The sequence below is a fragment of the Geomonas propionica genome (assembly GCF_016458235.1).
Lineage (GTDB): Bacteria > Desulfobacterota > Desulfuromonadia > Geobacterales > Geobacteraceae > Geomonas > Geomonas propionica.
The window spans coordinates 1-195,283 of sequence record NZ_JAEMHK010000012.1; the positions used below are offsets into that span (position 1 = coordinate 1).

Sequence of the window (195,283 nt, forward strand, 5' to 3'; positions counted from 1 at the left end):
TTGCGGACCTGGAGGGTGCCACCGGTACTGCCCAGCTTCGTTTGTATCTGGTACGATGTTGCCGCCCAGGACCAGAGTGCCCCCGATATGATGGCCGTAGCAGCCAGAACAGCCAGTGTCTTTTTCAGCATAACCTTCCCCTGTCTCTCATCTTCTAGTGCGGCAATGGACGATTAGAGGTGCGAAATAATCCTACGGACGGTCTCTAATGAGCAACAACCATACCCGAAATTCGCTACGCCATATCGCGGAAGATTGATTTTGTCGGACAGGGGAAGCAACCGCTCTAATGAAAAGAGAAATTTTTCAAAAGGCAATACTTGGCAGGGTTTGGCAAATTTTAAGAATAAAGCACCGCGCGCACCCCCCTGCGGGGGCTGTTTGGGGATATCACGGGAAGCTTTTGGGGTAAAAGGCTGGGTTGGCAATAAAAAGGCAACAAAAAGGTAAGGCAAAACTAACCAGGAGGGGCACGCGGTTTAGGGTGGCCGCCAGGCCGAAAGCCTGGACACGGCTAACCGTAAATTGGGGAGAGCAGAGGGTGACGCCCCGGACTGGCCGGGGCGTCACCCTCTAGGGGTTACTGCAGAGGCCTTGCGTAGTTAGGAGTACCAATTCTGCCGGTGCCGGCGGAGCCGTCATGCTTGTTGCAGGCGCCGCCCCAGGTGGAGGAGGCGGTGTAGCAGGTAGGCGCCGTGGTGGTGGCCCAGTTGGCCTCGGACATGTTAAGACCGAGTTCCGCACCGTAGATGAAGCGGTAGCTCTTGGTGGCCCCGGCGGTCAGCGTGGTGATGGACCGGTTGTTACCGTGGATGCCGCCGATGGTGTTGACCCCGCCGCCCATGTGGCAGTTGAAGCAGACGATACCGTGGTCATTGTAGGTGCCCGGTCCCCACGGCACGTTGTCGAAGGTGCTGTGTTCGATACGGGATTTGCCGGTCACCGTCACGTTGCTGTAGTTGTAGACGGTGCTCAGATGGCAACGGTAGCAAACGAAGGTGGCGCTGCCATCGTTGGTGTTGGTGGCTGCCGCGTCGGCGCCGTTTTTGTCCTGCAGCATCCGGGTGGCGTTCCTCGCACCGTGGGCATTGCTCTCGTTCAGGTGACAGTCGGAGCAGTGCAGGCCGGTATCCCAGGTAACGGCAACACCATCTTTCGAGGTGCCGGTCCAGCCACCGCGGGAGGCATAGGTGGAGGCGTAGGCCGCAGTATAGCGCTTGGTGTAGATATTCAGGTTGTGATGGCTGGCGTAGGCGCTACCCACCGCGTTGCCGGAGTTGAACTGCGATTTGACGTTGAGCGGCGTGCCGCCGTCCAGCGGGTTGAACGGAGTATTCTTCCGCGCCAGGGCTGTGCCGGTGGTGATGGCGTCACCGGCGGTGTTGACGGTGATGGTGGAGGCGCCGTCGGCGTCGTGGCAGTTGACGCAGAAGCGGTCCATGTTGTCGCGGTCGGTGGAGTTGATGGTGGTGCCGCCGGCGCGTCGTCCCGGCCAGGACCAGTAGTTGGTGCCTGCGACGCCAGGGTTGCCCTGGCTGTCGACGTTCCTCAACAGTATCGGCGCGCCGCTGGTGCCATGCGCGGTTACCTGCTTCACCGAACTCTCGGTGGAAGTGGTGTCGCCCTCGGCGTGGCAGATGATGCAGTCCACGTTCTTGACCGAGGTGTTCTTGATGTGCCTGGACGGGCGGACGAAGTCGTCGCCGGTGGAGCCCAGGGTAGCACCCACGACCTGCTGGCGCACGCCGCGCGGGGAGTTGTGGCACAAGAGGCAGCTGCCGCCGGATCCCTTGAAGCCTGCGTTGTGCGAGTGGCACTGGGTGCAGTTCACGGTGCCGTTGTGGCCCGCGGTGGTGTTGTTGTACCTGTGGGCGGCGGTCTGGCTGTGGCAGACCTCGCAGATGCGGTTCGAGGTGGCGTGAACCGTATCGCTACCCTTGTCGGTCGCCGGGTTCAGGTAGGATACCGCGATGGTTGGGCTGCTGTTGGTGGCCCAGTTGCTGCCATCGCCGGTCGCTACGCTGGTGACGGCGCGCATGATGTTGGGGGTGGTCATGTTGTGGCAGGTGGCGCAGGTGAAGGCGCCGTACTTCTTGCCGGGCTCACCCCAGCCGCCGTTGGCACTCCACTTGGTGGAGCCGGTGGTGGTGGAGGTATGCAGCATAGGGCTGTTGGCCCATGCGGTGCGCACCGGGGTGTAGGGGCCGACGGCTACGCCGGTTGCCGAGTAGTTGCCGCGGGCGTCCAGCGCGAAGATCTTATAGTAGTAGACCGTGCCGTTGGTAAGCGGTGCGTCGATGAAGTTATTGAGACTCCCCACGTACGCCACGGTGCTGGAGCCAATGATGTTGTCCTGCAGGTAGTTGACACCTTCCACCGGGGTGTCGGTGACGGCGCTGCCGGCACGGCGCAGCACCACGATACCGGCGAAGTCGGTATCGGCCGGGTTGGTCCAGTACAGCGAGTTGGACGCGATGCCGGCGGCACCACCCGCTGCGGTGACGTTGGCCGGGGAAAGGTTGTCGATGGTGACGGTCGCAGAGGCGGTGTCACCGTACGATTTCGGGTTGCTGGATGCGATCGCGGTCACCGTACCGGTTACGGCATAGGTTGCACCCGGAGGTACCGGCATGGACGTCGCCGTCTTGGCATTGATAACCAAGACGTACTGCGTCGGCGTCGTCGTCACCGTGATCGGGGTGGTCAAGGTGATGGCCACGGTATTGGACCCCGGGTTGGCGGTACCGTAAATGGTGGTGCCGGTGTCGTCGGTCACGTTGATCGAGGCGATACCCGCCCAGGTCCCGTTGGCAAGAGTCACGGTGACGCCGGTGACGGTGTCGGTCCCGGCCTGAGTGGCCAGGGTGAAGGCGTCAAGGTCGATCTCGGTGCCTCCCGGAGGGATGGTGAGGCTGATCTCGCCCGTCCCCTGGCCCACGGTGGTGGTGGCCGCTGCGGTGGTGAAGCTCGTGGTGGTGCTGTATGCCGAGATGTTGCCCGCGGCGTCCTTCGTCCTCACGTGCCAATAGTAGGTGGTGCTGTTGGTGAGCGTCGGCGCGAAGGAAAGACCGGTCTGCCATGCGCTCTGCTGGACCCCGGCGGTGAAGCCGGAGTTGGTGGCGATTTCGAAGAAGTACTGCACCGCTGCCGTGGTGTTGGCGTCAGTCGCCATGCTGGTGGACAGCGACGCGGTCGTTGCCACGGCGGTGGCGAGGTTGGCCGGAGACGAGTTGGCGAAGCCGGCCGGGGCCACGGTATCGACGTAGACCGAGACGCTGGAAGGCGTCGCGTCCGGGTTGGAAGCGCTGTCCAACGCACGCGCCAGGATGGTGTGCGCGACGTAGTCCTCGGCAGGCAGGGTCCAGGAGTAGCTCCAGGAACCGGTACCGATGGCGGTGTTCCAGGAGGTACCGTTGTTCACGGAAACCTGTACCGAGCCGAGCGCGTTGGTGCCGGCGGTTGCGGTACCGCTGATCACGGCCGGCGAGGTCGAGAAGACGGTGCCGGCGGTCGGGGCGGAGAGAACGGTTTCAGGAGCGACCACGCCGGAGGTGAAGCTCCAGGTGGTGGTGTAGGCAGTGGTGTTGCCGGCGGCGTCCTTCGCCATGACGTGCCAGAAGTACTGGGTAGCCGGAGCCAGGGTCGGGGTGAAGCTTGTGCCAAGCTGCCAGCCGCTCTGCTGCACGCCGGTAGTGAAGCCGGAGTTGGTGGCGATCTCGAAGAAGTACTGCACCGCGGCCGAGGTGTTGCCGTCGGTGGCGGTGGTCGAGGCGAGCGAGGCATTAAGCGCCACGGCCGTGGCCAGGTTTGCCGGGGCGGAGTTGTTCAACCCTGCCGGGGCGACGTTATCCACCCGGACCGAGACCTGCGCCGGGGTGGCGTCGGCATAACCGAGCGTATCGACGCCCTTGGCGAGGATGGTGTGTGCCACGTAGTCCTCACTGGCAAGTGCCCAACTGAAGGACCAGGAGGTGGTGCCGGTGGCGGCAGCCCAGGTGCTGCCGTTGTTGGTGGAAACCTGGACCGAGGCCAGCGGGTTGGCGCCGGCGCTCGCGGTACCGGTGATGGAAGCCGGACCGGTGGTGATCACCGCGTTGGCGGCCGGTGCGCTCATGATGGTGTCGGGGAGCGCGATGGCCGAGGCGGAACCGGAGATGGTGGCGCCTGCGGAGAGGTTGCCTACTTCGTCCAGGGAGCAGACCCTGTAGTAGTAGGTGGTGCCGTTGGTTACCGCGTTATCGAAGTAGGAGGTGCCGTTGCCGGTGTAGAGCGCGGTGCCCGAGCAGTCGGCCGGAGCGGAGACGCTCGACTTGACCACCTTATAGGTATTAACCGGGTCGAGGCCGGCGCCGGCGTCGCTGGCCGGGGTCCAGCTGATCTTGATGTAGCCGTCGCCGGAGGAATCGCTCGCGCTGCCGTCGATGGGAGCTGTGGTGTCGACCGCGAAGTCGAGGCCGGTGGCCACGGTGAAGTCCGGGGTGCCGGTGAACGCGGTCCAGGCGCTGACAGCACCCTTGCTGTCCTTCGCCCTCACTCTCCAGTCGAAGGAGCCGTCGGCGAGACCGCCGCAGAAGGCCTGGGCGGTGGCCGGGCCGGTGACGTAGGGGCTCGCACAGTCAGCGATGCCGTCGTTGTTCAGATCAACCTCGAGGAGGACGGAATCGCCGTTGCCGCCGTCGACAGTGGTGCCGATGACCACCACGTTGGTGGAGGCGGCGGCGCCGGATGCGATGGCGGTGGTGCCGTCGGCCTGGAACTGGGCCAGGGCGGTCGGCGCGGCCGGAGCGGCGTTGGTGAGCGCAACGGTGAAATCGGGATCGCTGCCGCCGAAGTCGACCCAGGCGCTGTATGCAGTCCCGTCGGTAGTGCGGGCGCGCCATTTGTAGGAGAGTCCGTCGGTAAGGCCGGAGCAGGCGGCGGAAGCCACCGAACCGCTGGTCACCGCAGTGGAGGAGCAATTGGCGGCGCCGGCGAAGGCGTTGCCGTTGGTGATCATCTCGACCTGCAGAGTGACGTTGTCACCGTTGGGGTCGGAGACGGGAGCCTTCACGACCACGGTGGAACCGGTGGCGTTGCCCCCCTGGGCGATGGCGGTGGTGCCGTCGGCCTGGTACTGGGCAGCTACCGGTGCATCCGGGCCGCTCTGGCCGATGGTGCTGAAGCTCCAGGTGGTGGAGTAGTTGGAGATATTGCCCGCCGCGTCCTTCGCCCTAACGTGCCAGTAGTAGGAGTTGGCGCTGGCAAGCGTCGGGGCAAAGCTGGTGCCAGTCTGCCAGCTGCTCTGCTGCACTCCGGTGGTGAAGGTGTTGTCGGTTGCCAGTTCGAAGAAGTACTGCACCGCGGTGCTGGTGTTGGCGTCGGTTGCCACCGCAGACGTCAGGGAAGTGGCCAGAGCCACGTTGGTGGCTAGGTTGGCCGGGGTCGCGTTGGCGACGTTGGCCGGCGCCACGTTGTCGACGCGGACCACGACCTGTGCCGGGGTGGCGTCGGCGTAGCCCAGGCTGTCCACGCCCTTGGCGAGGATGGTGTGCGCGACGTAGTCTTCGGTGGGCGGTGCCCAGGTGAAGGACCAGGGAGCGGTGCCGGTGGCGGCGGCCCAGGTGGTGCCGTTATTGGTGGAGACCTGGACCGATGCGACCGGGTTGGCGCCGGCGCTGGAACCACCGGTGATGGATACCGGGCCGGTGCCAACTACGGTGTTGGCGGCCGGGGCGGTGATGGTGGTATCGGGCAGCGCGATGGTCGAGGGGGATCCGGAAACGGTGACGCCTGCGGAGAGGTTGGTGGCCTCGTCCAGGGCGCACACCCTATAGTAATAAGTGGTGCCGTTGGTAACGGCGCTGTCGAAGTACGAAGTGCCGTTGCCGGCGTAGAGCGCCGCGGCCGAGCAGTCGGCCGGAGTGGAGACGCTCGACTTGACCAGCTTGTAAGTATTGACGGGGTCGAGGCCGGCGCCGGAGTCGGTGGCCGCGGTCCAGCTCACCGTGATGTAGCCGTCGCCGGAGGTGGCGCTGGCGATGCCGTCGGTCGGCGGGGTGGTGTCGATGCCGAAGTCGAGGCCGGTGGAGACCAGGAAGTCGGGGGTGCCGGTGAAGGCCGTCCAGGCGCTGGAAACGGCCTTGCTGTCCTTGGCGCGCACCCTCCAGTCGTAGGAGCCGTCGGCGAGACCGTTGCAGATGGCCTGGGCGGTGGCGGGGCCGGTGACGTAGGGGCTGGCGCAGTCGGCGATGCCGTCGTTGTTCAGGTCGACCTCGAGAAGGACCGGGTCGCCGTTGCCGCCGTCAACGGTGGCGCCGATGACCACCGCGTTGCTGCTGGCGGTGCCGCCGGTGGCGATGGCGGTGGTGCCGTCCGCCTGGTACTGGGCCAGGGCGGTCGGCGCTGCCGGGGTCGTGTTCGGTACCGTGACAGTGAAGTCGGGGTTGCTGGCGCCGAAGTCGACCCAGGCGCTGCTCAGCGTGCCGTCAGTGGTACGGGCGCGCCATTTATAGGCAAGGCCGTCGGTCAGGCCTGAGCAGGTGGCGCTCGCCACCGAGCCGCTTGCCACCGAGGTGGAGGAGCAGTTCGGGGTGCCGGAGAAGGTGTTGGCGTTGGTGATCATCTCCACCTGAAGGGTCACGTTGTCGCCGTTCACGTCGGTGACGGTCGACTTGATCACTACCGAGGTGGAGGTCGCGGTGCCGGCCTGCGCGATCGCGGTGCTGCCGTCGGCCTGGTACTGGCTGGCGGACGGGACGTTAGGCGCGGTCGGAGCGATGGTGGTGAAGCTCCAGGTGGTGGTGTAGGCGCTGGTGTTGCCGGCGGCGTCCTTCGCCCTCACGTGCCAGTAGTAGGTGGTGCCGCCTACCAGGGTCGGTGCGAAGGTCTTGGTGGTCTGCCAGCCGCTCTGCTGCACGCCGGTGGTGAAACCGCTGTCGGTGGCGAGCTCGAAGAAGTACTGCACCGCCGCGCTCACGTTGGCGTCGGTGGCGGTCCCGGAGGAAAGCGACGTGGTCAGCGCCTGGTTGGTCGCCAGGTTGGCCGGAGCCGAGTTGGCAAGCCCAGCCGGGGCCACGGTATCGACGATCACGGTGACCGAGGCCGGGGAGGTGTCTTCGTTGGCTGCGTTGTCGACCGCCTTGACCAGGATGGTGTGCGAGACGTAGTCCTCGGCAGGGAGGGTCCAGGAGAAGGACCAGGCGGAGGTGCCGGTCGCCGCGCTCCAGGTGGAGCCGTTGTTGGTGGAGACCTGTACCGAGCCGAGGGCGTTGGTTCCGGCAGTGGCGCTACCGGTGATGGCAGCCGGGCTGGTGGAGAGAACTGCCGATGCCAGCGGCGCGCTGATCGCGGTGTCGGGGCGGACAATAGCCGTCGCGGTGGTGTAGCTGAACGGATAGGAGCTGGCCATCGTGTTGCCGGCGCTGTCAGTGATGCCGGTGCCGGCAGTTACGGTGTACGGGGTGTTGGCCGCCTGCCCGGTCGGGGTGAACACGGCCTGGCTGCCGGAGCAGCTGGTCTTGGCCCAGGTGACGGCCGGGGAGATGGTGACCGTGCTGGTGGTCACCGTGGCGCAGTTGACCGCCTCGCTGAAGTTAAGGGTTACGGTGCTGTCCGGGGTGATGCCGGTGGCGCCGCTGGTCGGGACGGTGCTCGTCACGCTCGGCTTAACGGTATCGACCACGACGGTGACCGGCGAGCCGTACACGAGGGAGACGTTGCCGGCCGCATCCTTGGCCCAGGGGTAGAGGGTAAAGCTGCCGTCGGTGGCCACAGTGTAACTGGTCGGCGCGGTGCCGGTCCAGCCTGCTGCGCCGGCAAGCGGGGCGGTCGAAGTGGTGGTGATCATGTAGCCGGTGACGCCGGTGTTGTCGGTCGCGGCGAAGCCGGTAACCGGGATGGTCCTGGAGAGTGACGGCGTTGTGGCCGCGAAGCCTGCAGATACCACCGGCTTGGTGGTGTCACCCCCGCCGCCGCTGGTGACGGTCACGGTGATCGCCTGCTCGACGTGCGATTTCGCGGAGTCGTGGCCGACGCCGAGCACCACGACCGTGTAGGTCCCTGCGGCGGTGCCGGCCGGAACCGTCACGATAGCGTCGGTACCCATGTTGTCGGCGATGCCGTCGAGGTCCTTGGCGGTCGCGTTGTCGTAGGCGGCGTTCCTGGTGCCAGTGTCCCACGCAGAGGTGTCGTAGTTGATGGTGTAACCCACCGGGCTCGACGGGTACTCGCCCGAGGCGCTGTAGCTGTTGGCGGTGGCCCAGCCGGCCGCCACGCCGTCGGCCGCGTCCCAGACCGCGTTCCAGCCGGGGATCGCCGGCGAGTTCACGGTACCCTTGGCGAGAGTCCAGCCGGTCGGCAGGTTGATCTCCACCCCAACACCTACGTTGCTTGCGGCGTTGGTCACGTTGGTCACCTTCCAGTCCACCTCGAAGGCCCCCCCGGCTGCGACAGTCACCGCGGTCCCCACCACGCCGTTGATGGCTGTGGTGATGGTCGCGTCCGGGTCGATCTGCACGTGGCACCCCGAGGCGCTGCAGGAGGTGTACTTGGTCGGCCACGCGTTGGCGTTGCGGGGCATGAGCATAGCGGTAACGCAGAAAATCGCGATAACCAGTGTCAGCACCAGCGAGCCTATCAGGTTCATGCGGGTACGGCCGCTCATATTGCGCAGCAGTCCCAGCCCGGATGCAGCTTCAACTGTTTCCTGAGTTGTCGACACTCTCATCGATCTCCTCAAATCCTTCATCGAGCGCTCCTATCTAGTATTGCGTCCAGCTGCCGGTCGCGCCCTTGCTGTCGGTGGCGCGCGCCTGCCATTTGAAACGCCCGTTGGGAATACTGCTGCAGGTAGCGGCCGCGGAGCTGCCGCTGGTGACCAGCGAGCTGCTGCAGGTCGGGTTCCCGGTGAAGCCGGCGCTGACGTCGGCAAGCTCGATGTCAAGCTGCACGGTGTCGCTGTCCGGGTCGGTCACCGTCCCCTTGAAGATCAGCGTGGTCAGGTTGGTGTAGAGGCCCTTGGTCAGCACCGTGGTGCCGTCGTTCTTGTACTGAACCAGCGTGGCCGGCGCGCCCGGAGCGTTGTTCGGGACCGGGGCCGAGGTGGTGTAGCTGAAGGGGTAGCTGGCGGCCAGCGTATTGCCGGCGGTATCAGCTACCGCCGCACCCACCGTTACCGTGTAGCTGGTGGAGTTGGCTTGGCCGGAAGGGGTGAACACCGCCTGGCTCCCGGAGCAGCTGGACCTGGTCCAGGTCACCGCCGGAGAGATGGTCACCGTGCTGGTGGTCACCGTGGTGCAGTTGATGTTCTCGCTGAAGTTCAGGGTCACCGCGCCGTTCAGGTTGGTCCCGGTGGCGCCGTTGACCGGCACCGTGCTGGAAACCGTCGGTTTCACAGTGTCGACCACTACCGCGACCGGCGTGCCGTACACCGCGGAGACGTTGCCGTAGGTGTCCTTGGCCCAGGGGTAGAGGGTAAAGCTGCCGTCGGAGGCGACCGTGTAATTGGTGGGGGCGGTCCCCAGCCAGCCCGCGGCACCGGCAAGCGGTGCGGTGGCACTGGTGGTGATCATGTACCCGGTAACGCCGTTGGCGTCGGTCGCTGCGAACCCGGAGACCGTTATGGTGCGGGACAGCGAGGGCGTCGTGGCGGCGAAGCCCGCGGTTACCACAGGCTTGGTCGAGTCTACGAAGACCGCGACCGGCGCGCCGTACACGAGGGAGACGTTGCCGGCGGCATCCTTGGCCCAGGGGTAAAGGGTGTAGCTGCCGTCAGTGGCAACGGTGTAGCTGGTCGGCGCGGTGCCAGTCCACCCTGCTGCGCCGGCAAGCGGTGCGGTGGAGCTGGTGGTGATAATGTACCCGGTGACCCCGGTATTGTCGGTGGCTGCGAAGCCGGAAACCGTGATGGTCTTGGAGAGTGACGGCGTGGTGGCAGCGAAGCCTGCGGAGACCACCGGCTTGGTGGTGTCGCCCCCGCCGCCGCTGGTGACGGTGACGGTGATCGCCTGTTCGACGTGCGACTTCGCGGAGTCGTGGCCGACGCCGAGCACCACGACCGTGTAGGTGCCTGCGGCAGTGCCGGCCGGGACCGTCACGATGGCGTCGGTACCCATGTTGTCGGCGATGCCGTCAAGGTCCTTGGCGGTCGCGTTGTCGTAGGCGGCGTTCCTGGTGCCGGTGTCCCACGCAGAGGTGTCGTAGTTGATGGTGTAACCCACCGGGCTCGACGGGTACTCGCCCGAGGCGCTGTAGCTGTTGGCGGTGGCCCAGCCGGCCGCCACGCCGTCGGCCGCGTCCCAGACCGCGTTCCAGCCGGGGATCGCCGGCGAGTTCACGGTACCCTTGGCGAGAGTCCAGCCGGTCGGCAGGTTGATCTCCACCCCAACACCTACGTTGCTTGCGGCGTTGGTCACGTTGGTCACCTTCCAGTCCACCTCGAAGGCCCCCCCGGCTGCGACAGTCACCGCGGTCCCCACCACGCCGTTGATGGCTGTGGTGATGGTCGCGTCTGGGTCGATCTGCACGTGACACCCCGAGGCGCTGCAGGAGGTGTACTTGGTCGGCCACGCGTTGGCGTTGGGCATGAAGTAAGAAGTGACACAGAATCCGGAGAACAGCAGGACCATCACGAGTGCCGCTACCAGGTTCATGCGCACACGACCGCTCACGTTCCCGATGATCCCATCCAGCGACTGGACAGTTGCCAGATCCGAACCTTTCTCCGGGTGGATTCCTGCTTCTACAACTGCTTTTTTCATAGTGACCTCTTCCCCATCGTTTTTTGCCGTTATGTATCGAAATTCAAAGTTTTTTAAAGGTCCCTCCCGGGCCGGAGCCCGGGAGGAGCGTGGTTACAGGTTGAGATGGCACATGGTGCAATCGCGTGCCGCGCCGAAGTCGTTGGTCCAGTGTACGGCGTTGCCGCTGTGGCAGACGATGTTGGAGCAGCTGCCGTTGGAGTAAGTGCCCACTGTCAGGTAGTTCTTCGACGTATCGTAGGAAGTAACACCCTGCTTATAGGTGCGGGTCTTGTTCCAGCCCGCAACGCCACCGGTGTAGTTGACGAACGCGGCATCGGTAACCTGCGCCTTCGACTTCATGTAGGCGTTCGGTACGAAGGCGATGTCATTCTTGCCGTTGACGTGGTTGGCAAGGTTGGTGATCCTGGCCGCGCCGATGGCGTCTGCATTGTTGCCGGTGGTGTTGCCGTGGCAGGACGCGGTGGAGCAGGAGCTGTTGTACTTGTTGCGCGGCAGGTTGACCGTCGTGTAGTGGCAGATGTTGCAGCCGATGGTGGTCGACTGGGCCGGGTCACCGTGACCGGCGTTGACGCCCACCGCACCGGAAGCCGGCAAGAGGCCGGTGGTGCCGCTGAAGATGTCGTCGTAGTGAATGCCGACCTTGTGCGCCGCGTGCGAATCGGTGCTCGGTGCGTTCTCGTGGCAGCCCGAGCAGCGGGTCGCGGCGGTGTAGGTCTGGTTCCACTGCGGCGTGGTGGTGTTCTCGTGGCAGTAGACGTTGGAGCAGGAGACCGTGCCGGTGCCGGTGCTGCCGATGAGGCCAGCCGCGCTGTTCTTCTTCCTGAGCGTGCTGGCACCGGTGACAGTGTTCAGCTCCACCTCGACGCTGCCGTTCATGTGGTTGGCCAGGGTGACCGGGTGGCAGTTGGCACAGCCGAAGCCGTAGGCTTTCCAAGTGACGCCGTCGGTGTCGGTGCCGGTGGAGACGTTAGCCGTATAGTTGTAGAACGGCAGGGTGCCCCAGGCGGTGCCGACGTGGCGGGTGTGCGCGCCGGAGAGGGTCCCGTGGCACCCTTTGCAGTCGAGCGCTGCGCCCCACACGGCGTTAGCGGCTGTGTAGCCGGTGCCGGCATGGCAGGAGACGTTGGTGCAGGTCTTGCTCCCCGGGTAACCGAAGCTTGCTGTCCCGCCGTTTTGAACGTCGGCCACCTTGTTGGTGTGGTTGCCGATGATCTGGGTGCCGGTGGCGTCCACGGTGCTGCTGTGGCACAGCACGCAAGTGGCGGCGCCGGCAGCTTTCACGTGTTTCTGGTGCGAGTTGGCGCTGGGGGACCCTTGGGACCCGCTGGTGTAGTTCGGCTCGCCGGCAACCGAGGTGAAGGCGACCCCGGCGGTGCCGAAGGTTTTCGCGCCGTGACAGCCGTTGCAGCCCAGTGTGGTACCGCCCCAGGAGGGGCTGGCCGGTTCCACGGTCGCCACCATCCCGGTCAGGCCCTTCTTGCCGGAGCTGTGGCAGTAGCTGGCGGAGCAGATACCGCCGACATAGGTGCTGCTCTTGCCGGCCTTGACGCCGGAGTAGTTGACGAAGGTGTCGGCGTGGACCAGCGTGTTGTAGATCTGGGTATCGCTGGAGACACTTTGCGCGTGGCACTCCACACACCCGTAGTTGGTCACGGCGGAGCCGGTGTTCACGTGCTGTGGATGCGAGCCGGTAGCGAGGATGTTGGTGCCCAGGGCCACCGGGCCGCCGTGGCAACCGTTGCAGTTGAGTGTGGCGCCCCACTGCGCGTCCGCCACGCCCGCCACCTTGCCGTTGCCGGAGTGGCAACTGATGTTGGAGCAGGTCTTGTTGGCGCGTTTGTAGAAGGTTTTGCCGCCACCCGAGGTGAAGTTGTTGAAGCCGTTCAGGTGCTGGCTGCCGCTGATGATGGCAGTGCCGTTGCTGGTGGTCTTGGAATGGCAGAAGACACAGGTCGCTGCCCCGCCGCTTCCCACGTGCTTCTTGTGGGAGTTGGCGCTCTCGGTCCCCGGCAGGCCGGATGTATAGTTGGGCTCGCCGACGGCGGTAGTGAATTCGACTCCCGCGGTACCCAGGCCTTGCGCGCCGTGGCAGCCGTTGCAACCCATGCCCGTGCCGCTCCAGTTGGGAGCCGCCGGTTCGATGGTGGCGACCATGCCGGATTGCCCCTTCTTACCGGAAGTGTGGCAGTAGGTCGCAGAGCAGGTGCCGCCGACTACGGTGCTCCTCTTGCCCGCCCTGACACCGGAGTAGTCCACGAAGTTGTTCATATGGTTGGCGGCGCCCAGGGTGGTGTCGCTGGTGACCGTGTTGGCATGGCACTCGACGCACGCCAGGTTGTCGCCGATCACCGTGCTCTGGTTGGTGTGCTGCGCGTGCGCCCCGGTGACGATCCTGTTGGTGGCAAGGCCAACCGGGCCGCCGTGGCAGCCGTTGCAGCCAAGGCTTACGCCCCACTGCGCGTCGGCGACCGAGGCGATCTTGCCGTTACTTGAGTGGCAGGTGATGTTGGAGCAGGTCTTGTTCACCTTCTTCCCGAAACTGAGGTCGGCGGCGGTGTAGTTGGAGAAGCCGTTCAGGTGCTGGTTACCGGCGATCAAGGTGGTGCCGTTTGCGGTGGTCTTCGCGTGGCACTTGGCGCAGGTAGTGGCGCCGGCTGCGCCGACGTGCTTTTCGTGACTGTTGGCGGCCGCAAGGCCGGAGCTCACGTAGTTAGGCTCGCCCGCCACGGAGTTGAAGGCAACCCCGGCGGTACCCATGGCTTTCGCGCCGTGGCAGCCGTTGCAGCCCATGGCCGCGCCGCCCCAGGAGGGGGCTGCCGGTTCGACCGTCGCCACCATCCCGGTCTGTCCCTTCTTGCCGGAGGTGTGGCAGTAGGTGGCGGAGCAGGTGCCGCCGCTGTAGGTGGTGCTCCTGCCGGCCTTGACGCCGGAGTAGTCGACGAAGGTGTTCAGGTGGTTGAGCGGCGTGGAGACCAGCGAGTCGCTGGACACCGTTTTCGAGTGGCACTCGACGCAGCCCAGGTTGTCGCCCAGAACGCTCGCCTGGTCCATGTGCTGCGGGTGGCTGCCGGTGTTGAGCTTTTTGGTGCCCAGGGCCGCCGGGCCGCCGTGGCAGCCGTTGCACAGCAGGGTGTCGCCCCACTGGGCGTCGGCCACGCCCACCACCTTGCCGTTGCCGCTGTGGCAGGTGATGTTGGAGCAGGTCTTGTTGGCGACCTTTCCGAAGCTGCCGTTGGCAGAGGTGTAGTTGGCCAGGCGGTCCAGGTGCTGGCTACCCACGATGATGGCCGTACCGTTGGTCGTGGTCTTCGAGTGGCAGTTGGAACAGGTGGTGGCCCCGGCTGCACCCACGTGTTTCTTATGGGAGTTGGCATTGGTGGAGCCGGCCGTGCCGCTCACGTAGTTGGGCTCGCCGGCTACCGAAGGGAAGTCGACGCCTGCGGTCCCGAAGGGCTGCGCGCCGTGGCAGCCGTTGCATCCCATGCCGGTGGCGCTCCAGTTCGGAGCCGCCGGCTCGACGGTGGCGACCATGTTGGCCTGCCCCTTCTTGCCGGAGGTGTGGCAGTAGGTCGCGGAGCAGGTGCCCGAGACCAGGGTGCTCCTCTTGCCCGCCTTGGCGCCGGAGTAGTCCACGTAGGCGTTCATGTGGTTCGCAGGCGTGCCGATGGCGGTATTGCTGGAGACGGTGTTGGAGTGGCACTCGGCGCAGACGAGGTTGTCCCCGAGTACCAGGGGTTGGTTGGTGTGCTGGGTGTGCGCACCGGTGTTGATGATGTTGCTGCCAAGAGCAGCCGGACCGCCGTGGCAGCCGTTGCAGTTCAAGGTGGCGCCCCACTGCGCGTCGGCAACCGAAACGACCTTGCCGTTGCCCGAGTGGCAGCTGATGTTGGAGCAGGTCTTGTTCACCTTCTTGCCGAAACTGAGGTCGGCGGCGGTGTAGTTGGAGAAGCCGTTCAGGTGCTGGTTACCCGCGATCAGCGTGGTGCCGTTTGCGGTGGTCTTCGCGTGGCACTTGGCGCAGGTGCTGGCGCCGGCGGCGCCGACGTGCTTTTCATGGCTGTTGGCGGCGGCGAGGCCGGAGCTTACGTAGTTAGGCTCGCCCGCGACGGAAGTGAAGGCGACCCCGGCGGTCCCGAAAGGCCTGGCGCCGTGGCAGCCGTTGCAGCCCATGGCGGGGCCGCTCCAGGAGGGGGCTGCCGGTTCGACCGTCGCCACCATGCCGGACTGCCCTTTCTTGCCGGAGGTGTGGCAGTAGCTGGCGGAGCAGGTGCCACCGCTGTAGGTGGTGCTTCTTCCCGCCCTGACGCCGGAGTAGTCAACGAAGGAGTTCAGGTGGTTGAGCGGAGTGGAAACCACAGAGTCGCTGGAGACGGTCTTGGAGTGGCACTCGACACAACCGAGGTTGTCCCCCAGGACGTTGGCCTGGTCCATGTGCGCCGCGTGCTTGCCCGAGGCCAGTTTCCTGGTACCCAGGGCCGCCGGGCCGCCGTGGCAGCCGTTGCAGCCCAGGGCGGTGCCCCACTGGGCGTCGAAGACGCCGGACACCTTGCCGTTGCCGCTGTGGCAGGTGATGTTGGAGCAGCTCTTGCTGGCGACCTTGCCGAAGCTGCCATTAGCGGAGGTGTAGTTGGCCAGGCGGTCCAGATGCTGGCTTCCGGCGATGATGGACGTGCCGTTGGTCGTGGTTTTCGAGTGGCAGTTGGAACAGGTGGTCGCGCCGGCAGCGCCGACGTGCTTTTCGTGGCTGTTGGCGGCGGTAAGGCCCGAGCTCGCGTAGTTCGGCTCACCCGCGACGGAAGTGAAGGCGACCCCGGCGGTACCCATAGCCTTGGCGCCGTGGCAGCCGTTGCAACCCATGGCCGGTCCGCTCCAGGACGGATTGGCAGGCTCGACGGTGGCGACCATGCCGGTCTGCCCCTTCTTGCCGGAGGTGTGACAGTAGGTCGCGGAGCAGGTGCCGGAGACCAGCGTGCTGCTCTTGCCAGCCCTGACGCCGGAGTAGTCCACGAAGTTGTTCATGTGGTTTGCCGGAGTGGCGATGGCGGTGTCGACCGCGACAGTCTTCGCGTGGCACTCGGCGCACACCATGTTGTCGCCGATCACCGAGGGCTGGTTCGTGTGCTGGGTGTGCGCCCCGGTATTGATGACGTTGCTTCCCAGCGCAAGCGGGCCGCCATGACAGCCGTTGCAGCCGAGGCTGGCGCCCCATTGGGCGTCCGCTACCACCGGGACCTTGCCGTTGCCGGAATGGCAGCTGATGTTGGAGCAGGTCTTGTTGGCCTTCTTGCCGAAGCTGGCGCTGCCGGAGGTGTAGTTGATGAAGCCGTCGATGTGCTGACCGCCGGCGACGATGCTGGTGCCGGTGGTCGTGGTCTTGGCGTGGCAGCTGTTGCAGGTGGAGGCGCCCGCCGCCCCGACGTGCTTCTGATGGCTGTTGGCGGCGGCAAGGCCGGAGCTCACATAGTTAGGTTCGCCCGCGACGGAGCTGAAGGCGACCCCTGCGGTCCCCATCGGCTGGACGCCGTGGCAACCGTTGCAGACCATGGCCGCGCCGCTCCAGGAGGGAGCTGCCGGCTCGACGGTCGATGCCATGCCGGTCACACCCTTCTTGCCCGAGGTGTGGCAGTAGCTGGTGGAGCAGGAGCCTCCGGAATAGGTCTTGCCGGCCTTGGCGCCGGAGTACTCGACGAAGGTGTTGACGTGGTTGGCGACGGTGCCGATGGCCGAGTCGCTCGCCGCGGTCTTGCCGTGGCAGTCGGCGCAGCCGTAGTTGTTGCCCAGGGTGCCGCTGTTGTTGATGTGGGCCTGGTGCTTGCCGGTAGCGAGGATCTTGGTCCCCAGGGACGCCGGACCGCCGTGGCAGCCGTTGCAGCCAAGGGTCGCGTTGCCCCAGTTGGGGGCGGTGGTCACCGTGAAAGGACTGGTCTTCGAGGTACCGTCACTGTGGCAGTAGATGCCCGAGCAAGTGCCAAAGGTGTTGGACTGGCTCGGGAGAAAATCGTTGGTCGGGCCGGAGTAGCTCCCGCCGTTGTTGGGGGTCGCGGTGAAGCTGACCGCAATGCCGCGATGGGTCACACTGGTCGCGTGGGCAAACGGCTTCGCCTCGGCGCTGTGGTCCACGTGACACTTGACGCAGGCGCCGGTGCCGGTGCCGTAATAGGTGCCGTGCTTGGAACCGGAAACCGGGTGGCCCGCACTCAGCGAGGAACCGTGGCAGCTATTGCAATCCGCAGGGCTGGCATAGGCCGTGCTCCCCCACTCGGGGCTGGTGCGCTCGAAGTGGCAGTTCACGCTGGAGCAGGAACCCAGCGGACTCGGGGGCACCGAGGTCTGGTTCAGGAAGGCGCGGCTGTAGCTGCCCGTCGCGGAACCGTTGATGCTCCCGGAGACCTTGATGTCAGCGGTGCGGTGGCCGTTCTGGTACACGAGTACGGCGGAGCCGTGGCACTTGACGCACGACAGGGCGTTACTGTCGGCATGGCTGCCATGATTGCCCTTGAATGCGCCGGAGACGGGAATACGCCGTCCGTTGGCCGAATCAAGAGGAGGCATGGTGTGGCAGGCGTCGCACCCGTAGTTGTACTGCGGTGCGGCCTCGGCCTTCGTGCCAGCCAAGAGTGCAACTCCCAGCGTCATCAGCAAAGCTATCACTCGTGGGTTATACCATCCGAGTCTGCGGTAGCCCCTCATTTCCACTCCTTTATCTCAAAACACCTGACCGTAGTGCTATCTAAATCCACTACCCGGCGGGGGGATCCACTCCCCCGCCGGGGTTTCAACATGCTTCTGCTACACGGGTACAGCTTTTCTTCCTACACAGGTACCCGATTAACCTATCTTTCGATACTCCACTTCGGACTCGGCTTGAAGTGGCAGCTCACGTTGAAGCAGGTGCCCGACTTGTTAGTCCCGCCGGAAACCAGCGTAGCGCTGGTGTAGGTGGCGAGGGCGTCGCCGGAGAAGCGGTACTGCGGGTCGATGTCGACGCTCACGCTTTCCACGTGGGTCCGTACCGGCAGGGCACGGGCATGGGAAGCGTCGCTCCCTTTGTGGCACGGAAGGCAGTTTGCCCAGCCTTCGCTCGGCTTGGCGTCCTTCTTGATGTGCGCCACGAGGATGTGAGCACCGCCACCGCCGGAGTAGTCTTCGAAGCGGGCCGAAGACCAGTTGCCCTGAACGCCGAAGGTGAGGGCGCTGATGGTCTTGCGCGGTGCCGGCGGGTAGCCGTGGCAGGCGTCGCAACCGCCGTTAGGCACGAACGCGAGGCCGGTGGCCGGGTTGTGCGCGTGGCAGGTGGTGCAGTCCGTGGTCGAGTCGACGTGGTTCTGGACCGGCTGGCCGGCCTTGGTGAAGTACATGGTGCTGGTATGGCAGACCTGGCAGACACCGGTCCTTGCGCCGTTGGCGAAGGTGTTGTTGCCGGTGAAGCTGACGGCGGTGCCGTTGATGGTGGTGTTAACCATCATGGTGTTGGTGGTACCGTGTGCGTTGTGGCAGTCCGAGCACTTGGCGCCCAGGCCGGTAGCCTGGTGGGCCTTCACGTTCAGGGCCGCGCCGGTCACCTTGGCGGCGTTGGTGTGGCAGTAGTCACACTCTTTGTTGGTGGCGCCGACCATGGTGGAAAGCAGACGTTTCTGGTCGCCCAGCACGCCGCTGATGTGAGCCGCGCTGCTGTCGTGGCAGGCGGAGCAGGCCTGGGCGATGCCGGCCTTGCCGTGGCCCGTGGTAGCCGCGCTGGTCTTGTCAGGAGCGGTGATGCCGCCGATGACGGAGAGCGCGCCGCCAGCGGTCGAGTGGCAGCTTTCGCAGGTGACACGACCGGTGGTCCAGTTGGTGCTCTGCTGGTGGCAGGTGGAGCAGGTGCCGATCTTGTTCATGCCGCCGGCGAGCTGCAGGTTGCCGTCGACGTGGGTACTTGCGGTGTTCGAGGTGTGGCAGTTGGAGCAGGAGGTGGCCAGGGTGGAGTTGAAGCCCGGGCCGTAGGTGGCCGTGAAGTGCTGCACGTGCGCGTTGCTGTTGATCAGCCCGCCGGTGGTGTTGGAGAGCGCGGTATGGCAGGTACCGCAGGCGCCGGATGCCGGGTCGTTCCACTTCGGGGTTCCCGCGAGGTGGCAGGAGGTGGCGCAGGTCTTGGTGGTGGTGCCGCTCCAGGTGGTCACGTTGGCGCCGGCGACCTCGACGGTGGCGTCGCCGTGGAGAGCCTTGTTGACGAAGAAGGTGTTGCCGCTGACAGTCGCAGCGTGGCAGGTGTCACAGGCGTAACCTTTGGTGCTCACGTGGGTAGGGTGGGCGTTGGTCACGAGGCTGGAGGCGTTGCCGTGGCAGCCGTTGCAGCCAAGGGAGGCACCCCATTTCACATCGGCCACGTTGGCCACGATGCCGTTGCCGCTGTGGCAGGATACTGCCGAGCAGGCCCCTGCGACCACGGTGAAGCCCTTGCCGTTGCCGGCTTTGAGGTCGCGAGTGTTGTTGGTGTGGAAGGTGCCCGCCTTGATGGTGGTGCCGTCCACGGTGGTGTCGGCGTGGCAGCTGACGCAGTCCGCAGCCGAAGCGACGTGGTTGAGGTGGCTGTTGGCGCGCAGCAGGGTGGCACCGGCGTTGGCGTAGTTCGGCTCGCCCGCTTTGGAGGTGAAGGCCGGGGCTGCGTCGGCGCCGTGGCACGACTTACAAGTCAGCGCGGTGGAACCGGTCCAGGTCACGCTCTTCATGGTGCCTTTGCCGTCGCTGTGGCAGTAGGAGGTGGCGCAGGTGCCCGATACCGGGGTGCCCACCTTGGAGCCTGCCACGTCTTTGGTGCTGTTGACGTGGTTGGTGAAGTTGGAGACGGTGCTGTTGTCGGAAACGGTGGTGTTGTGGCAGTCGACGCAGCCGTAGTTGGTGCCGAGGAAGGCGGCGTTGTTCACGTGCTTGGCGTGGTTGCCCGACAGGGTGTTGCTGGTCGCGTCGCCGTGGCAGCCGGCGCAGGTAAGGCTCCCACCCCAGGTCGGCGGGGTGTAGGTGCCGCGGCCGTTGCTGTGGCAGTAGACGTTGGAGCACTGGTTCGACGCGAAGCTGCCGCCGCCGGCGAACTTCACTTCGATGGAGCGGTGGCCGGCCGAGGTGGCGTGGCTGAACGGCTTGGCCTGTACCGAGTGGTCAGTATGGCACTTCACGCAGGAGCCGACGCCGGTACTGTAGTAGTTGGCATGCTTGCTGCCGGCGGTCGGGTGGTTGCCGGTGGAGGGAGCGACGTCGTGGCAGGATGAGCAGCCGCCCGGCACGGTAAGCGCCGCGCTACCCCAGGCCGGGGTCGCACGCAAGGTGCCCTTGCCGTTACTGTGGCAGGCCACGGTGGAGCAGGAACCCATCGGGTTCGGCGGAACCGAGGTCTGGTTCACGAAGCCGGCCGCGATCTTCCTGGAGTAGCCGACGGTGTCGGAGAGCTCAATGGTCTTGTTGCGGTGAGCCATCGGGTAGGTGCTCACCTGGCTGCCGTGGCAGGTAACGCAGGAGTTGACCGCCGAGGTGGCGTGCCCAGCGTGGTTACCCGGCACTGCGCCGGTGCTGGGATCTTTCTTGGCCGTGCCAGAGTCCATCGGTGGCATGGTATGACAGAAAGAACAGTCGTAGTTGTACTGTGAGGCGGCTTGCGCCTTACCCGCGGTCACCTGTACCAGTGTCAGCACAAGCAGTGCCAACACCAGCAAACAGTGCCCTCCATACTTTGGTAACATTTTTCTCCTCCTCTTCGTGTCAGTTAGCTGCATCGTATTGAACGCTGAATCCTTTATCGATTCAGAAAGGTACTACCTTGCTACTACAGCGCTTGCCTGCCCCTACCTTTCGGTGCTCCACCGTGCCGACGGGCTCATGTGGCAGGCGATGTTGAAGCAGGAGCCGGTCTTGTTGGCACCCGGCACGCTGGTCAGGCTCGCGCCGGTGTAGATGGTGAAGCTGTTGGCGAAGCGCAGGCTGTTGTCCACCAGCACGGTCACGTTCTCGATGTGGTCCTTCGCCGGGGTCACCATCTTATGGTACGGGGTGAGCCCGACGGCGCCGCCGTTGTGGCAGGTGGTGCAGTTGGTCCATCCCTCCTCAACCTTCGCGAACGGCGAGATGTGCGCCGCCACCAGGTGCGCTCCGCCGCCGCCCGAGTAGTCCTCGAAGCGCGCGTTGGCCCAGTTGGCGTAGCTGCCGAACGTGGTCGCCGTGTTCTTCGGCGCCGGCGGATAGCCATGGCAGGAGTCGCAGCCGCCGCCGATCGGCTTGAAGGCTCCGCCGGCACTGGTATGGGTGTGGCAGTCGAGGCAGCCCGAGGTGAAGTGGCTCGACTCCGGAAGGCCGGCACGGTAGTAGTTGGTCTTGGTGTGGCAGACCTGGCACAGGCCGCGGTTGTAGGTGGTCTCGATCAGTGTGGTGGCCCGGTCGGTGTACGAGATGTTGAAGCCCCGGATCTCGCTCCTGATCATGGAGAGGTTCCCGGTGCCGTGCGTGTCGTGGCACTCGCGGCAGGCGATATCCACGTTCTCCTTGGTGACGTGCGTGCCGAGGTTCACGATGCGGGCCGGGACCACGGCGGCGTTGTTATGGCACGAGGCGCACAGCGTGTTGTCGTTGTTCATGAGCAGGCGCTTGCTGTCGCCCAGCGTGCCGGTGATGTGGGTCGCGTTCCGGTCGTGGCACACCGTACACTGGTTGCTCACCGCGAAGCGGCCGTGCCCTTTAGTGCCGAAGTAACCCTTGTAGGGGGCCTGGGTGCCGTTGGGAAGCACCGCAGCGTCTTGCGCGTGGCAGACCGTGCATTCGATGCGGGAGGTCGTCTTCCAATCCACCAACTGGCCTGCATGGCACCCCATGCACAGGGAGCCGTCGCCGCTCTTCAGGTCCGGCGACCCGTTGTTGTGGGTGGCGGTGGTCCCGACGTGGCAGGCCTGGCAGGCGGTGTACTCGCTACCCAGGTAGTTGCCCGGACCGTAGACCGCGCTGATGTGGGTCGCGTGCTGGTTGGTAGCCATCGGGCTCGGGGTCGAGGCGGAGCCGCCGTGGCAGGTGATGCACAGGTTGCGCGCCTTGTAGGCGACGACGGAATCGGCCACCGCCTGGCTGATGGCGCCCGCGTCGCGCAGCGTCGGCACCGCCAGCGTGGTCACCGAGTCGTCGATCACGCCGTTGTCGAGGATGTCGATGGAGTCCATGGCCAACTGCTTGGAGTAGCGCGGGTTGTGGCCGAAGGAGCCCAGCTCGCGCACCAGGAAGGCATAGTTGAAGGCGGCGCCCATGACGTTCGCGCCCTGCTGCCCGGTGCCCCAGTTGCGCTGGTTGAAGTGCGGCGCCTGTCCGGTGTACACGAAGCCCTTGGCGGCCAGCTGGGCACGGAGCACTTCCAGGAGGCTCACGAAGGAATCGCGCGCCAACTGACGCTGCTCTTCCGGCATGTTGGCGCCGTGGCAGGTGGTGCACAGGGTGCTCACGCCGCTTCTGAAGGAGTGGTCGTAGGTGCTGTTTCTGTGGCAGCTGATGCACGGCCCCTTGGCGTTGGTATTGCCCAGGTTGCTGTGGGTGGCGCCCAGGTCATAGTTGCGACCCGGGAAGTGGTAACCCGCCTTGGCGTACATGGCGGCCGCGGCAGCCGCGTAGTGCGGCGGGATGAAGGCCAGGTTGGTGAAGTCGGCGTTCGCCTGTAGCTGCGCAGTGATGGTCTGGCCGGTGTTGGTGCCGCTGTGGCAGGACATGCACAGGTTGGACTCGCCCACCGCCGGGTTCACGTAGGTGGGCTCGTTGGTGAACGGCTTGGACGGCTGCACCGTACGCAGCGCACCGGTGGCGATGTCGACGTGGCAGGCGCGGCAGGTGACCATCTCCTTGGTCTTGTCCGAGGCGACGCCCCAGGCCGTGGTCACCTTGCCGGTGGAGAAGTTCACGAAGCCGGTGGTGGTGTGGCACTGCACGCAGCCGTCCATGGTCTTGAAGTCGTAGCTGGAGTACGCCGGCGCGCTCCCCTTGGCGTGGCCGGAGGTGTACCACGCCTGGCGGATCGCCTGGTTGGTCACCGTCGAGAAGTGGCAGTCGGTGCAGGCCGAACGCGAGGTGACGTAGGTGGCCGGGTAGGCGCCCGTGGTCATGTTGCCGTAGTGCAGCGTCTCCAGGTCCCCCTGCACCGCCGCGAAGCTGGAATGCGGGTTGTGGCAGGAGATGCAGAGGACGTTCCGGCCGATTTCCACCGTATGGTTGGGGACGATGCCCAGGCCGTTGTAGTGGCACCCCGCGCAGACACCCGGGTCCGCCTCGGGCGTGTGAGCCCCACCCTTATGGCAGGCGGTACAGGCGACCCCCACCTTCTTATGCATGGAGCGATCGTAGCCAGAGAAAATCGAATCGGTGTGGCAGGCGGCACAGAAGTATCCCCCCACCGGACCAGCCTGCGGATAGAGGTTCACAAAGGTGTTGGAATCCACCGTCGTCGGGTTGACCGGAGTCGGCATGGCGCCGTTGGTGTGGCAGGAAACGCAGGAAACACCCAGCGACTTATGGTTGGAGGAGGACCAGGAGATGAAAGCCTGCGGCGTCGGGTAGACGCCGGTCGCGGAATGACAGCCGTTGCAGGCGCTCTTCATGGAGCTGATCAGAGAATCTACCACGTTCACCTGCGTGGTCGCGCTGGAGACCACCACACCGTCCAGGTACTGGGTGAGCCGGAACACGTAAGTGCCAACCTGGGTCGGTACGAACTCCGGGTTGAGCGTGCTGGCAGCCTGGAGGGTGACGGCAGGGCCGCTGTCCTGCACCCAGGTGAAGGTGCCTCCCCCCTGCATGGTCCCCCGCAAGGTCACCTTAGTGATCACCATGGCGGTCTGGGCCACACCGGCGTCGACACCGACCACGGCAAAGGTCGCCGCAACGGCGCGCGGGCTGGTGACATTGCTTACCATGACGGTGACCGGGGCCATACTGGGGAAGGTGGCCGGGCTGCCGGAAACGGTAGCCGTACCACCGGCGACACCGGTCACCACAGCCCCGCTGCTGGGCGTGGCAGTGAGAACGGCGCTACCACCGTAGTTGACCTGGGTACTGGCCGGGGTGACGCTGCCGGGCCCGGAAGCGGTACCGGTCACGGTGTACTTCTGAAGGGTGAAGGCGGCAACCAGAGACTGCGGCGAGCCGTCGGCTTTGATGAAGGTGGTGGAGTAATGAGAGGTGTAGTTGCCGATGACCTGGGCCACCCCGGTCTTGGTCAGACTGGTGATCTTGTAGCCGGGGTTGGCGGTCACTTTCACCGGGACGGGGGCGGAAGTGGTGAAGTTGCTGTAGACGAGGGAACCCGCCAGGGTCTGGACTGCGTTGTTGCGGACCTGGAGGGTGCCACCGGTACTGCCCAGCTTCGTTTGTATCTGGTACGATGTTGCCGCCCAGGACCAGAGCGCCCCCGATATGATGGCCGTAGCAGCCAGAACCGCCAGTGTTTTTCTCAGCATAGACTTCCCCTGTCCCCTAAGCTCAAGTGCATGAATGGACGATGTAGAGGTGCGAAGACACCTTTCAGGGGGACGACTTCGCAAGAAATATACCTAGCAACAGCCCCCTCCCCCCGGAGCAGGGTCCTTCACCCGGCTAAAAGGAAACAAATTGGACATTTTTTCCTTAAAAATATTTTTGCATTCAGCTTTAACTGGAGAAAGTAAATCAGCCGAAATGGGACAAATTCCGCCGTTCCGCGGGGGCATAACATTAGAGAACAGCGAAAACGCTGGGTACGCTACCACTAGACTTATCCTCAATGGTAACGTTTTGGTAATACCAAAATTAATCCAGCCGACCCCGCCCAGGCCTGCATGATTGCGCCTTTGCTCTCGACAGCTGTTTGGATATGACCCGAGCTCAATGGGAAAATACAAACGTAGACGCCTATGTGAAAAAGCAGTTGCCGCGCGAGGGAATGCGCTCACAAGCCGAGGATGACTGGGGAAGTTGAAGGTTGGGAGTTTAGAATGAGATTGACTGGGGGGGGGATTTACGGTAAAAGATTAGCCTCGGTAACAGATCAGCCGGAGTAACTCAGTTGGTAGAGTAGCTGATTCGTAATCAGCAAGTCGGCGGTTCAAGTCCGCTCTTCGGCTCCATTAAATCAAGGGGTTACAGCTCGCACTGTAGCCCTTTGGTCGTTTCAGTACAGCCATGTATCCTCCCACGTATCCTGCAAACAGCTCGCTAGCTCTCCCCCAGCACCCAGCCCGCTCCGGCAGCAACCAGAAAAAACAAACAGATGGAGAGGCATAAAGGACTAAATCGGTCCCGTTAGTACAGCCGCCCGGCTCCCCTCTCGACCGCCCCCCCCGGCCAACAGCTCAGGCAGGGCAAGAGCAGCCGCCTCAGTCCGGCTTCCATATTTGACCTGTGAGCCGTCTTTAGCCGCCGCCCCTACCCGTCCCCTTCGCAACAAAAAGCCCCCGGCGCAATCGGTGTGATTGCAGCACAGGGGCAGGGCGTAACGGTGGGCACGGGAGCGCCCAAGGGAGCCGAGAGCCATGATGCAGGCTGGCTCAACCTCGGGCGTTCAACCGGGCTACTATGTGAACCGGCAAGGCCGGGTGCGCTGGCGAGTGTCGAGCGGCGCACATACTCTGCCCTCGCTCTTAAGGTCGCTAGTAGCTCCCCTTCCTTCTTCATCTCCTGATGAAGCTGTAGCGCTCATAACGGGATAGTCCTACTAGGCGCTATGACTCTCTCTTATCCTACCTGTTACCCTAGCTCGCTATCTAAAGAGCGTGTTAATTCATAAGATGCTGAATTGCCGAGTGGATTTAAGTTCAAGGCTTAAGCTAATCCACGAGCTAAAAGCGCTCCCTCCGAGGGAGGCACCCGGCACCGCCCCAGCCTTTCCACAAACACCATCAGGCGAACCCATACGGGGAGAAATGAGAACCGGTCAGGCAGGCAGAGGGCTTACACGCACTGGTCATAAAACAGGGATCATGAGTGCAGGGGCCACAGGGTGACAGGAGATACAAGGCTTTTCCCCTTGACCTTTCAATATAAGCACCCCATCATACATGTCTATTCCACCAGCTATAAAGGCCAGCTTTATGACTACAATGTCTCCTGAAGACAGACTTATTGAGGATATTGCAACCGGGAAGCGGAAGGACTTAGACGGTATCATGTCACCTTTAACTCAGCGTCTACTTTTAAAGCTGGGAGCTACTGGCGTAGATATGACTGAATACTGGATAAGGACGCCACAACACTGGACATGCCCTGCCTGTGACCGTAATAAGGAGCAACTGGTCCGAAAGAACTCACATAACCAACTCATGTGCAAACTGGTTAGCCATCACGATCATATGCAGGACTTGCTACTAGAGCGGTTCAGGTCAACATCAGCGTCATTATCAAAAGTCGTAGCTGACGAGGTGGCTGAACGTTTTGCAAGACGTGCCGTCTCGATGGTAGCCTCTTATGACAACACTTTGATATGCCAAGATTGCAATGCAGCGGATGCCAGTGCAAAGAAAGCCGCTGGCACTCATCCTAAGTTTTCATACTCTCCATCAGAGATAAAGCGTATCGTTGTATCTAAGAGCAACAGCCCACATGACATAAACGCCTCTATTGCATGTGAGATATGGGAGGGGAATAAAGACACTTTCTCGTTACGACTTAAAATTGTTGATAGAATTGCCGAGATTGCTGCGACTAATTCTCACTGGTACCAAGAGGTGTACTTTCATTATCACCCTGACACCATATACAAGAAAAGCCTATCTACCCTACAGACGTATTACAACATTTCCACCCTCCCCTATCACAGACTTGGCGGCGGCGGTAAGCCTGCTGAAGACTTTTCTAGTTGGAGGACAAAGACATTTGTCGGGGCAAAAGAGACCCCTACTGCTGGAGATTGTAGCCATGTCGCGAAGGTCACATCATCCCGTGACTGGAAGCTGGTTGATGATGATTGGATATGCCCGGTATGCAAAAGGTCTAAGGTCGAAACTGTTCGCAAGAACAATAAAAATGAATGGAGCTTTACCGTTGCAGCTAAATCATACAGAAGCGTAACCGCACTAAACAAGACAGAGAAGTTTAATATTTGCAACGATTGCGGCATGGTTGCTAATTTCATTGGGAAGGAGGCTATTAAAAGCCTTGGCTTTCAAGGTGATAGATATTCCATGTGGGTTGAACTTTCTGACATCTCATCTGTAATTAGACCGCGCCCTCACAGCCGCCACGAAATATTGCAAGACAAGGCCGTTAGTATTGTTGCTAGGGTTACTGAAACCGTTGGCAATGAGATGTGTGAATAGCCCCCCCCCTGCCCCGAGAAAGTACAAGCTGGGGAATACAAGGTGAAGACAGACAAAAGAGCCCCGCCTGCAATCCCAGCGTAACAAGGGCGGGTCATTGACCGTAACCTCAAGTACCTGAACTGAACAGACGGGGCTAAAGCGCCATGTAGGCGCACAGTGCCCGATACGGGGCACGAAGCAGAAGAGCGGCCACGTTGGCCGTTGAACCTCTGCTGCAACAAACGGGCTTTGCTCCCCGCTGAACTTCTAGGCCGCTAGCAACTGCGGCACTGCTTCACGCTCCTGTATCCACCCTTCCACTTCTGAACGCACCCAGCCCACCCGGTAATCCGTGAGCTTCCTGCGTGCAGGGAACTTACCCGCCCGCTCAAGCCGCCAGATCGTCGAGTATCCAAGCCCCACCATTGCCACCACTTCCGCCCTCTTCATAAACACCTGCGCCATTCTCTACACCTCACAATATTTGTTAGCCGGGTAGCCCGGTACGTTCAGCTATCTATACTACGTGTTAATTGTTCCAGAGCGCACCGGGAAGTTCCTTGCCAAGACAAAGGTTGACGGATTCACACAGCAAGCTTATAGTCACTCTGTTTAATACAGATTAATGGAGGTAGGCAAATGGAAGGTCTTACTGTCTTGCTGTACGTGCTAGTGTTCCCTCTCACCCTGTTTAAGAACACTATGGCTGTGCGTTGCTTTATTGGGACAAGGCCAAGCTGGTATTATGGTAGCAACCAAGCCGTGTATGAACTTATGGTGTACGGACTATCCTTAGCTAGCTTAGGTCTTATCTGGTACACCTTTGCTGCTGTCAATGCGATTGTCTGCGGGCTAGGCTTGTTTACCTTCAGCAGACTGACATTCAAGTCTTCATACAAGAAAGCGCTTCTTAGCACCTCTTCCAGATACTACAACATGATGGTGTCAGATGAGGGATACATGGGGAAAAGTCGAGAGGAAGTCCAACGGGAAGCAATCAAGCTCGCGGCTGATTCAATACGCCGTAGCGTCATGGGCCAACCCTGATACGCGGACGCACGAGATTGCCCTGTACTGGCCAAAGACGGGGCGACGCATACACAGGGCAGGACTCAACGAGGCTCAGGCCGCTAAATAGCCATCCCCTAAAACGGAAGTCGCACATGTGAGACAAGCGCGAGCATGGAGTGCTCTTAACGCTCTTATCTCTCTATACTACTTGTTCTCCTAGCTCGCTCTATCAAGAAGAGCGTGTTTATTCGGTGAGGAAAGGAGAACCAAAAGAAAACCCCAGCCGGGGAGGGCTAGGGCGCTCTGTTGCGGTTATTCAGTTTCTTCTACACCTCTACATCGTTAAGGCTCCCTGTGTAGCTTCCGAGTCACACCAGCCACAAGGGCTGCAAGGATTGCACTCAGTGCAAGTAGCACAGCCACGGCAAGCGGGGCAAGTGTGTACCCTGGTCGCCCGGTGCGCCCTTATCAATGCACGCCGTGCCCCTTTCTCCGACTTGTACACCTTCTCTTTCTTCGTGCCGTCAACCTGCGGAATTGAAGCAACGTAGCGCGTAACAGTCCTAATTTCCATTTCATTCTCCCTGTGATTGAATTGCAGTAGTTAGGGGTGAGCGGTTCCAGTGCAGGCAGGGCGCACTACTTGCCAAAGCTGCGCTATCATTTCCGGGTCAAATCCGTACATCCTTTGAAGTTGCCTGAGTGCCGCGAAATCCATGTTATGCTCTCCTTCGTTGAATTGAAATCAGCTTACCTTTTTTCACCTCACCCGTCAGAATCCTGTGAAGTTTGTTCTCTATAGCCTCCATAGCCTCTTGTTTAAAATCGTCATAATCATGCCTATTGTAAACTTCATCCAGTTTCCCAAGCGTATGATTTGCAACCTTCTCTCTGACTTCATACTGTATACCTTCGCTGCCCATCAATGTGAGTGCAGTTCGTCTAAGATCATGAGGTGTAAACATTTCAAAGCCTATTCTATTTACACCCTCAACTGATTGCTTAGTCCTGTACGGCCCCCTCTTGTAGGCTTCACCTTTTCTACGCTTAACCTTATCAGTCACAACAGACTGCCCTTTTATGTTCCTACGGATAGCATATGAAAGAGCGCCAACGGTGACACAGCCATCACCACCCCTCCATGCTGGAAATACATACTCTCTGCCCTCAAGGCTCCCGATAAGGGACAGCGCTGTATCAGTGAGGTAGACCCTATGAGACTTCCCGTTCTTCGTTCTTTCCTTGGGAAGAGTCCACCATCTACCCTCAATCTCTTTAGCATGTATTCCGATTACCTCCCCAGGGCGCTGCGCCGTTAGCAGAATCAGCTTGAGGGCAGTCTTGATCTCTGCACTCATCATGAGGCCGTCACCGTCCAGAGCTTCCCAAAGTTGTTTAACCTCGTCCGCTTTCAGCGTCCTCTCTCTTGACTCTTCTTTGACCGCACGCTTGATGTTGACATAAGGAGTAACCTTAATTGCATCCTTATCAACAGCATAAGCAAACATCCCACTTACATAGGACATACAGCGGTTAGCCATGACGGGAGCCCCACGACCCGCTATTTCATCCCTTAGCAGCTTGATGTCGCGGGTGGTGATGTCGGTGATCTTCCTCTTCCCCCACCGAGGCAGCACCTCAACCTTGAGGGCGCGCTCTACTTCCTTCCCACGCCGCAACCTCTTGGCGTGCCCCTCGATGTACTCATCAATGAAGTCAGCTACAGTAGGCGTATGTCTGCGTTCAAGCGCTGCCTGAGTTTTCTCTCCTAGTGGGTCTATGCCCTTCGCCACTTTCACCCTCGCTGCTGTGCAAAGCTCTCTAGCCTGAGCAACGGACACCTCGGGATAATTACCATCACCAAGCGGCAAGTACCGTTTGCGCCCGTCAAAGGTGTAGATGTAGTACCACGCTTTGACACCGGACGGCAGCACACGCAGGCTGAACCCTTGCCCCTCCCTCCTCCAATACTCTTTGGCTTCAGGCTTGTAGTTCTTCACCTCTTTATCCGTAAACTGTCCCGGCTTGCGCTTTTCCATTGCCCCCTCCCTTTCAAAGGATACATTTGCTCATGTATCCGCTAATGTATCCACAAATCACTGGGCTACAGTGGTGAAATGCGGTACAACTGAGTACAAGCTATAGAGCTAATCCACTGGAATGTCAAGGTAATAATCAAAGGAAGGATACACTGCGGGAAAGGGTGAAACAACTGCGAAAGAAGATATCTACTGATTCGTAATCAGCAAGTCGGCGGTTCGAGTCCGCTCTTCGGCTCCAGTATAAAGGGTCGCAGACCATGTCTGCGACCCTTTATCATTGCTGGTGCGGTAACCGCCTTCCGTGCCTTCCGTGCCTGCACCTAATTGAAAAGGCCCGCCATGATGGCGGGCCTTCTTTGTTGCGTCTGCTTGGGTACCCTTTTCAAGGGTGGTTGCCAGTGCCCGTAAGCACCGGGAGGTTACAGCTTCAGGTTGTGAGATTCCGAATCGGTGGAGTTTCTTTGATGCTGAGTACCTCCTTTTTCCGAGATCCCTCTTAGCTAGCTAGCTGAGTCAAACATATCATTGCCGGGCGAAAAGAAACAGTCTGTCCAAATAATTTTTTTCCGGATATACTGCTTGAGTTGCCCGCGCCATGAGTTTGAATCCGCTAACCTTGTCATCATCCGCCACCGTCCTGAGTATCCCCTCACTTACTGGTACAGAGCCGTCATCTGCCTGCCCGCGTTCAAAGCCCCGGGAGCCGAACTCGTCACCTGTACGCCTCCATTAGCACGTGTGGCCTCGAACCGGGTCAGCTCACTCCCTTCCCGCAGTGCCGCGACCGAGTTGCCGCTCTTTACGTTCCAGTCGATGGTGAGGGTATCCAGATAGGTATCACCATGGTAGCGGTTGAAGGTGTAGCGCAACGTGTCGCCGCTTTTTTTGGCGTGCACCTTGAAGGTGTCACCGTTTTCGCTGAACTGGAAATCCTTCTCGCCCTGGGCCACCGGGTTATGACCGCTCCAGAACTCGATGGTGTTGAACAGCAGGAAGTCGACCAGCGCCGACACCTGGTAAACCGGGACGATGATGAAGACCCAGGTCACCAGGCTGCGCAGGAACCTGTCTCCGACTTGGCCGTTCACCTGATACACCTTTTTCGTCAGCGCCATTTTGCCGTAGCAGCCTTGCAGGGAAACCATGGCGATCACCATGGCAACTAGTGCCGCAGTTATCCTTTTCATACGTATATCCTCCTGGACCTTTGAATGAAGATGGGGAAAGATGCTATCCCGATTATCCTAATATAACAGAAGACGATCCTTTTCTGCTAATCTACTTGAGCTGTGCCTGCAATACGATCCCCTATCTCAGTGACAATAAAAGAGGCCCGCACATGATGCGCAGGGCCTCTTCATTTACTCGATCCCCTCTTTACTGGGGTCATACCGGCGCTTTGGGCGTCGGTGCTGGTACAGCTGTCTGGTAATTAGAATCCTCTTCAGTGGAAGTTACCTCGATGCTGCTACCTCCTTTTTCCGAGACATTCTGTTACAGCTAGCTAGCTGATAGTAATATATCACCTGCCTGATTTTTTTACAGAGAGCCGCAACATTTTTTATCACTCATCGCCGCAGCGATAACAGCACCTATGCGCCGCCAGACTGGACTTCGAAAGGCCGGATGCTAAAATCCGTGGGTGCCTTAATCCAGATTAATCATTCAACAGCGACGGGCGCTGGATGGCCAAAGCGCCCTCTGCCGTACCTGCCGCTGGGGGAGACCCATGAAAACGACAGCTGTGGCGGTTATCCTGATCATCCTGCTTCTTCTCGGCTTCGGGGCGTACTACTTTGTCGACACCGCGGGCCCCGCCCTCGCGCTCTCCCGGCAGAGCGGCCCCATCTCCTCCAGGGTCGACGTGACACTCAGGCTGCGCGACCGGTCGGGACTGAGGTCCTTGAGCGTCAACCTGGTACAGGGGCAGAAGAGCTTTCCCGTCCTCGCCAAGGAGTATCCCACCGGCACCAAGGAAGCGGCGGAAACCTTCCGGCTCCCCGCCCAGCCCGGACTCAAGGAAGGGCCGGTCAGGCTGGAGGTCAGGGCGGCGGATAGCTCCTTCTTCGGCTTCGGCTCGGGCAACCGGACCGAGCAGGCCTTCAATTTCGAGTACCAGAACAAGCCTCCGGCGGTCGCCATCCTCAGCTCCGCACACAACATCTCCCGGGGCGGCGTGGGACTGGTGGTGTACTCGGTGAACCGGGAGTTGGTGAAAACCGGCGTCGTTTTCGCCGACCGCTTCTACCCCGCCTACCTACAGCCCGGCGGCTTCTACGCCTGCCTCTTCCCCTTCCCGAGCGATCTGCCGCAGGAGCGCTTCATCCCCAAGGTGCTCGCCGTGGACCGAGCCGGCAACGAGCGTGTCACCGGCATTTATTACCACGTGCTGGAGAAGTCCTTCCCGAGGGACCGGATCGAACTTACCGACGCCTTCCTGGAAAAGGTCTCGGGGGAATTCAAGGACCGCTTCCCGAAGGCGGCGACGCCGTTGGAGATCTTTCTCAAGGTGAACGGCGAAGGGCGCCAGGCTGACCGGAAGATCCTGTACCAGGTGGGGCTCAAGACCTCCACCACCCCGTTTTGGGAGGGCGAGTTCCTGCGCCTCCCCAACTCCGCACCCAAGGGAAGCTTCAGCCAGCTGCGCAGCTACTTCTACCACGGCAAGCAGGTCGACGAGCAGTACCACCTGGGGATCGACCTCGCCTCCCTTGCACATTCCAAGGTACCGGCGGCCAACAACGGCCGTGTGGTCTGGGCCGACGACCTCGGCATCTACGGCCAGTGCGTCATCATCGACCATGGCTTGGGGCTGCAGACCCTGTACGGGCATTTGAGCCGGATCGGGGTGAAGGAAGGGGATCAGGTGAAAAAGGGGGATATCATCGGTGACACCGGGGACACGGGCCTTGCCGGCGGCGACCACCTCCACTTCGGCGTGGTGGTCTCGGGGCAAGAGGTGAACCCGATCGAGTGGTGGGATCCCTCCTGGATCAAAAACAACGTCACCGACAAGCTGGAAGAGGCGAAGCAGTCGGGAAGCGCTAAGTAGCGCTGAGGGAAGGACTTCCGGAGGTGGGCACATGCAGCAACTGGTACTGATCCGACATGGCGAGAGCGTCTGGAACAAGGAGAACCTGTTCACCGGCTGGACCGACGTCGAGCTGTCAGCGCAGGGAGAGGAGGAGAGCAGGAACGCGGGGCGGCTCCTGAAGGAGAAGGGCTTCGTTTTCGACGTCGCCTTCACCTCGATGCTGCGCCGGGCCATAGGGACACTCTGGATCATCCTGCGCGAGATGGACCTGATGTGGATCACGGAACAAAAGGATTGGCGCCTGAACGAGAGGCACTACGGGGCGCTGCAGGGGCTGAACAAGGCGCAGACGGCGGAGAAGTACGGGGAGGAGCAGGTGAAACTGTGGCGGCGCAGCTACCATGTCCGGCCGCCGGCACTTGAGGTGGGCGACCAGCGTTACCCCGGCCGCGACCCGCGCTACGCCTTACTGCCGCAGCACCTGATCCCGCGCACCGAGTGCCTGCAGGACACAGTGGAGCGGGTGCTCCCCTGCTGGCAGCAGGTGATCGCGCCCGCCCTGCGCGAGTGCCGCCGCCCGCTCATCGTCGCCCACGGCAACAGCCTGCGCGCCCTGATCAAGTACCTGGACCGGGTCTCCGACTCGGACATCGTGCACCTGGAGATTCCGACCGGGACGCCCTTGGTGTACGAACTTGACGACGACCTGAAACCGATTCGCCACTACTACGCCACCGAAACCGGCGGCCCCGCCTAGCGCAGCACGTCCCCTTCAAGACCGGTAGCGCCGTCAGCGCCATCCTCCCCGCCGTCCTCGGCAGGTTCCTTGACCGGAGCCTCCTTCCCGGGAGCGGTGACGCCGGGCTGGGCCGGCGCGGCCGGCGTGACCGGCGTGACCGGCGGCATGGCGTCGCCGCCGTGCTTGGAGCAGTACGTGGTCGGCTCCGTTCCGGCGATGAAGTCCTCTTCCTTGGTGGTCGGGCATTCCGGGGTGGCGAGCTGGCCGGTAGTGGGGTCGATCTCGACGGTGACCACGCCTTCGGGCTTGGCGAAATCAGCCGCTGGCTTCCCGGCGCTGGCAACCCGCATGAACCGTTCCCAGATCGGCGCCGATACCGCGCCGCCGGTAAAGCCCCTCCCCCCCGGCTTCGGCTTGTCATAACCCACCCAGACCCCCGTGATCAGCTGCGGGGTGTACCCCACGAACCAGGCGTCGCGGTAGTCGTCGGTGGTCCCGGTCTTGCCGGCGGCAGGGTGCTGACGGGCAAAGTTCTTGAGCCCCTTGGCGGTGCCGTAGGTCAGCACGTCCTTCATCATCGAGGTGGTGACGAAGGCAGTGGCCGGCGAGAGTACCGGGGTCACCTGGGACGGATTCTCGTTCCAGCTCTTGCGGCTGCGGTCGAAGACGCGGATGATGGTGCGCCCCTCGCTGCGCATGCCGCCGTTGGCCAGGGGCGAATAGGCGGAGACCAGGTCGTTCAGGGTGACCTCGTCGGTGCCCAGGGCAAGCGAGAGGTCGTTGGGGGTGCGCAGGGTAAGCCCCAGGCGCCCGGCGAAGGTGACGAAGTTGTTCACCCCGAGCGATTCGAGCAGCTTCACCGTGATCACGTTGTTGGAGTGGGCGAGCGCCTGCCGAAGCGGCAGCTCCCCGAAACTCTTCTTCTCATAGTTGTGCGGCCGCCAGGCTTGGCCGTTCCCCTTGTTGTAGGAGACCGGGGCATCATCCACGAGGCTCGCCGGGGTGTACCCCTGCTCCAGCGCCGCCGCGAAGATGAGCGGCTTGATGGAGGAGCCGGGCTGGCGCTTGGCCAAGAAGGCGCGGTTGAAGCCCCCCTTGCCGTTGTCCACGCCCCCCACCGCGGCCAGCACGTCGCCGGTCTTCAGGTCCATGCAGATGAGCGCCCCCTGCAAGTTCGGGTTCACCTTTTTCACGCCCTCACGCAGCACCTGCTCCGCCTGCTTCTGCAGGTTCACGTCCATGGCCGAGATCACGTCCAGCCCGCCCTGCTCCACGATGTGCGCGCCGTAGCGCTCCACGAGTTGCTTGCGCAATAGTTCGAGATACCCCAGCGCCTGCCCCGGCTGGATCACCGTGGCAGGGTGCGCCTCGATCGCCCTTTTCTGCTGCGGCGTGATCATCTTGACCGCGACCATGCGGGAGAGCACCACGCTGCGCCGCGCGCTTACCTTGGCCAAGTCCCCCAGCGGGTTGTAGCGTCCCGGGTTCTTGGGCACTCCGGCCAGGATGGCGCATTCCGCCTCGGTGAGTTCTTCCGGGTTCTTGTCGAAATACTGCCGCGCCGCCTGGGCGATGCCCCAGGCGCCGTTGCCGAAGTAGATCTCGTTGAAATACATCTCCAAGATCTGGTCCTTGGTGTACTTCTTCTCGAAATCCATGGCGAGCTGCACTTCCTTCACCTTGCGGTCGAGCGACTTCTCGCCGGTCAGGAACTTGTTCTTGATCAGCTGCTGAGTGATGGTGGAGCCACCCTCGGCAAGCCGCCCCTTGACCACGTCCTTCACCAGGGCGCGGGCGATGCCACGCACGTCGATGCCGCCGTGTTCGTAGAAGCGGGCGTCCTCGGTGGCGACCAGCGCCTTGCGCAGGAAAAGCGGGATCCGGTCGATGGAGACCCAGTAGCGCTGGGTGGGGAGGATGCGCCCCACGTAGCGCTGCTGCCCGTCGAAGACCCGGATCGAGGTGTAGCCGGTCGGGAGTTCGGGATAGGTCGCGATGGAAGCGTGGGCGGAAACGGCGCAGGTGAGCGCCAGGAGGAGGAGAACCGGGGAGAAGAGCTTATTGAACAAGGTGCTACTCCTTTGGGAGGCCTCACGCAAAGACGCGAAGGCGCAAAGGTTAACCTAAAATGCCGCGTTAGTCGGTCCTGCTTTGCGGCTTCGCGGCTTTGCGTGACCTTTTTTTACCTGATCCCTTCGAGGTACCTGGTCACCTGCGCCGCCAGTTCGGGTGCATCCAACAGCACTGAAAGCTCCCGGTTCCGGGTCAGCGCCGCGTGGGACAGGTTGTGGCTGCCGATCATGACGTACCGATCGTCGATGACCACGGCCTTGGCGTGCGTGGTGCGCCTGCCACGCGGGAAGATCACCCGTACCCCCTGGCGCGCCAGATAACCGGCGGCGGCGCAGTTGTCGCTCCCGACCGAATCCTCCGCTTCCAGGATCACGGTGACGTCCACCCCGCGCCCCCTGGCCTGGGCCAGGTCCTGCGCGATCTGCGCCGGGAGGTTCCCCCTGCGCCCGGTGACCTTGAAAAGGTAAAAGGCGCAGATGATGCGCCTTTTCGCCCCGCGGATCCGCTCCGTGATCGCGCCGGAGTAGGCGCTGTCCGCCAGCAGCGTCGCCTGCGCGGGGGCGCTCAGGGCCGGCGCGGGACGGGCGGCCAGGAAAACAACGGCCACAAGCCCCGCCACGCACCGGGTGAGCGTCCTGATCACGTGAAAATGTCCATCACTTTGGCGAAGAAGTTCCTGCGCATCGGATTCACGTCCTCGCCGCTGATGCGCGCCAGCTCCTCCAGGAGCTCACGCTGCTGCTTGTTCAGGTTGATGGGGGTTTCCACCTTGGCGATGACCAGGTGGTCGCCGCGCCCGTATCCCTGCAGCGCCGGGACGCCCTTGCCGCGCATCCTGAATACGGCGCCGGACTGGGTTCCTTCCGGGATCTTCATGTTCACCTTGCCGTCCAGCGTGGGCACCTCGATCTCGCATCCCAGAGCCGCCTGGGTGAAGCTGATGGGGATCTCGCACACGACGTCGTTGTCTTCGCGCCGGAAGATGGAGTGTTCGCGCACGGTGAGCGCCACGTAGAGGTCGCCGTTGGCGCCCCCCTTGACTCCCTGCCCCCCTTCGCCGGAGAGCTTGAGCCGGATGCCGGTCTCCACCCCGGCGGGTACCTTCACCGAGATGGACTTCTTGTCCCGCACAGTGCCGGTGCCGCGGCAGCTCGGGCACGGATGCTCCACCACGCGCCCTTCCCCGTTGCAATGCGAGCAGGTCTTGGAAACGCTGAAGAATCCCTGCTGGAAGCGCATCTGGCCCGCACCCTGGCAGGTGGGGCAGGTCTTGGGCTGAGTGCCGGCCTTGGCGCCGGAACCGTCGCAGGTCTCGCAGCGCTTGGCGTAGGGGATGTCGATCTTCTTCTCGACCCCGAAAGCGGCCTCTTCGAAGTTGATCTCCAGGTTGTACTGTAGGTCGTCGCCCCGCTTGCCGCGCGAGGTCTTCTGGCGCCCGCCGAACACCTCCCCGAAGATATCGCCGAAGATGTCGCCGAAAGGGGAACCGCTGAAGCCGCCGAAGGGGGAGCCGTTGAAGCCGCCGCCCCCCATGCCGGCATGGCCGAACTGGTCGTAGCGGGCGCGCTTCTCGGGATCGGACAGCACCTCATAGGCCTCGGAGACCTCCTTGAATCTATCCTCGGAGCTCTTGTCGCCGGGGTTCTTGTCCGGGTGGTGCTTGATGGCCAGACGCCGGTACGCCTTCTTGATTTCGGTCTCGGAGGCGTTTTTGTTCACCTCGAGCAGTTCGTAGTAATCCTGTTTTTCACCGTTTGCCAAAGTATGCCCTCGTAACACAAAGAGCAGCGTCCCATTTCATGAGACGCTGCCCGTTGCGCGTTTTCATTTTCTAAATGCAGCGCCATCTTCTATCAAGTGGGCACCGGTTTGCAACCATTACTTACTTCTTCTCGTCCTTCACTTCTTCGAAATCTGCGTCGACGACTTTCTCGCCCTTGGCGGCTCCGCCCGCTTCCGGCTCGGCGTGCGGCTCGGCGCCTTCGGCGCCGGCTGCCTGCGCCTTGGCGTATACGGCCTCGGCCAGCTTGTGGGAGGCCTGCATCAGGGTCTCGCTCGCCTTCTTGATCTCGTCGGCGTCGCTTCCTTCCAGCGCCTTCTTGAGAGCGGCAATGCCTTCCTCGATCTTCTGCTTCTCGGCGGCGTCGATCTTGTCGCCGAACTCGTTCAAGGACTTCTCTGTGGAGTAGATCAGGTTGTCGCCCTGGTTCTTCGCCTCGATCAGCTCGCGCTTCTTCTTGTCGTCTGCGGCATGGGCCTCGGCGTCGCGCACCATCTTCTCGACTTCCTCCTTGGAGAGGCCGGAGGAGGCGGTGATGCGGATGGACTGCTCCTTGCCGGTGCCGAGGTCCTTGGCGGAGACGTGGACGATGCCGTTGGCGTCGATGTCGAAGGTGACCTCGATCTGCGGCACCCCGCGCGGAGCGGACGGGATCCCGGAGAGCTCGAAGTTGCCCAGGGTCTTGTTGTCGGACGCCATCTCGCGCTCGCCCTGCAGTACGTGGATGGAAACCGCCGGCTGGTTGTCGGCCGCGGTGGAGAACACCTGGCTCTTGCGGCACGGGATGGTGGAGTTCTTGTCGATCAGCTTGGTCATCACGCCGCCTAGGGTCTCGATGCCCAGGGAGAGCGGGGTGACGTCGAGGAGCAGCACGTCCTTCACGTCGCCGCGCAGAACGCCGCCCTGGATGGCAGCGCCGATGGCGACCACCTCGTCCGGGTTGACGCCGCGGTTGGGAACCTTGCCGAAGATGTCCTGCACCTTCTTCTGCACGATCGGCATGCGGGTCATGCCGCCCACTAGGATGACCTCGTCGATGTCGGAAGCAGAGAGCCCGGCGTCCTTCAGTGCGGTGCGGCAGGGGCCTTCCAGCTTGGCGATCAGCTCGGCGCAGATGGATTCCAGCTTGGCGCGGGTGAGCTTCATGGTCAGGTGCTTGGGACCGGACGCGTCGGCGGTGATGAAGGGGAGGTTGATGTCGGTCTCAAGCGAAGTGGAGAGCTCGCACTTCGCCTTCTCGCCCGCCTCTTTCAGCCTCTGCAGCGCCATTTTGTCGCCCCTGAGATCGATGCCCTGGTCCTTCTTGAACTCGTCGGCGATGTGATCGATGATCTTCTGGTCGAAGTCCTCGCCACCGAGGAAGGTGTCGCCGTTGGTGGACTTCACCTCGAAGACCCCTTCACCCAGTTCCAGGATGGAGACGTCGAAGGTGCCGCCGCCCAGGTCGAACACGGCGATCTTCTCGTCCTTCTTCTTGTCCAGGCCGTAGGCGAGCGCCGCCGCGGTCGGCTCGTTGATGATGCGCAGCACGTTCAGGCCCGCGATCTTGCCGGCGTCCTTGGTTGCCTGGCGCTGGGAGTCGTCGAAGTACGCCGGGACGGTGATGACCGCGTCGGTGACGGCCTCACCGAGGTAGTCCTCGGCGGTCTTTTTCATCTTCATCAACACCATGGCCGAGATCTCGGGCGGCGAGTACATCTGGCCGCGCACCTCGACCCACGCGTCGGCGTTATCGGCCTTGACGATCTTGAACGGGGAGATGGCGATGTCCTTCTTGACCGCCTCGGTATCGTACTTGCGCCCGATCAGGCGCTTGATGGCGTACAGGGTGTTCTCGGGGTTGGTGACCGCCTGGCGCTTGGCCTGCTGGCCCACCAGCCGCTCGCCGTTCTCGGCGAAAGCGATCATGGAAGGGGTGGTGCGGCTTCCCTCTGCGTTCGCTATGACAACCGGCTCCCCACCTTCCATCACTGCCACGCAGGAGTTGGTGGTCCCGAGGTCGATTCCTATTACTCTACTCATGTGATTGCCTCCTCATATGGTAACTATCGCTGTGCAAACTAGTCATGCCCCCGGCAAAAAACAAGGGGCGGGGAAAAAAAAGATAAAGACAAAGATTAAGACTAAGGAAAGCCCACGAAGTTCTTAATCTTTATCTTTGTCTCATTCTGCCGTTAAGCCGCCGGCTTAACGGCGACCGTGACCATGGCGGGACGGAGCAGCCGGTCGTTCAGCAGATACCCCTTCTGGAACACGTTCACGACGGTGTTGGGCTCCTGCTCCTCGCTCGGCACCTGGGTCATGGCCTGGTGAAAGGCAGGATCAAACGGGGTACCCGGCGGAGTTTCCACCGCGGTGACGCCGAACTTCTTCAAGGTGGAGACGAGCATGTTCAGGGTGAGTTTCACCCCCTCGACGATGGGGTCGTCCTCGCTGGCGTGCTCGATGGCGCGCTCCAGGTTGTCCAGTGACGGCAGCAGCTCGGTGATGATCTGCTCGTTGCCGTACTTCAGGATCTCTTCCTTCTCCTTCTGCACCCGCTTCCGGTAGTTCTCCAGGTCGGCCCGCTCGCGCAGGTACTTGTCCCAGTTGCCCGCCGACTCAAGCCCCTTGGCGGCCAGGGCTTCCTCGAGTTCCTTGATGCGATCCGCATCCGACAGCGGCTGGGCGAGATCCACGTTGTCCTGCGCCGCCTCCGCCTTTTTGTCATGCTGGTGCGCATCGTGTTTTTTCTTGTCCATCCCTTTGTACTCTCCTTTTCTCGCGCTACTCGGTTTCGAGCAGGCGGCTGATCAGTTTGGCGGTGTAATCGACGATCGGGATCACCCGGCCGTACCCCATCCGGGTCGGGCCGATCACTCCGAGCACCCCGACCGTGTCCTTACCGGTCAGGTAGGTCGAGGTGACCAGGCTCATCCCCTCCATCTTGAGCAGGGGGGATTCCGAGCCGATGAAGATCTGCACCCCCTCGGCCTGCATGGAGCGGTCCAGCAGGTCCAGAAGGAGGCTCTTCTTCTCGAAGGCGCGGAAGATCTCGCGCATCTTGGCGGTGTCGGCGAATTCCGGCTGGTCCAGGATGTTCGCCTGTCCCTCCAGGAAGATCTCGGCGCTGTCGGTTCTGATGGTCTGCTCGGAGAGCGCCAGCGCCTTCGCCATCATTGAGTCGTAGCGCACCTTCTCGCTCTGCATCTCGGCTATCAGCCGTTCGCGCACCTGGGCTAGGGTCAGCCCCTGCAGCATCCCGTTCAGGTAGTTGGCCATGCGGACCAGATCCTCCTGCGGGAGCTCCTCCTCGGTTTCCAGGAGCCGATTCTGCACGGTGCCGTTCTGCGAGACCAGGATGGCGAGGATGCGGTGGCTGGACAGCTTGACGAATTCCATCTGGTGGAAGACGTTGGCGGCCATCCGCGGCGCCATCACCACCCCCATGTAGCTCGAAGTGGTGGAGAGGAGCCGGCTTGCTTCCTTGAGCATCTCGGCGGGATCCCTCCCCGCCATGCGGCAGCGCCTGCGGATCTCGTCGCGCTTGCCCGCAGTGAGATTCTGTTTCGCCTCCAGGATCGAATTGACGTAGAGGCGGTATGCCTTGTCGGTGGGGATGCGACCGGCGGAGGTATGCGGCGAGGTCAAAAGCCCCATCTCCTCCAGGTCGGACATCACGTTGCGCACCGTGGCCGGCGAAAGCGCCAGCGCATGGCTGCGGGTAATGGTCCTGCTCCCTACCGGTTCGGCAGTCGTTATATAGTCCTCGATGACTGCTTCGAGGATTCTTTTACCCCTTTCGGAGAGCTGTTCTTCCATAGACGTGGTCCTCAAAAGCGTTTAGCACTCAAAAAGTTCGAGTGCTAAACGAACTTCAAGTTAGCAACGCGTCTTTGCTTTGTCAAGGGGTTCTCTGGCGAGATAAAAGCGGATTTACAGAAAGCGGGAAAAGATGCTGTTGGCGATGATTACCGAGCTGTCGGCGAGACGGATGCGCCCTCCGTCGGCGACCAGGAGACCGGCCTGCTGCAGCCGCTCCACCTCCGCCAACTGGCCTGCCAGTGCGTCCTCGCCGAAGCAAGCCTTGATGGGGGCGAGGTCCAGGCCGCTCAGGACGCGCAGCCCCAGGAAAAAGCTCTCGGCAACCGCGTCCTGTAGCGAGAGCTGCACCTCGTCCCGCTCGGGGAGAAGGCCCGCGGCGAGGGCGGTGCGGTAGTCGTCCAAGTCGGCGGCGTTGTTCCAGCGGCGCCCGAGGCCGTCGGGGTTCCAGAAGGAATGCGCGCCGGAGCCGAAACCGAGGTAGCTCTGCCGGCTCCAGTAGGATTGGTTGTGGCGGGAAAAGCGGCCGGGTCTGCCGAAGTTGGAGATCTCGTAATGGAGGTAGCCGGCGCCGGTCAAAAGCTCGGCCGTCGTCTCGAACATGCGCGCCGCCTCTTCCTCCCCCGGTAGGACCAGCTCCCCGCCCTGGTAGAGCTTCTCGAACGGGGTCCCCTCCTCGATGGAGAGCGCGTAGGCCGAAACGTGCTCGGGAGCGAGCGCGATCCCTTGGGCCAGCGCGGCGCGCCAGTCCTCAAGAGTCTGCCCCGGGAGGGAGTGCATCAGGTCGATGCTGATATTGTCGAAACCGGCCCGGCGTGCCTGGTCGAAAGCAGCCAGCGCCTGTGGCACGCTATGCGCACGGCCGAGCCTTTCCAGCAGGCGCTCCTCAAAGGACTGGATCCCCAGCGACAATCGGTTCACCCCCGCGGCCCGGTAGCCGGCCAGCCGCTCCGGGGTGAGGGTCCCCGGGTTCGCCTCCAGGGTCACCTCCGCCCCCTGCTCGAGGCCAAAGCGAAGCGCCGCCTGCTCGATCAGGCGCCCCACCAGCTCCGGCACCATGAGCGACGGCGTCCCGCCGCCGAGATACAGGGTCGGCGCCTGCACCGGCTCGGGGAGGGCCTCCTGGCGCAGCTCCATCTCGCGCAGCAAAAGCTCCACGTAGCCGTCCAGTTCGGCGCCGGACCAGGCGGTGGAATTGAAGTCGCAGTACAGGCACTTTTTCAGGCAGAAGGGGAAATGTATATAGAGACCGGCTCTCATGGCTCTCGCGCTCCTTGACACGCCAGCTAACGTTCTAGCAGATCCGCACTCTCCTTGTCACGCAAAAGCGCCGCAACTGCACGAAGATGCTTGAAATCCTCGATTAGGAAGATTACACTTCGAAACCTTCAGGCGCCTCACGCAAAGACGCAAAGGCGCAAAGGGAAAAACGGGAGGGGACATGCAGAAGAGCATCAAGGCGGCCGCGCTGCAGTTCAACATAGCGCTCGGAGACATCGACAAGAACCTCGCCTACGTCACCGATAAACTGCGCCAGCTCGCCCGCGACGGGGTGGAACTCGCGGTCCTGCCGGAGATGTGGAGCTGCGGCTTCGACTACCGCCAGTTGAACCAGCTGGCCCTGCGTACCCCGGCCCTGGTGGAGCGGATACTGGCGCTTTCGGGGGAACTGGCCATGACCATCGTGGGGAGCCTGCCGGAGCCGCACGGCGAGAAGGTCTACAACACAGCCTACGTCGCCGACCGCGGCAGGTTGGCCGGCAGCTACCGAAAGATGCACCTCTTCGGCCTCATGCAGGAGGACCGGCACCTGGACCGCGGCGACGCCGTCTGCCTGGTCGACACCAGCGTCGGCAAGATCGGCGTCATCATCTGCTACGATCTCCGCTTCCCGGAACTTACGCGCAGGCTTGCCGTGGACGGCGCCGAGATCATCGTCGTCACCGGCGAGTGGCCCAAGCCGCGCGAGGAGCACTGGCGCACCCTGATCCGCGCCCGCGCCATCGAAAACCAGCTCTTCGTGGTCGCCACCAACACCTGCGGCATGATCGGCAAGCTCGACTTCTTCGGCTCCTCGTTAATCGTCAACCCCAAAGGGGAGCTCCTGGCTGAAGGGGGCTACGAGAACTGTGAGCCGACCGCGCTCCTCGACCCCGCCGAGATCACCTCCTGGCGCGCAAGCATCAGCTGCTTTCAGGACCGGCGGCCGGAGTGCTATTAGGGTAAAGCTAAAGGCCAAACGCGAAGGCGCAAAGGCGCAAAGCCACGAAGAAAAGACTTTGACAAAAGACTGAAGGTTTTAACTGCTTAAAGTCTTGGCGCCTTCGCGGCTCCGCGTCTTTGCGTTGAAGCTTTTGGATGTGCCTTGCCCCAGCGCCGCACGGCACGTGTTTCCTGTTGACTTCCCCAATGGTTCAGCATATTTTTCCAGTTTGATTTCCATCTAACCGCGGAGGGTTGCTACGTGGGCATGCTTGCATCGACCGGCCTGGTCGTAAAACTGGTACTTTTGCTGTTGCTCTATTTCTCGGTGGTCTCCTGGGGCATCATCTTCTACAAGCTGCTGCAGGTGTACCGCGCCAACGGCGCCTCCGAGCGCTTCCTGGAATTCTTCTGGAAAGCCAAGCGCTTCGACGCCATCAACTCGCAACTGGACCGCTTCGAGCACTCCCCCCTCACCGTCTTGTTCCAGGAGGGCTACGGCGAGCTTCGGAAACTGCAGGAAAAGGTCGAGGAGAAGGCTGATCCGAACAGCGTCAGCACCGACCTCGGCGGGGTCGACAACATCGCCCGCGCCCTGCGCCGCGCCACCACGATCGAAATCACCCGGCTGGAAAAGTACCTGACCTTCCTGGCCACCACCGGCGCCACCGCACCGTTCGTCGGCCTCTTCGGCACCGTCTGGGGCATCATGACCGCCTTCGAGAAGATCGGCCAGAGTGGCTCCGCATCCCTGGCAGTCGTCGCCCCGGGCATCGCCGAGGCGCTCATCGCCACTGCCATCGGCCTGGTCGCCGCCATCCCGGCCGTCATGGGCTACAACCACTTCCAGCACAAGATCAAGGTGCTCATCTCCGAGATGGACAGCTTCTCCACCGAATTCCTCAACATCGTACAGCGCAACTTCGCGGGGAGATAAGCCATGGAGTTCGGCAACAGGGAAAACGGCGATCGCGGCACCATGTCGCAGATAAACGTCACACCTCTGGTCGACGTCATGCTGGTGCTCTTGATCATCTTCATGGTCACCGCGCCGATGATGCAGCAGGGGGTCCAGGTCAACCTCCCCAAGGCGGACACCAAGTCGCTGGCGCCCAAGGAGGACACCCTGGTGGTCTCCGTCGAGCAGTCCGGCAAGACTTTCATCAACTCGACCGAGATTCCGGCTGACCAATTGAAAGACAAACTGACCACCATGCTGGCCGGCCGCGAGAAGCGCGAGGTGTTCCTCAAGGCGGACCAGGCGGTCCCCTACGGTGACGTGGTCCGCGTCATGGCCCAGATCAAGGGAGCCGGCGTGGAGCGCCTGGGCATGGTGACGGAGTCCCCGCAACGCCGATGAAAACCGCGTTCACGCGCAACTACCCGGGACCGGGGGGGATGCTGGCCATCTCCCTCGTCTGCCACCTGGTCGTGTTCCTGGTCATCGTCAACTGGCACTTCCTCCCTGAGTTCCATCAGGACGAAACCCCGGTTACCTACGTCGACATGGTGACGCTGCCGGTAGCCTCACCGCAAAGCGGCATGCCCGCGCCGCCTGCTCCGGCCGAGACCAAGGCTCCCGCCGCGCCGGCCCCAGCCCCTCCGGCTCCTGCCAAGCCGGCCATGGCCCTGCCGACCAAGCCCGCAGCGAAGACGCCGCCCGCGAAACCCAAGGCCCAAACCGAAGCGCAGCAAAAAGAGGCCGAGGACAAGGCCTTCAACGAACGAATGGCCAAAATGCAGCAAAAGGCCGAAGAGCGGCGCCAGGCCGCGGTGCTGGATGCCCTCAAGAAAAGGGGGAGTAGCCGCACCGGGATGCCGGGAGCGACCGGAAACCAGGCGGGGAGCGACTATTCCTCCTACCTGCAGTCCCGGCTCAGGGACGCACTCAAACAGGTCATCGCCACGCAGACCAAGGCACCGCAGGTGATCGCCACCATCACGGTCTCCCCCGACGGCAGCATCGACTACCGGGTGGAAAAGGGGTCGGGGGACCCCTTCTTCGACGACGCCGTGCAACGGGCGGTCGCGCTGGCAGGCAAGACACTGGTGCCCCCGCCCAACCACACTCAGTACAAACGCGTGTTCCGCTTCATGCCTGAAGGGGTGAAATAGTGATAACAAGAATCCTTCTGCTACTGCTGATACTGCTGATGGGGCCCCAGGGCTTCGCGGCGGAGAGTTACCTCGACGTCACCGCCCCGACCTCCGGGAAGATGAAGCTGGCCATCGCGCCCACCACGGCGCTCTCCGGCACCGTTGCCGGCGACGCGCGGGAGCTCCCCGAGCTGTTCGGGTTCGACCTCGGCATCGCCGGCCCCTTCGAGATCGCACCGACCGAGGCGGGGGGCACGCTGCTTTTAAAGAGCGCCTACGGCGTGCAGGGTGACACCGCCATCCTCGAGTGCCGCCTGGTGGACCAGGTGCTGAACCGGGAGGTCATCGCCAAGCGCTACAGCGGCCGCCTCAAGGACCTGCGCCGCATGGGGCACGCCTTCTCCGACGAGGTGCTGCGCGTGCTGACCGGCGAGAAGGGCCCCTTCACCGGCAAGATCGCCTACGTATCCAAAGCCTCCGGCAACAAGGAGATCTTCATCATGGATTACGACGGGCGCAACCCGCAGCGGCTCACCAATAACGGATCGATCAACCTCTACCCCGACTTCGCCCCCTCCGGCAAGGAGATCATCTACACCTCCTACAAGAAGGGGAATCCCGACCTGTATCGCCGCGAGCTTTTCACCGGGCAGGAGGCGCGCGTCTCTGCCAGAAGCGGCCTGAACGCCATGGGTGTCTTCTCCCAGGACGGCAACAAGATCGCCCTAGTCCTTTCCAAGGACGGCAACTCGGAGATCTACCAGATGAGCCGGGACGGCAAGGAGTTGGTGCGGCTCACCAACAACCACGCCATCGACGTCTCCCCCGCCTGGTCTCCCGACGGCTCCAGAATCGCCTTCGTCTCCGACCGCTTGGGCAAGCCGCAGCTCTTCGTGATGGACGCCAACGGCGGCAACCTGAGACGCCTCACCACCAACGGTGCCTACAACGTGACCCCGCGCTGGTCCCCCAAGGGGAATCGCATCGTCTACGCGCGCAAGGAGGGGGGCTTCCAGATCTACGCGATCAATCCCGACGGCACCGGCGACACCCAGTTGACCAAGGTGGGGAGCAACGAGCACCCGCGCTACTCACCCGACGGACGTTTCATCGTCTTCAGCTCGACCCGCGACGGCGGCGAGGGGCTGTACCTGATGCGCGCCGACGGCAGCGGGCAGACCAGGATCTCCCCGGACCGGGCGCAGAACACCCACCCGACTTGGTCGGTGAACTGGTAATTGCGAAGCATTACCGTTGCCCAACCTCGAAAAGGTGGGTATACTCTCAGTCGTTTTTTACAAGGGGCATCGGCAGCAGCGATGCCCATATTCCATAGATCAAAAGGAGTGGGGAATGCGCAAGAATATCGCCGGATGCCTGGTTGTTCTTTGCATGGGAGCTTTGGTAGCGGGAGGCTGCGCCAAGAAAGACATGGTCAAGCCCGAGGAGGCAGCTCCGTCGGTCACGGCACCCGCCCCCGAAACGGCTAAACCGGCCCAGGAGGCCCCGACGCAGAAGGCCCCGGTCACCGAGCAGACCCCGGTCCGCGAGCCGGTGGTGGCGCAGGAGCCGGTGCGCGAGAGTTCCAAGGCGCCGTCGGGCGACCTGCAGGGGCAGTTGCAGAAGATCTACTTCAACTTCGATTCTTCCGACCTCTCCGAAGAGTCGCGCAACATCCTCACCAAGAATGCCGAGTACCTGAGCAGGCAGCAGTCGCTCAAGATCCGCATCGAGGGGAACTGCGACGAGCGCGGCTCCGACGACTACAACATGGCGCTGGGCGAGAGAAGGGCCAAGGCCGCCAAGGATTACCTGGTCAACCTGGGCATCTCCTCCGAGCGCATCAGCATCATCAGCTACGGCGAAGAGAAACCTGTCGACGCAGGCCACGACGAAGCGGCTTGGGCCAAGAACAGAAGGGACGAATTCGTCGTCGCGAAGTGACGCGTACCACGCAGCCCAAAGGAGCCTTCGGGCTCCTTTTTTTATCGACCGTCCTTAAAGGAGGTTTGTCATGAGGTTTACAAGGGGGGCGCTGGGAGCGCTGGTACTGCTTACGTTTTTCGGCTGTGCCAGCCAGACCGACCTGGAGTCGGTGCGCCGCGACAACGACGAGATCAAAAACCGTCTCTTCACGCTGGACCGGGGACTGAACGAGGTCCGCGGCGAGGTGAAGGAAGGGGTGGAGAAGTCCCTGGCCGGCTACCGGCAAAGCCTGGAGTCACTACAGGCTGACATGGCGGGGTACCAAAAGGAGATGGCGACCATCCGCAAGGGTGGAGCGGACCTGCAGGCGACCCTGGAGAGCGCCAGGGTGGACATGCAGCTCTTGACCGGCAAGGTCGACGACGTGCGCATCCTGGCCCAGAAGCCGGCCGACGACATCGCCCTATTGAAGGAAGACCTGAACAAGAGGCTGGCCGCGCTCGAGGCGCGCATGACCAAGCTGGAGAAGGGGGTCGAGGAGCAGCAAGCGAAGGCGGCTGCGGCGCTCAAGTCCCCGGAGCAACTCTACCAGCAGGGTCAGGATGCCCTCAAGGCCGGCCAGGGTGCCAAGGCCCGCGAGCTGTTCGCGAGCTTCCTGGTGCAGTACCCTAAGCACAACCTGGCGGCCAACGCCCAGTACTGGATCGGCGAGAGCTATTACCAGGAGAAGAACTACGAGCAGGCGGTGCTGGAGTTCCAGGAAGTCATCAAGAACTATCCGGACAAGGAAAAGGCGCCCGCCGCCATGCTGAAACAGGGCATGGCTTTCAGGGAGTTGGGAGACAACAAGAGCGCCGCCTACATCCTGAAGAAGCTGGTGGACGAGCACCCAAAATCGGAAGAGGCGAAGATCGCCAGAGACAAGTTCAAGATCAAGTAGCTCAAAACAAAGAACCGATTACCGAAAGGCCCTCCTGCCAGAGCGGGAGGGCCTTCCCGTTTGCGGCCGCGGCCGCCACGGGAAAAGGAGAGCACCATGTTCCTCGCCAGAGACAAGAACAACGACCTGTACCTTTTCGACAAACTCCCGGTGAAGGGGAACGAATGCTGGTGGGCTGAGACGGGGGTGGACGGCACCTACCTGAAGCTGGACAAGTCCCTCTACCCGGAGATCACCTGGGAGAGCGAGCCGGTCCCGGCCGAGTTGGTGCTGGCGCAAAAATAGGCTGGGGGGGGAATTCGCACGAGTTCTGCGCGGTGTAGGGGTGAATAATCATTCGCCCGCCTTTAGCTACATGGGGCGGAAATCCGGTTTGATGTTCTCCGGAGTGTAGTTCTGGGCCACGATCCATCCCTTACCCGGCACCAGTCTCGGTTCCAGGCGGCAGGCGATGTAGCCGATCAGGTTGACGGGCTCGGGCAGATCCGAGGCGATGGTGACCACGCGGAAGCCGATGAACTCCCCCTCCTCCGGATAGCCCGGCGCGCCTTTCAAGGTGCAGCTCCAGAGGTGCAACGGCCGGTCGGGGGCAGCGAGGCTTATCAGGAAGGTGCGCTCGCCGTCGCGGTTCAGACCGCCCGATTCCTCAACCAGGGCCGGAACTAGGCCGCCGATGAGCGGGGTGTAGCCGATGGAGCAGGCGTGGGCGAAAGCAGCGGCGCTGTCGGGAAACTGCAGTTCCTCTTTCTTCTTCCTGAACCAATTTAACATGGCGTCACCTGTGGCCGCCCAGCGCGGGCCCTCGGTCATGCAGCTTTCAGGTAAGAAAAAAGGCGGGATCACCCCGCCTTTTTCGCGTCCAGATTTTGGCTGATGTTAGGCCTTCTTCTCCGCTTCTGCTGCAGTCGCTGCAGTCGCGGCAGCCGGTACCGGTTCGGCGGCAGCGGTCCCCTCGACCTTCGCCTTGAGCTCCTCGGCCTCACGCACCTTCTCTTCCTCGGCCTTCTTCTTGGCCTCGGCAAGCTTCGCCAGATGCTCTTTCTCCTCTTCGGTCCTGCTGTCGGCCTCTATGGTCTGCTTGAAATCGTCGGTGGCCTTCTTAAACTCGGCCAGCCCCTTGCCCAGGGACTTCGCCAGGTCCGGCAGCTTCTGCGGGCCGATGACGATCAGTGCTATGACCAAAATGATGACCAGTTCAGGCATCCCGATTCCGAACATACTATTTACCTCGCTTGGTATGCGTCAAACACGCGTTTGTCATACAAAAAGTCCAAAAAATAATAGAGGTTTTACCGACGGGTGTCAAGCTTGCAAAGGTAGGACCTTAATTGGTTTGACATGATCCCGAACATTGTCTAAGATCGGTCCTGTTTACCATATATTTCAAATGAGAATGACAGTTTGGTGGTGACAAACATGACGCAGGATTCTTTAAAGTCTGATATTAAGGCATTGCTCAAAGAGCGTAAAGCCGTCCTCCTGGCGCACAACTACATGCGCGACGAAGTACAGGAGATCGCTGACATAACCGGAGACTCGCTGGCTCTGTCCATGGAGGCGGCCAAGACTGACGCTGACGTGATCGTCTTCTGCGGCGTCCATTTCATGGCCGAATCGGCCTCCATCCTGGCACCGGAAAAGACCGTACTGCTCCCCCGCCTGGATGCCGGCTGCCCGATGGCTGACATGGTCTCGGCCGAGGAGCTGAAAAAACTGAAGGCGCAGCTGCCCGGCGTGCCGGTGGTGACCTACGTGAACTCTTCCGCCGCGGTCAAGGCCGAGAGCGACATCTGCTGCACCTCCGCCAACGCCCTCAAGGTGGTCCAGTCCATGAGCGAGAAGGAGATCATCTTCGCGCCGGACAAGAACCTGGGGAGCTACGTGGCCCGCTTCACCGACAAGAAGTTCCACCTCTGGGAGGGGTACTGCCCGACCCACGAGAGGCTCCGCCCCGAAGTGGTCAAGGAACTGAAAGAGCAGAACCCCGGCGCGCCCTTCGTCTGCCATCCCGAGTGCAACCCCGCCGTGGTGGCGCTGGCCGACCACGTCTGTTCCACTACCGGCATGTACGACTACTGCAAGAAAAGCGACGCCAAGCGCTTCATCATCGGCACCGAGGCCGGCATCCTTTGGCGCCTCAAGCGGGAGAACCCGGACAAGGAGTTCATCCTCGCCTCCCCGGCCCTCATCTGCCCCAACATGAAGCTCACCTCGCTGGAAGACGTGCACGAGGCGCTCACCAGCATGAGCCCCGTGGTCAAGGTCCCCGAGGAGGTCCGCATCCCCGCCAAGCGCGCCTTGGACCGGATGCTGGCCATCCCGAGGGACTAACAAGGTGGGGACTAGGGACTAGGGGCTAGTAGAACCTTTCTTTCGCAAGGAGCACGTATGATTCGATCCTTCAAAGGCATGCATCCCAAGATCGCACCGTCCGCCTTCGTTGCGGAGGGGGCGGTAATCATCGGCGACGTCAGCATCGGCAAGGAAGCGAGCATCTGGTACAACTGCGTGGTGCGCGGCGACGTCAACTCGATCAGCATCGGCGACCGGACCAACATCCAGGACCTCTCCATGCTTCACGTAACGCACAAGAAACACGCCGAAGACCCGGGCGCCCCGCTGGTCATCGGCAACGACGTCACTGTCGGCCACAGCGTCACCCTGCACGGCTGCACCATCGAGGACGGCGCCTTCATCGGAATGCAGGCGATGATCATGGACAAGGCCGTGGTCGGCAAGGGGGCCCTGGTCGGCGCCCGCGCCCTGGTCACCGAGGGAACCGTCATCCCCCCCGGCACCCTCTGGGTCGGCTCCCCCGCCAAGTACAAGCGGGACCTTACCGAGAACGAGATCGCCTGGCTGGGCCGTTCGGCCGGCAACTATGTCAGGTACTCCAGGGAATACCTGGAAGATGCCGCGACCGAGGCGCAGAAGCTGAACATCGCACCGTAGGCCGCGCCACACAAAGAAACCGACTTAGGGCCGGCTGTTTTCAGCCGGCCCTTTTTAGTGCCGCCAGAAGCTAAATCCCCCCTGTCCCCCCTTCGCAAAGTGGGGAACGCGAGTGCGTCTGCAAGGCTTCGTGGCTAGTAGCTCCTGGCTTTCAACTTTTGCAGCTCCCATTCTCCCCCCCCCTCCCCCCCGTCGCCCACAACAACCTCTGGACACCGAGGCCGCAATGCTGCTACCGTAGCCGAGTCGACCGCCGGGTCACGCCTGCGGCACTTCCCCAGCTGGAGAACCTATTGGCAGCAAACGACCCGCAAACCCGCCTGCTGGAAATTTTCGGCTCCCTGTACCGGCGCTATGGCGCCCTCAACTGGTGGCCCGCAGACACCCCGTTCGAGGTCTGCGTCGGGGCCATCCTGACCCAGAACACCAACTGGATCAACGTCGAGAAGGCGATAGTCAACCTGAAGCGGGAGGGACTCATCTCGGTGCAGGCGATCCACGAGACCCCGCAGGAGCGCCTCGCAGAACTGATCCGCCCTTCCGGGTTCTTCAACGTGAAGAGCGTGCGCCTGAAGGGATTTGTCGAGTGGCTCTTGCGCCGCCACGGCAGCCTGGACGCCATGTTCGCCGGCGGTTGGCAGGACCTGCGCGACGAGCTCGTCAAGGTCCCCGGCATCGGCCCGGAAACCTGCGACTCCATCCTCCTCTACGCGGGCGGGAAGCCCTCCTTCGTCGTCGATGCCTACACCCGGCGTCTCTTTTCCCGGCTCGGCCTGGTCAGCGAAAAGGACGACTACCACCGGGTGCGCTCCCTGTTCATGGAGCACCTGCCGCCCGAGGCCCCGCTGTTCAACGAGTACCACGCCCTGATCGTGGAGCAGTGCAAACGCCATTGCCGCAAGAAACCTTCCTGCGACGGCTGCCCGCTTGGTCGGGCCTGCTGTCTCGCCACTCCTAATCCCGGGACACCATGAAAAAACTCGCCAACGTCTTTTTGATCCTGTTCTTCGCCGACGGCTTCCTTTCCGTGCTGGACGAACTCTCCTCGCTGGTGGCCCCGGTGGCGCAGCTCACCTTGTTCAGGATTCAGGTGGCCAACGCGGTGCTGCTCCTCGCCATCCCGCTCTACCTCTGCCTGGGGATCGACCGGCGCCTCCCCAAGAAGCTCTTCATCCCGCTGATCGCCTTCCTGTTCGCCTGCCCCCTGGCGGCCTGGATCTTCCCGGTGCTGGGCGCTTCCCGGCTCTACGCGGTCTCCATGGCGGTGCTGCAGCTTGTCGTGCCACCGCTCTTGATCGCCCGCTACCGGGACAACCATGACCCGGGGCTGACGCTCCCCGCGTGGCGCTTTGAGGGGCCGTTCTTCGGAACCAGGAATACCTTCGTCTTCGCCGGAATCAATCTCGTGCTCCTACCGGTGCTGCTGGCGACGATGACCCTGTTTCTGGCCGACGCCTGGGCGCTCAACAACACGGCGGGCTTCATCAGGGTGACGCCGCGCGGGGTCTACCTCACCGAGCGCGTGTACCGCCGCGGCAACCAGACGCTGCGCCTTACGGGCATGGTGCATATAGGGGAGAAAGGGTATTACCAGGACGTGGCGCGGGTCCCGGCGAGCGGCCGGGCCGTGGTGCTGGCGGAGGGGGTGACGGACAAGAAACAGACGCTGCGGCACCACTTCGATTACCGCGGTGTAGCGAGCTTCCTCGGGCTCGCCTCGCAGGAGAAGCAGCTCTTTCCGGGGCGGGTGATCGACCAGAAGAGCTTGCAGGGGCCGCCGGAGCCGACCGCGAAGGAGCCGGACATCCTGGTGGCCGACACCGACTTGAGCACCTTCCGCCCCGAGACGCTGCGTTTCCTGGACCAGGTGGGCAAAGAGCTGCAGAAAACGCCATCGTTCATGGAGGCGGCGCTCAACCTGAACCGCTGGGCGGAGCAAAACGTTACCCCGCAGATGCAGGAGGTGATCATGGGCGACATCCTGACCCGCCGCAACGAGGTGCTGCTCGGCTATCTCGACAAGGCGCTCAAGAAGTACGACACGGTGGTGGTTCCGTGGGGGGCGCTGCACATGAAAGGAATAGAGGCGGGGGCGCTGCAACGGGGCTTCGTGCTGCAAAAGGAGCAGAGGCGACTGGCCATCAACCTGGAAAGGATCCTACTGGCGAAAGCCCGCTAGAACTGCTCCGATTCCTCGCCCGCCTGCTCCACGCCCCAGAACACGTCCAGGAAGTTCTTCAGGATGCGGGCGGTCAGCCCCCAGATCTCGTCGTCCCCGTAGAGATAGAAGTACATCGGGTAGTTCTTGATCCCCTTGTGGTCCCAGTACTCGACCCGGTACACGCCCGGCTCGGAGAAATGCGCCAGCGGCACCTCGATCAGCCGCTCGATCTCGGCGTCGTTGACGGTGAGGGTGTAGTTTTCCGGGAAGATGCCGACCACGGGGGTGACCAGGTAGTTGTGGATGGAGTGGCAGTCGTCCAGCTCGCCTAAGATCTCGACGTCGGCCGGGTCGATGCCGACTTCCTCCCAGGCTTCGCGGGTGGCGGTGTCGGCGCTGTCGCGGTCGCTTTCCTCGCAGCGCCCGCCGGGGAAGGAGATCTCGCCGCTGTGGTGGGTGAGGTGGGTGGTGCGCTTGGTGAAAAGGATGTGGTACTCCCCGTCCTTCAGGAACAGGGGAAGCAGGACGGCGGCGGGAACGGGCCCCGCCTCCATAGGGACACGGCGGCGCGCGGCGAGAGAGGTCTTGAGCCTCTCCCTAATCGCGGCCGGGGACCCCGGCCGTTCCTGCCCGTGCTCCGCTATCAGAGCACCGGCTCCTTGGCACGCTGCTTCAGTTCCGCGATGGTGGCCGCGTAGTCGGGCGAGTTGAAGACGGCGCTGCCGGCCACGAAGACGTCGGCGCCGGCGTGGGCGATGCGGGCGATGTTGTCGGTTTTGACACCGCCGTCCACCTCGAGCTCCGCCTCGACCCCCCTGCGGTCCATGGTGGCGCGCAGCGTCTGGATCTTGGGAATGCAGGCCTCGATAAAGGACTGGCCGCCGAAGCCCGGGTTCACCGTCATCAAAAGGATCAGGTCCAGCTCCTCCATAACGTAGTCGAGCACGTTGAGCGGGGTCGCGGGGTTCAGGGAGACGCCCGCCTTCTTGCCGAAGGACTTGATCAACTGGACGGTGCGGTGCAGGTGGTTGGTCGCCTCCGCGTGCACCACGATGATGTCGCTCCCCGCCTTGGCGAAATCCGGGATGTAACGGTCCGGGTCCACGATCATCAGGTGCACGTCGAGCGGCAGCGTGGTCACCCGGCGTGCGGCTTCCACGATGAGCGGGCCGATGGTGATGTTGGGGACGAACTGCCCGTCCATCACGTCGATGTGCACGTAGTCGGCGCCGGCGGTCTCGATAGCTTTGATCTCCTCGCCCAGACGGGAGAAGTCGGCGGAAAGTATGGAAGGTGCGATCTTTTTCATGGGTTCTCCTACTTGATTTTATTGAGACGGGCGGCGAAAAAGCCGTCCATGCCGTCGCGGTGCGGCCAGCTCCTGAAGAAGCCGCGCTCGGTGAAGAGCGGCGCGAACTCGGGGAAGAGCGTGCGCAGGTCCTCGGCGACGAATTCGGGGTGCTCGCGCAGGAAGGTGTCGACCACGTACTCGTTCTCCTGCACGCTGGTGGAACAGGTGGCGTAAACGAGGGTGCCCTGCTTGTCCAGGTACTTGCAGAGGTTCTCCAGGATGGAAACCTGGGTACGCGCCTGCGGCAGCAGGTCGTCCGGGGACTTGCTCCACTTCCCTTCCGGGTTGCGCCGGATCACCCCCAGCCCCGAGCAGGGGGCATCGACCAGGATGCGCTGGAAGGTGACGTCCTTGATAGCGGGGGACGGCGCGTTGGCGTCCATGGTGAAGGTGCGCACCGTGGTGATGCCCAGGCGATCGCAGGTCTCCTTGATCAGTCTCAATTTCTTGTGGTTCACGTCGCAGGCGTAGATCTCGCCGGTGTCCCCCATGAGCTGGGCGATCTGCGTGGTCTTGCCCCCGGGGGCGGCGCAGGCGTCCAGCACCCGATCACCCTTTTCCGGAGAAAGGAACAGGGGCGCCAGTTGCGAGGACTCGTCCTGCACGGTGAAGAGGCCGTCGCGGAATGAAGGGAGCCGCGAGATCAGCCCGGACTGGTTCAGCCTGACGCCGTCGGGAGACCAGCGGGTCGCGCTGCAGTTGATCCCCTCCTCGGTCAGACGCGCCATGAGCGCCTCCCGGGAGGTGCGCAGGGTGTTGACCCGGATGGTGAAGGGAGGCGGCTCCGACATGGCGGCGGCGAGTTCCTCGGCACCGTCCACGCCCAACTGGTCGCACCACTGCTTGGTCAGCCAAGCGGGGTGGGAGTAGCGCACCGCCAGGTAACCCACCGGGTTCTCGGCGCGGTCCGGGTAGCTGATGTTGTCGCGGTTGCGGTCGGCGTTCCTCAGGATGGCGTTGATGAAGCCGGATGCCCGTGGCGCGAGTTCCTTGGCGAGCTTCACCGTCTCGTTGACCGCGGCCGAAACCGGGACGCGATCCAGGAAGAAGCACTGGTACAGCCCCAGGCGCAACAAGAGCAGCACGTAGAGTTCGAGCTTGTCGGTTCTCTGCGTGGAGAACTGCCCGATAATGTGGTCCAGTGTCCCCTGCCGGCGCAGCACGCCGTACACCAGTTCAGTGAGAAGGCCGCGGTCGGCCCCCTTGATCATGTCCTTGGACAGTTCGTGGTCTATCAGGATGTCGGCGAAGGACTTCTCTTTTTCGATGCGAAGCAGGATCTCAAAGGCGGCGCGGCGCGGGTTTTTGCTGGACAAAATACTTCCTTTCAGGCGTGAGTGTCTGGGCTGAGCCGGATTCATTATATGCATTTCGCCCAAAACTGCAAGCGGTTAGGGGACTTGACACAGGAAATCAAAACGCTACCCTTTAGCGTGGGTTTAATGATAACCGGGAGGAGGGTTTAACCATGATACCTTGGGAAACGGACATGGGCAAAGCGCTGGCTCGGGCGAAGGCTGAACAGAAGACCGTCTTGCTCGAATTCTTCAGCCCGCAATGCATCGGCTGCAAGCAGATGGAGGAGGTCACCTTCGTCGATGACAACGTGGTCAACTTCATCGGGGACCGCGTGGTCCCGGTCCGGATCCCGGTTTCCTCGACCACCCAGACCGGAGATTTCCGCGTCTCCTGGACACCGACCCTGATCACCCTCGACCTCTACGGCCGCGAGCACCAACGCACCGTGGGTTATCTCCCTCCGGACGAGATGGTCGGTTCGGTACTTTTGGGCATCGGGAAAGCGTGCCTGGACAACGGCCAGTTCAACGAGGCGGTGAACCAGTTCACCACCCTGCTGAACGGCTGTCCGAAAAGCGCCGCCGCCCCCGAGGCGGTCTACCTGCGCGGCGTGGCCCGCTTCAGCTCGAGCCACGATCCCACGCCTCTGAAAGAAATCTACCAGCAGCTCTCCAAAGAGTATCCGGACAGCGACTGGACCAAGCGGGCCCAGCCGTTCACGCTGCTTTGATCCCCGCACCACCCGCAGTTGCCAATTTCCACCAAGGGGGCGGCAAATGCCGCCCTTTTTTTACATGATATGACGGCTTTGCGCCGGATGCTTTGCGGACGACAGGCTCACTCCCTATGGCACACGTGCTGGACCACATCTTCACCACACTCCTGCTGGTTTCCCTGGCCTCGCTCGCCATCCTCTCCGCCGGGCACGCGCTGATCAACAAGCGCGACCCCCGCTCGGCCCTGGGGTGGATCATCACCTGCCTCGCCATCCCGTTCTTCGGCTCCATCTTCTACTGGGGCATGGGCGTGAACCGCATCTACAGCCGCGCCAAGCGCTGGCACAGGGAAGCCGGCCCCGCCCTGGTCCTTCCGCAGCCGGCACCGGACCTTCCCCCCACAAAGCTCCCCGGCGAGCTTTCCTACCTGAGGGAGTTGCGTAACCTCTCCGAGCGCGTGGTGAGCACGAGGCTGTTGCCGGGCAACCACGTGGCCCCCCTGGAGAACGGCGAAGAGGCCTATCCCGCCATGCTTGCCGCCATCGATGCGGCCCAATCCTCGGTACACCTGTCCACCTACATCTTCGACGGGGACGACACCGGCAAGCGCTTCATCAGGACCCTGACGCGCGCGGCGAACCGGGGGGTGGAGGTACGGGTCATCGTGGACAGCCTGGGGGAGAAATACTCGGTGCCCACGGCGTGGGAGCTCTTGAAGGGGTCCAAGGTGGAGTTCATGCGCTTTCTCCCCCTGCGGCCGGGGGGATACTTGAACCTGCGCAACCACCGCAAGATCATGGTGGTGGACGGGATGACCGGCTTTACCGGCGGGATGAACATCGGCAGCAGGCACATGGTGACCGGCCCGCCTCCCGTGGTCAAGGACCTGCACTTCCAGGTGACCGGCCCGGTAGTGGCGGACCTGCAGCGCACCTTCCTGGAGGACTGGCACTTCGCCAAGGGAAAGCATTTGACCGACGCGCGCTACTTTCCGACACTCGCCGAGACGGGAACGGCCCTGGTGCGGGCGGTGAGCGACGGACCCGACAAGGATTTCAGGAAATTGAACTGGATCATCCTGGGAGCGCTTTCCTGCGCCAGGCGCGCGGTCACCATCGTGACCCCTTACTTCATCCCGGACCGGCCGCTGATCTCTGCCCTGATCACCGCCGCCCTGCGCGGCGTCGAGATCACCCTGGTGCTCCCGGAGGTCAACAACCTCCCCTACCTGCAGTGGGCCAGTAACTCCTACCTGTGGGAGCTGCTGCAGCAGGGGGTGCGCATCTACGCCCAGCCCGCCCCCTTCGTGCACAGTAAGTTCATGGTGATCGACCGCAGCTGGAGCCTGATCGGCAGCGCCAATCTCGATCCCCGCAGCCTCAGGCTCAACTTCGAGTTCAACCTGGAGGTCTACGACCTGAGCTTCGCCGCCCAGTTGGAGGACCACTGCCAGGCCACCCTGGCGCTATCGCGTGAGATCACCCTTGCGGAGATGGACGCCCGATCGCTGCCCGTCAAGCTGCGGGACGCGGCCGCCAAGCTTTTCTCCCCGTACCTGTAGCTTCTCCCGTTCTCCTTTTTGCTCCCCTTCCGATTCCGCCAACGTCACCCGGTTTTTACCCATCTCCTTGCTGCGGTACATGGCCTGGTCCGCCAGCTTCACCACGCTCTTCAGGTCGTCCCCGTCGCAGGGGAAGGAGGCGATGCCCGCCGACAGGGTGCAGTCGATCAGGTCTCCCTCGTAGCTGAACGGGCAGGAGCTCATGGCGCTGACGATCCGCTCCACCGCCGGGAGGATCTGCTCCTTGTCGTGGTCGGCGTACAGGATGATGAATTCGTCCCCGCCAAAGCGCGCCGCGATGTCGCTCTCCCGGATGCTGGAGCGGATCACCCGCGCGGTCCACTTGATCAGTTCCGTCCCCGCCAGGTGACCGTAGCGGTCGTTGATCTGCTTCAGATTGTCCGCATCCAGCATGCAGATGGCGAAGGGGGTCTGGTACCGTCGCGAAATCCTCTCCTGTTGCAGGGCGAGCGTTTCGAAGCTGCGCATGTTGTTGAGCTCGGTGAGATCGTCCGTGAGCGACAGCCGCTCCACCTCGGCGTGAGCGGCCTCGGTCTCGCCGGCCAAGATGGCGCCGACATGGGCGATGAAGATGAAGGGTAAAACGCGGATTAGGTAGCTGGGGAGCTCGTTCCAGAGCGGGGGATACTCGCCCGCGGCCAAAAGCGAATAGGAGGCGACGGCCAGCGCGGCCATGAGATAGGTGATGCGCCTCCCCAAAGTGAGCGAGGTCGCCATCAGCACCAGGTAGATGGCGGAGATGAAAGGGCTGTCGGTTCTGCCGGTGAACCAGCAGACGACCACCAGGTAGAGGAGGAGCAACACCAACTCCAGCGACGCCTTGAGCTGGCCGTTCGGGAGCAAGCGCCGCGTGAGGAGCAGGGACCCCGCCAGGGCGAGGGAAGCGAGTGCAACCCACACCGTCCACGAGGGCTGCATGTGGACCAGGTAGATGTCGAGCAGCACCAGCCCGACCAGGAGCGAGGCAATTACGCCCAGTGCCCGGTTATGACCGGCGCACTTTTCCCCTGCCTTTGCAGTCACCCATCCCTTTGCCTCTATCATTCCCGTCGCCTCGTCACGTTCTGGCGGAAACTCCGCCCAGTTGTCCTTATCGGCGATGCTCCCGGAAAGTTAACCAGGCAGGGAAAAAATTGCAGCGGGACTCAGTGGTGTCGCAGCAGGGTGCGCGCGGCGAAGGAGCAGAGAAAGACTCCGAAGTTGATCAGCACGATGGTGGCGCCGGTGGGGAGGTTCATGACGAAGGAGAGGGATATTCCGCAGATGACGGTGGCGACGCCGATGCCTGCCGCCGAAATGATGGCGGCCTTGAAGCCCTTGGCGATCTGGAGGGCCGAGACGGCCGGGAGGATGAGGAGCGCCGAGATCAGCATGATGCCCACCACCTTCATGGCGAGCACCACGGTCAGGGCGGTTAACAGCACCAGCACCGTGTTGATGCGGTCCGTGTTGAGCCCGGAGCTCTTGGCCAGTTCCTCGTCGAAGGTGCTGGCGAAGAGCTCATTGTAGAACATGATGACGCCGGCGATGACGATGAAGAAAAGCACCGCCGCGATGGCAAGCTCGCTGGAGCTGATGGACAGGATGTTGCCGAAGAGGTAGCTGAAAAGGTCGATGTTGAAGCCGCCCGCGACGCTGGCGAGCATAACGCCGGTGGCGATGCCGATAGCGGAGACCATGCCGATGGCGGCGTCGCCGTAGATCCTCGCCTTCTGGGCCAGCTTCAGGATGCCCAGCGCCGAGGCGAGCACCACCGGGATGATGGAGAGGGTCATGTACACCGAGTGCAGCCTGAAAAAGAGCGCGAGCGCGACGCTGCCGAAGGTGACGTGGGCCAGGCCGTCGCCGATCAGCGAAAGCCTGCGCAGCACGAGGAACACCCCGAGCACTGAGCAGAGGATGGCGATCAGCGACCCGCCGATAAGGGCCCTCTGCATGAAACCGTAGCTGAGCATCTCGTTCAAATTCATTTCAAAACCTCGAAAGGCGGGCGAATGTTTTTCGCCCCTACAGGAAACAGTCATTTATGCACGTAGGGGCGAATAATCATTCGCCCAACGCTGCCGGCTTCAGGACGACACGGCCCTAATGCCTATGGCAAACCAGGTGCTGGCCGTGCTCGCCGAAGAAGCCGGTCATCTCGTCGGAGGCGCAGAAGTCGTCAAAGCTGCCGTAGAAGACCACCTTTTTATCCAAGTACAACAGGTGCGAGGCGTACTTGCCGATGGTGGCCGTGTCGTGGGTGACCAGGAGCACGGTGCACTGCTTCTCCCGGTTCATCTCGAAGATAAGCTTGTAGAAACTCTCCCTGGTCTCCGGGTCGAGCGCGGTGGTCGGTTCGTCCATCACCAGCAGCGCCGGGTCGTTCACCAGGGCGCGCGCCAGGAGCACCCGCTGCCTAAGCCCCCCCGACAGCTCGCCGATCATCGCCCCCCTGATGTGCGAGATCCCCATCCATTCCATGGTGCGGTCCACGGCCCAGGCGTCGTCGCGGTTGAAGCGGCGCGGGAACTTCTTCGCGGAGAGCCGCCCCAGGCGGATCACCTCGTCCACCGTGGCCGGGAAGTGCGGGTTGAAGAACTGCAGCCCCTGCGGCAGGTAGCCGATCTTGTGCCAGTCGCGGAAGGATGCCTGCGGGGTCCCCAAAAGGGACACCTCCCCCGAAGTCGGCGCCAAAAGCTGCAGGATGATCTTGATCAAGGTGCTCTTGCCCGACCCGTTGGGGCCGCAGATGCCGACGTAGTCGCCGGCGTTCACGTTGAAGCTGATGTCCTGCAGCACCTCGGTGCCGTGGTATCCGGCGCAGAGGTTGCGGACGCTGAGGGCCTTATCTTTCATTGCAGTCCCGTCTTCAGGTTGCGGAGATTGTCTTCCATGAGGGAGATGAAACTGACGCCGCGTTCCAGGTCGTCCTTGGTGACGTTGTGCCCGGCGCGCAGCATGAGCACCTTGGCGCCGGTCTCGCGGGCGATGGTTTCGGCGATCCGGGGGCTCAGGAGTTCCTCGGTATAGACGTAGTTCAGGTGCTCGCGGCGCATCACCTGCACCAGTTCGGCCAGCTTCGCCGGGGTCGGTTCGGCATCGGCGTTCACCGCCGAGGCGGAGATATATTTCAGGCCGTAGCGCCTGGCGAGGTACCCGAAGGCGTAATGCCCGCCGTGCAGCAGCACCTTCTTCGGGCACTGGGCCAGGGTATCCTTGAAACGCTGATCCAAGGCGCCCAGTTGTCCGTCGAGCTTCGCCGCGTTCTGCTCGTAGACAGCCTTGTTGGCGGGATCACGGGCGACGTAGGCGGCCAGGATATTTTTGACGATGGCGCGGGCGTTGTCGAAGTCGAGCCAGATGTGGGGGTCCACCCCCTTCCCTTCGTGGGCGTCATGCTCACCTCGATGCTGGTCCGACACCGGCCCCTGCATCAGGGCGATTCCCTTCCCTCCCTCGACCACCTGGACCTTGCCGCGGTCGAGGCCGGCGATGATGTTGGCGGCCCAAGGTTCCATGACCGCGTTGGTATAGACGAAGAGGTCGGCACGGTTGACCCGGACCACGTCCTCCGGGCGCGGCTCGAAGGAGTGCGGCTCGACGCCCGGCGGGAGCAGCAGGGTGACCTTGGCCCGGTCCCCGCCGATGATCCTCGCGAAGTCGTAGAGCGGGAACAGGGTTGTCACCACCTGGAGCTTACCGTCAGTTTGCTGCTTTTCTTTGCTGCACCCCGGCGCCACCAGGAGCAGCGCCAGCAGTAAGGCCATGAGCCATTTCATCGTTTTTCCCCGTTGTCGGCACAACCGCCGCACAGTCCATTCAACTGCAGGATGTGCGAGAGCACCTTCCCGCCGTTGCGCTTGGACACCTCCTGCTCCAACGCTTCGATGCCGCAAGCCGGGATATCCTCGACCTTGCGGCAGGAGAGACAGACGAAGTGGTGATGGTGCTCGCGGTTGCTGCAGAAATAATAGTAAAGCTGGCGATTAGGATGGATCACCTTGGAAAGGACGCCGCTTGCGGAGAGTTCCTCCAGGTTGCGGTACACCGTGGGCAGGCCCAGCCGGTCGAACCGGTCCTTCAATCTCTTCCACAGCTCCTCGGGACTCGCGTACCCCGGCTCCGCCTCGAGCATCTCGAGGATCGCCAGCCTTTTCGGCGTCGCCTTCATGCCGGCAGCCTTCAAGGCCGTTGCGTGACGCTGGTCCATACCTGCCTCTAAATAGAAATGATTTCGTTTTAGAATAGCCAGCATGGCCTTCTTGTCAAGAAAAATATTGTAATTAAAAGATGCTTTGCGTTAAGATTCCAGCGCTTCTGGTGATATGGCCGATATTTTCACTCTTTGACGGTGACGCCGGCGGCATAATTAGAAGCACTGAACACCGTTACCTCGCTAGATCAATTAGTTGTATGCCTAACCGTTGCGCGGGGCGCCCTTGGCGTTTGTATTGCATCCTCTAAACAGCTGTAGCTATGCAGTTATTTTATTTAGGTGGGCGGCGTCACATGCAAAACGGAACCTACAACTATAAGGACTACTTCCAACTCGGCCAGAAAGCGCGGGTCGAAGTGGCGTTATCGGGGGACACGGTTTTCAATGACGGCGCAGTGGTCACCGCGATAAACGATGCCGAGGTCCGCCTGCGGCTCTCCCGCGAGAAACTCCCCGACGGGGTGTTGCTGCGCCGGGAAGCGCCGCTGGTGGTCCGGGTCGGCGTAGGCGGCAACAGCTATCGCTGCAAAGGGGTGGTGCTGGATGACCATGGCGAGGAAGACCTGCGGGTGGGCTTCATCGATCGGGTAACCCCCGAGGACCAGAGGGAGTACTTCCGTCTTGGCACCGACATCCCGGTGATCCTGTTCAATGTGACCGCAGGCACCGCCGAGGAAAGCGGCACTGCCGGGCTACGGGTGGCGACACAGAGCAGCCTGCCCAGGATCGTCAACATCAGCGGCGGCGGGTTGCGCACCGAGACCGAGATGGAGATGACGCGGGACGACATCGTCTATGCCACCTTCCACCTTCCGCTGCCCGAACCGAAAGTGGTGCCGGTGGTCGCCCAGGTAATGCACTGCGAGAAGATCACCAGCGGCGACCGGATGGTCCACAGCGCTGGGCTGCGCTTCATGCACATCAACGAGAGGGATCGCGACGCCATCGTCCGTTTCGTCTGCAACGAGGAGATCAAGCGTATCAGGCTATGCCGCAAGGATTTCTACTCGCTCACCAACGCTTCGTAACGGAGGCCGGCAAGCCGCCGATAAAATTTATGTAATGCCGCAACTGACAAGGCCAACCGTACCCCCGGTTGGCCTCTTTTTTTATCGTAAGCCCTCACCCTAGCCCTCTCCCGGAAGGAGAGGGGATGGTAAACCTCTGTTGCGAGAAATATGCGCAGCTAGCTCAGTAAGCAGCTAGGTCAATAAATATAGAGCACCCGCACTGCCTGTGCCTCGAAGCGCTGCGGGCGCCCCCACGTCCTCCCCTTTGCGAAGGGGAGACAGAGGGGATTTGCCTTTTCACAAACCGCCCCGCCCCTTACCCCATCTCCGCCGCCAGGCATCTCACCAGCAGTTCATTTTCCTCCGCGAGCCGCACAGCGACCCTGAAGAACCCTGTGTCCAACCCCTGAAAATTGCCGCAGTCCCTGATCAATATCCCTTTGGCGAGCAGCGCCTCGCGCAACTGCCTCGCGCTCACCCCCTGGCGCAGTATCCGGACTAGCAGGTAATTCGCCCGCCCCGGGAATACCTGCAGCCCGGGGATTTGGGAGAGCGCATGGGCGAGTCGCGCACGCTCCTGGTCGATATAGCTCCTGGTGCGGCGGCAGTAATCCTCATCCGCCAGCGAAGCGACGCCGGCCACCTGGGCCGCGGTGTTCACGTTCCAGGGATCCTGCTGCGCGACGATCTGGGCAACCGTTTCCGCAGCAGCTATGGCGTACCCCAGACGCAACCCGGGGATGCCGAAAAACTTGGTCATGGAGCGGAGCAGGACCGCGCGGGGATTGGCGCGAATCAGATGCTTCGCCGACTCCTCCTCGCAGAAGTCGATGAAGGCCTCGTCGAGCACCAGGAAGGTACCGCTCTCCCGGCAGACATCGATGACGCTGGCAACTGCCGACAGCGGCAGCAGGTTGCCGGCCGGATTACCGGGATTGCACAGAAAGAGTATGTCGTAGCCGGTGACAAGCTTTTGCGCCAGCGCAGCGGCATCGAGGGCGAAGTCGTCGGTGGGCGAAAGGGTGAAGTAGTCGATCTGCCACCCCGCCCGCTCCAGGGCCAGGGCGTACTCCGCGAAGGCAGGCGCGACCACCAGCGCCTTCCGCCCCGGGAAGGTGCGCGGCAGCAGGTGGATCAGCTCCGTCGAGCCATTGGCTACGGCGATCTCGGCGGTCTCGACGCCATGAAACGTGGCCAAAGCCTGCTTCAGCTCGGCCGCCCCCTTGTCAGGGTAATGGAGCAGGCGGTCCACGCTTGCCGTCAGCGCCTCACGTACCCCCGGCGCCATCCCCAGCGGGTTGATGCTGGCGGAAAAGTCGATGATCCGCTCCGGCGCCAGCCCGAGGTTCCTGGCCACGGCAAAGACGTTGCCGCCATGTTCATGTGGAAGTGCCATAGGATTACCTTTTCAGCCTCAGTCGTCCACCTGTAGGGCAAATAATTATTTGCCCCGCCGCCGTGCCCCAATTGCTGCACCGGTAAGAGTGGACATTGTCGAAAATCAGGGCGAATAATTATTTGCCCCTACAGTTTAAACAGCGCGACCAGTGCGATCCAACCTGCCACCAGCAGCGCTTCGCTGCCGTACATCAACCGCACGACGCTCGCGTACGTCGCTTGTGAAAGCGGCAGCAGCGAGTCGCCGATGGTCGGTTTCTCCACGATCTTGCCGAAGTAGCGGTTCGCCCCGCCCAGCCTGACGCCGAGCGCTCCGGCTGCCGCCGCCTCGGGAAAGCCGCTGTTGGGAGAAGAATGGTTCCTGCCGTCCCTGCGCAGGATCCGCCAGGCGCCGCCACCGCTCAAACCGCACAGCGGGGCCGCGAGCACCATGAGGACCCCGGTCAGCCGCGCCGGAAGGTAGTTGGCGACATCGTCAAAGCGGGCGGAGGCCCAGCCAAAATCGAGGTAACGCTCATTCTTGTACCCCACCATCGAATCAAGCGTATTGACCGCCTTGTAGGCGATGGCAAGCGCCGGGCCACCGAGCACCAGGTAGAAAAGCGGCGCGATCACACCGTCTCCGGTATTCTCCGCCACCGTCTCCACCGCTCCCCGGATGATCTCCGGCTCGTCCAACTCCGCAGTCTCGCGCCCCACGATGTACGACAACGCCACCCTGGCCGCGGGAAGATCGCCGTCTTGCAGCGCCCGCACCACCTTGGCAGACTCCAGATGCAGCGAGCGCGCCGCCAGCGAAACCCAGGCGAGGTAGAGGGCGACGGCAAAGCCTGCTGCCGGGGCAAGCAGCGAGGCCGCATAGATGAGGGACGCGGCCAGCGCGTAACTGACGCCGACGGTGATTACCAGCAGCATAACGCCCGCGACACGCGCATTGGGGATCAGGCGGCGCAGGGGGCTTTCCAGCGACGAGATCAACTCGCCAATACCGACGACCGGGTGGGGCAAGGCGCGCGGATCGCCGAGGACCAGGTCCAGCAGCACGGCGCCGAGCACTACCGCGACAGGTGACGCAGCGAACGTCATCGACCGTCCGAGATGCCGCAGATCTGGAAAATCCGCTCCAGGTCAAGGTGCTTTTCCATGTGTGCCGCGAGTGCATCGAACGCGTCGGGGGCCAGCGCCACTTCCGTCCGCTCCGGTATCCCCTTCTGCCGCCTGATCCGGTTCAGGAAGGCGGTCCGGAAGCCGTGGTTGTCGAAGATGCCGTGCAGGTAGGTGCCGAAGACCCTGCCATCGGCGGAAACGGCGCCCTCCTCCAGGTCGGCCACGATCCCGGAGCGGCTGCTGATCCGCGCGAAGGGGCTTGCGCCGCTGCCGAGGACACTTTCGCCCATGTGGATCTCGTAGCCGGTAAGAGCCGGTCTGCATCCGGGGGCCACGCCCTGCGCCGCCGGCAGCAACTCCCCCTCGGCCTGGTGAGTCTGCTTCTCCTGGAGCATGGTGGTCACCACATCCAAGAGCCCCAGCCCCTGCGTGCTCTCCAGGGCGGATTCTACCCGGTCCGGATCGTTCACGGTGGTGCCGAGCATCTGGTAGCCGCCGCAGATGCCGACCACCGGCCCCTGGTAACGGCAAAGGGCGTCGGCGATTCCTTGTTCCCTGATGGCGACGAGGTCGGCGATGGTCGACTTGGTCCCCGGGATGATCACCAGGTCCATGGTCTCCACCAGCAACGGGGAGTGGATGTAGTACAGGTCCACATCCGGCTCCGCCTCGAGCACGGAGAAATCGGTGTAGTTGGAGATGCGCGGCAGGCGGACCACGCCGACGCGCAGTTTCTCAGCCGACGGCAGCTCTTTGGGAGCCGCCGGTTTCTTTTGCAGGGCGACGCTGTCCTCTTCCGGGAGTGCCAGCCCCTTGAACCAGGGGAGCACCCCCAGCACCGGGACGCCGGTCCTTTTCTCCACGTACTCGATCCCGGAGGTGAGCAGCGATGCATCGCCCCGGAACTTGTTGATGATGACCCCTTTCACCAACGCCTTCTCTTCCGGCGTAAGCAGCTCCAGGGTCCCCACTATCTGTGCGAAGACGCCGCCGCGGTCGATGTCCGCGACCAGGATCACCGGAGCGCCCGCCATGTCCGCCACCTTGAGGTTGGCGATATCGTGCTCGCGCAGGTTGATCTCCGCAATGCTCCCGGCCCCCTCCATGACGATGAAGGAGTAGCGCTCGCGCAGCCGCTGGAAACTCTCCCGCACCTTGAGGAAAGCCTCCGGCTTGTAGGCGTTGTACTCCTTTACGCCCATGTTGCGCACCACCTTGCCCTGCACGATCACCTGGCTGCCGGTATCGGAGTTCGGCTTCAACAGGATCGGGTTCATGTCGGTATGGGGCTGGATGCCGCAGGCGTCGGCCTGGACGCCCTGGGCGCGGCCGATCTCGCCCCCCTCGGGGGTGACCGCCGAGTTGAGCGCCATGTTCTGGGACTTGAAGGGAGCGACCGAGATGCCGTGACGTTTGAGGATGCGGCAGAAGCCGGCCGTCAGCACCGACTTGCCCACGTCGGACCCGGTGCCGCAGAACATTACGGCGTGCGGATCGGCAGGGGTATCGGTAAGATCGGCGTTTCGCTTCCTGCGGTTGGGGTTTTGGCTGTCGCCGCGGGTGGCGTAACCGCGCGGGGTCACGATCCTGCCGTCCTTGCAGAGGCGGGTCGAGGCGTTGCCGATGATGACGATGGAAAACATGTCGATGGGGTGGTTCAGCATCTCACCGAGCGTGGTGATGATGCGCTCCTCGCCGTCGCGGCAGGCGTTGCGGACGATGCCGACCGGGACCTGCGGGCCACGCGCCGCGATCAGCATGGCGGCCGCCTCCTCGATCTGGGTGGTGCGCCCCTTGCTGCGCGGGTTATACAGTGCCACCACGAAGTCCGCCTCGGCGGCAGCCCTGAGCCGCTGGCGGATCTTGTCGAGCGGGGTCAGCAAATCGGAGAGGGAGATAACAGCGAAGTCGTGCATGAGCGGCGCGCCGAGCACCGAAGCCGCGGCCTGCACCGCCGAGACGCCGGGAACCACCACGACTTCGACGCCCTCCGGCGCATCCGGCGCATCCGGCTCGTCAGCGAGTTCCAGCGCCAGGCCCGCCATGCCGTAGATCCCCGCGTCGCCGCTGGAAACCAGCGCCACGGTCTTGCCCGAGGCGGCGATGGTGAGGGCTTGCGAGCAGCGCTCCACCTCGCGCATCATACCGGACGAATAAAGGATCTTGCCGGCAAGAAGCGGCTGAATGAAGTCAAGGTAGGCCTGGTACCCGACGATGACATCAGCGTCCTCGATCGCCTGGCGCGCCTCGAAGGTCATGTGATTCAGGCCGCCGGGGCCGATGCCTACTACGTAAAGCTTGGACATTAAACTGGAACCTCTGATCAATTCGAATTGTAGGGGCGAATAATCATTCGCCCGCCTGCGCAACAGCAAGGGTGACGTTGCCGTCCTTAACCTTGTGCAGCAGCAGCTTGCCACCCGCCGCGGCCAGCACGGCGGCCGGTTCAGCAACCCCGCGCGCGCCAATGGCGGCAAAGGCATGCTCGGACGGCGGTGAGGGAACCGCCACACCATTCAGTTCCTCGCTGCTGAAGAAAACCAGCGGGATACCCTTGTTCCTGGCATAGCTCAGCAGCCCTTCTTCATCAGCCTTCGCCTCTGCGCTCGCCAAGCACTTGATGCTCCGCTCGGACAGGGAGAGTTGCGCCAGGTGCCGTGCGACCACCGACTCGACCTCATCGGCCTTAGTGCCCCGGTTGCAGCCGATGCCGAGGCAAAGATCGACCGGACGCAACACCAGGGTCCGTTCCAGTTCAACCGCTGGCGAGAGCAGCCCATTCGTCACCAGGACCACACCGCTAGCGCCACTTTGAGCCGCCTGCTCCACGCCATCCACCAACAGAAGGTTCCCCTTCCCTGCGCACGCCTCTGCCACCTTTCCGGTCGGGTCGACAACGGCGATCTGTCTTCCCTCCAGGAGCAGCGCGTTGAGCACCTTGACCCGGGACAGGTCCTCGATGTGCCAGCTGTTTTCCTGTGCCACCATGTCGAAGGAAGGGAGCTCGTTGACGTCGGTGGCGGTGGTGATCACCGCGGTAGCGCCGGCAAGGTCGGCGCACTGCGTGGCAAGGGCGTTGGCGCCCCCGAGATGGCCGGAGAGAAGGGAGATGGCGAAGCGCCCGGCATCGTCCATGACCACCACGGCCGGGTCCTGATCTTTTCCCTGCAACAGTGGTGCGATGGAGCGGACCACGATGCCGGTGGCCATGATGCAGACGAATCCGTCGCACTCCGGCCAAAGCCGCGCCATCAGCGCCGGTACCCGTTCCGAGAAAGGCACTGCGACGCCGGTCGCGTGCTTCTCAAGGACGAAGAGCGTGCTCTGCGGCAGGCCGTCTTTGAGCGTCACGCCCAGCTTGGCGCCGTTGGCGGTTATGGCGATGATGGCGACACGCATAAAGTTCTTGTTGTCCCCGTGGTGGGGACATCGTTTCCTGTAGGGGCGAATAATTATTCGCCCAGCCGCGGTCGGCGGCACCGATGCCGCTGCGCGAAGCCTCATTTCCGATGGGACCCGTGCAGGGCGAATGATTATTCGCCCCTACAGATGCGTCCGAGGGTGTGAACGTAGAACCTAGAACATAGAACGTAGAACGGTTTCTACGTCACGATCCCTTCCCGACACCCGTGGCTGAACCCCTTGTCGTAGAGCAGGGACTTCGCCTTCATCCCCTCGCTGCGCGCCCGCAGCACGTCACCGACCACGATGAGCGCCTGCTTGGCGATGCCCGCGTCCCGCACCTTGGCGGCGATGTCCGCCAGCGTACCGGTCAGCACCTGCTCGTCGGCCCAGGAAGCCTTGGCCACCACGGCGACCGGCGTGTCCTCCTGGTAAGCTCCGGAGAGGAGTTCATCCACAACCTTGTCGATCATGGAGATGGAAAGGTAGATCACCAGCGTGGCGCCGATCTGCGCGATGTTGCCCAACTGTTCCCGCTCGGGCACGGGGGTTCGCCCGGCCAGGCGCGTGATCACCACGGTCTGCGACACCTCGGGGAGGGTCAACTCCTGCTTCAACGCTGCCGCCGCGGCGAAAGCGCTGGTTACGCCCGGAACGACCTCGTAGCCGATGCCGAGCCGGTCCAGCTCCACCATCTGCTCCTGGATGGCGCCGTAGATGGAGGGATCGCCGGTGTGCAGGCGCACCACCTGCTCCCCCGCCAGTATCGCCTCTGCCAGGACCGTGGTGGTCTGCTCCAGGTCCATCCCTGCGGAATCATAGACCCGCGCATCCGGCGCATAGGTGAGCACGAGTTCGCGATCGACGAGGCTGCCGGCATAAACGACGACATCTGCCTCACCCAGGAGGCGCGCCCCCTTCACGGTGATCAGCTCAACGTCGCCGGGCCCGGCGCCGACAAAATGGACTACGTTCTCATGGGACATGAATCAACCTTTCACAGGGGGGATAACCCTTTACTACTCAAAGCATTAACGCAAAGACGCCAAGCCGCGGAGACGCAAAGAAAAACGGAAACGGGGGAAAAGCAGACAAACCCTCACGCTTTGACCTTTGCGCTCTGCGCCTTCGCGTCTTTGCGTTGAAGGTTTATATCCTTTAGCTCACGATTACAGCGGGTTCTTCCTCACGATCAGCATGGAGAGGTAATCGAGCTTTTGGCCCACCAGGGACTCCAGGTCGTGGTGCACCTCTTCCTCCGCCGAACCGACCCGGCGCACGAAGACACCGCTCTTTTCCCGCCCCAGCTCCTTGAGCGCGGCATAGACGGAATCAAAGACGCGGTTCACCTTCATGAGGACCACGGTGTCGAAATCTTCCAGGGTGCGCTTCAGCTCGTCCTTTTCGTAGGTGGCAGGGAGAATGGCGATACGCTCCGCCCCGAGGCCAAGGGGAAGGCCGGAGATGGCGGAAGAGGCGAGGATACTGGAAATGCCCGGCACCACTTCTATCTTTATCTCGGGGTACTTGGCGAGGAAGATCCTGTGGATGTAGAGGTAGGTGGAATAGAGAAACGGGTCGCCGATGGTGACGAAGGCGACGTCCTTGCCGGCGGCAATACGCTGCGCCACCTGGTCCGCGGCCTCCTCCCAGAACGGGTCCAGCCCCTGCTGGTCTTTCACCATCGGGAACAACTGGATCAGCACTTCCTGGCGGCTACGGTCGATGAACTCCTCGACGATGGAGAGGGCGTAGCTCCCCCCTTCGGCCGCACCGGTAGGGGCACAGATGACATCCACGCTCCGTAAAATCCGCTCCGCCTTCCTGGTCAACAGTTCCGGATCGCCCGGCCCGACACCTACCGCGTAGACAACCGCCACTACTCCTCCCCTTTCCAGGCGGCGATCACGTACACCGGATTGTGAGCAGCGAACATCTTGTAGTCGGTGAGGTTGCGGGTCTTGGAGATGTTGACACAGGTGACCTCGACGGTGTAGCCGTGGTCTTCCAGGAATTCCACCGACTTGGTCAGGGTGTCCAGGGTCACCGCGTTGAGCACGATGAAGCCTTCGGGCTTCAGGCGCTTGTCCACCGCCTCGATGATCTCCTCCAGCATGCCGCCGGAGCCGCCGATGAAGACGCGGTCGGGATCGGGCAGGTCCTCCAGCCCTTCGGGCGCGAAGGCCTCGGCCACGGTGACGTTGCGGGCCACGAACTTCCTCAGGTTCTCCTTGAGGTAGGTCAGGTACTGCGGGTTCTTCTCCAGGGCGAAGATGCGGCCGTTGGGCATCAGGTTCCCCGCCTCGATGGAGACGGAGCCGCTGCCGGCGCCGATGTCCCACATCACCAGGTCGTCCTGCAGTTGCAGTTTGCCCAGGGTGATGGCGCGCACCTCTTCCTTGGTGATCAGCTTCTTGGCGGTGGCGAACTCATCGTCGCGGATGCCGATCACCGGGTAGTTCTCGAGGTTCGGCTCCCAGGTCTTGATCAGGATCAGGATGTTGAGCGGCGAGCACTTGAAGTCGGCCAGGCCGCGGATGTCGGTCTTGGTGAATTTCTCAGTGGCAAGCCCCAGGTCCTCGCAGACCCATGCCTCGTACCCCTCGGCACCGCGGTGGATCAACTCCCGGGCCAGGACCGCGGGGGTATTAACGCTGTCGGTGAGGATGGCGATCTTCTCGGAGGCCACGATGCGGTCCAGGGCCGGCTTGATCCCCCTGCCGTGCACGGACACGAAGGTGGCGTCGTCCCAAGGCTCCTTGATCCGCGCGAAGGCGTACTGCACGCTGGTCACGTTGGGGTAGATCTCGATGCGCTCTTTGGGGAGGTTCCTGAGCAGGAAGCGCGCGACACCGAAGAAGTTGGGGTCACCGGAGCCGAGCACCACGGTCTTCTTCTCCGTGTTCTTCAGGTGCTCCAGCATTATGGAGAGGTCTTCAAGGAGACGTTTCTCCCCCTTGAAGTCGGGGAAGATGTCCAGCAGACGCTTGTGGCCGATCAGGACCTCGGCGTTGTCGATCACCTCGAGTGCCTGTTTGCCGAAGCCTTCCCACCCCTCGATGCCCGCGCCGACGAGGAAAATCTTTTGTTCCGCCATGCCCCCCTCCTTTCCATCACAGTGTCAAAAAACTCTTCGACTAGGTCCATCCCCCTCTCCCCCTGGGAGAGGGTCGGGGTGAGGGCGCTGCGATAGGCGATGCCCAAGGTTACGGCACCCCCCTCACCCGCCCTTCGGGCACCCTCTCCCAGAGGGAGAGGGAACCTGTTACCTGTCGAAGTAAAGCGCTTCCCCCTGGTACCCCGCCAGGAACACCCGCACTTTCAAAAACGGCGCCAGTTCGGCGCAGGCCTCGGCCACCTTGCCGCAAACCAGCTTGATCAGCACCTTGTCGAAGCCGGACTCCTCCAGCAGATGACGCGCCGTATTGGCTTCACGCGCCAGTGTTTCCAGGTGCGCCGTGGCCGGGTTCTCCTTCAGCCAGGAGGCTACCGTCATCATGTCCAGCTCGGAGGAGGTGACGTGGGTCTGCTCGTGGCCGCAGGCGACCTTCACCAGCTTGGCGAACTGACCCGCCACCACCACCTCGGGAACGCCTTTCCTGGCGCAGCTCTCTAGCGAGTAGCCGAAGTGGTCCCCCATCATGACGAACGATTCCTCGGTCAGCTTGAGCACCCGCTGCACCGCCAGCTCCGAGCTGCGTCCGGTGGAGAGGACCACGGTCCGGGAGCCGCAAGCGAGCGCCACATCTATGGAGGTGTCAACCGTGTCGGTCCAGGCCCTGGTGGATATCGGCTTGACCACCCCGGAGGTTCCCAGGATCGAGAGCCCGCCGATGATCCCCAGCCGTTCGTTCAGCGTTTTCTTGGCCAGTTCCTCGCCGTTGGGGATGCTGATGGTAAAGGTGAGGGTGGCCGGTACGCACCGGACGGCGAAGACTTCCTTCACTACCTCCAGGATCATGCTGCGCGGCACGGGGTTGATGGCCCACTCGCCTACCGGCACCGCCAGCCCCGGTTTGGTCACCTTGCCGATGCCGACGCCCCCCAGGATCACGATGCGGTTCTTGGTGAACATGTCGACTTGGGCGGTGACGTGGATCTGGGCGCCGTTGGTCACGTCCGGATCGTCACCGGCGTCCTTGACCACGTAGCAGGAAGCGGTGTTCTCGTGCAGCACGCCACCCTCGATGCGGAACCGCGCCCCCTGGCCGCAGGGGAGCGTCAGTTGCACCTCGTCGACCAGGGACTGGTCGCGCAGCATCTGGGCGGCGCCTTTAACGGCGGCGGCGGCACAGGCACCGGTGGTGAAGCCGTATCTAAGTTCTTTCCCGCTCATACTTCATCCCATGTGAAGAAGGAAATTACAAAAAATTGCATAAAAAGACCGGCCGGTAACGGGCTCCCGGCATCAAAAAGGCTAGTTTCCAGGCTCAGCGCCGACGGCCTGGATGAGTATCGCGTTCATCACCGCGGCTGCAACGTTGGAGCCCCCCTTGCGCCCGAGGTTGGTGACGAACTGCAGTTCCGGATATTCTCGTGCCAGTTCGCGCAGGGCGTCCTTGCTCTCCGCAGCGCCGACGAAGCCGACCGGCAGCGCCACGATCAGTCTGGGGCGCACCCCTTCCTCGCGGATGAGCCTGATCAATTCGAAAAGGGCCGTGGGTGCGTTGCCGATGACGAAGATGCCGTTGGCCGCGTCCCGTGCCGCTTTACGCATGGCGAGAATGGAACGGGTCACCCCCAGCTCCTTGGCCTCCTTGGCCACCTGCGGGTCCGCGACGAAACAGGAGAGCTGCGCGCCGAACCGGTTGAGCCGCTCCTTGTTAATGCCGGAGATGATCATGGTGGTGTCGGTCACGACGCCCGATCCGGCGCGGATCGCCTCGATGCCGTCGGCTACCGCCCGCTCCGTGATCACCATGCTGCGGGCGTAGTCGAAGTCGGCGCTGGTGTGGATGGCGCGGCGGACCAGGGGCCAGCTTTGCGCGTTCCAGTTGTGCGGCCCCAGTTCCTCCTCGATGATGCGGAACGACTCCGCCTCGATCTCTTCGGGGCGCAGGTGTACCGACATCAGTGCCACCTCTGCTCGGTGAGGGTTTCGGCGACGCGCTCGACCACGACCTCGGCCAGCTTGTCGTGCACGCCCAGGTGTTTGCCGAGCACCATCTCCACGCCGGGGTGGCGTTTCCTCGCCTCTTCCAGTTCCTCGGGGAGGTCCTCCAGGACGTGAGCGCCCATGTAGAGGAAGTAGGGGACCAGGAGGATGCGCTCCGCCCCCTGCGCCACGCAGGCGTCCACCCCCTGCTGGATATTGGGAAGGTGCTGTTCGCGAAAGGAGACCTCGACGATCTCGAACTGCGTCATTTTCTGCACCCGTTTAGCGATTTCGTGCACCGCGTTATTCGCGTCGGCGATCCTGCTGCCGTGAGCCATCAAGAGTAATGCTGTCTTCATGAACACCTCAAAAGCCGTTCAACGTTCTACGTTCAACGTTCAAGTTACCACTGCTGTTTTTTGTGCTACCGTACCTCGACTTGCGAGCCTGCTGTCCCCGCTCCACTGCACGTCCACACGTGCCGTCGCCGCTCTGAAGCCATGCTGGAAGCAAAACATCGAACGTTGAACGTTGAACCTTGAACGGCCCTTAGCCTTTCCATCCCTTCTGATACTCCCGCACCAGCTTCTCCACCGCGCGCTTGGCGGGCGCCTTCCAGGGGCCCACTGCGGCGAGAACCAGATTCTTCGGGGCGAACAGGGCCTGGGCCATCTGCTTCAACTCTTCCGCACCGACCGCGGCCGCCTCGATCCGATCCTCCTCGATAGTCCGGACCAGCGACATCAACTCGCCCCAGCCGTAGCGGACCTGCATCTCGTAGGTCGAATCGGCGCTGTACTCGAGATCGTAGAAATACCCTTCCTTGACCCGCGCCAACTCTGCCTCCCCGACCTCCTCAAACGCCAGACTCTTCACCTCGCGCAACACCTCGGAGACGGCCAGCACCAGGTTCTCCGGCGCTGTGGACAGTTCGATGGCGAAGGCCCCGGTCTCCTCGTAGGCCGACAGCGACGCATCCACGGAGTAGACGATGCCGAGCTTCTCCCGCAGCGACAGGTGCAGTCGCGAACTCCCGCCGCCGGAAAGGATGCGCCGCATCAGCCGCAGCCCCATGAGGCGCTTGTCCTGCCGGGCAAAACCACGGAAGGCGATCTGCAGGTTCACCTGGCTGTCCGAATCCTTGACGAAAACAGCGCGCGGCTCCTGCTGCACCTGGTTGGCCGGGAGGGGCGGAATGGCGCTGCCGCCGCTCCAACCAGCAAAGAACTTCTCGCACGCCGCGAAGAACTGCTCCGAGTTGTGCCGTCCCGCGGCTACGATGAGTGCGTTGCCGGGAACGTAATGATCAGCGAGATAGCTGCGCAGGTCCTGTTCGGTGATCCCCTTGATGCTGTCGAGATCCCCGATGGTGGGGGTGCCCAGGGGATGATCGGGCCACAAGAGCTTGCTGCAGAGGTTGCTGGTGTTGGTCTCCTCGCCGCGCTCGTTGATGTCCTCCAGCGCCTCCTCGGTGATGATTCGCTTCTCTATCTCCAACCCTTCCAGGGTCGGGGACAAAAGCATCGAGGAAAAAAGACGAATCCCCTCGCCTATCTGGCCGGGATGGACGCGGGAGAAGTAGCAGGTGGTCTCCTCGTCGGTGGCCGCGTTGACGCTGCCGCCGATGGCTTCGAAGGCGATCTCAAGTTCCAGGTTGGAAACAAATTCGCTGGAACCGCGGAAGAGCATGTGCTCCAGGAAATGGGAGATGCCGGCCTTGCCGGGGGTGTCGTTACGGCCTCCCGCCTTTATATAGATGGCAATCTCCGCGCTGTGCAGGTGTGGCATCTCGACTGAAACGAGGCGCAGCCCGTTGGGGAGAACCTTCTTGGTACAACTGAGCATCAAACCTCCGTACTTCAGAGTGCCGCCCCCTTCGCGGTCAGCCAGGCGACCGCCGCGTAGCGCGCCAGTTTGCCGGTCAGGACCAGTAGGGAAAAGCGGATGAAACCGACCTGCAGTACGCCGCCGACCAGACAGAGCGGGTCGCCGATCACCGGCAGGAAACTGAACAGAAGCGACAGCGACCCGAAGCGCTCATAGAACCGCTCCGCCTTCCTCGTCGTCGCCTCGTCCATGCGCAGCACCCGGCGCCGCAGGAAGTCGCCGCCGTAGAGGCCGATCCAGTAGGTGCTGAGCGCCCCCAAGTAGTTGCCGGCGGTGGCAACCGCGACCACGGCGACAGGATTTTGCCCCCCGATCAACAGCGCCACGACCAGCCATTCCGAGCCGAGCGGCAGCAGGGTGGCGGCCAGGAAACTCAGCAGAAACAGGGAGTAAAACCCGTAATTGACCAGCCACTCGTGCATTCCGGTCAAATTAGCGGAAAGGGTGCTGATTGTCAAACAACATTGAATTAAATCGGGACTAAGTGAGTGCGCTGCAGGAGGGGTGTCACAGGTAACAGCAGGGGCAACTTTTTTGTTGACATTAGAGCCTGCGAGTAGCATAAACACTGTCATGATCAACACCGGCTACTTTACCTTTACTAACTTTTACTTTTGGTACGGCTTTTATTTTAGGCCGTCGCCCCGGGTAGAGGTGTAATTTAGGTAGCAGGTACTAAATTCCGAACCGAAGCTGGGGTGGCAGGACTCTCCTCCCCCTTATGGTTCGCGAAGCTGATTTACCAGAACATCATACTAAGGGCCGGGGGAGCAATCCTCCGGCCTTTTCGCTTTCGGGGACCAAAAGGAGCGTGAGTATGATCGTGGTAATGAAGGCAGGAGCGGCAAAGAAGGAACGGGACGCGGTCACCAAGAGGATCAAGGAACTCGGCTACACCCCGCACATCATCCACGGCACCACCCGCGACGTGATCGGCGCGGTCGGGGACGAACGGGGCAAGAGCGTGCTGCAGACGATCGAGTCGATGCAGGGCGTGGAGAGCGTGGTCCCCATCCTGCAACCGTACAAACTGGCGTCCAAGGAAGTGAAGAAAGAGCCGAGCATCGTGCGCATCTCGGACACCCTCGCCATCGGCGGCAAGGAACTGGTGGTCATGGCCGGCCCCTGTTCGGTGGAGAACGAGGAGCAGATCATCGAATCGGCCCATGCGGTCAAGGCGGCCGGCGCCCAGATGCTCAGGGGCGGCGCCTTCAAACCCCGCACCTCCCCCTACTCCTTCCAGGGCCTTGAAGAAGAAGGCCTGAAGCTCCTCGCCAAGGCTCGCGACCTGACCGGCCTCCCCTTCGTCACCGAGGTCATCGATCCCGAATCCGTCGATTTGGTCGCATCCTACTCCGACATGCTCCAGATCGGCGCCCGCAACGCCCAGAACTTTGCCCTCTTGAAGAAAGTCGGGCAGATCAACAAGCCGATCCTGTTGAAGCGCGGCATGTCCATGACCATCCAGGAATTCCTGATGAGCGCCGAGTACATCATGAGCGAGGGGAACCAGTCCGTGATCCTGTGCGAGCGCGGCATCAGGACCTTCGAGACCGCCACCAGGAACACCCTCGACCTCTCCGCGATTCCGGTCTTGAAGAACAAGACCCACCTCCCCATCGTCATCGACCCCTCCCACGGCACCGGCAACTACCACTACATCGCGCCGATGTCCTACGCCGCGGTCGCTGCCGGCGCCGACGGCTTGATCATCGAGGTTCATCCCGATCCGGAAAAGGCCTCCTCCGACGGGCCGCAGTCGCTGAAGCCGAAGAAGTTCCAGGCATTGATGGACCGCCTGAAGCTGTTCGCGGAAGCGGCGGACAAGTCGCTGTAAAGACGGGGAATAAAGGCAGGGGCTAGGGTCTGGGGGCTAGGAGGGGAAGGTTGCAGCATTTCCCCTCCCGGCCTCCCCTCTCACGACCTCCGCCACTGCCCCTGTAGGGGCGAATAATTATTCGCCCAGCGCTGTTGCCTCACGGGTGCGGCTCGTCTACCAGGAAATGGCGGAAAGCGGGCGAATGATTATTCGCCCCTACAGTGGATGACATGACATTTTAAGGTATGCTCTCCGGGTACTTACACCGGAGGAGGTGACCTATGTCCGTGCTGCGCCCCTTGCTGATCCTGATCTTCGTCGTTGCCATGGCCGTCCCCTCCGAAGGGGCCCGGCGCGGTGCACCCGCGCATGACGCCTCATCCGCCAGCGAACAGGAAGTGCTCAAGGATTTCGAAACCATCCTCGACCTCTGGCGCGACGGTAGGTTCGACGAACTGTACCGGTACACCAACGGCGGCAAGGACGGCCGCGAGAAGTTCGCGGACCGACTGTCCTCGGCGCCGCGCAAGCCCGCTTGCTGCTGGGAGAAGATCCAAGAGCCCAGGGTCTCGCTGAAGAGCGGCAAGAGCGCGGTGGTGCAGGCACGGCTCGGCTTCGAGGTCAGCACCCCCGGCACCGAATTCGTCACCAAGACCATCCACCTGAAGAAAGAGGGGGCTACCTGGACGGTCTCCCAGTCGGATCTTTACTCGCTCGCCGATCTCTCCTCCCACAAACGCAGGTACAAGTACCTCCCCATCCAGCCCAAGAAGTAACATTAAGAGTCAGCTTGACCCATGCCACCCCTTCCGGTACTCTAGGCGAATGTCATTAAAACTAAACGGTACTGTTACCAATAAACCCGAATTGCTGTCGCCTGCCGGCTCGCTGGAAGCCTTTTTCGCCGCCATGGAGAAAGGCGCCGACGCGGTCTATGCCGGACTGCGGGACTTCTCGGCCCGCGCCAAGGCCAAGAACTTCACCCTCTCCCAGATGGAGCGCATGACCTCCTACGCCCACGCCCACAGCAGGAAGGTCTACGTTACCCTCAACACCCTCGTCAAAGAAAACGAACTGCCGCTTCTGATCGACAACCTGGCCGCCCTGGAGGCGATGCGGGTGGACGGTGTCATCCTGCAGGACATGGCCGTCGCGCGCCTAGCGCGGGAGTTCTTTCCCGGCATCCCGCTGCACGCCTCGACCCAGATGACCATCCACAACTCGCTGGGCGTGCGCCAGCTCGAGGAGCTCGGTTTCGAGCGCGTGGTGCTGGCCCGTGAGCTGCACATCGACGAGATCAAGACCATCGTGGCGGCGAGCCGCGCCGAGATCGAGTGCTTCATCCATGGCGCCCTCTGCTTCTCCATCTCCGGCCAATGCTTCTTCTCCTCCTTCCTGGGAGGACACAGCGGCAACCGCGGGCGCTGCGCGCAGCCCTGCCGCCGCCAATACAAGCACAAGGGAAAGGAAGGCTACTACCTCTCCACCAACGACTTCTCCAGCATCGAAATGATCCCGCAGCTCATCGAGGCGGGCGTCCATTCCCTCAAGATCGAGGGGAGGATGAAATCGGCGGAGTACGTGGCAAGCGTCATCGGGGCCTACCGCATGGTTCTGGACGCGGCGCCGGGGCAACACGCGGCGAAGGTGGCCGAGGCCAAGGAACTCCTAAAACTCTCCTTCGGGCGCGTGCCGACCAAGGGCTTTCTCGCTTCGCACACCCCGACCGATATCGCCACCCCTTCCATCAAGGGAGCCACCGGGCGTTACCTCGGCGACATCAGGGAGATCCGCGGCAACCGGATCAGCTTCGACACCAAGGACACGCTACACGTCGGCGACCGGATCCGGGTCCAACCCAAAAGCGACATGGCCGGCCGCGCCTTCACCATCAAGGAGCTGTACCTGGGCGGCAAGAAGGTGATGAACGCCAAAGAAAACACCCTGGTCGCGACGCCGTCCCCCTTCCCGTTCAAGCTGGGCGACTCGGTGTTCAAGGTCTCCTCCGAGACCGCCTTCACCATGAGCGAGAACGCCTGCCTGAGAAGGTTGGAAGGGGTGAAGGGGGGCAGCATCCCGTGCCGGCTCACCCTCTCCTACCAGGACCAAAAGCTGAAGATCGACGCCAAGGTGCTCGGCAGCGAACTCAGCACCGAATTTGAGCTCGGCGAACTGGAGCCCTCCCGCACCAGCGACATGGAAGGGGTGCTGCGCGCGCAGTTCTCCAAGAGCGGCGATACCGAGTTCACCTTGTCCTCGCTGTCGGCCCCCGGCTTCCCCGCGCTGATGATCCCCCCGCCCGTCCTCAAGGACATCCGGCGCCGCTTCTACGCCTGGCTCTCCGAGCAGTCACTGGGCGCGCTCAAGGACCGGAGCGCGCAGAACCGGACAAGGGCGCTGGCCAGCCTGGTCGGTAAGCGCCCCGGAGCCGCCCGCGGCAAAGAAGAACTGGCAGTAAAGCTCGAGCACGTCAAGGAGTGGCACGAGCTGCATCGCGACCTGGTCGACACGGTGGTGCTGCCTGTCTCCAAGGCGAACCTGCACCAGTTCGGCCCCTTCGCCCGCAAGCTGAAGGGAAGCGAGCACAAGGTCATCTGGCAGCTCCCCTTCATCATCTTCGAAGCGGACCTCGCGTTCTACCAGGACGCGGTGCAGGGGATCCTGCGCGCGGGCTTCAAGCGTTTCGAGCTCACCAACCTGTCCCATTTCCAGTTCTTCAAGGGAACAGACGCGGAGCTCAACACCGATTACCGGCTCTTCTCGCTGAATAGCCAGGCGCTCCTCTCCTGGCAGGAACTGGGCGTCTCGCGCGCCACCCTCTATATCGAGGACGACCGCGCCAACCTGGCCCAGCTTCTCGCCAGCAACCTGAAGATCGACCGCGGCGTGCTTCTCTTCGCGCCGATCCCGGTGATCACCTCGAAGATCGCCATCAAGGACATGAAGGGGGACGCGCCGCTCGCGTCCGACCGCGGCGACCTCTATTCGGTAAAGGTCAAGGACCACCTGACCGTGGTGAGCGCGCAGACGCCGTTCGCCCTGACTCAGTACCGCAACGACCTGCGCGGGCTCGGCTGCGCTAAGTTCCTGCTCGACCTCTCCGCGCTGCAGCAGCAGGAGCGCGAGCGGGTGCTGGAGGCGTACCGCAAGGGGGTCGCGGTACCGGGCGCCTCGGAGTTCAACTTCAGCACCGGGCTGGTGTAAGACGTGGGGATCATCGACAAGATCAAGGGGCGCATCCAGGATCGGCTCAACGATCCCGCCTTCATGGGGCTGGTGCAGGAGCAGAGCCTCAAGGACCTCCTGCTGCGCCGGGAATTCCGCATCACGCAGGAATACCTGCAGCGCGAGTTCCTGGACAAGGCGCTGGACGACGAACTGGTGGAGTTCAAGGTCGCCATCGAAAACGGGTACTGCGAGCTTTCGGGTCGGCTGAAGAAGCGGCTGGTCCCCTTCGCCATCCCTTTTTCCGCCAGCTTCACCATAGAGGGGATTGAGTTCAGCACCACCCGCAAATGCGTGTTCCTGAAGCTCGGCCCGGTGGCGCCGCTCGACCTCGACTGGCTGACCAGGAAGGTGGTGCAGAGGATTCCGTCGCTGAGCATGATGGGGGACCTGCTGGTGTGCGACCTGAACCAGGTGCCGCGCCTGGCCGAACTTTTCGCCCACCGGGTGAAAGGGATCTGCATCTGGGATTACATTACATTGAAAGAGCTCTGGCTGAAGCGGGGTGAAATAGGAGGAAGGGTGGGGGTGGTTCTATGACAGATTATCTGGTGCGCGCTATAGCCAAGTCCGGGACGGTGAGGGCCCTCACCTGCGTTACCACCGACACGGTCAGCAACGTTTGCCGGCGCCACGGCACGCTCCCCACGGCTACCGCCGCCCTGGGACGCTCCCTCACCGCGGGCGCGCTCATGGGCGCCATGCTAAAAACCGGCCAGCGGGTGGCGCTGCGCTTCGAGGGGAACGGCCCGCTCAAGAAGATCGTCATCGAAGCTGACAGCGACGGAACCGTGCGCGGCTACGTGGGCGACACTCAGGTGCACCTGCTTCGTCCCGACGGCGCCCTTGATGTCCCCAACGCCCTCGGTCGTGCCGGCTTTCTCACCGTCGCCAAGGACCTGGGACTCAAGGAACCTTACCGCGGCACCGTGCAGCTTTACACCAGCGGCATCGCCGAAGACCTCGCCCTATACCTGGTGGAATCCGAGCAGATCCCGTCCGCGGTCGGCATCGCCGAGTTCATCGAGCAGGACGGCACGGTCGGCGCGTGTGGCGGCTTCCTGATCCAGGCCGTCCCCCCGATCGACCCCCTGGTGGTCGAAGAACTGATGGACCATATCGAAAAGCTCCCCCCTTTGAGCGAGTTGCTGCGCGACGGCAAGACGCCGGAGGAGATCCTGGAGATGCTCCTGGCCGGCATGGAGTACGACGTCCTGGAGAAGCGCGCCATCGGATTCGCCTGCAGTTGCAGCAGGGAGCGCATCGAGCGGGTGCTGATCTCGATGGGAAAGAAGGAGCTTAACGGCATACTCAAGGAGCAGCACGGCGCCGAGGTCACCTGCGAATTCTGCGGTGAACGCTACCGCTTCAACGAAGCGGACCTCGAGCGGTTGATCGCAGAAATCGAGTAGAGCGAAAGACAATTAACAGGGATAAAAGGGATGAAAGGGATAACCCCGGTTAGGGGCGCGTCCCCTCACCCTTTTGTCCCTGTTTGTTTTTGCAGCCTTTCTTTGCGACTTTGCGCCTTTGCGTGAGGCCGTCTTGCGTTATACTTTGCGGGTCCTGCTTCACATTAAGCTCTTCCGGGAGGTGCCCCATGAGAATCCACGACATCAGCGTCGCTTTGTCACCCGATCTCCCCTCCTACCCGGGCGACCCTTCCGTTACCGTCGAGCCGTGGCACCGCATTGCCAAGGGCGACACAGCCAACCTGTCCCGCATCACGCTGGGCACCCACTCTGGTACCCATATTGACCCCCCCCGCCATTTCAACGACGCCGGCATCACGGTGGATGAAATTCCGCTCGATCTCCTTATCGGCCAGGCGCGGGTGGTGGAGATCCCCAACGCCAAGAAGATCGGGACGAGGGAACTCGAACCGCTTGAGTTGAAGGGCGTTGAGCGGCTATTGATCAAGACGGGCAACTCGGAGTTTTGGGGCGAGCGGGAGTTTCGCCGCGACTTCGCCGCGCTGACCGTGGAGGGCGCGCACTACCTGCACCACATGAAGGTGAAACTGGTCGCGGTCGATTACCTTTCGGTGGAACCGATGGACGGGGACGGCGAGGTGCACAGGATTCTTTTGAACGGCGGCATTCCGGTGATCGAGGGAGTGAATCTGAGCGGAGTCGCCCCAGGCGAATACCAGTTGATCTGTCTCCCCTTGAAGCTGAAGGATGGTGACGGGGCACCGGTGCGAGCCGTCCTCATCGACAATCCTGCCGCAGGGGCGCAGCAGCCTTTCGACCCGCACACAAGCAAGTGGCCGCTATCGTAAAGGTTCTTCAGATAATTCCAGGATGAGCTGCCTTGGTTCCTCTCCCCTTCATAAAGGTGAACCCGCGTCCTCCCCTTTGCGAAGGGGAGAACCATTATTCAGGTGTAGCACTTCGTGGAAACACGCCGGAGGGGAAATTGTTTTCGAAAAGCCCCCCCGAATTCCGGATCAGACATAAAGAAGGGGACTGGCCCTTGAGCCAGTCCCCTTCTTTATTCGCGCCGTCAGGGCTAAAGCCCGTGCCGAACGATTTACAGTGCCTTCTTCTTGCAGCACTCCTTCTGGACCGGCTGGTCCGCAGCTGCCTGGTCCTTCTGCAGTTTGGCGCACTTGGCGCAGCCAGCCGCGGGGGCAGCTTCCGCACCCTTCAGCTTCTGGCACTTGTCACATGCAGGCTGTGCGGCAGGGGCGGCCGCGCCCTTCGCGCATTTGTCGCACGCCGGCTTGGCAGCGGCGTCCTGCTTCGGGCAGTTGGCGCAGGGAGCGGCACCCTTTTCGGCAGCAGCCGCTTTCGGGCAGTTGGCGCACGGGGCGGCACCCTGCTCGATGGCAGCCGCCTTGGGGCAGTTCGCGCACGGCGCCTGCTGGACCTGCTGCTGCATCTTGGCGCAGTTGCCGCAGCCCGGTTTAACTGCTTGCTGCTCATCACCCCAGACCGCCAGGGCTCCCGCCACCAGCAGCACCACCGGGAACAGCGCAATCAACAATGTCTTCTTCATAAACCCTCCGTTATCTTACGTGTAGTAAAAAAACCATCTAACAGGGATAAAAGGGATTAAAGGGATACGACCTAAACCTTTTTGTTATACCGTTATCCCCTTCATCACTTTTATCCCTGTTAATATGCTGTTGCCTCTATCTGCGGCTGCTCGAACGCCCCTTGCGGCGCCACCTCCAGGAACTCCGCGTCAGGCGCCGCCACTGCCTCGATGATCTTGCCGCGCGGCCCGGTGAAACGCATGGCCCGGCAATGCAGCATCATTCTGCTGGCAGGAATCCCCCCGTAGCTCTCGTCACCGATGATGGGAAAGCCGGAATGGGCCAGGTGCACGCGGATCTGGTGGGTGCGCCCGGTAAGCGGCTTCGCCTCTATGGCGGTCACCCCACCCCCCTCGCCCAGGACGTTGAACACGGTGCGCGCCGGCTTCCCCCTGAGCGAGACGCCGTAGCGGAACTTGCTGACCCGGTCCAACGGCGCATCCACCTTCCAGCTCTGCTGATCCGGGGAACCCGACACCAACGCCCAGTAGGTTTTCTGCACCTTCCCCTCTTTGAGAAGGTTTGAGATCAGCGTCGCAGCCTGCTTGTGCTTGGGGAAGAACATGACCCCGCTGGTGCCGCGGTCCAGGCGATGCACCACCCGGGAAGGGTCGCGCAGCCCAATGCTCTTCATGTAACACTCAACCGCATACTCCACCGTCCCCTTCAACTGGTACGGCGTACGCTGGCTGTTCACGCCGGCCGCCTTGTACACGGCCAGGAAATCCTTGTCCTCGTACAAAAGCTCATGCTTTTGGTACACAAGATCAATGCAGCGCTCGCCCTCCATCAACCCGAGGGCGACCTCGTCCCCCTCCTTCACCTGGCGCGAGGCGACCCGGACCAGCACCTGGTTGATGTTGCAGCCGCCCCAGTCGATAACCCGGCGGATCTCCCCCTTGGAAAGCTGGGGGAACAGCAGCTTCGCCGCGTCATCCAGCCTGAGCCCCGCCTGCTCCGCGTCTATCCGTGCGGTCAACATCATGACAGGTGCCTCTGGGCGCGTAAAAGCGCGGCGATGGTCTTGCCGTCGGTAATGCTGCCGTCAACCGCCATCGCCAGTGCGTCGGCAAAGGGGATCTTCTGGCAGGAGATTTCCTCATAGGCCTCCGGTGCGGCCTCCCCCTGGGAAAGACCGGTGGCGAGGTAGAGGTGCACCACCTCGTCGAAAACGCCGGGCGAGGGATGGATAACGCCGAGGGAAACGATACTGTCAGCCACCAACCCGGTTTCCTCCATCAGCTCGCGGGCCGCGCACAGTTGCGGGTGCTCTTCGGGGGCGAGCCTACCGGCGGGAATCTCCAGCAGGAAGTCCTCCACCGCGGGACGCAGTTGCCGGATCAGCGTGACGCAGCCGTCGTCGTGCAGCGCGAGCACACCGGCGCCGCCGGGATGGCGCACGACCTGGTAGGTGTACCACCCCTGGTCGCCGATGAGCACGTCCATCTGCTCGATGCCAACCACGAGGCCGTTGAAAAGCGTGGTCCTGTTCTTTGTTTCCATGAATCCCCCAGAGGTAGATACATACCATTTCCGTGATGGATTTGACAAAAGATAAATTCGGCGGGCACGTAAGCAATCGGGACGGGCAGACGGGGCATTAGCTGGGACAATTAATCGGTGGATAAAAGTCGGTCCATCTGATACCCTCTGAAGCTTATATCCAAAACATGGGAGGCGAACAATATGGCACAAGCTAAAGACGGGGATCGCGTAAAGGTTCATTATACTGGGAGATTGGACGACGGCACGGTGTTCGATTCTTCCGAGTGCGGCGAAGATGATTGCGGCTGCGGGCACGGCCCGATGGAATTCGTTATCGGCTCCGGGCAGGTCATTCCGGGCTTCGACGCCGGGGTAAAAGGGCTTTCCGTTGGCGAGTCCAAAACCATCCACATCCCCGTGGACGAAGCCTACGGCGAAAGGATGGACGAAATGGTGGCGGTAGTGCCCCGCGGCGACCTTCCCCCGGAGATGAACCCGGAACTCGGGCAGCAACTGGAAGTTACCCAGGAGGACGGCCAGATCTTTAACGTGACGGTGACCGAGGTGACCAACGAAACCATCACCATCGACGCCAACCACCCGCTGGCAGGCCAGGCGCTCAACTTCGACCTGAAGCTGGTCGAGATCCTTTAGAAGCCGCCGAAGCTACATAGCAGCAATAAAAAATCCCCTCCTGAAAAAGGAGGGGATTTTTTTGTATCACGAGGCGGCCTGGACCGGCCGGACCTAGTTCTCGGTCATGAAGTGCTGCTCGTACAGGTCTTCCAGCTCCTGAAGATGGCGGGACTCGTCCGCCAGCATCTTTTTGAACAGGACCGCCATGGGCGCGCCCTCGCAGCCGCGGGACATCCGGTCGTAGAAGTCGATGGAGCCCTTCTCGAGGTGGATGGCGTAGGCCATGGCTTCACGCGCCGTGGAATCCGGGTGGAGCTCCTTTTTCGGCAGGACGTAGTCGAGGTTCATGGTCGGCACCGGCTGGTGCAGCCCCTCGCCCCCCTTCATCTCCCCTTCAACCAGCGCCTTCTCCAGCTGGTGCTTGTGCTCCAGTTCGTCAAACGCGGCTTCCTTGATGATCTGACGGGCAGCCTTATCTTTCACGATGCGGAGCGCGGCTAAATACGCGCGGAATCCTTCGTTCTCCATCTGGGCAGCCATTTCGATCGCAGCTTCAAATGTGTAACAGACATCACCTTGCTCAGCCATGGCGGGTCTCCTCTAGTCTTTGTTGTGAAAGGCTTTTTAACACAAGATACGCCGGAGCACAAGATTTTGTATACACGTTGTCCGCTAAATGGAGATTCCAGTAACACCTGCTACACTATCGGCTATTGTTATGAGTCCGAAGCTGACCTTCGGGACTCTCAGTATAGGCAATTAGATGCGGCGGAGGCGAGTATGTTGATCTTTCTGGCTGGCGGCACAGGCTTCGTGGGGGGGCATGTAAGAGAGGCGCTGCTGGCGCGCGGGCACAGGTTACGGTTGTTGGTGCACCGCAAAGGCCTGGGGAGCATCGAGCCCGATGTCGAGGAAATCCTGGGGGACGTCACCAAACCGGAAACCTTTGAGGAAGCGGTGCGCGGCTGCGATGCCACCATTAACCTCGTGGGGATCATCAGGGAGTTCTCAGGGCGCGGCGTGACCTTCCAGCGCCTGCACGTGGAAGCAACCGGGAGCATCATCGCCGCCGCGAAGAAAGGGAACGTCCGCCGCCACCTGCAGATGTCCGCCCTGGGCACCCGCCCCGACAGCACCGCCCGCTACTTCAAGAGCAAGTACCAGGCGGAAGAACTGGTGCGCCAGTCGGGACTCGACTACACCATCTTCCGTCCCTCCATCATCTTTGGCCCCAAGGATGAGTTCATCAACATGCTGGCCGGCTACATGCGCAGCTTCCCCGCCATACCCGTCATCGGCGACGGTGAATACCAGTTGCAGCCCATTTCCGCCGACGACGTGGCGCGCTGCTTCGCCGATTCTCTGGACAAGCCCGAGACTATTGGCCAGGAATACGACCTATGCGGCCCCGACCGGTACAGTTACAACGAGCTTCTCGACGTCATCGGCCGCGTCATCGGCAAGAGCCACGTCGCCAAGATAAAGAATCCGCTGTCGCTCATGCGGCTGGTCGTTCCCTTCTTCGAGGGCTTTTCCTTCTTTCCCATCACGTCCGACCAGATCGCCATGCTGGTGCAAGGCAACACCTGCGACGGGAGTTGGCGCAAGACCTTCCATTTCGAACCCGTTGACTTCGAGCCCGGCATCCGCAGTTATCTTAAATAAGTCAAAGGCCGTTTTTACGCGCAAAGCCGCAAAGGCGCAAAGAAAGGCAAACCCTCAGGGGTTGCCTTTTCCTTTGCGCCTTTGCGGCTTTGCGTGAGCTGCCCTTGCCTCTCCTCTCCGATTCACGTATAGTAAGGCACTTTTTTCAAGGAGAGTCATACATGGGCGAGACAGTCAGATTCGGCATTTCCATGGACGACCAGTTGCTGGAGAGCTTCGACCGGCTTATCGAGCAGAAGGGGTACGCCAACCGCTCCGAGGCGATCCGCGACCTTATCCGCGCCGCCCAGGTCGAACTCGACTGGGAAGAAGGTGAAAAAGAAGGCGTCGGCACGGTGACCCTGGTGTACAACCACCACGTGCGCGACCTCTCCGACAAGCTCACCGAGCACCAGCACGCCCACCACGACCAGATCATCTCCGCTCTGCACGTCCATCTCGACGCCCACAACTGCCTCGAGGTCCTGGTAGTACGCGGCAAGGCCCGCGACGTGCGCCGCATCGCCGACGAACTGATCGGCGTCAAAGGTGTCAAACACGGCAAGCTCGTCATGACCACTACCGGCGAAGGGCTGCACTAACTGCTTAAGGACGTTCTACGTTCTATGTTCCAGGTTCTACGTCAACATTTAGAGAAGAAGACCGCATGACCAAAGACGACCACTACTGGATGGGAAAAGCCATGGACCAGGCCAAAAAGGCCGAAGCCATCGGCGAGGTGCCGATCGGCGCCGTGATAGTGAAAGACGGAGTAGTGATTGCGCGGGGGCACAACCTGCGCGAAAGCAAACAGGACCCATCCGCCCATGCCGAGATGATCGCCATCCGCAAGGCCGCGAAGAAGCTCGCCAGTTGGCGCCTCACCGGTGCTACCCTCTACGTCACCCTCGAACCCTGCACCATGTGCATGGGCGCCATCATCCTGTCGCGGCTGGACCGCGTCGTCTTCGGCAGCTACGACCCCAAAGGGGGCGCCGCTGGATCCCTCTTCGACTTCTCCGACGACAAAAGGCTGAACCACAGCGTCGTTCTCACCCCCGGCGTGCGCGGCGAGGAAACCTCCAGCATGCTCTCAGCCTTTTTCGCGAAGTTGCGCGCGCAGAAGAAGCAGGAGCGGTTTTCCTCCAACAGTTGAAAAAAAGTAGAAAAAACCCCTAAACCTTTTTTGCCCCCAAGCCGAAAGTTTAAGACATCCAATCTCTTTTTCGGCTTTGCGAGGGGCCTATGCAAATAGAAGAAATAACCCCTAACTCCCTCATGGCCACACACCATGAGATAACGCGGCTGGCGACCTACACCGAGGAACTGCTGCAGGGGACCATAGCGTCGGAGGATCATTCGCGCCACAAGCTCACCGCCGTGCTCCGGGTTTTCAGCGAGCTCGGCCTCATCTGGCGCGTTCTCTCGGAGATAGACACCAGGGGCGTCCTGACCAAGACACAGCGGCAATTTCTGCAGGATTTCTACGCGGGACTTACCTACTAAGCTCAGGGTGCCACAACAGGGTTGAATTTCTCTTTGGAATAAGGTATATCTTTCTGCTCTGAGGAGTGCCGTTCCTCAAGAAGAGCATATCCGGAGAGATGTCCGAGTGGTCGATGGTGCCTGACTCGAAATCAGGTGTACCGAAAGGTACCTAGGGTTCGAATCCCTATCTCTCCGCCATTTAAAAGAAAGGCCAGTCACATTGACTGGCCTTTCTTGCGTCTTACACTTGTATCCCTAGATCCCGACACTCTGCTGCCTTCTCTTTCACATTATATGAGTCAAAGCGTCTGTTCCATCTTAGGTGGAAGGGTGCTTTTATAATAATAAAAGTTGTGCTAGTACTTATAACTGAGACAGATAGAGACAAAGTGCGAGGTTCATACCCCCCTCAGGAAAGGAGAGATCAATGAAGCGGAAAGTAGCAGCAGCTGTAGCCGTTATCCTGGCGTGCATGTGGACTCTGACTGGCTGCCACACAGTCAAAGGCTTTGGCGAAGACATTCAGAGCGGCGGAAGAGCCCTTGAAAGGGCTTCAGGGAGATAATCCCAAGGGCGGTCGATACCGTCGAACTTTTATGCCTTCATCCTCAGCTCACATTTTAGTGAACTGCCCGTACCGACTTAGCAGGAGGGTGTTTGCGCATAAGGAGTTCAAGTTTTGAGCCGGTGTTCAAATTAAAACATTCAAATCATCTTAGATACTTAACCGCCAAGTGGGCTACAGGCCTGTGCGGGAGTAGCACAATCAAAGATGAAAGCGGATTTCAAGGCACTAACACCTAAAGCTCCAAAAATTTATTATAATCAACAAATTAACATTTGTTTTCTGCTAATCCTCTGGCTTGGCACGACGGGTGAAACGATCTCGTGCAGGAGTTCAACCCACACCAAGGCACGGAGGTAAACCATGGACAACTACAGTTTCAATTCAACCGGCCCGGACACCAGCTACCTTGCCAACATCAACATCTTCTTCCCAGTCCTGTTCAGCCTGGAGATCTTCAAGAACCGCTGGCCGGAAGACAAACTCGGGTCGCAGAGCGTGCTGCAAAACGATGTGGACTTGTACCGGCAGATGTACGAGAGCGGTCGCACCGGGAACCGGCTGCACATAGCAGCCCGCAAATCCGCCCGGGAAAACCTCAGTGGGCGCATCCAGAAAATTTTGCGGTACGCATCGGTGATGGCCGAAGAAAACGATGTAAAAGCCCTGCTCAACTCCGGGGTGGTCACCTATAAGACCAGGAAGAAAGCTCGCAGAACCACAAAACCGGTTTAATCGTAAACTCAAGGAGGTTGCAGCGGTCACCTCTTCACCGCCAGCCTCTCCATCACCATTCCTGGCATTGCAAGCTCCCCCGATGGAACCACACCTTGGTCAGGTGTGTCCACATCGGGGTTTTTTATTGATGTCGTGGCGCTACGGATATGCGCCCCCCAACCTGCCTACCCCACTCCACACCATCGCAAAAAAATCACGACCTACTTTTCTTAATGTAAGGGTACATTCAATTTAAACTAGACCTGCTTTTTCTAATGTAGGGGTGCGTTTGAAATAAACAAGGGGCGCAGATGCTAAACGCGAGTCGCGTTGCACACCAATACAGGTTGTCACGCACACCATTGGCACCGTATTTAGAAATGCTGCCCTTCGTGCGAACCTTACTCACCGTGGATTTATCCCGAAGTAGGTCTTCACATGAGCCAATGCACCCGTTTTTACCCCATCAAAGGAGCTGCGCCATTAATGAGCCGCTTCGTTTAAAATAAACACGACCTGCTTTAAGTTAAATAAGACCATGTTTAACATAACTATGACTATGTTTATCTTAAACGCGGTCATAGTTAATTTAAATACGACCGTAGTTATTCTAAACGTGATCTCGCAGCGCTAAACTACGAGCCGCTTCAAATTCCCACCAGATGATCTCGCGCTTAACCGCCTCATCAAAATTTCAAATGCGCCCCCGTGCAATTTAACTGCGATGGCTTCCCAATTAGATGCGATGCCGTAAAGCTTGGCCGCGCCCCATGACTTCCTGCCTGGCAGGGTATGTTTGCGATCTTTGGGCGGCCGTGATAACATTAGCTGTCGCAAATAAAACTGAGAGGTTTTCTTGCTAACCACAGGAATGGAGGTCATTATGAAACGCAAAATTGCAACGGCAGTCATCCTTACCCTGACCTGCATCTGGACCCTAGCTGGCTGCCACACCGTTAAAGGCGTCGGCGAAGACATGCAAAGCGGCGGCAAGGCAATCGAGAACTCCTCCGGGCGCTAACTTCCTTTCGCCGCTAAAACAAAAAAGGCCAGTCGCGCGACTGGCCTTTTTTATTCCGCAGTTCTTGTCCTACTATTATTTCCGCACCACCCGCGCGACCCGCCCCCGTATGGCAAACGCGAGCCGCGCCAGGCGGCGGTGCGGGTAACTCGGATCGATGATCGGTATGCCTTCGCGGCAGGTCACCAGTCCTTCCGCCTGCGCCCTCTCGAAACAGTCATGCGCCGCGTTTCTCAGCGTGTCGAAAAAGAAGATGGCCGAAATCATAGCGTTGTAGCAGGCGATGCCGAGGATCTCGTGTGACATCAGCCCGCTGACGTAGCCTCCGAAGGCCACGATAGCGACATAAGGAGCACTCACCAGCGCCGTATAGAAGATGAGTGTCGCACGCGCCCGAATCCCTTCTTTGGTGAGCCGCACTCCTTCCCAAGGATCTTCCTCATCGTAGTGATAGTAATCGCGTTCGCGCACAAGGCCCTCCTGCCACTCCGGAAACAGGGAAGTCCGTCCCGGTAGGAGGAATTATCTCCAAAGTAAAATTGCCTGTCAATGGGCGGAGTGCCCCCACTTTGGACGAGGTTATCCCCAGAAAACCGATTGTTACAACTTCAACAAGGTCGCACCTTGCCCACCTAAAGCATCCCAATCCTTAAACCGTAACGGTCCATCTTCCACCGCTTCACAGACAGGTCCCCAAACTACGCGACGGGTTGACGCTGTCAGGCATGTTACACGCTGGTAACGAATCCACAGCGGCAACGACTTTATCAACAGGTGAAACGACCCCTCGAAAAAACAATGCTTTTTCAGTTGGATTTGACCTGACTGCAACACGACTGCAACATCGGCGCGCTAGCATGGGAGCACCAAAAAAAAGATGAAGAAAAGGAGAATAGCCATGGAACTTTTGGCGGTAGGAGACAGCTATATCTGGTACTGCGACTGGTGCGACACCAAGAACATGACACCTTGGGTCAGAACCAAGGGAAATGAAATATGCTGTGCCGCGTGTCACAAAAATTTCGCAGCCAACGGACAGGAAAGGCCGACTCGGGGGCTGTAGCACAATGCCTGTTCCGACCGGCACCGAAGGACCGGCAACCGCGTTGAGATCGTGGCGAGGCTTCGGCTAAAGCTTGGGATTGACTATACTTGAGGTCCTGCAGTGGTGACCTTGACCATTTTGGGATTCACAGATATAGTCGCGGCCGTGAAAAAAGTTGACTGCAGGAGAAGCCACATGCCGAAAAAGAAGGTTCTTTTCCTTTGCACCCACAACTCCTGCCGCTCCCAAATGGCGGAGGGGTTGGCCAACCACCTGCTTGGGAGCGGTTTCGAAGCCCACTCGGCGGGAACAGAGTCTACCCGCGTCAACCCCTTGGCCATCAAGGTCCTGGCCGAAATCGGGATCGACATCTCCATGCACCGCTCCAAGACGCTCGACGAGTTCGACGGCGAGAGCTTCGACTACGTGGTGACCTTGTGTGGGGATGCCAACGACAAATGCCCGCTGTACATCGGCGGCACGCAACGCTGCCACCATGGCTTCGACGATCCCTCGCGCCGCGTCGGCACCGAGGAGGAGGTGCTGCCGGAGTTCCGCCGCGTGCGCGATGAAATCAAATTCTGGATCCTCGAATACTTCGGAGGAGGCAAATGAGCGAACATCTTTCCCGCAAACTGTCCTTCCTGGACCGCTGGCTGACCCTCTGGATCTTCACCGCCATGGCCGTCGGCGTCGCCATCGGTTACCTGGTGCCGGGGGTGGAGTCCTTCATCAACCGCTTCCAGGTCGGCACCACCAACATCCCCATCGCCTGCGGACTGATCCTCATGATGTACCCGCCCTTCGCCAAGGTGCGCTACGAGGAGATGCCAGAGGTGTTCAGGAACAAGAAGGTGCTCGGCCTCTCCCTGGTACAGAACTGGGTGATCGGACCGGTACTCATGTTCGCGCTCGCCATCGTCTTCCTCCCGGACAAGCCGGAGTACTTGGTCGGCCTCATCATGATCGGCCTGGCGCGCTGCATCGCCATGGTGATCGTCTGGAACGAACTGGCCAAGGGGAACACGGAGTACGCGGCGGGGCTGGTGGCGTTCAACAGCATCTTCCAGGTTCTTTTTTACAGTGTCTATGCCTGGTTTTTCATTACCGTCCTCCCCCCCTATTTCGGCCTTGCCGGCAGCGCGGTGGAGGTCAGCATCAGGCAGATCGCCGAAAGCGTCTTCATCTACCTCGGTATCCCCTGCATCGCCGGTGCGGTCACCAGGCTGGTCGGTGTGAAGACGCTCGGGGTGGAGCGCTACCACAGGGTGATCGTGCCGCGCATCGGCCCGATCACCCTGATCGCCCTTCTTTTCACCATCGTGGTGATGTTCAGCCTGAAAGGAAGCCTGATCGTACAACTCCCGCTCGATGTGGTCCGGATCGCCATCCCGATGCTGATCTACTTCGTGGTCATGTTCCTGGTCTCGTTCTACCTCGGCAAGAAACTGGGCGCGGACTACTCCAAGACCACCACGCTCGCCTTCACCGCCGCCAGCAACAACTTCGAACTTGCCATCGCGGTCGCCGTGGCGGTATTCGGCCTCAACTCCGGCGCGGCCTTCGCCGCGGTGATCGGGCCGCTGGTCGAGGTGCCGGTGATGATCGCCCTGGTCAATGTCGCTTTCTGGTTCCAGCGCCGCTACTTCGCCTCATCCTCCGCCAGTGCCACAACCGGCAGCAAGGCATGACAGACTGTCATCGCCCCATCTTCTTGATCGCGTCCCCGGCCTTTCCCAACTCGGTGCCGATTTTTTCGACCGCCTTATCGACGTCCTTGCCGGCACGTTCTGCGGGTCCCTCCTTCCTGCAGCCGCAGATTCCGATTAGGCTACCAACCACTATCACGGCAATGATACCTTTACTCATTTTCATGGTGCGGCATCTCCTATAGAGCCGTCCTGAGCAGCGACAGAGTGCGCCACTTCGGCCGTGCTAAGAATTCTTGTGTCCCTTGCCGTGTCCGCCGCGATGGCCGTTGCCGGGCCCGTCGCCGCGTTCCCCGCCCCGCCCGGCGCTGGTGCCGGTGAAATAGAGGTCCCCGCTCTTGAGGGCATGAAACTCACGAGAACCCGGCTTGATGCCGAGTTCCTTGGCGATGGCCCCCCACCCCTTATTCCTGTTGGGTTGGTAAACGGCAAGCACCGACTCCGGTGGCCGATGTGACATCTGGCCGAGTTGCAGGATCATAAAGGCATCGGCGGGCTGTGCAACCGATCGAACCACCGTCTGCACCTGGGCCACCGGCACCCCGAACTGGGTGCTGAGCCCGAGCGAAAACCCGGGCATGTCTGCCCGGGCCTGGACGTTCACGTTGGAAATAAAAACCTCAAGTCCGCCGGCAAAGGCGGCAGCGGGAAGAAAAAGCGCGATCAGCACCAGGATCATGAAGCGGGTCATGGCGGTACCTCCCAATGATTTGTGAAAAAACGGGGAATTCCCCATCAGTTGAAGAAATAACGTATGCCGACGGTTCCTGAAAAACTCGACGGATCGAAATCGCCGGTGTGGAGCCCCTGGTAGGTGATGTCGGCATCAGGGGCAAGGACGAATTTGGCCTCGGCGGTAAGGGCCAGGTCCTTGGTGACGAAATAATCGACACCACCCTTTGCGTGCGCGCCCAAAGTAGTGTCGACATGGAGGGAGGCCCCATCGTTGGGGTCATAGTCGGAGATTAGGATGTCCAGCCCCGCCCCGACATAAGGGACCACCCTGCGGTTTGCGGGGACCCTGAAACGGTACTGCGCACCGAGCGATACGTCGGTAACGTTGAAATCACCGGTGTCAGAGCCGAAACTCGAGTGGGTGACGTCGGCTTCAGCCGCCCAGTTGCCGTCAATGCCGTAAATGACCCCGGCGCCGCCGACTAAGCCGGTGTCGGTTTTGTTGTTTCCCCAGCCGAACTCCGCTTCATTGTCCGCCGGGATCAGGAAACCAAGTCTGCCGGTGATGCCGGCTCTTCCGTTGATGGTTTCTGCCATAGCCGTTCCCGATGCCAGGGTAACCATCCCGGCGAGACAGGCGAGAACGATGATCTGTTTCATGTTTTTCATAGCGTTTTTCTCCTTCTTATTTTTTCTGAAAAGGCCTTGTCCAATCTCACCCTGTAGTAGAAGTTGTGAGACGACGTCGCCATGCAGTTGTCCAGCAGGAAGTTGTAATATGAATCCTCATCTTCCGCCTCGATGGTGATCCTGTATTGCTGAATCAGGCTGTACGAGGGGCTCAACCGGGCCACCCTGCAACCGACGTACTCGTCGCACAGGAGATCCAGTTCAGCACGCCCCAGGATCAGCACATCGGTGATTCTCATCGCATCACCTCCTGCCAATCCGTGCCAAGGCCATCGGCGCAATCGCCGGTCATCGGTCGGTAAAGCATTCCCGTTTTCTCCTTCAGCCCGTGCCGGGCCTATCGCTTTATTTCTTGCCGCAGCCGCCCGTGGCAAGCCGCGCCCTCATCCTCTCTGCAAACGATGCGTCGTTTTTAATCCTGAAATAGAACTTGTTTGAGGCCATCGCCATGCAGTTGTCCTGAAGAAAGTCGAAGTAGCGCTGTTCGTCCTCGTCCTTCAGGGCAACCCGATACCTCTGCATTGTCGAGTTTGCCCCGCTAAGCCTTGTCACCTCGCAGCGGGGGAAAGCTTTGGTCAAAATGGTCGGCTCCCCCAGCCCGATAATCAGCGTGTCGATAATTAGGCCCATCTCCAGCCCTCCTTGCCCCTCCTGTAGAATGTGCCGCTGCCTCAGCGCGCAGGAAGGAAATCGATCGGGTACAGGATTGTCGTTTTAGGCACCCCGTCCTTGGGACCGAAGTTGAATTTCCTGACCCTGTCCACGATCTGATCGCAGAAGGCGACAGCGTTCATGTTGGTGGAATCGACCGAGCAGGCCGAAACGACGCCGCTTGGCTCGATGGCGAGCCGCAGCACCATCTTCCCGCGCAGGGTCGGGTCCTTGCGCAGCTCGGTGTTGTAGATGCGGTACAGGGCCGCCTTGTAACGGTCGAAAAGTATCTGGATCTCCTCGTCGGTGCGGGAGGCACGTCCTCCGGAGCTGAGCGGCCTGCCCTCCTTGCCGCCTCCCGGGCCGGAGATACCGCTCTTGACTTTGGCGAAGCCCGCGTCGCCGCGTCCCAGCCGGCCGTTTCCGCCTCCGCCGACGCTGCGGCTCACCGCGGCACCGCCGATCCCGCCGCTGCCGCCGTTGCCGACGTTGCGGCTCACCGCGCCGTAGCCGCCACCGCTCGGGCCTCCGCCCTGCATGGCTACCATCGATCTGCTCGACTGGGCCTGTCCGGCCGCGTAGTTCGCGGGATTCGCCAGACGCGCCTCGGCGCCGAGGTTCGGGGTGGGGTTTTCGTCGATCAGATCCTTGAAACTCTCCTTGAAGGCCAGGACGCCGGTATTTTGGGATCTCTTGGGCGCAGCGGTCTGTTCGACCGGGGCCTCTCTGGGCCGATCCGGCGCCGGCTTGTCCTGCGCGGCGGTCTGCTTCTTCTCCTCTTTCTTCCCTGCCGCCGTCTCTTCCTTCTTGGCGTCCTTCTTCTCTTCCTTTTTCTCCTCCTTGGCTTTGCGGGGCGGCTCCGGCTTGTGGTACTCCTTCCGGACCATCATCGCCAGCCGCTCCGGGACCTCTACGATCACCGGACGGACCGGCGGCGGCAGGGTCACCGTGAGGACCACGATGACGAGGAGCAAGGCGAGCAGCATCGAGCTGCACATGGTGCGGCGGTAGCGCCGCTCGACCACCTCGTCATCGCTCCAGGGCATCACCAGGGTGCGCCCCGGGATCGGGGAAACGTCCCGCTCGACCAGGAATTCCTCGTCGCGCCGCTGGTCCCTGGCGTGGGCGTCGTGGACGTCCTCGCTCAGGACTTCCAGTTCCTCCAGGCGCTGGTTCATCTGCGCCCTGAGCCCCGTCTTTTTCTCCAGCGCTCCGCGTATTTCCTCGTCGAACCTGGCGACGGAGCTCCGTATCCGGGACAGGCGCAATTCCGGATCGTTGATCTCCGGCAGCGCACCCCAGAAAAGCTGCTTCACTTCCAGCGAGTCGAGACGCTCCAGCGCGTCGCAGGCGTCCCGCAGTGCGTCGAAACACAGCCGATCGGCGGAAAACATATCCAGCTCTGCCTCTGCCACGCGCATCTGCATCTCCAGGTCGGAGAGCGTACCCTCCACCTCTTTGATGCGCGCGTTCAGTGGCGCCAATTCCTGTTCCAGTAACGATGTATTCACAGTGCACCCGCTAGGCATGCGAAGCCTTCTGGATCACGGCCAGCGAAATCTTTCCGTATCCAGAAGCCGTGCAGCTCGTCATTATTTTTTTAAGTACCTTGAACGGAATGGCTTTGTCGGCCAACAGCGTGACTTCCCTCGTTTCGTTGGCGGCGTCCCCGTGCCCGGTCGCCTTCAGACTGTTCTCAATCTGGTCCAGCCGATCGGTGACTTCCCGGACCGTCCCGATGCGGTCGTCATAGAGGTCTGCGGTGCGCGCCACGGTCTGCCCCTGCACCACCACCGCTTCCGGGGTGACCGAGACCACCACGGTCCCCCTCGGCTTGGTCTCGACCACCGAGGTCGGCAGCGCGAGCCGCTGTTCCGGCATGTCGCCGTTGAACGAGTGGAAGAGCAGGAAGAACACCAGGACCGAAAGCACATCCAGCATGGGTATCAGGTTCAGGAATGCCTGGTGGCGGTTGTTGTTGCGCTCCAGCCGCTTCAAGCGTCTGCTTTCTCTCATGGCGCGTCTCCTATGGATATCTTGGGAAAGAGTACGACCCGGGCGACCTGGTTGCTGCCGGGGGTCCGCACCTCGGCGCCCCTCACCGTATCCATGACCTGGACCAGGTGATCGTATTCGACCTTCGGCTCCATCAGGACCGAGGCGTCTTCCTTGTCCGGGTACTGCGCTTTCAGGCGGCGCATTATCTCGGAGAGCTTCTCAAGGTCGTATTTGTCGTCTTTCTTCGGTATGGCGGCCTCTACGGATTTGCCGTTGGCGATCTCCAGTCCCGACTTGCGCACGATCACCTCGATGGCGAAGTTGGGCGGGGTTGCGGCGGATGCGCCGGCGCTGGTCGGAACGCTCAATTCCATGATGGTGATACTCGTAAAGACCGCAGTTATGAGCAAAAAGACGACCAACACGGTGAAGACATCCATCATCGGAGTCAGGTTCAGGATCTCCATGATGTCTTCGTGTTGTTGTTCTTTCTGCCTTCTTCTACGTCTGGCCATAACCGGCTCCTGTCAATTGAAGGTGAAGATCTCTCAGTACGCGCGCTTGCTGAAGGTGGAGATGGAGTTCAGTGCCTTCACCGACACCATCTCCAGGCTCCCGACGATTTGGCCCGTGGTCGAATTGAGGCGGGCGTGGATCAAAAGCAGCGGAATGGCGGACATGAGGCCGAAGGCGGTGCAGTTCATCGCTTCCGAGATACTGGCCGCAAGCAGTGCCGCCTTTTCGGCGGGGCTTGCGCTGGCGACCGCGGTGAAGGCGCTGATGAGGCCCATGATGGTGCCCAGAAGCCCGAACAGGGTGGCGATATTGGAGAGGAGCGCCAGGTACGGGGTGCGCTTCTCCAACTGGGGGATGATCTCCATGAGGCTCTCTTCCATGGCGATCTCGATATCCTCGCGACGCCTGACCGCCCCCTGGCGCGCCAGGCCCATGCTGAGCATCTGGGCGATGGCCGAGTTGTCCTGGTTGACCATCTCCCGGGCCTTGTCGAAATCACCCTCGGCCAGCACCGGATGCACCTCGTCCCACATATGGGTGTTTTCCTTCTTGACGCGGCCCAGATGGATCCAGCGTTCCACGGAAATGGCGATACCGGCGGACAGCACCAGCAGAATTGGGAACATGAAGAACCCGCCCATCTGAAAAAACCTTACGATCGTGTGCATCACTTCCTCCTCAGTGACCCTCTTGGGTCAGTTGATCCGCAGTATGCGGTTATTTACCTTCAGTTGGAGCGCGGGCCTGCCGCCGCTTGCCCCTTGTTCCCGGTGCTCACCTCGTAGAAGGCGACCTCCCGCAGGAAGACGTCCCGGTCCACCGGCACCTGCCGCTCAGTGAGAGTCCTGGCGAGGCTGGTCTCGGCACCGAGTTCGGAGGTCTTCCAAGGGACGATGAAGAGCGACATGGGCGCCTCCTTGTTGCCGAGGATCGACATACCGCCGACCAGCTTGGCCTCGGGATCAGCGGGGCCGGCGGGCTTCACCGCGGCCACGTCGACGTTCGGATCGACGGGGACGGGGCCAGCCGGACCAGTCGGTCCCTCGTCCTGCGCCACAACTATGGCGATGGGGAAAAGGATCAGGAAAATACAGAAAACCAGCTTGGGCCACATACGCTCCTCCTTGAAACGACGGTGTTTCCGACAAAATGTGATCCGTTTGTAACGGCGATGCCTCAAGGAATGTCCCCCCGACGACTTCTCATGCTCGTTTAACTCCATACCCTACCGCGCCGCCCCGCTGTTGAGGGCGACGTGGCCGGTGCGGGTCTGCAGGTCGGCGATCCACAGCTTCACCTGCTTGTCCTCGGGGGCCGCCTTGCTGTAGGCCTCGTAGTGAGCCTGGGCGCAGGAGAGGTCCTTTAAATAGAGATCGCAGAGGATGGCGAGGTTCTTCTCCAGTGGGCGGTATTCGGGGAATGCCGCCAGGCTTTTCTCGTAGGCGGCGCGAGCCTCGGCGAAGCGCCCAGCCTTGCGCAGCAGCAGGCCGTACTCGTTGCCCGCCACGGGGTGCCCGGGGATCGCTTCCAGCGCGGCCTTCAGGTGCTGCTCGGCCTGCTCGGGTTTGCTCATTTGGCTGTAAGCGCTGGCGGCGTTGATGCGGGGCGCGGTGAGGGTGGGCGCCTGCGCGATCACCTTCTCCATGAGCTCAGCGCTCTTTTGGTACTCGCCCGCTTTCAGAAGCTCGTTGGCCTTTTCGAAGTCGGCGCGCGCCTGGCCGTTCAGGTGGGAGGGTTCGCTGATGACGAAGCCTTCCTTGCCGTCGCCCGGACGCTTCACCGAGGGGCCGGATGGCTGCGGCGCGGGTTTCTCGGCCACCGGGGCCGGTACGGCCTCTTTCTTCGTCTGGCCGCCGGTCGCGCACCCGGTGAGGACCAGGAGCAAAAGGGCCAGGATCAGGAAACCGGGACGGCTGTTCGTCATTCGCTTCATTTGTTACCTCCCTTTGCGCGCCGCTTCGCCGCGGCCTTCTTCGATTTTTTCGCCTTGGCCGTTGCCGCCTTCGGCGTAACATCTTTCTTTTCCGCCGGCGCTGCGCCGGTAGCGGCTGCCCCCTCCGCGACGCCCTCCGCGACACCGTTGCCTGCCGTCTTCCCTTGCTCTCCTTGGGCCGGCTCCGCCGCCGCGCCCGCAGCGGGGTTGGCAGTGGGGACAGGCTCGGCCGGCGCCGCGGCGTCGCTCAAGACCGGGTTCATCCCCGCCTGTGCCGGTGCCGGTGGAACTACCGGTTTTTCGATCTCGTAGCTGTAGCTCTCCAGGGAGGCCATGATGCCGCTGGGGACCTCCGGCTTGTCGTAGCGCACCGGCAAGAGCTTGGCCAGTTTGCCCAGGCTCTTGTCGATCCAGCCGTTGTAGACGCCGACGGTGATGAGCTCCATGTTCTTCTCGTGGACCGTGATCGCCTTCTCCTCGAAGGGATAGGCCTGTTCCTCCAGGGCCATTTCGTATTCCTGCAGCTCCTGGGGGTTCAAGTCGCCCGGCCGCTCGGAAGCCGTGAGCGCCTTGCTGAAGTGCGCGTAGATCTCCGCGAGGTAGAAGGTCGCCGCCGCCGTCACCTCGCCCACCTCGTACTGCGGCAGCTTGTTGAAGGCCTGGGTGGTCGCCTTCATCAGTTCCTTCTTCTTGCGCAGGTTGGTCTCGAACGGCTGCACCAGGCTGACCTCGGTGAAGCGCTCGTAAGTCTGCTCGGCAAGCACCAGGGCGCCCTTGCCTGCCAGGTACCTGGTACGCGGGGTGCGCGCCGGGCCGGCCGCGGCGTCGATGGCGACCATCTCCGTCAGTTCGTCGAGGTACCCCTTGCGGTCGTCCTCCTTCAGGATCTCGCAGACCTTGTTGCGCAGCTCCAGGTTGACCTCGACCGGCTCGGGGAAGTAGCCGACGTAGCGGCGGTACACGGTGAGGGCCTGCTTCTTGTTCCCGGTCTGCTGGTGCAGCTCCGCCGCCAGCATCAGGGATTCCCTTCTGACCTCCTCGTCCTTGAACTCCGTCTCCAAGCGCTCGTACTCGCCGGCGGCCTGTGCCAGCTGCCCGTCTTCCTTGTAGACGTGGGCGAGCTTCCTGGTGACCTCCGGCTGCAGCTCATGCCCGGGGAAGAGTTCCCTGAACCCGGCGAGGACCGCGGTGGCCGCTTTCCACTCCTTGAGCTGGATCAGGGCGACCGAGGCGTCGTACTCGGCGTTCACCCGGATCTTCGAGCCGGCGGCGATGCGGCCGACGCGCAGGAAGTGGTCCGCTGCGCCCCGGTAGTCCTTGGCGACGTTGGCTTGCTCCCCTTGCTTGTAGATCGAGGCGGCCAGGTTGTCGTTGAAGCCTTCCCGGCTCTTGTCGTCGGCCGGAACCAGGGCGAGCACCTGGACGTAGGCGGCCTCGGCCTCCGGGTATTTCTTGAGTTCGTAGCAGGAGTGGCCCGCCACCACCCAAGCCGACTTGAGCACCTCCTTGTCGGCGGCCGGGAAGGTCGCGATCAGCTTGCGCCCGACCGTGAGCGCCTGCTCGTAGTCCTTGAGCTCGTAGAGGTCGTCCGCGGCCGCACCAAGCACGATCGCCGCCTTCTCGTGTGCCGGGAAGGTGTCGGCGAACTTGAGCGAACTGCGCACCGATTCGCGCTTGACCTTGTCCTTCTCCTCCGCCTGGGCGCCCTTCAGCTGTTCGCGGTAGGCGAAGACGGCCGCGTAGCCCGCGGCGGATGACTTCTCGTAGCGCGGGTAGTCGTAGGCTGTCTTCTCGTATTCCTGCGCCGCCCGGGCGAAGGAGCGGTTCTCCATGAGCAGGTCGGCCATCTGGTAGTTGACCGACGGCGACTCGGTCTCTTTGGGGAAGGAGACCAGGAACTCCTCGTACCAGTGCAGGGCCTCCTGGAAGCTCTCCTCCTTCTCTTTGACGTGCCCGGGGTCCTGGTACAGCGCGTGGTAGTGATGGGCCAGGTCGGTGAAGTTGGTCTTCAAAAATCCCAGCACCTCGGGGCGCTCGGCTGGCTGGAAATGCTTCCAGTACTCCGCCTTCAGCCCGTAATTCTTGGCGAACTCCTTCTTCGCCTCGATCACCAGGGTCGGGAAGCCGCCGGCGATGTGGATCTCGATCACGCGCATGTGGAACTGCGGCGAGACGCGGTGGAAGGGGTTGCGCGAAACGAAGGCGTTGTAGGCCGCCGCGGCGTCGCTGTAGCGGCGCTTCTCGTAGTAGAATTCGCCCAGGTTGCTGTAGACGCGATCCTCGTAGGCGCGCTTGCCGTTCTTGTCGAAGTACTCGACGGCGGAAGCGGCGCCATGCAGGTAGGAGAAGCTCTGACTGACCACCCGGAAGGTGTCGTCCACCCGCTTGCGCTCCAGGTCGTCGGTGGTCTGGGCGAAGTCGTAGCCGGTGGCGACCTTGTGGTCCAAAAGGGCTATGAAGCGCTGCAGAGCCTCCTCGTAGAGCTCCTGCTTGTAGAAGGTCCACCCCAGCTTGTACAGGGCCAGCTCGTAATACGAGGTGCCGGGACCGACATCCACCAGCCCCTTGTAGACCGCTTCCGCCTCCAAATACTGTCTGTGGGTGAAGAAGTACTCGGCGCGCCGGAACTGCACCTCGTTTATGTAGCGGGACTGCGGGAAATCACGGACCATGCGCTGCATGACCGCCATGGCCTCCTCGGTCTGCCCCAGCTCCTCGTGGGCGCGGGACATCTGGTACAGGACCTGGTCGTTCCCCTCGTAGCGCGGGTACTTGTCCAGGAGTTGCTGGTAGAGCGCGATCGCCTCCCGAGCCCCCGCCCGCTCCAGCCCTTCGCTTTCCGCCTCGCGAGCACCCTTCGTCTGCGCCCCCTGCAGCGCCCTCTTCTCGAAATCTGCATCGGACTCCCCTTGCTTCGCCTGCGGGGCATGGGACGGGGAGAGCGCGGCCGCCGGTTGGTCAGCGCGCTCAGGCGCGGAGAGGCCCGCGGCCAGCACCTGGCCGGCCGACGCCGGGCCGGAGAGATAGCCGTATTCCTTCTCGACCTTCAGGTCGGCCAGGCGACGGATCGCAGCCGGGGTAAGCGCCGATTCCGGCGTTTGCTCCAGGAAGCGCTGGTAGCCCGCCATGGCCTTGTCCAGCCCCCCTTCGATGGGCTCTTCCTTGATTTCGAGCTGCACGTTGCGCAGCTGCGCGATGGTCTCCCTGCCGCCGCCCGATTGGCACGCGGCAAGAAGCGCCGGGACTGCCAGGAGTAGGAATCCGATCCGCCTCATTCGCCCACCCTCTTTTGAGCCTGCGCCTTGTTGGCGCGGTCGTAGCTGTCCGCGATGGCAAAGCGCGCGGTGACCTGGAACTGCTCCAGCCGTGCCCGGCGCTTGGTCATTTCGTCCACGGCCATGGCTTCCAATATTTTCCCCTGGCGCGGCAAAAGGGCGGTCACCTTCTCCCGGGCCGACGCGATCCGTGTGCGCTCGCTGGCGATGGCCTCGTCATACCCCTCGTAGCTTTGCGTCGCCGCCTGGCGGGTGCGCATGAAGGAGTCGTACTGACGCTTGAGCCGGTCGGTCTCCCGGTTCAGGTGGTCCAGGTCCTCGTAGGTGTCGGTGAGGCGCTGGTGGTACTGGGTGGCGATGTTCCAGGAGATCGCCCCGCGCAGCCGGGCCAGGCGCTCCTTCACATCGTCGGGGAGCGCACCGCCGGCGGCATGCTCCAGCCGCGAGATCTCCTCCAGGGCGATCCTCTCCTGCGCGGTGGCCAGGTGGTCCGGGCGCGGCGCGGTCAGCATGGCGTGCAGCCGCTTCTCGATGCGGTCGCACTGCTCCTGGCGCAGACGTATCTGGGAGTCGAGCTGCTTGAAGGCCTCATCGATTTCGGGAAGAAGCGGCTGGTAGTAGTTCCGGCGCTGTTTGATCATCTCCTCGAAGGCGTTCAGGTCACCCTCCCAGGCGACGAGCTTGGCGCTTAACTCGTTCAGGTCCAGGTAGTTTTTGAGAGACTCCTGGAAATCATGCGAAGCCATCAAGTCGAGCAGGTAATAGGTCTCCGGTGCATCGGGCAGGCTGCGCAGCTTCACCACCCAGTCCGAGTCCTGCTTCAGCTCTTCCCGCGCCAAGGCCTTCAGGAACTTCCCGTCCTGCACCGAGGTGATGGAGGCGCCCAGCTTGTCGATCTCTTTTCCGAAGGATTCCAGCGCCTGCCCGTACAGAAGGGCCGCCTTCCCGTAGACCTTCAGCTTCCCGTAGGCAAAGGGCATGGCCAGGAGGGCCTCCTGCACCGCGGGATCGGTCACCTCGCGCTGTGCCAGGATGCTCCAGGGGACCAGCGCCCTTTCAAACTGTCCCTGGTTGGCGTCCGCCCACCCGGAACCCAGAAGCGCCCGGTTCGAGAAGGGCCCGGTCAGGCGCACCCGGTCCAGGACCAGCTTGGCGCCCGTGCCGTTGTTTTCGTCCAGGAGCTTGTATCCGAGCACCAGGTTGGACTTGTCCCTGATCGCCTGGCTGGAGGGGGCGGCGCTCGCGAGCTGCCCGGCGCGGTCGAGGTACTGCCGCCCGTCCTGCTCCTTTCCCTGCTGCATCAGTGCTATCCCCAGGTTGTAGCCGGCGAACCCTTCCAGGCTCTTCGCCCCCTGCAGGTCCTTCAGGACGCGCGAGGCGTCCTCGAAGCGGCCGTTGGCCATGAGGACCTGCGCCCGCAGGAATTCGACGTCGTCGCGGATCCGCTCCGGCACCTTGCCATGGATGCGCTCCACGGCCTGCAGGGCCTCCCGCGGTTGATCCTTCTGGAAGTAGAGCCGGGCCAGCCGGTAGCTGGCCGCGTTGCGCTGTGGCTCGTCCACCTTCCCCTCGATGACGGCGCGGATGGCGCGGCCGGCACGCAGGTGCATCCGGTAGCCGAGCTCGAAATCGCCTACGTCGAACTCAGCCTGGTTCAGGTGGGGGTAGAGCGCGTCGAGCGCGGGCTCGTCGACCCGGCGGTGCTGCCCGAGTTCAGTGTCCAGCCGGGCCACCGCTTCGAACCACTCCCCCTGATAGGCGTGGTAGAGCGCCTCCCCGAAGTAGACGTCCTTGAGGCCGCCTGCGGGACGGGAGTCCGCGCCCTTTTCCCCGGGAGTGCCGGCTGCCAGGGCGACGCTCGCGCACATCAGACAAACCAGTATGAGAATCAACCTGGACATGGCTTACCAATCCTTCACGGTGACGGTTTTGCTGCCGGCCAGGACCACCCCGACCAGTTTCGGGCCGATCCCCTTGGCGACCTTGAAGTTCTCTTCCCGTTGGAAATCCGCGCCGCTCTCGGTCTTGCCCAGCACCGTCACGCGCAGGGGGTGCTCGCCGGTCATGACGTTACCGACGTGGATGCGCTGCACGCCCCCCTTCTTCAGTGCCTCGATCTCGCTGAAGGTGTAGAGGTGATGGGCCACCTTCTTGCCGTCCAGCTCGATGGCCACGGCGTCGAGACGGAACTTCTCGCTTCCTTCCAGGGAGACGAAGATGGCGACCTGGGTGTCGGAGGGGTAGAGGAGCTTCTCTTCGAGCCGGTTCAGCTGCGTGGCGATGGAGAGGACGTCGGCCTTGATCTCCTGCACCTGCTCGTCCAGCCCCTTGGTCTGCTCCTTGGCGGCTTTCTGCTTGACCTGCTCCTTTACCGCCTCCCGTTCCACCTGGCCCTTGGCGGGCTCCCCTCCGGCGGGGCTCTCGAGAGCCTGCTGCGTGCCGGAGTCCTCCGCGCCCTCCGGGGCGACCGAGTCCTCCACACCATCCGGTGCAACCGAGTCTTCCACACCCTCCGGTGCTACCTGCTCCTGCACACTCTCCTGCCCCTGTAGCGCGGCGGCTTCCTGCGCGTGGACCGGTAAAGTCGACAACAGCATGGAGATCACGAGGACGATTACCTTCAGAACTTTGTTCATATGTGCCACCTATGGTTAGTTGTGTGCATCAATTGCTAGATCATCCCCACCACGTTCACGAAGACACCCTGGTGCCGGTAACTGTAGTCGGTCAGGTCGTCGGAGAAGTCGCTGAAGTTGTAGCCGGCGCCGACCTTGAAGTTGTTGCCCAGGTGACGGTAGATCCCCAGAAGCACCCCGCTGCGCCGGTCCTGCGCGTCCGGCAAGTCGAGCAGGCGCCCTTCGGCGAGCGCGTCCCACTTGTGCAGGAAGTGCCAGTCGACCCGCGCCACGAAGAGGTGGGCGCTGCTGTCGAAGTACTCCGGGTTGACCCGGTCCATGCTGACCTGGCCGAGCCGGTAGGCGTACTTCCCTCCGATGGTCCAGCGCGGCGTCAGGTCGTACATGGCGTCGACGGACGCGATGTGGCTGCGCTGCATGACACCCGCGCTCGTGCTGGTGCCGTTCACCTGCCCCGCCGCCGGCAGGTTGTAGAAGTAGGTGTACTTAACCAGGGCGTTCAGGCGGTCGTTGGCGACGGGGCGGTAGGCGTAGCCGACCACGGCCTCGGTGTAGCTGCCGTCGTAGAAATCACCCGCCGAGCTGGTGCTCTGGGAATAGTTGAACTTGCCGATCAGCCGCCAGTCCGGCGTCACCTGGTACTTCAGGCTGTTCTTGAAGAGCCAGGTGGTCCGCTTCACCCGGCTCAGGTCGGACTGCTCGGCATCGTCCACCCGGTATTCCACCACGCTCGAAAGCTTCACCTTCGCGAACCCGTACCCCGCGCTCACCCCCAGCGCCGTCCTCTTCAGCTCCGCGCCGGTCAGGTTGTCCTGCAGGGTGCCAAACTCCCCCTTGACCCCGAAGTTGAGGCGGTCGGTAGGGGCGAGATCGACGCCGTAGGAATGGAGCAGGCCGCTGGGGACGTCGCCGTGGGTGTAGCGTTCCTCGCCGTAGACGCTGGCGCTGTCCGAATAGCGGGTGCGAAAGCCCGAGGTCACCGCCCCTTTTCTCGCCTGCACGCCGTTGTCCGAGCGCTCGTTCTCCAGGGCGTAGTTCAGATAGAGCGTGGTGCGGTCGCTGTAGAGGTACTCGCTGCCGAAGCGTCCCGCGACACCCTGGTCCCCCCCGGAGAGTTCGCCGTTCACCTTGAAGCGGTCGGTGAAGCGGTAGGCGCCCCCCACGCCGCCCCGGCCGTTGTCCTCGCGATTGCCCGTGGTCAGGATCGACTGCTGACCGAAGAGGTAGCCGCTCCAGCGCGCCTTGGAGTCGTAGCCGACCTTCCCCACCAGGTCGGTGCGGTCCCCGGTCTCTTGGGTCAGGGGGACCACGGCGGATTTATCCTTGCGGCTGTCCAGGCGCGCACCCACACCGGCGCTCCAGTGCTCGTCCACCTGGTAGTTGGCATTCACCTCGGCCGTCGTCGTCTGAAGCCCCTGGTCCACGCTGCGCTGGTCCGCCTTCAAGTTCACCTTCAGACGCTCGTTGACCGGGACCTCGGCCGTGCCGCCGACTTGGGTGGTCTCCTTTTCCGCGACCTGGCCCGGCGCCGAGTACCCTGCCTCCAAAAGCTGGCTGTACAGGGTCACGCGCCCCCGCCAATCCTTGTTGAAATCCTGCAACCCGAGGCTCGCATCGACCCGGTAGGCGCTGGCCGCCGTCGCGACCTCTACCGGGACCTGCACGGTGCCATAGTTGAAGCCGCCATCGAGCGAGGTGGAGGTGAAGAGCCCCGCCCCCTTGCTGCGGCCGGTCTCCAGCTTGAGCCAGGTGGCGGCGGACTTGCGCAGGGTGAGGTCCGCGCCGGCGAGGCTTTCGTCGATATCCCCGTTCTTGCCGCTGGTGCCGGTGAGGCCTAACTTCACGTGATCGCCGAACCAGTAGTGGACCCGGCCGCCGATGGTCATGGTGTCCAGCTCCGCAACGCCCGGGGTGTACTCGTAGCGGGCCACCAGGTAGACCGGGTTGCCGCCCATGGTGTCGCTGTGCACCAGGAGGTTGTCCGCCGCCGTCGACTCCAGGGGGTGGGTCAGGACCAGGCGCCCCTGCAGGTAGTCGACATCGTAGTCCTGCACCGGGGTCAGATCCTTTACCGCCATGACGATTCCGGAGTCCTTGTCCCTTACCTCGATACGCACCCGCTCGGACCCCTGCAGGATGTCCTGGCGGCGCAGGTAGTAGAGCGAACCGCCGGTGCCGCGAAACTCGTCGCGCCCCGCCACCGTGCCGGGCTCGGCGGCGAAGCCGTCCACCATGAAGCGCTTTTCGCCGAAGCTGGTGACGCCGGGGATCTGGTAGTGGAGGTTCGCACCGTAGAGCCCGCGGTCCACGTGGGCCAGGTCGTTGTCGGTGTAACCGATCCTGAAATTTCCCCACAGGCCGTAGTTCTGATCCTTCTTCAGCTTGGCGTAGAACTTCCCGCTGGTCGGTGCGTCCTCGAGGACCGTGCTGTCGTCGCCGTAGGTCGGGAAGTGGTAGTCCTGGTCGATGCGCCTGAAAAGCGACTCGGGCGACTTGTCCAGGAAGTTGCTGAAGATCTCGTCCAGGGGACCTTCCCGCGTGTCGGCGCTGGCGGTGAGCCCCCAGCCGTCGCCGAATTCCCCCCTGGTGTAGAAGGCGAGGCGCCCCTCGGCGTTGAAGTCGTGGCTGTACTGCGGCTTGTCCGGGGCGAGGAGCTGGGCCGGGCCGGTGGTCTTGTCGGCCGAAAGGGTCAGGTCGGCGATCCCCACGGTGAACCAGTCGTTTTTGGTCATGGAGAGGTCGCGCAGGAAGAGCTCGCCGTTGCCGGACTTGTCCAGCACCGCCACCTCGACCGTGTGCATCCCCTTGGGAAGGATCTCCTCGACGACGAAGCGCCCCTTGGCATCCACCGGTCCCGGGTATCCGGCCAGCCAGACCCGGTGTTCGGGGGGGATGGAGCTGCCGTAGGCCTGGACGGTACCGCCAGCCACCGGGATGTTCCTCCGCGCGATGCGGCTGCCGCCGTAGCCGGCCAAGAGCTCCCTTTCCGGGTCGGACTTGGCGGCGCCGGCATCGAGCTCTTCGACCACCCAAAGCGGCTGGGGCACGGTCTCGTCGAAGTTCCCCTGGGCGTCGTAGACGCGCACCAGGTACTTGAGCTCGCGGGCCGGGGTGACCGGGTTGTCGAACTGCGCGCTCCACTGCGCCATCCCCTCGCCGTCGACGGGGACCACCGCCAGCGGGAGATCGCGCACCGAACGGGCCTCCTCGAAGATCCTCACCTCGGCGCGTTTGATGAAGCTGTGGTAGTTGGCGTAAAGGCGGAAGCGGACCAGGTTCTCCGCGAACTCCGTCCCGGGGAGGTCCTGGTAGCGGATACTGCGCGGCCAAGCGGTCACATTCAGCCGGGGCTCGCTCCTCAGGTTGTCGTACTTGAACTCGATCCTGGCGCGCTCCAGCGCCACGTCGGTGCAGCGCTGCAGGTCGGGGATGCTCTTGTTCAGGTCGTCGACCGGCTTTCCGTCCACGGAGATGCGCAAAAGGTTCAGCGCCAGGGGATCGGCCGTGTTCACCTCGCGGGTCATGCGCAGGATGTCCACCCCCTCGTAGTCGTTGATGGGGATCTGCTCGTCATAGACGACCTGCACCTCGACGCGCGACTCTCCCGTGCCGGTGAAGCCGGTGCTGACCACGTCCGCAGACTGCACGTAGCCGCGCCCCTCGAACTCCGCCTGCTTCACGGCAAGGCCCATCCTCTCGCTCGCGGCGGTCATGCTGCGGCGGGCGCGAGCCGTGGCCCAGCCGATGTCGTCGCCGTAGACGGCGGCGGTGCGCCGGTCCAGCCGCTCGTTGTTGATGTAGCCGGTAAAGCGCAGACGTACGTTGCTCCGGTCCTTGATCTCGTTCATGAGCTGTCCCAGCCGCTCGGTGTATCCCTCGGGGAAGACGGGGTTACCATCCTGGAACAGGATCGGGGGGATCGGGCCGGAGGGGGGATCGTAGACCCTGGTGACGGTCTCGGCGCCGGCGTCCTCCGGGCAAAGCTGCGGCTCGTCGGGGAGTTCCTGCATGGCGTCGTCGTGCCAGAACTCGACCGCGACGCGCCGGTTCAGCGCCCTTCCCTGGGGCGTGTCGTTGGTGGCCACCGGCTGCGTGGCGCCCTTCCCCTCGCTCTCGAAGGAGACGGCGGAGCCCTTGACGGCGTCCTGGACGGCGAGGGCCACGCGCCGGGCGACGGCCTTGGAGAGCCCCAATTGGTCGCCGTAGATTCGCTCGTCGCGCGCCTCCAGTGGGGTGGTGTCGCTGTAGGCGATGAATTTGACCGAGATGTTCTGCTTGCCGGCCAAGTTGTTCAGCGCCTGCCGGATCTGCCGCGGGAACTCCTCCGGCACGGTCACCAGGGCCGCGTCGTACTGCAGGGGGGGGGCCAGGTTCTTGACCCGGACCCGGTGGGCGAGCCCTTCCTTGTAACGCATCTTGCAGACCGTCTCGGTGCGGCAGACCTTGACCCGCTTCACCTGCGCCGGGACGATCACTTCCTTCTCCACCATCTTCTCGCCGATCTCGTCGTACCAGACCTCGACCTCCACCCGGCGGTTCAGTGCCCTCCCCTCCTCGGTGACGTTGGAGGCGACCGGTTTGGCGTCCCCCATCCCCTCATAGGAGATCGCCTCGGGCGGAAGGCCTAAGGCACGCTGGCAGTATTCGGCCGTGGTGCCGGCGCGCTCGCGGGACAGGCCGGTGTTGTCGCCGAATTTCGCCTGCAGCGGTCCGCTCAGCCTTTGCGTGTCGGCGTGCCCCACGAAATGGAGGCGGACGTTGTTGCGCCCACGCATCTTCTCCAGCACGCCGCGCAGAAGTTCCAGGTACTCCCGGGTGATCTCCGCCTCGCCGGTGCGAAAGCGGATCGGGGGGACCAGGTCGGCCAGCTTGACCGTCTTCACGTCCTTCTCGGCGACCTGGCGCTTCTCGGTGCGGTCCCCCTGGTCCTGCGCGAAGACGGACGGGTCGAGGAGCCACGGGGTGTAGGCGGCATCCTTCGGGAGGTGCCCTTCCGTCGTCTCACCGCGACCGGCTGCCTCCCGGACTTTCGGGGAGGCGGTCGCCGGTGCGCTCGCAGCCTGGGCGGCCGGTGCGGGTGTGCCCTCCGCGCGAGCGGCGGTCTCGGCTCCGGCCACGGAGGCCAGGATCATCAATGTAAGGGCGATACTTTTCACCATTGGTCCCATCCATCTACCCAAACAGGTTAGGTTCTCTTGCTGTCCCAATTTCAATGCAGGTCACCAATCTTTAGCTGTACAGGTCTCTGCGCTTTCGTCCCCCCTCCGGGGGGAGGAGCCCACGCTCCTACGTCTGCGGCCTCACGGCGGCGCGCCCCGGCGCCAGAAGATCTCGGTCTCGACAGTTAGGGGGTAGCCGTCCCCCCACGTGCCGGAGATCTCCTTCTTGAGCGCCTTGAGACGCTCTTCCACCAATCCCTTGCTCTCCACCTCGGCGAGGTAGGAGAGCCGCAGCACCGCCGGCGCCTTGCGGAGCTCCTTCAAAAGGAGGTCGACCCTCGGCTGCCACTGCCTGCGCAGCTTGGTCCCCTTGGGCTCGAAGGCGCCGTCGGCGACATCCAGGGAGACCACGTGGTGGATCGCCGCGCCGAAGTTGAAGCGCAGCATCTTGCCCCGCGTGGCCCGCTCCACCTGCGGGTTTTCGCTGGTGACGCGGTAGCCGGTGGGGAGGGTGCGCTCGTCGAGCTTGAGTATGAAGTTGCTGCCGCGGTCCTCGTCCGGGACCACCGCGCAGGTGATGTGGAAGCGGCCGAACTCGTCGGTGGTGGCGACGAGCCCCCGGGCGGTGACGGCGCGCACGCCGGCGAGTCCCTTTTCTCCCTGGTCGGGGTAGCCGTTCGCGTTGGCGTCGTCGAAGACCTTGCCGATCACGTCGGTGCAGTCGAGATCCGCATCGGGGATGACGCGGACGGTCGCGGAGGCGACACCGGAGGCGACGCTGTCGGTGATGTTGTCCAGCACCTGGGCGCGGTTCACGTATTCACCCTCGGAGACGCCGGAGCTTACGATCATCAGGAAGGTGATGCTGTGGCTGGTGCTGCTGGTGAGCTGCGCGACGCTCCAGGTCATCTGGCGTCGGTTCTGCACCGGCTCGACCTTCTGGCCGTCCAGGCGCGCCGACCCGGCCACGTATTTGAAGCCCGGGGGGAAGGTGTCCACCACGCTCAGGTTCCTGAGCGTCACCCCCAGGGTGTTGTTGAGGGTGATGGTGTAGGGGACCAGCGCGCCGCGCGACACGTTGGTGAGCGCGGCGGTCTTGCTGATGGCGATCGCCGTGTTGAGGGTCGGGTCGACGGCGATGTGGTTGTTGTAGATCTGGCTGTAGCCCGGCTGGAGGTTGTCCAGGGTGAGCCGCAGGTAGTAGGCGGTGGCGGCGCCGGGGACCACCGAGGCGCCCGGCGCCAGGTCGGAGGCCTGCGCCTCGCAGTAGCCGGCCGTCGCCGGCACCGCGTCCGCGGCGCTTCCCGGGCAGGACGGGACTGCGAAGGAGGCGGTGCTGTCGCTGGACATGGGGGGGACCAGCTTGGAGACGCCCGCCATGTACCCGGAGGAGGGGGGCGTCACCTGGATCAGGTACTCCCCGCCGGAGGGGCAGGAAGGATCGCTGAAGTTGAGATCGAATTTATAGAGGCCGCTGGCGGTGGTCACCTGCCCCTGCTGGACCGGATCGTTGAAGCAGCTGCCGGAAACGGGCGTCCTGCTCCCCGCCTGGACCATGGCCAGCGTGGCGCCCGGCACCGGGGTGCGGACGATGGAGTTGTAGACCACGCCGTTAGGGGTGAGCGGCAGGTTCAGGTCCTGCAGCAGAGAACCTCCGCCGGCCACGATATCGGAGATGCGCTGCATGCCGTTGCTGAAGGAGGAGCTGCACCAGCCAAGGAGGGCCGTGGTAGCGCCGGCGCCCGGCGCGCGGAAGCGGAGTTCGTACTTGATCGGGGTCCCGGCGTTGGGGGTCACCCCGCTGAAGCGATAGGAACCGTCGGCGGCGCTGTTCACCGTCCCCACCACGCGGCCGTCCTGGTACAGCTCCACGGCCCAGCCGGCGGAGGCGATCTCGCCGCTATCCAGCGCGTTGTCGTGGTTCGCGTCCTGCCAGACCGAGCCGGCGAGGCTCGCGCTGCCGGGCATGCCGCCCACGGTGACCGAGGTCCCGGCGCTGGCGACCTGGGTGGGGGTGTCCCAGCTCGCCTGGGCGGTGTTGGTGACCACGCTGCCGCTTGCTACGGTAGGGTTCAGTTTCACCTCGAAGCGCAGCACCACGGACGCCCCCGGCGCCAGGGCACCGTAGCTCGCGCCGTAGTTGGCGCTGATCACCGGCGCCGCGAAACTGACCCCGTTGGAGGAGCCGTTCATCACCGCTGAACCGGCGACGTAGCTTCCCTGGGGCAGGAGCGGGGTCAGGTCGTCGGTCAGCACCACGCCCGTGGCAGGCACCTGGCCTACGTTGGTGGCGCGCACGGTGTATTCGAGGACGCTTCCGGCAACGGCGGCGCCCCCGCCAAGAACCACGGCGGACTTGGTCACCGTGAGCTTTTGTGCGTTACCCACCGCGATCACCGTCGGCTGGTAGCCGTTGGTGGGGTTGCCGTCGGAGTCGGTGGCGAGAAGCGGCAGTTGCGCCGTTGCCACGCTCCCCTGGTTGCTGATCACGGTGCCCGAGGCGACGCCCGGGTTGACCTGGACACGGAAGGTTACGACACCGGTGCCGCCTGCCGCGAGGGTCCCGGCACTTGCGGGGGGCGCAGGCGGGTTGACTCCCTGGGAGACGACACCGATGCCGTTGGTTAGGGGGCAGACGCCGGGACCCGGATCGGAGATGGCGGCGCCGTTTAGCCGCACACTCTCCGCCACGTAGGTCGTGTTGGCGGGGATGGCGTCGGTCAGCAGCACGCCGGTCGCCGGAGTCGCTCCCGAGTTGGTCATGGTGATGGTGTACTGGAGCGCGTCGCCCGGATCGACCAGGCCGTTGCCGTTGGCGTCGCCGGCAAGCTGGACCGTCTTCAGCGCGTAGACGAGCGGCAGGTTCCCGACCACCACCGTGGTGGGATCGTTGGGCACCGGGGTCGCGGGGTCGTCGGAGGCCTCCTCGGGGAAGGGGCCGCTCGCGGCGCCCGTTCCGGCCAGGACCCCCTGGTTCGAGATCAGCGTTCCGGCCACCACGCTCTTGCTGATCCGGACCTCGAAGGTGATGGTGGCCGCGTTACTGGCCGTCCCGGCTGCGGCGGGCATGGTGCCCGGCACGGGGTTCGCGGGGGAGTTGACCAGCATCCCGCCTTGCAGGGGGCTCACGCCGGCACCGGCGTCCGCGACCGGCTTGCCGTTCAAGGTGGTGCTGTTCGCGACGTAGGAGGTGTTGGCCGGGATCTGGTCGCGCAGCGTGACACCGGTCGCGTTCTCGGTGCCGTCGTTTTTCACGGTGATGGTGTAGCGCAGTGTGTCACCCGCCGTGACCGTGGCGCTCCCGGAGGTGACGTCCCGCACCGTCTTCTGGAGCAGGAACCTCGGGGCCGACGCGATCACGGTCCGGGTCGGATCGGCCGTTCCCGGCAGAGAGGGATCGTCGCTCAACTGCGACGGCAACAGGGGTGAGGCGATCCGCGCCTGGTTGGCTACCAGGGAGCCGCTGTCGATCACCTGCGCGAGCGTTGCCTGGAACTCGACCACCAGCGAGTCGCCCGCCTGCCCCTGCGGCGCCACGCTCAGGTTGCCGATGCTTACCACGCCGGTCCCCTTGGTGCCGCCGTTAGCCGAGGTGGCGGCGGCGTTCGCACCCGCAGGCACGCTCAGAAGCTTCAGGGTCCCCGGCGCGAACATGGCCACCGCGTTCAGCTTGTCCAGTTCATCGGTCAGGGTGAAGTTCGCCGCACCCAGTGCGCCCACGTTGCGGATGGTGAGGGTGTACTTCAGGGTGTCGCCCGGCTTCGCGTTGGCGCCGGACTGCCCGGTGGTCACGTTTTGCACGGTCTTCGCGAAGCTCAGAAGCGGCGCCTGGGTGGTCACGGTGAAGGCGTCCTGGATGTCCAACACGCCGGGGGTGCCGTTGGTGAGCGCGCCGGTCGTGGTCTGTATGTCCGCCGCCGCGGTGACCGCCGGGTCGGCGCTCAGCCACCTGGTGGCGCCCGCGACGTTGGTGAGGGTGATGCCACCGGCCGTGTAGGGGTCGAGCGAGGCACTGTAATTTACCAGCAGGCGCTCGCCGGGGGCGATCGCGGCCGCTGCCGATTTCATGGTGACGGTCATGGTGCAGGCGGGGGCGGGCGCGAAGCTCACGGTGAAGTCGGTGCCATTCGCCAGGCTGGGCGACACGGCGGTGACCCCGTCGGCCTGGTAGATGCGCGCGGTGACGTTGGTGGGCGCGGAGCCGCACATGCTTCCCGGCGCAGGGGTGGTCACGTTGGGGAGGATGTCGGTGAGGGCCGCCTGCCACGCGGTGCTGCCGCCGGTATTCTGGACGTTCAGGGTGAAGACGCCCGGGGCGAGCGCGCTGATGGTCGCCGGCCCGCTCTTCTGCACGGTCAGCGCGGGGCCGACGATGGTGATGGCGGCGCTGGCGCCCGGCGCACCGTTGGCCTGGGTGGCGGGGGTGTTGTTCACCCCGTTGTATGTGTAGGTCGCGGTGTTCTGGAACTGCTTGCCCAGGGTGTTGGCAACCGAGTTGGTGAGCACCACCGTGACGTTCACCACGGCCTGCTGCCCGGGCGGGATGTCGATGCCGCTGCCGCTGTCCTGGATCACCAGGTTGGTGGCGGCTCCTGTGTTGACCGGCGTGAAGGCCGGGCCGGAGACCCGCTGGGCGCTGAGGAAGCGGAGGTCCACGCCGGTGAGCGAAGAGCGGAGGTCGTCCAGGATGCGCACGTCGTACATGGCCGTTGGCTGCGGCACGGCGGGAACGGTGATGGTGTAGCTGAAGGGGCGGCCAATGGCGGCCGTGGTCACCTGGGCCTGCTTCGAGAGCGCCGTGGCCGCCGCGGTGGTGAGCTGCACCGTGGCCGCGGTGGTCGGTCCGTAGAGCTGCCGGTTGGCAAGGACGCTCGCCGTCGGGACGTCCTGGCTGTCGAAGGAGTAGTAGGCGCTCACCTGCGCCTGGTTGTTCAGGGTCACCCCCGCCCCCAGCCCCGCGTCCCCCTTCACCTGGTAGGTCACCTGCAGGGTCTGGCCCGGCGCGACGGCGTAGAGACCGGCGGAACCGGCGACGTCGAAGTTCCAGGCGGCGACGCCGGTGGCCGCGCTGTAGGTCGGCGCGAGCGTGGGGAGGGTCGCGCTGGTCGCGCCGGTGCTGCTGTCGATTAAGGTGACGCCGGTGGTGGTGACGCCCCCCTGACGCAGACCTACCGGCAGCGTGTCGCTAAGGACCGGGTTGTAGGCGGGCGAGGTGCCGCTGTTGGCCATTTTGACCGTGTAGGTGATCGCCTCGCCGGCGCTGATCACGGTGCCGCCGCTTGCCGTCGCGGCACTTTTCGACACGTTCAGAAGCGGCTGCCAGACGTTGAGGGTCGCGCCGGAGTTCTTGGGCGTCGCCGCCACGCCGTTGATGGCGTAGTTGAGCGTGGCGCTGTTGACGAGCTGCTGCGCCGTCGGCGACTGCGCCAGCGCGTTCTTCACCACGTGGGCGCGGTACTGGATGGTCAGGGTGTTGTTGCCGACATTGTTGTCGGCGGCGTTGGCCACGTTGCCCAGGTTCCAGGTGAGCGTCCCGGTGGCGCCGGGCGCGGGCTGGGAGGAGACCGTGTAGCTGAAGTCCCCCCCCGAGGCCGGGGCGATGCTCACCATGCCGTCGAAGGCGAGCCCCGCCGGCAGCTGGTCGGTGAGCACCACGTTTTGCGTGGTCCCTTCCCGCAGGGTGAGGGCTAAGTTGTAGACCACGGTGTCCCCCACGCGCAGGGTCGAGTCGGTGCCGCTTCCCGGAGCGGCGCTCCAGGAGTCGGAGACCACGGTCTTGGCCAGGGCGGTCGGGTCGAACGATGAGACGGTGGCGGAGACCGGGCCGGAGCAGTAGTTGTTGGGCGCGACGGCGTTGGGGCAGCCGGCGCCGGTGCGCTCGCCGGTGACCGAACCGGAGAGCGAGGTCCAGTCCACGTAGACGTTGTTGGTGATGGGCGCGCCGCTGGTTTCCAGCACGGTCACCAGGTAGCTCAGCACCAGGGTGCCGCCCGCCGGGATGTCCAGGCTCGCGTCGCCGTTCTGGCTCCCCCAGTCCACGGCGCCGTTAGCGAGCGCTGCGGGAGTGGTGATGAAGCCGCTGACCGCCACCCCGTTGATCAGCGCCGTGGCCGAGCCCGGTACCAGCGAGACGTTCGAGGGGAGGAAGTCCATGACATCGGCGTCGTAGGCCCGGGCGGCGCCGTCGTTGGTAACGGTGATGGTGTAGCGCAGCACATCGCCCGGCGCCGCCGCGGAGGACGCGGCCTTTCCCGCGGGGGAAGCGTAGCCTACCGCCTTGGCCGCGGTCAGGTGCGGTTCGACCACCGTCATGTTGGCCGTGGTCGCCGCGCCGCCGGCCGACTGGCTCAGGCTGTCGCCGTTCAGCTTGTTAAATGTATAGGAAGCGGTGTTGTTGAAGGCGAGGCCATTGCGGTTGACGCCGTTATTCTGCAGGGCCGCCGTCACCTGGATCACCGCCTGCCCCCCGGCCGGGATGTCGATGCCGGTGGCGAGGTCCTGCAGGATGACGTTGGTCGCCGTGCCGGTGTTGGTCAGGTTCCAGTTACCGCCGGAGATGACCTCCGCGTTGACAAAGCTCATGCCGGCGGCGGAGAGACCCAGGTTGTCCAGTATCCTCACGTCGTAAAGGGGAACGTCGGCCGGGGTGGCGGGGACCTTGATCTGGTAGCTGAACTGCTGGCCGATGGTCGCCGTGGCCGGCGATGGGTTTGCCTTGGCAAGTGCTCCGGGGGCCTGGATGGTGACCCGCGTGGGATCCCCTCCCGAGCCGAGCAGCGCGGTGCCGTTCACGTAGGGGTCGTCGCTCGGGCCGGACCAGACCGTCGCCGGGGTGGTGGTACTGTCCACCCCCGTGACGTTCGCCTGGTTGGAGACCACCGTGCCGTTCACCAGGGTCGAGTCGAGCGTGGCGTCGAAGTCGATCTGGATCTGCGAGTTGGTAGCGGCGCCCCCGGGGAGGGTGAGGCCGGAAATGGTGATGGAGCCCGGGGTTCCGCCGCTTGGCTGGGTGACGCTTACCGAGCCCCCCGCCGGTGTGACGGTGACGTTGGAGATCGAGCGCAGCCCGGCCGGAAGGGTATCGGTGACGGTGACGCCGTTCAAGGGGGGCCAGGTAAAGTTCTGCAGGAGCAGGGTGTAGCGCAGCCGGTCGCCGGGGAAGGCCGCGGTGGCGGGAGTGTAGCCGGTGGTGAGGTCGCGCACGGTCTTTTGGAAATAGTAGCCGGCCAGCGCGGCGGTCACCGTATAGGCGTCCTGAAAGTCGAGGGTACCGGGGGTGCCGTCGGTGATGGTCCTGTCGTATTCGCGGCGCCCGGCATAGCTGCTTTTTGCGCTGAACCACCTGGTGGCGCCCGCGATGTTGGTGAGGGTTGCGCCGGAGGCGACGCCGGTGCTGTCGACCTGGGCCAGGTAGGTGACGATCAGGCGCTGAGTGGGGGCGATCTTCGCGGCATCGAGCAGGGTGAGGGTGAGAAGCCCCGGCGTGCCGCTGCCGCCGCTCCAGGTGACAGTGAAGTCGGTGCCGTTTACCAGCGGCGCCGAGACCGGAGTGACGCCGTCGGAGGCGAAGACCTGGGCGGTAAGGGTACCCACGGGGGAGACGGTGCTCATCCCGGCCGGGATGCGGTCGGTGATGCTGGTGTTCCAGGCGTCGCTTCCCCCGGTGTTCTGGACGTTCAGCGTGTACTTTACCTGCGAATCCATGTTCACCGTCGCGGCCGAGCCGGTCTTGGTGAGGGTCAGGTTCGGTTCGACCACCGTCATCGGCGGCGTGGTGCCGGGCCAGGCCTGGAGGTCGACCATGCTCACCGAGTTGATCGGCTTGTTGAACCACATGTTGGCGGTGTTGGAGAACTGCGCCCCCGCCTGGTTCGCGCCGGCCGGGTTGTTGTCGAGGACGACGGTGACCTCGATCTCCAGATTTTTACCCGCCGGGAGCGAGGCCAGGTCCGGGTTGTATTCATAGGAGAAGACCAAGTGCTTGGTAGCGTCCGAGAGGATGCCGGGGTGGCTGGTGAGCCAACCGGCGCTGGCACCGAGGACCAGCGGCGCCCCCCCGTTCAGCGGCGTTTTGCTGCCGGTGGCAGGGTTTACCAGGTAGGCGACGTTGGTCACGTAGCTAATCGCGGCGCCCGTGGCGGTGAGGTCGTCCGGGATGACGACGTTGGCTACCGTGGCGTCGTCGCTGTTGGCCAGGTACTGGAAGGTGCCGCCGGCATCGAGTTTCCCCAGAAGCGGCACGCTGATCGTGTAGGTGAAGGGAACGCCGACGGCGGCGGTGGTCTGGGCCGGCGGGTTTTTCTTGCTCACCGCGTCGACCGGCACCATGAAGGCCTGGCAGGCGGGGCTGATGTTGTTGTACCCGCCGGGAGCCCAGTAGATCCAGAAGTCGGACTGCGTCGGGTCGTTGCACGACATGTTGCCGTAGTAAAAGACGTTCAGAAACGCTATGTAGTAGGACTGCTGCTGCGGGAAGTTGAAGTTTATGTTGGTGATCGGGAACCCGCCGACGGAGTCGGGGAAGTTCTTTATGGTGCAGTTCGTGTCGATGCCGAAGGTGGAAGCCGATTTGACCGCCGCGAACGTGGCCGGATTGTAGCCGTCGACCACCCCCCCGAACTCGGAGCAGAAGATCCCGGCCGCCCGCGCTGTAGTTCCCCATCCAAGCAGCATGAGTAAAAGTGCGGCGGTCGCGGCCAGGCGCAGAATGGACGAAGCGGCGCCCGTCCTGGTAGCAACCACCGATAACATCAGCTTTGTCTGTGTAAGAATTCTCACTTCGGCCCTCGACGAAATCGCGCAACTTTGGTTCGGCCTCTAAGGATTCCGGCCTGCATGCACCATAAAAAAAACCCGCGCCACAACCGGTGCTTCGGCTGATGACGCGGGTTTCACTTGCCCCGTAGGGATGAGACTTACCGCTGCTAGATTTTTGCTGTTCGTAGGTCCGGCCTGCGTGGCCGGGTCACTTCATTCTTTCATTTCTGACCGCGTCACAAACGCGGTAGTCCGCGATGTTGACGGTAACCTGCAGGTGCGGAGCGGAAAGCAGCCCTATCTCCTTCATACACTGGGTCAGCTTTCGCTTCCACTCCGGGTCAAGGCTCGGTTTCGTCATCTTTTCCATGGCATGCCTCATGTACCTCTGATCTTAGGTAATAAAAAAGGAGCGCTCCATCTTCCGAAGATGAGAGCGCTCCTTGAGTCGGTGTTTGCCGGATGCCAAGATGCTAACCCATCTCTTCGGCAACCCGGCTATCCTTTACAGGACCCGTGGCTTTGCGTCACCAGATCACTCTGGTTTTGCCCGTTCGGAGAACGTATTCGGTTTTTTTTAAGCCATGCAGCCGCGGTCGCCGTGCCAATAAAAAAAGGCGCTCTCATCTGCCAAAGATGAGAGCGCCTCTTGTTCGGTAAATAGCCGGATGCCAAGATGCTAACCCATCTCTTCGGCAACTCGGCTATCCTTATTCAGGACCCGTGGCTTTGCGTCACCAGATCACTCTGGTTTTGCCCGTTCGGAGAACTTCTTAATCTGTTGTAATTGACGGCCACCTTTTAGCAGATGGCTTAACGCATTGCAACAATTTTTTCATGCAATCGTAACTGAAACCATTTTTTTCAGTACAAAGACCGGCGCCGACCGTTCAACAATCCCACCGCACGAGAGTGCCGCCACTACAAAAATGCTGCATTATCTCATGCTATTCCGCTCCCCATACCGGAGATTGAGAGTTCCCCCACGAAAGCCCCCAGCTTCGCATCGCACTGGCGGATGTGACGTTCGACCCACTGGTCCAGGATGAGCAACCTGTCGATGCTCAGGCTGCTTGCGTTTCCGGGTTTGCAAACGTCAATCATCCTCTCCCTGAAAAGCTCATGTTCATCCCTGTGGGCAAGAAAATCCGGGTAGCACGTCTCCATCATCAGCACCTGCTCGTAGTCGAAACACTGGGACATGTACACCAGAATCTCGTCGAGTAGGTAACTTTCAGGGGGCATCCCGGCCACGAAGCAGTTATAGGCTTCGTTTATCTTCTTGACCACGTACTTGTGACACTGGTCGACGTCTTCAATACCGGTCACCAGGTCCGATGTCCATCTAGTGGTAAACATAGGCCCTCCGATGGCATTATGCCAATCATCCGGAACGTTCACGCTGGATATCTCCGTCTTTTCGAAACCCGCCCCTGCCACTCAGGTCTTTTCTGCGCCCTTTAAACGCAAAAAAGCCGGGGCCTCGATATCTGGAGTGATATTTCGGCGACCCGGCTGTCTCGGTGAGACCCTGTAGGCTTTCCGTCCCATCCTCGCGGATGGTTTAGTATTTTCGTGTATCGGTTCTTGCTATTGCGGCGCAACATACCGCACGAAGGAATCCATGTCAACGAGTTTCAATGTGTTCGCCCTAAACTTGCTGTCTGGACAACACTTTCCGGCACCTGACCCAGGCACTTCGCTGGCATTTTTGGTGCGGCATCTCTACTTGCCGCCCAGTGCCGTCTTGACCTTCTTCAGGGTGTCGATGTTCTTCTGCAGGCCGCTGACGTTCTTCTCCATCTCGGTAATGGTGGTGCCCAACTGGGCCACGCTGCCGATCACGCCTCCGCTGCCCGCTGCCCTCTGCAGCAGCTCGCTGCCCAAGTCTCCCATCTGGGCGTTGGCCCTTTGCTCGGTAATCGATCCGCAGAGATACCCTGCCACAAAGACCACGGCAAAGGCCGCGACCCGCAAGCTGTAGACGACGCTTTTTCCTTTCATGTCAGCCCCTCCTTATTGTCCAATCACTGTCGCACCGCCACGTCCGAGTGTCGGCCTACTTTTTCTTTTCCTTCTTCTCAGGCTTGGCGGCGCCGTCCTTGGCCTCGATGCTGGCGGCTTTCATGGTGTACATGATGGTGACCTTGCTGCCGACCTTGACATCGCCGGTGACCTTGGTGTCCTTGTCCTTGGCGATCTGCCACTTCTCGCTCCCCTTCTGAACTACGATCATGTCGTCCTTTACTTCCAGTACCGGACCGGTCACCTGGTAGCTCTTGGGAGCTGCATAGACGGTGCTGGCGGCAAGCAGAGTGATTCCCGTTAACGCTGCGATCAGTTTCATCCTGTTTCCTCCTTGAGATTTGTGAGTGCTGAACGCTAAATTGATAACAGTTTACTTGCGCAAGTCAAACGGCGACGGCGGACGGCCCGGCCATATCCGCTGGGCTGTGATCAAACTTCCGCCCTTCAGCAGGCAAACTGTTTCTGCAGCATAACCGTCTGCACCGGCATCGGCGCCGGGAACCCCGCGGCGGCGAGGCTCTCCCGAATCACCTTGTTGCCATCAAAGTACACCTGCCAGTAATGGTCATTGTGGCAGAAAGGGCGCACCGCCAGCACCGGGCCGAGGAGGGTGAATTCCAGGATCTCCACCTGCACCTGGGGATCGGGCAGGACGTTGGCAACCTGGGCGAGTTTTTCCCGCAAAAGCAGCATCGCTGCGACGTGGTCGGCCTCGCCGGAGAGTTGGCACTTCATTTCGACCCGCCGGAACGCGTTAACCGAGAAGTTCTGGATGGTATCGCTGAAAATCTTGTTGTTACCGACCATGGTCAGGACGTTGTCCGGCGTGTTGATCGAGGTGATGAACAGCCCGATCTCCTTGATGGTCCCGGTCACCCCGGCGGCGGTCACGAAATCACCGACCTTGAAGGGATGCAGCACGATGAGAAAGATCCCGGCGGCAAGGTTGGCGAGAAGGCCGCCCCAGGCGGCGCCAATAGCGATGCCGACACCGGCGACCAGGGCTGCAAAGGTGGTGGTCTGAATGCCGCAATAGCCGAGGATGGCGACCACCAACACGATGTTCAAGGTGACGGAAACGAAGTTGCCGATGTAGCGCATCAAGGTCGGATCGACCTTCTGTCTCTCCAGTACCCCCTGCAGCATGCGCCCGACCAAACCGATGAGCCAGCGACCCACGAGCCAGAACAGTATTACTGCGACAAGTTTGGTACCGTATTCCGTGGCAATCGTTACGGCGAGTTGCTGATACTGCCCCATGTTTCCCATGTTCCCTCCTTGAAGCTGTAGTTGCCTCGTTTGTTGAACACCGTCCCCTGTAACAGCTTGAAAAACATGTCCAGTTTACACTCATAGTCCCTGTTTACAATATGACGAGGACCAGCATTCTCATCACTTATGCTATCAAGACGACCCGCTATGAGTACGAGCCTCATCTTTGTGATAGAGCTGATGTAACAGAAGGGGCACCGTTCACACGGTGCCCCTTCTGGATATGCCCTGGTTGCGGCGGCGCATCGGCTCAGCCCTCTATCTGGGGCAGGCGTCAGTTCCTGGATCCCCATCATCGATCTGGGGCGGGCTACTTCTTGCCAGCGAAAATCTGGTCGAAGATTCCACCATCGGCGAAGTGGGTCTTCTGGGCCTACTCCTACCTCATTTGAGGTACGACCTGAAGCAAATAAGGCATTCGGTCGCCCTCCGCGGCGGACACGGGCAAATAGGATCCTCAAGAAATCAGCAGGTTAAGCAAAACAACAAAACCTGGCACGGCTAATGCTATACAAGGTGAGAAGTTCAAACTCATACTAGGAGATTTTCAAATGAAAAAGATCGTTTCTTCCGTAATTGCTGCTCTCGTTGCTGTTGCTTTCGCTGGTGTTGTTTTCGCTGCTGACGCTGCTCCGGCTGCCGCTCCGGCTGCTGAAGTGAAGAAAGAAGAAAAAGCTCCGGTGAAAAAAGCCGCTAAGAAGAAAAAAGCTAAGAAAGCTGCTAAGAAAGCCGAGAAGAAAGAAGCTGCTCCGGCTGCTGCTGCTCCGGCCGCTGCTCCGGCTGCAAAGTAATTCCGCTTTAACCTGTAGTAGGAAAAGCCGCCCGCTGGTTGACAACGGGCGGCTTTTTTAATATCACGCCGTCAAGTAACGACTGCCCCCGCATCGGGCAGCCAGGGGTGTATCATGCGGAAGGTCCTCTGCACCGGGTTCGGATGGGTAACGGCGGGATATTTACTGGTCGTGGTGCTGGGGTATGTCGATTACCTGACCGGCGATTATTCTCTGCTTCCCTTTTACCTCGCCCCGGTATCCCTGGTTTCCTGGCAGGGAGGAAGACGCGGGGCACTCCTGGTATCACTGCTCGCCGGCCTGGCGCGCTACGTCTCCGACTACTACAGCCACTCCGCCGTGACCTTCAAGCCCTGGCAGTCCCTGGAAGACACGGCGCTCATCGTCGCGGTCGCCTTCCTGGTCCTCGTGATGAAGAAGCTGATGACCGAGACCCGGGTCTGATCAGCCGGTAATAAGGATGGCCCTGAAGTCGTTCACGTTGGTGAATGTGGGGCCGGTCACCAGCGTTTCCCCTACCGCCTCGAAGAAGCCGTGCCCATCGTTGTCGTCCAGGCTGCGCTTGGGGTTGATGCCCAGTTGCCACGCCCGCCGCAAAAGATCGGGAGTCACAAAGCCCCCGGCTGTTTCTTCCTGTCCGTCGACCCCGTCGGTATCCCCCGCCACCGCATAAATCCGTCGCTCACCTTGAAGCGCCAGCGCGAGCGCCAGCAGGAACTCCACATTGGGTCCGCCGCGTCCGCTGCCGCGCACCGTCACCGTGGTCTCCCCTCCCGACAAAAGGACGCAGGGCGTGTCGAAGGGCTGCCGGCGCCGTGCCACCTGCAGTGCCAGCGCCGCCAGGACCCTGGCTACCTCTCTCGATTCACCTTCGACCCGGTCACTCAGGATGTGCGCGGCAATCCCGTTGCGGCTGGCGACCTGCGCCGCGGCTTCCAGGGCCGCCTGCGGCGTGGCGACCAGGCGGAACTGTGCGTTTTTCAGGCGCGGGTCGTCCGGCTTTACCGACTCTCCCCGCCCGGAGGTGAGACACTCCCGCAGCGACTCGGGAAGCGGGATGCGGTAGCGGTCCAGGATGGCGAGCGCGTCGGCGCAGGTGGTGGCGTCCCCGACGGTAGGGCCGGAGGCGATGTCGGTTGGGCTGTCACCGGGTACATCCGAGATGGCCAGGGTAAGCACGCGGGCGGGATGGCAGGCGGCGGCAAGCCTCCCTCCCTTGATGGCGGAGAGGTGGCGCCGGACGCAGTTGATTTCGGTAATGCCGGCTCCGCATTTCAAGAGTTCCCGGCTGAGTTCCTGCTTTTGCGCCAGGGTCACGCCCGCCAGAGGCAGCGGCAACAGGGCGGAGCCGCCGCCGGAAATCAGGCAGACGACGAGGTCATCGGGGGTGAGGGCGGCGACCAGTTCCAGCATCCTGGTCGCCGCAGCGCACCCCGCCTGGTCCGGGACCGGATGCGACGCGCTCACCACCTCGATGCGGCGGCAGGGGACCTCGTAGCCGTAGCGGGTCACCACGAGCCCCGCGGCAATCTCCCCGTCCCACGCCTCCTCGAAGGCGCGCGCCATGGCAGCCGCAGCCTTACCCGCTCCGATCACGACCACCCTCCCCTGCGGTCGGGACGGGAGGTGGCGCGCCAGGCAATACTCGGGACGCGCCGACAAGACGGCGGCTTCAAACATCTGCTGCAGCAGTTTACGCGGCTCCACGATTCCTCCCCCTGCGGCTTCAAGTTCCCTCGATAGATACAACATCGAGGCGGTCCCGCGCAAGCGGTGAAAGCCTCCCCCAAACGACAAGGGCCCGCGGATGTCCCGCGGGCCCTTGCGCCACGATGTGATCAACTCACCCAGGTTAATACTGCTCCCTCTTGATCCAGCCGTACTTCTCGCCGGCATAGAAGTGCCCGTGGCAGGCGTACGGCCCGTTATTGTAGATGTCCACCACCAGCACCTCCCCGCACACCGGGCAGGGGGGGGTCGGTCGTTCCCGGTTCCTGGCCTCGGTCCTGAGATTCTCAAGCTGGCATTCCAGCAGCTCGATGCGCGCGACCAACTCGCGATCCAACAGGTGCTCCAGGCACCCCTGCACGCCGCATTTCTGCTCTTTGCCGTCCACCAGCACGGGGTGCTGGCATTCGGTGCAGCTGCAGTCGACCTGAAAATTTCCGCACAGGGGACAGCGGTTCTCTTTGATCTCCGGCAGCGCGAAGCACCCCGGTGGGTAAATGTAGCTCAGAATGGATCGGGTCATGTCTCTTCCTCCCATTCGGCAGCCTGTCGCTGCGACACCTGGACATCTAAAGTGATTGAGGGATGGCACAATGGTTAAAATCCTGCCATAAAAATTTGATAATGCAAAATTCGACTGCTGCACGGCTCAGGACACTGGGACGAGCAGGATCACGAGGTGCTCCCTGGACCAATACTGGGACAAATCGAATGCGCCCGTGAGAAATGACCGATGCGGTTGGGAAGAAGGGGGCCGAAGAGAATGTTCAACACCCCCCAATACCCGATGAGGAGGAAGTATGTTGGCCAATCTGAAAGTAGGAACAAAAATGCTGTCGGCCTTTCTGCTGGTTGCACTGATAACTGCGCTGGTCGGCGGCATAGGCGTACTGAAGATTCGCCAGATCGACGTCGCCATGCAGATCCACCAGGTGGCGACCGCGGCCGAAGAGCAGACGGCGACCACCAACGAGATTTCCTCCAACATCGTGCAGATAACCCAGGTCGTGCAGCAGACCTCGCAGGGGGCACAGGAGTCGGCGTTGGCGGCCGCCCAGTTGCATACCAATTCCGAGGAACTGCAGCAGTTGGTCCAGCAGTTCCGGCTTTAGCTGCCACGAGGAGCGGGGCACGGCCCCGCTTCTCCTCCCACCCGTTCCGCCACAGACGTTCACGCTCCCGTCTTCCCTTGGGAGAGGGCCAGGGTGAGGGTCTAGCGGAAAATCATCACAGATCGCAAAAGAAAAGATTCTATTACACACCCTCCATCACCTGTCACATCCCCTCATAAATGTCTCAATTATTAATCTTCAAGTTTTCCTTGTTGTCTGACGAATAGAACACGTGCGTCTGTGAGACAGTCGTGGCTTCTCACCATTTCAACCTGTAAGCAGGAGGAATAGCTATGAGTGTAATTCGTGTTGCGGCAGCGATTGTCGTGTCAATGCTGGCAGGTCTTAGCGCCCAAGCCGGTGCCGAGGAACTGAAAATCGGAGCGGGGGGCGCGCCCACCGAGAATATACTGAAGCCGGTCCGTGCCGCGTTCGAGCAGGCCTCCGGCCTCAAGCTCTACATCGTCGCATCCGGCCCGAAGAACGCCTTCGTGGACCTGGAGAAAGGGGACGTGGATGCCGCCGCGGCGGGGCTTACCTACCAGGACTGGCTGGCACTGATGAAGAAGGAAGGGGCCGAGGTGGGCCAGCCTGGCGCCTTCACGCCCGTCGTCATCGGCAAGGACAAGATCAAGGTGCTGGTGCACAAAGAGAACAAGGTGAACCAGCTGAGCGCCGAGCAGCTGAAGGGGATCTTCTCCGGGGAAATCGCCTCCTGGAAGGAAGTCGGCGGAGAGGACGCGCCTATCCTGGTGGTAGTCGGCAAGTTGACCCCTGGCACCAACAGCATGTTCTTCAAGAAGTTTATGGGCGACAAGCCGGTCGCCAAGGACGTCATCGACGCCACCACGGCCGAGGACGTGAGACTGAACGTGGCCTCGAACCCCTCCGCCATCGGCTTCGGCCCGCTCTCCCTGGTGGACGAGTCGGTCAAGGCGGTGCAGACCCCGGAGCTTGCCCGCGACATCACGCTCGTCACCAAGGGGAAGCCCTCCGCCAAGGTCCAAAAGCTCCTCGACTTCATCAGCGGCGACGGCAAAAAGTACATAAAACAGTGACGGACGCCTGACACAGGACGATATTCCCGTCTCGTATCGAGACCTATTTAACCAGGAGGGGACACAGTTATGAAAAGAGGGATGATTTATCTGGCACTCGTTGCATCGATGGTCTTCGGCAGCACCGCCATGGGCGAAGAGATCAAGGCGGGAGGGGGCGGCGCTCCCATGGACGGCTATCTGAAACCGGTGCAGGAAGCGTTCGAAAAAAGCACCGGCATCACCCTGAACCTCAACTTCAGCAGCGCCACCCTCGCCTTCAAGCAGCTGGCGGCGGGCGAACTCGACCTTTCCACCGCCGGCCTCGCCTATGCCGACCTCTTGAAGACGGCCAAGAAGGAAAACATCGAGGTCGCCGACCCGTCCGCCTACGTCGCCACCGAGATCGGCGCCAGCAAGATCTACACGGTGACCCACAAGGACAACCCGGTCACCGCACTCTCCATGGAGCAACTGAAGGGGATCTTCACGGGCAAGATTACCAATTGGAAAGAGGTGGGCGGCAACGACGCCCCGATCCTGATCGTGCTCTCCTCGATCAATCCCGCAACCAACGCCGCGTTCAAGAAGCTCGCCATGGGCGACGCCCCCTTCGTCACCGACGTGGTCGATGCGGGGAGGTTCGAGGACGTGCGTGAAAAGGTCGCGGCGAACCCCGAGGCGATCGCTTTCGGCCCGGTCACCATGCTGGACGCCACCATCAAGACCGTGAAGACGCCGGACGTGGCTCGGCCGGTCATCGTGATCACCAAGGGGGCTCCCTCGCCCAAGGTGCAGAAGCTGATCTCCTTCATCAAGGGAGAGGGGCAGAAATACATCAAGCAGTAACCGATTACCGCTTCCCCCAGCGCCCAGAGACCGGAGCAAAAGCATGACTATCAAGACCAAACTGACCCTGAACGTAGTCACCGTGATCCTCATCGTCGCCGGAGTCGCCATCGCCAGCATCGTCGGCATGCGCTTCGTCGACAACAAGCTCCAGGACCTCACCCAGCGCAGCACCCCGTTCCAGATGAGGACGGTGGAGTTCCAGCGCGAGATCCAGGAAGCGACCGCCGACCTGATCAAGACCAGCGCGTCCCGCAGCCGCAGCGAATTTGAGTCGGGCAAAACCGAGGCCGAGAAGTCGCTGGCCGAAGTAGAGAAGGGGCAGGGCGCGCTGCAGGCGCTCTCCGGAGACGTGAAAGTCGAGGCGCACCAGGCGCTGACCAGCATCGCCGGCGAGATCTTCACGGTGACCAGGGGGAAGCTGCAGGCCGAGGAGGACGCGGCGGCGGCCAACAAGGCCATCACCGAGCGGATGCGCGAGGCGACGGCGCGCCTCAAGGAGCTGGACGCCAAGATCAAGGGGCTGCAGTCCGCCAGCACCAGCTCCTACAGCAGGTCGGTGACCGAGACCAAGGGGGTGTCGGACCGGGTGCGCAACGTGGAGGCGCTCAAGCTGACCTTGAAGGACATCCACCTGGGGCTCATGGAGGTCAGCAAGGCGCAGGGGAAGAAGGCCATCCTCATCTCGCAGGCCAAATGCAACTCCGCGATGAACAACGCGCTGCAAAACGAGCTGGCTAAAAGCTCCAGCAGCATCTCGTCCGACCTCAAGTACCTGAACGGCAAGATCGTCCCCTTCGGCAAGGCGCAGGCGGCCGCGGTCGAACCGGGCGCGACCGACACCTCCGCGCGCGACCAGCTCTTCTCCGAGATCACCCAGAAGATGAACGCGGTGAACCTGGTGCTGGAGCAGGAGGCGGCCATGGCCGGGGACACCCTCTCCTCGGAAAGCCGCAAGCAGTCCTCCTATTTCAACAACTCCACCGTGGCCACCGGGGTCATGGCCAGCAACTCCGAGCTCCTCTCGCTCGGCCTCAAAGTGGACGGGCTCGCCTCGCGGCTCTTCACCGCCGGAAGCGTAAAGGACGTGGACGCCATCGAGGCCGAGTTGAACGGCATCTTCGGCCGCATCGGCCAGGTGGACGCCCAGCTCGCCAAGGCGCTCGGCAAGCTCAACGCCCGCGGCGAGACGGCGCTCCTGCGCCAGGCGGAGGGGGCGCTCGCCACCATCAAGGGGCTCCTTTTCGTCAAGGACGGCGTCCTCTCCAAGATCCGCAACCGGCTCGACATGGAGGCCAAGGCGGCCACCGCCATGGGCAAGCTGCGCGAGATCGTCAAGCAGCAGGCCGAAAGCGGGCAGAAAACGGTGAGCGTCGCCCAGGTGGACCAGGAGAAGGCGATCACCACGGTCAACAAGATGGTCCGCTTCTCGACGATCCTCATCGCCGCCATCAGCCTAGGTGCCGTCCTCTTCGGCATCATCTTCGGCATCTGGGTCTACCGCTCCATCTCCGGCCCGCTGGCCCAGCTCCTGTCCGTCTCGCAGGCGGTGGCCAAGGGGGACCTGGCCGTCGAGATCGACAGCAAGAGCAGCGACGAGGTGGGCAAGGTGCAGCTCGCCATGGGGGAAATGGTTCACAACCTGAGGGGGATGGTGGGCAAGATCAAGGACGCCACCCAGAGCCTCGCCAGCAGTTCCGAGGAGCTCTCGGTGACGGCGGTGGCCCTGGAGCAGGGGGCCGAGGAGCAGACCGCCCGCATCGAGCAGTCCGCGACGGCGATGACCGAGATGACCCAGACCACCATCGAGGTGGCCAGAAACTCCAGCGACACCTCGGATGCGGCCACCACCATGAAAGGTATCGCCGAGCGCGGCAAGTTGGCGATGACGGAAACGGCCCGGGAGCTGGACCACTTCGCCGAGTCGGTGCAGCAGGCGGCCCAGAAGGTGGAGTCGCTCGGAAAACAGTCGGAGGAGATCAGCGACGTGGTCACCCTGATCAACGACATCGCCAACCAGACCAACCTCTTGGCCTTGAACGCCGCCATCGAGGCGGCACGCGCCGGCGAGCAGGGACGCGGCTTCGCGGTCGTCGCCGACAACGTGAGGGAGCTGGCTGAGCGCACCAGCACCGCGACCCAGGAGATCTCGCAGACAGTGAAGACCATGCAGAACAGCGTCAGGTCCTCGGTGGAGTACATGCACGAAGAAAGGGAGTCGGTGCAGAAGGTCCAGGGGCAGGTGCAGCAGACCCTGGTCGCCATCGGCGAGATCGTGAGCTACGTGGAGCAGGTGGCGGACATGGTGCAAAGAATCGCGGTAGCCGCCGAGGAGCAGTCCTCCACCAGCGGCGAGGTCTCCCAGAACATGGAGGGTGTGCACCAGATCGCCAAGGAACTCAGAAGCTCCTTCACCGACATCAGGCACTCCTCGGGGGGACTGTCCCAGCTCGCCACCGAACTCAACGGCATGGTGGGGTGGTTCAGAGTGTAGGCGCTCTTTTTTATTATAGTTATCGCGTCCGGCACTCCAATGATATATACTCTTGCGGGTATTTCATGAGCAGTGGGGAGTCGGATGCGCATCCTGATCATCGAAGACGAGCATAAGGCCGCCAACTACCTGAAAAAGGGCCTCACCGAGAACGGCTTCAGCGTCGACATCGCCAACGACGGCGAGGATGGCCTGCACCTGGCCATGACCGAGCAGTACGACCTGATCATCCTCGACGTGATGCTCCCCATCAAGGGGGGGTGGGCCATCATCCAGGAACTGCGCGAGGCCGGCAAGGACGTCCCGGTGATCTTCCTCTCCGCGCGCGACGCGGTGCACGACCGGGTGCACGGCCTGGAACTTGGCGCCGACGACTACCTGGTAAAGCCGTACGCCTTCTCCGAACTCCTGGCCCGGATCAGGATCATCCTGCGCCGGCACCCCCTGCAGCAGGCCGAACTGCTCAAGATCGCCGACCTGGAGCTGGACCTGGTCCGGCACAAGGCCAGACGCGGCAGCCAGACCCTCGACCTCACCGTCAAGGAGTTCCAGTTGCTCGCGCTGATGCTCAGACGCCGCGGGGAGGTGCTCTCCCGCACCACCATCTCCGAACAGGTGTGGGGGATCAACTTCGACAGCGACACCAACGTGGTGGACGTCGCCATCAGGAGGTTGCGCAAGAAGGTGGACGACCCGTTTGCCCTGAAGCTCATCCACACCATCAGGGGGGTCGGTTATGTCATCGATGAAGTGGCCTGACCGTCGCCGCTCCAGCTCGATCACCGCACGGCTGGTAGGTTTCTACCTGGTCGCCACCCTGCTGATCCTCCTTTGCACCAACTGGTTCCAATTCAAAGCCCTCTACAAAGACCTCGACTACGAGGACAACGACTTCCTGGTGGAGCGGATCGGATCGCTGCGAGACATCATCGCCCGCCATCCCGATGCCCTGCGGGACCAGATCCCCGCCAACAAGTCGGGGCAGCCGAACCGGCACTTGGTGCGGGTCCTGGATGCCGAGGGGAGCACCCTCACCCAATCCCCGGAGATGGCTGGGCTCGCGGTGGACCTGTTCCCGCCGGCGGTGACCAGCGCCGAGAAGATCGGCCGCGGCCGCAAGTACCGCGCACCCGACAAGAGGCACTACCTGCTCAACGCGGCCTGGGCGGAACGGGCGGGGAACCCCCACTACCGGCTGATCCAGGTCGCGCTGGACATTACCGACGAAGACGCGCTGATGTCGAAGTACCTGATCCGGACCGCGGCGGCGGTCCTGACCGGCCTGTTCCTGGCGGCGCTCTCCGGGGTGGCCATCACGCGCCGGGGGTTGCGCCCGCTGCAGGAGATGGCGGAAAAGGTGGCGCGCATCACCGAGGCGGACCTGCACCAGCGGGTCGGGACGGCGAACTGGCCGCGCGAACTGAACCAACTCACCGTGGCGCTGGACGCCATGCTGGGGAGGCTGGAGGAATCCTTCGCCCGCCTCTCGGAGTTCTCCGCCAACCTGGCCCACGAGTTGCGCACCCCGATCAACAACCTGCGCGGGGAGGCCGAGGTGGCGCTCTCCCGGGCGCGCTCCGAGGAGGAGTACCGCCGCATCATCGAGTCGGCGATCGAGGAGTACGAGCGGCTCTCCCGCATGGTGGGGGACATCCTGTTCCTGGCGCGGCCGGACCGCCCCTACCAGCCGGTCCTGATCGACGCGCGGGTGGAGGTGGAGCGGCTGGCCGAATACTACGGCAACCTGGCCGAGGAGCAGCACACCGCCATCGTCATCGAAGGGGACGGCGAGGTGAGCGTCGACCCGCACCTGTTCCAGCGCGCCCTGGGCAACCTGATCTCCAACGCGCTGCACTACGGCTCCCGTTTCGGCGAAATAAGGGTGAAGCTGCGTGGGACCGACGAGGGGGGGCTGGAAATCGCGGTCGAGGACGACGGCATGGGGGTGGACCCGGCCGAACTGCCACGCGTGTTCGACCGGTTCTACCGCTCGCCGCAGGCCCGCCAGATCTACAACCAGGGGAGCGGCCTCGGCCTTGCCATCGTCCGCTCCATCATGAACCTTCACGGCGGCACCGCCTCGGTAGCCAGCCGCCCCGGTGCGGGCACCGTGGTGACCCTGCGCTTTCCGGCACCTCGTCACGGGGAGACAGGAGCGACCCTTGCCGAAACCTGACCAGGAACTTTCGAGCGCGGCTTCCTCCAGCCGCCGCCTGTTCCAGAACCAGACCGTGCGCATCGTCGGGATCTACGCCGTCTTCGGGCTGGCCTGGATCTACGGGTCCGACCGCGTCATCGGCCTCATGGTCGAGGACAAGGGGACGCTGCTGCAGATCGCGCTCGCCAAGGGGTTCCTCTTCATCCTCTGCACCGCCACCCTGCTCTACTTCCAGATCAACCGCTTCCTGGGCCAGCTGGCGACGGCGGACCGGGGCCGCCTGGAAAGCCTGGAGAACCTGAGGCAGAAGAACGCGCAGCTGCGGCTGTTCTTCGAGGCCGCGCCCGCGTCCCTGGCGATGTTCGACCGCGACATGCGCTACATCGAGGTGAGCCGGCGCTGGCTCTCCATGTACGGCCTGGGGGAGCGCGATATCCTGGGGCTGTCGCACTACGAGGTCTTCCCCGAGATCCCCGAGCACTGGAAGGAGTGCCACCGCCGTGGCCTGGCCGGGGAGACCCTCCGGGAGGAGGCGGAAGAGTTCCGGCGCGCCGACGGCTCGCTGCAGTACGTCAGGTGGGAGATCCGCCCCTGGTACCGGGCGGCGGGCGAGGTGGGGGGAATCGTCATCTTCACCGAGGACATCACCGAGCGCATGAAATTCGAGAGGGCGCTCGAGACGAACGAGCGCTTCCTGCGCCTGTTGACCGACCATCTGCCGGGGCTGGTCGGTTACTGGAACGCCGACCTGACCTGCGACTTCGCCAACCGGACCTACCGTGAATGGTTCGGCATGAAGAGCGAGGAGATCATCGGTCGCACCATGCGCGAGCTCCTGGGTGAGGAACTCTTCGCCCAGAACGAGCCGCACGTGCGCGCGGCACTGGCGGGGGAGCCGCAGCATTTCCAAAGGACGCTGGTGAAGCGCAACGGCGAGCCCGCCTACGTCTGGTCCCACTACATCCCGGACATGGTGGATGGCCGCGCCCGTGGCTTTTACGTGTTGGTGTCCGACGTCACCGAGCTGAAACGGGCCGAGACCGAGAGGCAGCGGCTGGAGCACCAGTTGCAGCAGGCCCAGAAGATGGAGTCGGTAGGGAGGCTCGCGGGAGGTGTCGCCCACGACTTCAACAACCTGCTCACCGTCATCATGGGGCTCGCCCAGCTGGGGCTGCAGGAGCTGGGACCGGAACACCCGACCCGGGTGCGGTTGGAGGGGATCCGGCAGGCAGCGGAGAAATCAGCGGCGCTCACCAGCCAGCTGCTTGGCTTCGCCCGCAAGCAGACCATCGCGCCCAAGGTGCTGAACCTGAACGGCGCGGTGGAAGAGATGCTGAAGATGCTCAAGCGCCTGGTGGGCGAGGACGTCGACCTGGCCTGGAGCCCGGGCGGAAGCCTGTGGCAAGTCAGGATGGACCCTTCGCAGCTGGACCAGATCCTGGCCAACCTCTGCGTCAACGCGCGCGACGCCATCGCCGACACCGGCAAGATCACCATCGAGACCGGCAACGTCTCCTTCGACGCCGAGTACTGCAACGCGCACTTCGACTTCGTCCCGGGCGAGTACGTCCTGCTGGCGGTGAGCGACAACGGCTGCGGCATGGACCAGGAAACCCAGGCGCAGATCTTCGAACCCTTTTTTTCCACCAAGGAGGTGGGACGGGGCACGGGGCTGGGGCTCGCCACGGTGTACGGCATCGTGAAGCAAAATAACGGCTTCATCAACACCTACAGCGAGCCGGGGAAAGGGACCACCTTCAAGATCTACCTGCCGCGGCACACCGAGGAGGGGGCGCAAGCCGTCCCTGAATCTGCCCCGGCCCAGGCGCACGGCGGCAGCGAGACCATCCTGCTGGTCGAGGACGAGCCGAGCATCCTGAGCGTTGCCGAGTCCCTATTGACCCTGCAGGGGTACCACGTGCTGCCTGCGTCGAAGCCGGGGGAGGCCCTGGAACTGGCGCGTGAGTATCGCGACCGGATCGACCTGGTGGTCACCGACGTGGTGATGCCGGAGATGAACGGCAGGGACCTGGTGCGCAGGCTGCTTCCCTTCTGCCCCGGGGTCAAGTGCCTGTACATGTCGGGCTACACGGCCAACGTGATCGCGCACCACGGCGTACTGGACCAGGGGGTGAACTTCATCTCCAAGCCCTTCACCATGAACGACCTGGCGGCAAAGGTGCGTGCCGTACTCGACCACAAAGACGAAGAACTCCGTTAGTTACATGACAGAAATGTCATCTCCCTGCAATGCAACAGCAAGGAGCTTTTTCATACTATATGTGTTGCTTTTCCACTAGACACTAAAGAGGTTTTCTTATGCCGCAACGACGACTGGGCCTGGTCGCCTTCGTCTCCTGTACCTTCCTCGCAGTCAGCACCGCCATCCGCATCATGCTGGCAGCCGCCACCCCGAAAGGGGCCGGTCTCAAACTCTCGCTGCTGCTCAAGGCGGCCGCCGCCGGTTTCTACTTCGACCTGGCCACGCTGGCCTACGCCATCGTGCCGCTGGCGCTGTACCTGATCCTGGTCCCGCGCCGGGTGGCCACGCACCGCTGGCACATCTGGCTGGTGCGCCTGCTCTTCGCCCTGTTCGTCGGCGTGCTGATCTTCGACATCTGCGCGGAATTCATCTTCTTCGATGAATTCGGCACCCGCTTCAACTTCATCGCCATCGACTACCTGGTCTACACCCAGGAAGTGGTCGGCAACATCCGGGAGTCCTACCCGCTGTCGGTGATCTTCTCCGGCATCGGCGCCGCCGCCGCTGCGGTCTGCTGGGTGCTGAGAAAGCCGCTGACCCGCGGGGCGGAATTGACCTTCAACGGCGCCTACCACCGCACCGGGTTCCTGCTCCTGCTCCCCGTGGTCCTCTCCTACGGCGTGGTCAACATCTCCCAGTCCGCCATCTCCAAGAACAACTACGCCAACGAGATCGCGGGCAACGGCGTCTACAACCTGTTCGCCGCCTTCATCAACAACGAGCTCCCCTTCACCAGGTTCTACCGCACCCTGCCGCAAAACCAGGTGAACGCGCGACTGAGGACCCTAGTCGCCGAGCGCAACAACAGCTTCATCGATCCCAAGTCAGAGCGCTTCACCCGCACCATCCGCGCCGAAGGCCCCGAAAAGCACCTGAACGTGGTGGTGGTGATCGAGGAGAGCCTGTCCGCCGAGTACCTGGGCGCCTTCGGTAACGACAAGGGGCTGACCCCGAACCTGGACCGCCTGGCATCCCAGTCGCTTCTGTTCACCAACCTCTACGCCAACGGTACCCGCACCGTGCGCGGCCTGGAGGCCCTCACCCTCTCCGTGCCCCCACTCCCCGGCACGTCGATCGTGAAGCGTCCCAACAACGGCGGCTTCCGATCCTGGGGCGAAATCATGAACGCCAAAGGGTACCAGTCCAAGTACATCTACGCCGGGCACGGCTACTTCGACAACATGAATGCCTTCTACTCGGCCAATGGCTACTCCATCGTAGACCGCACCGACTTCGCCAAGGACGAGATCAGCTTCGCCAACGTCTGGGGCGTGTGCGACGAGGATCTGTTCCGCAAGGTCATCAAGGAGGGGAGCAAGTCCTACACCGCCGGCAAGCCCTTCTTCTCCATGGTGATGACCACCTCCAACCACCGTCCCTTCACCTATCCGGCAGGGAGGATCGACATCCCGGCCAAGAATGGGCGCAACGGCGGGGTGAAGTATGCCGACTACGCCATCGGCAGGCTGATCGCCGAGGCGAGCAGCAAGCCCTGGTTCAAGGACACCATCTTCGTCATCGTCGCCGACCACTGCGCCGGCAGCGCCGGCAAGACCGACATCCCGATCAAGAAGTACGAGATCCCTCTGTTGGTCTACTCCCCGGCGCACATCAAGCCGGCCCGGGTGGAGAAGCTGATGAGCCAGATCGACGTCGCCCCCACCGTGCTCGGCCTGATGAACATGAGCTACAAGAGCGACTTCCTGGGACGCGACGTGTTCAAGGAATCCGGGCAGCCGGCGCGCGCCTTCATCTCGACGTACCAGAAACTGGGCTTTCTCACCGAGAACGAACTCCTGGTGCTGGGGCCGAGGCAGTACGCGGCGCAGTACAAGGTGAACCGCAAGACGGGCGACGCCAAGAGCGAGCCGGTGACCGACGCCATGATGGCGGACATGCTCGCCTACTACCAGGGCGCCGACTACCTGTACCAGCACAGGCTGAACCGGATCCGCTAGACCGGGACGGCAAAGCGGGCAAAGAAGCAACTACAACGACAAACGGGACGCAGCCACATCGGCCGCGTCCCGTTTTTTTTGGGGAACTAGCAACTAGCGCTCCCTAACCCCCCCCCTGCCCCCCCTTTCGCAAAGGGGGGAACGCCAGGCCGGGTGTACTGCTAGTGGTCAACACTTCGCACTCCTGCTACCTCACTCTTCATAGATCATCTTGCGCGTCATGCCGCCGTCGACCACGAAGTTCTGCCCGGTGATAAATCCGGCACGTGACGAGGCGAGAAAGAGAACCATTTCCGCGATGTCATGCGCGCGGCCGACCCGTCCCGCGGGATGCTGCTGGTGGTCGACCGGCCGCAGTTCCGCCTCGTCGCCGTTGTGGATCCAACCGGGGCTCACGCAGTTGACCCGGACCTCCGGCCCGAGGCTCATGGCCAGCGCATGGGTGAGGGCGACGACGCCTCCCTTGCTGGCGGAGTACGCCTCGGTGTCCGGCTCCGACTGCAGCGCGCGGGTGGAGGAGATGTTGACGATGCTGCCGCGGCTTCGCTTCAGGTGCGGCACCGCGTGCTTGCTGCAGAGGAAGACGCCGGTCAGGTTGGTGCCGATGACGCGGTTCCACTCGGAAAGGTCCAGCTCGTGTACCGGCGCCGCGTGAGCGCGGGCCAGCGCGGCGTTGTTCACCAACAGGTCCAGCCGCCCGAAGCGCGCCAAGGCTTGGGCTACGAGCGCCTGCACCGACCGCTCGTCCGCGACGTCCGCTTGAAAGGCCAGGACCGCGTCCGGGGCACCGAGAGCGGCCGCCGTCTCGGCAACCGCCGCGCCGTCTATGTCGGTCAGCACCACGGCATGCCCTTCTGCAAGCAGCCGTTGCGCGATGCCCCTGCCGATCCCCCGCGCCGCGCCGGTCACCAGTGCCACCAGCCTCTGTTTCTCCTGTGCCATCTCGACCTCCGATGAAAGGTTCCTGCAGCAAGGTCAAAACTTACAACAGCCCCAGCGCTTTCGCAAAAGAAAACAAGGTATAATCACCCCTGTTGTCCGTGCATCCGGCTTGACTGTGCGTACAGTTGTACATACAATGAGGTAGCGATGAAGTTCGAGTGGGATGACCGCAAGAACTGCTTGAACCGGGAAAAGCACGGGTGCGATTTTGCCGATGTCCCTGAGATGTTCCTTTCGAACCGGTTCGAGATGCAGGACGATCGCAGAGACTACGGCGACCCCCGCATCATCGTGATTGGGAACATCAATAGCCGTATCATGGTCGGCGTCTTTACCATGAGGGGTACCGACACCATCCGCATCATCTCTTTACGAAAGGCCAATAGCCGTGAAAAAGCAAAATTTAAAAGAGCCCTCGCACACCGACTGGGATCGGGTTGACGCCGTGAAGGAGGAGGAGATTGACTACTCCGACATCCCGGAACTCGATGATGATTTTTTCGAAAAAGCCACTTTCGTCTCCGCCAAACAAACCATCACCATCCGCCTGGATTCCGATGTGGTGACTTGGCTGAAAGAAGGTGGCAAAGGGTATCAGACGAGGGCCAACAGGATCCTGCGCTCGGTGATGGAAGCACAGCGGAAGAGGGGAAACAACAGCGTTGCCGCCCCTAAGAGATCCGGGACACCCTAGCTTCACTTAAAAGCCTCCCCCCGGGAGGCTTTTTCTTACTACTCCGCTACGTTGCGGCACTGTGACACAAGCCCACCGTTTGTCTCTCAGAAAATTCCTAGCTCCTGCCAAAAAAAACATTTTTTAGCAGCGAATCCTATGTTTGTATGTTAGCCTTAATCGCATTTTCCAACTCCGGAGGCAGCTTCATATTCATGCAAAATAAGGTAATTGAAAAAGTTCTCCAGGATGTGAGTGAGGGGGCGCTCGATGTTCCCCAGGCACTGGAGAAATTGAAGCACCTCCCCTTCGAAGACGTCGGCTGCGCCACGGTCGACCACCACCGCACGCTGCGCCAGGGTTTTCCCGAGGTGATCTTCGGCCAAGGCAAGAGCGTCGCCCAGATGCGCACCATCATCACCGCGCTCCTGGAAAAAGGGGGCAACGTCCTGGCGACCCGGGTCAACCGGGCCAAGGGGGCGAAACTCCAGGAGTTCTTCCCGCAGGCCATCTACCACGCCGACGCCCGCGCGCTCACCATCGAACAGCATCCGGTGGCATTGCGCGGCCGGGGCAAGGTGCTCGTGGTCTGCGCCGGTACCTCGGACATTCCGGTTGCGGCCGAGGCGGTGCTCACCGCACAGATGATGGGGAACGAGGTGGAGAAGGTCTACGACGTGGGCGTCGCCGGACTGCACCGCCTGCTGGCGCGGCGCGGCACCCTGGCGGAAGCCTCGGTGATCATCGTGGTGGCCGGGATGGAGGGGGCGCTCCCTTCGGTGGTCGGCGGCCTGGTGGACAAGCCGGTGATCGCGGTACCGACATCGGTGGGCTACGGCGCCTCCTTCGGCGGCGTGGCGGCCCTCCTGGGCATGCTCAACTCCTGCGCCGCCGGGGTGACGGTGGTGAACATAGACAACGGTTTCGGGGCGGCCTACGCGGCGAGCCTCATGAACAGGATTCACGGATGAAGGTACTGTATTTCGACTGCTTCGCGGGGATCGCAGGCGACATGACCGTGGCCGGCCTGATCGAACTCGGGCTCCCGCTGGAGACACTGCAACAGGAACTTTCCTCGCTGCCGCTGTGCGGCTACACGCTGGAGAGCCGCAAGGTCGACCGCCACGGCGTGGCCGGCACCTCCTTCAAGGTCACCCTCACCGAGGAGGACCAGCCGCACCGCCACTATTCCGGCATCTCGGCGATGATCGAGAAGTCGGGTCTCAAACCGCGGGTCAAGGAACTCTCCCAGCGCATCTTCTTGAAGCTGGCGCAGGCCGAGGCGAGCGTGCACGGCGTGCCGCTGGAGCGGGTGCACTTCCACGAGGTGGGCGCCGTCGACTCCATCGTCGACATCGTCGGGACCGCGATCGGCCTCGACTATCTTGGCATCGACCGGGTCTGCGCCTCGGGCCTTCCCTACGGCCACGGCTTCGTGAAGACCGCGCACGGCCTGCTTCCGGTCCCGGCACCCGCCACCGCGAAGCTCATGGAGGGGATCCCCCTTGGCGCCGACATCGGCCCCGGCGAGCGGGTCACCCCGACCGGCGCGGCCATCGTCGCGGCGCTCGCCGACAGTTTCGGAGCTCCCCCGGTGATGACCGTGGCGGGAACCGGCTACGGCGCCGGCGAGAAGGATTTCCCGGAACTCCCCAACCTGCTCCGGCTGGTGCTCGGGGAGAGCGCCGAGGCCAAAGAGGCCCAGGAGGTGCTGGTCCTCGAGACCCACATCGACGACATGCCCGCGGAGATCTTCGGCTTTCTCATGGAACGGCTCTTGGAGGCGGGGGCGCTGGACGTCGCCTTCTCGCCGCTGCAGATGAAGAAGAACCGCCCCGGCACCCGGCTCACCGTTATCGCCAAGCCGGGCGACCTGCAAAAGCTCTCCGACCTGATCCTCTCGGAATCGAGTGCCATCGGCCTGCGCTACTATCCGGCCGGCCGGATCACCCTCCCCCGCTCCTGCGAGACGCGGACGACCTCTCTGGGCGAGGTGCGGGTCAAGGTACTGGGCGACGGGCGCGTGACGCCGGAATACGACTCCTGCCGCGAGATCGCCCTCGCTAAGGGAGTGCCGCTGGGCGAGGTGTACCGGACGGTGCAGATGGAGTGCGGCAAGGGATGAAGACGTTCGTGATTATTGCCGCCACCTGGTTCGGCACCGGCTTTGCCCCCTTCGCCTCCGGAACGGTCGGGACGCTGGGCGCGATTCCCTTTTTCCTGCTCCTCTCCGGCATGCCGCTCTGGCTCTACCTGGTCACCACGGTCGCCTTCACCCTGTTCGCCTGCTGGAGCGCGGGCTTTGGCGAGGAGCTCTGGGGCGAGCACGACTCGGGCAAGATCGTCATCGACGAGGTGGCGGGTTACCTGGTGACCATGACCGCGGTCCCCGCTTCCTGGCAGGGGATCCTGGCGGGCTTCATCATGTTCCGCATCTTTGACATACTGAAGCCGCAGCCGGCGCGCTGGTTCGACCGCTCACTGAAAAACGGCTACGGCGTGGTGCTGGACGACATCGCCGCCGGCGTCTACGCCTGCGCCGCCACGCACCTGGTGCTGAGGCTTTTGTGAGAGTCGCCATCCTTTCCATAGGAGACGAGCTCCTCACCGGCGAAGTGACCGACACCAACGCGAGCCACATCGCCGGCCGCATCTACGACTGCGGCGCGCGCGTCTACCGGCACCTCACCGTACCGGACGACGAGGAGGCGATCGCGCAGGCCCTCACCGAGCTGGCTGCGGCAAGCGACGCCGTCATCGTCACCGGCGGGCTCGGCCCCACCCCCGACGACTACACGGCGCAGGGCGCGGCACGGGCGGCGGGAGTCGAGCTGGAGTTATCGCAGACGGCGCTGGAGCACCTGGCCGAGTTCGAAAAGAGGATCGCCAGGCCGCTGCACCCGGCCAACCGGCGCCAGGCCCTTTTCCCCAAAGGCTTCCGGCTCATCCCGAACCCGCTGGGAACCGCCTGCGGCTTCGGGATCACCATCGGGCAGGCCGAACTCTTCTTCCTCCCGGGCGTCCCGTACGAGATGGAGCGGATGCTGGCGGAGACGGTGCTCCCGGAGCTCGCCAAGCGACTTCGCGCGCCCTGGCGACGCATCACCTTGAAGCTCTTCGGCATCCCCGAGGCGGCCATCGCGGAACGGCTGGAAGGCGCCCTCCCGGCAGACGCCCCCGTACAGCTCGCCTACTGCGTCAAATACCCCGAGATCCACGTGATCCTGCGCGCGGCAGCCACAGACGCGCAACTCATGGAGGAGGCGGCCGGCGAGGTGAGAAAGAGGCTGGCGCAGTACCTCTTCGCCGAGGACGAGGACACCATGGACTGCGTGCTGGCGCGCCTGTTGCGGGAGAGCGGCGTCACCCTGGCCCTCGCCGAGTCCTGCACCGGCGGCATGATCGCCGCGCGCATCACCGCGGTGGCCGGCAGCTCCGCCTACTTCCTGGAAGGGAACGTGACCTACAGTAACGCCGCCAAGAGCAGGATGATCGGCGTCCCTCCCGAGCTGATCGAGCGGCACGGGGCGGTCAGCGCCGAGGTCGCCCGCGCCATGGCCCAAGGGGCCCGCGAGGCCTCCGGCAGCGACCTGGCCCTGTCGGTGACCGGCATCGCCGGGCCGGACGGTGGCACGCCGGAGAAGCCGGTCGGCACGGTCTACATCGCGCTGGCCGACGCCGGGTCCTGCCGGATCGAGCGCTGCAACTTCCAGGGGGACCGTGACCGGGTCCGCTCCATCACCTGCTTTACCGCGCTCAACTGGTTGCGCGAACACCTCCTCATCCGCCATGGAGCAGCGGCCCCCGACTGACACGGGGCCATAACTAAGCTGGTACAGGGGACCTACCTTGCACTTTGCGCCGCTGTTACTGATTGTCGCCTGCGAATTACTGCTCCTTCTGATCGAGCAGTACGCGCCGCTGCCCGGATGGCTGCACTTCGGGGTGTCCGTTTCGCTGGCGGCCGTGCTGCTGTGCTTCGTGGCGCTCTTCAAGCAGCGCGAGGCGACCATGGTGGACGGCCTGCGCCGCGAGATCGGGGAGATGCAGCAGGAGGCGGCCAAGAGCGCGCGGCGTTACAAGAGCCTCCTGGAAGGGGCCGGCAACGCCATCTTCATCTTCAAGGTCGAAACGGCCGAACTCGAGGAGGAGAACCGGCTGGGGCGGGAGCTTTTCGGGTTCAGCAAGGACGAGCTCGGCACCATGGCGGTGCGCGACCTGCTGGACCCCTGCGAGCACGAGCGGTTGCGCACGTTTTTGTACCAACTGGTACGCAACGGGGAAGCCGACTGGGACGAGGTGCGGCTCAAACGCAGAGACGGCTCCTCCTTCCTGGGCGAGATCAACGCCCGGCTGATCAACCTCGGCGACGAGCAGGTCGCCCACTGCCTGCTGCGTGACATCACCGAGAAACGTCGCACAGAGCGGGAGATCTGGCAGAGAAACCGCGAGCTCTCCATCCTGAACAACATGCTCACCAGCATGAACCTGGGGACCGAGCTGAAGACGGTTCAGGAAGGGACCCTGCTCGAGCTGATGGAACTGTTCCGCGCCGAAGGCGGCACCCTGCACCTCTCCACCCCCGAAACATCCTCCCCTACCCTGTGTGCCTCCAAGCACGCCTCCCCCGACCTGGAGCAGGTGCTCCGGGAAACCCTGAACACCCCGAACAGCTTTGACCAAGTCTGCATCGTTCCCCTGGGGCGTGCCGGCGAAGGCTGGGGGAGCCTCACCTCCATCCCGGTCAGCTCGCAGGAGCGCCTGCTCGGCGTGATCCACCTCATCCACCGCGAGCCCCACAGCTACGCCCCCGAGGAGTTGCGTTTCCTGGAGACGGTCGGCAAGCAGATGGGGAGCATCATCGAGCAGACCCGGCTCTTCACCGAGCTCACATGGAAAAGCGAGGAGTTGCTCCGCTCGCACCGGCTCCTGGAGAAGAGCAGCCACAACCTCTCCCTTTCCGAAAGCAAGCTGAAGCAGAACCTGGCCCTGGTCGAGCGGGCGCACCTGGAGCAGGTGCGGCTGGACCGCATGAAGAACCAGTTCCTGGGCATGGTCTCTCACGAGTTCAACACCCCGCTCACCAGCATCATCTCGGGCGTCGACCACCTGCTGCAGCAGGGATGGAATTCGCAAGAGGACGCCTGCCGGGTACTGGAGATGGTGCGGGACGGCGGGCTCCGCTTGAAGGCCCTGGTCGCGGACTTGTTGAAGCTGATCCGGCTCGAGTCGCGCCGCGAAGGGCTGGAGACCTCCGCCATCCACCTGAGGATGCTGCTGGAAAACCTCCTGGACCAGCTCCAGCCCCTGTTCGTGGAGCGGGGCCAGGTGGTGACGCTGCGCGAACTGGACCAGCTCCCCTTCTTCCAGGGGGACTGCGGCTACCTCGAACGGGTCTTCTATGAGCTGCTCTTGAACGCCATCCGCTTCAGCCCAGAGGGGGGCGAGATCGTGGTGAAGGGGCGCGTGGTCCAACAGGGGGACCTGCACCAGCGGGCCCACACACTGCAACGGTTCAACCCCGATTTCCTCAGGCGCTGCGGTGAGCGCTGCTACCTGGAAGTGGAGGTGCGCGACTGCGGCATCGGTATTCCGCTGCACGAGCAGCAGGGGATCTTCGAGATCTTCTACGAGGTGGGCGAGATCAGGCACCACTCCAGCGGCAGGAGACAGGGCAAAGGCGCCGGGCTTGGGCTGGCCATCGTCAAGGGGATGGTCGAGGCCCACGGCGGCATGGTCTGGGTCGAGAGTAACGACGGCAGTTCCTTCTTCCTGGTGCTGCCGCTGGAGCAGGAGCTGATCCAGCCGGCTCTTTTCTAAAACATGTTCTATGTTCTGCGTTCTGGGTTCTACGTTGACGGCTTGTGGGTGCAGGACGGCCGCAAACGGTTTTCGCGCCAGGAGAGCGCAAGTCGATTTTTACGGTTTTAACGTAGAACGTAGAACATAGAACGTAGAACGGTTGCCTTTGCATTTGCCTTTGCGGTTTTAGTTGTGTTATGTGTGATTGGTTCCGGAACCAGACCCAAAAATAGCGCCTGACAAGGCTAAGGAGATATAAAACGATGCTCGACAAGGAAAAAGCGGAAAAAGCCCTCGACCTGGCCATGAGCCAGATCGAGAAACAGTTCGGCAAAGGGGCCATCATGAGGCTCGGGAACGATGAGGCGCTGCCGGACGTGGCGGCGATCCCCACCGGCTCCCTCTCGCTGGACATCGCGCTTGGAGTGGGGGGCGTACCCCGCGGCCGCGTCATCGAGATCTTCGGACCGGAATCCTCCGGTAAAACCACCCTCGCCCTGCACGTGATCGCCGAGGCCCAGAAACTGGGTGGCATCGCCGCCTTTGTCGACGCGGAACACGCCCTTGACATCGGCTACGCCAGGAAACTCGGCGTCAAAACCGACGACCTCCTGGTCTCCCAGCCGGACACCGGCGAGCAGGCTCTGGAAATCGCGGAAACCCTGGTGCGCTCCGGCGCCATCGACGTCCTCGTGGTCGACTCCGTCGCCGCCCTGGTCCCTAAGGCCGAGATCGAGGGTGACATGGGCGACTCGCACATGGGCCTGCAGGCACGCCTCATGTCCCAGGCGCTCAGGAAACTCACCGGCATCATCTCGAAATCCAACTGCTGCGTCATCTTCATCAACCAGATCAGGATGAAGATCGGCGTCATGTTCGGCAACCCGGAAACCACCACCGGCGGCAACGCGCTCAAGTTCTACGCCTCGGTGCGCATGGATATCAGGAAGATCGCGGCCTTGAAGCAGGGCAACGACATGATCGGCTCCCGGACCCGCGTCAAGGTGGTCAAGAACAAGGTGGCCCCCCCGTTCAAGGAAGTGGAATTCGACATCCTCTACGGTGAAGGGATCTCGAAAGAAGGGGACGTTCTGGACCTCGCCGTCGAGCGCAACGTGGTCGAGAAGAGCGGCGCCTGGTTCTCCTACGGCAAGGAGCGCATCGGCCAGGGGCGTGAAAATTCCCGGCTGTTCCTCAAGGAACACCCGGAGATCACCGAAGAGATCAGGGCTAAACTCACCGCTCCAGAACAAGACGCCCCAGCACCCGGCGCAGCCTAAACCATGCAACTCAACGAGATCCTCGCCGTAGCCATGAAGGCGAAGGGGTCGGATATCCACCTGAAGGCGGGGCTCCCCCCCATCGTCAGGATTGACGGCTCCCTGCGCGCTATTCCCAACGCGGACCGACTCTCCAGCGACACGGTCCGCAACATGGCCTTCTCCATCATGAACGACCGCCAGAGGCGGGTTTTCGATGAGAACTACGAGGTTGACCTCTCCTACGGTGTCCCCGGTCTCGGGCGCTTCCGCGTCAACGCCTTCGCCCAGCGCGGGACGGTGGCCATGGTGCTGCGTGCCATCCCCATCGCCATCCCGACCCTGGAGGCACTGAACCTGCCGCCGGTCCTGAAAAAGCTGGCGCTGGAGCAGCGCGGCCTGCTCCTGGTCACCGGCACCACAGGTTCCGGCAAGTCCACGACGCTCGCCTCCATCATCGACTACATCAACGAGCACCGGACCTGCAACATCATCACCATCGAGGACCCGGTCGAGTACCTGCACAAGGACAAGAAGAGCCTGATCAGCCAGCGCGAGGTGGGCTTCGATACGCTCACCTTCGGTAAGGCGCTCACCTCGGCCCTGCGCCAGGATCCGGACGTCATCCTGGTCGGCGAGATGCGCGACTACGAGACCATCGAAACCGCGCTGACCGCCGCCGAGACCGGTCACCTGGTGCTCTCCACCCTGCACACCCTGGATGCCGCCGAGACGGTGAACAGGGTCATCTCGGTGTTCCCCCCTTTCCACCAGCGCCAGGTGAGGATGCAACTCGCCGGCATCCTGAGGGGCGTCATCTCGCAGCGCCTGGTGCCGCGCATCGACGGCAAGGGACGAGTCCCGGCCGTCGAGGTCATGATCGGTACCGCCCGCATCAGGGACTGCATCGACGACAAGGAAAAGACCAAGCAGATCCCGGACGCGATTGCCCAGGGGCACACCACCTACGGCATGCAGACCTTCGACCAGTCGCTTATGCAGCTTTTGAGCAGGAAACTGATCACCTACGATGAGGCCATGCGCCAGTCCAGCAATCCCGACGACTTCGCCCTCAAAATCTCCGGCATTTCCTCCACCTCGGACTCCAGCTGGGACAGCTTCACCGATGAAACGGGAGCACCGGCCAAGGAAGCCGAAGGCGGAGACCTGGTCATCGAGAAGTACTAGGTGCCGCGCGGAACGGCCCTGGAGTGCTGCCTGCGGGTGCTCACCCTGCGCGACCACTCCGAAGGGGAACTTCGGAAGAAGCTTTCCGGCAAAGGGTATGAAGAGGGGGAGATCGAGGCAAGCGTCGCCCGCATGAAGGAGCTTGGCTACCTCGACGACCTGCGCTTCGCCCGCAGTTTCGCCTCTTCCGCGCTGAGAAACGGCAGGGGGGTCGGACCGCGGTTGAAGTTGGAACTCGCCCGCCGCGGCGTGGCCGGTTCCATCGTGAGCCAGGTGCTGGACGAGTTGGCCCAGGAATACAGCGAGCAGGATCTGCTGGCGCAGTTGATGGAGCGCCGCTACCCCGGCTTCGACGCCGCCACGGCTTCCGACAAGGAGAAGCGGCGCATCGTCGGGTACCTGCAGAGAAAGGGGTTCTCGCTAGGCGCCATCTTTAGGGAGTTGAAGGCGCACGAGGACTAAGGGCGGGCGGAGGGGTAGTAGCAGAAGGGATTGGCTCCGTTAGGTGCCTGTCCCTCTAGCGGCACGCTCCCTTTCAGCCTGGCCACCGGCCACAATCAGAGGGGGATTTGACTCCGTCGCAACTTAGGATGCTGCGGGTTCCTCGGCTAAATCCCCCCTGTCCCCCCTTTGCGAAAAGGGGGAACGCTGGTTCAGGTGTTGCTCTTCGTGGAACCCAGTCACTACAGTGCATGATTGCGCATAACCGTTACAAGGTTTAGATATTCCATTTACTGAGGTTTTTTTATGACAGGCAAAGAGATCCGGGCGCAGTTCTTCAACTTCTTTCAGAAAAAGGGTCACACCCTGGTGGAGAGCTCGAACCTCATCCCGAAGAACGACCCCACCCTGCTGTTCACCAATGCAGGCATGAACCAGTTCAAGGACGTGTTCCTTGGTCTTGAGAAGCGCGATTACAACCGCGCCGTTTCCTCCCAGAAATGCGTCCGCGCCGGCGGCAAGCACAACGACCTCGAGAACGTCGGGCGCACCGCGCGGCACCACACCTTCTTCGAAATGCTGGGCAACTTCTCCTTCGGCGACTACTTCAAGAAAGAAGCGATCGCCTTCGCCTGGGAATTACTTACCGTGGAACTCGGCCTCTCCAAGGACCGCCTCTACGTCACGGTCTACAACGACGACGATGAGGCAGCCGACATCTGGCACACCCAGGAAGGTGTGCCGCGCGAGCGCATCTACCGCTTCGGCGAGAAGGACAACTTCTGGTCCATGGGCGACACCGGCCCCTGCGGTCCCTGCTCCGAGATCTTCTGGGATAACGGCCCCGGCACCGGCTGCGGCTCGCCGGACTGCGCCGTCGGCTGCGACTGCGACCGCTACATGGAGATCTGGAACAACGTCTTCATGCAGTTCAACCGCGACAAGGACGGCACCCTGACGCCGCTCCCAAAACCGTCGGTCGACACCGGTATGGGCCTGGAGCGCATCTCCGCCGTCATGCAGGGGGTCACCTCCAACTACGACACCGACCTGATCCAGGGGATCATCCGCCACATCGAGGGGATCTGCGGCAAGAAGTACCGCGCCGACGAGAAGGACGACGTCTCCATGCGCGTCATCGCCGACCACTCCCGCGCCACCACCTTCCTGATCTGCGACGGCGTGCTCCCCTCCAACGAGGGGCGCGGCTATGTGCTCCGCCGCATCATGCGCCGCGCCGCCCGCCACGCCAAGATGCTGGGCGTGTCCGAGCCGATGCTCTACCGCGTGGTCGATGCAGTCAACATGATGATGGGCGACGCCTACCCGGAACTGCTCGAGCGCGAGCACTACGTGAAGAAGGTGATCAAGGCGGAGGAAGAGCGTTTCATAGAGACCCTCGACCGCGGCCTCGCCATCCTGAACGAGGAGACCGCGGCACTGAAGGCCAAGGGGGACAAGGTCCTCTCGGGCGAAGTGATCTTCAAGCTTTACGACACCTTCGGCTTCCCGGTCGACCTCACCGCCGACATCGTCGAGGCGGAAGGGCTTACCCTGGACGAGGACGGCTTCGCCCTGTGCATGGAGAAGCAGCGCGTTAAAGCCAGGGAGAATTGGAAAGGCTCCGGCGAGCAGGGGCTTGCCGCCATATACAAGGAACTGCACGGCGCCGGCATCACCAGCGACTTCGTGGGCTACGCCGAGCAGACCGCCTACTCCACCGTGAGCGCCATCGTCAAGGGAGGCGTCCTGATCGAAGAGGCCAACGCCGGCGACGAGGTCGAAATCATCACCGCCAAGACCCCTTTCTACGGCGAATCCGGCGGCCAGGCGGGCGACACCGGCACCATCTCCACCGGTTCGGCCCACGTCGAAGTGGAGAGCACCAGCCGCCCCTTCACCGACCTGATCGTGCACCGCGGCAAGGTGGTATCCGGCAACATCCGTAACGGCGAGGCCGTGGACCTGAAGGTCGCCTCGGCGAACCGCTCCGCCACCGCGAGAAACCACACCGCGACCCACCTCTTGCAGGCGGCGCTGCGCGAGGTGCTGGGCGATCACGTCAAGCAGGCCGGCTCGCTGGTAACCCCGGACCGTCTGCGCTTCGACTTCACCCACTTCAGCCCGATGACCGCCGAGGAGATCCGCAGGGTCGAGATCCTGGTCAACGGCCACATCATGGCCAACGACTCCGTCGACGCCCGCGAGATGCCGGCCGCCGAGGCCATGGCCGCCGGCGCCACTGCCCTCTTCGGCGAGAAGTACGGCGACGTGGTGCGCGTGGTGCGCGTGGGCGAAGTCTCCTCCGAACTGTGCGGCGGCACCCACGTGCACGGCGCCGGCGAGATCGGCTTCTTCAAGATCATCTCCGAGGCGGGCATCGCCGCCGGCGTGAGGCGCATCGAAGCCCAGACCGGGCACGGCGCCCTGGCCGTGGTGCACCAGATGGAAGACGAACAGAGAAGCATCGCGACCCTGTTGAAAGCGGAAGGGGTCAGCGCGCTGGACCGCGTGGAGAAGCTCCTGGCCGGCCAGCGCGAGCTGCAGAAGGAATTCGACGCGCTGCAGGCGAAGCTGAACGCGTCCAAGTCCGCCGACCTGATCCAGCAGGTGCGCGAGCAAAACGGCGTCAAGATCCTGGCTGTAAAGGTAGACGGCGACGCCAAGGGGCTGCGCGAACTCTCCGACACCCTGAAGGAGCGCATCGGTTCCGGCATCATCGTGCTGGGCGCGGGCGACGCCGCCAAGGCGAACCTGTTGGTGGCGGTCACCTCCGACCTCACCTCGCGCTGGAAGGCGGGCGACATCATCAAGGCAATCGCTCCCATCGTGGGCGGCAACGGCGGCGGCAAGCCGGAGCTGGCGCAGGCCGGCGGCACCAAGCCGGAGAACCTCGCCGAGGCGCTCGAGGCCGTGTACAGGATCGTAGGGTAGTAGTGCCGGGGACTGGCTCCGCCAGGTGCCTGTCCCCCTCAGTTCTGTCCCCCTCAGTTCTTGAGCGCCATGTGTTCTTCCCGAGCAAAAAGGGGACAGGCACCTGGCGGAGCCAGCCCCCCGCTTCTCTCCCAAAGGGGAGGGTCAGGGAGGGGGAAAAGTAGCGCACAACTTGCAACAGGCAGATATTTCAGCACAACCGGGACATGCCTATGCTCGAACTGACCGCCCAGCACACCCAGGACCTCCTGCAGGATCGGGACAAGAAAACCATCCTCATCGTCGATGACGAAGGGGTGATCCGCGACCTGTGCAAGCGGGTGCTCAACGACTACCACATCGTGGAGGCGGGGGACGGGCAGGAGGCGTACGAGATCTTCCTGCGCGGCGGCATCGACGTCATCCTCACCGACGTCATGATGCCTCGGATGGACGGCATTGAGCTCCTGAAAAAACTGAAAGAGCGCGAGCCGACCATGGTGGTTATCATCATGACCGGCTTCGCCGATAAGGACCTGATCCTCAAGGCCCTGAAGGCCGACGCGGACGACTTCATCACCAAGCCGCTCAACCTGCTGCAGTTAAAGAGCGCCATCAGCAAGGCGCTGGTGAAAAAGGCCCTCAAGGAAGAGATCGCCAACCTCAGGAACCTGGACCGTTTCAAGACCGTGTTCCTGTCGCTGGTCTCCCACAAGTTCCGCACCCCCATCACCTCCATATCGCTCTTTCTCCAGAACCTCGCTTCCGGCGTCATCGATCCGTCCGACGACGGAGCCAAGGAACATATCAAGCTGATCTACAACGAGGCGTGCTACCTCGGCAACCTGGTCACCGACCTGCTCACCTTCTCCTCGGTCATGGACAGCGGCGCCGGGCTGCACCTGGAGCCCTGCACCCTCAACCTGCTGCTGCCGAGACTGCTGCAGGAGGCCCAGGTAGTTTCGGACCGATCCGGCGTCACCGTGCACATCACGCAGGACACGGTGCCGGAGCTGATGCTGGACCGCGACAAGGTGAGCTTCGCCGTGCGCCAGGTGATCAACAACGCCATCAAGTTCTCCAAGGAAACCGGGGTGGTCTGCGTCACGCTGAGAAACCTCGAGAACCAGTGCGAGATCACCGTCCAGGACAACGGCATCGGCATCCCCACCGAGCAGCTTCCCAAGCTGTTCGAGAAGTTCTACCAGGTCGACGCCGAGCATACCGGCCAAGTGCGCGGTTTCGGACTCGGCCTGTTCTACGTGCGCGAGTTCATCCGGATGCACGGCGGCACCGTCAGCATCGAGAGCGAAGAAAACGTCGGCACCCGCGTCGTCATCACCCTCCCCAGCAAAGCCAGCCAAAGCCCCTGAAAAGGCTGGCGCTTCCCCCTGTTTGAAGTTGATTATTTCCCCCTATCTGCTATATTAACGTCTTTCTGTGCACTAATTAACGCTAGAAGAGGCACTCATGCAGCATCTCATAGAGAAGGCGAGCACTCTCATGGAGGCTCTTCCCTATATCAGGCGTTTCTCTGGGAAGACCATCGTCATCAAGTACGGCGGGCACGCCATGGCAGAAGAGAAACTGAGAAAGTCTTTTGCCCTTGATATCATCCTCCTCAAATACATCGGCATCAATACCGTGGTAGTGCACGGTGGCGGTCCCCAGATCAACGAGACACTGAAGCGCTACGGCATAGTGTCAGAGTTCGTCAAAGGGATGCGTGTCACCGACGCGGAAACCATGGGCGTGGTCGAGATGGTGCTGACCGGCCAGGTGAACCGCGAGGTGGTCGGCCTCATCAACCAGCATGGCGGCCGCGCCGCCGGTCTTTCCGGCAAGGACGGCAGCCTTTTGCTCTGCGAGAAACTGCTCCAGGAAATCCGACGAGAGGACGGCGGGGTCGAGATGGTCGACATCGGCTTCGTGGGCGACGTCGTCGAAGTGAACCCCGCCATTCTGCAGGCATTGGAAAAGGGTGGTTTTATCCCGGTGATCGCACCGGTGGGTGTCGGGCGTGACGGGCAGAGCTACAACATCAACGCGGACGTGGTGGCCGGCAAGGTTGCCGCGGCGCTGGGCGCGGAGAAGCTGATCCTGTTGACCGACGTCTCCGGCGTCAAGGACAAGCAAGGGGAGCTTCTTTCCAGCATCCCGCTCGCCGACGTCCCCGAGTTGATCGACAACGGCACCGTCACCGGCGGCATGATCCCGAAAGTGACCTGCTGCACCGACGCGCTCGCCGCGGGCGTGAAGAAAGCGCACATCGTGGACGGCCGGATCGAGCACGCCATCCTTTTAGAGATCTTCACCAACGTGGGAATAGGGACGGAGATACAGGCGTAACGGTCTTAACTGCCGTTCTATGTTCTATGTTCTACGTTAACGGCGCCATGGCGCCGGCGGTGGAGGTATTGGAACATCAGATTCAGTGACTGCCATTCTGTTCCGGTTTTGGTCTTAACGTCGAACCTAGAACGTAGAACATAGAACGGCTTCGGGAGGTTTTAAATGAATTCATCTGCCTGGATAGAAAAGGGCGACAAATACATCATGAAGACGTACGGGCGGTACCCGCTGGTCCCGGTTAAGGGCGAGGGGTGCTACCTCTGGGACGCCGACGGCAAACGCTACCTCGACTTCCTGGCCGGGGTCGCGGTCAACAACCTGGGGCACTGCCACCCGAAAGTCACTGCGGCGCTCGCCAAGCAGGCGGCGGAACTGATCCACTGCTCGAACTACTACCACATCCCGACCCAGATCGAGCTGGCTGAACTCCTGTGCAACCTCTCCTTCGCCAACAAGGCCTTCTTCTGCAACTCGGGCGCCGAGGCGAACGAGGCCGCCATCAAGCTGGCCAGGAAGTACAGTCGCGAGACGTTCGGGAAGGAGCGCTACGAGATCATCACCGCCATCTCCTCGTTCCACGGCCGCACCATGGCCACAGTCTCGGCCACCGGCCAGGAGAAGGTGCAGAAGTTCTTCGATCCGCTCCTGCACGGCTTCCGCCACATCCCCTTCAACGACGCCCAGGCGCTCAGGGAGGCCATCGGCCCCGGCACTTGCGCCGTGATGCTGGAACCGATACAGGGCGAGGGGGGCGTGGTGGTTCCGGACGCATCCTATTTCCAGGAAGTGCGCAAGATCTGCGACGAGAACAACCTGATCCTGATCTTTGACGAGGTCCAGGTAGGGATGGGGCGCACCGGCAAGATGTTCGCCCACGAACACTTCGGCATCACACCGGACATCATGACCCTCGCCAAGGCGCTCGCCGGCGGAGCCCCGATCGGGACCATGCTCGCCACCGACAAGCTGGCGGAATCCTTTACCCCGGGCACCCACGGCTCCACCTTTGGCGGCAACCCGCTGGTGACCGCCGCGGCGGTGGCCACCTTGCGCGCCATCCAGGAGGAAGGGATCCTGAACCACACCGAGGAGATCGGCGAATACCTGATGGGCGAGTTGGAGGCCCTGGGCAAGAGGTTCCCAAGCGTGATCATCGATGTGCGCGGCATCGGCCTCATGATCGGCGTGGAACTTGCCATCCCCGGCGGCGACATCGTCAAGACCGCCCTCTCCCGCGGGCTCTTGTTGAACTGCGCCCAGGAGAAGGTGCTCCGCTTCGTCCCGCCGCTCATCGTCGGGAAGAAGGAGGTGGACGAGATGATCGCCACCTTGACTCAGATTTTGGCCGAACTGTAGTTTTTTCCGCCGCATTGCCGGCTATCAACCTTAGAAGCGAGAACCAGCAAATATGAAAAAAGACTTCCTGGCACTGAGCCAGTTCACCAAGGCTGAACTGGACGCCATGTTTGCCCTGTGCAAGGACCTGAAAGCGAAGACCAAGAACCGCGAGGAGCACCACCTCCTCAAGGGCAAGTCGCTGGCCATGATCTTCGAGAAATCCTCGACCCGCACCAGGATCTCATTCGAGGTCGGCATGTACCAGCTGGGGGGGCACCCGCTCTTCATCTCCAGCAAGGACTCCCAGATGGGCCGCGGCGAGCCGATCAAGGACACCGCCCGCGTCATGGCCCGCTACTGCGACGGCGTCATGATCCGCACCTTCGCCCAGGAGACCGTTGAGGAATTCGCCAAGTATGCCTCCATCCCGGTCATCAACGGGCTCACCGACCTGCACCACCCCTGCCAGATCATGGCCGACGTGTTCACCGTGATCGAGCACAGGGGGAGCTACGACGGGCTCAAGTTCGCCTGGATCGGCGACGGCAACAACATGGCCAACTCCTGGATCGAGGCCGCCGCCATCTTCGGCTTCGACCTGACCCTCGCCTGCCCGGAAGGGTATGACCCGAACCAGCAAGTGCTGGCATGGGCCAAGGCGAACGGCTCCTCCAAGATCGTGATCACCCGCGACCCGAAAGAAGCGGCCAAGGACGCCGACGTCTTGAACACCGACGTCTGGGCCAGCATGGGTCAGGAAGAGGAGCAGAAGATCCGCGAGAAGGCCTTCGCCGGGTACCAGCTGAACGAAGAACTGCTCGATCTCGCCAAAGGTAACGCCATGGTGCTGCATTGCCTGCCGGCGCACCGCGGCGAGGAGATCAGCGACGAGGTCATCGAAGGTCCCCACTCCGCCGTCTGGGACGAAGCCGAAAACCGCCTGCACGTGCAGAAGGCCATCATGGCCACATTGATGAAATAATCCGATCGGTCGCCCAGCAACGGGCGGCCTGAGCGATCAACGACCAAAGGAGAACCCATGGCAAAAAAAGAAGTGAAAAAGATCGTCCTCGCCTATTCGGGCGGGCTTGACACCTCCATCATCCTCAAGTGGCTCAAAAATGAGTACGGCTGTGAGGTGGTGACGTTCTCCGCAGACCTGGGCCAGGGCGACGAGCTCGAGCCGGTGCGCGAGAAGGCATTCAAGACTGGCGCCGACAAGGTGTACATCGACGACCTGCGCGAAGAGTTCGTGCGCGACTTCGTGTACCCGATGTTCCGCGCCAACGCGATCTACGAGGGCTCCTACCTGCTGGGCACCTCCATCGCGCGCCCGCTGATCGCCAAGCGCCAGATGGAAATCGCCAAGATCGAGGGCTGCGACGCCGTCTCCCACGGCGCCACCGGCAAGGGCAACGACCAGGTCCGCTTCGAGCTGGCCTACTACCACTTCAACCCGGCCATCACCGTGGTCGCCCCGTGGAGGGAGTGGAAGCTGAATTCCCGCCAGGCGCTGATCAACTACGCCAAGCGCAACGACATCCCGATCCCGATCACCAAGAAGCGCCCGTGGTCTTCCGACCGCAACCTGCTGCACATCTCCTTCGAAGGGGGCATCCTGGAGGATACCTGGCTCGAGCCGCCCGAGAACATGTTCGTGCTGACCAAGTCCCCGGAAAAGGCGCCCAACAAGCCGCAGTACATCGAGATCGAGTTCGAGAAGGGTAACGCGGTCGCCGTCGACGGCGTGCGCATGACCCCGGCTCAGCTTTTGGCGCACCTGAACACCATCGGCGGCGAGCACGGCATCGGCCGCGTCGACCTCCTCGAGAACCGCTCGGTCGGCATGAAGTCCCGCGGCGTCTACGAGACCCCGGGCGGCACCATCCTGCGCGAGGCCCACATGGCGGTCGAGCAGATCACCATGGACCGCGAAGTCATGCACCTGCGCGACTCCCTGATCCCGCGCTACGCGGAGATGATCTACAACGGCTACTGGTTCGCTCCGGAGCGCGAGATGATGCAGTGCATGATCGACGAGTCCCAGAAGACCGTGAACGGCGTGGCGCGCCTCAAGCTCTACAAAGGGCACGTGCGCACCGTGGGCCGCAAGTCCGAGAGCGACTCCCTGTTCAACCTCGACTTCGCGACCTTCGAGAAGGACCAGGTCTACAACCAGGCGGACGCCGAGGGCTTCATCAAGCTGAACTCGCTGCGGCTCAGGATCCGTTCCCTGATGATGGCCAACAAGAACAAGTAGTTGAGCTGGCAGTAAAGGAGGGTCATAGGGGCACGAGGCTTTCGTGCCCCTATCCGCTTATATGGAGCAAAACGATTTCAAGGCCAGCCACATAGTCACTTCCGTGGTCGCCGTTATCATCGACACCGATGGCCGGGTGCTCCTCACCAAGCGGAACATTCCTCCCTTCCAGGGGGAATGGGTGATGCCTGGGGGGAAGATCGATCTCGGCGAACCGATCGTGGCGGCGCTCAAGCGCGAGGTCTGGGAAGAGGTGGGCCTCGAGGTGGAAGTTGGCAACCTCATCGACGTCTTTGAGCACGTGACGCCGGGCGAGGACAACTACCACTTCATCATCATCTACTACCGCTGCACGCCGCTTTACTGCGATGTGAACCACAACAAGGACGAAGTCGCCGAGGCCCGCTGGGTCGAGCCGGACGAGTTGGAGAGCTACAAGATCCCCGCCGGCGCACGCTTTATCCTTAGTAAGATCTTTACAAGCCGTGACTGATACAACGTCCCGGCGTTTGAGCTTGTTGCGTTGCAGGCTTTAAAAGCATTTTGTTAACGCAAAGACGCGAAGGCGCAAAGGGGAAAAACCATCCAATTTGTTATTGGGTTTTTCCTGGTGTCTTAGCGCCTCCGCGTCTTTGCGTTGAATATTGAGCTTTGATTTGCAGTCCGCTGTTCATTGTCAATTGTGCATTGTCAATTTGGGGTCCCTGCCCATGGTCAAGATCGTCGAGAAACACGTCCAGCTCGATTTCCCTCTGGGTCATCACCTGCACTGTCTCATCGCCCAGATCCCGAACCGGCTGCAGCGCCGCGACCACCTGTTCTCCCTGGTCAACCCGGAGGAGCAGTGGCACATGGTGCGCAGCGTTCTCGACCTGGTGGCCGACGGCGCCGGAAACCTGAAGCGGCTGCACTTCCTGATGTTCCCGGAGACCTCGGTCCCGGTCTCCCGCTTCGACGACCTGCTCGACATGATCACGGAGCACTTCCGCCCCAACACGGTCACCATGTTCGGCATGGAACAGATCCGTCTGGAGCAGTACCGGGCCCTTTTGACCCGCTTCCAGGATGACAACGCCGAAGCGCTGGACTGCGTGGAGCGCGACATCGACTCGGGCGACATCCTCGGCATGCCGGTCAACTGGTGCTGCATCGCCATCAAGGAAAGCAGCGGACGCCTGCGGGTCTTCCTGGAAGCGAAGACACACCCCTTCCGCGGCGAGGAGTTCCTGGACAAGGACCACGACCTGTACCGCGGGCGCCATTTCTACCTGTTCAGGGGCGAGCCGGCCTGCTTCAACTTCATGACGATCATCTGCCTTGATTACCTCTACCGGGACCTCTACTCCTCCAACATCAAGCAGATCATCGACCACTCCAACCGGCTGTTCTTCACCATGAGGCAGTCGCTGGACGCCCTCTTTGTGATCCAGTGCAACCCAAAGCCGGAGCACAGCGCCTACCGGGACGTGCTAACCGGCTTCTACGGCGAGCACCTTGAGGACACCCCGGGGGTGCGCGAGACGGTGACCGTGTTCGGCAACTGCTCCGACGAGAGCGAGATCGAAGGGGTGCGCTGCCAGGGGTGCTACGGGGTCTCCTCCGTGGCCATCAGCGCGCGCCACAAGATGTCGCCGGTCCAGGAGCGGGAGTTCGCCAGCGACGACTTCGGCGGCGCGCCGGTCTGCCGGCTCAGGTTTGGCACCGGGACCAGGCTCATCTATTTCAACCTGCCGCTCTACCACGAGCTCGACCCGAGGAGTTCGCGGGTACCGTTGAAGGTGCACACGGTGCTGCGCCGGACCGACAGCGGCTGGATCAAAGCAGGCGGCGAGGGGCAAATTCTCTAAAAGCGTTAAAGAAGTTGCAGTCCTATTAAAATCAGCAGCAGGAGATCGAAAGACATGTCCAAAGACAAACTGTGGGGTGGCCGTTTCACCCAGCCCACCGACAAGTTCGTAGAAGAGTTCACCGCCTCCATCAACTTCGACAAGCGCCTGTACCACCAGGACATCCGCGGCTCCATCGCCCACGCCACCATGCTGGGCAAGCAGGGGATCATCCCGATCAAGGACGTGGAGGAGATCGTGCACGGCCTCCGGGAAATCCTGGACAAGATCGAGGCAGGCGAATTCGACTTCTCGGTCTCCCTGGAAGACATCCACATGAACATCGAGGCGCGCCTCTCCGAGAAGATCGGCGACGCGGGCAAGAGGCTCCACACTGGCCGCTCTCGTAACGACCAGGTGGCGCTGGACATCCGCCTCTACCTCCGCGACGAGCTGGTGGAGATCTCCGCCTATATCGACCTGTTGATCGACGCGCTCATCTACCAGGCGGAGCAGAACCTGGGCGTCATGATGCCGGGCTTCACCCACCTGCAGACGGCGCAGCCGATCCTCTTCTCGCACCACATGATGGCCTACCACGAGATGCTCAAGCGCGACAAGGGGCGCATGGAAGACTGCCTGAAGCGCACCAACGTAATGCCGCTGGGCGCCGGTGCGCTGGCCGGGACCACCTTCCCCATCGACCGCGAGTACGTGGCCGAGCTGCTCGACTTCCCCGAGGTGACCCGCAACTCTCTCGACTCGGTCTCCGACCGCGACTTCGCCATCGAGTTCTGCGCGGCATCCTCGATCCTGATGATGCACCTGTCCCGCTTCGCCGAGGAGCTGATCCTCTGGTCCACCAGCGAGTTCAAGTTCGTCGACCTCTCCGACTCCTTCTGCACCGGCTCCTCCATCATGCCGCAGAAGAAGAACCCGGACGTCCCGGAGCTGGTGCGCGGCAAGACCGGCCGGGTCTACGGCAACCTGATGGCGCTCCTCACCCTGATGAAGTCGCTCCCCCTGGCCTACAACAAGGACATGCAGGAGGACAAGGAGCCGCTGTTCGACACCATCGACACCGTGAAAGGTTCGCTCAAGATCTTCGCGGACATGGTGCGCGAGATGAAGGTGAACGAGGCGCGCATGAAGACCGCCGCTGCCGCCGGGTTCTCCACCGCGACCGACGTGGCCGACTACCTGGTCAGAAAGGGGATCCCGTTCCGCGACGCGCATGAGATCGTCGGCAAGGCGGTGCGCTACTGCATCGAGAACGAGATGGACATTCCGGAACTGTCGCTGGCCGAGTGGCAGATCTTCTCGGCCCGCATCGAGGACGACATCTTCGCCTCCATCACCCTGGAAGCCTCGGTCAACGCACGCCGCGCGACCGGCGGCACTGCGCTGGAGCGGGTCAAGGCCGAGATCGCACGCGCCAAGGAAGGGCGTTAAACATGGCCGCCTCCCGTCGCTTCCTGCCGGCCCTGCTCCTGGCCGCCGCGCTCGCCGTCAGCTCCGGCTGCGGCAAGAAAGGCGCGCTGATCCCGCCCGAGGCACTGGTTCCGGCGCCGATCGCCACCCTGGCAACGGCGCAGAAAGGGGCCGAATTCCAGGTGAGTTGGACCGGGCCGGGCAAGCAGGAAAAGGGAGGCAAGCTGGAAGACCTGGCCGGGTTCCTGCTCTACCGGCGCAACGTGCTCCCTCCCGCGCAGGACTGCGAGGAGTGCCCGAACGCGTATAAGCAACTGGCGCTGGTCGATCTTGACCTCCCCGAAGGGGCGCGCCAGGTGGGAAGCCTCTGGATCTACGACGACTTCGACCTGAAAAAGGGGCAGACCTACCAGTACAAGGTGCGCTCCTACACCAAGAGCGGCGCGCAAAGCAAGGACTCCAACAAAGTGCGGCGCACGGCGGTCACCCCTCCCCTCCCCCCGGTGCTGGAGGCGGCCGGCTCGCCCAACGAGGTGACGCTGAACTTCGTGGGGCTACCCCCGGAGCAAGGTACCGCCACCGGGTACAACATCTACCGGAGCAAAAAGGGTGAGCCGATGCCGCTCGCCCCGCTCAACAAGGCACCGCTGGCGGGTAACACCTACCAGGACAAGGACGTCATCCTGGGCATCACCTACAGCTACGCCGTAACCAGCGTTGCCACCGTCGATGGCCAGGCCGTGGAGAGCGCCTCCTCCAACGTCACCGAAGCCGGGCTGGTGCTTCCGGACTAGGTTCCGTTGCCTTTTCAGCCCTTTCATGATAAAAACCGGGAACATCTTTTAACATCACGACGCCCCGCCAGGGGCGCATTTGGAGCAGTTATGAAGATCACGAGAAGTGAGGTGGAGCACGTAGCCAGGCTGGCGCGGTTGGAACTTTCCGACAGCGAGCTGGACACCTTCACCGGACAGATGGACGGCATCCTCGCCTACGTGGAGAAGCTGAACGCACTGGACACCGAGGGGATCGTACCGACCTCGCATGCGGTACCGATGGAGAACGCCTTCCGCCCCGACCAGCCCGCCGATTCCATCGGCGTGGAAGCCGCCCTCGCCAACGCGCCGCTGCGCGCGGAGAGCTTTTTCAGGGTGCCCAAGGTCATAGAATAGGAGTGTTTTGCAATGGAAATTTTCGACCTTACCATACACGAGCTGCACGAGAAGCTTAAGGCGAAGGAGGTTTCCTCCGTCGAGGCGACCCGCGCCATGCTGGAGCGCATCGAGGCGGTTGACGGCCAGGTGAACGCCTACATCACCGTCACGCCGGAGCAGGCGCTGGTCGAGGCTGAAGCCGCCGACAAGCGCATCGCCGCCGGCGACATCGCGCCCTTGACCGGCATCCCGGTTGGCCTCAAGGATATCTTCATCACCAAGGGGATCCGCACCACCTGCGGCTCGCGCATTCTGGAAAACTTCGTCCCCCCCTACGACGGTACCGCAGTCGCCAAGCTCAAGGAGCAGGGCGCAGTCATCGTGGGCAAGCTGAACCAGGACGAGTTCGCCATGGGGAGCTCCAACGAGTCATCCTACTTCGGACCGGTTAAGAACCCGTGGGATCTGGAGGTCACCCCGGGTGGTTCCTCCGGCGGCTCCGCTGCCGCCATCGCCGCGCGCACCGCGACCGCGACCCTCGGCACCGACACCGGCGGCTCCATCCGCCAGCCCGCCTCGCACTGCTCCTGCGTGGGTCTTAAGCCGACCTACGGCCGTGTTTCCCGCTACGGCGTGATCGCCTACGCCTCGTCGCTGGACCAGGTCGGCCCGCTCACCCGTGACGTCACCGACGCCGCACTCCTTTTGGGTGCAGTGGCCGGGCATGATCCCAAGGACTCCACCTCCGTGAACACGCCGGTTCCCGACTACGCAGCCGGTCTGCAGGCGGGGGTAAAGGGGCTGAAGATCGGCCTTCCCAAGCAGTACTTCATCGAGGGTCTCGACCCGGACGTGAAGCGCGCTATGGATGAGGCGATCGCGCTCTACAAGAGCCTGGGCGCCGAACTGCGCGAGGTGAGCCTGCCGCACACCGAGTACGCGGTTGCCACCTACTACCTGATCGCCACCGCCGAAGCGAGTTCCAACCTGGCGCGCTACGACGGCGTCCGCTTCGGCCACCGCGCCGACGACGCCCGCGGCTTGAAGGAGATGTACGCCAAGTCCCGCGCCGAGGGCTTCGGCTCCGAGGTGAAGAGAAGGATCATGCTCGGCACCTACGCGCTCTCCTCCGGGTACTACGACGCTTACTACGTCAAAGCCCAGAAGGTCAGGACCCTGATCATGCAGGACTTCCTGAACGCCTTTAACGAAGTGGATGTGCTCTTGACCCCGATCGCACCGACGCCCCCCTTCAAGATCGGCGAGAAGCTGGCGGACCCGCTGCAGATGTACCTTTCCGACATCTTCACCATTCCGGTGAACCTGGCCGGCACCTGCGGCATCAGCATCCCCGCCGGTTTCAGTGCCGCCGGTCTTCCCATCGGTCTGCAGCTGATCGGCAAGCCGTTCGGTGAAGCGACCATCCTCTCCACCGCCTACGCGTTCGAGAAGGAGACCCAGTGGCACCTGAAGAAGGCGCCGCTGTAAAACCTAAAACCATTGGCCACGGAGAAAATCTGAGAACTTCGGAGAAAACCGTGAGCCTAAAAAGACTTACAAGACTTTGGTTTAACCCAAAAGCTTTTGTGTTTGGTTTTCTCAGATTTACTCAGATTTTCTCCGTGGCTAACGGTTTACAGCCTTTCGGTTTTTTGGAGCTCACATGAAATATCAGGTTGTCATCGGGCTTGAGGTGCACACCCAGCTCACCACCAACACCAAGATCTTCTGCGGCTGCTCGACCCGCTTCGGCGCAGAGCCGAACTCGCAGACCTGCCCGGTCTGCCTCGGCTTCCCCGGCGCGCTGCCGGTGCTCAACAAGCAGGTGGTCGAAAACGCCATCCTCGCGGGACTCGCCACCAACTGCTCCATCACGCAGAGAAACGTGTTCGCCAGGAAGAACTACTTCTACCCGGACCTCCCCAAGGGGTACCAGATCAGCCAGTTCGACCTCCCCATCTGCCAGCACGGCCACCTGGACATCGAGGTGGACGGCGAGCAGAAACGGATCGGCATCACCCGCATCCACATGGAGGAGGACGCCGGCAAGCTGGTGCACGCCGACATCCCCGGGGTGGACGATTCCTGCGTCGACTTGAACCGCGCCTGCACCCCGCTCCTGGAGATCGTCTCCGAGCCGGACATGCGCTCGCCGGACGAGGCCATCGCGTATCTTAAGAAGCTGCACCAGATCGTCATGTACCTGGGCATCTGCGACGGCAACCTGGAGGAAGGAAGCTTCCGCTGCGACGCCAACGTTTCCCTGATGCCGGTCGGCTCCACGGTCTTCGGCACTCGTGCGGAGCTTAAGAACATCAACTCCTTCAAGTTCATCAAGCAGGCGATCGAGTACGAGATCGAGCGCCAGGCGGAGATCCTCGACGACGGCGGCAAGGTAATCCAGGAAACCCGCCTCTTCGACCCCAACACCGGCACCACGCGCTCCATGCGCGGCAAGGAAGAGGCGCACGACTACCGCTACTTCCCGGACCCGGACCTCGTTCCGGTGCTGATCACGGACCAGTGGATCGAGGACGTGCGCGCCACCCTGCCGGAACTGCCGGAGGCGAAGCGTGCCCGCTACGTCGCGGAGCTGGGCCTTCCCGAGTACGACGCCGAGGTGCTGGTGTCGAGCCGCGAACTGGCGCAGTACTACGAGGAGACCGTCGCCCTGTTCCCACAGGCTAAGACGGTATCCAACTGGGTCATGGGTGAAGTCTCCCGCGCGCTCAACGAGGACAACAACCGCTCCATCACCGACTGCCAAGTGACGCCGGCGCTCTTGGCCGACCTCTTGAAGCTGATGGAGAAGGGAACCATCTCCGGCAAGATCGCCAAGACCGTGTTCGACGAGATGTACAAGACCGGCAAGGCGCCGGAGAAGATCGTCGAGGAGAAAGGCCTGGTGCAGGTTTCCGACACCGGCGCCATCGAGGCGATGGTGGACGAAGTGCTCAACAACAACCCGGCCCAGGTCGAACAGTACCGGGGCGGCAAGGAAACCGTCTTCGGCTTCTTCGTCGGCCAGGTGATGCGCGCTTCCAAAGGCAAGGCCAACCCGGCCGTGGTCAACGAGCTGCTGCTGAAAAAGCTTAACGGCTAAAGACAAAGGCGTTTAACAGGGATAAAGGGGATAAAAGGGATAGATCAAAAGATTTGCTTTTATCCCCTTCATCCCTTTTATCCCTGTTAATTGCTTTTGGTTTAAACGTAAAGGAACGAGGTACGACATGTCCTTCAGAACCATAGAGTGGCGCGACAACAAGGTGATCATGATAGACCAGACCCGGCTTCCCGCCGAGGAGGTCTACAACGAATATACGGACTTCCAGGGGGTCGCCGAGGCGATCCGCGGCATGGTGGTCCGCGGCGCTCCCGCCATCGGCATCGCCGCCGCCATGGGTGTCGCCATCGGTGCACGCGAGATCATCGCGGACAGCTTCGACACCTTCTACCGCCAGCTCGAGAACGTCTGCGACGTGCTTGGCCGCACCCGCCCCACCGCGGTCAACCTCTTTTGGGGACTGGAGCGCATGAAACGGGTGGCGCTGCAGCACAAGGAACTCGACCTCAACTCGATTCGTGAAATCCTCAAGGCGGAGGCTATCAGCATCGAGGCGGAAGACCTTGCCATCTGCAAGGAAATCGGCCGCCACGGCGCCGCCCTGGTCAAGGAGGGTGCTTCCATCCTGACCCACTGCAACGCCGGGGGGCTCGCCACCGCCGGCTACGGCACCGCGCTCGGCGTGATCCGCGGCGCGCACGAGGCGGGCAAGAACATCCGCGTCTTCGCCGACGAGACCCGCCCCTGGCTCCAGGGCGCACGCCTCACCGCCTGGGAACTGATGAAGGATTCCATCCCGGTGACCCTCATCTCCGACAACATGGCCGGCTGGCTCATGAAGAGCGGGCAGATCGACTTCTGCGTGGTCGGCGCCGACCGCATCGCCGCCAACGGCGACACCGCCAACAAGATCGGCACCTACTCCGTCGCTGTGCTGGCCAAAGAGAACCGCATCCCGTTCTACGTCGCCGCGCCGATCTCCACCCTGGACCTGAAGCTCGCCAACGGCGACCAGATCCCCATCGAAGAGCGCAGCTCCGAAGAGGTCACCAAGGTGCAGGGCGTCAGCATTGCACCAGAAGGGGTCAAGGTGAGAAACCCCGCCTTCGACGTGACCCCCGCCCGCTACATCACCGGCATCATCACCGAAAAAGGGGTGGTGCGCGGCGACTACGAGAGGGAGCTGAAGGCACTGGTCGGACTATGAGCCGCCTCGCCGACCTGGCCGCGCTGCTTCTTTCCGAGCTCTCCGAGCCGGACAAGGGGGACCTGTCCCACCAGTTGGAACAGGTCGGCTTCAGCTACGGCGCGCGCACGGTCGAAAACCTGAGACTCCTTTCCGAAGTGCTGCCTGGCGAACGCCTTATCGAACTGGCGCTCGCCGCACTCGCCACGCCGCTGCCGGACATGGCGCTGAACGGCTTTGAACGCATCAGCGCTGTGGTGCCGCGCGAGGCCCTGCTAGAGATCTGCTCCCGCCGGGCCCTCAACATCCAGTTGATGAACATCTGCGGTTCCTCCCCCTTCCTGACCAACATCATCTGCCGCGACCCATCCTACCTGCAGCGCCTTTTCATCGAACGCGAGATCATGCAGCGCCGCAGTGAAGAAGAGATGCTCCAGGCCCTGCGCGAGCGCGTCCCGCAGGGAACCAGCTACGCCGACCTCTACTCCCACCTGCGCCGCTTCAAGTACGCCGAGATGCTGCGCATCGCCGCACGTGACCTCAATGGGCTCTCCCCCCTGGAGGAGGTAACCTCCGAACTTTCCTCGCTCGCCGCGGCCACCCTGCAAATCGCCTACGAAGCGGCCTTCGCCCAACTGGTTCAGGAGCACGGCACGCCGATGGAGCAGAGCCCCGACGGCCTGGTCGAGGCGGAATTCACCATCATCGGCATGGGCAAGTTCGGCGGCAGGGAACTCAACTTCTCCTCCGACATCGACCTCATCTACTTCTATTCTTCCGATAAGGGCGAAAGCATCGGCATCCCGGACGGACGCGGCGGCTTCAAGAGCAAGCTCTCCCTGCACGCCTTCTTCGTGAAGCTGGCCGAGATGGTGAGCCGCGCCATCTCCCAGGTCACCGAGGACGGTTTCGTGTTCCGCGTCGACATGGGGCTGAGGCCCGACGGCAAGGCCGGGGACCTTGCCAGTTCCATGCGCTCCGCCGAGGTCTACTACGAGGCGTGGGGCCAGTCCTGGGAGCGCGCCGCGATGATGAAAGCGCGCCCGGTCGCCGGTTCCATCGAACTGGGCGAGAGGATCCTGACCGCGCTGACCCCGTTCATCTACCGCCGCTACCTCGATTACAACCTGATCGAGGACATGATGGCGATGAAGAAGAAGATCGACGCCTCCCTGGCCCGAAACCAGGAGGGGGAGGTCAACATCAAGCTCGGGCGCGGCGGCATCCGGGAGATCGAATTTTTCATCCAGGCGCTGCAGTTGGTCTACGCCGGCAAGAACCCGCAGCTGCGCGAGCGCAACTCCCTCAAGGCCCTGCAGACGCTGCACCATGCGCGCATCATCAAGGAAGCCGACTGCACCGCCCTCTCTGACGCCTACCGCTTCCTGCGCACCGTGGAGCACCGGATCCAGGTGGTGCAGGAACGGCAGACCCACGCACTGCCCCGCAAGGACGAGGAACTGCACGCGCTGGCCAGGCGTTGCGGCTACCTCAGGAAGGATGGGCTGCAGCGCTTCCGCGAAACGCTGGAAGGGCACCGGCGCGCCGTCTCCGCCATCTATGGCGACCTGTTCCTGTCGCGCGACGAGAAGATCAAGGAGGAGGTGCTCCCCGAGGTGCACTTCTTCTTCGACCACAACGCGGACCCGGACCTGATCAAGGACATGCTCGAGGAGCGGCATTTCGAGCACGCCGACGCCGCCTACGAGAACCTCCTGGTGCTGCGCGACGGCCCGGCCAAGGTCAACTTGACCGAACAGGGACGGCGCACCCTGGAGAAGATCGCCCCGTTGTTTTTGCAGGAGGTCTTCCACAGCCCGGACCCCGACCTCGCGCTGGCGAACCTGGAGCGCTTCCTCTCCTCGCAGAGGACCCGCTCTTCGATCTACGCCCTGCTGGCCGAGAACCGCGACATCTTAAAGCTCCTCACCTCGATGTTCGGCATGTCCGAGTTCCTCTCCAAGATCTTCATCGGACACCCGGAGCTCTTGGACAGCATGACCACGCGCGGCTACGCGTACCTGCAGAAGGAACGCGCCACCATGGCCCAGGAGCTGGACGGTTTCATCACCCAGGCAGACGGCTTCGAAGAGCAGCTGGACGCCATGCGCAGCTACCGCCACGAGGAGTTCCTGCGCATCGGCATGAACGACATCTACGGCAAGATGAAGCAGCCCGAGGTGGCGCAGCAGTTGACCGACTTGGCCGACGTGACCCTCGCTGAGGCCTGCTGCATAGCGACCGGGGAATTGTCCCGCTTCGGCCGTCCCATGGTGGTCGAAGAGGACGGCAGCAGACACGAGGCGGCCTTCGCCGTCGTGGCAATGGGCAAGCTGGGCGGCTTCGAGTTGAACTACCACTCCGACCTCGACGTCATCTACATCTACGACGGGCAGGGGTTCACCGACGGTGAGAAGAGCATCACCAACCGCGAGTACTTCTCGAAACTCGGGCAGAAGATCATCCTGGTGCTGACCACGCAGACCCGCGAGGGGTACGCCTACAAGATCGACACACGGTTGCGCCCCTCCGGCAACGCCGGACCGCTGGTCACCTCTATCGAGGCCTTCCAGGCCTACCACGCCACCGAGGCGCAGATCTGGGAGCGTCAGGCGCTCACCAAGGCGCGGGTCACCTACGGCGATCCTCGCCTGAAGGATAAGGTGGAAAAGGTCATTGAGCAGACGGTGTACGGCTCCAGCGCCGACGATACCGTGCGCCAGGAGATCCACCGGCTCAGGATGCGCATGGAGAACGAGCTGGCCAAGGAATCTAGCGGCAGCTACAACATCAAGACCGGCCGCGGCGGCATGGTCGACGTCGAGTTCATCATCCAGTTCCTGCAGTTGAAGTACGGCTGCGAGCACCGCGAGATCCGCAGTTCCAACAGTCTCGAAGCGATCGACGCCATGCGCATCCTTGGCATCATCACGGAGCCCGATTTCCAGGCGCTGGCCGAGGGGTATCGTTTCCTGCGCCGACTGGAGAACCGGCTAAGGATCATTCACGACTACTCGATGAACGACCTGGGCGGCCCGCTCAAGTACCTGAACAAGCTGGCCAGGAGGCTTGGCTACGATCCGATGCTGAAGAACCCTGGGCAGGCGCTCATGGCGGATTACGAACGGGTCACCGAGGCCGTGCGCGAGGTGTACGGCAGGATTTTGGGTGGCGAGGCGGCAAGCGACCAGGCGCCCGTCGATTAAGGCACCTGTAGGGGCGAATAATATTCGCCCGCCTTTAGCGATGCCGCAATGAAGGCTAAACGTTCGACGCCTGCAGAGACGGCGCCCGCGGTTGGGCGAATGATTATTCGCCCCTACAGATCTAGTCAGATGGTCCCCCCATACGGGGGCTTTTTTATTCAGGAGGCGACATGGAAGTACGGATTTACTACGAAGACACCGACGCGGGCGGGGTGGTGTACCACTCCAACTACATAAGCTACATGGAAAGGGCCAGGACGGAATTTCTGAGGGGACACGGGCTGTCAGTCCGCGAGATGCACGACATGGGGATCATCTTCCCCGTGGTTGCCATCGAGGCGAACTTCCGTGCGCCGGCCCGGTTGGACGACCTCTTGGTGGTGCGCACCCAGATCACCACGTTGAAGAACAGTTCGTTCACGGTGGCGCAGCAGGTGGTCCGGAAGGAAGACGATAAATTGCTGGTGGAGGCGAAGGTGACGCTGGCCTGCGTCAGCCCGGAGATGAAGGCGCGACGCCTGCCCAACGAGATCAGGGAGTTGTTCACGAGATTGTTGGAGGAGAGCCTGCAGGATGGGTGAGGAAGGAGGGGACTGGCTCCGCCAGGTGCCTGTCCCCCTACTGCTCGAAGTTTTGGAGGAGAGCCAGCAGGAAGGTTGACGTCTACGCCGTTACCCCCCTTTCGCAAAGGGGGAAGGGGAAGGTCGAAGCTCTAAGGGGACAGGCACCTGGCGGAGCCAGTCCCCTAGAGGTCAGTTGCCGTCTGCGGTGGGCGGGTTCTTCTTCTCCCGGCGCTCCTCGAGCAGCATCTCGACGGCCAGGATGAAGACACCGACGCAGATGGCGGAGTCGGCGATATTGAAGGCGGGCCAGTGGTGCCCTTTCCAATGCACGTCGAGAAAGTCGATGACCTCGCCCAGGCGTACCCGGTCGATCATGTTGCCCAGTGCGCCGGAGAAGATCAGCGACAACGAGGCGACGTTCCAGATCTGCTCATCCCGCATCTTGCTCACCGCCACCAAGATCACGATGAGCGCGATGCTCGAAACCAGCAGGAAGAAGGGAAGCCGATAGCTCGAAGAAGCCAGAATCCCGAAGGCGGCTCCCTTGTTGCGCAGATAGGTGATGTTGAAGAATCCTTCGATGACGGGATAGGAGCTGTGCAGGGTCATACTCTTGTCGATGTAGACCTTGCTCCACTGGTCCAGAACCAGCACCAGCGCCGAAACCGCTGCGAGGATGATGTATTTTGGTTTCATAGGGTCCTTTAGAAGTTGGTCCGAGGTCCCCTCTCCCTCCGGGAGAGGGCCTGGGTGAGGGTATCGCCGGCGGCACCGCCCTCACCCGCCCTTCGGGCACCCTCTCCCAGAGGGAGAGGGTAATCCAATCAAAGATTTAGCTACCTATTTCACTGCCGCCAGGCACTTCGGGCAGATGCCTGCGTGCTCTGCATCCTGCCCCAGTTCTTCGCTGTAGCACCAGCAGCGCTCGCACTTCTCGCCGGGAGCCGCGCTGACGCCCACCTCGAGTCCTTCAATCCCTTCCGCAACGCAGACCTCGCCGGATGCTTCGCCGGCAAGCGCCGCTTTCGAGACGATGAAGATCTCGGCAAGCTGGTCCGCGTAATCCTTCAGGAGCGCCTCGGTCTCGCCGGAGGCCTTGATGGCGACGGCGGCATCGAGGGAGTGCCCGATCACCTTCTTGACGCGGGCCAGTTCGAGCGCCTTGGAGACCTCGGAGCGGATCTTGATAATCTTCTCCCAGCGCACGGACAGCGCGTCGTCCTTGACCTCGGGGGTGAGCGCCGGGAAGAGCGCCAGGTGCACGCTCGACTCGCGGGTTCCCGGCATCTCGGCCCAGACTTCCTCGGCGGTGAAGGAGAGCACCGGCGCCACCATGCGCACCAGAGCGTCGAGCACCTTGTACACCACGGTCTGGCCGCTTCTCCTGGCCAGCGAGTCCTTCTTCGAGGTGTAGACGCGGTCCTTGAGGATGTCGAGGTAGAAGGCGCTCATCTCGACGGTGCAGAAGCCGTTCACCGCGTGGTAGAGGATGTGGAACTCGCTGTCGGTGTAGGAGGCAAGCACCTTCTCCTTCAAAAGCTCAAGCTGGTGCATGGCCCAGCGGTCCAGCTCCGGCATCTGCTCGAACGGGACGCAGTCGGTGTCGGGGTTGAAGTCGTGGATGTTGCCCAGGATGTAGCGGCAGGTGTTCCTGATACGGCGATAGCTCTCGGAGAGCCGGGTCAGGATCTCCTGGGAGATGCGCAGGTCGTCGCGGTAGTCCTGCGCGGCCACCCAGAGGCGCAGCACGTCGGCGCCGAACTTCTTGATGACGTCTTCCGGCGCCACCACGTTGCCCACGGACTTGCTCATCTTGCGGCCGGCGCCGTCCATGACGAAGCCGTGGGTGAGCACGTTTTTATAGGGAGCGCGGCCGCGGGTACCGACGCTGGCGAGAAGCGACGAGTGGAACCAGCCGCGGTGCTGGTCGCTACCTTCCAGGTACATGTCGGCCGGGGAGCCCAGGTTGTCGCGCAGCTCGAGGACGGCGGCGTGCGAGGTGCCGGAGTCGAACCAGACGTCGAGGATGTCCCCTTCCTTGTCGAACTCGTCCTTGCCGCAGGAAGGGCAGGTGGTCCCTTCCGGCAGGAATTTAGCAGCATCCCAGTCGTACCAGATGTCGGAGGTGTGCTCGGCGAAGAGGTCGGCGATCTGGTGCATGATCTTGCCGTCGGCCATGACGTGGCCGCAGCTCTTGCAGTAGAAGGCGGCGATGGGCACGCCCCAGGAACGCTGGCGGGAAACGCACCAGTCGGGGCGGTTCTCGATCATGCCGTAGATGCGCTCGCGACCCCACTTCGGGATCCAGTTCACGGTGTTGATCTCGGTGAGCGCCTTGCCGCGCAGGTCGTTCTTCTCCATGGAGATGAACCACTGCTCGGTGGCGCGGAAGATGACCGGCTTCTTGCAGCGCCAGCAGTGCGGATAGGAGTGGGAGATCTCCCTGGAGCCCAGCAGCGCGCCGACCTCGGTCAGCTTCTCGATGACGTTCTTGTTGGCGTCGAAGACGAACTGGCCGCCGAAGAACTCGATGTTCTCGTAGAAGCGGCCGCGGTTGTCGACCGGGTTGTAGATGTCGAGTCCTGCCGCGAGGCCGAGTTCGTAGTCTTCCTGGCCGTGACCGGGCGCGGTGTGGACGCAGCCGGTGCCGGCTTCCAGGGTGACGTGCTCGCCCAGGAGGATGATGGAATCCTGGTCATAGAACGGGTGGCGGGCCATCTTCTTCTCGAGGATCCTGGACGGGAACTTAGCCAGCACGGTCCCCTCGGCGCCGATCTCCTTCAGGAAGCTCTCCTTCAGGCCGTCGGCCACGATGACCACGTCGCCGCTGTTGAGCGCGAGCGCCACGTACTCCAGTTCCGGATGGATGGCGATGGCAAGGTTCGCCGGCAGCGTCCACGGGGTGGTGGTCCAGATCACCATGGAGGCTTTCTTACCGGCCAGCTCGGGCACCGCGCCGCCGAGATCCTCTTTGAGCGGGAACTTGACGAACACGGAGGGGGACTTGTGGTCGGCGTACTCCACCTCGGCCTCGGCCAGCGCCGTGCCGCAGGAGGAGCACCAGTGCACCGGCTTCTTCCCCTTGTAGAGGCCGCCGTTCTCGGCGAAGGTGGCCAGTTCGCGGGCGGTCGCCCCCTCGTAGCTCGCGTTCATGGTCAGGTACGGCTCGTTCCAGTCGCCGAAAATGCCCAGGCGCTCGAACTCGGCGCGCTGGATGGCGACGAACTTGGCGGCGTACTCGCGGCAGAGCTTGCGCATCTCCAGCTTGGAGATCTCGTGCTTCTTGGAACCGAGGTTCTTCTCCACCTGCAGTTCGATGGGAAGACCGTGGCAGTCCCAGCCCGGCACGTAGGGGGCGGTGAAGCCTTCCATGCGCTTGCTCTTCAGCACGATGTCCTTGAGGATCTTGTTCAGCGCGTGGCCGATATGGATGTGACCGTTGGCGTAGGGGGGGCCGTCGTGCAGCACGTAGCGCGGCTTGCCCTTGCCGGCCTCCTCGATCTTGTGGTGTATGTCAACCTCTGCCCACTGCTTGAGCATCTCGGGCTCGCGCTGGGGAAGATTTCCCTTCATCGGGAAGTTGGTGATCGGGAGATTGAGAGTGTCTTTGTAATCCATGTAAACGGCCTCCGAACTTTCAGTTTAAGCCATGAGAGAAACGACTTAAGCTACAAGCAATAGGGAGGAATGTCAAGCGCAAACAAGGATTTCCGCACCTTACGGCTCAACCGCCCCGACCCGAATCGTTAGGGTTTTACGAAGGGGAGGTGACAAATCCTGCGACAATGATGTATAAATCGCCTGCACCGTCAGTGCGTCCACTTTTCCAGTGCTGTGACAGTACTCCGGAGATTTATGAGCCAAAAGAGCGAACTTTCCTACTGGGGTGGTATTGTCAAGGCGCTGGGCCTCGTGTTCGGGGACATCGGCACGAGCCCCATCTATACCCTGACCGTCGTATTCGCGATGACCAAGCCCACCGTGTCCAACGTGTACGGCATCCTCTGCCTGGTCTTTTGGACCATGACCATTCTGGTCACGGCGGAGTACGCATGGCTTGCCATGAGCCTCGGCAAGAAGGGTCAGGGGGGCGAGATCGTGCTCCGAGAGATCATCATCAAGCTCTTCCGCAAGGGGCGCGTGCTCGCATTCGCGGGATTTCTTTCCTTCCTGGGGGTGTCACTCCTTTTGGGCGACGGCGTTATCACCCCTGCCATCTCAATCCTCTCGGCGGTCGAGGGCCTGCTGCTCATCCCCGGGCTCGAGGCGACACGGCAGGGGGTGCTGGTCGGCATCGCCGCGCTCATCGCCATCACCCTCTTCTTTGTCCAGTCGCGCGGCACCGACAAGATCACCGGCATCTTCGGCCCCATCATGATCCTGTACTTCGGCGCTCTCTTCGTCTCGGGCCTGGTCTCGGTTTCGGGCACCCCGGAGATCGTGGGCGCCATCAACCCCGTGCACGCCATCAACTTCTTCCGGGAGAACGGCATAGCAGGCTACTTCGTCCTTTCCGAGGTGATCCTATGCTCGACCGGCGGCGAGGCTCTCTACGCCGACATGGGACACCTGGGCAAGAAACCGATCATCCGCGCATGGTACTTCGTTTTCGCCGCGCTCTACATGAACTACCTGGGACAGGGAGCGCACCTGCTGCAAAATCCCGACAGCAAGAACATCCTGTTCTCCATGATCCAGGGCCAGTCGCCGCTGCTGTACATCCCGTTCCTGGTCCTCACCATCTTCGCCACCATCATCGCGTCGCAGTCCATCATCAGCGGGGTTTTCTCCATCGTGTACCAGGGGATTACCACGCGCCTCATGCCGCTTTTCAAGGTCGACTACACCTCGACCCACATGCAGTCGCAGATCTACATCGGCGCGGTGAACTGGACTCTTATGTGCGCGGTCATCTTCGTCATGTTCTTCTTCCAGAAGTCCGGCAACCTCGCTGCGGCCTACGGCATGGCGGTCACCGGGTCGATGACCATCACCGCCATCATGATGATCATGGTATTCTCGAAAACCACGAAGAAGTGGAAGGTTCCCGTCGTCTGCGTGATCGCCGTCATCGACGTGATCTACTTCACCTCGACCTTCCCCAAGTTCGTACACGGCGCCTACTGGTCCATCATTCTGGCCTCTATCCCCTTCATCACCATCCAGGTCTGGACCCACGGCCAGCGCCACCTCTACCGCGCACTGCGCCCGCTCGACCTCGACATTTTCCTCCTCTCCTACGAGCAGATCTACGCTAAGGCGAAGAACATCCCGGGCACCGCCCTCTTCTTCATCAAGGCACTCGATGTGATCCCGCCCTACATCGTGCACTGCATGATCCGCTCGAACATCATCTACGAGAGGAACGTGCTCATCTCCATCGTGCGCACCGACGAGCCGTTCGGCAACATCGCTCGCCACAAGAAGGATGTTGGGACCGGGCTGGAATTCTTCCAGATTAGTGCCGGCTATATGGAGGTGCTGGACATTGAGAAACAACTGAAGGAGCACGGCATCCAGGAGAAGGTCATCTTCTACGGTGTGGAGGACATCGAGACCAGGAACCCGGTCTGGAGGCTTTTCGACCTGATCAAGAAGGTCACCCCGAACTTCGTGCAGTTCAACAAGCTTCCCGCCGCCAAGTTGCAGGGTGTGGTGACTCGGGTGGAGATGTAGACATACCGGCACTTTTCGCGGTTTTTCTTGTCACCGGTTGAGAGCGGTGCTATAAGTTGCGCGCTGTTACCCAACCGGAGGCGTACTCCATGCCGAAACACGAACAATCATACTGGGGCGGTGTAGTGAAATCGATGGGGCTGGTCTTCGGCGACATCGGCACGAGCCCCATCTATACCCTTTCCGTCATCTTCGCCCTCACCAAGCCGACCCCCGACAACATCTACGGGATCCTGTCGCTGATCGTGTGGACCCTGTTCATCCTGGTCACCGTCGAGTACGCCTGGCTCGCCATGAGCCTCGGCAGAAAGGGCGAAGGGGGGACCATCGTCTTGAAGGAGATCCTGGTTCGCCTGCTCAAGGGTGGGCGCTCCATGGGTTTCATAGGCCTGCTCTCCTTCGTCGGAGTGTCGCTCTTATTGGGGGACGGCGTCATTACGCCGGCCATTTCCATACTTTCCGCCGTCGAGGGTCTGGAGCTGATACCGGCTACGGCCAACCTGTCCCAGGCAGGCGTCATCGCCATCGCCGCCACCATCGCCGTCATCCTGTTCATCTTCCAATCCAAGGGAACCGACAAGGTGGCAGGCGCTTTCGGCCCCCTGATGGTGCTCTGGTTCTCGGCTCTCACCCTGTCCGGCATGATCGCCATCGGGGGACACCCCGAGGTGCTCAAGTCGATTTCACCCTGGTACGCCATCAAGTTCTTCCTCGACAACGGCATGTCCGGCTTCTTCGTTCTTTCCGAGGTCATCCTGTGCGCCACGGGAGGGGAGGCGCTCTACGCGGACATGGGACACCTGGGCAGAAAGCCGATCGTACGGGCATGGTACTTCGTTTTCGTCGCGCTAGTGATCAACTACCTGGGGCAAGGCGCCTTCCTGCTGGAACACCAGCATGAGAAGAACACCCTGTTCGCCATGATCCAAGGCCAGTCCCAGATCCTGTACATCCCCTTTTTGCTGCTTACCATCCTGGCCACGGTGATCGCGTCGCAGGCCCTGATCAGCGGCGTGTTCTCCATCATCTACCAGGGGATCACCACCAGGATCATGCCACTCATGAAGGTGGACTACACCTCCAGCCACTTGAAATCCCAGATCTACATCGGCTCGGTCAACTGGACCCTGATGGTGGCGGTCCTCTTCATCATGCTGCTCTTCAAGAAGTCGGAGAACCTGGCGGCGGCCTACGGCCTCGCCGTCACCGGCAGCATGACCATCACCGGCATCATGATGACCATAATCTTCGCCAACACCACCAAGAAGTGGAAGGTCCCCATCGCGATAGCGGTCACCCTGATCGATTTCGTGTTCCTGATCGCCAACCTGAACAAGCTGCCGCACGGCGGTTACTGGTCCCTCATCCTCGCCTCGATCCCGTTCCTGACCATCCTGCTCTGGACCAAGGGGCAGCGCGCCCTGTACAAGGCGCTCAAGCCGCTGGACTCGGAAACCTTCCTGCTCTCCTACGAGCAGATCTACGCGAAAAAGCGCACCATCCCCGGCGTCGGCCTGTTTTTCACCCGCGAGTGGGCGGTGGTACCGCCGTACGTGGTGCACTGCATCATCCGCAGCAACATCATCTACGAGCGCAACGTCTTCATCTCCATCATCAGGACCGACGAGCCGTTCGGGGTCTCCTACAAGCTGACCGAGAACCGTGGTCCCGGGCTGGACTCCTTCGAGATCTTCGCCGGCTACATGGAGGTGATCGACATCGAGACGCTCCTGAAGAAGAACGACATCAACGAGAAGGTCATCTTCTACGGCGTCGAGGACATCACCACCAACAACCCGATCTGGAAGATCTTCAACGCCATCAAGAAGCTGAGCCCGAACTTCGTCCAGTTCAACCAGCTCCCCGCCAGCAAGCTGCAGGGGGTCCTGACCCGCGTCGAGATGTAACTCTTTTCTTCCCCCTCGCCCTCCGGGAGAGGGGCAGGGGTGAGGGCGTTATTCTGAAGATGAAACAACAAGGGCCGCTTCCCTCTATGGGAGCGGCCCTTTTCATTGTTGGCGGTGTGTGTGGGGGAGGCGGTTGGCTAGACGGTTTCCAGCAGGTGGCCCCATTCATCCTTCATCTGGATCCGGTGCAGGGCGTTCAGACCGTTCACCTCGTAGAAGATCTGGTCCGCCTCCTCCTGGGAGAGCCCAACCTTGGGGCGCACCCCCATCCAGTGACTGAAGTTGCCGGAGGGAGATTCCAGCGGGCGCGGCAGCGGCGGTCCCGGCTTGTACTTCTTCTCCACGAAGATCGCCGCCTCGTACTGGCGGCCGTGTTTCACCAGGCAGATTTCCAGCAAAGAACCGGTGTTCTGCAGCACGCGCTCGATGATAACTTCCTGCACTTCCATATCGTTGGGCATCTCCGTGTATTCGCTCATAGCAATCTCTCCGTTTTCCCCGCTACGGGGCCTTGTGTTTGATCCTTCCCTCTCTTCGGCCGGGACGGCGCTGAACTTTAGGTCTTTTGGAAAGTTTGGGTGCTACTTCGCTGACGCCCGTTCTTGCTCGGGGCAAGCCAGGCGCAGCTTTACGATCAGCGGCAGGTGATCCGAGGCGACCTGGGTCAGCTTGGTGCGCGGGATCAGTTCGCTCTCGACGACAAGGTCGGGCGAGATGAAGATGTGGTCGAAACGGACGATAGGCATGTTGCTCGGAAAGGTGCACTGGGTGTGGCCGAACTTGAGCCGCTCCTGCTCATCCTGGAGCGCGTTTCTCAGGCGCTTGTGGATGCTCCAGCTCGGCAGGGCGTTGAAGTCGCCGCAGAGCACCACCGGGGGGCGGCAGTCGGGATGCGCGAGCCACTCGGGGCCGGTCAGGACCTTGGCCTGGTAGTTGCGCTCCTGCGGGGTGAGACCCAGGTGGGTGTTCACCACCTGCAGTTTCTGCCCGTACACCTCGATCTCCACCCACAGCACGCCCCGCGGCACCATGGTCCGGTAGCGGTTCTCGGGGTGCAGCCCCCCGGCCCGGACCAGCCGCATCGGAAAGCGGCTGAAGACCACCTTGCCCCAGCGTTCCCGTTCCAGTTGATAGTGCACGTCCCTTCTTGCCAGCAGCGCCAGTTCATGGGCGAGGTCTTGGCAGGCGCCCCCGATCTCGGGACGAAAGCGCGCGCCGGGAAGTTCCTGGAGCGCCACGATGTCGGGCTGGTAGGTATCGATGACCTGGGCGATGCGCTCGGCCGAAGTATGCCGGTCGTTGCCGGTCAACCGGTGCACGTTGTACGTCATCACGGTGAAGGTGCCATCGTTCTCGGACATACCAGCCGCCCTTTCCTGTGGGAACCGGGAGTAAAAAAACAACGACAGGAATTATACCGGGTTTTACCGGTGCTGCCGATGGGAGTTGGCCGGCGGGACCGAAGGAGGGGACTGGCTCCGCCAGGTGCCTGTCCCCTTGGGGGGCGGGTAAGGTGACGGAGCGGAAGGGAGCGTTCCGCTAGAGGGACAGGCACCTAACAGAAGCCAGTCCCTTCTGCTACGGATACCAACACCACCCGCTAATAGAGCCCAAAAAAAGGGGCGAATGATTATTCGCCCCTACAGTGGAAACGGGATTGTGCGGCAGCAGGTGGAGCTTACTCCTTGGAGGACGAGACGTCGAAGCGGTCGATCTCGTTTTGCAGCACGGCGATCTGGCCGGCAAGAGCCGAGGTGCTTTCGCCGAGCACCTTGACCGCGCCGAGGTTGCTCTCGGTGGCCTCCTTGATGCTCTCCACCGCCGGAAGCACCTGGTCGGCGCCCCTGCTCTGTTCGTCGCACGCCCTCTGGATGCGGCGGATCATCTCGGTGATGTTCTCGGTGGACTTGGCGATGAAGCCCCCGACGTTGCTCTGCTCGCGGGTCGAACTCTTCACCTGATCGGTGAGCATCTTCATCTTTTCCACCGCGTTCAGCACGAGACTGCTCCCCTCCCCCTGCTCGCGGGTGGAGATCGCTATCTGACGCACCATGGTGGTTACCTTGTCCGTGGTCTCCCTGATCATCAGGCTGCCGCGCGCCTGCTCGGCCGTGGCGCGGGCGATGCCGTTGACCTGTTCGGTCGCCATCTGCACCCCGGCCACGATTTTTTCCAGCGCCTCGCCCGACTTCCTGGAGAGCTCCTCCCCCTGGGAGATGTTCTGCTCCGCCTGCCGGATGGCGCCGACCGCCCGGTCGGTCTCCTCCAGGACGCCGTTGATGACCTCCGAGATTTTCCTGGTGGATGCGCTGGTGCGCTCGGCGAGCTGCTTGATCTCGCCGGCCACGACCGCGAACCCCTTGCCGTGCTCGCCGGCCTGCGCCGCGATGATGGCGGCGTTGAGCGCCAGGAGGTTGGTCTGCTCGGCCACGTCGTCGATGACCGAGAGGATGGTGCCGATGTCGCCGGCGCGCTGGGAAAGGGTGGCGATGACCTCCGAGGTGATGCGGGAGGAAGCCTTGATGGCGCTGATGCCGACGATGGTGGACTCGACCGCGCTCTTGCCCACCTCCGCGTCCTGCTTCACCCCTTCGGAGATCCGCACCGTGTTCAGCGCATTCTTCTCCACTTCCTTGATCGAACTGTCCATCTCCACGATGGAGGAGGAGTTGATGCTGGCCTCCTCGAGGAGCAGGTCCGCGTTGCGACCGACCTGCTTGATGGAGGCGGCCATCTCGATGATGGCGGAGCCGACCTCGTCCACCTGCTGGGCCAGTGCCTCGGCGTTGAGGGCAACTTCCTCGACGCTGGACGCCATCTCCAGTACCGAAGAGGAGCTCTCCGACGCCGACTGCGACAGCCCCTCCACCGCCCGTGCCACCCCCTTGATCGAGGAGGTGATCTGGGTCATGGCGCTGGACGCCTCGTTGACAGAGGTGGATTGCTGCTCGGCGGCCCACATAACCGTGCTGGAAACCTGCACCAGGTTCTCCGAGACCGCGCCCAGTTCGCTGCTGGAGTGGCTCACCTGGCGCACCATCACGGCGAGTTTGTCCGTCATGTCATTGAAATCTGCGGCCATGGCGCCGATTTCGTCCTGGGTCTCCACTTCGAGCCGGCGGTTCAAGTCCCAGGTCGAGGTGACCGAGACGATGTGCTTTTTAAGGGTGGTGAAGAGATCGAGGCTCGGTTTGAGCGACAGGTACAGGATGGTGATTGCGGAAAGGAGGATGGCGATGAAGATCGCCATCTGGGCGGCCACCCCTTTCCACATGGTCATGAACAGCTGGCTGATCTCCTTATGGGAGAAGAGGACGCCGACGGTCCCCCCAGAAGCGTCCTTGACCGGGCTCACACCAACCAGGTACTTGCCGCCGTCGAAGGAGACAATGGCGATGCGGGGCTCCTTGAGCCCCTCGGTCATATCGGGGCCCACCTTGGCGGCGAGCCCAAGGGCGACGGCCTTGTTGGTGGGGTTGAGGATCCGGAAGGAATGCACCAGCTCGCTCTTCACTTCCGTGGACTTGCTCTTCAGGAACTCCTCGGTGAGAAAGAGGGAGACATCGTTGCCGGTGATCTGCTTCATCTGCTGGAAGACGTGGTCGATCTCCTCGGCGAGCTCCATGTACCCCAGCGCGCTACCCCGGTAGCTGACCGGCTTGACGCAGCGCAGCGAGAAGAAGTTCTTCCCCATCTCCAGCCCCCAGCTCATCTGCTTGCTGGCCTGGGCCTTCAGGAAGGTCTCCCGCTTCAGGACGTCCCCGTCCTGCTCCGGTTTGTGCACCCGCAGCAACACCTTGCCGTCGGGCTCGATGAAGTACATGTGGGTTATGTTGTTGTTCTGCTTGATCTCGCTGTATATGGGCTTCGCAGCGGCAAGAACCGCGTCCTTGTTGCCGGCGGCGAAGGGCGCCAAGAGCACGTCGAGCTTGTCCAGCCCCGCGTGGGCGCGCGCCAGCCCCTCGGCGTCACCCTTCAGGATGGCCTCGAAGAGGCGGCCGCTGTTGGCTGCTTCGTCCTGGAGCCCCGCCTTCATCTGGTGCATCTGGTACTGGTAGGCGAACAACCCCAAAATGGTGATGCTCGCCACACACAAAGCGACGACGGAAACGACTATTCTCTTCTTGATGGACCACGTAGCAAACATCATTCACTCCCGATAAACATCACATTACAATAGAAGAAAGGCGAATATGTTTATAACTCATTCTCCTTAAAGAGAAAAGAGGGAAAGAGTTGCCAACTTGTGATTTAAATCCCAATATTGCTATTTCCAAGATAGAGAAATCACAATCAAAAGCCTCCATTTATTAACATATTCTACGACGGCACGTTGACTTGATACAGAGTACGATTATTATTGCTGGTGTTTCACGAAACAAGGTCTGCGCGAGGGCCGCTATGGCCCGACGGGGAGTGCGCCATGAACACCAAGAGGATCACCTTTACCAACGCGAACGGCATGAGGCTGGCGGCGAGGCTGGAGCTCCCGGACGACGAGCGCCCTGTGGCCTACGCCATCTTCGCCCACTGCTTCACCTGCTCCAAGAACATCAAGGCGGCGGTCAACATCACCCGGGCCATGAGCAGCCGGCGCATCGCGGTGCTTCGCTTCGACTTCACCGGCCTGGGCGAGAGCGAAGGGGATTTCGCCGACACCACCTTTTCCTCCCAGGTAAGCGACCTGGTGGCGGCGGCGCGCTTTCTGGAGCGGGAGTACGAGGCGCCGCGTCTTTTAGTGGGCCATTCGCTGGGGGGATCGGCCGTGCTGGTCGCCGCGGCCGAAATCCCGTCGGCGGCCGCGGTGGCCACCATCGCGGCCCCCTACAGCCCCTCCCATCTGCGTCGCCTGCTGGGAAAGTCGGCGGATGAGGCCGAGCGGCAGGGGGAGGCGACCGTCAACCTCGGCGGCAGCGACTTCACCATCAGGAAAAGCCTGCTCGACGACCTGGAGGCGCAGCGTCCGGCCGAGACGCTAGCCCACCTGCAGGGTGCGCTCCTCGTCCTGCATTCTCCGGCGGACGGCATGGTGAAAATCGACAACGCGACCCAGATCTTCCAGGCGGCCCACCATCCCAAGAGTTTCGTCTCGCTCGGGAGCGCGGACCATCTCCTGTCCGAAGCCGCCGACTCGCAGTATGCCGGCGAGGTGATCGCCTCCTGGGCCTCGCGCTACCTCGAAACAGCCGATGTCCAGCCCATGGCGCAACCGGAGTTCCAGGCCTCGGACAACCGGGTCACCGCGCGCACCGGGGCGGAAGGGTTCCGCACCGAGATCTTCGCCAACGGCTTCAGCCTGACCGCCGACGAGCCGGTAAGTTACGGCGGCAGCAACGAGGGCCCCTCCCCCTACGAGTACGTCATGGCCGGGCTCGCGGCCTGCACGTCCATGACCGTGCAGATGTACGCCCGGCGCAAGGGATGGCCGCTGGTCGACGCGCTGGTGCGGCTTTCCCATCACAAGATCCACGCCGAGGACTGCCGCGACTGCGAGTCGCAGGACCGGCGCATCGACAAGTTCGTGCGTGAACTGGAGCTGATCGGGGATCTCGACCAGGAACAGAGGCTGAAGCTCCTGGAGATCGCCGAGAAATGCCCGGTGCACCGTACGCTTACCAGCGAGATCCGGGTGGAGACTACGCTGAAGGAAAACCCGGCCGAGGGGTAAACGACTGCTCGCCCGCCGCGGCGGCCAGATTTTCCTCAAGACTTGGCTCGGGCTGCCGAAAAGAAATGCAGCGCCCGAGGAAAGGGGCCGGCAGGAGGTCAAGTTATGGATGTAACCACCATAGCAACCATGCAGGTAGCAGGCGCCGCTGCCCTCGCCCGGCAGTCGGCTTCCATGAAAATGATGAAGAACGCAGCGGCGGCCCAGATGCAAATGGCCAACATACTGGCCCAGCAGGCCACCGCGGTGAACCCTACCGAAGGATTCTCCGTCTACGCCTGACCACCGCGTCACAGCGAAGAAGAGGGCCGGGGCAAATGCCCCGGCCCTCTTCTTTTGTCACGCTACTTCTTGCAGCAGCTCCCGCCTTCGCAGCCGCAGCACCCCTTCTTCTTCCAGAGTGTGGCGTACAGGATGTAGCAGGCTCCCCCTACGAGGAGGGCCGCGATGATTACGTCTGCGATTCCCATGTCAACCTCCCAGCCCCAGGAGTCTTCCCCCCTGGTAGACGATCAGCGCTGCGCACCAGGCCAGCGCGGTTTGATAACCAAGCCCCACCACGGCCCACTTCCAGGTGCCGAACTCCTGGCGCATGGCGGCGATGGCCACCACGCAGGGCATGTATAGCAACACGAAGACCATGAAGGCGTAGGACGACAGCGGGGTGAACACTCCCTGCAGCGCCAGCTTCAGCGAGGACCGGTCCTCCTCCTTCTCTTCCGGGACCGGCAGGTACAGGAGCGTCTTCACCGCCTTGCTGCAGGCCGCGCCGAAGGAAACCCCGATCTCCTTCAGGTCCTCCTGAAGGGTCGGCACCTCCTTCTTCTCGTCCTTCTTGGGCGCGTAGATCTCGCCCATGGTGCCGACTACGATTTCCTTGGCGATGACCCCGGAGATCAGCGAGGAGGCCGCCTCCCAGGTGCCAAAGCCGATGGGCTGGAATACCGGCGCCACCACCGCGCCCGCCTGTCCCAGGTAGGAATCGCGTTTATGCTCGACCCCCCAGGGGAGGTTCAAGAGGAACCAGACCAGGACGGAGACCGCGAAGATGTAGGTACCGGCCTTGTAGAGGAAGTGCTTCCCCTTCTCCCAGGTATGCACGCACAGGCTGTGCATGGACGGCATGCGGTAAGGGGGGAGCTCCATGATGAACATGGGGGCCTCGCCGCGGAAGAGCGTCTTCTTGAAGATGAGTCCCATCAGCACAGCGAGCAGGATCCCCATCACGTACAGCGACCAGATCACGGTGCTGGAGTTGTTCGGGAAAAAGGCGGACACGAAGACCACGTACACCGGCAGGCGCGCGCCGCAGGACATGAGCGGCACCAAAAGCGCGGTCAGCACCTTGTCCTTCGGGTTCTCCAGGGTGCGGGTCGCGTAGATCCCCGGGACGTTGCAGCCGAAGCCGAGCAGCATCGGGATGAACGACTTGCCGTGCAGGCCGATGGCGTGCATGGTGCGATCCATGACGAAGGCTGCGCGGGCCATGTAGCCGCTCCCCTCCAGGAAGGTGATGAAGAACATCATGGCGAAGATCACCGGCACGAAGACGATGACCGAACCCACCCCGGCAATTACCCCGTCATTCACCAGCGACACGGTCCAGTCCGGCGCCCCCAGCGGGGTCAGCAGGGCCGACGCCCACCGTTTGAAGGGCCCCTCGGTCATGGCGCCCAGCCATGCGCCGAAGGGTGCGGAGAGGTCGAAAGTGAATTTGAACAACAGCCACATGGCCGCCATGAAGATCGGGATCCCCAGGAAGCGGTTCAGGACGATCTTGTCGATCTTTTCCGTCAGCTCGGTCTGGCGTAGTTCGGGCTTGTGCAGCACTTCGCGGGTGAGGCCGGAGGCGAGCGAGTAGCGGGCGTCGGCCATGATGGACTCGATGTCCTCGCCGTGCGCCCTCCTCAGGTGGTGCAGCGCCGGGTCCAGGAAATCGAGGTTTTGCAGGTTCAACTCGTCCATGACGCGGCTGTCCTGCTCCATCAGCTTCAGCAGCAGCCAGCGCTGCGGGTAGCGCTCCAAGAGCGCCGGGTGGCTGGTGCGGAAGGACTTGGCCAGGTACTCGGCGGCGACCTCGATATCCTCGCCGTAATTGAGCTTCTTGGGCACCCGTTGATTGGGTGCGTCCGCGACGCGCAGCACCGTCTCGAGGAGTTCGTCCAGGCCGCTCCTCTTGGTGGCCGAGGTGGGGACCACGGCGATGCCCAGCATCTGTTCGATGCCCTTGTCGTCGATCCGGTACCCCTTCGCCTGGGCCTCGTCGTAGATGTTGAGCGCCATGACCACCGGGATGCCCAGTTCCATGATCTGAACCGTGAGGTAGAGGTTGCGCTCCAGGTTGGTGGCGTCGACCACGTTGACGATCAGGTCAGGGCGCTGGTGCACGAGGTAGTCGCGCGCCACGATCTCTTCCTGCGAATAGGGGGAGAGCGAGTAGGTGCCGGGGAGGTCGACCAGCCGGATCTTCCTGCCGCCGAAGTCGAAGAGGGCCTCTTTCTTCTCCACCGTGACGCCGGCCCAGTTGCCCACGTGGAGCCTGGTGCCGGCAATGGCGTTGATCAGCGTGGACTTGCCGGAGTTCGGGTTGCCGGCGACCGCCACGGTGATGACGCGCTCCGCTACGCTCCCTGCCATGACCTCGCCTTCGAGTTCTTCCTTGCGCTTCAACTGCGTGCTCATCCCGCCACCTCCACCGCGATACCTTCCGCTTCCTTCTTCCTGAGGGACAGGTTGTAACTCTTGATGCTCACTTCGATGGGATCGCCAAGCGGCGCCACCTTGAGCACCTTGACGTTCTCGCCCACCAGCACCCCCATATCCATGAGCCGCCTCTTCAGCGGTCCGATCGATCCGATCGAGGTGATCTTACCCTGCTGCCCCGGTTTAAGCTTTGCCAGATTCATCACACTTATCTCCTCACCATGATTTTCATAGCCATACGGCGGGCCAGGGCGATCCTCGCCTCGTCCACCCTGAGCAGGATGGTGCTGCCGCCGTTGGTCAGCATTTCAACGTGCTTGCCGATCCGAAGCCCCATTTCCTCGACCCGGATCATGCTCTTTTCGTGTTCCGCGTTCCCGGCGCAGCCGGCCTCCCCCTTGCCGAACATGATCTCTACGATCTCGCCGTTTTCTCCTGCGCTCAAAAGTCCCAGAGGTATCATCGATGCTCCTTTACCTGTTTGCCGTACCGGTTCGGGCGGCGCCCAGCCGGCGCCGCCCCCCCTTGTGCCATCTTTTCTAGAAGCTGATCTTCGCGCGCAGGGCGAGCGCCAGCACGTCGTCGTTGCCGCGGATGCCGGCGGGATTCATCAGGTACTGCGCGACCGGCGAGATCTCGATCTGGTCGCTCACCTTGTACCGGTAATAGACCTCGGCGAGCTTCTCCTGGGCATCGGCCACGGAACGCGCCGCCTTGACCTGCCCGTAGGCGAAGCCGAGGATATCGTCCTTGCGACCTGCGATTAGCCCCTGGTACTGGCCGCCGCCGCTCCAGGCGCGGGTCGCCGCGTAGACATCCTTGTCGCGTTGGCCGTAACGGGCGAAGAGGGTGAGTTTGTCGGTTACCTGCTGGTCAAAGCTGACGCCCGCGCTGTAGGCGCTTTTGGCCACCAGCTTGCTCCCCCCGTCCGCCTGGGCGCCGTCGAAGGCGCCGTAGATTCTGTAGTTACCCTCGAGTTCGCCCACCTTGTGCTTGTAGGTCAGCTCCGCGATACCGAAGCCATGGTCGAAGATGTCGGCGCTGTCGGCGTCGCCGCTGCCGTAGCCGAGGCCGAATACGAGCGAGTCCGAGAGCTTGGCCTGGATTCGCGCGCCCGGGCCGTTGGCCGGGAAGGGCAGCACGGCGGAGTGTACGAAGGCGCCGGAGAGGAACTGGCTGTTCTCGTCGCCCGCGACGACGTTGGTGTCGAAGTAGTTGGAAAGATCGACCTTGCCGGCGGTGAGCAGGAGGCGGTCGTTCAGAGCGGAGTGCTCGACCCAGGCCTCTCGGAAACGGACCCGGTCGCCGGTGGAACCGGCCACGCCGTTCAGGCTAGAAAAGGAGGCCACCTTGGAATCGATGCCGTCGCCGCCGGTCGCCTCCAGGTCGATGACCGCGATGGTGTTCTCACCCACCTTGAAGTTGAACACCAGGTCAGCGCGCCCGACGGCGTCGGTGCTGTCCTTGGGCTTGTTCCCCTGCGACCCTTGCAGCACCCCGACCATCCCACCGGAGAGGGAGATGTTCTTGGTGAGGGCGGTGAACCTGGTGCCGAGATCCTCGTGGCGCGACTGGAAGGTCCTGGTGTTCACGAGGAGCATCTCGGCGCGCAGTTCCTCCTTGAGGTCGCTCAGGAGCACCAGGTCCTCCTTGTCCACCGCCTGGTTCCCTTCCTTGACCACCTTCTCCGCCATCTTCTCGGTAAGAAGATGCACCGCCAGCGCCACGTCCATGCGGGAGCACTGCGCCTTTCCTTCCTGGAACTCCTTGGAGAAGAGCCCCTCCACCTGGTACTTGTTGGCCAGGCGCATGATTTCCTGGCAAGCCTTGACCTTGCACTCGACTTTTTCAGGCACTACCAGGTCCGGGTGCAGGGCGAAAGCCGCACCCGAAGTCAGGAAAAGGTTCCCCAACAGGAACAGGCCACCGACGGTAATCTTCTTCACTTTGAACATTCAATTCTCCTCTTTGCTCTGCCAACGACTAAGCCAGTCTCTGACACGAATCTGGTACAAGCTGCCGTTCAGCGAGCTGTTTTTTCCACTACTTGACGCGTATCGGCTCGCTCATTCAAAACTGAAAACCAATTTCATTCATTGGGGAAAAAAAACAATTCTCCCTTTAAGTCGCAGCACCCCGTGATGACACAGTGGCGCTACCCCTTCTGCCAATAAGAAAGCCTGCAAGCGTAAGGTCAGCCCTGCCGCTCCTGGCAGTTGCCGCAGATCCCGCGCAACTCAATCTTCAGCGACTGAACCGTGAAGCCCAGGTTGCGCGCCAGTTCGGCCTGGTGCCGTGCTATGGTGCTGTTCTCGAACTCGGTGACTGTGCCACAGTCGTTGCAGACCAGGTAGTCGCGCCGCTTGCCTCCGGCCACTTCGTAGCGGGTAAGCCCGTCGCCGAGGTTAACTTCGCGGGCGATGCCGGCGGCGGCGAAAAGCCGCAAGGCACGATACACGGTGGCGTGGCCGATATTTGAATGCCTGCCGCGCAGCAACAGGTACAGTTCGTCGATATGGGTGGAGCGATCAAGGCCCAGGAACGCATCGAGAATCAAGCTGCGTTGCAGGGTGGCCTTGAGCCCTTTCTTGGAGAGAAAAAGGTGAAACTGCTCTTTCACCTTCTGCTTCGTCTGGTTCACACACGCCTCGGTGGTACCGGAGGGACCCCTCCTGACATTCAAATACAATGATATTCACTTTCAAGCCATCAGTTAAAAAAATCCACTGGCAGAAGCGCATGACACCGTGAGTGAAGCTACGCTGCCGCATCCGACGTAAGCCTGCGAGTAACAACAGTATGGTGCGGCTATGTGGATGTGGTTGGGGGTTGGTTTTGAAAGTTGTTTTCGTTTATAGAGGAGAGGGCCTACATTGTCAATATTTTTATCTTTAGAATTTTCCTATCCAATCGCTTTACAGCAGAACGAGTTTGTCCAGGTAGTCCGAGCAGAGCCGCTCCAGGCTCCCTCCAGGCGATGCATGGGCTATGACAATGCTGTCAGCCAGGTCGATCATCATCTTGTTGCGTTGATAGCATTTCGATTCGCAGGGATGGCTCACGCTCTTGGCATAGCGGGAAATTACCAGCAGGCGCCCGGCCGCCAGGTGCCGCTCCCAGGCCGGATCCAACCGGTTCAGCCCTTGGGCCAGGGCGATGATGATGGGCTGGCTTCCCTGCAGCAACCTGCAAAGCACCTCTTTCTCGATGGGCGAGTGGTAGCCGGAAATGACGCAGTTGCCGGCCGCACGCTGCGTGTCCGCCCAGCGGTACGCCTTTTCCGCCGCCTCATGGGGAAACCTGCGGGAACACAGGAAAGCCACTTTGCGCAGGTCGAGCAAGTCCTCGTTGCCGATCAAATGCATTCGTCACCCCCTAGCCATGATGGCAAAGTATATCCTCTCACTTCCATCCGGCCATCTGCATGGTACACTTCTGCCGCCATTAGCTGACGCCACCCCCCCCATGCAACGGCTGGCGAACCAGGCCACACCCGACGACAAGGTTCCCGAAGGTGGGCTGGTCGGCAAGAGCCTCGACTTCATCAAGAACAGGTCCTCCTGACATCGCTGCAGGGCGCAGTGCCGGCTGGCGCCCCCCGCGCCGCCAGCCGGCAGATTCTCGCCCCACGTCGCAACCCACCGTAACATTCCTCTTTTCCCCCTACCCCCCCCTTGACAGCGCCAAAACGATGCTTATCTTACCCTCAGAAATTGACTCAACGAAAGGAGGTACATGACATGGCAAGTTGGGATGTTTTCAGAGAGCTGGACAACCTGAGAAGAGAGATCGACGAAGCCTTCCGCGGTGCTGGTGTAAGCCGCCCCCTTGGTCCGACGTTCCTCTCGCCGGTGACCACGCGTCGCTTCCCGATGGTCAACTTCAGCGAGGATGAAGGGAGCGTGTACGTGGAGGCCCTGATTCCCGGGGTGGACCCGAAAGACGTAGACCTGTCGGTCCTCAGGAACACCCTGACCATCAGTGGCGAGCGCAAGCCCTTCGCCGAGATGAAAGGAATCGTGCATCGTACCGAGCTCGGCTCCGGGAAATTCAGCCGCACCCTCGAGCTTCCGGTCGACATCGACGCCAACAGGATCACCGCACAGTGCAAGGACGGCATCATGACCATAACCATGGCCAAGGCGGAACACGCCAAGCCGAAACGGATCGAAATCAAGCTTTCCTAAGCCGAAATATTGTGAGAGGAGGTCATCGATATGGCACCCAACAGCTTGACCGAAAGAAACGACGCCATGAACGTCCAGCCCCGTGAAGAGACGAGGTCGAACGAGAGGTTTATCCGCCCGGCAGTGAACATCATCGAGACCGAGGAAGGTCTTTTCGTGACCGCCGACCTCCCTGGCGCAGCCAAAGAGAGCATCGACGTCAACGTGGAGAAAGGAGTGCTCACCATCAACGCTCCCGCCTCCCACAGCATGGCCGGCACGCCGGTCTACCGGGAGTTCGAACTGGGGAGCTACTTCCGGCAGTTCACCATCCCGGAAACCCTCGACCACAGCAAGGCCAAGGCCGATTTTGCCAACGGGATACTCACCCTGCGCATACCCAAGGCCGAGATTGCCAAGCCGCGCCGCATCGAGGTGCAGGTGGGGTGAGGACCTCGCACGGAAGCTGAATGAAGAAAGGCCAGTCCCGCGACGGGACTGGCCTTTGTTATTCCGGGTGTCCGGGGTCCTCACAGTTGCACCAGCACCCTCCCCCTGATCCCCCCTTGCAGGATGCGGCCGATCTTCTCCTCCAGCCCCTCCAGCGTTACCTCGGTCGCCATCTGGTCCAGAAGTGCCGGGCGCCATGGCCCCGCCAGCCGCTGCCATACGTCCTGCCGGGTGGCGCTCGGGCAGCGCGAGGACTCTATGCCGACCAGGGTGACCGCGCGCAGGATGAAGGGATGAACGTTGACCGGGAGCTCCGCGGAACCGACCAGGCCGCAGCAGGTGACGGTCCCGCCGTAGCGCGTCGATTTGAGCACCGCGGAGAGCGTCTCCCCGCCGACCACGTCCACCGCCCCCGCCCAGCGCTCCTTCATCAGGGGCCGCTCCCCTCCCGCGGTCACCTCCTCCCGGGAAATCACCTCGGCCGCCCCCATCTCCGCCAGGAACGGTACATCCCCCAACTTTCCTGTGGCGGCGACCACACGGTAGCCCGCCTTGGCCAGGATACTGACCGCCAGGGTCCCGACGCCGCCGGTTGCGCCGGTGACCAGGATGTCGCCGCTTTCCGGCCTCACCCCCGCCCACTCCAGCTTCAATACCGACAGCCCGGCGGTGAAACCGGCGGTGCCGAGGATCATGCTCTCACGCAGAGAGAGCCCGGCGGGGAGCGGTATCGCCCATTGCGAGGGGACCCGGATGTACTCCCCCCACCCTCCGTCGGTTTCCATGCCGAGGTCGTGCCCGGTAACCACCACCGCGTCGCCGGGCGCGAAGCTGCCGTCGCTGCAGGAAACCACCTCCCCCGCGGCGTCGATGCCCGGCGTATGCGGAAACTGCCTGGTGACGCCCGGATGCCCGGTGGCGGAAAGGGCGTCCTTGTAATTGAGCGAGGAATAGCGCACCCGCACTAAAAGCTCCCCCTCACCCAGATCGTTTAGGTCGCGCTCTTTAAGGCTCCTGGTGAAGGTCTGGTCAGCCCCCTTCTCCACTACCAGCGCTTTGAACCTGTTCCTGGTTTCCATATCTTGCTCCGTGTCATTCTCACAGTGATGAAGCGACACAAGGATCATAACGTCTGAAAAAGAGAGGTCAAGCACGGCGAACCAGGGTTATCGGAGCGGGTTGCCATCAAACGGGCAGCGGCTACAATGTATGCCTGCGTTTAAAATTAAATTTCACACATAATAATAGGAGATGGATATGGAAAAGACGGAGATGATCGACAAGCTGAATGACCTGATCCAGTTGGACGTCGATGCGGTGGAGGCCTACCAGCAGGTAATCAAGCACATCAGTTACGCCGACATCGAAAAAAGGATGTGCGGGTTCCAGGAAGACCACCGGGCCCACATCACCAACCTCACTGCCATTGTGCAGCAGATGGGGGGGAGACCGGTCAAGCCCACGCCGGACCTGAAGGGGGTCTTGATAGAGGGATTCACCGCGCTGATGAGCCTGACCGGCGCCAAGCAGGCCCTGGAGGCGATGAAGAGCAACGAGAAACTGACCAACCGCAAGTACCAGGAAGCGGTCGCCCAGGCGTTTCCCGAAGAGGTGATGGAGGTCCTGCGCACCAACCTCTCCCAGGAGCAACGCCACCTCTCCTACATCGAGGAGATCCTTTCCACCCCGCGTCGGGTCCTCTGATCCCGGGTCGCCACCCACTGCACGCTAAAGGGCCGCAACCTCAGCAAGGTTGCGGCCCTTTCCTTTCCGGTATTCCGAATGCACGTGACCATGAAGCGGCGCAGCAGCCCTAGCGTCCCCACTTCCCGAAAATCAGAGAATGGACGGGGAGTAGGGGGTGTCCCCTTGAGAAAATGAGACGAGGCCCTTGCGTCCCCCCCTTTTGCGAAGGGGGGACAGGGGGGATTTGTAGTTTGCTGGCGCTTCCGAGATCTCGCTTCCCCCCACCTTCAACTGGCCGCCTGAGGGTACACCTGGCGGGGGCTCCGGTCCGAGTCCCGGTTCGAAGCAACCACGTTGTTGCGCCCTTTCAGTTTGGCCCGGTACAACGCCTGGTCCGCAGCCTCGACCAGTTGCTGCCTGCCGGCATCGAGATCGGGAATCATGGCGGCGACACCTGCGCTTATCGTTACCACCCCGGCCACGGCGGAGTCGCAGTGCGGGATCTGGAGCGCCTGCACCGCCTTACGGCAGGCCTTGGCGATGGTCGCGGCATCGGCGAGCCCGACGCCGGAAAGAAGCAGCACGAACTCCTCCCCGCCGTAGCGCGCCGCGGTATCCCCCGGCCTCCTGGCAAAACGTCCCAGTTCTTGCGCGACGAGTTTCAGGCAGTTGTCGCCCGCCTGGTGCCCGTAGTTGTCGTTGAAGTTCTTGAAGAAGTCGATGTCGAGGAAGATGAGCGCGACTGGCCTCTCCGAGCGAACCGCACGCTGCCACTCCTGGTCGAGCATCACCTCGAAATGGCGGCGATTGCCCAGACCGGTCAGCGGGTCGGAGATGGAGAGCCGGCGCAATTCGAGGGTGGCTTTCTGGAGCTGCCTGTTTTCGTGCTCGAGCAGGTTGGTGTTCAGGAAGTCGCGGCGCAGGTAGTTTTCCATCAGTGAGTTGGAAAAGGCCCCGATGATGATGGTGGCGATGATGCTGAAGGTGTTCTGGATCAGGATGGTGAGGTCGGTGTGGTTGATGAACATTGCCACCGCCTCGTACGCCAGCGTGGTCACCACCGCCCAGCATACCGCGTAACGCAGCCGCAGGCTCACGAAGGTGAACGCCCCCATGATGAGAAGCAGCAGACCGGAGTAGTAGTAATTCTTGGTGGGGGTGGGGTCGTAATAGACCATGGACACGATGCCGAGACTTCCCACCAGCATGACCAGCGAGACGACCGGTTGCATGAAGCGCCTGAGATGGGGGAAATAGGTGAAGGCAAGGCCGGCGATCACCGTGGGGCAGACCACTGCGTAACGTATGAACCACATGTGGGCCCGGTCCGCCGGCGGGAGCAGGCTGTCCACCAGCCCGAAAACGGCGTAGAGGATGAGGCCCGTCAACAGGGCGACACGGACGTGCTTCAGCGTCTTTTCCCGGTAATACTCGTTGAAGGCGGACTCCAGCGGCTCCGGAAACCGGACGGACTTCAGTCCCCCTTCCCCCAAAGTCTCCCTGGCCTTTTGCACCATCTCCATCTCAGGCCCCGGGGTGATCACCTTCACATTTATGTCCAAGTTGTGCATATCTCACTCATAGGCGCCATGGCGCATGCTACCGGGAGTTATTCAAACTGACATAAAGCACGGTAGACATTATACCAGCCTTCATGAATGCACAACTAAATATACCCTCTAATCTCGTGAGTTCAGTCACAAAAAATTCAAAAAGTTAGATACAAATAAATAATCGACCTTTATGCGCGGCATGAATCACTGGTCAACCGGTTTCTCGAAGGATGATGGTGGTCCCCGCGCCAGGCATCACCTGTTTCAACCTGAGGCGATATTCGAGTCATCGAAGGGGGAAAGGGGGAGCTATGACAAGGAAAGGGAACTGGGCAACTGGAATTGGAAAGCCGTGCGCCAACTTTTGGGTCTTCCGGTCCAGGAGCGGCCCTTAGGCGAGGGGCGACCTCCCCTCCTGGCCGTTTCGAAATCCCGGACCCTGCACGTGACGACCTGCAGGGTCGGTATAAAATTGTGATGCGCACGTGCAAACTTGAAACGTGCCCGTGCAAGTTTGCAACGTGCTCGTACAAAGTTCCAACGTGCCCATACAAGTTTGCAACGTGCTCGTACAAATTTGCAACGTGCGCATACAAATTTGCAACGTGCGCATACAAATTTGCAACGTGCCCGTACAAGTTTGCAACGTGCCCGTACAAGTTTGCAACGTGCCCGTACAAGTTTGCAACGTGCCC

The 195,283-nt window shown here is 62.4% G+C and carries 158 protein-coding genes, 2 tRNA genes, 1 pseudogene and 3 riboswitches; of the genes and pseudogenes, 81 read left to right on the top strand and 80 right to left on the bottom strand.

The window, feature by feature from the left end:
- Positions 1–580: 580 nt before the first annotated feature.
- From JFN90_RS15305 to JFN90_RS15325, 5 genes are all read right to left on the bottom strand, one after another.
- A complete protein-coding gene (locus tag JFN90_RS15305; protein WP_236019028.1) occupies positions 581–8,704 on the bottom strand; it encodes an Ig-like domain-containing protein in 8,124 nt (2,707 codons plus the stop codon).
- Positions 8,705–8,738: 34 nt separating this feature from the next.
- Positions 8,739–10,736 (bottom strand): Ig-like domain-containing protein, encoded by a 1,998-nt coding sequence (locus tag JFN90_RS15310; protein WP_236019029.1) that lies wholly within the window; start codon positions 10,734–10,736, stop codon positions 8,739–8,741.
- 93 nt (positions 10,737–10,829) lie between these two features.
- Positions 10,830–17,354, bottom strand: a complete 6,525-nt coding sequence (locus JFN90_RS15315) for a CxxxxCH/CxxCH domain c-type cytochrome (protein ID WP_199395999.1) — start codon at positions 17,352–17,354, stop codon at positions 10,830–10,832.
- A gap of 218 nt (positions 17,355–17,572) precedes the next feature.
- Positions 17,573–20,452, bottom strand: coding sequence for a CxxxxCH/CxxCH domain c-type cytochrome (locus tag JFN90_RS15320; RefSeq protein WP_199396000.1), 2,880 nt, complete (start codon positions 20,450–20,452; stop codon positions 17,573–17,575).
- A gap of 102 nt (positions 20,453–20,554) precedes the next feature.
- Positions 20,555–24,190: a cytochrome c3 family protein gene (locus JFN90_RS15325; RefSeq protein ID WP_199396001.1), complete on the bottom strand. Its 3,636-nt coding sequence runs from the start codon at positions 24,188–24,190 to the stop codon at positions 20,555–20,557.
- Between the two features lie 569 nt (positions 24,191–24,759).
- On the opposite strand from JFN90_RS15325, the gene JFN90_RS15330 reads away from it, so the two are divergent.
- Positions 24,760–24,835 (top strand) — tRNA-Thr (locus tag JFN90_RS15330).
- 963 nt (positions 24,836–25,798) lie between these two features.
- The gene (locus JFN90_RS15335) at positions 25,799–27,022 is read left to right on the top strand and encodes a hypothetical protein (RefSeq protein ID WP_199396002.1); all 1,224 of its coding nucleotides are present in this window, start codon (positions 25,799–25,801) and stop codon (positions 27,020–27,022) included.
- 249 nt (positions 27,023–27,271) lie between these two features.
- Here JFN90_RS15335 and JFN90_RS15340 read toward each other — a convergent pair whose 3' ends face one another.
- Positions 27,272–27,469, bottom strand: a complete 198-nt coding sequence (locus JFN90_RS15340; RefSeq protein ID WP_199396003.1) for a helix-turn-helix transcriptional regulator — start codon at positions 27,467–27,469, stop codon at positions 27,272–27,274.
- 174 nt (positions 27,470–27,643) lie between these two features.
- Here JFN90_RS15340 and JFN90_RS15345 point away from each other — a divergent pair, with 174 nt between their 5' ends.
- Complete coding sequence (locus JFN90_RS15345) at positions 27,644–28,051, top strand: BTB/POZ domain-containing protein (protein WP_199396004.1); 408 nt, start codon at positions 27,644–27,646, stop codon at positions 28,049–28,051.
- Between the two features lie 683 nt (positions 28,052–28,734).
- Here the strand turns inward: JFN90_RS15345 and JFN90_RS15350 are convergent.
- Together JFN90_RS15350 and JFN90_RS15355 are read right to left on the bottom strand one after the other, a co-directional pair.
- Positions 28,735–30,054: a tyrosine-type recombinase/integrase gene (locus JFN90_RS15350; RefSeq protein WP_199396005.1), complete on the bottom strand. Its 1,320-nt coding sequence runs from the start codon at positions 30,052–30,054 to the stop codon at positions 28,735–28,737.
- A gap of 656 nt (positions 30,055–30,710) precedes the next feature.
- A complete protein-coding gene (locus JFN90_RS15355) occupies positions 30,711–31,244 on the bottom strand; it encodes a DUF3332 domain-containing protein (protein ID WP_199396006.1) in 534 nt (177 codons plus the stop codon).
- Between the two features lie 542 nt (positions 31,245–31,786).
- Between JFN90_RS15355 and JFN90_RS15360 the strand changes: the two genes are divergently transcribed.
- Together JFN90_RS15360 and gpmA are read left to right on the top strand one after the other, a co-directional pair.
- A complete protein-coding gene (locus tag JFN90_RS15360) occupies positions 31,787–33,109 on the top strand; it encodes a M23 family metallopeptidase (protein ID WP_199396007.1) in 1,323 nt (440 codons plus the stop codon).
- A gap of 31 nt (positions 33,110–33,140) precedes the next feature.
- A complete protein-coding gene (gene gpmA / locus JFN90_RS15365) occupies positions 33,141–33,848 on the top strand; it encodes a 2,3-diphosphoglycerate-dependent phosphoglycerate mutase (RefSeq protein WP_199396008.1) in 708 nt (235 codons plus the stop codon).
- Here gpmA and JFN90_RS15370 read toward each other — a convergent pair.
- The 7 genes from JFN90_RS15370 to hemW all read right to left on the bottom strand — a co-directional run bounded on the left by JFN90_RS15370 (position 33,845) and on the right by hemW (position 42,744).
- Positions 33,845–35,899, bottom strand: coding sequence for a penicillin-binding protein 1A (locus JFN90_RS15370; protein ID WP_199396009.1), 2,055 nt, complete (start codon positions 35,897–35,899; stop codon positions 33,845–33,847). The genes gpmA and JFN90_RS15370 overlap by 4 nt on opposite strands.
- Before the next feature lie 113 nt (positions 35,900–36,012).
- A complete protein-coding gene (locus tag JFN90_RS15375) occupies positions 36,013–36,546 on the bottom strand; it encodes a phospholipase D-like domain-containing protein (protein ID WP_199396010.1) in 534 nt (177 codons plus the stop codon).
- Positions 36,543–37,664, bottom strand: a complete 1,122-nt coding sequence (dnaJ, locus tag JFN90_RS15380) for a molecular chaperone DnaJ (protein WP_199396011.1) — start codon at positions 37,662–37,664, stop codon at positions 36,543–36,545. Before dnaJ ends, JFN90_RS15375 begins: the two co-directional genes overlap by 4 nt.
- Positions 37,665–37,785: 121 nt before the next feature.
- Positions 37,786–39,705, bottom strand: a complete 1,920-nt coding sequence (gene dnaK, locus JFN90_RS15385; protein ID WP_199396012.1) for a molecular chaperone DnaK — start codon at positions 39,703–39,705, stop codon at positions 37,786–37,788.
- 152 nt (positions 39,706–39,857) lie between these two features.
- A complete protein-coding gene (grpE, locus tag JFN90_RS15390; RefSeq protein WP_199396013.1) occupies positions 39,858–40,424 on the bottom strand; it encodes a nucleotide exchange factor GrpE in 567 nt (188 codons plus the stop codon).
- Between the two features lie 25 nt (positions 40,425–40,449).
- Positions 40,450–41,484, bottom strand: a complete 1,035-nt coding sequence (gene hrcA, locus JFN90_RS15395) for a heat-inducible transcriptional repressor HrcA (protein WP_199396014.1) — start codon at positions 41,482–41,484, stop codon at positions 40,450–40,452.
- 114 nt (positions 41,485–41,598) lie between these two features.
- The gene (gene hemW / locus JFN90_RS15400; RefSeq protein ID WP_199396015.1) at positions 41,599–42,744 is read right to left on the bottom strand and encodes a radical SAM family heme chaperone HemW; all 1,146 of its coding nucleotides are present in this window, start codon (positions 42,742–42,744) and stop codon (positions 41,599–41,601) included.
- 181 nt (positions 42,745–42,925) lie between these two features.
- On the opposite strand from hemW, the gene JFN90_RS15405 reads away from it, so the two are divergent.
- The 8 genes from JFN90_RS15405 to JFN90_RS15440 all read left to right on the top strand — a co-directional run bounded on the left by JFN90_RS15405 (position 42,926) and on the right by JFN90_RS15440 (position 48,934).
- The gene (locus JFN90_RS15405; protein ID WP_199396016.1) at positions 42,926–43,705 is read left to right on the top strand and encodes a carbon-nitrogen family hydrolase; all 780 of its coding nucleotides are present in this window, start codon (positions 42,926–42,928) and stop codon (positions 43,703–43,705) included.
- 243 nt (positions 43,706–43,948) lie between these two features.
- Complete coding sequence (gene tolQ / locus JFN90_RS15410) at positions 43,949–44,623, top strand: protein TolQ (RefSeq protein ID WP_199396017.1); 675 nt, start codon at positions 43,949–43,951, stop codon at positions 44,621–44,623.
- Positions 44,624–44,626: 3 nt separating this feature from the next.
- Complete coding sequence (gene tolR, locus JFN90_RS15415) at positions 44,627–45,046, top strand: protein TolR (RefSeq protein WP_199396018.1); 420 nt, start codon at positions 44,627–44,629, stop codon at positions 45,044–45,046.
- Positions 45,043–45,801, top strand: a complete 759-nt coding sequence (locus JFN90_RS15420; protein ID WP_199396019.1) for a cell envelope integrity protein TolA — start codon at positions 45,043–45,045, stop codon at positions 45,799–45,801. The genes tolR and JFN90_RS15420 overlap by 4 nt, the downstream gene beginning before the upstream one ends.
- Before the next feature lie 2 nt (positions 45,802–45,803).
- A complete protein-coding gene (gene tolB, locus JFN90_RS15425) occupies positions 45,804–47,021 on the top strand; it encodes a Tol-Pal system beta propeller repeat protein TolB (RefSeq protein ID WP_199396148.1) in 1,218 nt (405 codons plus the stop codon).
- 115 nt (positions 47,022–47,136) lie between these two features.
- Positions 47,137–47,727: a peptidoglycan-associated lipoprotein Pal gene (gene pal / locus JFN90_RS15430; protein WP_199396020.1), complete on the top strand. Its 591-nt coding sequence runs from the start codon at positions 47,137–47,139 to the stop codon at positions 47,725–47,727.
- A 70-nt stretch (positions 47,728–47,797) separates the two neighbouring features.
- The gene (gene ybgF / locus JFN90_RS15435; RefSeq protein ID WP_199396021.1) at positions 47,798–48,649 is read left to right on the top strand and encodes a tol-pal system protein YbgF; all 852 of its coding nucleotides are present in this window, start codon (positions 47,798–47,800) and stop codon (positions 48,647–48,649) included.
- Between the two features lie 96 nt (positions 48,650–48,745).
- The gene (locus JFN90_RS15440) at positions 48,746–48,934 is read left to right on the top strand and encodes a hypothetical protein (RefSeq protein ID WP_199396022.1); all 189 of its coding nucleotides are present in this window, start codon (positions 48,746–48,748) and stop codon (positions 48,932–48,934) included.
- A 66-nt stretch (positions 48,935–49,000) separates the two neighbouring features.
- On the opposite strand, the gene JFN90_RS15445 is transcribed toward JFN90_RS15440, so the two are convergent.
- Both JFN90_RS15445 and tatB read right to left on the bottom strand, forming a co-directional pair.
- A complete protein-coding gene (locus JFN90_RS15445; RefSeq protein WP_199396023.1) occupies positions 49,001–49,420 on the bottom strand; it encodes a hypothetical protein in 420 nt (139 codons plus the stop codon).
- Positions 49,421–49,525: 105 nt separating this feature from the next.
- Positions 49,526–49,867: a Sec-independent protein translocase protein TatB gene (gene tatB / locus JFN90_RS15450; RefSeq protein WP_199396024.1), complete on the bottom strand. Its 342-nt coding sequence runs from the start codon at positions 49,865–49,867 to the stop codon at positions 49,526–49,528.
- A gap of 198 nt (positions 49,868–50,065) precedes the next feature.
- Here tatB and nadA point away from each other — a divergent pair, with 198 nt between their 5' ends.
- The 4 genes from nadA to JFN90_RS15470 all read left to right on the top strand — a co-directional run bounded on the left by nadA (position 50,066) and on the right by JFN90_RS15470 (position 53,780).
- Positions 50,066–50,980, top strand: a complete 915-nt coding sequence (gene nadA, locus JFN90_RS15455) for a quinolinate synthase NadA (protein WP_199396025.1) — start codon at positions 50,066–50,068, stop codon at positions 50,978–50,980.
- Positions 50,981–51,037: 57 nt separating this feature from the next.
- Positions 51,038–51,601, top strand: a complete 564-nt coding sequence (locus JFN90_RS15460) for a gamma carbonic anhydrase family protein (RefSeq protein ID WP_199396026.1) — start codon at positions 51,038–51,040, stop codon at positions 51,599–51,601.
- 293 nt (positions 51,602–51,894) lie between these two features.
- Positions 51,895–52,575, top strand: a complete 681-nt coding sequence (locus tag JFN90_RS15465) for an endonuclease III domain-containing protein (RefSeq protein ID WP_199396027.1) — start codon at positions 51,895–51,897, stop codon at positions 52,573–52,575.
- Positions 52,572–53,780, top strand: coding sequence for a TraB/GumN family protein (locus JFN90_RS15470; protein ID WP_199396028.1), 1,209 nt, complete (start codon positions 52,572–52,574; stop codon positions 53,778–53,780). Before JFN90_RS15465 ends, JFN90_RS15470 begins: the two co-directional genes overlap by 4 nt.
- On the opposite strand, the gene JFN90_RS15475 is transcribed toward JFN90_RS15470, so the two are convergent.
- The 3 genes from JFN90_RS15475 to rsmB form a co-directional block, all read right to left on the bottom strand.
- Positions 53,777–54,316 carry an NUDIX hydrolase gene (locus tag JFN90_RS15475; RefSeq protein WP_199396029.1) on the bottom strand — a complete coding sequence of 180 codons (540 nt, stop codon included), beginning with the start codon at positions 54,314–54,316 and terminating at the stop codon, positions 53,777–53,779. The two genes, JFN90_RS15470 and JFN90_RS15475, sit on opposite strands and share 4 nt — an antisense overlap.
- Positions 54,317–54,405: 89 nt before the next feature.
- On the bottom strand, positions 54,406–55,071 hold the full coding sequence (rpe, locus tag JFN90_RS15480; RefSeq protein ID WP_199396030.1) for a ribulose-phosphate 3-epimerase: 666 nt from the start codon (positions 55,069–55,071) through the stop codon (positions 54,406–54,408).
- Positions 55,072–55,079: 8 nt separating this feature from the next.
- On the bottom strand, positions 55,080–56,429 hold the full coding sequence (rsmB, locus tag JFN90_RS15485; RefSeq protein ID WP_199396031.1) for a 16S rRNA (cytosine(967)-C(5))-methyltransferase RsmB: 1,350 nt from the start codon (positions 56,427–56,429) through the stop codon (positions 55,080–55,082).
- A gap of 152 nt (positions 56,430–56,581) precedes the next feature.
- Between rsmB and JFN90_RS15490 the strand changes: the two genes are divergently transcribed.
- Positions 56,582–57,142 carry a thioredoxin fold domain-containing protein gene (locus tag JFN90_RS15490; RefSeq protein WP_199396032.1) on the top strand — a complete coding sequence of 187 codons (561 nt, stop codon included), beginning with the start codon at positions 56,582–56,584 and terminating at the stop codon, positions 57,140–57,142.
- 116 nt (positions 57,143–57,258) lie between these two features.
- On the top strand, positions 57,259–58,689 hold the full coding sequence (cls, locus tag JFN90_RS15495) for a cardiolipin synthase (RefSeq protein ID WP_199396033.1): 1,431 nt from the start codon (positions 57,259–57,261) through the stop codon (positions 58,687–58,689).
- Here the strand turns inward: cls and JFN90_RS15500 are convergent.
- The 5 genes from JFN90_RS15500 to JFN90_RS15520 form a co-directional block, all read right to left on the bottom strand.
- Positions 58,594–59,754 (bottom strand): GGDEF domain-containing protein, encoded by a 1,161-nt coding sequence (locus JFN90_RS15500; protein WP_199396034.1) that lies wholly within the window; start codon positions 59,752–59,754, stop codon positions 58,594–58,596. The two genes, cls and JFN90_RS15500, sit on opposite strands and share 96 nt — an antisense overlap.
- 101 nt (positions 59,755–59,855) lie before the next feature.
- Complete coding sequence (locus tag JFN90_RS15505; protein WP_199396035.1) at positions 59,856–60,680, bottom strand: metal ABC transporter permease; 825 nt, start codon at positions 60,678–60,680, stop codon at positions 59,856–59,858.
- A 115-nt stretch (positions 60,681–60,795) separates the two neighbouring features.
- The gene (locus JFN90_RS15510; protein ID WP_199396036.1) at positions 60,796–61,548 is read right to left on the bottom strand and encodes a metal ABC transporter ATP-binding protein; all 753 of its coding nucleotides are present in this window, start codon (positions 61,546–61,548) and stop codon (positions 60,796–60,798) included.
- Positions 61,545–62,471, bottom strand: coding sequence for a metal ABC transporter substrate-binding protein (locus tag JFN90_RS15515; RefSeq protein WP_199396037.1), 927 nt, complete (start codon positions 62,469–62,471; stop codon positions 61,545–61,547). Before JFN90_RS15515 ends, JFN90_RS15510 begins: the two co-directional genes overlap by 4 nt.
- Positions 62,468–62,902: a Fur family transcriptional regulator gene (locus JFN90_RS15520; RefSeq protein ID WP_199396038.1), complete on the bottom strand. Its 435-nt coding sequence runs from the start codon at positions 62,900–62,902 to the stop codon at positions 62,468–62,470. The genes JFN90_RS15515 and JFN90_RS15520 overlap by 4 nt, the downstream gene beginning before the upstream one ends.
- 299 nt (positions 62,903–63,201) lie before the next feature.
- On the opposite strand from JFN90_RS15520, the gene JFN90_RS15525 reads away from it, so the two are divergent.
- Positions 63,202–63,936 (top strand): PilZ-like domain-containing protein, encoded by a 735-nt coding sequence (locus JFN90_RS15525; protein WP_199396039.1) that lies wholly within the window; start codon positions 63,202–63,204, stop codon positions 63,934–63,936.
- Positions 63,937–64,234: 298 nt separating this feature from the next.
- Here the strand turns inward: JFN90_RS15525 and cobD are convergent, their stop codons facing one another.
- The 12 genes from cobD to JFN90_RS15585 form a co-directional block, all read right to left on the bottom strand.
- Entirely contained in the window at positions 64,235–65,314 is a 1,080-nt protein-coding gene (gene cobD, locus JFN90_RS15530; protein ID WP_199396040.1) for a threonine-phosphate decarboxylase CobD, read from the bottom strand.
- A 128-nt stretch (positions 65,315–65,442) separates the two neighbouring features.
- Positions 65,443–66,402 (bottom strand): adenosylcobinamide-phosphate synthase CbiB, encoded by a 960-nt coding sequence (gene cbiB / locus JFN90_RS15535; protein WP_199396041.1) that lies wholly within the window; start codon positions 66,400–66,402, stop codon positions 65,443–65,445.
- Positions 66,399–68,729: a cobyric acid synthase gene (locus JFN90_RS15540; protein WP_199396042.1), complete on the bottom strand. Its 2,331-nt coding sequence runs from the start codon at positions 68,727–68,729 to the stop codon at positions 66,399–66,401. Before JFN90_RS15540 ends, cbiB begins: the two co-directional genes overlap by 4 nt.
- A gap of 43 nt (positions 68,730–68,772) precedes the next feature.
- Positions 68,773–69,822: a cobalt-precorrin 5A hydrolase gene (locus JFN90_RS15545; protein WP_199396043.1), complete on the bottom strand. Its 1,050-nt coding sequence runs from the start codon at positions 69,820–69,822 to the stop codon at positions 68,773–68,775.
- Positions 69,823–70,025: 203 nt separating this feature from the next.
- Positions 70,026–70,811 (bottom strand): precorrin-4 C(11)-methyltransferase, encoded by a 786-nt coding sequence (cobM, locus tag JFN90_RS15550; protein WP_199396044.1) that lies wholly within the window; start codon positions 70,809–70,811, stop codon positions 70,026–70,028.
- Between the two features lie 183 nt (positions 70,812–70,994).
- The gene (gene cobI, locus JFN90_RS15555) at positions 70,995–71,705 is read right to left on the bottom strand and encodes a precorrin-2 C(20)-methyltransferase (protein WP_199396045.1); all 711 of its coding nucleotides are present in this window, start codon (positions 71,703–71,705) and stop codon (positions 70,995–70,997) included.
- Entirely contained in the window at positions 71,705–72,922 is a 1,218-nt protein-coding gene (gene cbiE, locus JFN90_RS15560) for a precorrin-6y C5,15-methyltransferase (decarboxylating) subunit CbiE (RefSeq protein ID WP_199396046.1), read from the bottom strand. Before cbiE ends, cobI begins: the two co-directional genes overlap by 1 nt.
- Before the next feature lie 168 nt (positions 72,923–73,090).
- Positions 73,091–74,161, bottom strand: a complete 1,071-nt coding sequence (locus tag JFN90_RS15565) for a cobalt-precorrin-5B (C(1))-methyltransferase (protein ID WP_199396047.1) — start codon at positions 74,159–74,161, stop codon at positions 73,091–73,093.
- A gap of 81 nt (positions 74,162–74,242) precedes the next feature.
- On the bottom strand, positions 74,243–74,896 hold the full coding sequence (locus JFN90_RS15570; protein WP_199396048.1) for a precorrin-8X methylmutase: 654 nt from the start codon (positions 74,894–74,896) through the stop codon (positions 74,243–74,245).
- Positions 74,896–75,279: a sirohydrochlorin chelatase gene (locus JFN90_RS15575; protein ID WP_199396049.1), complete on the bottom strand. Its 384-nt coding sequence runs from the start codon at positions 75,277–75,279 to the stop codon at positions 74,896–74,898. The genes JFN90_RS15570 and JFN90_RS15575 overlap by 1 nt, the downstream gene beginning before the upstream one ends.
- 190 nt (positions 75,280–75,469) lie before the next feature.
- Positions 75,470–76,765: a M16 family metallopeptidase gene (locus tag JFN90_RS15580; RefSeq protein ID WP_199396050.1), complete on the bottom strand. Its 1,296-nt coding sequence runs from the start codon at positions 76,763–76,765 to the stop codon at positions 75,470–75,472.
- Between the two features lie 14 nt (positions 76,766–76,779).
- Positions 76,780–77,229, bottom strand: a complete 450-nt coding sequence (locus tag JFN90_RS15585) for a YqaA family protein (protein ID WP_199396149.1) — start codon at positions 77,227–77,229, stop codon at positions 76,780–76,782.
- Between the two features lie 395 nt (positions 77,230–77,624).
- Here JFN90_RS15585 and aroF point away from each other — a divergent pair, with 395 nt between their 5' ends.
- The 6 genes from aroF to JFN90_RS15615 all read left to right on the top strand — a co-directional run bounded on the left by aroF (position 77,625) and on the right by JFN90_RS15615 (position 84,132).
- Positions 77,625–78,644 (top strand): 3-deoxy-7-phosphoheptulonate synthase, encoded by a 1,020-nt coding sequence (gene aroF, locus JFN90_RS15590; protein ID WP_199396051.1) that lies wholly within the window; start codon positions 77,625–77,627, stop codon positions 78,642–78,644.
- 263 nt (positions 78,645–78,907) lie between these two features.
- Positions 78,908–79,402, top strand: coding sequence for a hypothetical protein (locus JFN90_RS15595; RefSeq protein WP_199396052.1), 495 nt, complete (start codon positions 78,908–78,910; stop codon positions 79,400–79,402).
- A 49-nt stretch (positions 79,403–79,451) separates the two neighbouring features.
- Positions 79,452–81,830: a peptidase U32 family protein gene (locus JFN90_RS15600; RefSeq protein WP_199396053.1), complete on the top strand. Its 2,379-nt coding sequence runs from the start codon at positions 79,452–79,454 to the stop codon at positions 81,828–81,830.
- Between the two features lie 3 nt (positions 81,831–81,833).
- Positions 81,834–82,391, top strand: a complete 558-nt coding sequence (locus JFN90_RS15605) for a hypothetical protein (RefSeq protein WP_199396054.1) — start codon at positions 81,834–81,836, stop codon at positions 82,389–82,391.
- Positions 82,388–83,263 (top strand): Hsp33 family molecular chaperone HslO, encoded by an 876-nt coding sequence (gene hslO, locus JFN90_RS15610; RefSeq protein WP_199396055.1) that lies wholly within the window; start codon positions 82,388–82,390, stop codon positions 83,261–83,263. The genes JFN90_RS15605 and hslO overlap by 4 nt, the downstream gene beginning before the upstream one ends.
- Before the next feature lie 188 nt (positions 83,264–83,451).
- The gene (locus JFN90_RS15615) at positions 83,452–84,132 is read left to right on the top strand and encodes a cyclase family protein (RefSeq protein ID WP_199396056.1); all 681 of its coding nucleotides are present in this window, start codon (positions 83,452–83,454) and stop codon (positions 84,130–84,132) included.
- 251 nt (positions 84,133–84,383) lie between these two features.
- Here JFN90_RS15615 and JFN90_RS15620 read toward each other — a convergent pair whose 3' ends face one another.
- The 3 genes from JFN90_RS15620 to JFN90_RS15630 form a co-directional block, all read right to left on the bottom strand.
- On the bottom strand, positions 84,384–84,851 hold the full coding sequence (locus tag JFN90_RS15620) for a hypothetical protein (RefSeq protein ID WP_199396057.1): 468 nt from the start codon (positions 84,849–84,851) through the stop codon (positions 84,384–84,386).
- Positions 84,852–84,970: 119 nt separating this feature from the next.
- The gene (locus JFN90_RS15625) at positions 84,971–85,876 is read right to left on the bottom strand and encodes an RluA family pseudouridine synthase (RefSeq protein ID WP_199396058.1); all 906 of its coding nucleotides are present in this window, start codon (positions 85,874–85,876) and stop codon (positions 84,971–84,973) included.
- A complete protein-coding gene (locus tag JFN90_RS15630) occupies positions 85,873–86,394 on the bottom strand; it encodes an NUDIX hydrolase (protein WP_199396059.1) in 522 nt (173 codons plus the stop codon). Before JFN90_RS15630 ends, JFN90_RS15625 begins: the two co-directional genes overlap by 4 nt.
- 183 nt (positions 86,395–86,577) lie before the next feature.
- On the opposite strand from JFN90_RS15630, the gene JFN90_RS15635 reads away from it, so the two are divergent.
- Complete coding sequence (locus JFN90_RS15635; protein ID WP_199396060.1) at positions 86,578–87,030, top strand: FKBP-type peptidyl-prolyl cis-trans isomerase; 453 nt, start codon at positions 86,578–86,580, stop codon at positions 87,028–87,030.
- 93 nt (positions 87,031–87,123) lie between these two features.
- Here JFN90_RS15635 and JFN90_RS15640 read toward each other — a convergent pair whose 3' ends face one another.
- On the bottom strand, positions 87,124–87,600 hold the full coding sequence (locus JFN90_RS15640; protein WP_199396061.1) for a ferritin family protein: 477 nt from the start codon (positions 87,598–87,600) through the stop codon (positions 87,124–87,126).
- A gap of 192 nt (positions 87,601–87,792) precedes the next feature.
- On the opposite strand from JFN90_RS15640, the gene JFN90_RS15645 reads away from it, so the two are divergent.
- From JFN90_RS15645 to JFN90_RS15680, 8 genes are all read left to right on the top strand, one after another.
- Positions 87,793–88,677 (top strand): complex I NDUFA9 subunit family protein, encoded by an 885-nt coding sequence (locus JFN90_RS15645; RefSeq protein WP_199396062.1) that lies wholly within the window; start codon positions 87,793–87,795, stop codon positions 88,675–88,677.
- 161 nt (positions 88,678–88,838) lie between these two features.
- Positions 88,839–89,258: a nickel-responsive transcriptional regulator NikR gene (gene nikR / locus JFN90_RS15650; RefSeq protein ID WP_012531991.1), complete on the top strand. Its 420-nt coding sequence runs from the start codon at positions 88,839–88,841 to the stop codon at positions 89,256–89,258.
- 65 nt (positions 89,259–89,323) lie between these two features.
- Positions 89,324–89,812, top strand: a complete 489-nt coding sequence (tadA, locus tag JFN90_RS15655; protein WP_199396063.1) for a tRNA adenosine(34) deaminase TadA — start codon at positions 89,324–89,326, stop codon at positions 89,810–89,812.
- A gap of 89 nt (positions 89,813–89,901) precedes the next feature.
- Entirely contained in the window at positions 89,902–90,162 is a 261-nt protein-coding gene (locus JFN90_RS15660; protein ID WP_199396064.1) for a hypothetical protein, read from the top strand.
- A 92-nt stretch (positions 90,163–90,254) separates the two neighbouring features.
- Positions 90,255–90,342, top strand: a tRNA-Ser gene (locus JFN90_RS15665).
- A gap of 274 nt (positions 90,343–90,616) precedes the next feature.
- The gene (locus JFN90_RS15670; protein ID WP_236019031.1) at positions 90,617–90,709 is read left to right on the top strand and encodes an entericidin A/B family lipoprotein; all 93 of its coding nucleotides are present in this window, start codon (positions 90,617–90,619) and stop codon (positions 90,707–90,709) included.
- A 363-nt stretch (positions 90,710–91,072) separates the two neighbouring features.
- Positions 91,073–91,444, top strand: a complete 372-nt coding sequence (locus JFN90_RS15675) for a hypothetical protein (RefSeq protein ID WP_199396066.1) — start codon at positions 91,073–91,075, stop codon at positions 91,442–91,444.
- 865 nt (positions 91,445–92,309) lie between these two features.
- A complete protein-coding gene (locus JFN90_RS15680) occupies positions 92,310–92,447 on the top strand; it encodes an entericidin A/B family lipoprotein (RefSeq protein WP_199396067.1) in 138 nt (45 codons plus the stop codon).
- A gap of 75 nt (positions 92,448–92,522) precedes the next feature.
- Here the strand turns inward: JFN90_RS15680 and JFN90_RS15685 are convergent, their stop codons facing one another.
- On the bottom strand, positions 92,523–92,918 hold the full coding sequence (locus JFN90_RS15685) for a hypothetical protein (protein ID WP_199396068.1): 396 nt from the start codon (positions 92,916–92,918) through the stop codon (positions 92,523–92,525).
- Positions 92,919–93,687: 769 nt separating this feature from the next.
- On the opposite strand from JFN90_RS15685, the gene JFN90_RS15690 reads away from it, so the two are divergent.
- A complete protein-coding gene (locus JFN90_RS15690) occupies positions 93,688–94,107 on the top strand; it encodes an arsenate reductase ArsC (RefSeq protein WP_199396069.1) in 420 nt (139 codons plus the stop codon).
- Positions 94,104–95,183, top strand: coding sequence for an ACR3 family arsenite efflux transporter (arsB, locus tag JFN90_RS15695; protein ID WP_199396070.1), 1,080 nt, complete (start codon positions 94,104–94,106; stop codon positions 95,181–95,183). Before JFN90_RS15690 ends, arsB begins: the two co-directional genes overlap by 4 nt.
- A 7-nt stretch (positions 95,184–95,190) precedes the next feature.
- On the opposite strand, the gene JFN90_RS15700 is transcribed toward arsB, so the two are convergent.
- The 21 genes from JFN90_RS15700 to JFN90_RS15800 form a co-directional block, all read right to left on the bottom strand.
- On the bottom strand, positions 95,191–95,367 hold the full coding sequence (locus tag JFN90_RS15700) for a hypothetical protein (RefSeq protein WP_199396071.1): 177 nt from the start codon (positions 95,365–95,367) through the stop codon (positions 95,191–95,193).
- A gap of 60 nt (positions 95,368–95,427) precedes the next feature.
- Positions 95,428–95,892 (bottom strand): hypothetical protein, encoded by a 465-nt coding sequence (locus JFN90_RS15705; RefSeq protein WP_199396072.1) that lies wholly within the window; start codon positions 95,890–95,892, stop codon positions 95,428–95,430.
- 44 nt (positions 95,893–95,936) lie between these two features.
- Positions 95,937–96,536 carry a porin family protein gene (locus JFN90_RS15710; RefSeq protein ID WP_199396150.1) on the bottom strand — a complete coding sequence of 200 codons (600 nt, stop codon included), beginning with the start codon at positions 96,534–96,536 and terminating at the stop codon, positions 95,937–95,939.
- A gap of 5 nt (positions 96,537–96,541) precedes the next feature.
- Positions 96,542–96,805 (bottom strand): hypothetical protein, encoded by a 264-nt coding sequence (locus JFN90_RS15715; protein WP_199396073.1) that lies wholly within the window; start codon positions 96,803–96,805, stop codon positions 96,542–96,544.
- 106 nt (positions 96,806–96,911) lie between these two features.
- Positions 96,912–97,196, bottom strand: coding sequence for a hypothetical protein (locus JFN90_RS15720; RefSeq protein ID WP_199396074.1), 285 nt, complete (start codon positions 97,194–97,196; stop codon positions 96,912–96,914).
- A 41-nt stretch (positions 97,197–97,237) separates the two neighbouring features.
- Positions 97,238–98,728 carry an AgmX/PglI C-terminal domain-containing protein gene (locus tag JFN90_RS15725; protein WP_328755755.1) on the bottom strand — a complete coding sequence of 497 codons (1,491 nt, stop codon included), beginning with the start codon at positions 98,726–98,728 and terminating at the stop codon, positions 97,238–97,240.
- A gap of 10 nt (positions 98,729–98,738) precedes the next feature.
- Positions 98,739–99,233 carry an ExbD/TolR family protein gene (locus tag JFN90_RS15730; RefSeq protein WP_199396076.1) on the bottom strand — a complete coding sequence of 165 codons (495 nt, stop codon included), beginning with the start codon at positions 99,231–99,233 and terminating at the stop codon, positions 98,739–98,741.
- Positions 99,230–99,730, bottom strand: coding sequence for an ExbD/TolR family protein (locus tag JFN90_RS15735; RefSeq protein WP_199396077.1), 501 nt, complete (start codon positions 99,728–99,730; stop codon positions 99,230–99,232). The genes JFN90_RS15730 and JFN90_RS15735 overlap by 4 nt, the downstream gene beginning before the upstream one ends.
- A 33-nt stretch (positions 99,731–99,763) precedes the next feature.
- Positions 99,764–100,399, bottom strand: a complete 636-nt coding sequence (locus JFN90_RS15740) for a MotA/TolQ/ExbB proton channel family protein (RefSeq protein WP_199396078.1) — start codon at positions 100,397–100,399, stop codon at positions 99,764–99,766.
- 59 nt (positions 100,400–100,458) lie between these two features.
- Positions 100,459–100,845: a hypothetical protein gene (locus tag JFN90_RS15745; RefSeq protein ID WP_199396079.1), complete on the bottom strand. Its 387-nt coding sequence runs from the start codon at positions 100,843–100,845 to the stop codon at positions 100,459–100,461.
- A 111-nt stretch (positions 100,846–100,956) separates the two neighbouring features.
- Positions 100,957–101,664, bottom strand: a complete 708-nt coding sequence (locus JFN90_RS15750) for a tetratricopeptide repeat protein (RefSeq protein WP_199396080.1) — start codon at positions 101,662–101,664, stop codon at positions 100,957–100,959.
- Positions 101,661–104,939, bottom strand: a complete 3,279-nt coding sequence (locus JFN90_RS15755; protein ID WP_199396081.1) for a tetratricopeptide repeat protein — start codon at positions 104,937–104,939, stop codon at positions 101,661–101,663. Before JFN90_RS15755 ends, JFN90_RS15750 begins: the two co-directional genes overlap by 4 nt.
- Positions 104,936–106,840: a tetratricopeptide repeat protein gene (locus tag JFN90_RS15760; protein WP_199396082.1), complete on the bottom strand. Its 1,905-nt coding sequence runs from the start codon at positions 106,838–106,840 to the stop codon at positions 104,936–104,938. The genes JFN90_RS15755 and JFN90_RS15760 overlap by 4 nt, the downstream gene beginning before the upstream one ends.
- A 3-nt stretch (positions 106,841–106,843) precedes the next feature.
- A complete protein-coding gene (locus tag JFN90_RS15765; protein WP_199396083.1) occupies positions 106,844–107,575 on the bottom strand; it encodes a hypothetical protein in 732 nt (243 codons plus the stop codon).
- A 35-nt stretch (positions 107,576–107,610) separates the two neighbouring features.
- Positions 107,611–112,734 (bottom strand): OmpA family protein, encoded by a 5,124-nt coding sequence (locus tag JFN90_RS15770; protein WP_199396084.1) that lies wholly within the window; start codon positions 112,732–112,734, stop codon positions 107,611–107,613.
- A gap of 141 nt (positions 112,735–112,875) precedes the next feature.
- Positions 112,876–121,512 (bottom strand): isopeptide-forming domain-containing fimbrial protein, encoded by an 8,637-nt coding sequence (locus JFN90_RS15775; RefSeq protein WP_199396085.1) that lies wholly within the window; start codon positions 121,510–121,512, stop codon positions 112,876–112,878.
- A gap of 187 nt (positions 121,513–121,699) precedes the next feature.
- Positions 121,700–121,861: a hypothetical protein gene (locus JFN90_RS15780; protein WP_199396086.1), complete on the bottom strand. Its 162-nt coding sequence runs from the start codon at positions 121,859–121,861 to the stop codon at positions 121,700–121,702.
- 115 nt (positions 121,862–121,976) lie between these two features.
- A riboswitch (cyclic di-GMP riboswitch) is annotated at positions 121,977–122,052 on the bottom strand.
- 130 nt (positions 122,053–122,182) lie between these two features.
- Positions 122,183–122,259, bottom strand: a riboswitch (cyclic di-GMP riboswitch).
- A 174-nt stretch (positions 122,260–122,433) separates the two neighbouring features.
- On the bottom strand, positions 122,434–122,850 hold the full coding sequence (locus tag JFN90_RS15785) for a bacteriohemerythrin (RefSeq protein WP_199396087.1): 417 nt from the start codon (positions 122,848–122,850) through the stop codon (positions 122,434–122,436).
- A gap of 143 nt (positions 122,851–122,993) precedes the next feature.
- A riboswitch (cyclic di-GMP riboswitch) is annotated at positions 122,994–123,070 on the bottom strand.
- 146 nt (positions 123,071–123,216) lie between these two features.
- The gene (locus tag JFN90_RS15790) at positions 123,217–123,495 is read right to left on the bottom strand and encodes a hypothetical protein (protein WP_199396088.1); all 279 of its coding nucleotides are present in this window, start codon (positions 123,493–123,495) and stop codon (positions 123,217–123,219) included.
- A gap of 55 nt (positions 123,496–123,550) precedes the next feature.
- A complete protein-coding gene (locus tag JFN90_RS15795; protein ID WP_199396089.1) occupies positions 123,551–123,838 on the bottom strand; it encodes a hypothetical protein in 288 nt (95 codons plus the stop codon).
- Positions 123,839–123,963: 125 nt separating this feature from the next.
- Positions 123,964–124,788 (bottom strand): mechanosensitive ion channel family protein, encoded by an 825-nt coding sequence (locus tag JFN90_RS15800; RefSeq protein WP_199396090.1) that lies wholly within the window; start codon positions 124,786–124,788, stop codon positions 123,964–123,966.
- Positions 124,789–125,342: 554 nt separating this feature from the next.
- On the opposite strand from JFN90_RS15800, the gene JFN90_RS15805 reads away from it, so the two are divergent.
- Both JFN90_RS15805 and JFN90_RS15810 read left to right on the top strand, forming a co-directional pair.
- On the top strand, positions 125,343–125,582 hold the full coding sequence (locus tag JFN90_RS15805) for a hypothetical protein (protein ID WP_199396091.1): 240 nt from the start codon (positions 125,343–125,345) through the stop codon (positions 125,580–125,582).
- A 114-nt stretch (positions 125,583–125,696) separates the two neighbouring features.
- Positions 125,697–126,026: a hypothetical protein gene (locus tag JFN90_RS15810; RefSeq protein WP_199396092.1), complete on the top strand. Its 330-nt coding sequence runs from the start codon at positions 125,697–125,699 to the stop codon at positions 126,024–126,026.
- On the opposite strand, the gene JFN90_RS15815 is transcribed toward JFN90_RS15810, so the two are convergent.
- Together JFN90_RS15815 and JFN90_RS15820 are read right to left on the bottom strand one after the other, a co-directional pair.
- On the bottom strand, positions 126,027–127,289 hold the full coding sequence (locus JFN90_RS15815; RefSeq protein WP_199396093.1) for a glycerate kinase type-2 family protein: 1,263 nt from the start codon (positions 127,287–127,289) through the stop codon (positions 126,027–126,029).
- Between the two features lie 145 nt (positions 127,290–127,434).
- Positions 127,435–127,833: a hypothetical protein gene (locus tag JFN90_RS15820; RefSeq protein WP_199396094.1), complete on the bottom strand. Its 399-nt coding sequence runs from the start codon at positions 127,831–127,833 to the stop codon at positions 127,435–127,437.
- A gap of 385 nt (positions 127,834–128,218) precedes the next feature.
- Between JFN90_RS15820 and JFN90_RS15825 the strand changes: the two are divergent.
- From JFN90_RS15825 to JFN90_RS15860, 8 genes and pseudogenes are all read left to right on the top strand, one after another.
- Positions 128,219–128,422, top strand: a pseudogene (locus JFN90_RS15825) (methyl-accepting chemotaxis protein); the annotation flags it as partial.
- Positions 128,423–128,715: 293 nt separating this feature from the next.
- Positions 128,716–129,480 carry a substrate-binding domain-containing protein gene (locus tag JFN90_RS15830; RefSeq protein ID WP_199396095.1) on the top strand — a complete coding sequence of 255 codons (765 nt, stop codon included), beginning with the start codon at positions 128,716–128,718 and terminating at the stop codon, positions 129,478–129,480.
- 69 nt (positions 129,481–129,549) lie between these two features.
- The gene (locus JFN90_RS15835) at positions 129,550–130,308 is read left to right on the top strand and encodes a substrate-binding domain-containing protein (RefSeq protein WP_199396096.1); all 759 of its coding nucleotides are present in this window, start codon (positions 129,550–129,552) and stop codon (positions 130,306–130,308) included.
- A 43-nt stretch (positions 130,309–130,351) separates the two neighbouring features.
- Entirely contained in the window at positions 130,352–132,802 is a 2,451-nt protein-coding gene (locus tag JFN90_RS15840; RefSeq protein WP_199396097.1) for a methyl-accepting chemotaxis protein, read from the top strand.
- Positions 132,803–132,886: 84 nt separating this feature from the next.
- The gene (locus tag JFN90_RS15845; protein ID WP_199396098.1) at positions 132,887–133,561 is read left to right on the top strand and encodes a heavy metal response regulator transcription factor; all 675 of its coding nucleotides are present in this window, start codon (positions 132,887–132,889) and stop codon (positions 133,559–133,561) included.
- Positions 133,539–134,978: a heavy metal sensor histidine kinase gene (locus JFN90_RS15850; protein WP_199396099.1), complete on the top strand. Its 1,440-nt coding sequence runs from the start codon at positions 133,539–133,541 to the stop codon at positions 134,976–134,978. The genes JFN90_RS15845 and JFN90_RS15850 overlap by 23 nt, the downstream gene beginning before the upstream one ends.
- Positions 134,965–137,181, top strand: a complete 2,217-nt coding sequence (locus tag JFN90_RS15855; RefSeq protein ID WP_199396100.1) for a hybrid sensor histidine kinase/response regulator — start codon at positions 134,965–134,967, stop codon at positions 137,179–137,181. Before JFN90_RS15850 ends, JFN90_RS15855 begins: the two co-directional genes overlap by 14 nt.
- Before the next feature lie 98 nt (positions 137,182–137,279).
- Positions 137,280–139,181 carry an LTA synthase family protein gene (locus JFN90_RS15860; RefSeq protein ID WP_199396101.1) on the top strand — a complete coding sequence of 634 codons (1,902 nt, stop codon included), beginning with the start codon at positions 137,280–137,282 and terminating at the stop codon, positions 139,179–139,181.
- Positions 139,182–139,373: 192 nt separating this feature from the next.
- Here JFN90_RS15860 and JFN90_RS15865 read toward each other — a convergent pair whose 3' ends face one another.
- Positions 139,374–140,123: an SDR family oxidoreductase gene (locus JFN90_RS15865; protein ID WP_199396102.1), complete on the bottom strand. Its 750-nt coding sequence runs from the start codon at positions 140,121–140,123 to the stop codon at positions 139,374–139,376.
- Positions 140,124–140,270: 147 nt separating this feature from the next.
- Between JFN90_RS15865 and JFN90_RS15870 the strand changes: the two genes are divergently transcribed.
- The 27 genes from JFN90_RS15870 (at position 140,271) to ybgC (ending at position 170,797) form a co-directional block, all read left to right on the top strand.
- The gene (locus JFN90_RS15870; protein WP_199396103.1) at positions 140,271–140,564 is read left to right on the top strand and encodes a BrnT family toxin; all 294 of its coding nucleotides are present in this window, start codon (positions 140,271–140,273) and stop codon (positions 140,562–140,564) included.
- Positions 140,565–140,568: 4 nt separating this feature from the next.
- Positions 140,569–140,817 carry a BrnA antitoxin family protein gene (locus tag JFN90_RS22275; RefSeq protein ID WP_328755756.1) on the top strand — a complete coding sequence of 83 codons (249 nt, stop codon included), beginning with the start codon at positions 140,569–140,571 and terminating at the stop codon, positions 140,815–140,817.
- Between the two features lie 194 nt (positions 140,818–141,011).
- On the top strand, positions 141,012–141,767 hold the full coding sequence (gene larB, locus JFN90_RS15880; RefSeq protein ID WP_199396104.1) for a nickel pincer cofactor biosynthesis protein LarB: 756 nt from the start codon (positions 141,012–141,014) through the stop codon (positions 141,765–141,767).
- Positions 141,764–142,921, top strand: a complete 1,158-nt coding sequence (larC, locus tag JFN90_RS15885; protein ID WP_199396105.1) for a nickel pincer cofactor biosynthesis protein LarC — start codon at positions 141,764–141,766, stop codon at positions 142,919–142,921. The genes larB and larC overlap by 4 nt, the downstream gene beginning before the upstream one ends.
- On the top strand, positions 142,918–143,367 hold the full coding sequence (locus JFN90_RS15890; RefSeq protein WP_199396106.1) for a phosphatidylglycerophosphatase A family protein: 450 nt from the start codon (positions 142,918–142,920) through the stop codon (positions 143,365–143,367). The genes larC and JFN90_RS15890 overlap by 4 nt, the downstream gene beginning before the upstream one ends.
- Entirely contained in the window at positions 143,364–144,608 is a 1,245-nt protein-coding gene (locus tag JFN90_RS15895) for a competence/damage-inducible protein A (protein WP_199396107.1), read from the top strand. The genes JFN90_RS15890 and JFN90_RS15895 overlap by 4 nt, the downstream gene beginning before the upstream one ends.
- Before the next feature lie 37 nt (positions 144,609–144,645).
- The gene (locus JFN90_RS15900; RefSeq protein WP_199396108.1) at positions 144,646–146,616 is read left to right on the top strand and encodes a sensor histidine kinase; all 1,971 of its coding nucleotides are present in this window, start codon (positions 144,646–144,648) and stop codon (positions 146,614–146,616) included.
- A gap of 245 nt (positions 146,617–146,861) precedes the next feature.
- The gene (gene recA, locus JFN90_RS15905; RefSeq protein ID WP_199396109.1) at positions 146,862–147,878 is read left to right on the top strand and encodes a recombinase RecA; all 1,017 of its coding nucleotides are present in this window, start codon (positions 146,862–146,864) and stop codon (positions 147,876–147,878) included.
- A gap of 3 nt (positions 147,879–147,881) precedes the next feature.
- Positions 147,882–149,045 (top strand): type IV pilus twitching motility protein PilT, encoded by a 1,164-nt coding sequence (locus tag JFN90_RS15910; RefSeq protein WP_199396110.1) that lies wholly within the window; start codon positions 147,882–147,884, stop codon positions 149,043–149,045.
- Complete coding sequence (locus tag JFN90_RS15915) at positions 149,046–149,507, top strand: regulatory protein RecX (RefSeq protein ID WP_199396111.1); 462 nt, start codon at positions 149,046–149,048, stop codon at positions 149,505–149,507.
- Between the two features lie 285 nt (positions 149,508–149,792).
- Positions 149,793–152,420, top strand: coding sequence for an alanine--tRNA ligase (alaS, locus tag JFN90_RS15920; protein ID WP_199396112.1), 2,628 nt, complete (start codon positions 149,793–149,795; stop codon positions 152,418–152,420).
- A 212-nt stretch (positions 152,421–152,632) separates the two neighbouring features.
- Positions 152,633–153,772, top strand: a complete 1,140-nt coding sequence (locus JFN90_RS15925; RefSeq protein WP_199396113.1) for a hybrid sensor histidine kinase/response regulator — start codon at positions 152,633–152,635, stop codon at positions 153,770–153,772.
- Between the two features lie 97 nt (positions 153,773–153,869).
- A complete protein-coding gene (gene argB / locus JFN90_RS15930) occupies positions 153,870–154,748 on the top strand; it encodes an acetylglutamate kinase (protein WP_199396114.1) in 879 nt (292 codons plus the stop codon).
- A gap of 165 nt (positions 154,749–154,913) precedes the next feature.
- The gene (locus JFN90_RS15935; RefSeq protein WP_199396115.1) at positions 154,914–156,107 is read left to right on the top strand and encodes an acetylornithine transaminase; all 1,194 of its coding nucleotides are present in this window, start codon (positions 154,914–154,916) and stop codon (positions 156,105–156,107) included.
- A 52-nt stretch (positions 156,108–156,159) separates the two neighbouring features.
- Positions 156,160–157,071: an ornithine carbamoyltransferase gene (argF, locus tag JFN90_RS15940; RefSeq protein ID WP_199396116.1), complete on the top strand. Its 912-nt coding sequence runs from the start codon at positions 156,160–156,162 to the stop codon at positions 157,069–157,071.
- Positions 157,072–157,128: 57 nt separating this feature from the next.
- Entirely contained in the window at positions 157,129–158,349 is a 1,221-nt protein-coding gene (locus tag JFN90_RS15945; RefSeq protein WP_199396117.1) for an argininosuccinate synthase, read from the top strand.
- Positions 158,350–158,410: 61 nt separating this feature from the next.
- Positions 158,411–158,842, top strand: coding sequence for an NUDIX domain-containing protein (locus JFN90_RS15950; protein ID WP_199396152.1), 432 nt, complete (start codon positions 158,411–158,413; stop codon positions 158,840–158,842).
- Positions 158,843–159,059: 217 nt separating this feature from the next.
- Complete coding sequence (locus JFN90_RS15955) at positions 159,060–160,196, top strand: hypothetical protein (RefSeq protein WP_199396118.1); 1,137 nt, start codon at positions 159,060–159,062, stop codon at positions 160,194–160,196.
- A gap of 54 nt (positions 160,197–160,250) precedes the next feature.
- The gene (gene argH / locus JFN90_RS15960) at positions 160,251–161,627 is read left to right on the top strand and encodes an argininosuccinate lyase (protein WP_199396119.1); all 1,377 of its coding nucleotides are present in this window, start codon (positions 160,251–160,253) and stop codon (positions 161,625–161,627) included.
- A gap of 2 nt (positions 161,628–161,629) precedes the next feature.
- Complete coding sequence (locus tag JFN90_RS15965) at positions 161,630–162,400, top strand: fibronectin type III domain-containing protein (RefSeq protein ID WP_199396120.1); 771 nt, start codon at positions 161,630–161,632, stop codon at positions 162,398–162,400.
- Positions 162,401–162,490: 90 nt separating this feature from the next.
- A complete protein-coding gene (gene gatC / locus JFN90_RS15970; RefSeq protein ID WP_199390778.1) occupies positions 162,491–162,778 on the top strand; it encodes an Asp-tRNA(Asn)/Glu-tRNA(Gln) amidotransferase subunit GatC in 288 nt (95 codons plus the stop codon).
- A gap of 12 nt (positions 162,779–162,790) precedes the next feature.
- The gene (gene gatA / locus JFN90_RS15975) at positions 162,791–164,248 is read left to right on the top strand and encodes an Asp-tRNA(Asn)/Glu-tRNA(Gln) amidotransferase subunit GatA (protein ID WP_199396121.1); all 1,458 of its coding nucleotides are present in this window, start codon (positions 162,791–162,793) and stop codon (positions 164,246–164,248) included.
- Positions 164,221–164,427 carry a hypothetical protein gene (locus JFN90_RS15980; RefSeq protein ID WP_199396122.1) on the top strand — a complete coding sequence of 69 codons (207 nt, stop codon included), beginning with the start codon at positions 164,221–164,223 and terminating at the stop codon, positions 164,425–164,427. The genes gatA and JFN90_RS15980 overlap by 28 nt, the downstream gene beginning before the upstream one ends.
- Positions 164,424–165,863, top strand: coding sequence for an Asp-tRNA(Asn)/Glu-tRNA(Gln) amidotransferase subunit GatB (gatB, locus tag JFN90_RS15985; RefSeq protein ID WP_199396123.1), 1,440 nt, complete (start codon positions 164,424–164,426; stop codon positions 165,861–165,863). Before JFN90_RS15980 ends, gatB begins: the two co-directional genes overlap by 4 nt.
- Positions 165,864–165,990: 127 nt before the next feature.
- Positions 165,991–167,031, top strand: a complete 1,041-nt coding sequence (mtnA, locus tag JFN90_RS15990) for an S-methyl-5-thioribose-1-phosphate isomerase (protein ID WP_199396124.1) — start codon at positions 165,991–165,993, stop codon at positions 167,029–167,031.
- Positions 167,028–170,216 carry a bifunctional [glutamate--ammonia ligase]-adenylyl-L-tyrosine phosphorylase/[glutamate--ammonia-ligase] adenylyltransferase gene (glnE, locus tag JFN90_RS15995; RefSeq protein WP_199396125.1) on the top strand — a complete coding sequence of 1,063 codons (3,189 nt, stop codon included), beginning with the start codon at positions 167,028–167,030 and terminating at the stop codon, positions 170,214–170,216. The genes mtnA and glnE overlap by 4 nt, the downstream gene beginning before the upstream one ends.
- Positions 170,217–170,386: 170 nt before the next feature.
- Positions 170,387–170,797, top strand: coding sequence for a tol-pal system-associated acyl-CoA thioesterase (gene ybgC, locus JFN90_RS16000; protein ID WP_199396126.1), 411 nt, complete (start codon positions 170,387–170,389; stop codon positions 170,795–170,797).
- A gap of 171 nt (positions 170,798–170,968) precedes the next feature.
- On the opposite strand, the gene lspA is transcribed toward ybgC, so the two are convergent.
- Both lspA and ileS read right to left on the bottom strand, forming a co-directional pair.
- A complete protein-coding gene (lspA, locus tag JFN90_RS16005) occupies positions 170,969–171,475 on the bottom strand; it encodes a signal peptidase II (RefSeq protein WP_199396127.1) in 507 nt (168 codons plus the stop codon).
- Between the two features lie 144 nt (positions 171,476–171,619).
- On the bottom strand, positions 171,620–174,397 hold the full coding sequence (gene ileS / locus JFN90_RS16010; RefSeq protein WP_199396128.1) for an isoleucine--tRNA ligase: 2,778 nt from the start codon (positions 174,395–174,397) through the stop codon (positions 171,620–171,622).
- 237 nt (positions 174,398–174,634) lie between these two features.
- On the opposite strand from ileS, the gene JFN90_RS16015 reads away from it, so the two are divergent.
- On the top strand, positions 174,635–176,455 hold the full coding sequence (locus JFN90_RS16015; RefSeq protein WP_199396129.1) for a KUP/HAK/KT family potassium transporter: 1,821 nt from the start codon (positions 174,635–174,637) through the stop codon (positions 176,453–176,455).
- Positions 176,456–176,544: 89 nt separating this feature from the next.
- A complete protein-coding gene (locus tag JFN90_RS16020; protein WP_199396130.1) occupies positions 176,545–178,362 on the top strand; it encodes a KUP/HAK/KT family potassium transporter in 1,818 nt (605 codons plus the stop codon).
- 137 nt (positions 178,363–178,499) lie between these two features.
- Here JFN90_RS16020 and JFN90_RS16025 read toward each other — a convergent pair whose 3' ends face one another.
- The 3 genes from JFN90_RS16025 to JFN90_RS16035 all read right to left on the bottom strand — a co-directional run bounded on the left by JFN90_RS16025 (position 178,500) and on the right by JFN90_RS16035 (position 182,509).
- On the bottom strand, positions 178,500–178,841 hold the full coding sequence (locus JFN90_RS16025) for a hypothetical protein (RefSeq protein ID WP_199396131.1): 342 nt from the start codon (positions 178,839–178,841) through the stop codon (positions 178,500–178,502).
- Between the two features lie 102 nt (positions 178,842–178,943).
- Positions 178,944–179,723 (bottom strand): endonuclease/exonuclease/phosphatase family protein, encoded by a 780-nt coding sequence (locus tag JFN90_RS16030; protein WP_199396132.1) that lies wholly within the window; start codon positions 179,721–179,723, stop codon positions 178,944–178,946.
- A 317-nt stretch (positions 179,724–180,040) separates the two neighbouring features.
- The gene (locus JFN90_RS16035; protein WP_199396133.1) at positions 180,041–182,509 is read right to left on the bottom strand and encodes a methyl-accepting chemotaxis protein; all 2,469 of its coding nucleotides are present in this window, start codon (positions 182,507–182,509) and stop codon (positions 180,041–180,043) included.
- Between the two features lie 276 nt (positions 182,510–182,785).
- Between JFN90_RS16035 and JFN90_RS16040 the strand changes: the two genes are divergently transcribed.
- Complete coding sequence (locus tag JFN90_RS16040) at positions 182,786–184,030, top strand: bifunctional alpha/beta hydrolase/OsmC family protein (RefSeq protein ID WP_199396134.1); 1,245 nt, start codon at positions 182,786–182,788, stop codon at positions 184,028–184,030.
- A gap of 105 nt (positions 184,031–184,135) precedes the next feature.
- Positions 184,136–184,312, top strand: coding sequence for a hypothetical protein (locus JFN90_RS16045; protein WP_199396135.1), 177 nt, complete (start codon positions 184,136–184,138; stop codon positions 184,310–184,312).
- A 62-nt stretch (positions 184,313–184,374) separates the two neighbouring features.
- On the opposite strand, the gene JFN90_RS16050 is transcribed toward JFN90_RS16045, so the two are convergent.
- The 7 genes from JFN90_RS16050 to JFN90_RS16080 form a co-directional block, all read right to left on the bottom strand.
- Positions 184,375–184,500, bottom strand: coding sequence for a FeoB-associated Cys-rich membrane protein (locus tag JFN90_RS16050; protein ID WP_199396136.1), 126 nt, complete (start codon positions 184,498–184,500; stop codon positions 184,375–184,377).
- A 1-nt stretch (position 184,501) separates the two neighbouring features.
- Complete coding sequence (feoB, locus tag JFN90_RS16055) at positions 184,502–186,712, bottom strand: ferrous iron transport protein B (RefSeq protein ID WP_199396137.1); 2,211 nt, start codon at positions 186,710–186,712, stop codon at positions 184,502–184,504.
- Positions 186,709–186,936, bottom strand: a complete 228-nt coding sequence (locus JFN90_RS16060) for a FeoA family protein (RefSeq protein WP_199396138.1) — start codon at positions 186,934–186,936, stop codon at positions 186,709–186,711. The genes feoB and JFN90_RS16060 overlap by 4 nt, the downstream gene beginning before the upstream one ends.
- A 5-nt stretch (positions 186,937–186,941) precedes the next feature.
- Entirely contained in the window at positions 186,942–187,196 is a 255-nt protein-coding gene (locus JFN90_RS16065; RefSeq protein ID WP_199396139.1) for a FeoA family protein, read from the bottom strand.
- A 76-nt stretch (positions 187,197–187,272) separates the two neighbouring features.
- Positions 187,273–188,688 (bottom strand): carbohydrate porin, encoded by a 1,416-nt coding sequence (locus JFN90_RS16070; protein ID WP_199396140.1) that lies wholly within the window; start codon positions 188,686–188,688, stop codon positions 187,273–187,275.
- A 239-nt stretch (positions 188,689–188,927) separates the two neighbouring features.
- Positions 188,928–189,374: a Fur family transcriptional regulator gene (locus tag JFN90_RS16075; RefSeq protein ID WP_199396141.1), complete on the bottom strand. Its 447-nt coding sequence runs from the start codon at positions 189,372–189,374 to the stop codon at positions 188,928–188,930.
- A gap of 274 nt (positions 189,375–189,648) precedes the next feature.
- Positions 189,649–190,098, bottom strand: coding sequence for a DNA-processing protein DprA (locus JFN90_RS16080; RefSeq protein WP_199396142.1), 450 nt, complete (start codon positions 190,096–190,098; stop codon positions 189,649–189,651).
- A gap of 375 nt (positions 190,099–190,473) precedes the next feature.
- Here JFN90_RS16080 and JFN90_RS16085 point away from each other — a divergent pair, with 375 nt between their 5' ends.
- Together JFN90_RS16085 and JFN90_RS16090 are read left to right on the top strand one after the other, a co-directional pair.
- Positions 190,474–190,920, top strand: coding sequence for an Hsp20/alpha crystallin family protein (locus tag JFN90_RS16085; RefSeq protein ID WP_199396143.1), 447 nt, complete (start codon positions 190,474–190,476; stop codon positions 190,918–190,920).
- A gap of 30 nt (positions 190,921–190,950) precedes the next feature.
- The gene (locus tag JFN90_RS16090; protein WP_199396144.1) at positions 190,951–191,349 is read left to right on the top strand and encodes an Hsp20/alpha crystallin family protein; all 399 of its coding nucleotides are present in this window, start codon (positions 190,951–190,953) and stop codon (positions 191,347–191,349) included.
- An 80-nt stretch (positions 191,350–191,429) separates the two neighbouring features.
- Here the strand turns inward: JFN90_RS16090 and JFN90_RS16095 are convergent, their stop codons facing one another.
- Positions 191,430–192,428 (bottom strand): YhdH/YhfP family quinone oxidoreductase, encoded by a 999-nt coding sequence (locus JFN90_RS16095; protein ID WP_199396145.1) that lies wholly within the window; start codon positions 192,426–192,428, stop codon positions 191,430–191,432.
- Positions 192,429–192,606: 178 nt separating this feature from the next.
- On the opposite strand from JFN90_RS16095, the gene JFN90_RS16100 reads away from it, so the two are divergent.
- Positions 192,607–193,053, top strand: a complete 447-nt coding sequence (locus JFN90_RS16100) for a ferritin-like domain-containing protein (protein ID WP_199396146.1) — start codon at positions 192,607–192,609, stop codon at positions 193,051–193,053.
- A 269-nt stretch (positions 193,054–193,322) separates the two neighbouring features.
- Here JFN90_RS16100 and JFN90_RS16105 read toward each other — a convergent pair whose 3' ends face one another.
- Entirely contained in the window at positions 193,323–194,606 is a 1,284-nt protein-coding gene (locus JFN90_RS16105; RefSeq protein ID WP_199396147.1) for a diguanylate cyclase, read from the bottom strand.
- Positions 194,607–195,283: the final 677 nt, after the last annotated feature.

Coding starts and splice junctions, on each gene's coding strand:
- JFN90_RS15965 (WP_199396120.1), top strand. CDS start 161,630: ATGGCCGCCTCCCGTCGCTTCCTGCCGGCCCTGCTCCTGGCCGCCGCG.
- JFN90_RS15845 (WP_199396098.1), top strand. CDS start 132,887: ATGCGCATCCTGATCATCGAAGACGAGCATAAGGCCGCCAACTACCTG.
- JFN90_RS15760 (WP_199396082.1), bottom strand. CDS start 106,840: ATGTCCAGGTTGATTCTCATACTGGTTTGTCTGATGTGCGCGAGCGTC.
- JFN90_RS16040 (WP_199396134.1), top strand. CDS start 182,786: ATGAACACCAAGAGGATCACCTTTACCAACGCGAACGGCATGAGGCTG.
- JFN90_RS15515 (WP_199396037.1), bottom strand. CDS start 62,471: ATGAAATGGCTCATGGCCTTACTGCTGGCGCTGCTCCTGGTGGCGCCG.
- tatB (WP_199396024.1), bottom strand. CDS start 49,867: ATGTTCGGAATCGGGATGCCTGAACTGGTCATCATTTTGGTCATAGCA.
- JFN90_RS15745 (WP_199396079.1), bottom strand. CDS start 100,845: ATGTGGCCCAAGCTGGTTTTCTGTATTTTCCTGATCCTTTTCCCCATC.
- ileS (WP_199396128.1), bottom strand. CDS start 174,397: ATGGATTACAAAGACACTCTCAATCTCCCGATCACCAACTTCCCGATG.
- dnaK (WP_199396012.1), bottom strand. CDS start 39,705: ATGAGTAGAGTAATAGGAATCGACCTCGGGACCACCAACTCCTGCGTG.
- JFN90_RS15820 (WP_199396094.1), bottom strand. CDS start 127,833: ATGACCCGATCCATTCTGAGCTACATTTACCCACCGGGGTGCTTCGCG.
- JFN90_RS15810 (WP_199396092.1), top strand. CDS start 125,697: ATGCGGAAGGTCCTCTGCACCGGGTTCGGATGGGTAACGGCGGGATAT.
- JFN90_RS15310 (WP_236019029.1), bottom strand. CDS start 10,736: ATGAAAAAAGCAGTTGTAGAAGCAGGAATCCACCCGGAGAAAGGTTCG.
- JFN90_RS15445 (WP_199396023.1), bottom strand. CDS start 49,420: ATGTTAAATTGGTTCAGGAAGAAGAAAGAGGAACTGCAGTTTCCCGAC.
- JFN90_RS15595 (WP_199396052.1), top strand. CDS start 78,908: ATGTCCGTGCTGCGCCCCTTGCTGATCCTGATCTTCGTCGTTGCCATG.
- hslO (WP_199396055.1), top strand. CDS start 82,388: ATGACAGATTATCTGGTGCGCGCTATAGCCAAGTCCGGGACGGTGAGG.
- JFN90_RS15780 (WP_199396086.1), bottom strand. CDS start 121,861: ATGGAAAAGATGACGAAACCGAGCCTTGACCCGGAGTGGAAGCGAAAG.
- JFN90_RS15870 (WP_199396103.1), top strand. CDS start 140,271: ATGAAGTTCGAGTGGGATGACCGCAAGAACTGCTTGAACCGGGAAAAG.
- JFN90_RS15305 (WP_236019028.1), bottom strand. CDS start 8,704: ATGAGAGTGTCGACAACTCAGGAAACAGTTGAAGCTGCATCCGGGCTG.
- JFN90_RS15520 (WP_199396038.1), bottom strand. CDS start 62,902: ATGGACCAGCGTCACGCAACGGCCTTGAAGGCTGCCGGCATGAAGGCG.
- JFN90_RS15935 (WP_199396115.1), top strand. CDS start 154,914: ATGAATTCATCTGCCTGGATAGAAAAGGGCGACAAATACATCATGAAG.
- JFN90_RS15950 (WP_199396152.1), top strand. CDS start 158,411: ATGGAGCAAAACGATTTCAAGGCCAGCCACATAGTCACTTCCGTGGTC.
- JFN90_RS15580 (WP_199396050.1), bottom strand. CDS start 76,765: ATGCTCAGTTGTACCAAGAAGGTTCTCCCCAACGGGCTGCGCCTCGTT.
- tadA (WP_199396063.1), top strand. CDS start 89,324: ATGACCAAAGACGACCACTACTGGATGGGAAAAGCCATGGACCAGGCC.
- hrcA (WP_199396014.1), bottom strand. CDS start 41,484: ATGGAAGAACAGCTCTCCGAAAGGGGTAAAAGAATCCTCGAAGCAGTC.
- grpE (WP_199396013.1), bottom strand. CDS start 40,424: ATGGACAAGAAAAAACACGATGCGCACCAGCATGACAAAAAGGCGGAG.
- JFN90_RS15910 (WP_199396110.1), top strand. CDS start 147,882: ATGCAACTCAACGAGATCCTCGCCGTAGCCATGAAGGCGAAGGGGTCG.
- JFN90_RS15835 (WP_199396096.1), top strand. CDS start 129,550: ATGAAAAGAGGGATGATTTATCTGGCACTCGTTGCATCGATGGTCTTC.
- JFN90_RS15360 (WP_199396007.1), top strand. CDS start 31,787: ATGAAAACGACAGCTGTGGCGGTTATCCTGATCATCCTGCTTCTTCTC.
- tolR (WP_199396018.1), top strand. CDS start 44,627: ATGGAGTTCGGCAACAGGGAAAACGGCGATCGCGGCACCATGTCGCAG.
- JFN90_RS15840 (WP_199396097.1), top strand. CDS start 130,352: ATGACTATCAAGACCAAACTGACCCTGAACGTAGTCACCGTGATCCTC.
- recA (WP_199396109.1), top strand. CDS start 146,862: ATGCTCGACAAGGAAAAAGCGGAAAAAGCCCTCGACCTGGCCATGAGC.
- JFN90_RS15790 (WP_199396088.1), bottom strand. CDS start 123,495: ATGAAAGGAAAAAGCGTCGTCTACAGCTTGCGGGTCGCGGCCTTTGCC.
- JFN90_RS16035 (WP_199396133.1), bottom strand. CDS start 182,509: ATGTTTGCTACGTGGTCCATCAAGAAGAGAATAGTCGTTTCCGTCGTC.
- rpe (WP_199396030.1), bottom strand. CDS start 55,071: ATGAAAAAGATCGCACCTTCCATACTTTCCGCCGACTTCTCCCGTCTG.
- JFN90_RS15740 (WP_199396078.1), bottom strand. CDS start 100,399: ATGCACACGATCGTAAGGTTTTTTCAGATGGGCGGGTTCTTCATGTTC.
- gatA (WP_199396121.1), top strand. CDS start 162,791: ATGGAAATTTTCGACCTTACCATACACGAGCTGCACGAGAAGCTTAAG.
- JFN90_RS15405 (WP_199396016.1), top strand. CDS start 42,926: ATGCAGAAGAGCATCAAGGCGGCCGCGCTGCAGTTCAACATAGCGCTC.
- gpmA (WP_199396008.1), top strand. CDS start 33,141: ATGCAGCAACTGGTACTGATCCGACATGGCGAGAGCGTCTGGAACAAG.
- JFN90_RS15620 (WP_199396057.1), bottom strand. CDS start 84,851: ATGAAGAAGACATTGTTGATTGCGCTGTTCCCGGTGGTGCTGCTGGTG.
- JFN90_RS15460 (WP_199396026.1), top strand. CDS start 51,038: ATGATTCGATCCTTCAAAGGCATGCATCCCAAGATCGCACCGTCCGCC.
- JFN90_RS16045 (WP_199396135.1), top strand. CDS start 184,136: ATGGATGTAACCACCATAGCAACCATGCAGGTAGCAGGCGCCGCTGCC.
- JFN90_RS15440 (WP_199396022.1), top strand. CDS start 48,746: ATGTTCCTCGCCAGAGACAAGAACAACGACCTGTACCTTTTCGACAAA.
- pal (WP_199396020.1), top strand. CDS start 47,137: ATGCGCAAGAATATCGCCGGATGCCTGGTTGTTCTTTGCATGGGAGCT.
- JFN90_RS16020 (WP_199396130.1), top strand. CDS start 176,545: ATGCCGAAACACGAACAATCATACTGGGGCGGTGTAGTGAAATCGATG.
- JFN90_RS15710 (WP_199396150.1), bottom strand. CDS start 96,536: ATGAAACAGATCATCGTTCTCGCCTGTCTCGCCGGGATGGTTACCCTG.
- JFN90_RS15735 (WP_199396077.1), bottom strand. CDS start 99,730: ATGGCCAGACGTAGAAGAAGGCAGAAAGAACAACAACACGAAGACATC.
- JFN90_RS15585 (WP_199396149.1), bottom strand. CDS start 77,229: ATGCACGAGTGGCTGGTCAATTACGGGTTTTACTCCCTGTTTCTGCTG.
- JFN90_RS15890 (WP_199396106.1), top strand. CDS start 142,918: ATGAAGACGTTCGTGATTATTGCCGCCACCTGGTTCGGCACCGGCTTT.
- JFN90_RS16050 (WP_199396136.1), bottom strand. CDS start 184,500: ATGGGAATCGCAGACGTAATCATCGCGGCCCTCCTCGTAGGGGGAGCC.
- JFN90_RS15545 (WP_199396043.1), bottom strand. CDS start 69,822: ATGCGTGTCGCCATCATCGCCATAACCGCCAACGGCGCCAAGCTGGGC.
- cbiB (WP_199396041.1), bottom strand. CDS start 66,402: ATGACGTTCGCTGCGTCACCTGTCGCGGTAGTGCTCGGCGCCGTGCTG.
- JFN90_RS15865 (WP_199396102.1), bottom strand. CDS start 140,123: ATGGCACAGGAGAAACAGAGGCTGGTGGCACTGGTGACCGGCGCGGCG.
- JFN90_RS15320 (WP_199396000.1), bottom strand. CDS start 20,452: ATGTTACCAAAGTATGGAGGGCACTGTTTGCTGGTGTTGGCACTGCTT.
- JFN90_RS16080 (WP_199396142.1), bottom strand. CDS start 190,098: ATGCATTTGATCGGCAACGAGGACTTGCTCGACCTGCGCAAAGTGGCT.
- mtnA (WP_199396124.1), top strand. CDS start 165,991: ATGTCCTTCAGAACCATAGAGTGGCGCGACAACAAGGTGATCATGATA.
- JFN90_RS16065 (WP_199396139.1), bottom strand. CDS start 187,196: ATGATACCTCTGGGACTTTTGAGCGCAGGAGAAAACGGCGAGATCGTA.
- cobM (WP_199396044.1), bottom strand. CDS start 70,811: ATGTCCCATGAGAACGTAGTCCATTTTGTCGGCGCCGGGCCCGGCGAC.
- JFN90_RS15795 (WP_199396089.1), bottom strand. CDS start 123,838: ATGAAACTGATCGCAGCGTTAACGGGAATCACTCTGCTTGCCGCCAGC.
- JFN90_RS15510 (WP_199396036.1), bottom strand. CDS start 61,548: ATGAAAGATAAGGCCCTCAGCGTCCGCAACCTCTGCGCCGGATACCAC.
- JFN90_RS15490 (WP_199396032.1), top strand. CDS start 56,582: ATGATACCTTGGGAAACGGACATGGGCAAAGCGCTGGCTCGGGCGAAG.
- JFN90_RS16030 (WP_199396132.1), bottom strand. CDS start 179,723: ATGTCCGAGAACGATGGCACCTTCACCGTGATGACGTACAACGTGCAC.
- JFN90_RS16100 (WP_199396146.1), top strand. CDS start 192,607: ATGGAAAAGACGGAGATGATCGACAAGCTGAATGACCTGATCCAGTTG.
- lspA (WP_199396127.1), bottom strand. CDS start 171,475: ATGAAACCAAAATACATCATCCTCGCAGCGGTTTCGGCGCTGGTGCTG.
- JFN90_RS15670 (WP_236019031.1), top strand. CDS start 90,617: ATGTGGACTCTGACTGGCTGCCACACAGTCAAAGGCTTTGGCGAAGAC.
- JFN90_RS15475 (WP_199396029.1), bottom strand. CDS start 54,316: ATGGAGGCGGGGCCCGTTCCCGCCGCCGTCCTGCTTCCCCTGTTCCTG.
- JFN90_RS15770 (WP_199396084.1), bottom strand. CDS start 112,734: ATGGTGAAAAGTATCGCCCTTACATTGATGATCCTGGCCTCCGTGGCC.
- JFN90_RS15715 (WP_199396073.1), bottom strand. CDS start 96,805: ATGAGAATCACCGATGTGCTGATCCTGGGGCGTGCTGAACTGGATCTC.
- ybgF (WP_199396021.1), top strand. CDS start 47,798: ATGAGGTTTACAAGGGGGGCGCTGGGAGCGCTGGTACTGCTTACGTTT.
- JFN90_RS15680 (WP_199396067.1), top strand. CDS start 92,310: ATGAAACGCAAAATTGCAACGGCAGTCATCCTTACCCTGACCTGCATC.
- JFN90_RS15925 (WP_199396113.1), top strand. CDS start 152,633: ATGCTCGAACTGACCGCCCAGCACACCCAGGACCTCCTGCAGGATCGG.
- JFN90_RS16015 (WP_199396129.1), top strand. CDS start 174,635: ATGAGCCAAAAGAGCGAACTTTCCTACTGGGGTGGTATTGTCAAGGCG.
- glnE (WP_199396125.1), top strand. CDS start 167,028: ATGAGCCGCCTCGCCGACCTGGCCGCGCTGCTTCTTTCCGAGCTCTCC.
- JFN90_RS15850 (WP_199396099.1), top strand. CDS start 133,539: ATGTCATCGATGAAGTGGCCTGACCGTCGCCGCTCCAGCTCGATCACC.
- JFN90_RS15750 (WP_199396080.1), bottom strand. CDS start 101,664: ATGAAGCGAATGACGAACAGCCGTCCCGGTTTCCTGATCCTGGCCCTT.
- cbiE (WP_199396046.1), bottom strand. CDS start 72,922: ATGGCGGAACAAAAGATTTTCCTCGTCGGCGCGGGCATCGAGGGGTGG.
- JFN90_RS15420 (WP_199396019.1), top strand. CDS start 45,043: ATGAAAACCGCGTTCACGCGCAACTACCCGGGACCGGGGGGGATGCTG.
- feoB (WP_199396137.1), bottom strand. CDS start 186,712: ATGAGCACGCAGTTGAAGCGCAAGGAAGAACTCGAAGGCGAGGTCATG.
- larC (WP_199396105.1), top strand. CDS start 141,764: ATGAAGGTACTGTATTTCGACTGCTTCGCGGGGATCGCAGGCGACATG.
- JFN90_RS15705 (WP_199396072.1), bottom strand. CDS start 95,892: ATGACCCGCTTCATGATCCTGGTGCTGATCGCGCTTTTTCTTCCCGCT.
- JFN90_RS15765 (WP_199396083.1), bottom strand. CDS start 107,575: ATGAACAAAGTTCTGAAGGTAATCGTCCTCGTGATCTCCATGCTGTTG.
- JFN90_RS15630 (WP_199396059.1), bottom strand. CDS start 86,394: ATGGAAACAAAGAACAGGACCACGCTTTTCAACGGCCTCGTGGTTGGC.
- JFN90_RS15500 (WP_199396034.1), bottom strand. CDS start 59,754: ATGATAGAGGCAAAGGGATGGGTGACTGCAAAGGCAGGGGAAAAGTGC.
- JFN90_RS15955 (WP_199396118.1), top strand. CDS start 159,060: ATGGTCAAGATCGTCGAGAAACACGTCCAGCTCGATTTCCCTCTGGGT.
- larB (WP_199396104.1), top strand. CDS start 141,012: ATGCAAAATAAGGTAATTGAAAAAGTTCTCCAGGATGTGAGTGAGGGG.
- JFN90_RS15625 (WP_199396058.1), bottom strand. CDS start 85,876: ATGATGTTGACCGCACGGATAGACGCGGAGCAGGCGGGGCTCAGGCTG.
- JFN90_RS15675 (WP_199396066.1), top strand. CDS start 91,073: ATGGACAACTACAGTTTCAATTCAACCGGCCCGGACACCAGCTACCTT.
- JFN90_RS16090 (WP_199396144.1), top strand. CDS start 190,951: ATGGCACCCAACAGCTTGACCGAAAGAAACGACGCCATGAACGTCCAG.
- JFN90_RS15350 (WP_199396005.1), bottom strand. CDS start 30,054: ATGGAAAAGCGCAAGCCGGGACAGTTTACGGATAAAGAGGTGAAGAAC.
- JFN90_RS15645 (WP_199396062.1), top strand. CDS start 87,793: ATGTTGATCTTTCTGGCTGGCGGCACAGGCTTCGTGGGGGGGCATGTA.
- hemW (WP_199396015.1), bottom strand. CDS start 42,744: ATGAGAGCCGGTCTCTATATACATTTCCCCTTCTGCCTGAAAAAGTGC.
- nikR (WP_012531991.1), top strand. CDS start 88,839: ATGGGCGAGACAGTCAGATTCGGCATTTCCATGGACGACCAGTTGCTG.
- JFN90_RS16085 (WP_199396143.1), top strand. CDS start 190,474: ATGGCAAGTTGGGATGTTTTCAGAGAGCTGGACAACCTGAGAAGAGAG.
- JFN90_RS15690 (WP_199396069.1), top strand. CDS start 93,688: ATGCCGAAAAAGAAGGTTCTTTTCCTTTGCACCCACAACTCCTGCCGC.
- aroF (WP_199396051.1), top strand. CDS start 77,625: ATGATCGTGGTAATGAAGGCAGGAGCGGCAAAGAAGGAACGGGACGCG.
- JFN90_RS15345 (WP_199396004.1), top strand. CDS start 27,644: ATGGAAGGTCTTACTGTCTTGCTGTACGTGCTAGTGTTCCCTCTCACC.
- JFN90_RS15335 (WP_199396002.1), top strand. CDS start 25,799: ATGACTACAATGTCTCCTGAAGACAGACTTATTGAGGATATTGCAACC.
- JFN90_RS15785 (WP_199396087.1), bottom strand. CDS start 122,850: ATGTTTACCACTAGATGGACATCGGACCTGGTGACCGGTATTGAAGAC.
- JFN90_RS15540 (WP_199396042.1), bottom strand. CDS start 68,729: ATGTCCAAGCTTTACGTAGTAGGCATCGGCCCCGGCGGCCTGAATCAC.
- JFN90_RS15730 (WP_199396076.1), bottom strand. CDS start 99,233: ATGAGAGAAAGCAGACGCTTGAAGCGGCTGGAGCGCAACAACAACCGC.
- nadA (WP_199396025.1), top strand. CDS start 50,066: ATGACGCAGGATTCTTTAAAGTCTGATATTAAGGCATTGCTCAAAGAG.
- JFN90_RS15575 (WP_199396049.1), bottom strand. CDS start 75,279: ATGAAGACAGCATTACTCTTGATGGCTCACGGCAGCAGGATCGCCGAC.
- JFN90_RS16025 (WP_199396131.1), bottom strand. CDS start 178,841: ATGAGCGAATACACGGAGATGCCCAACGATATGGAAGTGCAGGAAGTT.
- JFN90_RS16070 (WP_199396140.1), bottom strand. CDS start 188,688: ATGTTCAAAGTGAAGAAGATTACCGTCGGTGGCCTGTTCCTGTTGGGG.
- gatB (WP_199396123.1), top strand. CDS start 164,424: ATGAAATATCAGGTTGTCATCGGGCTTGAGGTGCACACCCAGCTCACC.
- JFN90_RS15860 (WP_199396101.1), top strand. CDS start 137,280: ATGCCGCAACGACGACTGGGCCTGGTCGCCTTCGTCTCCTGTACCTTC.
- JFN90_RS15830 (WP_199396095.1), top strand. CDS start 128,716: ATGAGTGTAATTCGTGTTGCGGCAGCGATTGTCGTGTCAATGCTGGCA.
- JFN90_RS15755 (WP_199396081.1), bottom strand. CDS start 104,939: ATGAGGCGGATCGGATTCCTACTCCTGGCAGTCCCGGCGCTTCTTGCC.
- JFN90_RS15565 (WP_199396047.1), bottom strand. CDS start 74,161: ATGAGCGGGAAAGAACTTAGATACGGCTTCACCACCGGTGCCTGTGCC.
- JFN90_RS15720 (WP_199396074.1), bottom strand. CDS start 97,196: ATGGGCCTAATTATCGACACGCTGATTATCGGGCTGGGGGAGCCGACC.
- JFN90_RS15600 (WP_199396053.1), top strand. CDS start 79,452: ATGTCATTAAAACTAAACGGTACTGTTACCAATAAACCCGAATTGCTG.
- arsB (WP_199396070.1), top strand. CDS start 94,104: ATGAGCGAACATCTTTCCCGCAAACTGTCCTTCCTGGACCGCTGGCTG.
- argB (WP_199396114.1), top strand. CDS start 153,870: ATGCAGCATCTCATAGAGAAGGCGAGCACTCTCATGGAGGCTCTTCCC.
- JFN90_RS15340 (WP_199396003.1), bottom strand. CDS start 27,469: ATGGCGCAGGTGTTTATGAAGAGGGCGGAAGTGGTGGCAATGGTGGGG.
- JFN90_RS15355 (WP_199396006.1), bottom strand. CDS start 31,244: ATGAAAAGGATAACTGCGGCACTAGTTGCCATGGTGATCGCCATGGTT.
- JFN90_RS15505 (WP_199396035.1), bottom strand. CDS start 60,680: ATGAATTTGAACGAGATGCTCAGCTACGGTTTCATGCAGAGGGCCCTT.
- JFN90_RS15470 (WP_199396028.1), top strand. CDS start 52,572: ATGAAAAAACTCGCCAACGTCTTTTTGATCCTGTTCTTCGCCGACGGC.
- JFN90_RS15525 (WP_199396039.1), top strand. CDS start 63,202: ATGCAAAACGGAACCTACAACTATAAGGACTACTTCCAACTCGGCCAG.
- JFN90_RS15635 (WP_199396060.1), top strand. CDS start 86,578: ATGGCACAAGCTAAAGACGGGGATCGCGTAAAGGTTCATTATACTGGG.
- JFN90_RS15800 (WP_199396090.1), bottom strand. CDS start 124,788: ATGGGAAACATGGGGCAGTATCAGCAACTCGCCGTAACGATTGCCACG.
- JFN90_RS15700 (WP_199396071.1), bottom strand. CDS start 95,367: ATGAAAATGAGTAAAGGTATCATTGCCGTGATAGTGGTTGGTAGCCTA.
- JFN90_RS15615 (WP_199396056.1), top strand. CDS start 83,452: ATGAGAATCCACGACATCAGCGTCGCTTTGTCACCCGATCTCCCCTCC.
- JFN90_RS15945 (WP_199396117.1), top strand. CDS start 157,129: ATGGCAAAAAAAGAAGTGAAAAAGATCGTCCTCGCCTATTCGGGCGGG.
- cls (WP_199396033.1), top strand. CDS start 57,259: ATGGCACACGTGCTGGACCACATCTTCACCACACTCCTGCTGGTTTCC.
- JFN90_RS15805 (WP_199396091.1), top strand. CDS start 125,343: ATGAAAAAGATCGTTTCTTCCGTAATTGCTGCTCTCGTTGCTGTTGCT.
- argF (WP_199396116.1), top strand. CDS start 156,160: ATGAAAAAAGACTTCCTGGCACTGAGCCAGTTCACCAAGGCTGAACTG.
- gatC (WP_199390778.1), top strand. CDS start 162,491: ATGAAGATCACGAGAAGTGAGGTGGAGCACGTAGCCAGGCTGGCGCGG.
- JFN90_RS15640 (WP_199396061.1), bottom strand. CDS start 87,600: ATGGCTGAGCAAGGTGATGTCTGTTACACATTTGAAGCTGCGATCGAA.
- JFN90_RS15570 (WP_199396048.1), bottom strand. CDS start 74,896: ATGTCGGTACACCTGCGCCCCGAAGAGATCGAGGCGGAGTCGTTCCGC.
- JFN90_RS15660 (WP_199396064.1), top strand. CDS start 89,902: ATGCAAATAGAAGAAATAACCCCTAACTCCCTCATGGCCACACACCAT.
- JFN90_RS16105 (WP_199396147.1), bottom strand. CDS start 194,606: ATGCACAACTTGGACATAAATGTGAAGGTGATCACCCCGGGGCCTGAG.
- argH (WP_199396119.1), top strand. CDS start 160,251: ATGTCCAAAGACAAACTGTGGGGTGGCCGTTTCACCCAGCCCACCGAC.
- alaS (WP_199396112.1), top strand. CDS start 149,793: ATGACAGGCAAAGAGATCCGGGCGCAGTTCTTCAACTTCTTTCAGAAA.
- JFN90_RS16060 (WP_199396138.1), bottom strand. CDS start 186,936: ATGAATCTGGCAAAGCTTAAACCGGGGCAGCAGGGTAAGATCACCTCG.
- cobD (WP_199396040.1), bottom strand. CDS start 65,314: ATGGCACTTCCACATGAACATGGCGGCAACGTCTTTGCCGTGGCCAGG.
- JFN90_RS15325 (WP_199396001.1), bottom strand. CDS start 24,190: ATGCTGAGAAAAACACTGGCGGTTCTGGCTGCTACGGCCATCATATCG.
- ybgC (WP_199396126.1), top strand. CDS start 170,387: ATGGAAGTACGGATTTACTACGAAGACACCGACGCGGGCGGGGTGGTG.
- JFN90_RS16095 (WP_199396145.1), bottom strand. CDS start 192,428: ATGGAAACCAGGAACAGGTTCAAAGCGCTGGTAGTGGAGAAGGGGGCT.